Source organism: Amaricoccus tamworthensis, assembly GCF_049800875.1.
GTDB lineage: Bacteria > Pseudomonadota > Alphaproteobacteria > Rhodobacterales > Rhodobacteraceae > Amaricoccus > Amaricoccus tamworthensis.
The window spans coordinates 1-187277 of record NZ_JBNAFV010000006.1 but is presented as its reverse complement, the minus strand read 5'-3'; the positions used below and the strand labels follow the sequence as shown (position 1 = coordinate 187277).

Annotated in this window: 178 protein-coding genes and 3 tRNA genes; 98 read left to right on the top strand and 83 right to left on the bottom strand. The window is 61.3% G+C overall.

What is annotated here, in order from left to right; all coding sequences use genetic code 11:
• Positions 1-26: 26 nt before the first annotated feature.
• Complete coding sequence (locus ACP15P_RS12670) at positions 27-950, bottom strand: IS110 family RNA-guided transposase (protein WP_424928833.1); 924 nt, start codon at positions 948-950, stop codon at positions 27-29.
• A 352-nt stretch (positions 951-1302) separates the two neighbouring features.
• On the opposite strand from ACP15P_RS12670, the gene ACP15P_RS12665 reads away from it, so the two are divergent.
• From ACP15P_RS12665 to ACP15P_RS12655, 3 genes are all read left to right on the top strand, one after another.
• A complete protein-coding gene (locus ACP15P_RS12665) occupies positions 1303-2058 on the top strand; it encodes a DeoR/GlpR family DNA-binding transcription regulator (RefSeq protein ID WP_424928832.1) in 756 nt (251 codons plus the stop codon).
• A 5-nt stretch (positions 2059-2063) separates the two neighbouring features.
• Positions 2064-3230, top strand: a complete 1167-nt coding sequence (locus ACP15P_RS12660) for an MFS transporter (protein ID WP_424928831.1) — start codon at positions 2064-2066, stop codon at positions 3228-3230.
• A gap of 111 nt (positions 3231-3341) precedes the next feature.
• The gene (locus ACP15P_RS12655; RefSeq protein ID WP_424928830.1) at positions 3342-4832 is read left to right on the top strand and encodes a DUF1214 domain-containing protein; all 1491 of its coding nucleotides are present in this window, start codon (positions 3342-3344) and stop codon (positions 4830-4832) included.
• Positions 4833-4844: 12 nt separating this feature from the next.
• Here ACP15P_RS12655 and ACP15P_RS12650 read toward each other — a convergent pair whose 3' ends face one another.
• The 7 genes from ACP15P_RS12650 to ACP15P_RS12620 form a co-directional block, all read right to left on the bottom strand.
• The gene (locus tag ACP15P_RS12650; protein ID WP_424928829.1) at positions 4845-5261 is read right to left on the bottom strand and encodes a hypothetical protein; all 417 of its coding nucleotides are present in this window, start codon (positions 5259-5261) and stop codon (positions 4845-4847) included.
• Positions 5258-6352, bottom strand: a complete 1095-nt coding sequence (locus ACP15P_RS12645) for an EscU/YscU/HrcU family type III secretion system export apparatus switch protein (RefSeq protein WP_424928828.1) — start codon at positions 6350-6352, stop codon at positions 5258-5260. Before ACP15P_RS12645 ends, ACP15P_RS12650 begins: the two co-directional genes overlap by 4 nt.
• Entirely contained in the window at positions 6349-7095 is a 747-nt protein-coding gene (locus ACP15P_RS12640; protein WP_424928827.1) for a flagellar biosynthetic protein FliR, read from the bottom strand. The genes ACP15P_RS12645 and ACP15P_RS12640 overlap by 4 nt, the downstream gene beginning before the upstream one ends.
• A 31-nt stretch (positions 7096-7126) precedes the next feature.
• Positions 7127-9217 carry a flagellar biosynthesis protein FlhA gene (flhA, locus tag ACP15P_RS12635; RefSeq protein ID WP_424928826.1) on the bottom strand — a complete coding sequence of 697 codons (2091 nt, stop codon included), beginning with the start codon at positions 9215-9217 and terminating at the stop codon, positions 7127-7129.
• Complete coding sequence (locus ACP15P_RS12630; protein WP_424928825.1) at positions 9201-10055, bottom strand: lysozyme family protein; 855 nt, start codon at positions 10053-10055, stop codon at positions 9201-9203. Before ACP15P_RS12630 ends, flhA begins: the two co-directional genes overlap by 17 nt.
• Before the next feature lie 268 nt (positions 10056-10323).
• Positions 10324-11214 (bottom strand): alpha/beta hydrolase, encoded by an 891-nt coding sequence (locus ACP15P_RS12625; protein WP_424928824.1) that lies wholly within the window; start codon positions 11212-11214, stop codon positions 10324-10326.
• Between the two features lie 26 nt (positions 11215-11240).
• A complete protein-coding gene (locus ACP15P_RS12620; protein WP_424928823.1) occupies positions 11241-11633 on the bottom strand; it encodes a RidA family protein in 393 nt (130 codons plus the stop codon).
• Positions 11634-11791: 158 nt separating this feature from the next.
• Here ACP15P_RS12620 and ACP15P_RS12615 point away from each other — a divergent pair, with 158 nt between their 5' ends.
• On the top strand, positions 11792-12037 hold the full coding sequence (locus ACP15P_RS12615; protein WP_424928822.1) for a hypothetical protein: 246 nt from the start codon (positions 11792-11794) through the stop codon (positions 12035-12037).
• Between the two features lie 9 nt (positions 12038-12046).
• Here the strand turns inward: ACP15P_RS12615 and ACP15P_RS12610 are convergent, their stop codons facing one another.
• Complete coding sequence (locus ACP15P_RS12610; RefSeq protein WP_424928821.1) at positions 12047-12742, bottom strand: Crp/Fnr family transcriptional regulator; 696 nt, start codon at positions 12740-12742, stop codon at positions 12047-12049.
• A 251-nt stretch (positions 12743-12993) separates the two neighbouring features.
• Between ACP15P_RS12610 and ACP15P_RS12605 the strand changes: the two genes are divergently transcribed.
• A complete protein-coding gene (locus tag ACP15P_RS12605) occupies positions 12994-13209 on the top strand; it encodes a hypothetical protein (RefSeq protein WP_424928820.1) in 216 nt (71 codons plus the stop codon).
• Positions 13210-13218: 9 nt separating this feature from the next.
• Here the strand turns inward: ACP15P_RS12605 and ACP15P_RS12600 are convergent, their stop codons facing one another.
• A complete protein-coding gene (locus tag ACP15P_RS12600) occupies positions 13219-13755 on the bottom strand; it encodes a GNAT family N-acetyltransferase (RefSeq protein WP_424928819.1) in 537 nt (178 codons plus the stop codon).
• Between the two features lie 156 nt (positions 13756-13911).
• Between ACP15P_RS12600 and kce the strand changes: the two genes are divergently transcribed.
• Positions 13912-14844, top strand: coding sequence for a 3,5-dioxohexanoate:acetyl-CoA acetone transferase (gene kce / locus ACP15P_RS12595; RefSeq protein WP_424928818.1), 933 nt, complete (start codon positions 13912-13914; stop codon positions 14842-14844).
• 334 nt (positions 14845-15178) lie between these two features.
• A complete protein-coding gene (locus ACP15P_RS12590; RefSeq protein ID WP_424928817.1) occupies positions 15179-15391 on the top strand; it encodes a hypothetical protein in 213 nt (70 codons plus the stop codon).
• Between the two features lie 34 nt (positions 15392-15425).
• Here ACP15P_RS12590 and ACP15P_RS12585 read toward each other — a convergent pair whose 3' ends face one another.
• Positions 15426-16553 (bottom strand): endonuclease/exonuclease/phosphatase family protein, encoded by a 1128-nt coding sequence (locus ACP15P_RS12585; protein WP_424928816.1) that lies wholly within the window; start codon positions 16551-16553, stop codon positions 15426-15428.
• Positions 16554-16706: 153 nt separating this feature from the next.
• Here ACP15P_RS12585 and ACP15P_RS12580 point away from each other — a divergent pair, with 153 nt between their 5' ends.
• Both ACP15P_RS12580 and ACP15P_RS12575 read left to right on the top strand, forming a co-directional pair.
• Positions 16707-17042, top strand: a complete 336-nt coding sequence (locus ACP15P_RS12580; RefSeq protein ID WP_424928815.1) for an ArsR/SmtB family transcription factor — start codon at positions 16707-16709, stop codon at positions 17040-17042.
• Positions 17029-17496 carry an SRPBCC family protein gene (locus ACP15P_RS12575; protein ID WP_424928814.1) on the top strand — a complete coding sequence of 156 codons (468 nt, stop codon included), beginning with the start codon at positions 17029-17031 and terminating at the stop codon, positions 17494-17496. The genes ACP15P_RS12580 and ACP15P_RS12575 overlap by 14 nt, the downstream gene beginning before the upstream one ends.
• On the opposite strand, the gene hemE is transcribed toward ACP15P_RS12575, so the two are convergent.
• Complete coding sequence (gene hemE, locus ACP15P_RS12570; RefSeq protein WP_424928813.1) at positions 17493-18527, bottom strand: uroporphyrinogen decarboxylase; 1035 nt, start codon at positions 18525-18527, stop codon at positions 17493-17495. The genes ACP15P_RS12575 and hemE overlap by 4 nt on opposite strands.
• A gap of 76 nt (positions 18528-18603) precedes the next feature.
• Between hemE and hemC the strand changes: the two genes are divergently transcribed.
• Positions 18604-19542 (top strand): hydroxymethylbilane synthase, encoded by a 939-nt coding sequence (gene hemC, locus ACP15P_RS12565; protein ID WP_424928812.1) that lies wholly within the window; start codon positions 18604-18606, stop codon positions 19540-19542.
• Here the strand turns inward: hemC and ACP15P_RS12560 are convergent.
• Positions 19539-19700 carry a hypothetical protein gene (locus ACP15P_RS12560; RefSeq protein WP_424928811.1) on the bottom strand — a complete coding sequence of 54 codons (162 nt, stop codon included), beginning with the start codon at positions 19698-19700 and terminating at the stop codon, positions 19539-19541. The genes hemC and ACP15P_RS12560 overlap by 4 nt on opposite strands.
• Positions 19701-19715: 15 nt before the next feature.
• The gene (locus ACP15P_RS12555) at positions 19716-20093 is read right to left on the bottom strand and encodes an ArsR/SmtB family transcription factor (RefSeq protein WP_424928810.1); all 378 of its coding nucleotides are present in this window, start codon (positions 20091-20093) and stop codon (positions 19716-19718) included.
• A 271-nt stretch (positions 20094-20364) separates the two neighbouring features.
• On the opposite strand from ACP15P_RS12555, the gene ACP15P_RS12550 reads away from it, so the two are divergent.
• The 6 genes from ACP15P_RS12550 to ACP15P_RS12525 all read left to right on the top strand — a co-directional run bounded on the left by ACP15P_RS12550 (position 20365) and on the right by ACP15P_RS12525 (position 23868).
• On the top strand, positions 20365-20721 hold the full coding sequence (locus tag ACP15P_RS12550) for an AtpZ/AtpI family protein (protein WP_424928809.1): 357 nt from the start codon (positions 20365-20367) through the stop codon (positions 20719-20721).
• 44 nt (positions 20722-20765) lie between these two features.
• Positions 20766-21527, top strand: coding sequence for a F0F1 ATP synthase subunit A (locus ACP15P_RS12545; protein ID WP_424928808.1), 762 nt, complete (start codon positions 20766-20768; stop codon positions 21525-21527).
• A gap of 52 nt (positions 21528-21579) precedes the next feature.
• On the top strand, positions 21580-21816 hold the full coding sequence (locus ACP15P_RS12540; protein WP_112322316.1) for a F0F1 ATP synthase subunit C: 237 nt from the start codon (positions 21580-21582) through the stop codon (positions 21814-21816).
• Between the two features lie 62 nt (positions 21817-21878).
• Positions 21879-22430: a F0F1 ATP synthase subunit B' gene (locus tag ACP15P_RS12535; protein ID WP_424928807.1), complete on the top strand. Its 552-nt coding sequence runs from the start codon at positions 21879-21881 to the stop codon at positions 22428-22430.
• Positions 22431-22434: 4 nt separating this feature from the next.
• Positions 22435-22926, top strand: a complete 492-nt coding sequence (locus ACP15P_RS12530) for a F0F1 ATP synthase subunit B family protein (protein WP_424928806.1) — start codon at positions 22435-22437, stop codon at positions 22924-22926.
• A gap of 270 nt (positions 22927-23196) precedes the next feature.
• The gene (locus tag ACP15P_RS12525) at positions 23197-23868 is read left to right on the top strand and encodes an MBL fold metallo-hydrolase (protein WP_424928805.1); all 672 of its coding nucleotides are present in this window, start codon (positions 23197-23199) and stop codon (positions 23866-23868) included.
• Positions 23869-23960: 92 nt separating this feature from the next.
• Here the strand turns inward: ACP15P_RS12525 and ACP15P_RS12520 are convergent, their stop codons facing one another.
• Both ACP15P_RS12520 and ACP15P_RS12515 read right to left on the bottom strand, forming a co-directional pair.
• Positions 23961-24599, bottom strand: coding sequence for a YiaD family glycine zipper/OmpA-like lipoprotein (locus tag ACP15P_RS12520; RefSeq protein ID WP_424928804.1), 639 nt, complete (start codon positions 24597-24599; stop codon positions 23961-23963).
• 130 nt (positions 24600-24729) lie between these two features.
• Positions 24730-25569: a methylated-DNA--[protein]-cysteine S-methyltransferase gene (locus tag ACP15P_RS12515; protein WP_424928803.1), complete on the bottom strand. Its 840-nt coding sequence runs from the start codon at positions 25567-25569 to the stop codon at positions 24730-24732.
• A 114-nt stretch (positions 25570-25683) separates the two neighbouring features.
• Here ACP15P_RS12515 and nth point away from each other — a divergent pair, with 114 nt between their 5' ends.
• The 6 genes from nth to ACP15P_RS12485 all read left to right on the top strand — a co-directional run bounded on the left by nth (position 25684) and on the right by ACP15P_RS12485 (position 31285).
• Positions 25684-26328, top strand: coding sequence for an endonuclease III (nth, locus tag ACP15P_RS12510; protein ID WP_424928802.1), 645 nt, complete (start codon positions 25684-25686; stop codon positions 26326-26328).
• The gene (locus ACP15P_RS12505; protein ID WP_424928801.1) at positions 26325-27326 is read left to right on the top strand and encodes an adenosine kinase; all 1002 of its coding nucleotides are present in this window, start codon (positions 26325-26327) and stop codon (positions 27324-27326) included. Before nth ends, ACP15P_RS12505 begins: the two co-directional genes overlap by 4 nt.
• A 108-nt stretch (positions 27327-27434) precedes the next feature.
• On the top strand, positions 27435-27815 hold the full coding sequence (locus tag ACP15P_RS12500; protein ID WP_424928800.1) for an HIT domain-containing protein: 381 nt from the start codon (positions 27435-27437) through the stop codon (positions 27813-27815).
• A 96-nt stretch (positions 27816-27911) separates the two neighbouring features.
• Positions 27912-28094 (top strand): zinc-finger domain-containing protein, encoded by a 183-nt coding sequence (locus ACP15P_RS12495; RefSeq protein WP_424928799.1) that lies wholly within the window; start codon positions 27912-27914, stop codon positions 28092-28094.
• A gap of 1 nt (position 28095) precedes the next feature.
• Positions 28096-30921, top strand: coding sequence for a DNA polymerase I (gene polA, locus ACP15P_RS12490; protein ID WP_424928798.1), 2826 nt, complete (start codon positions 28096-28098; stop codon positions 30919-30921).
• A 163-nt stretch (positions 30922-31084) separates the two neighbouring features.
• Positions 31085-31285 (top strand): hypothetical protein, encoded by a 201-nt coding sequence (locus ACP15P_RS12485; RefSeq protein WP_424928797.1) that lies wholly within the window; start codon positions 31085-31087, stop codon positions 31283-31285.
• A gap of 25 nt (positions 31286-31310) precedes the next feature.
• Here the strand turns inward: ACP15P_RS12485 and ACP15P_RS12480 are convergent, their stop codons facing one another.
• The gene (locus ACP15P_RS12480; RefSeq protein WP_424928796.1) at positions 31311-32117 is read right to left on the bottom strand and encodes a glycosyl transferase; all 807 of its coding nucleotides are present in this window, start codon (positions 32115-32117) and stop codon (positions 31311-31313) included.
• 21 nt (positions 32118-32138) lie between these two features.
• Positions 32139-32327: a DUF1674 domain-containing protein gene (locus ACP15P_RS12475; RefSeq protein WP_424928795.1), complete on the bottom strand. Its 189-nt coding sequence runs from the start codon at positions 32325-32327 to the stop codon at positions 32139-32141.
• A gap of 322 nt (positions 32328-32649) precedes the next feature.
• Between ACP15P_RS12475 and ACP15P_RS12470 the strand changes: the two genes are divergently transcribed.
• The 10 genes from ACP15P_RS12470 (at position 32650) to ACP15P_RS12425 (ending at position 45743) form a co-directional block, all read left to right on the top strand.
• Entirely contained in the window at positions 32650-33954 is a 1305-nt protein-coding gene (locus ACP15P_RS12470) for an RsmB/NOP family class I SAM-dependent RNA methyltransferase (protein ID WP_424928794.1), read from the top strand.
• Between the two features lie 66 nt (positions 33955-34020).
• Positions 34021-35754, top strand: coding sequence for a heparinase II/III family protein (locus tag ACP15P_RS12465; protein WP_424928793.1), 1734 nt, complete (start codon positions 34021-34023; stop codon positions 35752-35754).
• 30 nt (positions 35755-35784) lie between these two features.
• Positions 35785-37377: a bifunctional phosphoribosylaminoimidazolecarboxamide formyltransferase/IMP cyclohydrolase gene (purH, locus tag ACP15P_RS12460; RefSeq protein WP_424928792.1), complete on the top strand. Its 1593-nt coding sequence runs from the start codon at positions 35785-35787 to the stop codon at positions 37375-37377.
• A 4-nt stretch (positions 37378-37381) separates the two neighbouring features.
• A complete protein-coding gene (gene lspA / locus ACP15P_RS12455) occupies positions 37382-37888 on the top strand; it encodes a signal peptidase II (protein ID WP_424928791.1) in 507 nt (168 codons plus the stop codon).
• 49 nt (positions 37889-37937) lie between these two features.
• Entirely contained in the window at positions 37938-38465 is a 528-nt protein-coding gene (locus ACP15P_RS12450; protein ID WP_424928790.1) for a DUF3035 domain-containing protein, read from the top strand.
• Positions 38466-38599: 134 nt separating this feature from the next.
• Positions 38600-39955 carry a M16 family metallopeptidase gene (locus ACP15P_RS12445; protein ID WP_424928789.1) on the top strand — a complete coding sequence of 452 codons (1356 nt, stop codon included), beginning with the start codon at positions 38600-38602 and terminating at the stop codon, positions 39953-39955.
• Entirely contained in the window at positions 39952-41277 is a 1326-nt protein-coding gene (locus tag ACP15P_RS12440) for a M16 family metallopeptidase (protein ID WP_424928788.1), read from the top strand. The genes ACP15P_RS12445 and ACP15P_RS12440 overlap by 4 nt, the downstream gene beginning before the upstream one ends.
• A gap of 39 nt (positions 41278-41316) precedes the next feature.
• Complete coding sequence (gene mutL / locus ACP15P_RS12435) at positions 41317-43179, top strand: DNA mismatch repair endonuclease MutL (RefSeq protein ID WP_424928787.1); 1863 nt, start codon at positions 41317-41319, stop codon at positions 43177-43179.
• Positions 43176-44315, top strand: a complete 1140-nt coding sequence (locus ACP15P_RS12430; RefSeq protein ID WP_424928786.1) for a DNA recombination protein RmuC — start codon at positions 43176-43178, stop codon at positions 44313-44315. Before mutL ends, ACP15P_RS12430 begins: the two co-directional genes overlap by 4 nt.
• A 117-nt stretch (positions 44316-44432) precedes the next feature.
• The gene (locus tag ACP15P_RS12425; RefSeq protein WP_424928785.1) at positions 44433-45743 is read left to right on the top strand and encodes a DUF3422 family protein; all 1311 of its coding nucleotides are present in this window, start codon (positions 44433-44435) and stop codon (positions 45741-45743) included.
• Positions 45744-45754: 11 nt separating this feature from the next.
• Here the strand turns inward: ACP15P_RS12425 and mnhG are convergent, their stop codons facing one another.
• From mnhG to mbhE, 7 genes are read right to left on the bottom strand one after another with little or no spacing between them, the layout of a single operon-like run.
• Positions 45755-46093, bottom strand: a complete 339-nt coding sequence (mnhG, locus tag ACP15P_RS12420; RefSeq protein WP_424928784.1) for a monovalent cation/H(+) antiporter subunit G — start codon at positions 46091-46093, stop codon at positions 45755-45757.
• Positions 46086-46391 carry an MrpF/PhaF family protein gene (locus tag ACP15P_RS12415; protein WP_424928783.1) on the bottom strand — a complete coding sequence of 102 codons (306 nt, stop codon included), beginning with the start codon at positions 46389-46391 and terminating at the stop codon, positions 46086-46088. Before ACP15P_RS12415 ends, mnhG begins: the two co-directional genes overlap by 8 nt.
• Complete coding sequence (locus ACP15P_RS12410) at positions 46388-46732, bottom strand: Na+/H+ antiporter subunit E (RefSeq protein WP_424928782.1); 345 nt, start codon at positions 46730-46732, stop codon at positions 46388-46390. Before ACP15P_RS12410 ends, ACP15P_RS12415 begins: the two co-directional genes overlap by 4 nt.
• Positions 46729-48213 (bottom strand): proton-conducting transporter transmembrane domain-containing protein, encoded by a 1485-nt coding sequence (locus ACP15P_RS12405; RefSeq protein WP_424928781.1) that lies wholly within the window; start codon positions 48211-48213, stop codon positions 46729-46731. Before ACP15P_RS12405 ends, ACP15P_RS12410 begins: the two co-directional genes overlap by 4 nt.
• Positions 48210-48575 carry an NADH-quinone oxidoreductase subunit K gene (locus ACP15P_RS12400; RefSeq protein ID WP_424928780.1) on the bottom strand — a complete coding sequence of 122 codons (366 nt, stop codon included), beginning with the start codon at positions 48573-48575 and terminating at the stop codon, positions 48210-48212. The genes ACP15P_RS12405 and ACP15P_RS12400 overlap by 4 nt, the downstream gene beginning before the upstream one ends.
• Before the next feature lies 1 nt (position 48576).
• Positions 48577-49029 (bottom strand): MnhB domain-containing protein, encoded by a 453-nt coding sequence (locus tag ACP15P_RS12395; protein WP_424928779.1) that lies wholly within the window; start codon positions 49027-49029, stop codon positions 48577-48579.
• Entirely contained in the window at positions 49026-51284 is a 2259-nt protein-coding gene (mbhE, locus tag ACP15P_RS12390) for a hydrogen gas-evolving membrane-bound hydrogenase subunit E (RefSeq protein ID WP_424928778.1), read from the bottom strand. The genes ACP15P_RS12395 and mbhE overlap by 4 nt, the downstream gene beginning before the upstream one ends.
• A gap of 217 nt (positions 51285-51501) precedes the next feature.
• Between mbhE and ACP15P_RS12385 the strand changes: the two genes are divergently transcribed.
• Both ACP15P_RS12385 and ACP15P_RS12380 read left to right on the top strand, forming a co-directional pair.
• Entirely contained in the window at positions 51502-52110 is a 609-nt protein-coding gene (locus ACP15P_RS12385) for a CoA pyrophosphatase (RefSeq protein ID WP_424928777.1), read from the top strand.
• Positions 52107-53258: a CCA tRNA nucleotidyltransferase gene (locus ACP15P_RS12380; protein WP_424928776.1), complete on the top strand. Its 1152-nt coding sequence runs from the start codon at positions 52107-52109 to the stop codon at positions 53256-53258. The genes ACP15P_RS12385 and ACP15P_RS12380 overlap by 4 nt, the downstream gene beginning before the upstream one ends.
• Here the strand turns inward: ACP15P_RS12380 and ACP15P_RS12375 are convergent.
• The 6 genes from ACP15P_RS12375 to dapF all read right to left on the bottom strand — a co-directional run bounded on the left by ACP15P_RS12375 (position 53240) and on the right by dapF (position 58343).
• Entirely contained in the window at positions 53240-53836 is a 597-nt protein-coding gene (locus tag ACP15P_RS12375; RefSeq protein WP_424928775.1) for a hypothetical protein, read from the bottom strand. The two genes, ACP15P_RS12380 and ACP15P_RS12375, sit on opposite strands and share 19 nt — an antisense overlap.
• A gap of 4 nt (positions 53837-53840) precedes the next feature.
• Complete coding sequence (locus tag ACP15P_RS12370) at positions 53841-54626, bottom strand: HpcH/HpaI aldolase family protein (protein WP_424928774.1); 786 nt, start codon at positions 54624-54626, stop codon at positions 53841-53843.
• 89 nt (positions 54627-54715) lie between these two features.
• Entirely contained in the window at positions 54716-55606 is an 891-nt protein-coding gene (hemF, locus tag ACP15P_RS12365; protein WP_424928773.1) for an oxygen-dependent coproporphyrinogen oxidase, read from the bottom strand.
• A 68-nt stretch (positions 55607-55674) separates the two neighbouring features.
• Complete coding sequence (locus ACP15P_RS12360) at positions 55675-55974, bottom strand: hypothetical protein (protein ID WP_424928772.1); 300 nt, start codon at positions 55972-55974, stop codon at positions 55675-55677.
• A 315-nt stretch (positions 55975-56289) separates the two neighbouring features.
• Positions 56290-57549, bottom strand: coding sequence for a tRNA (N(6)-L-threonylcarbamoyladenosine(37)-C(2))-methylthiotransferase MtaB (gene mtaB, locus ACP15P_RS12355; protein WP_424928771.1), 1260 nt, complete (start codon positions 57547-57549; stop codon positions 56290-56292).
• Positions 57546-58343 carry a diaminopimelate epimerase gene (gene dapF / locus ACP15P_RS12350; RefSeq protein ID WP_424928770.1) on the bottom strand — a complete coding sequence of 266 codons (798 nt, stop codon included), beginning with the start codon at positions 58341-58343 and terminating at the stop codon, positions 57546-57548. The genes mtaB and dapF overlap by 4 nt, the downstream gene beginning before the upstream one ends.
• A 159-nt stretch (positions 58344-58502) precedes the next feature.
• On the opposite strand from dapF, the gene ACP15P_RS12345 reads away from it, so the two are divergent.
• The 7 genes from ACP15P_RS12345 (at position 58503) to xrtE (ending at position 65533) form a co-directional block, all read left to right on the top strand.
• A tRNA-Lys gene (locus ACP15P_RS12345) sits at positions 58503-58578 on the top strand.
• A 192-nt stretch (positions 58579-58770) separates the two neighbouring features.
• The gene (gene doeA, locus ACP15P_RS12340; protein WP_424928769.1) at positions 58771-59958 is read left to right on the top strand and encodes an ectoine hydrolase DoeA; all 1188 of its coding nucleotides are present in this window, start codon (positions 58771-58773) and stop codon (positions 59956-59958) included.
• A gap of 3 nt (positions 59959-59961) precedes the next feature.
• Complete coding sequence (gene doeB / locus ACP15P_RS12335; protein ID WP_424928768.1) at positions 59962-60954, top strand: N(2)-acetyl-L-2,4-diaminobutanoate deacetylase DoeB; 993 nt, start codon at positions 59962-59964, stop codon at positions 60952-60954.
• A 53-nt stretch (positions 60955-61007) separates the two neighbouring features.
• Positions 61008-62390, top strand: a complete 1383-nt coding sequence (locus ACP15P_RS12330) for an aspartate aminotransferase family protein (RefSeq protein ID WP_424928767.1) — start codon at positions 61008-61010, stop codon at positions 62388-62390.
• Positions 62387-63667: a glycerate kinase type-2 family protein gene (locus tag ACP15P_RS12325; RefSeq protein WP_424928766.1), complete on the top strand. Its 1281-nt coding sequence runs from the start codon at positions 62387-62389 to the stop codon at positions 63665-63667. Before ACP15P_RS12330 ends, ACP15P_RS12325 begins: the two co-directional genes overlap by 4 nt.
• A 72-nt stretch (positions 63668-63739) precedes the next feature.
• Positions 63740-63814 (top strand) — tRNA-Lys (locus ACP15P_RS12320).
• A 120-nt stretch (positions 63815-63934) separates the two neighbouring features.
• Entirely contained in the window at positions 63935-65533 is a 1599-nt protein-coding gene (gene xrtE, locus ACP15P_RS12315; protein ID WP_424928765.1) for an exosortase E/protease, VPEID-CTERM system, read from the top strand.
• A gap of 7 nt (positions 65534-65540) precedes the next feature.
• On the opposite strand, the gene speB is transcribed toward xrtE, so the two are convergent.
• The 10 genes from speB to ACP15P_RS12265 form a co-directional block, all read right to left on the bottom strand.
• Positions 65541-66395, bottom strand: a complete 855-nt coding sequence (gene speB, locus ACP15P_RS12310) for an agmatinase (protein WP_424928764.1) — start codon at positions 66393-66395, stop codon at positions 65541-65543.
• A gap of 10 nt (positions 66396-66405) precedes the next feature.
• On the bottom strand, positions 66406-67581 hold the full coding sequence (nspC, locus tag ACP15P_RS12305) for a carboxynorspermidine decarboxylase (protein ID WP_424928763.1): 1176 nt from the start codon (positions 67579-67581) through the stop codon (positions 66406-66408).
• Between the two features lie 7 nt (positions 67582-67588).
• Positions 67589-68794 (bottom strand): saccharopine dehydrogenase family protein, encoded by a 1206-nt coding sequence (locus ACP15P_RS12300; protein ID WP_424928762.1) that lies wholly within the window; start codon positions 68792-68794, stop codon positions 67589-67591.
• Positions 68795-68813: 19 nt separating this feature from the next.
• On the bottom strand, positions 68814-70697 hold the full coding sequence (gene speA, locus ACP15P_RS12295) for a biosynthetic arginine decarboxylase (protein WP_424928761.1): 1884 nt from the start codon (positions 70695-70697) through the stop codon (positions 68814-68816).
• A 266-nt stretch (positions 70698-70963) separates the two neighbouring features.
• Positions 70964-71968 carry an ABC transporter ATP-binding protein gene (locus ACP15P_RS12290; protein WP_424928760.1) on the bottom strand — a complete coding sequence of 335 codons (1005 nt, stop codon included), beginning with the start codon at positions 71966-71968 and terminating at the stop codon, positions 70964-70966.
• On the bottom strand, positions 71965-73005 hold the full coding sequence (locus ACP15P_RS12285; RefSeq protein WP_424928759.1) for a Gfo/Idh/MocA family protein: 1041 nt from the start codon (positions 73003-73005) through the stop codon (positions 71965-71967). Before ACP15P_RS12285 ends, ACP15P_RS12290 begins: the two co-directional genes overlap by 4 nt.
• A 613-nt stretch (positions 73006-73618) precedes the next feature.
• Complete coding sequence (locus ACP15P_RS12280; protein WP_424928758.1) at positions 73619-74464, bottom strand: carbohydrate ABC transporter permease; 846 nt, start codon at positions 74462-74464, stop codon at positions 73619-73621.
• A complete protein-coding gene (locus ACP15P_RS12275; RefSeq protein WP_424928757.1) occupies positions 74464-75387 on the bottom strand; it encodes a carbohydrate ABC transporter permease in 924 nt (307 codons plus the stop codon). Before ACP15P_RS12275 ends, ACP15P_RS12280 begins: the two co-directional genes overlap by 1 nt.
• Before the next feature lie 72 nt (positions 75388-75459).
• Entirely contained in the window at positions 75460-76716 is a 1257-nt protein-coding gene (locus tag ACP15P_RS12270; protein WP_424928756.1) for an ABC transporter substrate-binding protein, read from the bottom strand.
• Complete coding sequence (locus ACP15P_RS12265; RefSeq protein ID WP_424928755.1) at positions 76713-77627, bottom strand: N-acetylmuramic acid 6-phosphate etherase; 915 nt, start codon at positions 77625-77627, stop codon at positions 76713-76715. Before ACP15P_RS12265 ends, ACP15P_RS12270 begins: the two co-directional genes overlap by 4 nt.
• Positions 77628-77782: 155 nt before the next feature.
• Between ACP15P_RS12265 and ACP15P_RS12260 the strand changes: the two genes are divergently transcribed.
• From ACP15P_RS12260 to nagA, 4 genes are read left to right on the top strand one after another with little or no spacing between them, the layout of a single operon-like run.
• Complete coding sequence (locus ACP15P_RS12260) at positions 77783-78676, top strand: glucosamine kinase nucleotide-binding domain-containing protein (protein ID WP_424928754.1); 894 nt, start codon at positions 77783-77785, stop codon at positions 78674-78676.
• Complete coding sequence (locus ACP15P_RS12255) at positions 78673-79455, top strand: GntR family transcriptional regulator (protein ID WP_424928753.1); 783 nt, start codon at positions 78673-78675, stop codon at positions 79453-79455. The genes ACP15P_RS12260 and ACP15P_RS12255 overlap by 4 nt, the downstream gene beginning before the upstream one ends.
• Entirely contained in the window at positions 79442-80473 is a 1032-nt protein-coding gene (locus ACP15P_RS12250; RefSeq protein ID WP_424928752.1) for an SIS domain-containing protein, read from the top strand. The genes ACP15P_RS12255 and ACP15P_RS12250 overlap by 14 nt, the downstream gene beginning before the upstream one ends.
• Positions 80473-81621 (top strand): N-acetylglucosamine-6-phosphate deacetylase, encoded by a 1149-nt coding sequence (gene nagA / locus ACP15P_RS12245; RefSeq protein ID WP_424928751.1) that lies wholly within the window; start codon positions 80473-80475, stop codon positions 81619-81621. Before ACP15P_RS12250 ends, nagA begins: the two co-directional genes overlap by 1 nt.
• 241 nt (positions 81622-81862) lie before the next feature.
• Here nagA and ACP15P_RS12240 read toward each other — a convergent pair whose 3' ends face one another.
• Both ACP15P_RS12240 and ACP15P_RS12235 read right to left on the bottom strand, forming a co-directional pair.
• Positions 81863-84052 (bottom strand): NADP-dependent isocitrate dehydrogenase, encoded by a 2190-nt coding sequence (locus ACP15P_RS12240; RefSeq protein ID WP_424928750.1) that lies wholly within the window; start codon positions 84050-84052, stop codon positions 81863-81865.
• Between the two features lie 181 nt (positions 84053-84233).
• Positions 84234-85541 (bottom strand): short-chain fatty acid transporter, encoded by a 1308-nt coding sequence (locus ACP15P_RS12235; RefSeq protein ID WP_424928749.1) that lies wholly within the window; start codon positions 85539-85541, stop codon positions 84234-84236.
• Positions 85542-85772: 231 nt separating this feature from the next.
• Here ACP15P_RS12235 and ACP15P_RS12230 point away from each other — a divergent pair, with 231 nt between their 5' ends.
• The 6 genes from ACP15P_RS12230 to ACP15P_RS12205 all read left to right on the top strand — a co-directional run bounded on the left by ACP15P_RS12230 (position 85773) and on the right by ACP15P_RS12205 (position 91031).
• On the top strand, positions 85773-86309 hold the full coding sequence (locus ACP15P_RS12230; RefSeq protein ID WP_424928748.1) for a DUF2975 domain-containing protein: 537 nt from the start codon (positions 85773-85775) through the stop codon (positions 86307-86309).
• Positions 86309-86521, top strand: a complete 213-nt coding sequence (locus ACP15P_RS12225) for a helix-turn-helix domain-containing protein (protein ID WP_424928747.1) — start codon at positions 86309-86311, stop codon at positions 86519-86521. Before ACP15P_RS12230 ends, ACP15P_RS12225 begins: the two co-directional genes overlap by 1 nt.
• A 209-nt stretch (positions 86522-86730) precedes the next feature.
• Positions 86731-87720, top strand: coding sequence for a tripartite tricarboxylate transporter substrate binding protein (locus tag ACP15P_RS12220; protein WP_424928746.1), 990 nt, complete (start codon positions 86731-86733; stop codon positions 87718-87720).
• A 50-nt stretch (positions 87721-87770) separates the two neighbouring features.
• A complete protein-coding gene (locus ACP15P_RS12215) occupies positions 87771-88247 on the top strand; it encodes a tripartite tricarboxylate transporter TctB family protein (protein ID WP_424928745.1) in 477 nt (158 codons plus the stop codon).
• The gene (locus ACP15P_RS12210) at positions 88247-89728 is read left to right on the top strand and encodes a tripartite tricarboxylate transporter permease (RefSeq protein ID WP_424928838.1); all 1482 of its coding nucleotides are present in this window, start codon (positions 88247-88249) and stop codon (positions 89726-89728) included. The genes ACP15P_RS12215 and ACP15P_RS12210 overlap by 1 nt, the downstream gene beginning before the upstream one ends.
• Positions 89729-89828: 100 nt before the next feature.
• Positions 89829-91031: an MFS transporter gene (locus tag ACP15P_RS12205; protein WP_424928744.1), complete on the top strand. Its 1203-nt coding sequence runs from the start codon at positions 89829-89831 to the stop codon at positions 91029-91031.
• Positions 91032-91060: 29 nt separating this feature from the next.
• On the opposite strand, the gene ACP15P_RS12200 is transcribed toward ACP15P_RS12205, so the two are convergent.
• The 6 genes from ACP15P_RS12200 to ACP15P_RS12175 form a co-directional block, all read right to left on the bottom strand.
• On the bottom strand, positions 91061-92644 hold the full coding sequence (locus tag ACP15P_RS12200; RefSeq protein WP_424928743.1) for an OpgD/OpgG family glucan biosynthesis protein: 1584 nt from the start codon (positions 92642-92644) through the stop codon (positions 91061-91063).
• Positions 92645-92709: 65 nt separating this feature from the next.
• Positions 92710-93474 (bottom strand): TlyA family RNA methyltransferase, encoded by a 765-nt coding sequence (locus ACP15P_RS12195; protein WP_424928742.1) that lies wholly within the window; start codon positions 93472-93474, stop codon positions 92710-92712.
• Between the two features lie 2 nt (positions 93475-93476).
• The gene (locus ACP15P_RS12190; protein WP_424928837.1) at positions 93477-95312 is read right to left on the bottom strand and encodes an ABC transporter ATP-binding protein; all 1836 of its coding nucleotides are present in this window, start codon (positions 95310-95312) and stop codon (positions 93477-93479) included.
• A 37-nt stretch (positions 95313-95349) separates the two neighbouring features.
• Positions 95350-97188, bottom strand: coding sequence for an ABC transporter ATP-binding protein (locus tag ACP15P_RS12185; protein WP_424928741.1), 1839 nt, complete (start codon positions 97186-97188; stop codon positions 95350-95352).
• Positions 97189-97387: 199 nt separating this feature from the next.
• Positions 97388-99229, bottom strand: coding sequence for an ABC transporter ATP-binding protein (locus ACP15P_RS12180; RefSeq protein ID WP_424928740.1), 1842 nt, complete (start codon positions 99227-99229; stop codon positions 97388-97390).
• Positions 99230-99435: 206 nt separating this feature from the next.
• A complete protein-coding gene (locus ACP15P_RS12175) occupies positions 99436-99927 on the bottom strand; it encodes a VOC family protein (RefSeq protein WP_424928739.1) in 492 nt (163 codons plus the stop codon).
• Positions 99928-100022: 95 nt separating this feature from the next.
• On the opposite strand from ACP15P_RS12175, the gene ACP15P_RS12170 reads away from it, so the two are divergent.
• Positions 100023-101234, top strand: a complete 1212-nt coding sequence (locus tag ACP15P_RS12170) for a class I SAM-dependent RNA methyltransferase (RefSeq protein WP_424928738.1) — start codon at positions 100023-100025, stop codon at positions 101232-101234.
• A gap of 12 nt (positions 101235-101246) precedes the next feature.
• Here the strand turns inward: ACP15P_RS12170 and ACP15P_RS12165 are convergent, their stop codons facing one another.
• The 3 genes from ACP15P_RS12165 to aroC all read right to left on the bottom strand — a co-directional run bounded on the left by ACP15P_RS12165 (position 101247) and on the right by aroC (position 103777).
• Positions 101247-101954, bottom strand: a complete 708-nt coding sequence (locus tag ACP15P_RS12165; RefSeq protein WP_424928737.1) for a haloacid dehalogenase type II — start codon at positions 101952-101954, stop codon at positions 101247-101249.
• Positions 101955-102011: 57 nt separating this feature from the next.
• On the bottom strand, positions 102012-102569 hold the full coding sequence (locus tag ACP15P_RS12160) for a lipid-binding SYLF domain-containing protein (RefSeq protein WP_424928736.1): 558 nt from the start codon (positions 102567-102569) through the stop codon (positions 102012-102014).
• 107 nt (positions 102570-102676) lie between these two features.
• Positions 102677-103777, bottom strand: a complete 1101-nt coding sequence (gene aroC / locus ACP15P_RS12155; protein WP_424928735.1) for a chorismate synthase — start codon at positions 103775-103777, stop codon at positions 102677-102679.
• 270 nt (positions 103778-104047) lie between these two features.
• Between aroC and ACP15P_RS12150 the strand changes: the two genes are divergently transcribed.
• Complete coding sequence (locus ACP15P_RS12150) at positions 104048-105268, top strand: multidrug effflux MFS transporter (RefSeq protein WP_424928734.1); 1221 nt, start codon at positions 104048-104050, stop codon at positions 105266-105268.
• Between the two features lie 24 nt (positions 105269-105292).
• Entirely contained in the window at positions 105293-106213 is a 921-nt protein-coding gene (locus ACP15P_RS12145; RefSeq protein WP_424928733.1) for a DMT family transporter, read from the top strand.
• On the opposite strand, the gene ACP15P_RS12140 is transcribed toward ACP15P_RS12145, so the two are convergent.
• A complete protein-coding gene (locus ACP15P_RS12140) occupies positions 106184-106642 on the bottom strand; it encodes a tRNA (cytidine(34)-2'-O)-methyltransferase (RefSeq protein WP_424928732.1) in 459 nt (152 codons plus the stop codon). The two genes, ACP15P_RS12145 and ACP15P_RS12140, sit on opposite strands and share 30 nt — an antisense overlap.
• A 155-nt stretch (positions 106643-106797) precedes the next feature.
• Between ACP15P_RS12140 and petA the strand changes: the two genes are divergently transcribed.
• From petA to ACP15P_RS12125, 3 genes are read left to right on the top strand one after another with little or no spacing between them, the layout of a single operon-like run.
• Positions 106798-107358 (top strand): ubiquinol-cytochrome c reductase iron-sulfur subunit, encoded by a 561-nt coding sequence (gene petA / locus ACP15P_RS12135; RefSeq protein ID WP_424928731.1) that lies wholly within the window; start codon positions 106798-106800, stop codon positions 107356-107358.
• Positions 107359-107372: 14 nt separating this feature from the next.
• On the top strand, positions 107373-108677 hold the full coding sequence (locus ACP15P_RS12130; protein WP_424928730.1) for a cytochrome b: 1305 nt from the start codon (positions 107373-107375) through the stop codon (positions 108675-108677).
• A gap of 20 nt (positions 108678-108697) precedes the next feature.
• Positions 108698-109486, top strand: coding sequence for a cytochrome c1 (locus ACP15P_RS12125; protein WP_424928729.1), 789 nt, complete (start codon positions 108698-108700; stop codon positions 109484-109486).
• 92 nt (positions 109487-109578) lie between these two features.
• Here the strand turns inward: ACP15P_RS12125 and ACP15P_RS12120 are convergent, their stop codons facing one another.
• From ACP15P_RS12120 to ACP15P_RS12100, 5 genes are all read right to left on the bottom strand, one after another.
• Positions 109579-109947 carry a hypothetical protein gene (locus ACP15P_RS12120; RefSeq protein WP_424928728.1) on the bottom strand — a complete coding sequence of 123 codons (369 nt, stop codon included), beginning with the start codon at positions 109945-109947 and terminating at the stop codon, positions 109579-109581.
• Between the two features lie 175 nt (positions 109948-110122).
• Entirely contained in the window at positions 110123-110593 is a 471-nt protein-coding gene (gene rlmH, locus ACP15P_RS12115) for a 23S rRNA (pseudouridine(1915)-N(3))-methyltransferase RlmH (RefSeq protein ID WP_424928727.1), read from the bottom strand.
• Positions 110594-110602: 9 nt separating this feature from the next.
• Positions 110603-111043, bottom strand: coding sequence for a ribosome silencing factor (gene rsfS / locus ACP15P_RS12110; RefSeq protein ID WP_424928726.1), 441 nt, complete (start codon positions 111041-111043; stop codon positions 110603-110605).
• Positions 111044-111426: 383 nt separating this feature from the next.
• Positions 111427-112365 carry a nucleoside hydrolase gene (locus tag ACP15P_RS12105; RefSeq protein ID WP_424928725.1) on the bottom strand — a complete coding sequence of 313 codons (939 nt, stop codon included), beginning with the start codon at positions 112363-112365 and terminating at the stop codon, positions 111427-111429.
• An 87-nt stretch (positions 112366-112452) separates the two neighbouring features.
• On the bottom strand, positions 112453-113322 hold the full coding sequence (locus ACP15P_RS12100; protein WP_424928724.1) for a branched-chain amino acid aminotransferase: 870 nt from the start codon (positions 113320-113322) through the stop codon (positions 112453-112455).
• 169 nt (positions 113323-113491) lie between these two features.
• On the opposite strand from ACP15P_RS12100, the gene ACP15P_RS12095 reads away from it, so the two are divergent.
• Positions 113492-113992: a MarR family winged helix-turn-helix transcriptional regulator gene (locus ACP15P_RS12095; RefSeq protein ID WP_424928723.1), complete on the top strand. Its 501-nt coding sequence runs from the start codon at positions 113492-113494 to the stop codon at positions 113990-113992.
• On the top strand, positions 113989-114693 hold the full coding sequence (locus tag ACP15P_RS12090; protein ID WP_424928722.1) for a response regulator: 705 nt from the start codon (positions 113989-113991) through the stop codon (positions 114691-114693). Before ACP15P_RS12095 ends, ACP15P_RS12090 begins: the two co-directional genes overlap by 4 nt.
• Here ACP15P_RS12090 and ACP15P_RS12085 read toward each other — a convergent pair.
• Positions 114672-115082, bottom strand: coding sequence for a RidA family protein (locus ACP15P_RS12085; protein ID WP_424928721.1), 411 nt, complete (start codon positions 115080-115082; stop codon positions 114672-114674). The genes ACP15P_RS12090 and ACP15P_RS12085 overlap by 22 nt on opposite strands.
• Before the next feature lie 137 nt (positions 115083-115219).
• Here ACP15P_RS12085 and ACP15P_RS12080 point away from each other — a divergent pair, with 137 nt between their 5' ends.
• A complete protein-coding gene (locus ACP15P_RS12080) occupies positions 115220-115723 on the top strand; it encodes a hypothetical protein (protein WP_424928720.1) in 504 nt (167 codons plus the stop codon).
• 47 nt (positions 115724-115770) lie between these two features.
• On the opposite strand, the gene ACP15P_RS12075 is transcribed toward ACP15P_RS12080, so the two are convergent.
• Entirely contained in the window at positions 115771-116157 is a 387-nt protein-coding gene (locus ACP15P_RS12075; protein ID WP_424928719.1) for a DUF1761 domain-containing protein, read from the bottom strand.
• Positions 116158-116721: 564 nt separating this feature from the next.
• Between ACP15P_RS12075 and ACP15P_RS12070 the strand changes: the two genes are divergently transcribed.
• Both ACP15P_RS12070 and ACP15P_RS12065 read left to right on the top strand, forming a co-directional pair.
• On the top strand, positions 116722-117156 hold the full coding sequence (locus tag ACP15P_RS12070) for a universal stress protein (protein ID WP_424928718.1): 435 nt from the start codon (positions 116722-116724) through the stop codon (positions 117154-117156).
• Positions 117157-117168: 12 nt separating this feature from the next.
• Positions 117169-118749 (top strand): alanine/glycine:cation symporter family protein, encoded by a 1581-nt coding sequence (locus tag ACP15P_RS12065; RefSeq protein WP_424928717.1) that lies wholly within the window; start codon positions 117169-117171, stop codon positions 118747-118749.
• A gap of 103 nt (positions 118750-118852) precedes the next feature.
• Here the strand turns inward: ACP15P_RS12065 and choV are convergent, their stop codons facing one another.
• From choV to choX, 3 genes are read right to left on the bottom strand one after another with little or no spacing between them, the layout of a single operon-like run.
• Positions 118853-119911 (bottom strand): choline ABC transporter ATP-binding protein, encoded by a 1059-nt coding sequence (gene choV / locus ACP15P_RS12060; protein WP_424928716.1) that lies wholly within the window; start codon positions 119909-119911, stop codon positions 118853-118855.
• A complete protein-coding gene (gene choW / locus ACP15P_RS12055) occupies positions 119908-120738 on the bottom strand; it encodes a choline ABC transporter permease subunit (protein WP_424928715.1) in 831 nt (276 codons plus the stop codon). The genes choV and choW overlap by 4 nt, the downstream gene beginning before the upstream one ends.
• A gap of 51 nt (positions 120739-120789) precedes the next feature.
• On the bottom strand, positions 120790-121725 hold the full coding sequence (choX, locus tag ACP15P_RS12050; protein WP_424928714.1) for a choline ABC transporter substrate-binding protein: 936 nt from the start codon (positions 121723-121725) through the stop codon (positions 120790-120792).
• Between the two features lie 143 nt (positions 121726-121868).
• On the opposite strand from choX, the gene betI reads away from it, so the two are divergent.
• The 10 genes from betI to ACP15P_RS12000 all read left to right on the top strand — a co-directional run bounded on the left by betI (position 121869) and on the right by ACP15P_RS12000 (position 131375).
• A complete protein-coding gene (betI, locus tag ACP15P_RS12045; RefSeq protein WP_424928713.1) occupies positions 121869-122486 on the top strand; it encodes a choline-binding transcriptional repressor BetI in 618 nt (205 codons plus the stop codon).
• Complete coding sequence (gene betA, locus ACP15P_RS12040) at positions 122486-124138, top strand: choline dehydrogenase (RefSeq protein WP_424928836.1); 1653 nt, start codon at positions 122486-122488, stop codon at positions 124136-124138. Before betI ends, betA begins: the two co-directional genes overlap by 1 nt.
• Positions 124139-124377: 239 nt before the next feature.
• Positions 124378-124818, top strand: a complete 441-nt coding sequence (locus ACP15P_RS12035) for a hypothetical protein (protein WP_424928712.1) — start codon at positions 124378-124380, stop codon at positions 124816-124818.
• Positions 124819-124993: 175 nt separating this feature from the next.
• On the top strand, positions 124994-125806 hold the full coding sequence (locus ACP15P_RS12030; RefSeq protein WP_424928711.1) for a S49 family peptidase: 813 nt from the start codon (positions 124994-124996) through the stop codon (positions 125804-125806).
• Positions 125807-126021: 215 nt separating this feature from the next.
• Positions 126022-126969, top strand: a complete 948-nt coding sequence (locus ACP15P_RS12025) for a calcium/sodium antiporter (RefSeq protein ID WP_424928710.1) — start codon at positions 126022-126024, stop codon at positions 126967-126969.
• Entirely contained in the window at positions 126966-127757 is a 792-nt protein-coding gene (locus tag ACP15P_RS12020) for an SDR family oxidoreductase (protein ID WP_424928709.1), read from the top strand. The genes ACP15P_RS12025 and ACP15P_RS12020 overlap by 4 nt, the downstream gene beginning before the upstream one ends.
• 310 nt (positions 127758-128067) lie before the next feature.
• Positions 128068-129993, top strand: coding sequence for an excinuclease ABC subunit UvrC (gene uvrC, locus ACP15P_RS12015; protein WP_424928708.1), 1926 nt, complete (start codon positions 128068-128070; stop codon positions 129991-129993).
• A gap of 51 nt (positions 129994-130044) precedes the next feature.
• On the top strand, positions 130045-130659 hold the full coding sequence (pgsA, locus tag ACP15P_RS12010; protein ID WP_424928707.1) for a CDP-diacylglycerol--glycerol-3-phosphate 3-phosphatidyltransferase: 615 nt from the start codon (positions 130045-130047) through the stop codon (positions 130657-130659).
• A complete protein-coding gene (moaD, locus tag ACP15P_RS12005; RefSeq protein WP_424928706.1) occupies positions 130659-130910 on the top strand; it encodes a molybdopterin converting factor subunit 1 in 252 nt (83 codons plus the stop codon). The genes pgsA and moaD overlap by 1 nt, the downstream gene beginning before the upstream one ends.
• Positions 130911-131375: a molybdenum cofactor biosynthesis protein MoaE gene (locus ACP15P_RS12000; RefSeq protein WP_424928705.1), complete on the top strand. Its 465-nt coding sequence runs from the start codon at positions 130911-130913 to the stop codon at positions 131373-131375.
• Between the two features lie 9 nt (positions 131376-131384).
• On the opposite strand, the gene ACP15P_RS11995 is transcribed toward ACP15P_RS12000, so the two are convergent.
• Genes ACP15P_RS11995 through ACP15P_RS11980 form a run of 4 tightly spaced genes read right to left on the bottom strand, consistent with a single transcriptional unit; the run spans position 131385 to position 134016 of the window.
• Complete coding sequence (locus ACP15P_RS11995; protein ID WP_424928704.1) at positions 131385-132428, bottom strand: succinylglutamate desuccinylase/aspartoacylase family protein; 1044 nt, start codon at positions 132426-132428, stop codon at positions 131385-131387.
• Positions 132428-133333 (bottom strand): 30S ribosomal protein S6--L-glutamate ligase, encoded by a 906-nt coding sequence (gene rimK, locus ACP15P_RS11990; RefSeq protein ID WP_424928703.1) that lies wholly within the window; start codon positions 133331-133333, stop codon positions 132428-132430. Before rimK ends, ACP15P_RS11995 begins: the two co-directional genes overlap by 1 nt.
• 9 nt (positions 133334-133342) lie before the next feature.
• Positions 133343-133834: an ATP-dependent zinc protease family protein gene (locus tag ACP15P_RS11985; RefSeq protein WP_424928702.1), complete on the bottom strand. Its 492-nt coding sequence runs from the start codon at positions 133832-133834 to the stop codon at positions 133343-133345.
• Entirely contained in the window at positions 133822-134016 is a 195-nt protein-coding gene (locus tag ACP15P_RS11980) for a hypothetical protein (protein WP_424928701.1), read from the bottom strand. The genes ACP15P_RS11985 and ACP15P_RS11980 overlap by 13 nt, the downstream gene beginning before the upstream one ends.
• A gap of 78 nt (positions 134017-134094) precedes the next feature.
• Between ACP15P_RS11980 and ACP15P_RS11975 the strand changes: the two genes are divergently transcribed.
• Both ACP15P_RS11975 and ACP15P_RS11970 read left to right on the top strand, forming a co-directional pair.
• The gene (locus ACP15P_RS11975) at positions 134095-134397 is read left to right on the top strand and encodes a hypothetical protein (protein ID WP_424928700.1); all 303 of its coding nucleotides are present in this window, start codon (positions 134095-134097) and stop codon (positions 134395-134397) included.
• A 160-nt stretch (positions 134398-134557) separates the two neighbouring features.
• Positions 134558-135019 carry an Hsp20 family protein gene (locus tag ACP15P_RS11970; protein WP_424928699.1) on the top strand — a complete coding sequence of 154 codons (462 nt, stop codon included), beginning with the start codon at positions 134558-134560 and terminating at the stop codon, positions 135017-135019.
• Positions 135020-135073: 54 nt separating this feature from the next.
• On the opposite strand, the gene ACP15P_RS11965 is transcribed toward ACP15P_RS11970, so the two are convergent.
• Positions 135074-136207: a calcium-binding protein gene (locus tag ACP15P_RS11965; RefSeq protein WP_424928698.1), complete on the bottom strand. Its 1134-nt coding sequence runs from the start codon at positions 136205-136207 to the stop codon at positions 135074-135076.
• Between the two features lie 100 nt (positions 136208-136307).
• The gene (locus ACP15P_RS11960) at positions 136308-137459 is read right to left on the bottom strand and encodes a calcium-binding protein (RefSeq protein WP_424928697.1); all 1152 of its coding nucleotides are present in this window, start codon (positions 137457-137459) and stop codon (positions 136308-136310) included.
• A 292-nt stretch (positions 137460-137751) separates the two neighbouring features.
• On the opposite strand from ACP15P_RS11960, the gene ACP15P_RS11955 reads away from it, so the two are divergent.
• The 8 genes from ACP15P_RS11955 to ACP15P_RS11920 all read left to right on the top strand — a co-directional run bounded on the left by ACP15P_RS11955 (position 137752) and on the right by ACP15P_RS11920 (position 146809).
• A complete protein-coding gene (locus ACP15P_RS11955; RefSeq protein ID WP_424928696.1) occupies positions 137752-139713 on the top strand; it encodes an AMP-binding protein in 1962 nt (653 codons plus the stop codon).
• Positions 139714-140027: 314 nt separating this feature from the next.
• Entirely contained in the window at positions 140028-140786 is a 759-nt protein-coding gene (locus ACP15P_RS11950; protein WP_424928835.1) for an ABC transporter ATP-binding protein, read from the top strand.
• Positions 140779-141231 carry a hypothetical protein gene (locus tag ACP15P_RS11945; RefSeq protein WP_424928695.1) on the top strand — a complete coding sequence of 151 codons (453 nt, stop codon included), beginning with the start codon at positions 140779-140781 and terminating at the stop codon, positions 141229-141231. Before ACP15P_RS11950 ends, ACP15P_RS11945 begins: the two co-directional genes overlap by 8 nt.
• Complete coding sequence (locus tag ACP15P_RS11940; protein ID WP_424928694.1) at positions 141224-142210, top strand: branched-chain amino acid ABC transporter permease; 987 nt, start codon at positions 141224-141226, stop codon at positions 142208-142210. The genes ACP15P_RS11945 and ACP15P_RS11940 overlap by 8 nt, the downstream gene beginning before the upstream one ends.
• A gap of 37 nt (positions 142211-142247) precedes the next feature.
• On the top strand, positions 142248-143372 hold the full coding sequence (locus ACP15P_RS11935) for a branched-chain amino acid ABC transporter permease (protein WP_424928693.1): 1125 nt from the start codon (positions 142248-142250) through the stop codon (positions 143370-143372).
• 32 nt (positions 143373-143404) lie between these two features.
• Complete coding sequence (locus tag ACP15P_RS11930) at positions 143405-144691, top strand: ABC transporter substrate-binding protein (protein ID WP_424928692.1); 1287 nt, start codon at positions 143405-143407, stop codon at positions 144689-144691.
• Between the two features lie 60 nt (positions 144692-144751).
• A complete protein-coding gene (locus ACP15P_RS11925; RefSeq protein WP_424928691.1) occupies positions 144752-145576 on the top strand; it encodes an ABC transporter ATP-binding protein in 825 nt (274 codons plus the stop codon).
• 9 nt (positions 145577-145585) lie between these two features.
• Entirely contained in the window at positions 145586-146809 is a 1224-nt protein-coding gene (locus ACP15P_RS11920; protein ID WP_424928690.1) for a phenylacetate--CoA ligase family protein, read from the top strand.
• 74 nt (positions 146810-146883) lie between these two features.
• On the opposite strand, the gene ykgO is transcribed toward ACP15P_RS11920, so the two are convergent.
• The gene (ykgO, locus tag ACP15P_RS11915) at positions 146884-147009 is read right to left on the bottom strand and encodes a type B 50S ribosomal protein L36 (RefSeq protein WP_010141322.1); all 126 of its coding nucleotides are present in this window, start codon (positions 147007-147009) and stop codon (positions 146884-146886) included.
• A gap of 91 nt (positions 147010-147100) precedes the next feature.
• Positions 147101-147175, bottom strand: a tRNA-Val gene (locus ACP15P_RS11910).
• Between the two features lie 174 nt (positions 147176-147349).
• On the opposite strand from ACP15P_RS11910, the gene ACP15P_RS11905 reads away from it, so the two are divergent.
• Entirely contained in the window at positions 147350-148159 is an 810-nt protein-coding gene (locus ACP15P_RS11905; protein ID WP_424928689.1) for an N-formylglutamate amidohydrolase, read from the top strand.
• A 476-nt stretch (positions 148160-148635) separates the two neighbouring features.
• On the opposite strand, the gene ACP15P_RS11900 is transcribed toward ACP15P_RS11905, so the two are convergent.
• The 4 genes from ACP15P_RS11900 to ACP15P_RS11885 all read right to left on the bottom strand — a co-directional run bounded on the left by ACP15P_RS11900 (position 148636) and on the right by ACP15P_RS11885 (position 152228).
• The gene (locus ACP15P_RS11900; RefSeq protein ID WP_424928688.1) at positions 148636-149883 is read right to left on the bottom strand and encodes a DNA polymerase IV; all 1248 of its coding nucleotides are present in this window, start codon (positions 149881-149883) and stop codon (positions 148636-148638) included.
• An 86-nt stretch (positions 149884-149969) separates the two neighbouring features.
• Positions 149970-150632 carry a hypothetical protein gene (locus tag ACP15P_RS11895; protein WP_424928687.1) on the bottom strand — a complete coding sequence of 221 codons (663 nt, stop codon included), beginning with the start codon at positions 150630-150632 and terminating at the stop codon, positions 149970-149972.
• Positions 150633-150719: 87 nt separating this feature from the next.
• Positions 150720-151412, bottom strand: a complete 693-nt coding sequence (gene pyrF / locus ACP15P_RS11890; RefSeq protein WP_424928686.1) for an orotidine-5'-phosphate decarboxylase — start codon at positions 151410-151412, stop codon at positions 150720-150722.
• 102 nt (positions 151413-151514) lie between these two features.
• Complete coding sequence (locus ACP15P_RS11885; protein ID WP_424928685.1) at positions 151515-152228, bottom strand: glutathione S-transferase C-terminal domain-containing protein; 714 nt, start codon at positions 152226-152228, stop codon at positions 151515-151517.
• Between the two features lie 251 nt (positions 152229-152479).
• Between ACP15P_RS11885 and clpB the strand changes: the two genes are divergently transcribed.
• Complete coding sequence (clpB, locus tag ACP15P_RS11880; RefSeq protein WP_424928684.1) at positions 152480-155080, top strand: ATP-dependent chaperone ClpB; 2601 nt, start codon at positions 152480-152482, stop codon at positions 155078-155080.
• Positions 155081-155394: 314 nt separating this feature from the next.
• Positions 155395-156129, top strand: coding sequence for a sugar transferase (locus ACP15P_RS11875; RefSeq protein ID WP_424928683.1), 735 nt, complete (start codon positions 155395-155397; stop codon positions 156127-156129).
• Between the two features lie 9 nt (positions 156130-156138).
• Here ACP15P_RS11875 and ACP15P_RS11870 read toward each other — a convergent pair whose 3' ends face one another.
• Positions 156139-157758 (bottom strand): GMC family oxidoreductase, encoded by a 1620-nt coding sequence (locus ACP15P_RS11870; RefSeq protein ID WP_424928682.1) that lies wholly within the window; start codon positions 157756-157758, stop codon positions 156139-156141.
• 111 nt (positions 157759-157869) lie between these two features.
• Between ACP15P_RS11870 and ACP15P_RS11865 the strand changes: the two genes are divergently transcribed.
• From ACP15P_RS11865 to ACP15P_RS11850, 4 genes are all read left to right on the top strand, one after another.
• Entirely contained in the window at positions 157870-159102 is a 1233-nt protein-coding gene (locus ACP15P_RS11865) for a TRAP transporter substrate-binding protein (RefSeq protein ID WP_424928681.1), read from the top strand.
• 110 nt (positions 159103-159212) lie between these two features.
• On the top strand, positions 159213-159872 hold the full coding sequence (locus tag ACP15P_RS11860) for a TRAP transporter small permease (protein WP_424928680.1): 660 nt from the start codon (positions 159213-159215) through the stop codon (positions 159870-159872).
• Between the two features lie 2 nt (positions 159873-159874).
• A complete protein-coding gene (locus ACP15P_RS11855) occupies positions 159875-161242 on the top strand; it encodes a TRAP transporter large permease (protein WP_424928679.1) in 1368 nt (455 codons plus the stop codon).
• 26 nt (positions 161243-161268) lie between these two features.
• Complete coding sequence (locus ACP15P_RS11850) at positions 161269-162078, top strand: IclR family transcriptional regulator (RefSeq protein WP_424928678.1); 810 nt, start codon at positions 161269-161271, stop codon at positions 162076-162078.
• Positions 162079-162140: 62 nt separating this feature from the next.
• Here the strand turns inward: ACP15P_RS11850 and ACP15P_RS11845 are convergent, their stop codons facing one another.
• The 7 genes from ACP15P_RS11845 to ACP15P_RS11815 all read right to left on the bottom strand — a co-directional run bounded on the left by ACP15P_RS11845 (position 162141) and on the right by ACP15P_RS11815 (position 175689).
• Entirely contained in the window at positions 162141-163721 is a 1581-nt protein-coding gene (locus tag ACP15P_RS11845; protein WP_424928677.1) for a M10 family metallopeptidase, read from the bottom strand.
• 434 nt (positions 163722-164155) lie between these two features.
• A complete protein-coding gene (locus ACP15P_RS11840) occupies positions 164156-164944 on the bottom strand; it encodes a metallophosphoesterase (protein ID WP_424928676.1) in 789 nt (262 codons plus the stop codon).
• Positions 164945-165157: 213 nt separating this feature from the next.
• Positions 165158-166387: a glycosyltransferase family 4 protein gene (locus tag ACP15P_RS11835; RefSeq protein ID WP_424928675.1), complete on the bottom strand. Its 1230-nt coding sequence runs from the start codon at positions 166385-166387 to the stop codon at positions 165158-165160.
• 3 nt (positions 166388-166390) lie between these two features.
• Complete coding sequence (locus ACP15P_RS11830) at positions 166391-167824, bottom strand: heparinase II/III family protein (protein WP_424928674.1); 1434 nt, start codon at positions 167822-167824, stop codon at positions 166391-166393.
• A 194-nt stretch (positions 167825-168018) separates the two neighbouring features.
• Positions 168019-170166, bottom strand: a complete 2148-nt coding sequence (locus ACP15P_RS11825) for a bi-domain-containing oxidoreductase (protein ID WP_424928673.1) — start codon at positions 170164-170166, stop codon at positions 168019-168021.
• Positions 170167-170298: 132 nt separating this feature from the next.
• A complete protein-coding gene (locus tag ACP15P_RS11820; RefSeq protein WP_424928672.1) occupies positions 170299-172584 on the bottom strand; it encodes a GumC family protein in 2286 nt (761 codons plus the stop codon).
• Between the two features lie 63 nt (positions 172585-172647).
• Positions 172648-175689 carry a tetratricopeptide repeat protein gene (locus ACP15P_RS11815; RefSeq protein ID WP_424928671.1) on the bottom strand — a complete coding sequence of 1014 codons (3042 nt, stop codon included), beginning with the start codon at positions 175687-175689 and terminating at the stop codon, positions 172648-172650.
• A gap of 488 nt (positions 175690-176177) precedes the next feature.
• Here ACP15P_RS11815 and wecB point away from each other — a divergent pair, with 488 nt between their 5' ends.
• The 9 genes from wecB (at position 176178) to tuf (ACP15P_RS11770) (ending at position 187274) form a co-directional block, all read left to right on the top strand.
• Complete coding sequence (gene wecB, locus ACP15P_RS11810) at positions 176178-177497, top strand: non-hydrolyzing UDP-N-acetylglucosamine 2-epimerase (protein ID WP_424928670.1); 1320 nt, start codon at positions 176178-176180, stop codon at positions 177495-177497.
• Positions 177385-178668, top strand: a complete 1284-nt coding sequence (gene wecC, locus ACP15P_RS11805; RefSeq protein ID WP_424928834.1) for a UDP-N-acetyl-D-mannosamine dehydrogenase — start codon at positions 177385-177387, stop codon at positions 178666-178668. Before wecB ends, wecC begins: the two co-directional genes overlap by 113 nt.
• A gap of 36 nt (positions 178669-178704) precedes the next feature.
• Positions 178705-179931 carry a glycosyltransferase gene (locus tag ACP15P_RS11800; protein ID WP_424928669.1) on the top strand — a complete coding sequence of 409 codons (1227 nt, stop codon included), beginning with the start codon at positions 178705-178707 and terminating at the stop codon, positions 179929-179931.
• Positions 179928-181292 (top strand): phenylacetate--CoA ligase family protein, encoded by a 1365-nt coding sequence (locus tag ACP15P_RS11795; protein ID WP_424928668.1) that lies wholly within the window; start codon positions 179928-179930, stop codon positions 181290-181292. Before ACP15P_RS11800 ends, ACP15P_RS11795 begins: the two co-directional genes overlap by 4 nt.
• Positions 181293-181436: 144 nt before the next feature.
• Complete coding sequence (gene tuf, locus ACP15P_RS11790) at positions 181437-182612, top strand: elongation factor Tu (protein ID WP_424928664.1); 1176 nt, start codon at positions 181437-181439, stop codon at positions 182610-182612.
• A gap of 442 nt (positions 182613-183054) precedes the next feature.
• Complete coding sequence (rpsL, locus tag ACP15P_RS11785) at positions 183055-183426, top strand: 30S ribosomal protein S12 (protein ID WP_424928667.1); 372 nt, start codon at positions 183055-183057, stop codon at positions 183424-183426.
• Positions 183427-183438: 12 nt separating this feature from the next.
• Complete coding sequence (rpsG, locus tag ACP15P_RS11780; protein WP_424928666.1) at positions 183439-183909, top strand: 30S ribosomal protein S7; 471 nt, start codon at positions 183439-183441, stop codon at positions 183907-183909.
• Between the two features lie 24 nt (positions 183910-183933).
• The gene (gene fusA, locus ACP15P_RS11775; RefSeq protein ID WP_424928665.1) at positions 183934-186051 is read left to right on the top strand and encodes an elongation factor G; all 2118 of its coding nucleotides are present in this window, start codon (positions 183934-183936) and stop codon (positions 186049-186051) included.
• Between the two features lie 47 nt (positions 186052-186098).
• Positions 186099-187274, top strand: coding sequence for an elongation factor Tu (gene tuf / locus ACP15P_RS11770; protein ID WP_424928664.1), 1176 nt, complete (start codon positions 186099-186101; stop codon positions 187272-187274).
• Positions 187275-187277: the final 3 nt, after the last annotated feature.

Sequence of the window (187277 nt, the reverse complement as noted above, 5' to 3'; positions counted from 1 at the left end):
GGCAACTGTATCGTTTGAGCGTGGTGTCAGGTGGCGGGCTGCCAGGGTTTCTGGTCGCGCAGGACGGCGTTGGCGATGGTGAGCAGCTTTCGGGCGACGGCCACGGCGATCACCTTGCCCGGCTTTCCCTTCGCGCGCAGGCGTTCCACGAAAGCCGGGCAAAGCCTGCGGTGGCTCATGGCGCTGACCGCTGCCATGTAGAGCCCGCGCCGGATCTGTCGCCTGCCGTCGCCGGTGAACCGTTGTCCACGCCAGCGTCCACTTTCCCGCGCCCGTGGTGCGAGGCCTCCCAGTGAGGCGACCGTGTGGCGGTCGAGCGTGCCCAGCTCGGGCATGTGCGACAGGAGCGTGACGGAGGTCACCCGCGCGATGCCGGGCACGGTCTCGAGCAGGTCGAGCTGCCTCGCAAGACGCGGGTGTGCGGCGACGAAGGCGTCGATGGCGGCCTCGATTTTGCGAATGCGACGGGCGATCGCCCTGAGAGAGGCCGTGATGTCGGCGCGGATCGCGGCGGTGGAGGCTTTGGCAAGCCGGTTTCTTTCCTGCGTTTCCATGCGTTTGAGCTGGTCCCTGCGTCCGGAGAGCTCCGCCAGTTCCGCCCGTTCGGGCAGGAAAACCGGAGAGGGCCCAAACGCGCGTTCCGCCCCCATCCGCGCCAGCATGCGGGCGTCAACACGGTCGGTTTTTGGGAGGTTGAGCGAGCGGGCGAAGTGCCAGGCGTGCAGCGGGTTGACCCTGTGGAAGGGAATTCCCGCCCCCAGGGCGGAGCGCAGCAGAAGCCCGTCGCAGCCGCTCGTGGCCTCGAAGACCACCATGTCTCCGCGGTCGAGTTCCGACAGAAAGCGTTTCACCCCTGCCGGGGTGTTCGCACGGCGGATGTTGCCGCGGCGCGGGTCGAAAATGTCGAGCCAGTCCTTCGAAAGGTCGACGCCAACAAAGATCCGTGTCATCCTGGGTTCCTGTCCATGTCTTCGTGCTCATGCGGCACATGCAACTGTTCAGGCTGGTCAGACCAACCGGCGGCGGCCCAATCCCATGGCCGGGGTCAATCCCCCCAGGCCGACGCACGGGCTCGCCGCCGGTCCCAGGCATACCACATTCACGATAGACAGGCCGGCGCTCCTTTGAAGTTGGGGGCATCCCGTGAGCGATGAGGTACATTGCGCCATAAAACTGCGCCACACGTTTGGCGGTGCGCCGTCCCCCGGTCCGGCGCTGGCACGGCTGTCGTTCTGCGTCTGGTATTGACCGGCTTTGACAAACCGCCTATGCAGCCTTCTGCAATATTGTGCAGGAAATTGCATGGATTTGAATATTCCGGATACGCGGCAGCGCATTCTCGGTGAGCGGCTGGGCAATGGGCGGGAGGTCGTGGCGGTGGAGGTCGCGGCGGAGTTTGGCGTGTCGGTGGACACGATCCGGCGGGACATTCTGGCGCTGGAGGCGGCCGGTTTGGCGCATCGGGTGCGGGGCGGGGCGGTGCCGGTGGCGGTTCCGTCCTCGCCGCTTTTGTCGCGGATGGCGTCGGGGGAAAGGATCAGTCCGGCGCTGGTCGCGGCGGCGGTGGAGCGGATCGGGACGGCGGCGACGATCCTGGCGGATGGCGGGGTTACGGTTCTGAGCGTAATTTCGAAGCTGCCGAAACAGGAGGGGCGGCTGGTGGTGACGCCGTCGCCCTGGGTGGCGGTGGCCTGCCATGAGCGGGGGATCGAGGTGTTTCTGCTCGGCGGCAGGCTCAATCCCAGTGGCGGGATCGCGACCGGGGATCCGGCGGTTCTGGCTGCCGCGCGGATTTCGGCGGATGTGGCGCTGCTTGGGGCCTGTGGGCTGGAAGCGGAGTTTGGGCTGAGTTCCGATGAGTTCGAGGAGGCCCAGGTGATGCTGGCCATGCATCGGGCCAGCCGGAGGAGCTTTGTGGTGACGGATGGCTCGAAGATCGGGCGGCGGGCGCGGCACGGGACGCTCGCGATTGATGAGATTGATCTGGTGATTACGGATGCGGAAGAGGCCCTGACCCGGCCTTTGGTGCAGGCCGGAACGGAAGTGATTGGGGTTTAGGGATTATGACGGCAGAGACAACGGCGTCGGGGTACTCGGCGGGGGACTATTCAGCGACGGCTCCGGCCAGGCTGGCAACGCGGCTGGCGTTTTTTGCAGCGGGGTTTGCGATGGCGAGCTGTGCGCCGCTGTTCCCGTTCATTAAGGAGCGGATTGGCGCGGATGAGGGGCAGTTTGGGCTGGTTCTGCTCTGCCTCGGATTCGGGTCGATCATTGCCATGCCGGTGACGGGTGTGCTGGCGGCCCGCCGTGGCGCGGGGCCGATGGTGCTGCTCGGCGGGTTTGGGCTGGCTCTGATGCTGCCATTGCTGGGGGTTGCCTGGAGTGCGCCCCTGGTGGGGGCGGTTCTGTTCGTGTTTGGGGCGTCGCTCGGCACGATTGATGTGGCGATGAACGTGCATGGTGCGGAAATCGAGGGCCGGGAAGGGCGGCCGATCATGTCGAATTTCCATGCCATGTTCAGCATTGGCGGGTTTTTTGGCGCCGGTCTGATGACGCTCGTTTTGTCGCTTGGGGTGTCGGTGGTGGTCGCGGCGCTGATTGCCGGGGCGGTGACGCTTGCGACGATGCTGCCGATTCCGGGGCGTCTGCTGCGGGCCGGAGGTGGTGAGCCGGAGCCGTATGTGGTCCCGCGCGGTATTGTTCTGCTGCTGGCGCTGCTGGCCGGAATTACGTTCCTGGTGGAGGGGGCGGTGCTCGACTGGGGGGCGCTGTTGATGATTGAGCGGGACCTGGCGGAGCCGCGTGTGGCGGGCATGGGGTACATTGCCTTCTCCGCCGCGATGCTGGTTGCGCGGTTGACCGGGGGGTGGCTGATTTCCACGCTTGGGGAGTTCCGGGTGCTGATCCTGGGTGGGCTGGCGACCATGGCCGGTGTGGCGACGATCCTGCTGGTACCGTGGCCTGCGGTGGCGCTGTCGGGGTTTGTTCTGATCGGGCTGGGAGCGGCGAACCTTGTGCCGATCCTGTTCAGTGCGGCGGGGCGGCAGAAGGTGATGCCCGCCGGTCTGGCCGTGGCGTCGGTGACGACCACCGGCTATGCCGGGGTTCTGATGGGCCCGGCGCTGCTCGGGTTTGCAGCGGATATGACCAGCCTGCCGGTGGCGTTCTGGCTCGTCGCGGTTCTGATGGCGGCGGTGCCGCTGACGGCCCGGTTCGTGGTACGGGCCTGATCGGATCACGATCCCTTGAGGCCGGGAAACGCCCTTGAAGGTGTCACGCATCTGTTCGAGTGTTCTGGCACGTTTTGAGCGACAGGCATTTTTTGATAAGGAGTTTTTCAGGTGCGACAGCTTGCATTCGTTTTCGGTACGGCGACGGTTTTGGTTAGCGGTGCCGTGCTGCATGCCCAGGAAACGGTTCCACTCAACAGCGCAACCCTGGCCGGGGACGAGGTGATTGAGACGCCTGCGGGCGAGATCGTGCTTGAGGACAGCTATTTCGACGGGGATGCCTCGGAGCGTCTGTTTGATCTGATGGATCTGCAACGGGCGTCGCAGCTTTACATCTGGTCGACGCCGCTGGTGAGCACGACGACCTGGCGGGATGAGCAGGGCGCGGCCTTTGGCACCGATGAGCCGGGGGCGTTTGCGGTGCTGGAGACGCTGAAGGAGAAGCGCGGCATTGTGACGGCGAACTTGACCACGCCGTATATCTTCAATTTCACCGACCTGTCGGACGGGCCGGTTCAGATTGACTATCCCGCCGGGCAGACGGCGGGTGGTGTTCTGGACATGTGGATGCGGCCGGTGTTTGACCTTGGGCTGACCGGACCGGATGGCGGTGAGGGGGCGACCTATATCGTGGTCGGACCGGAGGAGGATCCGGCACCCTATGAGGCCGATGGGGTTTACGTATTCCAGAGTGCGACCAACAATGTTTTGGTTGGCATCCGGATTCTCGATCCCGATCCGGCCTATTACGACACCTATGTCGCGGAATACCGGATGGGTACGGTTGGCAATACGGAGACGTCCACCTTTGTGCGGGGCAAGGATGTCGAGTGGAGTGCGACCGCGCCGCGGGGCCTGGCGTACTGGGAAAAGCTGGCCGGAATCCTTAATGAGGAGCCGGTGCGCGGGATCGACAAGCCCTGGATGGCGATGCTGGCACCGTTGGGCATTGTGAAGGGTGAGGAATTTGCGCCAACCGAGCGGCAGACCCAGATCCTTAAGGAGGGTGCAGCGCTTGGAGAGCTGATGACGCGCAACCTTCAGGTCAATCCGCGCTACACGGATGTCTGGTGGGAGGGTACGTCCTGGTACAAGAGCTTCGATTTCGACATTCCCCAGGAAACCGACACGGTTCAGCAGTTCGACGAACGCGCAACGTGGTTTTATGAGGCGGTTGCCTCAACCAAGGGCATGGTTGATCCGCAGCCGGGGGGCGGGCAGGTCTATATGACCACCAAGCGGGATTCGAATGGTGACATGCTGCGGGCTGACCGGAACTATGTTCTGCATGTACCGGCGGATGTGCCGGTGGCGCAGTTCTGGTCCCTCACACTCTACAGCGAGGAAACGCGGCGGCCCTATGACAATGGTGGCACGGAGATTTCCGATGTGAGCCTCGACAGTCGCATGGAGCAGTTGCAGTACAATGACGACGGGTCGGTGGACCTGTACGTTGGACCGGATGCGCCGGAGGGGCTGGAGACAAATCACATGGCGACCGTGGGGGATGACGGCTGGTTTGTTTATTTTCGGCTTTATGCGCCGGAGGAAGCCTTCTTTGACAAGACCTTCTCGTTGCCGGATTTTGAGCCGGTCGAGTAGGGCCCGGCGGACCTAGCCCAGGTCCGTCCGTGGGGGCGGGCCGGTTGGGGTTTCGCGGTCGGTGCGGGCTTCGCGGAACTCGCGTTTCTGCTTTTCGGCGCGTTCGGAGAGTTTTTCGAGCGCGCTGTGTTTGCCCAGTGAGATGGCGGCGAGCGAGCGGAGTTTGCGGATCTTGTCGCTGAGCGCCTCGCGGCGGGCGGCTGCCTCGGACACGCGGTGGTCGGCCCATTGCAGGCGCAGGGCGAACTGCGAATAGGGCATTTCGGAGAAGTCGCCGTCGGTCATGTCCTGGGCGATGATCTTCGACATCTCGTTGATTTCCTGCTCCAGCCTGCGGTCCTCGGCCAGGGCGGATTCCAGCACGGCGAGGTCACGGGCTTTCTGGGCGTCGGCAAGCGCCACGAGCTTGTTCAGCTGATCGGATTTCATTGCGTGTCACCGTTGCGTTTGGCCGCACGCACGCTGTCGGCGAAGCGGATGGCCGCAGCCACGGCGCGGTACTGGTCGGGCATGATTTCGTGGCCGATTTTGATGGTGGCGTGCAGGGCGCGGGCGGTGGGCGGATCGTCGTGGATCGGGATGTTCGAGCGCAGACCGATTTCGCGGATGCGCAGGGCGATCTCGTCCACGCCCTTGGCGACACAGACCGGGGCCGAGCCCTTTTCGCGGGACCATTTCAGGGCCACGGCGTAGTGGGTCGGGTTGACGATGATCACGTCGGCCTTCGGCACGTCCAGAAGCATCTGGTTCATGGCGATGTCCTGACCGCGCTGGCGGCGCTGGGCCTTCATGTGCGGATCGCCTTCGGAGGCCTTGTGCTCGTCCTTGATGTCCTGATGGGACATTTTGAGTTTGCGGGCGTGGTCGAATTTCTGCCAGATCCAGTCCACCGCCGCGATGGAGACGGAGATGGCACAGATCACGCCCATGATGACGATGAGGGTGTCGCCCATCATCGCACCGGTCATCATCGGGTCGGCCCGCGACGCGCCGATCATGCGGTCCATGTCGCTGCGGATGAACAGGAACAGGGTGACCATGATCGCGATCAGTTTGATCAGCGATTTCAGGAAGGCCACGAGGCCGGTGGGGCCGAATTTCTGCTGGGCGTTTTTGATGATCGAAAGTTTCGACAGTTTCGGCTGAAGCTTGTCGCCGGACAGGGCGACGGCCTGCTGGGCCGCGACGCTGGCGATGACCGCCACGATGGGCACAAAGAAAAACGGGGCCATGGCGAGCAGGGCCTCGGTCATGATGTCTGCCATCAGGCCGGGGCCGCCGGGGCCGAGCACCTTGCCGAGCAGTCGGTCGGGGCTGTCGATGAAGATCATCAGGGTCGAGGCGGCCTCGCGCACGGCGAAGGCGCCGGTGGTCATGACGACCGCGAGAAAGCCGATATAGGTGGCGGCTGCGGTGACGTCCTGGGAACGCGGGATGTCGCCCTTTTTGCGGGCTTCGGCCAGACGTTGCGGCGTCGGGTCGAAGGTCTTTTCACCGCCTCCGCCGGATTGATCACTCATCGCGGTGTCGCCAGGGGTTCAGAGAGCACGAGATCCATTTTGCCGTTCCAGTAAGTCAGGATGACCGGAGCGGACAGGAAGAAGATGAGGATTGTCGCGCCGATGATGGCCGGGGCGCCGATCAGGGCGACCATGAGCTGGGGCATGGCGCGGCTGATCGCGCCGAGTGAGATGTTGTAGGCGAAGGCCGCCAGAACGAAGGGGGCGGCGAGGGAGAAGCCGAGTGCGAAGGCGTCGGCAAATTTTGCGGTTCCCCAGGTCACGACATCCTCGGCCGGGAGGCCCTGGCCGATGGGCAGGATCTCGTAGGACTGGGCCATGGCCATGGCGGCTTTCACGTGCAGGCCGCCGACCACCGCGAGGGTGATGCCGCCCAGCATGAGGATGTTGCCGATGACCGGCATGGGGTCCATGTTGTTGCTGCCGAAGATCTGGGCCAGCGAGGTGGCCTGGCCCGCGACCGATCCGGCGTATTGCAGGGCCCAGACCATGAAGCGGATGGAGATGCCGAGCATCAGGCCGATGATGGCCTCGGTGGCGATCATCAGGTAGAGGGGGTTGTCGAACTGCGGGTCGGCGAGGCCGCCCACGAGCATGGGCCAGATCACCAGGGCAAATGCGAAGGTCACCGCGAGGCGCACGCGCATCGGGATGGACTGCTCCCCGAAACCGGGCAGCAGGAACATGACGCCGCCGACCCGGCAGAACACAAGCATGAAGCCGACGATGCCGGCCTCCGTCATGTCCAGGATCTCCGCGAGGCCCTGGTACATGTCAGGCGAGACCCAGAACCGCGGGCCGGGAGTTGGTGCCGATTTCCTCGAAGGACAGGACCGGGTTGCGGATGCCCTTGGCCGCCAGAACGGTATGCAGGAAGCGGCGGCGTTTGGTGGAGGTCACAACCGCCGGGTAGCGCCCGGACGCGCCGGCATTGGCGATTTTCTCGGCGATGGAGTTGGCGAGTTTGTTGAACTCGTTGGGCGGCAGCGCCACGTCCACGACGCCGGAGCCATCGGGCAGCTGGAACTTCTGGAACAGCTCCTCCCAGGCCGGGTTGAGCTGGATCAGCGGCACGGCGCCATCGGATTCGGCCACCTCGGCCACAAGCTGGAAGCCGAGGCGGTGGCGGACATGTTCGCAGATCGCCTCGGGGCTGGTGGTCGGCGAGTAGACCTCGCCCACGGATTCCAGGATGAGCGGCAGATTGCGGATCGAGACGCGTTCCTCCAGCAGCAGGCGCAGGACGGCCTGAAGCGTGTCGATGGGGAACTTGTCGGGGATGAATTCGTCGAGGATCTTCTTGTTGATCTCGGCGCGCTTGCGGTCGGAGAGCGAGGTGAACTCGTCCAGCAGGCGGCGCATGGCGCGGCGGTTGAACAGGCGGCCGAAGCAGGATTTGACGATCTCAAGCAGGTGCGTCGCGACGACCTCGGTCGGAGTGACGACGGACAGCCCCATCATGGCGGCCTCTTCCTGTTTCTCCGGGTCGATCCAGCGGGCGGGGGCGCCGTAGACGGGTTCGGCCACCAGGCGGCCTTCGGGCGAGGGCGCCTCGTCGTCGGGCAGGAGGACCAGCACCTTGCGGGTCTCGATGGCGCTGCGGGCGGCTTCGACGCCCTGGATGCGGATGGCATAGGTGCCGTGGGGCAGGGACGGGTTGTCGGTGAGGCGGATTTCCGGAAGGATCAGGCCGAACTCCTGGGCGATGTGGTTGCGCATGTTGGAGATGCGCGCGTCCAGGCCGGTGGCCTCGTCCATGACGACCGGCACGAGGTCGGGGGCGAATTCCATGTGAATTTCGTCCACGTCCAGCAGGTCGCCGAGCGATTTGCTGGTGGCGGTTTCCTCCTGGGGCTGGTCGGAGGCGGCTGCGGCCTCGGCTTCGGCCTTCTCCTGGTTGGAATATGCGACCCAGGCGGCGATGCCGAGCAGGACCGAGCCGATCAGGAAGGGCATGAAGGGCAGGCCGGGAATGAAGGCGAAGATGGCCATGAGGCCGCCAACGGTGGCCAGGGCGATCGGGTACTGGCCCAGCTGGGACATCAGGGCCTTGTCGGTCGAGCCGATCACGCCGCCCTTCGACAGCAGCATCGCGGTGGCGATGGAGATGATGACCGAGGGGATCTGGCTGACGAGGCCGTCACCCACGGTCAGGATGGCATAGGTCTGGAAGGCCTGGCCCACGGGCATGTCGTGCAGCACGACGCCGATGACGAGGCCCATCACGAGGTTCATCAGCGTGATCAGGAGGCCCGCGATGGCGTCGCCTTTCACGAATTTCGAGGCACCGTCGAGGGAGCCGAAGAAGGTGGTTTCCTCCTGCTCGATTTTCCGGCGTTCGGAGGCCTGCTGGTGGTTGATGGCGCCGGCGGCCATGTCGCTGTCGATGGCGAGCTGTTTACCGGGCATTCCGTCCAGAGCGAAGCGGGCGCCCACCTCGGCCATGCGGCCCGCGCCCTTGGTGATCACGATGAAGTTCACGATCAGCAGGACGGTGAAGACCACGAGGCCGAGGAAGACCGAGCCGCCCATGATGAACATGGCGAAGCCCTCGATCACGTTGCCCGCCGCGTCGGTGCCGGTGTGGCCCTGGCCGATGATGAGTTTGGTGGAGGACACGTTGAGCGAGAGGCGCAGCATGAGGCTGGCCAGCAGAACGGTCGGAAAGGCGGAAAAATCCAGCGGGCGCTGGATGAAGAGGGTGATCGTGAAGATCAGAATGGCAATGCCAAACGACCCGGCCAGCCCGAGGTCGAGGACCCAGGACGGCATGGGCAGGACCATCATCACGATGACGGCCATGAGCGCCATCGCGAGGAGCACGGTGGGCTGGTAGAGGGCGGTGATACTAAAATTCGTTGGCATTGCTGGATGGGCTTTCAAACAGGCCGGCCGAAGGTGCGGTCAGCAGCGGGCTGGAATCGTTAAGCAGGGTCGTTCCGGAATTCAGCAGTGAGCCGTTTGCCGGGAGGAACATGGAGCTTCCCACCGATCCGGCGGTGGGTTCGGGGGGCGGTCCGGCGAGGCGGCGGCGTTCCTCCTGCGCCAGGCGGTTTGCCTCGCGCCGTGCCATGCGGCGGGCGCGGCTGGAGGATTCCGTCAGCGCGGTGGTGCGGAAGGTGAACTCACCCTGGGGCAGGCTGAGCGCGTCCGGGGCCGTCTGGGCCAGCAGACGGTCGAACCGGGCACGGTATTTCGCGGCGAGTTCCGGGGTCAGGGAGTGGTAGGCGCCCGCGGCCTCCGACCAGCTGCCGCGTTCCTCGTAGAGGGTGCGGAGGAACTGTGCGGCGTAGGTGGCCGTCCATTCGGGGTCGAACATGGCCTCCAGTGAGGGGAAGGCGTGGCCGTGCCAGCGGTAGTTGATCTGGACGCAGCCCACGTCGAAGCTGTTGCGGCCCGCGGCGACCGAGCGGCGGGCGAAGTCCAGCGCGTCCTGGCCGTTGTCGAACCAGTGGCTTTTGCCCTCGCGGTTGATGGCCCAGGGCCAGGGGCGGAGTTTGCCGCCCGTTTTGCGTCCTGTTTCCGTGAGGGAGATGGCGTGCAGGATTTCCACCGGCACACCACCTCGTCTCGCGCCATTGATGATGGCCCGCTCACAGAGTACGGCGTTATAGTCCCCGTCATCAGCGCGCGCGGTGTCGGCCGACGAAACAAGCGTCAGCATCAGCATGGCGCTGAGCCTTATGGCAGCACGGGGCAGCATTTGGGATTCTCCTCAAATTCGCCGAATGCGTTAATCTCTAGGAGTTTGTGGTTACCAGGAGGTTAGCGAAAATTGTCGTCAAATGAGGGGGAATCGGGGATGGGAGGTGGAACCGTGCATGCGGTGGACCGGGGGTGCATGTCCATTTCAACCGTCCCGCCCGGCGGCGACGCCGGGCAGCGCAGACCTCTCCCATGGGATGCGCTCACGCGCCTCCCGAGGTCCGCGATGCCCTCAGAAGATGGGCGGGGACGTAAGCAGAGGGAGTTTACAGAACGCGGTTGAGGAAAGCGGTTTGCGCTTTGACGGCCATGTTGAATTCGTCGCTGCCGTGCCAGAGGAGGCCGAAATGGCCGCCGGGGATCTCAATGAATTCCTTTTCCCCGGGGATGAGATCGAACACGGCGCGCTGGGCGGCGGGGTTGCAGTGAACCATCTCGTCGTCTCGGCCGATCATCATCTGTACCGGCATGGTAAGGCGGGTGGCGGTGACGAAGGGGATGCAGGGGACGGGTGTGTCGGGGATGACCCGTGTGGCGCGGTTTTCCCAGCCGCTGCCGTGGCGGCCGCCGTATTCGATGAACCAGCGGAACGCCTGGATTGGTGTGAGCAGGGACGGGGTGTTGAGCTGGTCGGCGGATACCACGGGGATGGGGCCAGTGGTCTGCTCCGGGCCGCCGGAGACGTCGCCGCCGTTGAAGATTTCGCGGAGCGTGGCGAAGTGGGTTTCATCGAAGGTGGTGTCGGGGATGGCGACGCCGCAGACCGGGATCTGGGCGATTACGGCTGCGACATTGTCGATGAGGGCGGCGGCCACGAGAACGAGACCGGCGGAGAAGCTGTCGCCCCAGAGGATGACGGGGTGGTCGGGCCGGTTGCGGCGCAGGAAGCGCGCGGCATCGCGGTAGCCGCGGGCCTGGATCCAGGGGTTGATCTCCTGGCGCGGTTCACCGCCGCTGTGGCCGAGGTTTCGGTGATCGTAGAGCAGCACGTCATGACCGGCCTCAAACAGGGCTTCGGCATAGTGGTCGACGCCCATGGTGATCGTGGCGGAGGTGCCGTGGGTCATGATGACCGTGGGGCGGCCGGTGTCGCCGTGGGTGTAATGGCGTCCGCGCAGGTCCGCGCCTTCGGAGGGAAAGCTGACGCTGGTATACATGGGGCCCTCCGGCAGTGTCGCTTGTGTCAGTTGGAGTCGGGAATGACGGCGTCGACCTCAATCTCGACCAGCCATTCGGGGTTTACGAAGCGGGTGACGGCCATGATGGTGTCCACGGGCCGGGCGTTGAGGCAGTAGTTTTTGCGCGCTTCGATCGCGTCTTTCCAGGTGTCGATGTCGGTGAGGATGACGCGGGTGCGCACGATGTCCTGAAGGCCGGAGCCCGCCTGTTCGAGGGCGGCTTTGATGATCTCGAAACACTGTGTGGTCTGGGCGTAAACGTCTCCAATGCCGACGGTTTTGCCCTCCGCGTCCACGGGGGCGGTGCCGCCGACGGAAATCCAGGGGCCGACGCGGACGGCGCGGCTGAAGCCCACGACCTCCTCCATCGGATTTCCGTTGGAGATGAGCTGTCGCATGGTCCGGTCCCTCCCGTTTTGGCGGGAGCATAGCCTGGAACCAGGGTTTTTGCCACGTTGGAGCGAGAGCCCGGGATGCGTCTGTTAACCAACTGTTAACCAAATCGTTGCCTCGCGGGCGGCCTGGTGGAATCCTGCGCCTGTTTTGGGGGTTGGATGTGTATCGATTTTTACCACAGCGTATTGCCTATGGACGTGCGGTCCGGGACGAGGCCGAACGGTTGATTTACCTGCACGGTTTTGCGGCGCGGGAGGAGGCCAAAAAACTGGTGCGGGAGCAGGGTGGAGATGCGGAGGATGCGGCGTTTTACCGCTTCGTCGCCGCACGGGTGGACAGAGTACTGGGGCATGGTCCCTGGGCGGTGGATTACCGCGAGCGGGCCGGGATGCGCGGCGCCTCCTGAGGCGGGCCTTTATTCGTCGCAGAGTTCCTCAAGCGCCTCGAGGTCGGTGACGACCATGGTGCGGCCCTCCATGCGGAGGATGCCGTCCTCGACCATGGATTTGATCTGGCGGTTGACGTTTTCGCGGGCGAGGCCGGAGATTTCGCCGATGTCGGACTGGGAGAGCGTGACCTCCATGCGGACGTCGCCGTTTTCGTCCTCGGCGCCCCATTTCGAGGCCATGATGGTCAGGCAGCGGGCGACACGGGCGCGGGCGTTGATCTGTGTTTGCAGCTCGAACATGCCCACGGCCTCGCGGACACGGCCGCAAAGCCCGGCGATCAGGGCCATTGTGGTGTCGGGGCGGGAGGTGAGGAAGCGCACGATGGTGGCCCGCGACAGGGCGAGCATCCGGAGTTTGGTGCCCGCGACCGCGTCGGCGCTGCGGGTGCCGTTGTCGAGCAGGGCGATCTCGCCCAGGATCTCGCCAGGACCCATGTGGTTGAGGACCGAGCGGCGGCCGCCGAGGGAGGTCAGGCTGATCTCCACCCGGCCCTCCTCGATCACGTAGAGGGTGTCGCCGGGGTCGCCGCGCATGAAGATCGTGGTGCCGGCCTTGTAGTCGCGCGTGTGCCCCAGGGCCAGAAGCTCGCTGCGGTCCTCCGGGGTCAGGGCGTCGAGGAAGGCGCTGTTACGGGGGCTGTCGCCGGTGTCGGAATCCATCATGTCACCGTTTGTTGCCGGAACCCGTCAGTGTCCCGTCCCTGAAAATACCGGCTCAGTGTAGCGCGGTTTTCGGGAGGGTCGATGCGGAAAACGGGTTGAAACCCGGAGCGCGGTTTCGCGGACTGGTGGAATTTTGCGGCCCTTCGGGGTGTGGCGGGTTAAGCACGTGGGTTAACCCTTTGCTAACAAACGCATTGATTCAAATTTTAGTCGGGTGCAGGATCATCCCATCTTTCGTGGGGGAAAAATTCATGTTTCCGAACTTTGCCGATCGCATTGCATATGGACGCAAAATTCAGTCCGAGGCGGAAAATCTTGTGGTGTCCCATGGTGTTCACGCCATTCAGGCCGCATCGGAGCGGGCGCGGGCACCTGGTCTGACCATGGATGACGAGGCGTTTCGCCGGGCCGTTGAGGAGCGGGTTGCCCGTCTGACCGGCGCTACGCGCCGCGATCGGGTGGCCTGAGGCCGCCGTTTACCAAAGCTCCGGCCGGTTCAGGGCCGGAACGCAGCGGGATGGACCGGCGAGGGGGTCGCCGGAACCCGTGAGAGACTGCCCAAGCCAGCCGATGGGCTGCGACAGAGGCAGGGGCGGCGCCGCGAAATCCGTGGTGATCTGCCGAAACCCCGTTCTGATATAATAGTCCGGATCGCCATAGGTGGTGACGTAATCCGTGCCGTTGCGGCGGAGCGTGTCGAGGCCGTGGGTGATGAGTTTTGTGCCGATGCCGGTTTTCTGATGGTCGGGTCGGACCGCGACGGGTGACAGGATGAAGACCGTCCGGGTGTCCTCCGGGTAGGTGAGCCGCGAGAACATGATGCAGGCGGTGAGGCCGTCGCCGTTATGTGCGGTGAAGACGTGGAGGTCTTCGGGCGGGGTGGTTTTCATCAGATTGGCGGCGAGAGTGCCGACGGCGCGGCCCTCGTCAGGGCCTTCGGATGCGGTGAAGGTTTCCGTGAAAACTTCGGTTATGTCCTGTTCGAGGCCGGTATGGCCTGAGCGGATGTCCATGGGTCGCCTCCGGATTGGTCGGTCGTGTTTTAGTCGCGGGACTGCTGCGGGGCCATCCCTTTTGTCCACCGGGCGTGGTGACTGCGGACCCTGGTTGAGTTGGCCTGGGAAGTGGGGCAGTGTGCCGGCCTTGGGGACGAAACGCTTTGGGACATTATGAAAAAGTCAGGAAAAACAATCATCACCTGTGCCGTGACGGGTGCCATTCACACGCCATCCATGTCGCCGCATCTGCCGGTGACGGCGGAGGAGATTGCGGATGCGGCCATTGGTGCGGCGGAGGCCGGGGCCTCGATCGTGCATCTGCATGCGCGCAATCCCGAAACCGGGCAGCCGGACCAGACACCGGAAGCGTTTGAGCCGTTCCTGCGGGTGATCCGGCAGCGGTCGAATGTTGTGGTGAACCTGACCACCGGCGGGTCGCCCTATATGAGTGTTGAGGAGCGGGTGAAACCGGCGGCGACCTGGCAGCCGGAGGTCGCGTCCATGAACATGGGGTCGATGAATTTCGGCCTGTTCCAGATGCTCAACCGGTATAAGGAGTTTGACCACGACTGGGAGCGGGATTTCCTGGAAGGCTCCTGGGATCTGGTGTTCCGCAATTCGTACAAGGACATTCGATACGCGTTCGAGACCCTGAACCGGACGGGTACGCGGTTTGAGTTTGAGTGTTACGACACGGCTCACCTCTATAATCTTCACTACTTCTATCGTGAGGGTTTCGTGGAGGGGCCGCTGTTTATTCAGACCGTGTTTGGCCTGATGGGCGGGATCGGGGCCCATGAGGATGATGTCTGGCACATGAAGCGCACGGCGGACCGGCTGTTTGGGGACGACTATGTCTGGTCTGTGCTTGGGGCCGGGGCCTCGCAGATGCGCATTGCCGCAATGGCGGCGGCGATGGGCGGCAATGTGCGGGTTGGCCTGGAGGACTCTCTCTGGGCGGGGCCGAAGCGGCTGGCGCGGTCCAATGCGGAACAGGTGGAGATCGCGAAAACGCTGATCGAGAGCCTTGGCGGTTCGGTCGCGACACCGGATGAGGCGCGGGAGATCCTGAACCTCAAAGGGGGCGACAGGGTCGCGTTTTAGGAGAGTTTCGCGCGACGTCGAAAGCGGGCGGCCTGGGGCTGCCCGCCTGGGGTCATGCGGGTGCGGACCGGGGGTGATTCGCGGCGCGTATGACCGTTTTGCCAAATTTTTGCCAAATTTGATTCGCAGGCCCCTGGAGGCACGGTTTCGTTCGTGCGGGAAGTTTTCGGATTGCGCGTCCGGAGTGTTCACATCCGCAAAAAAACGAAAATGGTTTACCCTGACTGAGGCGATGGCGACACAAAAAGATTTGGTGTTAACCGTCCGTTTTCCAAGAGGTTGTTAGAATTTGAAACAAGGCGCATCATTCCCTTAGTCGGAAGGAGTATTAACGATGATGTTGTTTTTTAAGGACCGCTCTGTTTATGCGCGCGCCGTTCGTGACACCGCTGACAAACTGCTCGCGGCACACGGAAAAGTTGCGGATGTGGAAGCCTGGAAGGCGGCGCGCATGCCCAGCCTGACCAAGTCCGAGCGGTCCTACTGTGAGGCGGTGGCCATCCGCGTTTCACAGCAGTTGGGTAACGCTCCGGCTGCGGCTGGCTAAACTCCCTGGAGGCGGGGTCTGAACCGGTCCTGGTTCAGACGTCAACGCCCTCTGCCGGCGCCCACCGGAATTCGGCGCGGACCAGTCCGTGATCGGTTGCGGTTCGGGTCTCTACCGGCACATGGTCGTTGTAGTATCTCTGCTCCTGGAAGGACCACAGGCGGTTGTCTGACCAGTCATAGAACTGTTCAGACACCATGATGTGGTCGATAACCTCGCGCACGTTTCGATATTCGTGCGTGTAGTAGACGTCACCCAGTGACCTCAGTTTTTGCAGGGCGACGGCTGAATAGAGGCCGTCATCATCGCGTTTTGCGGCACGGCTTGTAGCCACCACCCGGAAGCTTGGCTGTCCGGTGAGGATGGCGAGCGTATTTGAGTGCTCGCTGTCGTTGAGATCGCCCAGAACGGCCACGGGGCGGTCATTGTCCTTCATGGTTTCCGTGAGAATGATGCGCAGGGCCGTGGCCTCCGCGATGCGGCGGATGGTTGAGAGCGCGGTGCCGAGGGCGGCGCGGTGCGGCTGGATGGCCGGGTTGCGGTATTCCTCATTGTCGAGCGGTGTGGCCAGTTTGGATTTCAGGTGGGCGCAGAACACCTCCATCGGCGGGACGGAGGGGCGTGTGGCGCGGGAGTGGCCGATGGTGACCTGAAGGACGGAGCGGGAGAACTCGTCGATATCGACCTGGACGCGCTCGTCCTCCTGGCTTGGCACGAAGGCGTCGTCATCCTCGGCCGAGACCTCCGCGTCGGCGAGGGGTGGCTCCTCGCGGATGTTTTCCATGGAGCGTTTGCGTTTGGCGAGCCGCATGGAGCCGGGGAAGGCTTTGTGGCGGGTGGTGGCGAGGATCTCCCAGGGTTTGCGCACGGCGCAGGCGACGGCGACGCCGTCCCAGTCGCCTTCCCTGATGAAGGCGAGGTCGTAGTCGTCCTCCATCGCGGCCGTGCGGATCATTTCGCGCAGGGCGTCGGCGGACCAGACCTCCTGGAAGGCGACCACGTCGGCATTGAAGGCGCGGAGGCGGTCGGCCTGCCACCAGATTTTCTCGGCATATTCAGCGTCCGTGTAGGGGCGGCTTTGCGGGTACATTGGCCCGCCGGGAAGCTGAAGGTTGTGGAGGTTGAAGCTTGCGAAGGTAATGTTTCGCATGTTGAGGGCCATGATCGTCACTCCCTTTTTGACCGCGCGGATGCGGGTCGTGCCGGGTCAGCATAGCAAATTTGGGGCTTTGGCGCATTGCCGGTGTTTTGCTTGACGTGATACCTTATGGTTTCATATATATGTGATACCAAAAGGTATCACGAGGGAATCGCTATGGACGTGCAGAACGTGTTCAGGGCGCTGTCGGACCCCACGAGACGGGACATTCTGATGATGCTGGCCGAGCGGGAGATGTCGATTGGCGAGGTGTCGGAGCGCTTCGAGATCACCCGTGCGGCGGTCAAAAAGCACCTGATCATCCTGCGGGAGGGCGATCTGATTTCGGTGCATTCGCGGGGGCGGGAGAAGGTCAACCGGCTGGAACCCGATGCCCTGCGCGGTGCAGCGGACTGGATTGGGTATTTCAGCGGCTTCTGGGATGGGCGTCTGGCTGCGTTGCAGGAGGCGGTGACAAAGGAGATGGAGGAGAGGAAAGATGACGATGACTGAGACCATGCGGCCGGAAGTGGCAGCTAACAGGGATGTGATCACCAAAACCGCGTTTTTCGACGCGCCACGGGAAGTGGTTTGGTCGTTCCTGACTAACACGGAGAAGCTGGGGCGCTGGTATCATCCGGCGCGGCAGGATTTGGCCGAGGGGCGGGATTATACGCTGACGCGCGCCGGGGATGATGGCGGGCAGGTGGCCCTGATCTGGGGGCGGGTGCTGGAGATGCGGGCGCCGTCGCTCCTGCGGGTGACGTTTGTGATCGAGGAGATGGGCACCGCGGATACGGAAGTGACGTTCATTCTGGAGGAGGCGCTGGGCGGGACGCGGCTTACGCTGCTCCATGAGGGTGTCGAGGCCGCGATGGCCGGGCGGGCGCTGGGGCTGCTTGGGCATCTCGACCCGGGATGGGACGAGCACCTTGGCAGCCTGCGCGCGGCGGTGAGGTCCCGCTAGCCGCGAATGGCCTTCAGCATTACGTCGACATTGGCCGGGTCGGCGTCGGGGGTGATGCCGTGGCCAAGGTTGAAGATGTGGGGGCCGCCGGAGAAGGCCTCCACGATGCGTTTGGTCTGCGATGTCAGCGCGTCGCCGCCCAGGACCATCAGGAGCGGGTCGAGATTGCCCTGGACGCAGAGTTTGGGCTGGAGTGTGCGCGCGGCCCAGTCCGGGTTGACGGAGGTGTCGAGAGCCACGCCGCTGATCCCGGCCTCATTGACGTAATCCACATAGCTGCCGCCCGCGCCACGGGGGAAGCCGATGATCGGCACGTCCGGGTGTTTTGCGCGGATTGCGTCGACGATGCGTATGACCGGGGCGATGGCGTAGCGGTGGAATTCGCCCCCGGGCAGGGCGCCGGCCCAGCTGTCGAAGATTTTCACGACCTCCGCGCCCGCTTCGATTTGCTTGAGCAGGTAGAGGGTTGTGGCCTCGGTAATGCGGTCCATCAGCGCGTCGAAGGTCGTGCGGTCGGAATACATCAGCCGGCGGGCGGGGGCCTGGTCCGGGGTGCCGCGACCGGCGATCATGTAGGTTGCGACGGTCCAGGGCGCGCCGGCGAAACCTATCAGTGTCGTCTCGGGCGGCAGTTCCGATGAGAGGCGGCGCACGGTCTCGTAGATGGGAGAGACGGTTTCGTGGACAGCGTCGGCCGGTTTGAGTTTGGTGAAATCATCCGCGTTCTGCACGGTCGACAGGCGCGGGCCCTCGCCCTGGACGAATGTAAGGTCGGCGCCGAGGCCCTGGGGGACCAGAAGGATGTCGGCAAAGAGAATGGCCGCGTCAAACCCGTAGCGTCGGATGGGCTGGAGCGTGACCTCGGTGGCGAAGTCGGGGTTGTAGCACAGGTCGAGGAAGGAGCCGGCGGTCTGGCGGGTGGCACGGTATTCGGGCAGGTAGCGACCCGCCTGGCGCATCATCCACACGGGCGGTGTGGCGAGTTTTTCCCCGCGCAGGGCGCGCAGGATTGTTTTGTTGCTCTGTGTCATCGGGCCACCCCACTTGCGAATATGCGCGCGCGACCTTACCGATACGGGCCGGAATGAAAAGGGATATGAGGCCGTAATGGGTATTGAGCTGCCGTCACCTGACCAACCGCTGCGCATCGGGACGCGGGGCAGCCCTCTGGCACTCGCCCAGGCGCATGAGACACGTGACAGGCTGATGGCCGCGCATGGCCTCCCGGAGGACGCGTTTGAGGTCGTGGCGATCAAGACCACCGGCGACCGGGTGCAGAACCGGCCCCTTTCGGAGATCGGGGGCAAGGGGCTGTTCACCAAGGAGATTGAGGAAGGTCTTCTGTCCGGCGCGATTGATATTGCCGTTCATTCGATGAAGGACATGCCGACGGTGCAGCCGGACGGCCTGGAACTGACCTGTTATCTGCCGCGTGAGGACGTGCGGGACGCGTTTATTACCCTGGGTGAGGGTGGTCTGGCTGACCTGCCCGCCGGTACGGTGGTGGGCACGTCGAGTTTGCGCAGGCGGGCGCAGCTGAAATATCGCCGTCCGGACCTGGAGGTGGTGGAATTTCGCGGGAATGTGCAGACGCGGCTGAGGAAGCTGCGTGAGGGTGTGGCGTCTGCGACGTTTCTGGCGATGGCCGGGCTGCGGCGGCTGGGGATGGAGGATCTGGCAACGCGGCCGATTGAGCCGGACGACATGCTGCCCGCGGTGGCGCAGGGGGCGATCGGGATTGAGCAGCGGTTGGATGACGTGCGGGTATCGGAGATGCTCGGGGCGATTGACGATATTCCGACGCGCCAGCGGCTTGTGGCGGAACGGGCGTTCCTCGCGGGTTTGGACGGATCGTGTCAGACGCCGATTGGCGGGCTCGCGGAGATTTCGGGCGAGGGGCTGCGGCTGCGCGGCGAAATTCTGCGGCCGGACGGGTCGGAATGCCTGACTCACGAGATAGAGGGCGTCATTGCCGATGGCGCGGCGATGGGCGCGGAGGCGGCGTCGGTTCTGAGGGCGCGGGCCGGTGAGGGGTTCTTCGGTTAAATTCCCAGATACTGCCGGATTGATGGCAGGAAGGCGGCGGCGACCAGACCGATGAAGATGCCGGTGGCGAAGCGGGCTCCGCGGGTGCGGACGAACGGGGCGAACATGCTGACGAGGCCGCAAACGAGTCCGTAATAGGCGAGGGTGACGGGGTCCAAGGTGGGCTCCTTCGTTCAGGGTGCGTGTGTGGTGTCGGGGTCCGGGTCGTCGATGCCTTCCGGGTCCAGGGCCCGTTCGATCCAGGATTCGAGCGCGTCGTAATCCTCGAATGCGAAGGCGCCAAAGCCCTGCATCCAGATGAAAGCGTTCTGGAGTCCGTCCGGCTCCAGGCGGCAGGTGCGAATGCGGCCCTGGCGGTTTTGGGAGACGAGACCGGCGCGACCGAGGATCTGGAGGTGTTTCGAGACGGCGGCGAGCGACATGGGCAGCGGCTCGGCCAGGTCGCCCACATTTCTCTCTCCGTCGAGCAGGGTGCGCAGGATGGCGCGACGGGTCGGGTCGGCTAAAGCGGCGAAGATAAGATCGAGGTTGTGCTCGGCGGGGGCGTCCATGGTGTCACCAAGCCCGCGCCTGGAAAAAAGTCAACCATTTGGTTGAATGAAGCCCGGGTTGCGGCGGGGTGGGGAATCCCTGCCATTGCGGCGCACAAAAAGCCGAAGCCGGATTCCGCCCGTTTCAATTTTTCCATTTAAATCAGATATTTGACCCATGTCGTGTGATGGCCTCAAATACTTGACACCCCTTTGGACCATGCTTTAAGACCCCTACTCAGTCGAACCTGGGGCAGCGGTTGTCCGGTTCGGGAGTTTCAGGGGGAAGGCGATGGAGAGGGACACCCTTTCGGAGCGTCTAAAGGCCCTGGAGGCCCGGGTGAACGCAACCGGATCCAGTGGCGCGGGGCGGAAAAACTCGGCGCAGGGGAAATACACGCAGAGCTCTCTCGCCTGGCGCATGGTGACGGAGCTCGTGTCGGGGATGCTTCTCGGGTTGGGCATTGGTTTTGGGCTGGACAGCCTGGTGGGGACGGAGCCGCTGTTTCTCATTCTGTTTGTCCTGCTGGGCTTTGCCGGTGGCGTGCGCGCGATGATGCGGACCGCCGACGATGTCCGAAAGAAGAAGTCCGAGGGCGCTTTGCTGTCCGGGGACGACGACGGATCCGGCCCCGAGGGGTCAAACTGAATTTACCGGCCCGGCGGGTCGATTGGGAAAGCTGAGAGAGGCACATGGCAGGCGGAGCAGATCACGGCGACAGCCAATTCAACATCCATCCCATGGATCAGTTCCGGGTTGAGCCGCTGTTCGGTTCCGGTGAGGTACACTGGTACACCATCACCAACGCGACCCTGTGGATGTTCCTGACCGTTGGTGCGATCACGCTTCTGATGGTGTTCGGCTCCCGCGGCCGTGCCCTGATCCCGTCCCGTGGCCAGTCCGTGGCCGAGATGACCTACGGCTTCGTGCGCAAGATGGTCGAGGACGTGGCCGGCAAGGAAGGCGCGAAGTACTTCCCCTACATCATGACGCTGTTCCTGTTCATTCTCGGGTCCAACGTTCTGGCGCTTCTGCCTGGCAGCTTTGCCGCGACATCGCACATTGCGGTGACCGCGGTTCTGGCCGTGGCGGTGTTCGTGACGGTAACCGCAATTGGTTTCGTCAAGCACGGCGCCGGTTTCCTGAAGCTTTTCTGGGTGTCGTCGGCACCCACCGTGGCGCTGCGGATCGTTCTGGCGATCATTGAGTTGATCTCCTATTTCGTCCGTCCGCTCAGCCATTCCATTCGTCTCGCCGGTAACATGATGGCGGGCCACGCGGTTCTCAAGGTTTTCGCCGGTTTTGCCGGTGCCCTTGGGGTCGGTGCCGTTATTCCGATCGCCGCCATTGCGGCCATCTACGGTCTGGAACTTCTCGTAGCCTTTATTCAGGCCTACGTGTTCGCGATCCTGACCTGTGTGTATCTCAACGACGCGCTGCACCCCTCGCACTGAGGGGCGGAGCCGCACTTAAATTCAGCCATTCCAAATCCAGAGGAGACACGACATGGAAGGCAATATCGCAGAAATGGGTCAGTTCATCGGCGCAGGCCTCGCATGCATCGGCATGGGTGGCGCAGGCATCGGTGTGGGCCATGTTGCCGGCAACTTCCTGTCCGGCGCATTGCGCAACCCCGCTGCTGCTGGTGAGCAGACCGCGACCCTGTTCATCGGTATCGCGTTTGCGGAAGCCCTGGGCATCTTCTCGTTCCTCGTTGCACTTCTTCTGATGTTTGCGGTCTGATCGCAGCAACGGAAAAATGCCGCACGGGTTTTCCGTGCGGCCCGTCATGGACGGAGTGAAATATGGCGAACACTACAGAAGCTGCTGATCATCTTGGCAACGAGGTACTGCATGAGGCGGAAGCCGGCATGCCGCAGCTCGATCCGAACATCTTTCCCAACCTGATTTTCTGGCTGGTGGTGTCGATTGTCCTTCTGTACCTGATCCTGACCAAGGTTGCCCTGCCGCGTCTGAACAGTGTTCTGGCGGAGCGCAGCGACGCAATCTCCAACGATCTGGAACAGGCACAGCTCTTCAAGAAGCGGGCAGAGGACGCGGAAGCCGCGTACAATGCCTCGCTGGCCAAGGCCCGGGAAGAGGCGCAGCAGATTGCGGCCGACACCAAGGCTGAGATCAACCGCGAGCTTGGGGTTCTGCTGGAAAAGGCGGATGCCGAGATTGCCGCGAAATCCGCGGAATCGGAGCGTCGCATCGCCGAGATCCAGGAAAGCGCCGCAAAAAGCGTCGAGGACGTGGCAAAGGAAACCGCAGCCGAGATCGTTGCGTCCTTCCTGCCCGGTGGAGCCGATCAGGCTGCCGTGGATTCCGCCGTGTCCGAACGGGTGAAGGGATAGTTCGATGGAAATTCTCAACAACACCACGATTGTCGTTGCCATCGGATTTGTGATCTTTGTCGGTGTGCTGATCTATTACGGCGTGCCCGGGCTTCTGCTTGGCAAGCTGGACCAGCGCGCCGAAGGCATCCGTGCCGATCTGGACGAGGCCCGCGCCCTGCGTGAGGAGGCCCAGACCCTGCTTGCGAGCTATGAGCGCAAGCAGAAAGAGGTCGCCGCACAGGCCGAGGATATCGTGACCGCCGCCCGCAAGGAGGCCAAACAGGCTGCCGAACAGGCGAAGGTCGATATCGCGAAGTCGGTTGAGCGTCGTCTGGCCACCGCGTCCGAGCAGATCGATGCCGCCGAGCAGGCCGCGATCCGTCAGGTCCGTGACCGGGCGATCAATGTGGCGGTTGCCGCGGCGAGCGACGTGCTTCGTACGAAGATGAAGGAAATGGATGCCGGTCCGATGATCGACGCATCCATCGAGGAAGTTGGTGCCAAGCTGCACTGATGGTCCGGCCGGTGTCCGGTGGACGTGACTTCTGGCCCAGGCCGGTCACGGAAACCTGACTGACGGATTTCAGGAATCAAGGAACCGCCCGCATCCCGGGCGGTTTTTTCGTTGAGGGTTTGACAACATGGGTGTGCGTGATGCCTGCCCGGTGTCGAACCGACAACTGAGCCATCACACCGACTTCCGGATACCGGATGGCAACCCGCAGGGTAGCCGACGTGAGGGCGCGTCCCGTTTCCGGTGGCATGAAAGGAAAGGAGAAGGACGATGACGACCGACACCATTCCGACCAAAACCCGGCAGGGGCTGGAGTCTCCGCTGGCCGGGCTCCACGCGACGCCCGCCGCGCCATTGCCGTTTCTGGACGGTATTCTGGTCCGGTCCTTTTTGCTGGAGCGGGAGCAGGGGAACATCCTGATTTACCACTCACCGGGGATCAATGCGGCCTCGGAGGAAATTCTGGAGCGCGGACGCGCCGATCGCCTGCTGATCAATCACTGGCATGAGGGCATGTACGACGCGCCGGAGATGGACGTGCCGATATTCGTGCATGAAAAGGACCGGGAGCAGACCGACCTGCCGATTGCCGGTACGTTCTCACGGCGGGAGAAGATCGCGGATGACCTGGAGGTTATTCCGACCCCGGGCCATACACCGGGCGCGTCGATGTTTCTCTGGGATAATGGCCAGCACCGGTTTCTGTTTTCGGGCGACACCGTCTGGGTGCGTGACGATGAATGGCAGGCGGTGGTGCTGAGGGAAAGCGACCGTGATTCCTACGTCGCGAGCCTGTCTCTGATGATGCAGCTGGATTTTGACTACCTGGTGCCGTGGGGCGGCCGCGTTGGTCAGCCCTGGGGGTACGAGGTTGACCACATTGAGGCCCAGGAAAACCTCGAGCAGGTATTCAGTCGCGTTGTTGCGGGGGAGAACGGGTAGGCAGGGGTTTCCTGCTCACATTGCATAAAACAACAGAAAAAGAGCCCGCGCGGCAGCGGGCTCTTTTGGTGTTCTTGTCGGGCGCCGGTAAATCAGGCGTTCGGCGTGATGATGATTTCCACGCGGCGGTTGGCGGCGCGGCCGGCTTCGGTGTCGTTGGTGGCGACCGGCTGGGTCATGCCGCGGCCGGAGGAGAAAATCCGGTTCGCCGGGGTGCCGCTGGCGACGAGGACATTGGTCACCGACTGTGCCCGACGCTCGCTGAGGCCCTGGTTGTAGGAGGCCGAGCCGGTGTTGTCGGTGTGACCGATAACCTGGACGGAGGTGTTCGGGTAGTTCTGCAGGCTCTGGGAGACTGCAACGATCTCGTCCCGGATGCTTGGGCGCAGGTCGGCGCTGTCGACGGCGAAGGTGATGGCCTCGGGCATGGAGACGATCAGGCGGTCGCCGGTGTTGACGATGGTCGCACCGCTGCCGCCGATGGACTGTTCAAGTTCCGCGGCCTGCTGGTCGAGTTGGTAGCCTACGCCGGTGCCGAGCGCGCCACCGATGACGCCGCCAATAATCGTGGCTTCGGTGTCGCCACCGATCAGGTTACCGAGCGCGGCACCTGCGGCCGTGCCTACAGCGGCGCCGGTTCCGGTGCGGTTCTGCGATCCGTCCGGGTTGGTACAGGCTGCAAGTGCGATGGCCGATACGGCAAGTACCGGCAGTGTTTTTGTGAGTTTCATTTGGCTGCTCCGCCTCCTCGTTCTGTATTATGGGGCGGTCTATAGCATTTTGTATTCGGCCGAAAAAGCGGCATGTGGGCGGCGTTTGATCAAAAGGCCGTATATCGGCGGGTGTCTGCGCAGGTTTAGGTCAGGCAGCGCCCTCCAGCCGGGCGGATTCCCAGGCCAGAAGCGCCCGTTTGACGCCCAGGCCCCAGTGGTAGCCGCCCAGGCCACCGGATTTGCGGAGGGCGCGGTGGCAGGGGATGAGCCAGGAGACCGGGTTGCGGCCCACGGCGGTGCCCACGGCGCGGACGGCTTTGGGGCTGCCGATGGCCTGTGCGATGTCGGAATAGGTGGTGACGTGGCCGCTGGGGATTTGCAGGAGCGCCTCCCAGACCTTGATCTGAAAAGGCCCGCCGATGAGGTGCAGTTTTGTGTCGCCGGTCATGGTGATGGCGGCCTCGACCCAGGGGCGCACGGCATCGGAGTTTTCCCGGAAGGTCGCGGCGGGCCAGCGGGAGGTCATGTCGTCCATGGTGGTTTCCCGGCCCTGTTCCGCGGCGAAGGCGAGACCACAGAGGCCGCGATCGGTGCCCATGGCGAGCGTGTCGCCAAACGGTGTGTCGAACCAGCCCCAGTTTATGGTGAGCCCCGCGCCGCCGCGGGCGTATTCGCCCGGGCTCATGGCTTCCCAGCGCAGGAAAAGGTCATGCAGGCGGCTGGAGCCGGAGAGGCCGGTGGTGTGGGCGGTCTCCAACAGGCTGTGACGTTCGGTCAGCAGGGATTTGGCGTGGTCGAGAGTCAGGTACTGCTGGTAGCGCTTGGGGCTGACCCCGGCCCATTGCGAGAACACGCGCTGGAAATGCGAGGGGCTGAGGCCAACGCCGGAGGCAACCTCCTCGAGCGACAGTTTCTCGGCGCTGCGGTCGGAGATTTCCTGGATGGCGCGTTCAATGACGCCGTAGTGGTAGCTGTTTTCGGTGTTCATCGTTTTGGTCCGGTTTCGGGTGTTGTTGGCAGATTAGTGTTTGGGGAGGGACGTGCCACCCGATTCCTGCGCAATCGGCTTGCGGTTTCGCCTGTGACCGTGCCAATTGGCGGCATGCCGGATCAACTGGATTACAATACGCTCAACGAGATCTTTCACCGTTTCCATGCCTCGGAGCCGGAGCCGAAGGGTGAGCTGAACCACGTGAACGCCTATACCCTGCTGGTGGCGGTGGCGCTGTCGGCGCAGGCGACGGACAAGGGCGTGAATCGGGCGACCGAGGAGCTGTTCAAGATCGTCGACACGCCGCAAAAGATGCTGGATCTGGGCGAGGACGGGCTGATCGGGCACATCAAAACCATCGGCCTCTACCGAAACAAGGCGAAGAACGTCATGAAAATGGCGCGTATTCTCGTGGACAAATACGGCGGTGAGGTGCCGTCGTCGCGGGCCGCTTTGGAAGGTCTGCCCGGGGTCGGGCGCAAGACGGCGAATGTGGTTCTCAACATGTGGTGGCAGATGCCGGCGCAGGCGGTGGACACGCATATCTTCAGGGTTGGAAACCGCACCGGGATTGCCAAGGGCAAGGACGTGGTGGCCGTGGAACGGGCGATTGAGGACAATATCCCGGCGCCGTACCAGCTGCACGCGCATCACTGGCTGATTTTGCATGGGCGATATGTCTGCAAGGCGCGCAAGCCCGCCTGTGCGGCCTGCATCATCCGCGACATCTGTGACTTCGAGGAGAAAACGATTTGAGCAAACCCTGGCAGGTTGTCGGTATCGGCAATGCGATTGTGGACGTGCTGACGCAGATTGAGGACAGCTTCCTGACCGAGAACGGTGTGGAACGGGGGATCATGCAATTGATCGACCGGGACCGTGCGGTGGAGCTGTACTCGAAAATGGGACCGGCGCGGGAGATCTCCGGGGGGTCGGCCGCGAACACGATTGCGGGGCTGGCGGCTCTGGGTACGCGCACGGCCTATGTGGGCAAAGTGAAGGACGACCAACTTGGCGAGATTTTTGCCCATGACATGCGCGCGCAGGGGGCAGGGTTCGAGACGCCGCTGGCGCCGAAGGATCACGAGCATGAGACCGGGCGCTGCATGGTCCTGGTTAGCCCGGACAGCGAGCGGTCGATGAATACCTATCTGGGTGTGTCGGAGTTTTTGGCGCCTGACGATATCGACGAGCACCAGATGGCCGGGGCGGACTGGATTTTCCTTGAAGGCTACCGGTTTGACGGGCCGGACAGCGTGGCGGCGTTTGCCAAGGCGATCCGGGCGACCAAAGCCGCCCAGGGGAAGGTGGGCATTACCCTGTCCGATCCGTTCTGCGTGGAGCGGCACCGGGACGAGTTTTTGCGCATGATCCGCAGTGATGTGGATCTGCTGGTGGCCAATGAGCATGAGCTGAAGTCGCTCTACCAGACGGATGATCTGGATGCGGCGATGCGGTCGGCCCAGGCGGATGTGCCCGCGACGGCCTGTACCGTTGGCGAGAAAGGCGCGCATATCCTGGCGGGTGATCTGCACGAGCATGTGCCGGCCGAGGCGGTGAATGTGGTCGACGCGACCGGGGCGGGTGATCTGTTCGTGTCGGGGCTGATGTATGGCATGACGACCGGGCGGGACTGGAAAACCTGTCTTCGCATGGGTTGCGTGGTCGCGGGTGAGGTCATTTCGCATATTGGTGCGCGTCCGGAGGCGGATCTGCGGGACCTGATGGCGAAAGAGGGGCTGCTCGCGGGTTGAGCGGCGCGTTTTTCGCTGGAAGGGCATGGTGCGTCCGTGCAGGATGCGGCCAAACCCGGACCCGGGCCGCGGGCCGGGAATGGCCTGACTTACGGGGAGAATGCGACCATGCCCTACGACTATGACGATCAGAACGTTTTTGCCAAAATCCTGCGGGGGGAGATCCCCAACAAGACGGTGCATGAGACCGAGCATACGCTGGCGTTCCATGACATTTCCGCCCAGGCCCCGGTGCATGTTCTGGTGATCCCCAAGGGCGCTTACGTGAATTTCGACCATTTCGCCTCGGAAGCGAGTGATGCGGAGATCGTGGATTTCAACCGCGTGGCGGCGAAGCTGTGTTCCGAGCTTGGCGTGGCGCCGGGGGCGGATGGCGGTGGTTACCGGCTGATTGCCAATTCCGGGGAGGCGGGTATCCAGGAGGTGCCGCATTTCCACCTGCATATTCTGGGTGGCCGGGTGCTGGGCCGGATGCTCGAGCGCGCCTGACGGTTGCGGGCCGGGCCGTGGATGGCCCATTGCCCCCCGGCCTTATGGCGGGCTATTGAATGATGAACCGCAGCAGCAACGTGACGGAGCGCATCCATGGCGACACACGAGCCGGAAACCATTGAAGTAACCCAGACCCGGATTTCATGTGACGGGGGTGTGGGCGCGCTGGGGCATCCGCGTGTCTGGCTGACCATTGATCCCAAGACGGGGTATGTGGAGTGCGGATACTGCGACCGGAAATATGTGCTGAAACCAGGCGCGGGCACGGGCCACTGACGTGACAAAATTCGGCAAGGGTCACCACCTGCATCTGATCGACGGATCGGGGTTCATTTTTCGCGCCTATCATGCGCTGCCGCCTCTGACTCGCAAATCCGACGGGCTGCCGGTTGGGGCCGTTGCCGGGTTCTGCAACATGGTGTTCAAGATGGTGGAGGACTCGAAGGAGGCCGACGCCCCGACCCATGTGGCGGTGATTTTCGACCATTCCGGCAAGACGTTCCGCTCCGACATCTATCCCGAATACAAGGCGCACCGGCCCCCCGCGCCGGAAGACCTGGTGCCGCAGTTTCCGCTGATCCGCGAGGCGACACGGGCGTTCAACCTGCCCTGTATCGAGAAGGAAGGGTATGAGGCGGACGACCTGATCGCGACCTATGCCACCATGGCCCGGGATGCGGGCGGGCGCGTGACGATTGTGTCGGCGGACAAGGACCTGATGCAGCTTGTGGGCGATGGCATTGAGATGTTCGACACGCTCAAAAGCCGCAGTATCGGGCCGGAAGAGGTCGAGGAGAAATTTGGTCTCGGTCCGGATAAGGTGGTGGATATTCAGGCGCTGGCCGGAGATCCGGTGGATAACGTGCCGGGCGCGCCGGGGATTGGCGTGAAGACGGCGGCTCTGCTGATCCGGGAATACGGCGATATTGATACGCTGCTCGACCGGGCGGAGGAGATCAAACAGCCCAAACGGCGGCAGACGCTGATCGATCATGCGGATCAGATCCGGATTTCGCGCGACCTGGTGCGGCTGAAGCAGGACACGCCGATTGATCATCCGCTTGAGGAGTTTGAGGTCGCCGGGGCGGAGCCGGAAAAGCTGCTCGATTTTCTGGTGTCGATGGAGTTCCGGACACTCACCAACCGCGTTGCGAAGAAGATGGACGTGGACGTGCCGGAGCCGAAGGCGGTGGAGACCCCGGCCGGGTCGGTTTCTGCCGAGGCTGCGGGCAATGGGCCAGCGGTGGTGGAAATGCCGCCCATCGACCGGGGGCTTTATGAGATCGTGCGCGACGAGGAGGCGCTGGAGTTTTGGGTGCGGCGCATCCGGGACCGGGGTCTGGTGGCGTTCGATACGGAGACGACCGGGCTCGACGAGATGGTCGTGGACCTGGTGGGTCTTTGTCTATGTACGGATGTGGGGATTGCGGCATATGTGCCGCTGGCGCATCGCAGTGGGGATGACGACCTGTTTGGGGCTGACAAGCTGGCCGAGGGGCAGATCCCGCTGGAGCGGGCGCTGGAGATCATGAAGCCGGTTCTTGAGGATGAGAGCATTCTCAAGATCGGGCAGAACATGAAATACGATGCCAAGATCATGAAGCGTTATGGCATCAACGTGGCGCCGATTGACGACACGATGCTGATTTCCTTTGCGCTGAATGCCGGAACGCACGGGCACGGGATGGATGCGCTGAGCAAGACGTATCTCGACCATGAGGCGATCCCGATCAAGACGCTGCTGGGGTCGGGGAAGTCGGCCAAAACTTTTGATATGGTGCCGATTGAGGACGCGGCGGCCTATGCGGCCGAGGATGCGGAAATTACCTATCGGCTTTGGAAAGTGCTGAAGCCCAAACTGCCGTTCTCAAAGGTGACGCGCGTTTACGAGACGATGGAGCGGCCGCTGGTGCCGGTTCTGGCTGAAATGGAGATGCATGGCATCAAGGTGGACCGCCAGCATCTGTCGCGGATGTCTGGCAATTTCGGTCAGAAGATGGTTGGCTTGGAGGCTGAGATCCATGAACTGGCCGGGGGCGAGTTCAATGTCGGCAGCCCGAAACAGCTTGGTGAGGTTCTGTTCGAGAATCTCGGGCTTGAGGGCGGTAAGAAGGGCAAAACCGGAGCCTATGCCACCGGGGCGGATGTGCTGGAGACGCTGGCGGCGCAGGGGCATGACCTGCCCGCGAAGGTGCTGGAATGGCGGCAGCTTTCGAAGCTGAAATCGACCTATACGGATTCGCTTCAGAACCACATAAATGCGGAAACCGGCCGGGTTCACACGTCGTATGTGATTTCGGGCGCGGCGACTGGGCGTCTGGCCTCGACCGATCCCAACCTGCAGAACATTCCGGTGCGGACCGAGGAAGGGCGGCGCATTCGTGAGGCGTTTATTGCCGATGAGGGCAATGTTCTGGTCAGCCTCGACTACAGCCAGATTGAGCTGCGTATTCTGGCGCATGTCGCCGATATTCCGGCGCTTAAGAAGTCGTTTCAGGACGGGATCGACATTCACGCGATGACGGCATCCGAGATGTTCGGCGTGCCGCTCAAGGAAATGGATTCCGGGACACGGCGAAAGGCGAAGGCGATCAACTTTGGTGTGATTTACGGCATTTCGGCCTTCGGTCTGGCGAACAACCTGCGCATTCCGCGGGATGAGGCGAAGCGGTTTATCGATACCTACTTTGAGCGCTTCCCTGGAATTAGGGAGTATATGGACGTCACCAAGGCCTTCGCGAAGGAACACGGCTACGTTCAGACCCTGTTTGGGCGGCGCATTCACACGCCGGGGATTTCCGCGAGCGGGGCCAAGGCCGCATTTGCCAACCGCGCCGCGATCAACGCGCCCATTCAGGGAGCGGCGGCGGATATTATCCGGCGGGCGATGATCCGGGTGCCGGAGGTCATTGAGAAGCTGCCCGCGAAGATGCTGCTTCAGGTCCATGACGAACTGGTGTTCGAGGTTGAGGAAGGCGCGGTGGATGACACCATCGAGGCCGTGCGCGGTGTGATGGAAGCGGCTGCGATGCCGGCCGTGCAGCTTGACGTGCCGCTGGTGGTTGATGCCGGGCGCGGGTCCAACTGGGCGGAGGCGCACTAGCGCTGAGCCGATGGTGCTGATAAGCGCGCCTTTGCGCGCGTTGTTCATTTGCTGGCGCAGGCGTGTTCGCTTGCGCTGACTGCTCTCCAGGTAAACTTACCCGTATGAAACGGGCAGGAACCCGGCCCCAGCGCTGTGCGTTTGAGTTGTGAAGGAGGACTTCATGACTGACAAAAAACCACATGCAGCCGAGAAACCCAAACGTGACAGCGACGCCGTGCTCGGTGAGCATGGCACTATCAGTGGCCAGGGCCGCGAGGGCGGAAGTCTGGCACGGAAGATCGGCACCGAGGACGAAATGAAGCGGGCTTTCGAGCGCCCGGCCGGGTCGACCCGGGTGACCAAGTCCGATGAGGACGCCTGAACGGAGGTAGCGGGAGGCCGGAGGGTTACGCCCTCCAGGCCTCTTCCACCCATTTGCTTGGCAGGATGAAGTGCCGCAAATGCCGCAGGGGCTTGTCGTGCCGGTCGGGGTCGGCCAGACGACGGATGTGGTCCATGCGGCTGCCGGGTTTGTGGTGACGGCCCCAGTAGCCCTCGATGGCGTGGGTCGGGAGCAGGCCGCCGGGGAAGATGATGACCTTGGCATCGGCGGGCTTTTTGGGCGGCAGCACGTAGTTCATCGGGAACGAACGGGCGCAGTCCATGCGGAAATGGCGCAGCCAGCCCCGGGGCCAAAATGAAACGCCGCCTGGGGCGTTGCGGGTGACGTAGCGTTGTTCGAATTGGTATTCATCAGCTACGGTCTGCGGATCGGCGAGGAATTTTTCTTGGAGCGGCAGCAGTTTTCCGACCGGGAAGCGGAACAGTGATGTCTGCCCCAGTTTTTCAAATGGTGTGTTCGGGTTGCGGCCGAGGATGACGTCCTCCGGCGAGCCGTGCTCGAAGAAAGCGTCCATGTTGCCGATGACGACGAGGTCGAGGTCCATGAAGAGGACCGGGCCCTGAAGGTCGGCGAGTTTTTCGCTCCACAGCCGTGCCTTGGGCCAGATGCCCTTGGTGCCGGTGGGCATGACGAAATCAAGTTCGGGCAGCGGTTCGGTGCGAACCTCCGGACGCATTCCGTCGGGATTGTCGCAGAAACAGGTGAAGGTGAACGGCGGTGTGATGTTACGCGACACCATGCCGTAGAGACGGTTCACGTAGTCAGGGCCGTATTTTGTGCCCCAGTTGATGCAGATGATCTGTTTTAACATGGGGATCCCGGCCCGGTACCGTCAGAAATCAACCGCAATACCCTTTCGTTCCCAGTCGCCATAGCGCACGGGTTCGGGGCCGTCGCGGCCGCCGAGTTCAACCGGCATTTCGGCTGCTTTGGCCTTCGCACGCCGTTCCTCCGCCTCGGCAAGGGCGCGTTTCGCGGCGGCTGAGGGTTCGGGTCGGCTTTCGTCGCTGTTCCGTGACATGAAACCTCCTGTATGCCATGGGTAATACTAGGGAACGTTGCGGCTCATTCGCAAGGGCTGGAGGGAAAATCGCGGACCATGCCGGGTGGGCGAAGCGTGAAGGTTTTCGAGGGCGGTTTCACCTTTGGCGGAATCGGTCTACAGCGCATCTGTTTATTATCAACCCGCTGACCGGTGGTGGCCGTGCTTCACTTCTTGCGACCCATCCGCCGGTTGAGGACAGGATCAGGGAACTGATGGAAATTGCCAAACAGCTGCCCGCGCCCAGGGTGACGGTGCGACAGAAAAGTATTCTAGGCGTGTCGCGCTCGGGGGAATCGATTTGAGCGCACCGGGGTTTGCCGCGCGCCGTGCCGCAGCCGGGCTGCTGGCGGGTGTTCTCGACCGGCGTCAGAGCCTGGCGGATCAGCTTGGCGATTCCAATGGCCCCCTGAAGGGTCTGGAGCCGTCGGAAAAGGCACGGGCGCAGAGCCTCGCGTCGGGTGTTCTGCGGCATTTGGGGCGTACGGATGCGGTGTTGGCCGGGTTTTTGCGGAAACAGCCGCCGCCGGCCGCGATGAATGCGCTGCGCATTGCCTGCGTTGAGATGAATGTTGACGGGGTGCCGGCTCATGCTGCGGTGGACGGTGCCGTGCGTCTCGCGAATGCCAGTGGCAAGGCGCGGCATCTTTCGGGGCTGGTAAATGCGGTTGCGCGCAAGGTTGCGGGTGCCGGAGCGGAGGCATGGGATGCGACGCCCGAGGGTGATTTGCCCGATTGGCTGTCCGGACCGGTTTCCGGAGCCTGGGGCGCGGAGGCTCTGGAAGGGATTGTGGCCGCGCATACCGCCGGTGAGGTGCCGGTGGACCTGACCCTGAAGCGGCCGGGTGATGCGGAAGCGGTTGCCGCGGAACTCGGTGGCGAGGTGCTGCCGACGGGGAGCGTGCGGTTGCGGTCTTCGGGGCAGATTTCGAAGCTGCCGGGATATGACGCGGGCGCGTGGTGGGTCCAGGACGCCGCGGCGGCCATTCCCGCGCGCATGTTCGGGGATCTGACAGGACGGAAGGTGCTGGATCTGTGTGCGGCGCCGGGCGGCAAGACGATGCGGTTGGCGGCGGCGGGCGGGGAGGTTGCGGCGCTCGACATGTCGAAGGCGCGGCTGAAACGGTTGCGGGAAAACCTGGACCGGACCGGGCTGAAGGCCGGGATAGTCAGTGCGGATGCGATCCGGTGGCAGCCGCCGGGGCTTTTTGACGCGATCCTGCTCGATGCGCCCTGTTCGGCCACGGGAACCGTGCGCCGGCATCCGGACCTGCCTTACGTGCGGCAGCCGGCGGATGTGGGCAAGTTGCGCGATCTTCAGAAGCGGATGCTGAAGCGGGCGTGGGAGTGGCTCGCGCCTGGTGGGCGGATGGTATACTGCACCTGTTCGCTTCTGCCGGCGGAAGGGGAGACCCAGGCGCGGCGGTTCGTTGAGAACACGCCGGATGCGGAGGTTGTGCCAGTGGAGGATCTGGTGCCGGGATTTGAGCCGAACTGGTCGGATGGGCATGGCGGAATGCGCCTGCGCCCGGATTTTTGGCCGGAAAGGGGCGGAATGGACGGTTTTTACGCCGTAATGTTCCAGAAGAACGCCAAGTCCGCGTGACATGTGTCTCCAGTAACTTTATGGATTGGAAGGAATATTGTCCTTTGAGGTGTTCGATAGTCCTTCATGTCCGGTTTTGCGCTGTTCCTTAAGGCATTAGGCACGCGGATTGCGCGGCCGGGGCGGCGGCTTCAGAACAGGGTCCGTGCCAGCCGGTCACGTCTGGGCACAAAGCCAAAGGTGGTCGAAACCCTGCCGGAGCCGCTGCTGTTCGGTGAGTCCGACGCGGGTATGGCCATGGTCGAAGGGCGCTGGAATGCCTTTGGTCATGAGATTGAAATCGGCTCCGGCACGATCTGGGAGCCGAGGCTGCCGGACGAGCGGCTGGAGCCGGAGCGGCAGTCGTGCATCTGGCTCGATGATCTGGCGGCTCTGGGGAACAAGGCGGCCCGTTCGCGGGCGCAGGCCTGGGTGCAGGACTGGATCAGGCGCTACGGGTCGGGCAGCGGTCCGGGCTGGACGCCGGACCTGGCCGGGCGGCGGGCGAAACGCTGGACGGCGCATTGCATTCTTCTGACGAAAAACCTCGATCAGGCGGATGCGGACCGGTTTTGGAAGGCTCTGGCCTCGCAGCAGAAATACTTGATGCGGTCGTGGAAGCGGGCGAAACCTGGGCTGCCGCGCCTTCAGGCTTTGACAGGTCTTGTCTGGACGGGTGTCGTGCTGCCTCATGCGGGTCACGCGAAAGCGGTTGAGGAACTGGGTCGGCTGGCCGATCAGACGATCAACAGCAAGGGTGAGGTCGCCAGCCGGTCGCCGCAGGACCTGGCTGATACGATGGTCATGCTCATATGGGCCGCGCGTATTCTGGAAAACAGTGGTCAGCATGCGGTGCCGGAGCATCTGTCGGCCATTGTGCGGGGGGTGCCGGTCCTGCGTCCGCTGCGCATGGGCGGTGGGAACCTCGCCATGTTCCACGGTGGTGGCGCGGGCGAGCCGGACCGGCTGGATCAGGCGCTGGCGGAGCTGCGGGTTGGGGTTCAGGCCAAGCCGGATCTGGCGATGGGCTTTTCCCGGCTGTCCGGGGGGCGGATTGCCGTGGTGATGGATGCGGCCAAACCGCCGGTTGAGGGGCCGCACAGCCTGCGGGCCCATGCCAGTACGCTCGCGTTTGAGATGAGCGTGCATCGGCTGCCACTGGTGGTGAGCGGTGGGCCGGGTCACGTGTTTGGGGCGGACTGGAACGTTAAGTCGCGCCTGACCGGGTCGCATTCCACGGTTGAACTGGCGGGGGCGTCCTCCTCGACGGTGAAATATAAAGGACTTGCGGCGCGGACATTTGGGCCGCGTCTGGTTGATCCGCCGGGCCGGGTGGTGATCCGGCAGGCCCAGGATGCCACGGGCCAGTGGCTGCTGGCGACGCAGAACGGGTATGAGCCGCAGTTCGGTGTGGTCCATGAGCGCAGGCTGTTTGTGGATGCCCGTGGCGGTGAGGTCCGGGGCGAGGATTTGCTGAGCGTGCCGGAAAAGCACGGTCAGGCGAAATTTAACCGCGCAACGAAAAAGCGGCCTCTGCGCTTTGCATTGCGTTTCCACATCCATCCCGACGTGCAGGTGGTGCATGAGTTGAACCGGAATGTGGTGCTTATGCGGCTTCCGACCGATGAGATCTGGGTTTTCCGGGCATCGGATGAGCAGATTTCCGTGGAGGAGTCGAATTTTTACGATCCCCGCCAGGCACGGCCGGTCCCGTCCATGCAGGTGGTTGTCCATGGGGAAATGGTGGAGTATCTGGGGCAGATCATCTGGTCTATTGGCCGTTACTCCGAGTCCCAGGGCCTGTCGGAAGAGGCGTTCTGAGACACTATTTTTTGCGGGAGCTCCTGATCCATGACGTCCCAACTGCAGCCGGTTCGCCGGGCGCTGATTTCCGTTTCCAACAAGGCCGGCCTGACTGAACTGGGCCAGGCGCTGGCCGACCGGGGTGTCGAGCTGGTCTCCACCGGCGGTACGGCGAAGGCCCTGCGGGATGCGGGACTGGACGTGCGCGACGTTTCGGAACTGACCGGGTTTCCGGAAATGCTGGATGGGCGGGTGAAGACGCTGCACCCCCTGGTGCATGGTGGTCTGCTGGGGCTGCGGGACAATGACGTGCACCGGGCCTCGATGGAGGAGCACGGGATTGTCGATATCGATCTGCTGGTGGTGAACCTCTACCCGTTTGAGGAAACCGTTGCGGCCGGTGCGGATTACGACACCTGCATTGAGAACATAGATATCGGTGGCCCCGCGATGCTGCGCGCGGGGGCGAAGAACCATCAGTTTGTCACCGTGGTTACGGATGTTAAGGATTATGAGGCCCTGCTGGCGGAGCTGGATGCCAATAACGGAGCGACCACACTGACCTTCCGCAAGGCGCAGGCCCTGACGGTTTACGGGCGCACGGCGGCCTATGATGCGGCGGTGTCGACCTGGATGGCCGGGGCGCTCGAGGAGAAGGCACCGCGCCGCCGGGTGTTTGCCGGGACGCTGGCGCAACCGCTGCGTTACGGCGAGAACCCGCATCAGGGCGCGTCGTTCTACCGGGACGGTTCCACGCGGCCTGGTGTGTCCACCGCGCGGCAGCTTCAGGGCAAGGAGCTGTCCTACAATAACATCAATGACACGGACGCGGCGTTTGAGCTGGTGTCGGAGTTTAACCCGGCGGACGGTCCGGCCTGTGCCATTATCAAGCATGCGAACCCCTGCGGTGTGGCGCGTGGCAAAACGACGCTGGAGGCGTACCGGTCCGCATTTGACTGTGACCGGACCTCGGCATTCGGTGGCATCATTGCGCTGAACCAGGTCCTGGACGCGGAAACGGCTGAGGCAATCAGCGAGATTTTCACTGAGGTTGTGATTGCGCCGGAAGTGTCCGACGAGGCGGCGGCGATCTTTGCAAAGAAGAAAAACCTTCGGCTTCTGGCGACCGGGGGGCTGTCGGATGCGTCGGCGGCGGGGCTCGCGTTCAAGCAGGTGGCCGGTGGTCTTTTGGTGCAGGACCGTGACAATGGCCGGGTTTCCCAGCCGGACCTGAAAGTCGTGACCGACCGGGCGCCGACCGACATGGAGATGGCGGATCTTCAGTTTGCCTGGAAGGTGGCCAAGCACGTGAAATCGAACGCGATTGTCTATGCCCGTGACGGTGCGACCGTGGGCGTGGGGGCCGGTCAGATGAGCCGTGTGGATTCAACCCGTATCGCCGCGCGCAAGGCTGAGGACATGGCAAAGGTTCTGGAAATGCCGCAGGCGCCCACCATTGGTTCGGTGGTGGCGTCAGATGCGTTCTTCCCGTTTGCGGATGGTCTGATGAGCGCGGTTGAAGCCGGCGCCTCGGCGGTCATCCAGCCGGGCGGTTCGATGCGCGACGGTGAGGTCATCGAGGCCGCCAACCGGGCGGGACTGGCGATGGTCTTCACGGGCATGCGCCACTTCCGGCACTGACGCCATGTGGAACCGGTCAATATTTGGTCCGATTGCGGCGGTTGCGCTGTTTGTGTTCCTGATCGACCGGTTCTCCAAGATCTGGGTGGTCGAGATCATGGATCTGCGGTCGCTCGGGCGTATCAGCGTTCTGGATCCGTTTCTGACGTTTCAGATGGCTTGGAATGAGGGCATCAATTTTGGCCTGCTCGATTTTGGTGATGCGGGGAAATGGGTGCTGATTGCCGTTGCGGTGGTGATCGTGGCGGCGCTTCTGTGGTGGATGCGGGGGCGCAGCGGCTGGCTTGCCGCGATCGGGGCCGGGCTGGTGACGGGCGGTGCACTCGGCAATGTCTGGGACCGGGTGGAATACGGCGCGGTGGCCGATTTCCTGAACATGAGCTGTTGCGGAGTTCGCAACCCTTTTTCATTTAACATCGCCGATGCCGCGATATTTCTGGGCGTCGTGCTTTTGTTCTTTTTGCCCCAGGATGAGTCCGGGGATCACGGCGACGATGCCAACAGGGCGTGACGAGCGGTTCGGAACAGGTTAAACACTGGGCCGGAGTGAGAGGATCAAGATGCTGAAACCCGTTTCCGGACCTGTTTTGCCCGCGCTGGCTCTGCTGGCGGTGACGGCGCTTGCCGGTTGTGAAGGCGGCCTTGCCGGGTCGCTGCGCTCCGCCGGTGTTGGTGGTTCGCCGGACGAGTTTCTGGTTCTGCCCACGCGTCCGCTGGTGATTCCGTCCGAGCTGGAAAGCCTGCCGCCGCCCACACCGGGGTCGGACAATCTGGTGGACTACAAGCCGAACGAGGAGGCGATCACCGGCCTGACCGGGCGGAGCACGGTGCCGCAGGGCGCGAACGGCCAGGCGCTGGTGGCAGCGGCCGGTCCGGTCGATCCGCATGTGCGGGCGCGTCTCAATGGTGAGGACGCGGTCTACCGGGAGGCAAACCGTGGTCTGCTGCTGGAACGCTGGTTCGCGCAGAACCAGGAAGCGCTGATCTACGAGACCATGATCCTGGATGCAGGCGACGAGTATGAGCGGTTCCAGTCGATGGGTGTCCGCCAGCCCTCAGCACCGCCACAGCTTCTTGAGAGCGACTGAAGCCCGGCAAGGGGCTCAAAACCTCTGACTTTTCAGTGATTGATGGCTGTTTGCGCTCACGGTTGCGTTGACCGGCCTTGATCCTGTGCGGGTTGCGAATACTATCCGCGGTGCATTACAGGAGGTAGTTCCGCATGCGTGCAGCAATCGCTACGGTTGTATTTTTGGGGATTCCCCTGATCGCGCCGGCCGCAGAAGGCTTTGACGATATCCACAGTTTCACCCTCGACAACGGTCTGACCGGGGTGGTGATCGAGGACCACCGGGCGCCGGTTGTGACCAATATGGTCTGGTATCGGGTCGGGGCCGCGGATGAGCCGCCGGGTCAGTCGGGTGTGGCCCATTTCCTTGAGCATCTGCTGTTCAAGGCGACCGACACGCTGGAGGATGGGGAGTTCAGCCGGATCGTGGCCGCGAATGGCGGGGATGACAACGCGTTCACCTCTCAGGATTACACGGCCTATTTCCAGCGTATTGCCGCGGACCGGCTGGAACTGGTGATGGAAATGGAAGCCGACCGGATGGTCAACATCAATCCCGGTGACGAGGCGGTTCTGGCCGAGCGGGACGTGGTGCGGGAGGAACGGCGCCAGCGTGTGGAAAACTCGCCGGGCGGACCGTTCAATGAGCACCGATTGGCGGCACTCTACCTGAATCACCCCTACGGCACGCCGGTGATCGGCTGGGACCATGAAATCGCGCAGTATGACGAGGAAATGGCCATGTCGTTCTACCGGGAGCATTATGCGCCCAATAACGCGATTTTGGTGGTGGCCGGTGACGTGACGGTTGAGGAGGTCGAGGCGCTGGCGGAGAAGCATTTCGGGCCGATCCCGGCGCTGGAAGGCATCCCGGAGCGACGGGTCCGACCGCAGGAGCCGCCTCAACGGGCGGAGCGGCGTGTGGAATACCGCGATCCGCGTGTGCGCCAGCCCTATGTCTCGCGCACCTACCTTGCTCCGAACCGCAAGCCGGGCGACCAGGAAACCGCAGCGGCGATTTCGGTTCTCGCCGAACTGCTCGGCGGGTCGGGCATCACCTCGGTGATGGCGCAGGAGCTTCAGATCGGCAGTGAGGTCGCTCTGGCCACGGGCGCCTATTACAACGGGCTTGGGCTCGACGATCAAAGCATCAGTTTCTATGTCGTGCCGTCCGAGGGCGTGAGCCTTGAGGAGGCCGAAGCCGCAATGGACGAGGTTCTCGAGCGTTTCGTTGAGGAAGGGCCGGACCCGGAGCAGCTTGAGCGCATCAAGACGCAGATCCGCGCAGCGGAGATTTACGGTCTCGACAGCCAGCAGGCGCGGGCGCGTAAGGTGGGCAGTGCGCTGACCTCGGGTCTGACGCTGCAGGATGTTGAGGAATGGAGCGGGCTTTTGGCTGCGGTGACGGCTGAGGATGTTGTGGAAGCCGCGAAGCTTGTCTTCCGGCCGGAGGCGTCGGTGACCGGGTGGCTGATGTCCGAGGAAAATACGGAGGGGCTTGGCCAATGAAGATGTTTGCATCCGCACTGGTGATCGCCGGCGGTCTTCTGTCGGTCAGCGCCGTGCCCGTTCGGGCGGAAATTGAAATCGTGCCGGTGACGTCCCCTGGCGGTATTACGGCGTGGCTCTATGAGGATCATTCGATCCCCATTCTGAGCATCGAGGCGAATTTCCGTGGTGGCACCGCCCTGGACCCGGAGGGAATGGAGGGTGCGGTAACGCTGATGACCGGCCTTCTGGAAGAAGGCACAGGTGACATGGATGCCACCGCGTTTGCCCAGGCCACCGAATCCGTGGCGGCCCGGTTCGGGTATGACGCGCATCTCGATTCGGTTTCGATCTCGGCGGAGGTTTTAACGGAGTTCCGGGATGAGAGCCTCGATCTGCTGCGTCGGGCGATGGTGGAGCCCAGTTTCGACCAGTCGGCCTTTGACCGTGTTCGCGCGCAGATCGTGTCCATGCGGCGGTCGGACCAGACCGATCCGGATTCGATAGCGCGTGAGGCGTTTTATGTGATGGCCTTCGACGATCACGCCTATGCCCGCCCGAAGGAAGGGACACTTGAGTCGCTGGCGGCGCTTGATGTGGAGACCATCCGCCAGGCTCACAGGGATGCGCTGGTCAAGGACAGGTTGAAGGTCTCCGTTGTGGGTGACATTACGGAGGAGGAACTTGGCCCGTTGCTGGATGACCTGTTTGGCGACCTGCCGCAGTCCGGGCCGGAACGGCCGGATATGGCTGAGGTCAAGCTTGATGGTGAAATGAGGGTGATTGACCTTAACATCCCGCAATCCGTGGTGGTGTTTGGACATGAGGGCATCTTCCGGGATGATCCGGATTTCATCCCGGCGTTTGTTCTCGACCAGATTCTGGGTGGCGGTGGCTTTGGCTCGCGCCTGACTGAGGAAGTGCGGGAGAAGCGGGGGCTGACTTACGGGATTTACTCGTATTTGGCGCCAAGCGATTTTGCCGGGCTTTATATCGGCAGCTTTTCCAGCGCGAACGGTGTCGTCGGGGAAGCCGTCGATATCGTGAAGCAGGAATGGGCGAAAATGGCCGAGGAAGGCGTCACGGAGCAGGAGCTTGAGGATGCCAATCGGTATCTGACCGGGGCGTATCCCCTGCGCTTCGACAGTAACGCCTCCATCGCGGGACAACTGCTCGGCCTTCAGATTGCGGATCTCGGTCTCGATTACGTCAACCAGCGCAACGCCATGGTCGAGGCGGTGACGGTTGAGGACATCAAGCGGGTGGCCGCGCGGGTGTTGCAGCCGGAAGAACTTTCCTGGGTGATTGTTGGTCGCCCCGAGGGCCTCAACGCCACGAATTAACCATAGCGCGGGCCGCCGCTGAATGCTAAACCCAGGGGTATGAATGTCGAGATACCCCATATGGAGCAGTCTCTGCCACAAATAAGGCAGCTTGATGCGGCGGCGGCAAACCGTATCGCCGCGGGCGAGGTCGTGGAGCGTCCGGCCTCCGCCGTGAAGGAACTCGTTGAAAACGCTCTCGATGCGGGTGCGTCACGTATCGACATCGCCTACGCGGACGGCGGGAAGCGGCTGATCCGGGTTACGGATGACGGCTGCGGCATTCCGGGGAATCAGATGGAACTGGCGCTGTCGCGCCATGCCACGTCCAAGATCGACGGACATGATCTGACGCATATCCTGACATTCGGATTTCGGGGCGAGGCGCTGCCGTCGCTTGGCGCGGTGGGGCGGCTGACGCTCAAATCACGGGCCCGCGGTTCGGGTGAGGCCCATGAACTGACCGTGCGGGGTGGCGAATCCCACGGGCTTCGGCCCACGGCGCTTGCTCGCGGTACGGTTGTGGAACTGGAGGGTCTGTTTTCCGCGACTCCCGCGCGTCTGAAGTTCATGCGGACCGACCGGGCGGAGGCCCAGGCGATCAATGACGTTGTGCGGCGTCTGGCGATGGCGGCTCCGGATGTGGCGTTTTCGCTAACGGACATGACCAACCCGGGCGCGGTGAAATCGGTGCTGTCGCTCAATGCCGAAACCGGCGATCTGTTCGATGGCCTGCGTGGACGTCTGCGCGGTATCATGGGGCCGGAATTCGTCGAGAACGCCATCCGCATCGAGGCCGAGCGCGAGGGTCTGCGCCTGTCGGGATTTGCGGCTCTGCCGACCTATTCGCGGGGGGCGGCGGTGTCGCAGTATTTCTTCGTGAATGGACGTCCGGTGCGGGACAAACAGCTTTTCGGCGCGCTTCGGGCGGCTTATGGCGACGTGCTGTCGCGGGACCGGCATCCGGTTGCGGCGCTGTTCGTGGACTGCGACCCGGAGATTGTTGACGTGAACGTGCACCCGGCGAAGGCCGAGGTTCGGTTTCGCGAACCTGGGCTGGTGCGTGGGCTGGTGGTCGGGACCATCAAGCAGTCTCTGGCGGAGTCGGGCCATCGCAGTTCAACGACCGCGTCAGCCGGGATGCTGGGGGCGTTTCGGTCCGCGCAGAGGCCGGTGCAGCCCATGGAGCGCACGACGCCACGCATTTCGCAGAGTGTTTATTCCAGCCCCGAACCTGCGCCGGAGATGCTTGGCGGCACTGCCTGGTCAGGGCGCGTGGAGCCTGATGATGCGCCGGACATGGCGGGTGACGTGGATGTGGTTGAACGCCCGGTGCACGAAGGACTGCCTCTGGGTGTCGCGCGGGCGCAGATCCATGAGAATTACGTGGTCGCGCAAACCGAGGACGGGATGGTTCTGGTCGATCAGCATGCAGCCCATGAGCGGCTGGTCTATGAGCGGCTGAAAGCGCAGTACGCGAAGAACGGGATCGCGTCGCAGATGCTGCTGATCCCGGACATTGTGGAACTGGATGACGCGGCGCGGGCTCGGCTTCTGGACGCGCAGGAGGATCTGGCCGATCTGGGTCTGGTGTTTGAGACCTTCGGTGGGAATGCACTGTGTCTGCGGGAAACACCGGCGATCCTGGGTGAGGTTGACGGCAACGACCTGCTGCGCGGGATTGCCGATGCACTGGCCGAAGGGACGGACCGGGCGGGTCTGGCCGCGCGGATCGATGCGGTGTTGAGCAGTATGGCCTGTCACGGTTCGGTACGGTCGGGACGGCGTATGTCGGGTCAGGAGATGAATGCCCTTTTGCGCGAAATGGAGGCGACGCCGCTTTCAGGCACCTGTAACCACGGGCGGCCCACCTTCGTGGAACTGAAACTCGCTGACATTGAGAAGTTGTTCGGGCGGCGATGATCCCGGTTGGTGATCTGGTCATCGACATCACGGACCTGCGGCTGTGGATTGCCGTGGGTCTGGTGGTTTTTGCGGTCGTGCTGATCCGCACGGTGGGGCGGGTGGCCAAGGCGAACGAGCCGCTGGCCCGACATCTGGCTGACCTGGACGGGGCCGTGCGGGCGCTGAATGATGGTCAGAATCAGCTTCACGGCGGGATCACGCATGTGGCCGAGGCCCAGGCGATTTCCCAGGCGCGCATGGCCGAAGCGATGGAGCGGCGGCTGGCGGAGGCAGGCCAGGCTCTGGGCGACAATCTGGGCAAGTCTTCCCTGCGTACGGCCCGGTCGCTGGGTGAGTTGCAGCAGAGGCTGCGGGTGATTGACGAGGCCCAGACGCGGATTGAGAAACTGTCCGGCGATGTGCTGGGTCTGCAGGATATTCTGTCCAACAAGCAGACACGCGGGGCGTTTGGCGAGATCCAGTTGCGGGAGATCGTAACCGGCGCGCTACCACCGGATGCGGTATCGTTTCAGGCGACCCTGTCGAACGGGACGCGGGCGGACTGTCTCATTCGGATGCCCTATCCGCCGGGTCCGATTGTTATCGATTCGAAATTCCCGCTGGAGCCATATGAGGCGTTGGGGCGGGCGGAAACGCCGTCGGAAAAGACCGCGGCGGGACGACAGCTCAGGACCGCATTGCGTGCGCATATCAAGGCGATTTCGGAGAAATACATAATCGAGGGCGAGACATCGGACGGGGCGCTGATGTTCCTGCCCTCCGAGGCGGTATATGCCGAGCTGCATGCGAATTTTTCAGAGATTGTGCGCGAGGGTTTCGAGGCGCGGGTCTGGATCGTCTCGCCCACCACCTGCATGGCGACGCTGCACACGCTTCGGGCGGTGCTGAAGGATACGCGGTTGCGGGCGGAGGCGCACGCGATCCGGCGGGAACTCGGCATGCTGAACCGCGATCTTGAGCGGCTGGGCGGGCGCGTGACGAGCCTTGAGCGGCATTTTTCGCAGGCACGTAAGGATGTGGAGGAGATACGGGTGTCCGCCGATCGCATCGGGCGTCGGTCAAAGCGGCTTGAGGTCGTGGATTTTGCGGAGGATGAGACACGGGCGGAGCCAGCGCGGCAGGCCGGTGAATAATCCGCGACCGATGTGGCGGTGGCGCGACCATGGCGCGACAATCACCATGCGCTCCGGGGTCTTTTGTTGAAATGGCATGGCATTGTGTCACTGTCGGGGAATGGCCGGAGTTTGGAAATGACGCTGAAAACCCTCCCTGACTATCCGGACCGGTATGCGCTTTCCAATGAGCTGCATGCCCGTCCGTTTCCCGTTCTGGATGCGCCGTGCAACGCGGTGTTTTTGGCGATCAAGCAGCCCAAAAATGCGGCCGAGCGGGACCGGTCGGTGGATATCGCCCATCTGATCGAACTGCTCGACCGCTATGGCAGCCCGCATCCGCCACCGGGGGCCAGCCATTATTCCGGGGCCGTAGGGCGCGGGTTTCTGAAATGGGAAATGCACACGGAGGTCGTGACCTACACCTTCTATACCGGTGACAGGGTCGGGGAGCCGTTTTCATCGGATCTGTTCAAGCTGTTCCCCGCCGATTGGCTGGCCAAGGCACCGGGCAACGCCGTTACCACAAGCATTGTGCGTATCGAGACGGTGGCGCCGGATGATCGCGCACGGGTGATGGAGGAGAAATTCCCCACCTGGTTCGTTGCGGAAAGCCTGGCCGCCAGCAGGGTGACGGAGGATCACGCGATCATTGCAGGGGATTTTCGGATTGATGAAAATGGTCATTCCCGTTTTGCGGTTTTGGCCAACCCGGAAATCAGCAGTGCGCGGCTGGGGCGGATCACGCAGAGGGTTCTGGAGGTTGAGCTCTACAAATCCCTGTCGATGCTGACCCTGCCCGAGGCGCGGAAGGTCGCGTCGACGCTGGACCGGCTCGACCGGGAACTGTCGAGCAATGCGCTCGGTCTGGAACAGAGCCACGGACAGGAGCGGGAGGACCTCGACCGGCTGTTGAAAATCTCTGCCGAGATTGAGCAGCTCTCGACCAATACCGCGTTTCGGTTTGGTGCATTCGAGGCCTACAGCGCGATTGTGGGGCAAAGGATTGAGGCCCTGCGCGAGCAGCGTGTCGGGGACAGCCAGCTTTTCAGTGAGTTTATGATGCGGCGTTTCGATCCGGCCATGCGGACCTGCCGGTCGGCGCGGAAGCGGCTGGAGGATCTGTCGAGCCGGGCCTCAAGGGCTGCGAACCTGCTGCGGACGCGCGTCGATGTGGCGAACCAGGAATACAACAACGAAACCCTGCGCCAGATGGACAACCGCGCGGCGATGCAGCTGCGCCTTCAGAAAACGGTTGAGGGTCTGTCAGTGGTGGCGATCAGCTACTACGCGGTGAACCTTTTGGCCGGGCTGCTGGGGCCGGTGGGCAAAACGCTTGGGCTCGACAAGGTGACGCTGGTGGCGATCCTGACAATTCCGGTGATTGTGATGGTCTGGAAGACCGTGCACCGCATCCGGGAAAAGCTCGAGGGCGACGACGCGCCCTGATCCAACCCGGTTCAGGCTTCCGGCGTGCGGAAATCCTCCACGTCGCTGTCGGCCTTGGTTTTCGGGTCGATGGGCGAGCGCGTGCGGAACACGGCCCGTCCGATCAGATGCGCGCCAACCGGGGCGCTTGCGATCATGAACAGAAACACGAACAGCGCCTCCGCCATATGAAGCAGACTGTCCGCCCGGATCATCACGGCCACACAGACAAGACCGAGGCCCAGGGTGCCGGCTTTTGTGGCGGCGTGCATGCGGGCGTAGATGTCATTGAGCCGGATCACACCAATCCCGGCAACCATGCAGAAAAAGCCCCCGGCGATCAGAAACAGGCTGGAAATGATGTCAGTCATCGAGCTTGTCCCCCTGTGAGCGTTCGAGAAAATGCGCGAACGCGACCGTCGCAAGGAACGAGATCAGCGCCAGCCCGATGGCCACGTAGATATAGGCGTTTTGCCCGGTGACGAGTTTGACAATCACCAGGAACACGACCAGCAGCATGGAAACCATGTCGAGAGATATGATCCGGTCCGCCAGTGTTGGCCCAACCAGCAGCCGGTAACCGGCGGCCAGAAGCGCGATGATCAGAAAAAGCGCGGTGATCTGAAGGGCGAGGCCATAGAAGCCGGTCGCGATGGATTCGATAATCATTTGCCGGTCACCTTCAATACCCGGGATTCGATGCCGGTGCGCACGTCCTCGCGGGTTTCCTCGCTGCTGTCCCCGGCCAGAAGGTCATGGACGAGAAGCTTGGTGCGGTCGTCGCTTACGTCGATGCTGAGTGTGCCCGGAGTCAGGGAAATGAAGTTTGCCACCATGGTGATGCCCGCATCCGTGGTCACGTTGAGCGGGATGGTCACAAGGCGCGGTTTTGTGGCGTCGCGTGGTGACAGCACGACCTGCGCGACCTGGACGCTCGAGATGATCAGATCCTTCAGGAACATGATGAAGAGATAGATGAAACTCAGGCTGCGCTTGATGAACGTGATCATTCCGCACCTCCAAGGACTGCCGTTATGTACCCCGTCGGGTCGGTGATCTGCGCCCCGACGGTAGTGGCCAGTTCCACATATGTGTTCGCGTCAATTCCGATGGCGACGATCATGATGGTCAGGGCCAGAATGGGGACCAGGGTGGATGGCCCCAGGCTGCCGGTGATGGCGCGCGGCCCGGATGGGTGCGGCGTCCAGTAAACGGCGGCCCAGACGCGGCCCATGGCAAAGAGCGTCAGGAAACCGGTAGCGAGGATGGCGAAGGTCAGGAAATATCCGTTGACCTCAAGCGCGGCCGTGACCAGCAGGAATTTACCCCAGAACCCCGAAAACGGCGGCACGCCCGCAAGCGAGAGCGCCGGGATCAGGAACAGAAGTGACAGCGCCGGATGCGCCCGCCACATCCCGCCGGAGCGCGCGAACAGTTCCGAACCGGTCAGGCGGGCCGTGGCTCCGGCCATGAGGAACAGGTTGGCTTTCACCAGAACGTCCTGGAACAGGTAGAAGGCCCCTGCGGTGATGGCGAGCGGGGTTCCCAAACCCAAGCCCAAAATCATGAAGCCGATCGAGGTGATGATCGAGTAGCCCAGCACCCGTCGCACGCTGTTTTGGCTGAGCGATCCGAGCGCACCGAAGAGCATGGTCAGGACCGCGCCCCAGATCAGGATGGGCTGCATCAGGGTGCCGTCGATGTCGTATACAAGCGTGAAAACGCGGATCAGCGCGTAAACCCCCACCTTGGTCAGCAGGGCGGAGAACAGAGCCGAGGTGGAAAATGATGGCGTGTGGTAGGAGGCAGGAAGCCAGAAAAACACCGGGAAGAGCGCCGCCTTGGAGCCGAAGGCGAAGAGCAGGAATGCGGCGGAGGCAAGAATAGCGGCCTCCGAGGATCGGCCCGCGAGTTTCGCATGCAGATCGGCCATGTTCAGCGCACCGGTTGCGCCATAAAGCAGACCGACGCCCGCGATGAAGGCGACCGTGGCGATCAGGTTCAGGCCGACATACTTCACCGCCCCGTCGAACTGCTCACGCCCGCCACCCACGACGAGCAGGCCGAAGGACGCGATCAGCATCACTTCGAACCAGACATACATGTTGAAAATGTCGCCGGTCAGGAAGGCCCCGCTGATTCCCGCAAAGAGCGCATGGGTCAGGGTGTGGTGGCCGAAATGAATCTCCTCGTTGCTGATGTCCGAGAAGCTGAACATCACGACGCAGACGGCAACGAAACCCACGAGAAGCATCATGATGGCTGAGAGCATGTCCGCGACCATGGTGATGCCGAAGGGGGCGGGCCAGCTGCCCGCCTGGGCGGCGAAGGGGCCGTTGGTGGCCACCTCCGCGAAAATCATCAGGGCGGAGCCGAAGAGCGCGAGCGCACCGGCAAGCGAGATACCCTTCTGCATCTCGGTGGATTTCCACGCGAGCAGGCAGAGAACGGCCGTAAAAAACGGTATGACAACGGGCCAGAAGAGGATCACTGCGGGTTCGCCTCCGTTCCGGGTTCAGACGAGTGCATCTGATCCATCTCAATTGTTCCGAGCACGTAATACGAGCGGTAGGCGAGGCAGAGCGCGAAGACCAGCAGGCCGAACCCGATCACGATCGCGGTCAGGATCAGTGCCTGCGGCAGGGCGTTGGCCGCTCCCTGGATGTATTTCTCACCTTCGGGCACCAGCGGTGGTTTGCCAAAGGTCAGGCGGCCGGAGGCGAAAATGATGATGTTGGCCGAGTTACTGATCATGGTCAGGCCGAACAGATAGGGAAGGGTCTTCCCGTTCATCATCAGATATGCGCCTGCTGCGACCAGGGCACCGGCAAGGACGGCGAGCATTATCTCCATGTCAGCTGTCCTCCAGGTCCGTTTCCGAGGCCACGACCTCCTCCAGTGTGAACAGGATGCCAAGCACGCCGCCAAGCACCACGAGGAACACGCCAAAGTCGAAGAGAAGGATCGAGCCCACCGGAAGGCCGGATTTCGAACCGTCCGCCAGTTTGGTGATGAACGGCCAGACACCCTTGAGGAAATAGCCGTATTTGATGCCGCCCCAGAGACCGCCGACCAGCGTGCAGCCAAGACCGAACGCGGCAATGGAGAGCGGTCGGAAATAGAGGACCTTGCGGGCGTAATCCACGCCGGCGGATTTCTCCACCAGGGTGAAGGCAATGGCCGCGAGCAGCCCGCCGATGAAGCCGCCACCGGGTTCGTTGTGGCCCCGGTTGAAAACAAACAGGGCCAGGATCACGATGAGCGGCAGAAGAAGTCTTGCCGTGGTGCTGAGAATTACCGAGTTCATTTCCTAACCTTTCGGCCCGCTTTCAGAACGGCGTATGCGGCCATCGCGGCGAAGCAGATCACTGCCGTTTCGCCCATGGTGTCAAAGCCGCGGAAGTCGACCAGGATAACGTTGACGATGTTGCGCCCGAACGCCTCGGGGTAGCTCTTCTCCACAAAGAAGCCTGTGAGCGACAGGTCGATATCGGTGCCGAGCACCATGAGCATCGACATGGTCACACCGAGACCCAGGAACGCGGCGACCGCCGCGTCGCGCGGACGGAAACGGGCGATGCCGGTCACGGGCAGTTTGACCATTGCGATTGCCATGAACACGACGACAAGGATCTCCACGAAGAGCTGCGTCATGGCCACATCGACCGCGCCGTAGACTACGAAGATGATGGCGATCCCGGCTCCGACACCGCCCAGCGCCGTGATGGCCGCGAGGCGTGAGGAACTGCCGAGAACCACGGCGAGAGAGGCGGTGATGAGCAGGAAAATCGCCCAGTCGATCAACTCGCCGCTCAGCGCGAATGCGGGCCAGGTCCAGGTGCCGGAGAGCAGCGCGACCCAGATCAGGATGGCCATGACCATGAAGGTCCGGCGCAGGTAGCTTGTCATGCTGCCGTTCTGGACGAGTATGGAGCCGTTGCGGGCAATGCTGCCCATCGCCACGAGAAAGCCGTCATACCAGCGTTCGGTCTCGGGCACGTCATCCTCGATGCGGAACAGGAACTCGCGGATGTGGTCCAGACCGAAATACAGGAGGGCGCCGAGGGCAAAGGTGGCGACACTTAGCAGAAGCGGCATTCCAAACCCGTGCCAGAGCGCAAGGTATCCCTCCATCGGTTCACCGGCCACGGCCACCACCATGGGCTCAACGAGGGTATACCCGATGATGCCGGGGAACAGACCGCAGAGCAGGCCAAGCCCCGAGAGAATGACCGGCCCAAGCCACAGACCCCAGCCGGGATCGGCGGGATTGTTTTTTGGCGCCTGCTGATCGCTGAAGAAGAAGGGACGGATCGCAACCATTCCGGAACAGGCAACCATGAGTGCGTTGGCGACCAGCGCCGCGCCGACGACGAACATCGCGGCGTGATGCGAGTGCAGACCGGCCTCGTAGATCATTTCCTTGCCGATGAAGCCAAACAGTGGCGGCAGACCCGCCATGGACAGGGCGGCGAGGCCCACAACGGTTGTGGTCAGCGGCAATGCACGGGACAGCCCGGCGACCTTCGTGTAGTCGCGCGATCCGGAGCCCTTCTCAATCATGCCGACGGACAGGAAGAGTGCGGCCTTGTAGAACGCGTGAACCAGCAGGAACGTCATCGCAGCCGCAATCGCGGCGTTGGTGGATACCCCGAGAAGCATGGTCATCATGCTCAGGCCCATGACCGTGGTGAAGGCCAGCATGAGTTTCAGGTCGGTCTGACGCATTGCCCAGACCGAGGCGAGAATCATTGTGAAGGCCCCAAACGGGATCAGCGTCCAGACCCAGAGATCCGTGCCGCCAAGTGCGGGCATCAGCCGCGCCATCAGGTAAACTCCGGCCTTCACCATCGTTGCCGAATGCAGATAGGCGCTTACCGGCGTCGGGGCGGCCATCGCGCCGGGAAGCCAGAAATGAAACGGCCACTGCGCCGATTTGGTGAAGCAGCCCAGGATCACCAGCACGAAGATGGTGGCGTACATCTCATGGGATTTGAACGTCTCACCGAGCAGATTCATCTCGGAAATCCGGTAGGTTCCGGCGATGCCGCCCATGATCAGCAGCCCCGCAAACAGAGCCAGACCACCCGCGCCGGTGATCAGAAGCGCCTGAAGCGCCGCGCGACGGGAGGTTTCCTTCTCATGGTCGAACCCGACCAGAAGGTATGACGTGATCGTGGTGCCTTCCCAGAAGATGAACAGCGTCACGGCATCATCCGCCGTGGTCAGCCCGAGCATGGAGATGGCGAAGGCGATCAGGGTCAGCTGCAACGACAAAAGCCTGCGATCCGACCGGAAATAGGCGGAGGCATAGAGGAACACCATCGCGCCGATACCGCAAATGAGCAGCGCGAAGGCGAGTGACAGACCATCGAGCCGGAAGGCGAAACTGACGCCCGCGCTTTCAACCCAGGTGACGACGTATTCGGGATACTGCCCGTTTGCCACGGGCGAAATGAATTTCGTGAACCAGAGGGTCACGAGTGCGGCGATAACGGCGGGGATGAAACGCCAGATACCGGCCTCCCGCGTTATGGTCGGTTCGTCCGGGGTTTCGGCCAATGCGTACCCTCTTTCCCTGTTTTCCGGCCGGAATGACCGGAGTGTTCTTTTTGCTCCGTCTCCGGTAGCGGCGGGATGGTCGTGATCCGCCGGTCCGGTCTGTTACGGAATCGTCTTATTAAGCTTACGGTACACAGAGCGTGCCCCAAGGTAAACTCATGGCTTCGCACCAACATCTTCACTTGCGCGTCAGGTCCTGTGATACCATTTAGGCACCATGGATGTATCCTCACTCAACCTGAACCATATTGAACATGCCCTGACCGGCGACCGGTCGGGTTCCTCGGATTTTGACCTGAACCCTTCGGCGCGACCGGCCGGTGACTGGACGTTGCGGCCCGCATCGGTGCTGGTGCCGCTGACCCAGCGTGGCAGCGAGCTGAACATGGTGCTGACGCGGCGGACCATGGGGCTCCGCCACCACCCCGGCCAGGTCTCTTTTCCTGGCGGCAAGCAGGAGCATGACGATCAGTCCCCGATGGACACCGCCCTACGCGAAACGGAGGAGGAGATCGGTCTGGCCCGCGAAAAGGTCGAGATTCTCGGTCGGTTTGACGGCCACGAGACCGTGACCGGCTTCATGGTCACGCCGTTTGTGGGCATCGTTCATGGCGATTTCAAACCGGTTCCCGACCGCTCGGAGGTCGAATCCGTGTTTGAGGTGCCGCTGTCCTTCGTGCTGAACCCCAGCAACCTGCAGATGCGGGAACGCATGTGGAAGGGCCAGCTGCGTCCGTATTACGTGATCCCCTATGGCCCCTGGTACATCTGGGGGGCGACGGCGCGGATCATCAAATCCCTGGGTGACCGGGTTTACGGACGGTGACCCGCGTAGAGGGAAGCTGGCTGACCGATCCGTCCACGCGCCGTGTCTGTGACGCGTTTTCCGCGGCAGGGGCGCGTGTTCTGTTCGTGGGCGGATGCGTGCGCAATTCGCTGATGGGGCGACCCGTCACCGATGTGGACATGGCGACCGATGAGGTCCCCGAACGCGTGATGGAGATCGTTTCGGCCGCTGGCCTGCGCGCCGTCCCGACCGGGCTGGATCATGGGACGGTGACCGTGGTGAGCGACGGGACCGGTTTTGAGGTCACGACCTTCCGCCGCGATGAGGAAACCACCGGTCGGCACGCGAGGGTCGCCTGGTCCGCCGATCTGAACGAGGATGCGGCGCGGCGCGATTTCACCATGAACGCGCTCTATGCCACACCGGACGGCGAGGTGCTCGATCCACTCGGCGGTATGAACGACCTGCGGGCCGGGCTGGTGCGCTTTGTCGGCGATGCCGATCGCCGGATCGCGGAGGATTACCTGCGCATATTGCGGTTCTTTCGTTTCTACGCCTGGTACGGAAACCCCGAAGGCGGGCTGGATGCGGATGGCCTCTCGGCCTGTGCGGCGGGGACTGACGGGCTGGCGCAGCTGTCGCGCGAGCGTGTTGGCGCGGAAATCTCGCGCCTGCTGGCGGCCGCCGATCCAGGTCAGGCGGTGGCGGCGATGTCGACCTCCGGCGTGCTGAATGCGGTACTGCCCGGCAGCCTTGCGCGGTTTTTGCCGGTGCTGGTCGAGCATGAACGGGCGCTGGGCGTGGAGCCGCGCTGGTTGCGACGGCTCGCGGTATTGGGGCAGTCCCCCGACTGGACCGATGCCCTGCGCATGTCAAAGGCGGATCGCCGCGCCTTCGGTGCCATCGGCAAGGCGCTCGATGCGATGTATCCGCCGGCGGTCAGCGGGTATTATTTTGGACGGGACACCGCGCTCGATGCCGCATTGATCCAGGGGGCGTCGCTGGAAATGCCCTTGGCACCGGACCTGATCGCGGAGATTGACCGTGGGGCCAGCGCCAAATTTCCAGTCAGGGCCGCGGATTTGGATGAGACCGGCGCCGCTCTGGGTGAGGCCCTGCGGCTTCTGGAAGCCAAATGGGTGTCGTCGGATTTTCACGCGACGAAGGCTCAGCTTCTTTCGGAATAGGCCTCCACCAGGTCCCGCCACCACGGATCGCGGCTCAAGGCGCGGCGCAGAGGCGTGCGGGTGGTTGGCGGGGCACGACGGATGTATTGCAGCGCCTCGGTCAGGTTTTCGCCGCTCAGGGTTTTGAGGTATGCGATGCCGTTTTCGACGCTGAACGGCTGGCCGGTATTCAACTCAAAATTGGGCTCAAGATCGGTCCAGACCGCGCCCGCCCATCCGTTTTCCTCACACCAGATCGCCACCTGCGCAATGACCTCGGGCATACTGCTTTCGCCTCTGCCCGAAATATCAGCCCAGCCGACCCTATGATCGGGCGCGCGTTCGCGGCGGGCCAGATCGGCGCGGGCGGTGGCAATCCGGTCCGCCCTCGAAACAATCGCATGGGTGGCGCAGGGCACGCCGACTTTCGGGTCGAGACAGACCACAAGCCCATCCTTGCGCTTCGCGCTGATACGGCTGAACTCCATCGGCAGACGGGGCCCGGCGCGCTGCATCCAGTCGCCATGCACGTGTTCGGCCAGATCATCGAGATCCCAGAGCAGCGAGCCCCAGCCCAGTATGGCAATACGGTCCGCCAAGCGCCTAGTCGTCGCCCGCAATCAGCGCACGGGTTTTGGCGACGCTTTTTTCCGCAGCGGCCGCCAGAAGGCGTGTGTCGTTTTGAACGGTCACCATGTCGAAACCCCACTCAACCGCGCGGGCGGCGTATTCCGGGGAGCCACAGAAAATGCCCGCGCGCAGCCCGTGCTTTTTCGCGGCATCGAGAATGCGCCGGATGGCGTCAATCATGTCCTGCTCCTCGCGGTCGACGCCTGGGGGCAGGCGGCCCTGGCCCAGGCTGCTCGCGAGATCGGACGGTCCGACATAGAGCGCGTCGAGCCCGGGTGTCGCGGCGATTTCTTCGACATTCGCGAAGGCTTCCTCAGTCTCGATCATCGCAAAGCCGACCACATCGTCATTGGCCGCGGCGTAGTAGCCGGGACCGTGGGCTATGATGGCACGGGTGGGGCCGAAGCTGCGGATACCGTCGGGCGGGTATTTCATCGCGCCCACGAACTGCTCGGCCTCGGCGCGCGTGTTGATCATGGGGCAGATGATCCCGAGCGCACCGGCATCGAGTGCGCGCATGACAGGCGCGGGATCGAGCCAGGGCACGCGCACCAGGGGACAGACGCCGCTGTTGCGCAGGGCGATCAGCATGGAGACGCATTCGGCGTGGCCCATAAGCCCGTGCTGGGTGTCGATGGTCAGGGTGTCATAGCCCTGTTCGGCCATGATCTCGGCCACGAAACCGGAACCGGTGGACAGCCAGCCGTTGACCGCTGGTTTGTTTTCGCTCCACAGCTGGCGAATTCTGTTCGGTTGCATGTGACCTCCCTGGTGTTTTTTGCGAACGTTAGGCCGAACGGCTGACGGGCACCAGAGCGGAATTGATTGATTTTAATGCGCTTCGCGTCCTACGGCCATTTCGCCACCGGGGGCAGGGACATCAGTACCGCCTCCGGGTTGTGACCGGTCTGAAGGCCGAACTGCGTGCCGCGGTCATAGACGAGGTTGAACTCGGCGTAGCGCCCGCGTTTCACAAGCTGGATCTCGCGCTCGTCGTCGGTCCATGGCGTGCGCATGTGGCGCTCGGTGATCGGCACGAAGGCGTCGATGAAGGCTTTGCCAACACTTTGCGTGAAGGCAAAATCGGCCTCCCAGTCACCGGTGCACAGATCGTCATAGAAAATTCCGCCGACGCCACGCGGCTCGTTCCAGTGGCGGATCATGAAATACTCGTCCGCCCAGGCCTTGAAGCGCGGGTAATACTCCGCGTCATGGGCGTCGCAGGCGGATTTCAGTGTGTTGTGGAAATCGGCGGTATCCGCGTCGTTCTCAATCATCGGGTTGAGGTCGGCCCCGCCTCCGAACCACCAGGCTCCCGGCGTCCAGAACATGCGTGTATTCATGTGAACCGCGGGCGTTTTGGGCGAGCGCATATGGGCTACGAGGCTGATGCCGGAGGCCCAGAAGCGCGGGTCCTGCTCCAGTCCGGGAATTTCCTTGCGGGCGGTCAGGCTTTTCTGCGCCCGGTCCGCGAGCTTGCCATGGACGGTGGAGATGTTGACGCCGACTTTCTCGAACACGCGGCCACCGCGCATGACGGACATGACACCGCCGCCCGCGTCCTCGCCATCCTCTCCCGCCCTGCGGGTGGTTTTGCGTTCAAACCGGCCGGGTTCCAGCCCGGCAAACGGGCCGGTGTCCTGCGCGTCCTCAAGTGCCTCGAACGCCGCGCAGATCCGGTTGCGGATGTCCTCAAACCAGGCCGAGGCCCGCGATTTGTGGTCGTCGGAGATATTCATGGTCCACTCCCGTTTCTGGCTGGGAGTGCATTAGTTGTCGCGGCCCGGATCGTCCAGACCGAAGCGCGTCAGTCCACCCGGCGGAACCGCAGCCTGCCAATGGCTGAGGCATCGATTTCCACACCAGGCCCGGACCGGCCCAGCCGCACCGTGCGGCGCAGGCGTCCGGCCGCATGAGTGGCGTTTTCGCCCTCGGCCCGGTGCCGATGTGCCCGCAGCCCCTCGGGCAGGTCGTTCAGCGCGGCGTCGTGATGCACGTCCTTCGGCTCGGACGTCCGGTTGCGGGTCGCGTAATAGGCCAAAGCCGTAACCGCCCCGTACCGCAGGGCGGCCCAGGCGAGCGGTGAAAGTGCGATTGGTGCAGGCATGTGCGCTCCATGATGCTGTTACCATGCGGACGGTCCGCCGGTGAAGTTAATACCATAAACATGTATCCCCGGCAATCCAGCCCGCACGCGGGTGTGGAACCAAAACCGGACATGACAGTTCCGTTACTGTTAAAGCAACCGCGCCGGATGCGTCCGGCCTTCCAACGGAGGGAAGTTATGAAACATTTTGGTCTCGTATTCGTCGTCGCCGCAAGCCTGCTGGCCGCATGCAGCAACACCGTCGAAGGCGTCAAACAGGACACATCGGAAACCGTGGACGCGATTGAGAATTAAGACAACCCGATCCTGACCGGATCAGGAGGACAGTGCCTCGGCGGTAAGCCGGCCGTTCTCCTGACCGGTGATCTTCGCCCGGAAGATCGACCCAGGTTCATGATCGCCGGAAAACCGCGTCAACGCAAAGCTTTCCGTGCGACCCACTCCGGGCTTTTCCACCAGAATTGAGCAGGTCATGCCCTGCATCGCATCAAGATGCCGCCGCACCTGGGCCTGTCCCAGATCGCGCAGCACCGACGCGCGTCGCTTACCCACATCCCCCGGAACCTGCGGCATACGGGCCGCTGGCGTCCCCTTGCGGGCGCTGAAGGGGAAGACGTGCATCCAGGTCAGTCCACAATCCGCAATCAGTTTCGCGGAATTGTCGAACATCTCATCGGTTTCCGTCGGGAAGCCGGCAATGATGTCAGCCCCAAACACAACCTCCGGCCGTGCGGCGCGCACGGTTTCGCAGAACGCGATGGCGTCCTCGCGGGAATGCCGCCGCTTCATGCGCTTCAGGATCATGTTGTCGCCATGCTGAAGCGACAGGTGCAGGTGCGGCATCAGACGCGTTTCACCTGAGATTACCTCGATCAGCAGGGGATCAGCCTCAATCGAATCAATCGACGACAGCCGCAGACGGGGCAGGTCGGGAACCCGCCGGATGATGGCGTTGACCAGATCGCCCAGACGCGGCGCGCCATCGAGATCAGCGCCCCAGCTCGTCAGGTCCACACCGGTCAGCACGACCTCGTTGAACCCGCGATCCACCAGCCGCTGAACCTGTTCAATCACATGATCCACCGGCACGCTGCGCGAATTGCCGCGTCCGAAGGGGATGATGCAGAAGGTACAGCGGTGGTCGCAGCCGTTTTGAACCTGAACATAGGCTCGCGCGCGGGAGCCCAGACCGTTGACCAGCGGCGCCACGGCCCGGGTCTCGGTCATGATGTCACTGACCTGAACCTGTTTCCCGTCGCGTTTGGCGAGGTCCGCCCAGGCTTCCGGTTTCATCTTGTCCGCATTGCCGAGGACCAGATCGACCTCCGGCATTTTGGCGAAGCTGTCGGACTCAGTCTGTGCGGCGCAGCCGGTCACGATGACTTTTGCGTCCGGGTTTGACCGGCGCAGTCGGCGGATGTGCTGCCGGGCCTGGCGCACGGCCTCGCCGGTGACGGCGCAGGTGTTGACCACCACGGCGTCCTCAAGCCCCGCGTCCTTCGCGAGGTTCTCCATCACTTCCGTCTCGTAGGAGTTCAGACGGCAGCCAAAGGTCGAAAAATCAGGCGCTTTCATTGCAGACCGTCCAAAAACTCGCGGGTCAGCCAGCCCTCGAACACCAGTGCGGTTGGCCCGGTCATCCAGACGCCGTCCTCGCGCCAGTCAATCTCGAGCGGTCCACCGTCGAGGTGAATGGTTACGCGACGGTCTGTCAGCCCGCGACGTGCGGTGACAACAGCCGCGGCACAGGCGCCCGAGCCACAGGCCAGGGTAATCATGCCGCCGCGTTCCCAGACGCGCATGCGGATGTTTTGGCGGTCGATGACGTGAACGAACTCAACATTTGTGCGTTCGGGGAACAGCGGATCGTGTTCATGGACGGGGCCGCGCGCCTCAAGATCGACGGCTTCGGCATCATCCACCACAAAAACGCAGTGCGGGTTGCCCATGCCGACCGCGCCGGGGGCGCCATCGATGTGCAGGGCGTCCAGATCGACATCGCGGGCAAGCGGCACCGTGTCCCAGGTTTGCTGCGGCTGACCCATATTGACGCGAATCAGGCCGTTGCCCGCATCCTCGGCAATGAGCTGGCCGCGCCCCGTGCGGAACACAAGGCGGTCGTGGCCGGTTTCCGACATGACCAGACGGGCAACGCAGCGCGTGGCGTTGCCGCAGGCATTGGCCCGCGTGCCATCGGAATTCCAGAAATCGATGTTTGTCTCACCGTTTTCGCCCGGCCCAATCACGGCCAGTTGGTCGAATCCCACGCCGCGATGACGGTCGCCAAGGGCTTTCGCCAGGACAGGCGTCACCGGATCGCCGCCATTCCTGGCGTCGATGACGACAAAATCGTTGCCCAGTCCGTGCATTTTCAGGAACCTGAAACGCTCCGTTGGGTCGTGAAATCCAGAATCACTGTCCATCGGCGCTATATAGGGGATGTGATCCATATTCGCTACGGTGTGAATTAACCAGGATTCCTTCTTGACCCCGGTCGAATGACCCCTTAGTGGTCTCGCTGCTTTTAGGGGCCCGTAGCTCAGTTGGTAGAGCAACTGACTTTTAATCAGTGGGTCACAGGTTCGAATCCTGTCGGGCTCACCAAAAGCATCCGGAAGGGGCCTTTGTGCCCCGTTCCGATCCTCCAATTCTCCCCGACATCACCCGAACCGCCGACGCCCTGATCCGCACTTCGGGTGCTGACCGTCGAAATTCCCATTGAATACGACCCCTTGCCGTCCCCCCGGATGTTGCGGCAGTGTTCGCGAAAGCCATCACGGAAACGGGAGGACGGGCATGACAGGCGCGACGCTTCATTTTTCTCACGGGGAATACGCCTCCCGTCTCGCCAAAACCCGGACTGAGATGGAACGCCGTGGACTCGATCTCCTGATTGTGACCGACCCGTCCAACATGAACTGGCTGACCGGCTATGACGGCTGGTCTTTTTATGTCCACCAGTGCGTCCTCGTGTCGCTCGACCGCGAGCCGATCTGGTACGGGCGGGGTCAGGACGCCAACGGCGCGCTTTTGACCTGTTACATGGATCCGAATTCCATCATCGGCTACCCGGACCATTACGTGCAGAACGATGAATGCCACCCGATGGATTACCTCTCGGAGCAGCTGATCGACCGGGGCATGGGTTCCGGGCGCATCGGCGTGGAGATGGACAACTACTGGTTCACCGCCGCGGCTTATGCCTCGCTGCAGACGCATTTGCCGAATGCGACCTTTGTCGATGCCACGGTCATGGTGAACTGGCAGCGGGCAATAAAATCCGAGGCCGAACTGGGCTACATGCGCCAGGCCGGCAAAATCGTCGAGAAAATGCACCAGCGTATTTTTGACCGGGTCGAGCCTGGCATGCGCAAATGTGACCTGGTGGCGGACATATATGATGCCGGTCTGCGGTATGATGCGGAGGCGGGCTATGGTGGCGATTATCCCGCGATTGTGCCTCTGCTGCCCTCCGGCCCGGATGCGGGCGCGCCGCACCTGACCTGGGATGACCTGCCGATGAAAAACGGGCAGGGCACATTCTTTGAGATTGCCGGTGTCGTTAACCGGTATCACTGCCCCCTGTCGCGCACTGTGTATCTGGGCAAGCCGACGCAGACTTTTCTAGACGCGGAAAAGGCCGTGCTTGAGGGAATGGATGCCGGTCTGGAAAAGGCCGTGGAGGGCAACACCTGCGAGGATATCGCGAACGCGTTCCTCCGCGTGCTTAACAAACATGGCATCGAGAAGGACAACCGCGCGGGTTATCCCATCGGGCTCTCCTATCCACCCGACTGGGGGGAGCGCACAATGTCACTGCGGCCGGGCTTTACCACCGAACTGCGCGAAAACATGACCTTCCATTTCATGACCGGCCTTTGGATGGATGACTGGGGTTTTGAGATCACCGAGAGCATCCGGATTGGAAAGTCCGGGCCGGAATGCCTGTCCAACGTGCCGCGCAAACTGATCGTGAAAGACTGAACGATGCCTGAGAATCCAATTACAGCCACGGTTCCCTTTGAAGAGGACGGCATCCATCACGGCTTTCTGCGCCTGCCCTTCAGCCATGACCAGAGCGCCTGGGGCGCGATCATGATCCCGCTCTGCGTCATACGGAATGGCGATGGCCCGACCGTTCTGCTGACCGGCGCCAATCACGGTGACGAGTATGAGGGACCGATTGCGCTTCAGGAGCTGACCGTGACCCTGCGCCCGGAGGACATCACGGGCCGGGTCATTATCGTGCCCGCCTTCAACTACCCCGCCTTTCGCGCCGGAACCCGGACCTCACCGAATGACAAGGGCAATCTCAACCGTTCCTTCCCAGGCCGCCCGGACGGCACGCCAACGGAGAAGATCGCGGATTACTTCCAGAACACCATGCTGCCCATGGCGGACATGGTGCTGGACTTTCACTCAGGGGGCAAAACGCTCGACTTCATCCCGTTTGCCTGCGCCCATGTGCAGGATGACAAGACGCGGGAATCCGCCAGCTTCGAGGCCATGCGCGCCTTCAATGCGCCCTATTCCGTTCAGCTTCTGGAAATCGACAATCTCGGCATGTACGACACCGCCGCCGAGGACATGGGCAAGGTTTTCGTCTCCACCGAATTGGGCGGCGGCGGGTCCTCAACCGCACGGACAAACGGGGTCGCGCGCAAGGGGCTTCGGAACTTCCTGATCCATGCGGGCGTTCTCGACGGGGAAATGCAGGTTGACCCGACCGTGGAACTGCGTATGCCGGATGATGACTGTTACACCTTCTCCGACACCGAGGGGATGCATGAACCGGTGGTGGATCTGGGGGATGAGGTCAGCCTCGGGGATGTTATTGCGCGGGTTTGGGCCGTGGACCGGACCGGCATGGCACCGAGGGAATACCGGGCCGCAAGGAGCGGCATCCTGATCAGCCGGCATTTTCCCGGACTGATCAAAATGGGCGACTGCCTTGCGGTCGTGGGGGTTCCGGAAACCTGAACAACGCCTTTGCGGGCCACACAACTGACGCAACAAGCGCGGGAGAGGATCGAATGCTGACGAATGACACGCTCGGACAATGGGACCGCGAAAACTTTTTCCATCCGTCCACCCATCTGGCGCAGCATGCGCGCGGCGAGACGGCCTCGCGGGTCATCCAGACGGCCTCCGGAGTGCATATCGAGGACCGGGACGGCACGCGCTTTCTCGACGCTTTTGCGGGTCTCTACTGCGTGAACGTGGGCTACGGCCGCCAGGAGATTGCCGAGGCGATTGCCGAACAGGCGAAGGAACTCGCCTATTACCACTCGTATGTCGGGCATGGCACGGAAACCTCGATTACGCTGGCCAAAATGATTCTCGACCGGGCGCCGGACAACATGTCGAAGGTCTATTTCGGCCTTGGCGGGTCGGACGCCAACGAGACCAACGTCAAGCTGATCTGGTACTACAACAACATTCTTGGCCGTCCGGAGAAGAAGAAAATCATCTCCCGCTGGCGCGGGTATCACGGCTCGGGCCTTGTCACCGGTTCGCTCACCGGGCTTGAGCTGTTCCACAAGAAATTCGACCTGCCGCTGGCGCAGATCATCCACACCGACGCGCCATACTATTTCCGCCGCGACAACCGCAGCCAGACTGAGGAGCAGTTCTCGGCCCATTGCGCGGCTGAACTTGAGGCCATGATCCAGCGCGAGGGCCCCGACACCATTGCGGCCTTCATCGGTGAACCGGTGCTCGGCACCGGTGGCATCGTGCCGCCGCCCGCCGGCTATTGGGAGGCCATTCAGGCGGTTCTGAGGAAATACGACATTCTGCTGGTCGTGGACGAGGTCGTGACCGGCTTCGGTCGGCTTGGTTCCATGTTTGGCTCCGCCCATTACGGGCTTGAAGCCGACATCATCACCATCGCCAAGGGCCTGACCTCCGCCTACGCGCCGCTCTCCGGATCCATCGTCAGCGACAGGGTCTGGAAGGTTCTGGAACAGGGCACCGATGAAAATGGACCCATCGGCCATGGCTGGACCTATTCCGCGCACCCGATTGGTGCCGCCGCCGGTGTGGCGAACCTCAAGCTGCTGGACGAGCTGAACCTTATCGACAACGCGGGCACGGTTGGCGAATACCTTAATCGCACCATGCAGGAAGCGCTGGGCGATCATCCGAATGTGGGCGACATCCGTGGCGAGGGTATGCTCTGCGCCGTGGAAATGGTGAAGGACCGCGACAGCAACACGTTCTTCGACGCGTCCGAGAAAATCGGCCCGCAGGTCGCCGCCGCGATGCTCGCGCAGGACCGGGTTATCGCCCGGGCCATGCCGCAGGGGGACATCATCGGCTTTGCGCCTCCGTTCTGCCTGACGCGGGAGGACGCCGACACGGTCGTCGCCGCCACCAAAAACGCGGTTGAAAAGGTCCTGGGGTCCGGAAAGTGAGCGTATCCGAACCGAAGGCGTTTCTGAGCCGACTGTTTGATGCCGCCGTGGCCGCGGCCGACCCCATGAAAACGATCCCCGGCGCGCTTCCGGAAAAGCCCGCCGGTCGTGTCTTCGTGGTTGGGGCCGGCAAGGCCTCCGCCCGCATGGCCGAGGCGGTCGAGAGCGTCTGGGGCCCCTGCGAGGGCCTCGTGATCACCCGCTACGGCTACGGCCGTCCAACCCAGGGCATCGAAATCGTCGAGGCGGCGCATCCCGTCTCCGACCAGGCGGGCATGGAGGCAACGGCGCGGCTTCTCAAACTGCTGGGAGAGGCCGGGGAGGACGATCTGGTCCTCGCCCTGATTTCCGGCGGGGGATCGTCGCTGCTCTGTGCGCCGGCGGAGGGGATAACGCTTGAGGACTTCCAGGCGGTGCACCGCGCCCTGCTCGAATCCGGTGCGCCGATTGGTCAGATGAACGTGGTGCGCAAGCATCTCTCCCGCATCAAGGGCGGTCAGCTTGCCGCAATGGCCTGGCCCGCTTCGGTGCTGAGCCTGATGATTTCAGATGTTACCGGCGACGTGCCGGGGGATATTGCCTCCGGTGTGACGGTGGGTGAGACCTCGACCGTTGAGGACGCGCTGAAAATCATCGCGGACCGGAACATGAAGCTGCCGCAAAGCGCGATGGATGCCCTGCACGCCGGATCGACCGTTGTCGCCCCGGACGATCACCGTCTCTCGCGCGTGGACAACCGGGTGATTTCCGCCCCGTCCCAGTCCCTCGCCGTCGCGGAGGACCTGGCACGCGAAGCGGGGATCGAGCCGCGAAACCTTGGCGACGGTATTGACGAGGAAGCCCGCGAGGCGGGCGCGCGTCAGGCCAAAATGGCGATGGACATTCAGGACGGTTTGAGCCCCGGCGACAGACCGGTTCTGCTGATTTCCGGTGGCGAATGCACCGTATCCGGCTGGGGCGGTGGCGTTGGTGGCCCGAATGCCGAATTTATTCTGTCCTGCGCCATTGCGCTTAACGGACGCGCCGGGATTTACGCGCTCGCCGGGGATACCGATGGCGTGGACGGCGCGGCCGAGATCGCCGGTGCCTTCTGCGGCCCGGACACGCTGGAAAAGGCGAAGTCAAAGGGCCTCGACCCGGCGGATGTTCTGAAACGCAGCGACAGCCACACGTTCTTCGGTGAAATTGGCGACCAGATCGTCACCGGCCCGACCCTGACCAACGTGAACGATTTCCGCGCCATTCTAATCGAGCCCCGGGCCGCGAATCCGTCTTGACGCCCGACCGTCCCCGGATGTAGTCACCCGCCTTCGGACACGGGCGGGTGACCTGCCCACGTCCCCTGGGTGGGGCCCGTAGCTCAGTGGTAGAGCAGTTGACTCTTAATCAATTGGCCGAAGGTTCGAATCCTTCCGGGCCCACCAACCTCACCCAACCATGACCTTTTCACGCCGCCAGATCGCGCGTCGTGTAAGTTTATTCATAAGTTTTACAGATTTCGCCGCCACACCATGGCCAACCGAAACGGTGGATATGGACGGGACATGGCGACTTTCAGGACAGGGGGCAATCCTCTTGAGCGCGCGCTGCCGGTTATGGCGGCGGTGGTTGCGTCAGAGGTCGTGCTGCTGGTCTATGTCTACCAGTTCCTGCTCAATTTCGAATGTCCGGTCTCCGGTGGGCTGAACACATGCATGATGTTCGGCGATCTGCTGACCCGGTTCATGGTGGTGTTTGGCGCGCTCGTTATCTTCCTGGTGGTGCAGCCGGCGGAGATCCCGACCGGGGCGCGCAGGACCGGATTTGCGGCTTTGCACCTGCTGGGGTTTGCGATGCTCTTCGCTCCCGGTATCGCGACGCTGTTTGTGTCGCCCGCGGCCATCGCCTTGCCCACGATTGCGGTCTGGACGGTCGGCTCGCTCATGGCGGGTGCGGGCGCTTTTCTGTGGTTTTTCAGCCCCCAGGCCTTCCTGAACTGGCTGCGAAGCACCGGATTCGCTCCGGTTTGGGTCTGTCTTACCGCGTTTTTCGTGCCCGACCTCGCGGAAATCGGGCAGCTTCTGTGGAATGTCGAGGATCTGGCGCGGGTCACGTTTGACGCCGTCCATCAGGTCCTGTTCCGAATGGGCAACGCACCGTTTGCCGAGCCGGAGACCTACCGGATCGGGCTCGACGATTTCGTGGTCTCGGTGGGCAGTCCCTGTTCAGGCATCGAGGGGTTTGTCCTTGTCACCGCCTTCATCTGCTTCAACGCCTGGCTTGGCCGTGGTGAGCTGCGGTTTCCCCATTATTTTCTGCTGATCCCGCTCGGCATTGCCGCAAGCTGGGTGTTCAACGTGCTGCGGATTTCGCTGCTCGTCTGGATCGGCGCCCGGGTGTCGCCGGAGCTGGCCATGGAAGGCTTCCACAGCCAGGCAGGCTGGATTGCTTTCACCATTCTGTCCTTCGGCATTCTGTGGCTGTCCAGTACCGTGTCCTGGTGGCGGATCACTGAATCTGGCAGCGTGGCATCGACCGCGCTGCCCGTCACCCAGGACTGGAACGCCGCGCGGCTGTTTCCGTTTATTGCCTTTATGATGTCCGGCGTCGTCACCACCGCCGCCTTCGCCACGCCCGCCATTGGCTACCCGTTGAAGGCTGCGGCCATGCTGGTGACGCTGCTGTTTTTCCGAAGGCTTTACCTAGCCCGCATCGCCTGGGCGATTGATCCCGTCGCGGTGGCGGGCGGGGCGGTCGTTGGCGTGATGTGGCTGTTCCTGCTGCCGTTTGGCGTGTCGGACGATGCGGCGCTGACCGGGGCGCTGGCGGGGCTGGGGACCACAGGTTTTGCGCTCTGGGCCATTACAAGGATCGCGGGGACGGTCCTGCTGGTTCCGCTGGTGGAGGAACTGGTGTTTCGCGGATACATCCTTGCCGAAATGGATCGAAGTGGTCGCAATGCGCGTATAGCTGCAATCGCGGTCTCGACCGCACTCTTCGCGCTGCTTCATGGTCGCTGGCTGGCGGCGGGGCTGGCCGGGCTGATGTTTGCCCTTGTCTGGCTGCGTCGCAGGAGCCTCGCGGATGCGGTTGTGGCCCATATGGTGGCCAATGCCATCGTTGCCGCCTGGGCCGTGCTGCACCGGGACTGGGGCGCGATCTGACCCTTGGTCAGTCGCCCATGCAGGAGGCCATCAACCGGTAGGTGATCTGTGCCGCCGTGAAATCCCAAGCCGTTTCGCCATTTGGGGCAAGCTCCACCACGTCGAGCCCTACACATTCGCGGCCTGCAAGCGCGGATTCGACGATATGCAGCGCCTGGTAGTAGCCAAGCCCACCGGGCACCGGCGTGCCGGTCGCGGGCATGATCGACGGATCGAGGCCGTCCACGTCGAAGGACACGTAGACCTTGCGCGGGAAATCCTCCGGCAGTTTGACACTGTGGATGCCGTCGGTCACCAGTTGCTCGGCGTCGACGAATTCCACGCCATGGGTCTCGCGCCCGTCCATTTCCTGCTGGCATAGAGCCCGCACGCCGTATTGCGCCAGCTTGTGGCCGTCGCTGGCGAGGAGGTGCATCACCGAGGCATGAGAGTGCTTCTCGCCCTGATAGGCGATGCGAAGGTCCGCATGGGCGTCGATCTGGACAATGCCGACCGGCTCCCCAAGTGCACGGGCCACACCGGTCACGGCGCCATAGCTCAGGGAATGTTCCCCGCCGAGCGTCACCGGAATGCGACCGTCGCGGATGGCGGCTTCCGTGCGGGCGGCGATGCGCTCCATGATATCGGGCAGCGGACCGTCGCAGTCGATGGGCGCTTCGGTCGTGATTCCGGCGGCACAGGGCTCCACGCCGTTGCTGTTCCGCTCCAGTTCGTTTGAAGCCTCGATGATCGCCTCTGGCCCCTTCGCGGTGCCTGCACCATAAGAAACGGTGCGCTCGAGCGGTACGGGGATGATGCGAAACCGGGCGGTTGCCGGGTCGCGTTCGGCGTCCGTCAGTTCACTGTCGAGAAAAATACCCATGCGCCGCTCCTTACGACAGACGGTTCCGGAAATCCGCGTATTCAAACTCGCGGATCATGCGCAGTTCATCGGTCTCCGAATTCCAGAGCGCGATCGAGGGCAATGGTACACCGTTGAAAGTATTGGTTTTTACCATTGAATAATGCCCCTGGTCGAGGAAGGCTATCCTGTCGCCAATACGCAGCGGTTCCGGCCGGGTGTAATCCCCGATCACGTCGCCCGCGAGACAGGATGGACCGCCCAGGCGATAGGTGTGGCCGCTCTCAACCTCGCCGAGCATGGCGGGACGGTAGGGTGCCTCGATTACGTCGGGCATGTGGCATGTGGCGGAGATGTCGGTGATCGCGAGATCGACCCCGTTGGTGGGCAGGTCGAGGATCTCGCCCACCAGAATGCCCGCATCCAGCGCCACGGCCTCGCCCGGCTCCAGATAGATCGTCAGGCCGGTTTTCTCGCGCAGATCACGGATAAACGCGATCAGCCCTTCGCGGTCGTAGTCCTCGCGCGTGATGTGGTGACCGCCGCCAAAGTTCAGCCATTTCAGGTCTTTAAGGAATGGCGAGATGCGGTCCTCGATGGCGTTCCACGTGCGCAGCAGCGGCTCAAACCCCTGCTCGCAAAGCGTGTGCATGTGGAAACCGTCCACGCCCTCAAGCATGTCCGCCGTGATCTGCGACAGCGGCGTTCCGAGCCGCGATCCGGGTGCGCAGGGGTCGTATTTTGGAATTTCGCCCTCGGAATGCTCCGGATTGATGCGCAGACCCACATGGACGGGGCGCGAGGCGGTGCCTATCCTTGGCAGGAACCGGTCCTTCTGGGCCGGGGAATTGAAGATCATGTGGTCGGAAAGGCCAATGATTTCATCAATTTCCCCCGGCTTGTACCCGGCGCAGTAGGTCGCGACCTCTCCGCCGTACTCCTCCCGCCCCAGACGGGCCTCGTAGAGGCCGGAGGCGCAGACGCCGGACAGATACCGCATGGTCAGAGGCGCGAGCGAGAACATCGAAAACGCCTTGAGCGCGGCCAGAACCGTCGCGCCGGACCGCTCCCCGACATCGTGCAGGATCGACAGATTGCGCTCGATCGCCGCCTCATCCACCACGAAACAGGGGCTGGGCACGCGGGAGAGGTCGAAAGACCGGAACGCCCCCGCGTCACCGGCCTGGGTCTGCATTATTGAGGCCATTGGCGGCTTAGAACTCCACCGGACCGGGCAGTTCGTGAACTTCCCAGGGCAGGCCCTGCGTGTTCAGCATGTCCATGAATGCGTCCGGATCGAGCTGCTCCATGTTCCACACACCCGGATCGCGCCAGATGCCTTTCAGCACCATCGCGGCCCCGATCATGGCCGGTACGCCGGTGGTGTAGGACACCGCCTGGCTGCCGACCTCGCGGTAGCATTCCTCATGGTCGCAGATGTTGTAGATGTAGTAAGTCTTTGTTTCGCAGTCCTTTTCACCGGTGGCAATGTCACCGATACAGGTCTTGCCCTTGGTCAGCGCACCAAGCTCGCCAGGATCGGGCAGTACGGTTTTCAGGAACTGAAGCGGGATGATCTCCTTGCCTTCGTGCATCACCGGCTCGATGCCCGTCATCCCGACATTCTGCAGCACCGTGACGTGGTTGATATAGGCGTCGCCGAAGGTCATCCAGAACCGGGCGCGCTCGATTTCCGGGAAATGGGTCGAAAGGCTTTCCAGTTCCTCATGATACATCAGGTACATGTTCTTCTCCCCCACGCCGGGGAAGTCGAACGTCACCTTTTTGGTCATTGCGGGCGTCGTCACCCAGTCGCCATTTTCCCAGTGGCGGGCGTCGGCGGTGACCTCGCGGATGTTGATCTCGGGGTTGAAGTTGGTGGCAAACGGCATGCCATTGTCGCCGCCGTTGCAGTCCAGCACGTCGATCTGACTGATGGTGTCGAGCTTGTGCTTTTTCAGCCAGGTGGCGAACACGGAGGTCACGCCGGGATCGAAGCCGGAGCCGAGGATCGCCGTAAGCCCCTGTTCCTCAAACTTTTCCTGGTAGGCCCACTGCCAGTGATACTCAAACTTCGCGTCGTCCTCGGGCTCGTAATTGGCAGTGTCGAGGTAGTGAACGCCGGCCTCAAGGCAGGCGTCCATCAGCGCGAGGTCCTGGTAGGGCAGGGCCAGGTTGACCAGCAGTTCGGCGCCGGAGGATTTGATCAGCGCCACAACCGCGGCCGTGTCCATCGCGTCAATTTCGGCCGTTGCGATCTCCACGCCCGTGCGTTCCTTCACGCCCTCGGCGATCTCGTCACACTTGAATTTGCGGCGCGAAGCCAGCGTGATCGAGGTGAAGATATCGGCGTTCATGGCCATTTTGTTCACGGCAGCGGAACTCACGCCGCCGGCGCCGATTACCAGTACATTCCCCATCAGATTGCTCCCCGTCATTTCACTCGTAGTAGGTGTAACCATTTATGCTGTCGGTATATTCCCGGATCAGCTGCTTGCGGTCCGCGGGTGTGAGGTGCCCGTCCGAGGCGGCCTCGTCCACGTGTTTTTTGAAACTCGCGATCATGTCGCGCGGGTTGTACTCCACATAGCTCAGAACCTCGTGGATCGTGTCGCCTTCAGTGTCCTGAAGCAGGTGCACGCCCCCATCGGGGCGGAGGTCGACGGTGGCGACATTGGTGTCGCCGAAGAGGTTGTGGAGGTCTCCGAGCGTCTCCTGGTAGGCGCCGACGATGAAGGCGCCGATGAAGTATTCCTCGTCATCCGCGATGGAATGCACCGGAAGGGACGGCGAGAGGCCGCCGGAGAGGATGAAGCTGTCGACCTTGCCGTCGCTGTCGCAGGTGATGTCCGAGAGGATCGCGCGGCGTCCGGGTTCCTCGTTCAGGCGCTGAAGCGGGACAACTGGATGGATCTGGTCAATGGCCCAAACGTCCGGCAGGGACTGAAAAAGCGAGAAATTACAGTGGTATATGTCCGCGATCTGATTGAGCTGCATGTCAATCTCGGTCGTCAGGTCGGAGGCCTGCGCGATGCCGCGGATGCGGGACATGATGGCCATGTGGGTGCGTTCACCCCGGGCCATTTCGCGCAGGCCGATATAACCGCGGCGGAACAGGGCGCGCATCTCGTTGCGGTAATAAACCGCGTCGTTGATGCACTCCTGGATCCGTTCCGGCACAAGATATGCCAGGATGCCGCGCATGTCGCTCAACAGGTGGTGGTCGCCCTCCTGCGGATCGGGAGCGTCGGGTGTGTCGTAGAGCGTGGTTTCCAGCACGTCGAAGACGAGGATGCTGGAGTTGGCCACAACCGCGCGGCCGCTCTCGGTGATGATGACCGGGTGATCGAGCCCAGCCTCGTCCATGGAATAGGCCACGGTCTCGACCACGTTGGAGCAGTATTCCCGTATCGTGTAGTTGATCGAATTGGGAGAAGCGGTTTTTTCCCCTGTATAATCAATGCCTAAACCGCCGCCGAGGTCGAGGTGGGTCAGCGGCGCGCCCTCGGATTTCAGTTCCGAGAAATAGCGGCAGGCCTCCGTCACGGCGCGGCGGACGTCGTTGACGTCGGGGATTTGCGAGCCGAGATGGGAGTGCTGGAGCATCAGACAGTGCAGGAGACCGGCCTGTTTGAGGCGGTCGATCACGGACACGATCTGGTCAGTATTCATGCCGAAGGTCGAGCGGTCGCCGGAGCTTTCGGCCCAGTTGCCGCCGATCTGGTGGGTCAGTTTGATGCGCACACCGAGCAGCGGCTCCTCCCCCAGCTCCTCCGCGACGTCGAGGACCGTGTCCAATTCCTTTCGACTTTCCAATACGATAACCGTGTTGAAGCCGATCTTGCGGGAGAGGATTGCGAGGCGGACGAACTCGGCGTCCTTGACGCCGTTGCAGATGATCATCGCCTCTTTGGAGAGGGATTTTGACAGGGCGATGACCAGTTCGGGTTTGGAGCCGGCCTCGAGCCCGTAATGGTATTTGCGGCCGTACTCCACAATGCTCTCGATCACCTGGGCCTGCTGGTTGACCTTTATCGGGAAGACGCCGCGATAGGCGTTTTTGTAGCCGAGAGCCTTGATGACTTCCGCGAAACTTTCGTTGATCTGACGCACGCCATTTTCCAGAAACGGCTTGACGCGCAGGAGAAGCGGCGTCTGAATTCCCCTTTGTTTCAGGCCCTTAACGATCTCGGGCAGGCTCATGCGGGGCATGGAGGGGTCGAGCGGATTGCTCAGGCCGATGTCGCCATCGGGCAGCACGGAGATCATGCCGCCGCCCCAGTTTTCAATCCCGTAAATGTCGTGAGGACTGTCGTTTTCCATCGCGGTCTCCCTGTCGGACGGTCCACGAATCTGACCACGTCCACCCACTCTCCAGGAGGGGATGTAACTCTGCTGACCGGCCGTTTTCAACAGTGGGTTGGCAAAAAACGGGGCGGTTCCGGGGCCTCAAGCGGTCCTTTTTGGCTCCAAAGTGGCACGGATTGCTGTCCAGGTGGCGCAGATTGAGAGTCATTTGGCACAGATTGTGAGTCAAATGGCACAGATTGCACGGGGTTTTGCCGAAATTGGCCGAATTTGCACGGGTTTCAGGACGGCTCGATCCGTTCGCCGGAGGCGTCGAAGAGGTAGGCGTGGTTCATGTCGAAGCCGAGGGTGACCTGCTCGCCCACGCGGTGGTCGTGCTGGCCGAAGAGGCGGCAGGTGACGGTTTCGCCGGTGGTGAGGGTGACGACGATGTTGGTGTCGCCGCCGAGTTTTTCGACATGGATGACCTGGCCCTGAAGCTGGCCGGATTCGGAGAGGTTCAGGTTCTCGGGGCGGATGCCGAGTTCGACGGCGCCGGCCACGTGGATGTCGGCCGCGTTGATGAAGTTCATGGACGGGGCGCCCAGGAAGCCCGCGACGAATTTGTTGGCGGGGTTGTTGTAAAGCTCCATGGGGGCGCCGATCTGTTCGACCCGGCCGTCGCGGAGGACGACGATTTTGTCGGCGAGTGTCATGGCCTCGGTCTGGTCGTGGGTGACGTAGACCATTGAGGTCTCAAGCGAGCGGTGGAGGCTGGCGATTTCCATGCGGGTGTTCATGCGAAGGGCCGCGTCGAGGTTGGAAAGCGGCTCGTCGAAGAGGAAAAGTTTGGGGTGGCGGACTACGGCGCGGCCGATGGCGACGCGCTGGCGCTGGCCGCCGGAAAGCTCGGCCGGGCGGCGGGTGAGGTAGTCGTCGAGGGAGAGCATGCGGCTTGCCTCGGTCACGCGTTCGTCGATCGTGGATTTGTTTTCGCCCGCCTGTTTCAGGGCCAGCGCCATGTTGTCGCGGACGTTGAGGTGGGGGTAGAGGGCGTAGGACTGGAACACCATGGCGATGCCGCGTTTGGCGGGGGCCACGTTGTTGACGCGGTCGCCCGCGATTTCCACGGCGCCGGAGGTGGCGTCCTCAAGTCCCGCAATGACGCGCAGCAGGGTGGATTTGCCGCAGCCCGAGGGGCCGACGAAGACGACGAATTCGCCCTCCTCGACCTCCAGGCTGATGTTTTTCAGGACTTCGGTGGTGCCGAAGGTTTTGCAGACATCCGTGAGTTTCAGGGCGGTCATTGGGCGGGCTCCTGGAGCTGGATCGGTTGGCCGGTGCGGATGCTTTCGTCGGCGGCAAGGCAAATGCGCAGGGACGCAACGGCGTCCTGCATGTGGCGGGTCAGGTCGATATCGTCCCGGATGGCGCGGAGCATGTACGCCTGTTCCGCATCGCAGAGCTCCTGGTGGCCGGGTTCGTTGTCCATGTCCATGCGCTCATCGGGACGCTCATCGGCGTGGTGAAGGAGGAGGCTGCCGACCTTTGTGTGGCCCTCGATGGAATCGGAGGTCTCGCCGGTGTCCTCAACGATGGAGATGGAGCCGTTGGGAGAGACGATGTCTTTTACGAAATGGGCGGTTTCCGACATCATCGGGCCCCAGCCGGCCTCGTACCAGCCGACGGAGCCGTCCTCGAAAACGACCTGGAACTGGCCGTAATTGTACATGTCGGGCGCGATCTCGTCGCTGAGACGCAATCCCATGCCGTGGACCCGGACGGGTTTGGCGTCGGTGATCTGGCACATGACGTCGACGTAATGCACGCCGCAGTCCACGATGGGGGAGGTGGTCTGCATCAGGTTCCTGTGGGTTTCCCAGGTGGGGCCGGTCGACTGCTGGTTGAGGTTGAGGCGAAAGACGTAGGGGCCTTTCAGGTCGCGGGCCAGCGAGACCAGTTTGATCCAGCTGGGGTGGTGGCGGAGGATGTAGCCGATCACCAGTTTGCGGCCCAGTTTTTTGGCGGTGGCGACGACGCGTTCGGCATCCTCCACCGTTGTTGCGAGGGGTTTTTCCACGAAGACGTCGGCGCCGGCTTCCATGGCCGCGATGGCGAGGTCCGCGTGGCTGTCGGAGTAGGTCGCGACTACCGCGAGATCGGGTTTGGTGTCGGTGAGTGCCGTGTGGAAGTCGGTGTGGAGGGGGTAGGATTTCAGTTCGTCAGGCAGGTCGGGGGTTGAGCGGTTGACCAGTGCCACGACCTCGCTGTCGGGGTGGTTGTGGTGGGCGAGCGCGTGGGAGAGGCCCATGTTGCCGAGGCCTGCGATGAGTGTGCGGGTCATGGGTGGGCCTCGTTGGGGTGTTGGGTGGTTTCGCTGGACGCCTGGGCCCTGGAGATGAGGGCATCGCGGACCTCGGGGGGCGCACCAGCGCCTCCCTTGGAAGAGGTCGGCGCTGCCCGGTGTGGCCACCGGGCGGGGCGGTTGAGCGGTGGGCGTACTGGTTCAGACGGAAAATTGCTGATTGGTTCAGCCCATGAAATGAGGGCGGCGCTGACCCTGGGGGCGCGGATGCGCCTCGTCGTGCTGAAAGCACGCCTCTGGCGTGACGGGGAGGGTCGGCGCAGCCCGGCGGTACCGCCGGGCGGGAGGGTTGAAGTGGAGCGACCTTCAGTCATCGTTTCGGTATTGGTCGTGGCAAACGTCCCGCAACCATCCCCGGCGTGTCGGCACGACACGCCATGCCCGACTTTCCCCCCAGGAGGGCATCCGCGACGGCGGCCTCCGCTCAATGGGTTCGGGAACATGAGCGACACGCGCTGACCAGCCGGGGCGGAGCCCTCCCAAAGTCGGGCATGGCGCGTCGTGCCTCGGGTCAGGGCAAGGGTTGTCCCCAGGCACACGGGCGAAGCCAAAGAGGTCCGGCTGTCCCGCCGGGCGGCGCGATAAAACCCGGTCATTTCACCGCCCCCGAGGTGATGCCGCGGATAAGCTGCCTCGAGAAGATCAGGTAGAGGACCAGTGCGGGCAGGATCGCGAGCGACAGGGCCGACAAAACCGCGTTCCAGTCGGTGACGAACTGGCCGATGAAGACCTGGGAGCCGAGCGTGAGGGTCTTGGTTTCCTCGCCGGGGGCCAGGATCAGCGGGAACCAGAGGTCGTTCCAGATGGGGATCATGTTGAACACGGCCACCGTCGCCATGGCGGGGCGCACGAGGGGCAGGACCAGGCGGAAGAAGATGGCGTATTCCGAGAGGCCGTCGATGCGGCCGGCGTTTTTGAGGTCCTCGGACACCTGGCGCATGAACTCGGAGAGAATGAACACGGCCAGCGGCAAGCCCTGGGCGGTATAGACCAGAATAAGGGCGGTGAGCGTGTTTACGAGACCGGTGGCGACCATCATTTCGAGGATCGCAACGGTGCCGATGCGGATGGGGATCATGATGCCCAGCGCCAGGTAGAGCCCCATCAGGCTGTTGCCCCGGAAGCGGTATTCGGAGAGCGCGAAGGCGGCCATGGCCCCGAAGAGCAGGATGAAGGTCAGGGAAACCACCGTGACGATCATTGAGTTCTGGAAATAGAGGAAGAAATCGCCCTGCTTTGCGACGGTCTGATAGCCTACCAGCGAAAAGCTCTCGGCGTTGGGCAGAGCCAGCGGCTCGCGGAAGATCGCCTTGCGGGTTTTCAGGCTGTTGATGAGGATCACGAAGACCGGGAAAAGGGCGATTACGGTCCAGGTGATGAGGATCGCATGGGCGGCAATGGTGTTGCCGAGGTTCGAGCGTGCGGTGGCGGTGGACATCAGAACTGGTACCTTCGCAGACGGGTCTGGATCGCGAACAGGTATATGCAGACCCCGATCAGAATGATGGCGAACATGGCCGTGGCGATGGTGGAGCCCATGTGGGGGTCGCCAAGCTGAAGCTGGAAGCCAAAGAAGGTGCGATAAAGATACGTGCCCAGAATATCTGTGGCAAAGTCAGGCCCCGCGAGCGCGCCCTGGGCCGCGTAGATCAGGTCGAAGGCGTTGAAATTGCCCACGAAGGTCAGGATCGAAATGATGCCGATGGAGGGCAGGATCAGGGGAAGTTTGATCTTCCAGAAGGCGGAGGCGCCGGTGATGCCGTCGATCTCGCCCGCCTCCAGCATTTCCTCGGGGATCGAGAGCAGGGCTGCGTAGATCAGCATCATGGGGATGCCGACGAACTGCCAGACGGAAATGAGGGCGAGGGTGGTCAGCGCGGTTTCCTCGCGGCCCAGCCAGGGGGCGAAGAGGCTTTTGAGGCCGACGGCATCGAGCAGGGAGGGCGCGATGCCCCAGATGGGCGAGAGGATCAGTTTCCACGCAAAGCCCACGATCACGAAGGACAGGACCGTGGGGATGAAAATCGCGGTGCGGTAGAACCCCGCGAAACGCAGGCGCGGATGGGAGAGGATCGCGGCCAGAAGGATGCCGATGGGGTTTTGCACCAGCATGTGGATGAAGAAAAACCAGAAATTGTTGCCGAGCGCGTTCCAGAAGCTGTCGGACCAGCGGGGATCGCCGAACAGGGTGCGGAAATTGTCGAGGCCGACGAACTGGCGGATGTTCTCAGTTTCCGTGTAGAGGGCCAGGCGAAGCGTGTTGAAGAGCGGGAATATCATCACCGCCGTGTAGACAAGCACCGCCGGGGCGAGAAACACGACGATATGCCAGTTGAATTTTTTCCCTGGTGTGTCGGCCATGGCTGTCCCCCTGTCACGCCGTGTTGCGCCGGGCGGGTGTCGCCCGGTGCGTTGTTGGGTTCGCAGGCGGCGTTACTGCTGGGGTTCGTACCAGCTGGCCAGGCCTTCCTGGAGGCGGGCGCCGGCGTCGGCGGGGCTTTCAGCGCCGCGGATGACCTGGGCCGAGGCGTTCCAGGTGTCGTTTTCCAGGTTCGGCGTGCCACGGGACAGGATCTGGTAGGTGGACCGGATCGTGGAGTTGCACTCGCTGCGCCAGGAGACGAATTCCTGGGCGAGCGGGTCCTCAAGCGAGATCTCGTGGCTTGAGAGCGAGAAGAAGCCCGGCAGGGCGTTGGAGTACATTTCCGCGAACTCGGGCGAACCGACCCAGTTGAGGAAGGTTTTGGCGGCTTCGGGGTTTTCGGTGGCCGCGTTCATGCCGAGCGCGATGTCCGTGTGATCGGAGATGTAGCACTCGTCGCCCCCGTTCGGGACGGGGGGCGGGAAGGCGCCCATTTCGAAATCGGCCTGGGCGTTGAAGCCCGCGATTTCCCAGGATCCGGCCGGGTAGATGGCGGCGCGGCCGAGGGTGAAGAGGTTCTGGCTGTCGGGATAGGTCTGGGCCTCGAACCCGTCGCCGAGATAGTCGGCCCAGCGGGCGAGCTGCTCGAACGGGGCGACCCACTGCTCATCGGTGAGTTTCTGCTCGCCGGCGATCAGGGCCATGCGGCCTTCCTCACCTTTCCAGTAGTTCGGGCCGATATTGTTGTAGCCCATCGTGGCGGCTTCCCACTGGTCATTGGTGCCCATGGCCATCGGGATGTATGTGCCGTCCTCCTTGATGGTTTCAAGGACGGTGAAGAACTCGTCGACGGTTTTGGGCTCCTCAAGGCCGAGTTCCTCGAAGGCTTCGGCGTTGTAGATGAAGCCGTGGATCACGGAGGCCATCGGGACGCAGAAGGTGGCGGAGCCGTCATCGGTGCTCCAGCCGGATTTTGCGACATCGGAGAAGTTGGACATGCCGTCGAGATCGGAAAGATCGGCGAGCTGTCCGGCCTCATAAAGGGCAAGGGAGGCGTCGAAGGGGCGGCAGGTGATGAGGTCACCGGCGGAGCCCGCGTCGAGTTTGGAGTTCAGCACGGCGTTGTATTCCGCCGGGGCCGAGGGGGTGAACTGAAGCTTGATGCCCGGGTGGGCGGCCTCAAAGGCGGGGATGATCTGATCCTGCCAGATGAGCAGGTCGTCGTTGCGCCAGCTCTCAATGGTGAGGGTTACGTCCTGGGCGGAGGCAAGGCCCGCCGACAGGAATGTGCTGGCGAGCAGCGCGCTGCCAAGTGTGTGTTTTTTCACGGTGAAACTCCCTGTTTCGTGGTTTGGTCGTCAGTTTTGCGCGCATCCAGTATCGGACGCAACGTCTGGTTATTTTTGGTGAGCAGGGCCTCGGCGTCGTCCGCCGTGTGGCCAAGCGCCACGAGAACCGCGGGTTTGACGCGGTGCCCGGTGGTTTCGAGAGCGGCCCGTGCCGTTTCGGGATCGGTGCCGGAAATGTCGGACACCATGCGCACGGCGCGGTCGCGGAGTTTGGCGTTGTCGACGTGCAGGTTGACCATGCGGCCGTCATGCACGTGCCCGAGCATCACGCCCATGAGGCTCGACATCAGATTGAGCGCGGCCTTCTGCGCGGTGCCCGCGCCGAGGCGGGTGGAGCCCTCGATCGGTTCGGAGCCGGTGGGCAGGCAGATCTCAACATCCGCGTGGCGTCCGAGGGCGGAGCCGGGGGTGTTGTGGATGGCGATGGTGGTGATGCCGCGGGCGTGCGCAAGTTCGGTGATGCGGCAGGTCCAGGGGGTTGTGCCGCTGGCCGCGACGGAGATGACCGCGTCACTTTCGCCAAGCGCGTCCGCGATGGCCGCGGCCTGTTCGGTTTCGTCCTCGGTATCGCCGGGCATGACCGCGCCCTGGGGCGTGCCGCCGGCCATGTGGACGGCGATGCGGTCGGCGGGAATGCCAAAGGTGCCGGGCAGTTCGGCCGCATCGGCCAGTGTCATGATGCCGGAGCTGCCGGCGGCGACATAGTTGAGGTTGCCGCCTGCGCGGATCGTGTCGGCCATGGCGCGCGCGCCCTGTTCCAGAGGGGTGGTCGCGTCGGCAAGGGTTTTCAGTGCGGCCATTTGTCCATTGAGCAGCGTCAGTAATGCTGCCTGGGGTTCCTGTTGATCCAAAGTCTGAGGGCTGGTTCCCTGACTGTCAATTGAACGCATCCGAATCTCCACTGTCACGAATATAATACCTATTGAATACCTTTTGTCGAGTGCCAATGCCGCATGTTGCATGACAAACGAAATATGGCCAATTTTTGACCAGTTTCCACCAAAAACTGCTTTGCGAAAGAATTTCGGTATTATAAAGGTATTACATGGCGGATTCGAATGGTTCAGTTCTGATTGGCGTTGACGGCGGCGGAAGCGGCTGCCGCGCGGCGGTTGCGTGTGAACCGGGCTCCGTACGCGGCGAGGGCTCCGGCGGGAGCGCGAATTTCTCCACCGATCCAGACGGGACTATTGAAAACGTGCGCGTGGCAATCTTTTCGGCCTGTGCGCAGGCGGGGATTGATCCCGCCGTTCTGGAAGCCTGCGGCGTTGCGCATGTGGGGCTGGCCGGCGTGATGGATGACGGGGACGCGGCCCGTGTGGCGGCGCGGCTGCCGATTGCGGACTGTGTCGTGACGGATGACCGGCCCACGGCGGTTGCGGGTGCGCTGGGCGGAGGTGATGGTTACGTCATTGCCGCCGGAACCGGGTCTTTTGTGGCCCGGTCGGTTGGGGGAGAGGCCGGGTTTGTCGGCGGATGGGGGCTGCGCATTGGCGATGAGGCCTCGGCCGCCTGGATTGGCCGGGCCCTGATTTCACGGGTTTTGCACTGCGCTGACGGGCTCTACCCGCATTCTGAACTGACGGAACGTATTTTGAGCGAATTTGAGAGCACGACGACCGGCGTGGTCCGGTTTTCCCTGAAGGCCACACCGTTTGATTATGGCGCCCATGCCCCGAAGGTGGTTGAGGCCGCGAAAGCGGGGGACGCCAATGGTCTCGATTTGATGCGGGCGGGGGCGGCGTATCTCGTTCAGGCGCTGAAGGCGCTGGGCTTTGCGCCGGGGGCGCGGCTTTGTGCGATGGGCGGTATTGGCGGGGCGTTTGTGGATTACCTGCCCGGTGACATCACGGCGAATATGGTCACGGCTCAGGGCAGTCCGCTCGACGGGGCGATGGTGCTGGCCGCGCAGCGGGCCGGGAAGGCGGGTGTGGCATGAACATGCGCGATTTCCTCGATCCCGGCGACTGGATGGAGAAGGGGCTTGGCCCGCGCTACGTGCAGCTGGGCAAACGGTTGCAGGACGGGATTGATTCCGGTCTGCTTGAGCCTGGACGTCCTCTGCCACCCGAGCGGGAGATTGCGCAGATCACGGACCTGTCGCGGGTGACGGTGCGCAAGGCAATCCAGATCTTGGCCGAACGCGGGTCCATCGTGCAGAAGCAGGGGTCGGGGTCCTTCGTGGCGCCAAAGACGCCGCGCATGGACCAGTCACTGTCGCGGCTGACCTCGTTTTCCGAGGACATGGAGCGGCGGGGCATGCGGGCGGAATCCATCTGGCTGGAGCGGGGCGTGTTCATGCCCTCGCCGGAGGATGTGATGTCACTGGGCCTGGAGCCGGAGGATTCCGTGTCGCGGCTGTCCAGGTTGCGGCTGGCGGACGGGCGGCCGCTGGCGATTGAGCGGGCGTCGCTGCCCACCAGTCTGTTGCCCGATCCGCTGTCGGTGGAGACGTCGCTTTATGACCGGCTGGACCGGACCGGGCACCGGCCCGTGCGGGCGATCCAGAAAATCTCGGCCATTGTCATGGAAGGCGCGGACGCGGAGCTGTTGAAGGTTGAGCCGGGCGTGCCGGGGCTGAGGATCGAGCGGATGTCGTTTCTCGCCTCCGGGCGGAAGGTTGAGGTGACGCGGTCCGTCTATCGCGGGGACGCGTATAATTTTGTGGCGGAACTCCGCCTTTCAAACGATCAGGAGCATGCTCATGACGCAGACTGAAACACAGATGCGACGGGAGATCACCGAGATCCCGGTTGCCGTGGAGCGGCTGCTTCGCGATGGCACGGAGGCGGTCGATGCCGCGGTGGCGGGGCTGAAGGCGGCGGATCCCGCGTTTATCATCAGCGTCGCGCGGGGCTCGTCCGATCATGTTGCGACCTATTTCAAATATGCCAGTGAGCTGTTGATGGGTGTGCCGGTGGCGTCCGTGGGGCCGTCGGTTGCGTCGATCTACAAGGCGAAGCTGCGGCTGGCGCAGAGCGCGTGTCTGTCGATTTCCCAGTCGGGGCGCAGTCCGGATATCGTGGAGATGACACGCATGGCGGCGGGCAGCGGATCGCTGTCGGTTGCGGTGACGAACAATGCCGGCGCGCCCCTGGCCGGGGCGGCGGATCATGTTCTGGACCTGCATGCCGGGCCGGAGCTGAGCGTGGCGGCGACCAAGACCTTTGTGACCTCGGCCGTGGCGGTGGTCTGGCTGCTGGCGAAGTGGCGGGGCGACAGGGATCTGTTGCGGGCCGTGGAGGGTCTGCCGGAGGTTTTGGAGAAGGCGGTGCAGGAGGACTGGCCGGAGTTTCGCGAGGTGGCGGAACCGGTGAACTCGCTGTTCTGTCTCGGGCGCGGGCCGGCCTATGCGGTGTCCTGTGAGGCGGCGCTGAAGTTCAAGGAGACGTGTCTTCTGCACGCGGAGAGCTATTCCTCGGCGGAGGTTCTGCACGGGCCGGTGTCGATTGTGGGCGATGGTTTCCCGGTGATCGGGTTCTGCGCCCGCGATGAGGCGGCGCCGGCGCTGGTGTCCGTGGCGGATGAGCTGGCCGACAAGGGTGGGCAGGTGTTTGTGACCTCCGCCCAGGCGAAGAAGGCGACCTGTCTGACGGCCTGGCGCACGGGGCATCCGCTGACCGATCCCATTTCCATGATGTCGAGTTTCTATTCCATGGTCGAGCGGCTGGCCGTGCAGCGGGGGATCAACCCGGACGCGCCGCGGCATCTCAAAAAAGTGACGGAAACGGTCTGATGGGAGTTTCCCGCATCTGGACCGGCGCCGGGATTTTCGACGGGGCGGGGGTCCATGCGGGACACGCCCTGGTGGTGCGGGACGGCCGTGTTGCCGGGATCGTGCCGGAAGGTGAGATTGACCCGGGCGCGGAAGTTGAGCGGCTCGATGGCGGCCTGATTGCGCCCGGATTCGTCGATCTTCAGGTCAATGGCGGCGATGGAGTGCAGCTTGGCGCGGTGCGCGATGTGGAGGGGTTGCGGCGGATTGCGCAGGCCCATGCGCGGCTGGGCGCGACCGGTGTTCTGCCTACGCTGATCACCAGTTCGCGGGAGGTGACGGCCGAGGTCATCGCCGCCGGTGTTGCCGCCGTGGAGGCGGGCGTGCCGGGGGTGTTGGGTCTGCATCTGGAGGGGCCGCATCTGTCGGTGGCGCGCAAGGGGGCGCATGACGCGGCGCTGATCCGTCCGATGGAGGCGGAGGATCTGGAGATGCTCTGCCAGGCGGCGCGGGATCTGCCGGTTTTGATGCTGACGGTGGCGCCGGAGAGCGTGACGCCGGAGCAGATTGCGGCGCTTGCGGAGGCCGGGGCGGTGGTGTCGCTGGGGCATAGCGACGCGGAGTATGCGGAGTTTGAGGCGGCGGAGCGGGCAGGGGCGCGGTGTGTTACGCATTTGTTTAACGCGATGAGCCAGATCCAGGGGCGGAAGCCGGGCCTCGTGGGGGCGGCGTTGTCGATTGGCGGGCTGAATGCGGGGCTGATTGCGGATGGGGTGCATGTGCATCCCGCCTCCATGGCCGCGGCGCTGGCCGCGAAGTCCGGGCCGGGGCAGATATTCCTTGTGAGCGACGCGATGGCGGCGGCGGGCACCGATCTGACGGAATTTGAGCTCGACGGGCGGCGGATTACGCGGCGGGACGGGGTGCTGCGGCTGGCGGATGGGACTTTGGCCGGGGCGGACCTCGATCTTGCGACGGCGGTGCGGGTTCTGGTGAGGGATGTCGGGGTTGATCTGGAACGGGCCCTGGCGATGGCCACCTCGGTGCCGGGGGCGGTTTCGGGCCTGGAATTTGCCGGGCGGCTGGTTGAGGGCGGACCCGCGGATTTTGTCTGGCTGGGCGAGGGCGTGAGCCTCAAGGGCGTCTGGCGCGGGGGTGTGGCGGTTTAGCCCGTTTTAGTCCCGCGCAATGAGCCGTGCCGGCGGCGGGCCGGGGGCGGCGCTGCCGTGGCGTGTGCGGCGCGGTTTTATGGTGGGGTTTGCTTCGTCGGGTTGCGGTACGCGATATCTCGCAAGAAGCGACGGCCCTGTGGGCCGGTCCGTCGCTGGCACGGCGGGGCTGGACGCCCCTTGATTCCGTGCTTTGGATGACCCGCACCGGAGGTTGGTGCGGGCCATTTTTTCAAACCGCTCAGGCGATGATGTCGTTCAGGGTGTTGGACGGGCGCATCGTGGCGGCGGTTTTGTCGGCGTCGGTGTGGTAGTAGCCACCGAGGTCGGCGGGTTCTCCCTGGGCTCCGGCGAGTTCGCCGAGGATCGCCTCCTCGTTTGAAGCGAGCGCTTCCGCGATCGGGGCGAAATGCGCGGCGAGGTCGGCGTCTTTAGTCTGGGCGGCGAGGGACTCGGCCCAGTAGCGGGCGAACCAGTAGTGGCTGTCGCGGTTGTCGGGCTCGCCGACCTTGCGCGAGGGGGAGCGGCCGTGGTCGAGGATGCCCTGGGTGGCGTCCTCAACGGCCTGACCCAGGATGCGGGCTTTCTCATTGCCTTTGGCGTCCGCGAGGAAGATCAGGCTTTCGCCAAGGGCGCAGAACTCGCCGAGGCTGTCCCAGCGCAGGTGGTTTTGCTGCTGCAACTGCTGCACGTGCTTGGGCGCGGAGCCGCCGGCGCCGGTCTCGAAGAGGCCACCGCCATTCATCAGCTTCACGATGGAGAGCATCTTGGCGGAGGTTGCCAGTTCAAGGATCGGGAACAGGTCGGTCAGGTAGTCGCGCAGCACGTTGCCGGTGATGGCGATTGTGTTCTCACCTTTGGTGATGGTCTCGAGCGAGGCGCGGGTGGCTTCGCGCGGGGCCATGATCTCGAATTTGTCAGCGACACCCTTCGCCTCAAGGATCGGTTTGACGTATTTGATCAGCTCGGCGTCATGGGCGCGGTTGGCGTCGAGCCAGAAGATGGCGCGGCAGCCCTCGGCCTCCTGACGGGAGATCGACAGATTCACCCAATCCTCGATCGGGGCCTTGCGGGTGGAGGCGGAGCGCCAGATGTCGCCGGCCTCGACGTCATGGGAATGCAGAACGGTGCCGTCGTCGAGGATCATTTTGACCGTACCTGCCTCGGGGATCTCGAAGGTTGTCGGGTGGGACCCGTATTCCTCGGCCTTCTGGGCCATCAGGCCGATGTTCTGAACGGTTCCGGCGGTGGCCGGGTTCAGTTTGCCGTTTTTCTTGAAGAAGTTGATCGTCTCGTCATAGACCGGCGCGTAGGAATTGTCGGGGATCACGCAGTTTGTGTCGTGCTCCTTGCCATCCGGGCCCCAGCCCTTGCCGCCGGCGCGGATCAGGGCGGGCATGGAGGCGTCGATGATGACGTCGGAGGAGACGTGCAGGTTGGTGATGCCGCGGTCGCTGTCGACCATGTACATGGGCGGACGGTCGGCCATGCAGGCCTCGATGTCGGCCTTGATCTCCGCGTTGTCCTTCACGCGGTTCAGCAGATCGCCCAGACCGGCATTGGGGTTCACGCCCAGCCCGGCCAGCGCGTCACCGTGTTTGTCGAACACCGGGGCGAGGTAGGCCCTGACGGCGTGGCCGAACAGGATGGGGTCGGAGACCTTCATCATGGTGGCCTTGAGGTGCACCGAGAAAAGCGTGCCCTCGGATTTCGTTTTTTCGATCTCGGCGGTCAGGAAATCCTTCAGCGCGGCGGCGCTCATGAAGGTGGCGTCCACAACGGTGCCGGCGGGGTATTCGATACCTTCCTTGAGGACGGTTTCGCCGTTTGCGGTTTCCAGAACGATTTTCGCGACGGCGGCCTTGTCGAGCGTCGCGGAGGTCTCGTTGGAGAAGAAGTCATTGCCGGCCATGGAGGAGACTTCGGTTTTGCTGTCGGCAGACCAGTCGCCCATGCGGTGCGGGTTTTTCTGGGCGTAGTTTTTCACCGCTTTGGCGGCGCGGCGGTCGGAGTTGCCCTCGCGCAGAACGGGGTTCACGGCCGAGCCCTTGATGCCGTCGTAGCGGGCCTGGATGTCTTTTTCCTCGTCAGTGGACGGGGCGTCGGGGTAGTCGGGGATGGCGTAACCCTGGGACTGAAGCTCGGCGATGGCGGCTTTCAGCTGGGGGACGGAGGCGGAGATGTTGGGGAGCTTGATGACATTGGCCTCGGGGGTTTTCACGAGGCGGCCCAGTTCGGCCAGGTCATCGGACTGGAACTGTTCCTCCGTCAGCTTTTCCGGGAAGGTTGCCAGAATGCGCCCGGCGAGGCTGATGTCCTTTGTCCCGACGGACACACCGGCGGCAGAGGCGAATTTCCGGATAATCGGAAGAAGTGACGCTGAGGCCAGTTCGGGTGCTTCGTCCACTTTGGTGTAGATAATATCGGGCATGCGAGTCTCCAAATTTTTCCGGATTTGGAGTGTCTCTAACCGATAGTGCCGCGGGTGTCGACAGTATACCGTCGTATACGGATGCGGTTTATGTCGTGTGCACGCGTGGGGCGGCGGCGCGGGCGGTTTGGTGCCCTTCGCGGCGCGGGTCCGCGAAGGGGCGTTGGTGTGGTCCGCAGGCCTAGAGGATGGTCAGGCCAACCGCGATGATCGCGCCCGACAGGATCAGGTGGACAACGCAGAAGCCCATGATGTCCTTGGCGCGCAGGCCCGCTATGCCGAGGATTGGCAGGGCCCAGAAGGGCTGCACCATGTTGGTCCAGGCGTCGCCCCAGGCCACGGCCATGGAGATGCGGGCGAGATCGGCGCCCAGCGCTTCGGCGGCGGGCAGGATGACCGGGGCCTGAACCGCCCACTGGCCGCCGCCGGACGGTACGAAGAAGTTCACGATGCCCGCGGAGATGAACGACCAGAAGGGCAGGGTGGTTGCGGAGGCAAGACCCACGAGCCCCTCGGAGATGCTGGCGGCGAGGCCGGTGTCGACCATGATCGCCATGATGCCCGCGTAGAATGGGAACTGGATCACGATGCCCGCGCCGCCCTTCACCGCGTCGGTCAGGGCGTTGAGCAGGTTGCGGGGGCTGCCGTGGAGCAGGATCGCCAGCGTCAGGAAGAGGAAGTTGATGACGTTGAGCGACAGCCCGTTGCCGGCAGCGAAATACTGGATCAGCCAGGCGAGCCCGGCGACGCCGATCAGCGTGGAGAGAACGAAGCTGTTTTCCAGATGCTCGGCCGGGGTTTTGGACCCTGTTTTGGTGTCCTCATCGTTTTCGAGCAGGGCCGGATCGATGTGGTAGGCCTCGTCCTCACGGGGCAGCATGGCGCGGTTCACGAAGGGGACCGCGATGAAGAGTGCGATGACGATGGCAAGGTTGTAGAAGGAAAAAATCGTCTCGGAGGTCGGGATGATGCCGGTGATGTCGCTGAAGGGATGGCCCTCGGTGGCGATGGAGAGCGGGATCGACCCGGCCAGACCGCCATGCCAGACGATAAAGCCGGAATAGGCCGAGGCCACCAGCAGGCGGTAGTCGACGCGGATGGAGCGGGCCAGTTCGCGGGCGAAGAGCGCACCGACGACGAGGCCGAAACCCCAGTTGATCCAGGAGGCCGCGAGCGAGACAAAGCTCACGAGCAGGATGGCGCTGCCCGGGGAGTTCGCGAGGCCGGCGAGACTGGCGAGGCCGCGGCGGACGAGGGGGGTGGAGGCCATCATGTAGCCGGTGACAAGCACCAGCAGCATCTGCATCGAGAAGTTGAGCAGCGACCAGAATCCGTCGCCCCAGACCGTGACGACCTGCATCGGGTTGGTGCCCTGGGTCAGGACGGCGGCGAGGCCGGCGACAAGGGTGAGAATAAGAACGAAAACGAACGGATCGGGAAGATAGCGGTCCATGATCCGAACCATTGGACGTGACAGAAAATTGAGCATTTCCGGCTCCCGGGTGTGACTGTTTTTGTTTGGAGGTAAGGTGTCTTCCGCCGCTCCCTATCAAGCCCTGCCGGGTGGGATCAAGGTGCCGTGGAGGGGGCGGATTTGTGTCCGGCAAGAGGGTGTTGGTTGCGCGGTGGGCTGCGGGTTTGGTGTATGGCGGCTAATGTTTATTGTTTTACAGAAAAAACTGGAGTAATCTGACCGCGGACGGAATGACGGGAGGCGGATATGGATTCGGAAAATCGCAGGCGTCGGGTGGAGATTCTGAGCCGGGTTCTGGGTGTGGCTGTGGTGGTGGCGGCCGTTTTGATCCCCGTTCTGACGGTTTTGTCGGTGGTGGCTATGTCCGTGGGGCAGCTGGCCCAGGGGGCGCAGATCCGGCCGGACCTGGTGACGGGTGTGTCGATGGGCAGGCGGGTGGCCCTGATTGTCCTGACGGCCGTTCCGGCGGTGGTGTTTTCCTCGGGGCTGGTGGCTTTGCTACCGGCGCTCAGGGATTTGCGGCGGGGGGCGTTTTTCTCGACGGTGGTGTTCCGGTCCCTGCGGCGGTTTGCCGGAGCGCTGATTGTGGTGAGCGTGCTGCGGATTTTGGTCATTCCGCTGGCGGGGCTGGTTCTGACGGCGGGGGAGGCGCAGGGCAGTCTGTCGATCTCGATTGATTTTGACGTGATGCAGTCGCTGATGCTGGCCGCCGGGGTCTGGCTGATGGCGTGGGTGCTGGCCGAGGGGGCCGCGCTGGCCGAGGAAAACCGGCAGTTCGTCTGATGGGGATTGAGGTGAGACTGGCCGTGGTGCTGGCCGAACGCGGGGTCAGCGGCCGGGAACTGGCCGAGCATGTGGGGATTACGGAGGCAAACCTGTCGCTCCTGCGCAAGGGGCGGGTGAAGGGCGTGCGGTTCGAGACGCTGGCGCGGATCTGTGAGTACCTGGAGTGCCAGCCGGGGGATCTGCTGGTTTACCGGGAGGGCGCGTGTTGACGCTGGTAATTGTGGCCCTCACATCTCAACCCGCCCGCCCGGCGGTAACGCCGGGCAGCGCTGACCTCCCCCATGGGAGGCGCTGGCGCGCCACCCGAGGTTCGCGATGCCCCTGGTGGTCAGGCGGTAACGCCGCCGTTGACGGGGCGGGGTGTTTCGGAAAGTATCTGCCGGCAAAAAACTGACAAGACTTCCTGGGGAGAAAAACCATGAAAATTTTGAAGGCTGCGGTGGCGGCTTTGGCGGTGGCTGCGGGACCGGCTTTGGCCGACTATCCGGAGCGCGAGGTTCTGGGCGTTGTCATGTGGGGCGCCGGTGGCGCGACCGATACGGTGGCGCGGGCGGTCAATCCGGCGGCGGAAGAGGCGCTGGGCAAGCCGATTGTGGTTCTGAACAAATCCGGCGGTGCGGGGGCGATTTCGACGGCGTTCGTGAATGCGGCCCCGGCGGACGGGTACACGTTCCTTTATGGCGCGGAGAACCCGCAGCTGCATGGTGTGATGGGTGTGTCGGACATTGACTATGGCGACATGTATCCCATCAACATTCTGGGCCGGGGCGTTGCGGTGATCGCGGTGCCGGCGGAGTCGAAGTACCAGACGCTCAGCGAACTGCTCGACGACATTGCGGCCAATCCGGGCGACGTGAAGATGGGGTCCACGGGGCCTGGCGGGCTGCCGTCGACCATTGGCGCGCTGATCGCGAATGCGGCGGAGTTTGACGTGACGGCCATTCCGTTTGACGGTGAGGGCCCGGGTCTGACCGCGATGCTGGGCGGTGAGGTTGATTTTATGCCCACCGGTATCTCGGCGGCGGCGGAGCAGCTGAAGGCGGGCAACATGCGCGCGCTGGCGGTGGTGAACCCCGAGCCGGTCGAGACCCTGCCGGATGTGCCCGCGATCACCGATACGCTGCCGGACATGGCGAAGTTCCTGCCCTGGGGGCCGTTCTATGGCGTGTTCGTGCGTGCGGATGTGCCCGATGACGTGAAGGCGACGCTGACGGATGTGTTTGCCACGGCCGCGACGGATGAGGGCTTTGTCGAGTTGATGAACAACCGAGGCAACGTGGTGATGAACATGTCCGGTCAGGAAGCGGTGGATTTCCTCGCCAAGTGGCAGCAGGTCACGGTCTGGGCGCTGCAGGATACCGGAGCGGCCAAGGTCAGCCCGGAAGATCTGGGCATTCCGCGGCCCTGAGTGTATTGGCCGGCCCGGTCGCTTAAGGCCGGGCCGGTTGCGGATTTTTCATGAAAACACCTGATACAGTTCGACCGGGAGAGCGGGCTTTCGCGCTGCTCCTGGTTTTGTTTGCCGGTTACGCGTTTCGCGAGGCTTACGGCATTTCCGGCTTCAGCGGGCTGACGACCGGTGGGGTGATGCCGATGCTGGCCTCCGGCGTGATGGTGGTCACGGCGCTGGTGATCCTGGCTGACACGCTGCGCGCGCCATCAGGCGACGGGGGCGGCGTGCGTGGGGTGGTGGCGTATCTTTTTCCGCTGCGGGTGGTTTTGTTCACGGCGCTGGTGGGTGTCTATGTGGCGGTGATCCCCTGGGTCGGGTTTTTGCCCGCGTCGGCGGGGCTGTTGTTCGTGGCGATCTGGGCGCTCTGGCGGCGTGGGCCGGTCTGGGCGGCGGGGGTCTCGGCATTGTCCATCGGGGTGATTTTCGTGCTGTTTCGGCTGGTGTTTCAGGTGGTTCTGCCCGCCGGGAGCCTGTGGCAGTGATGGAGGTTCTGGGCTATTTCGCGACGTCCTGGTTGGACCCATATCTGCTGGTTCTGACGGCGCTGGGCACGTTTGCAGGGATTTATGTGGGGGCCATACCGGGGCTGTCGGTGACGATGGCCGCGTCGATTTTGATCTCTTTTACCTTCAAATGGGAGGTGAATGAGGCGCTGGCGGTGATAGCCGGGGTCTATGTGGGCGGCGTCTATGGCGGGGCGCGGACGGCGATTTTGCTAAATATTCCAGGGGCGCCGAGCGCGATTGCCACGGCGCTGGACGGCTATCCGCTGGCGCAAAAAGGTCTGGCCGGGGAGGCGATTGGGCTTTCGACGGTGATGTCAGTGATGGGCGGGCTGATTGGAGTTTTGGCGCTCGCGCTGGCGGCACCGGTGATTGCGGAGTTTGCGATCCGGTTTACCTCGCGCGATTACATGCTGCTCGGGATCATCGGGATTTTGCTGGTTGGTACGCTGTCGGGGGAGAGCTTTGCCAAGGGGGCGTTCGCGGGCGCGCTGGGCGTGATGATCGGGATGATCGGGCTCGATCCGATGACGGCGGAGACGCGGTTTACCTATGGCTCGATCAACCTGATGGGCGGGGTGCCGTTCGTGGTGGCGATGATCGGCTTTTTTGGTGTGGCCGAGGCTCTGGTTCAGCTTGAACACGTGGCCGCGACGCCGGTGAAGCAGAAGGTCACGCGGATCGTGCCCGCCTGGGCGGATGTGCGGCGGTATCTGGGCCTGGGGCTGAAATCGTCCGGTTTGGGGACGCTGATCGGGGCATTGCCGGGGACGGGCGGGGATATTGCGGCGCTGCTCGCCTATGACCAGGCGAAGCGGAGCACGAAGAACCCGGAGGTGCCGTTTGGCAAGGGGGCGAAAGAGGGTCTGATCGCGCCGGAGACTGCGAATAACGCCGCCGTGGGCGGGGCGTTTGTGCCGATGCTGACGCTGGGGATCCCCGGCGACGCGGTGACGGCGATCATCATTGGGGCGTTGTACATTCACGGGTTGAAGCCGGGGCCGCTGCTTCTGACGGATACGCCGCATCTCTTTTGGTTTATTGTGGGCAATCTGACGCTGGCCAATCTGTTTTTGCTGGTGTTCGGTCTGACGGGAATTCGAATTTTTACGAAGGTGGTGGAGTGCCCGCGGGCGGTTTTGATCCCGCTGATCGTTATTCTGTCGGCGGTGGGGGCCTATGCGATCCAGAACAACCCGGTGCATATTACCTGGGCGCTTGGGTTTGGCGTGGTGGGGTATTTCCTGAAACGCTACGGATTTCAGGTGGGGCCGATTATCCTCGGCGTCATTCTCGGGCCGATGATCGATTCCAACTACCGGCGGGCCATGATCGGAGCGCAGGAGAGCGTGGGCGGGTTTTTGTATGACCTGGTGAGCAACCCGATTTCTCTCGTTCTGACCTGCGCGCTGGTGTTCATGCTGGTGAGCCAGCTGCCGTTCTGGCGGCGGCGGGGGTAGGTGCCGGCAGGCATGGTCATTCCGGGCGGCGGGGCGTAAGACCGGGGAAAAGGGACGGGACGCCGTATTGTGGGCGCTCTCCGGGAAGTGTGAGGCAGCAATGAAAGCCGGAATATTTTTCCTGGTGCTGGCGTATGTGTTCAGCCAGTTTTACCGGTCGTTTCTGGCGGTTCTGACGCCTGTTCTGGGCGCGGATATCGGGACGACGCCGGGGGATCTGTCGTTTGCGTCGGGGCTCTGGTTCGTGGTGTTTGCCGCGATGCAGGTTCCGGTGGGCTGGGCGCTGGACCGGGTTGGGCCGCGGCTGACGGCGGCGGCTTTGTTTGGCGTGGGCGGCTGTCTGGGGACGGCGGTGTTTGCCATGGCGACGGGGCCGTGGTCGGTCTCGGTGGCGATGGTGCTCTACGGGATTGCCTGCTCGCCGGTTTTGATGGCGTCCTACTATATTTTTGTGCGGGCCTTTCCGCCAGCGGTGTTTGCGACACTTGGTGGGGCGGTGATCGGGTTTGGATCGCTGGGCAATCTGGCGAGTACCGCGCCGCTTGCGATGCTGGTGGACGGGATCGGCTGGCGGGCGACGATGTGGTGGCTGGGGCTGGCGACGCTGATTGTGGCGGTGGCAATCGCCGTGTTTGTGCGCGATCCGGAGCGGCAGGAGCGTGACCAGGGCCAGACGGGCGGGTTCTGGTCTTTGCTGACGGACTGGCGGATGCTGCTGATCGCGCCGATTTTGCTGTTCAACTATGCGCCCTCGGCAGGCATTCGCGGGCTGTGGGCGGGGCCGTATCTGGAGCATGTGTTTGGCGCGGATGCGCTGGGCATCGGGCGGGCGACGCTGGTCATGGCACTGGCGATGACGGTGGGCAGCTTCGTGTTGGGGCCGATGGAGCGGTATTTCGGCTCGTCGCGCAAGGTGATTGTGGTCTGTGCGATAATGGGCGCCGGGGCGCTGTTTTACCTGTGGTCGCATCCGGGTGCGTCGATATTGGCGTCGATGGTGGCGATGGCGGTGATCGGGTTTGTCGGCGCGTCCAATCCGGTGCTGGTCTCACATGGGCGGGAGTTTATCCCCGCGCATCTGACCGGGCGGGGGCTGACGCTTCTGAACCTCTTCAGCATGGGGGGTGTGGGGCTGATGCAGTTTGTTACCAGCCGCTATTCCCACGGCGTCAGTGCTGAGATGCGCGGCCTGCCGGAGTTTTACGGCAACATCTTCCTGATCTTCGGCTGTGCTCTGGTGGCGGGTCTGCTGCTCTACCTGTTCTGCCCGGAGCGTCGGTACAGGACGGAGGTGGTGGGGTAGGCACGGCGGGGCCGTGCCCGTGACCCGCTTCAGCCCTCTTTGGGGATGACCTGGAACATCCAGGTTTCTGACAGGCGCTGGCCGTAGCCTTTTACGTGGGCGAGCATTTCGATCACCGCGCCGGGTTCGGGCTCGACGTCGAAGACGAGGCGCCACATGTCCGTGCCGTCGATTTTGAAGAGGACCGGGTTCACGGTTTTGCCGCCCGTGACCGAGATAACCGGTTCGACCTCGGCGTCGGGACCCATGCCGGCGAGAAGGCCGCCGGCGAAATCGACCACGTATTTGCGGGCCTTGCCGTCCCATGGAACGCCGGCGACGCCGCCCTGGCCGGTGCGGGTTTCCGTCACATGGGCGAGGCGGGCGCCCTCGGGCACGGGCAGGTCTCCCCAGTGCAGGCGGTAGTGGTATTCGCGGGTTTCGCCGGCCCTGGGGCTCTCATCCGGCTGCCAGTAGGCGACGATATTGTCGGTGGCCTCGATATCTGTGGGGATCTCGACCAGCTGCACGGTGCCGGGTCCCCAGTCGCCGAGCATTTCAACCTCGAGCGAGGGGCGTTCGTGGTAGCGGGCGCCGGGGTCCTGGTAGCTCTCATAGCGGCGGTCGCGCTGGTGCAGGCCAAAGCTCGCGAGGCCGGGCTCGGAGAACACGGATTTGGAGACGCGGGGCGGGTTGGTCAGGGCGCGCCAGAGGGTGATGCCGTCGCCACGCTCGATTTTGAGGCCCTCGCTGTCGTGGACCTGGGGGCGGTAGTCGTCAAACTCGGAGCGGTTCGATTCGGCGTAGAGGAACATGGAGGTCAGGGGTGCGACGCCCAGGTTGGCCACGTCCTCGCGGAAGAACAGGCGCGCGGTGACGTCCATGACGGTTTCCTGGCCCGGTTCGACCACGAAGCGGAAGGCACCCGCGACGCTGGGGCTGTCCATCAGGGCGAAGAACTCCAGGTGCCGCTGGCCGGGGCCGGGGCGGACGAGGTGAAACTCGGTGAAGACCGGGAATTCCTCGGGACGGTCTGAGGCGGTGTCGATGGCGAGGCCACGGGCGCTGAGGCCGTAGGCGCTGCCCTTGCCGAGCGCGCGGAAGTAGCTGGCGCCCTGGAAGGCCATTAGCTCGTCAAACACGTCGGCGCGGTTGAGCGGGTAGTGGATGCGGAAGCCTGCCACTCCGGGCAGGTCGGCATGGGGCGGCAGGTAGTCGGCGGCCTCGTGACGGTAGTCGAAATCATCGGCCGTGAACTGGAACTCGGTCTCCTGGCCACCGGACACGTCGTAGAGCGGTGTGGCGGTGGGGAAGAGCCAGCCCATGTGGAAGGCGTGCATGCGGAAGAGCAGGTCGTCCTCGTTCCAGCGGGCGGCGTCGGGTTTGAAGGCGATCTGGCGGTAGAGATCGTAGGTCAGACCCTCGGGCAGGCCCTCGGTCGGTTGGGGGGCCGCGTATGCCTGGGCGGCGAGGTCCCGGGCTTTGGTGGTCAGGCGGTCGAAATCAAACGGTTGGCCCTGGGCGGCGTCGCCGCCCGTCTGGGCAAGTGCTGCCAGCGGGGTCAGACCGGCGGTCAGCAGGGCTGTGGAGCCAAGCAGGAAAGTCCGGCGCCCGGTGGTCAAACGTGTTGTCATGGTGATCGCGTCTCCGTGTGTGCTGATCCGTCATAGCAACGACCGCGCACCGGGGCGAGTTCCCGTCACGTGTTTTTTATCGCGCGGCTGGGCGTATATCCGCCCTGGTCCCGCTTTTGGGCGGCGATGAGGTATTCGGTGTTGCCGTCGCCGCCGGGGATGGGGCTGGTGGTCTGGCCGAGGATTTGCCAGTCGAGGGTTTCGAGGAAGGTGGCGATGCGGGTGCGGACGGTTTTGACCGCGTCAGTGTCGCGGACGATGCCGCCTTTGCCGATGGCGGCGCGGCCGACCTCGAACTGGGGTTTGATCAGGGCCACGAGGATGCAGCCGGGGGCGGCGAGGGCGAGCGGGGCGGGCAGGGCTTTTTCCAGCGAGATGAAGGAGAGGTCGGAGACGATCCAGTCGGGTGTGGGGACCATGCCGGGTTGGAGGTCGCGGACGTTCTGGCCCTCGATCACGTGGACGCGGGGGTCGCGGCGCAGGCTGTCGTGGATCTGTCCGTGGCCAACATCGATGGCCCAGACGGCCTCTGCGCCCGCCTCCAGCAGGACTTCGGTGAAGCCGCCGGTGGATGCGCCGAGGTCGAGTGCGGTTTTGCCCGTGGGGTCGAGGCTGAACACCTCGATGCCGTGTTTCAGTTTCAGTGCGGCGCGGGAGACGTAGGGCAGGGGGTCGGCGGTGAGGGTGATGTCGGCGTCGTCGGTGACCTTTTGCGAGGCCTTGGTGGTTTCGGTGCCGTTGACGGCTACCGCGCCCGCGGCGATCAGGGCCTGGGCCCGGGCGCGGCTGTCGGTCAGTCCGCGAGCCACCAGGGCCTGATCGAGCCGCATGGTCATTCCGCCGCGAGGTTGAGGAAGCCGCCGGACTGGCGGTTCCAGAAGCCCGCATAGAGGCCGTCGCGGGATAGCAGGTCCTGGTGGGTGCCCTCCTCCACGATCCGGCCCTGGTCGAGCACGATGATGCGGTCCATGCGGGCAATGGTGGAGAGGCGGTGGGCGATGGCGATGACGGTTTTACCCTCCATCACGCCGTAGAGCGTATCCTGTATGACCGCCTCGACCTCGCTGTCGAGGGCGGAGGTGGCCTCGTCAAGAACGAGGATTGGCGCGTCCTTGAGGATGACCCGGGCAAGTGCAATGCGCTGGCGCTGGCCGCCGGAGAGTTTCACGCCCCGCTCGCCCACCTGGGCGTCGTAGCCGCGCCGTCCCTGGGGGTCCTGGAGGTCGCGGATGAACCCGTCGGCGGCGGCGCGTCTGGCGGCTTCGATCATGGCGGTCTCGCCCGCGTCGGGACGTCCGTAGAGGATGTTGTCGCGCACGGAGCGGTGCATCAGGCTGGAATCCTGGGTCACCATGCCGATGCGTTCGCGCAGGCTGGACTGGGTCACGGTGCGCACGTCCTGGCCGTCGATCAGGACGCGGCCGCCCTCGGGGTCGCGGAAGCGCAGGAGCAGGTTGACGAGGCTGGATTTTCCGGCGCCGGAGCGACCGACGACGCCGATTTTCTGGCCTGCGGGGATGTCGAGCGTGATGCCGTCGAGACCGCCCTGACCCCGGCCGTAGTGGTGGGAGAGATTCTCGAACCGGATGGCGGCGTCGGTGATGTGTAGGGCGGGGGCGCGGGGCGTGTCGGTGACGGTATGCGCGACGGCTATGCTCTCGAGGCCTTCGCGGATGACGCCAAAATGCTCAAAGAGGCGCACGGTCATCCACATGACCCAAATCGTCATGGTATTGAAGCGCAGGGCCATGGCGGAGGCGGCGGCAACCTCGCCCATGCTGATGCGGTTTTCCGTCCAGAGCCACAGGGCCGGGCCGATGACCATGAGGATGGCGGCGGAGTTGAATGCGGCCATGGCGGCGTGGCTGGCGGCGAACATGCGCATCAGACGCCCGAAGCGGAGCCTCTGGCGAGCCATGGCGGATTTGGCGAATTCCTCCTCGCGTGCCGCATGGGCGAAGAGTTTGACGCTTTCCATGTTGGTGTAGGCGTCGACCACACGGGCGGTGACGCGGGAATTGGCGTGGCTGTTTTTCTCGGCGGCGCGACCGGCCTGGGGTGCGTACCAGGCCAGAAACGCAACATATCCCGCCATCCAGAGCGCCAGCGGCAGGGCGAGGCGCCAGTCCATGCCCAGGAGCAGCAGGACCGTGACGACGGCGAAGGCCGCGGCCTGCCAGAAGGCCTCGAAGAAGAGGAAGGAGCTGTCCTCAACCGCCGGGCCGATATTCATGACGCGGTTGGCTAGGCGGCCGGCGAAATCGTTCTGGAAGAACCCGACCGGCTGGCCCAGCATGTGTTTGTGCGCCCGCCAGCGGGCCTGGGTGAACATGTTGGTGGAAATGCCGGAGAACAGCAGGACGGCGTTCACGCCCAGCACAATGGGTCGGAGCAGCAGGAGCAGGACCGCGGCCAGGATGACCTCGGTGCCATGGGCTGTCCAGAAGCCGTCGGGGCCGGTGGCGTCCATCAGGTCCACAAGCCGCCCGGCGTAGTAGACAAGTCCGAGTTCCAGCAGGGCGACCAGCACGCCGATAACCGCGGCGAGGATCAGAACGCGGCGGAAGGGGCGGAGCTGTTCGAAGACGAAGGGCCAGACGCGGTCGGGCGGTGTACCCTCCGCATGGGGCGCGAAGGGGTCGACCATGTCCTCCACCTGTCGAAACAGGGGGAGCCGGTGATCGCGTCGCGCCCGTGCCATGGTCCTACTCCGCAGCCTCCAGCCCGAGGAAGCCGCCCGACTGGTGGTCCCAGAGACCGGCATAGAGCCCGCCGGAGTTCAGCAGGTCGTTATGGGAGCCTTCCTCCACGATCCGGCCCTGATCGAGCACCACGATCCGGTCCATGCGGGCGATGGTGGAGAGGCGGTGCGCGATGGCGATCACGGTTTTGCCCTCCATCACGGTTTCCAGCGTGTCCTGGATGGCGGCCTCGACCTCGCTGTCGAGCGCGCTGGTGGCCTCGTCGAGCACGAGGACGGGGGCGTCCTTGAGGATGACGCGGGCAAGTGCGATGCGCTGTCTCTGGCCGCCGGAGAGTTTTACGCCCCGTTCGCCCAGGTGCGCGGCGTAGCCCTTGCGACCGCGGAAGTCGCTGAGGTCCTGGATGAAGTCATGGGCATGGGCGCGTTTTGCGGCCTGGATGACCTGTTCGTCGGTTGCGTCCGGGTTGCCGTAGCGGATGTTTTCAATCGCGGGACGGTTAAACATGGCCGTTTCCTGCCGGACCATGCCGATTTTGGAGCGAAGACCGTCCTGCGTCAGGTCACGGATGTCGACGCCGTCGAGCATGACGCGCCCGCCCTCCACGTCATAGAGGCGCAGAAGCAGGGAAACGGCGGTGGTTTTGCCTGCGCCGGAGCGGCCGACGAGGGCAACCTTTTCGCCCGGTGCCACGCGCAGGTTCAGACCGTCGAGAGCGGCGTCGGGGCGGCCGTAGCCGAAGACCACATTGTCGAACACGACCTCTCCGCCGCCGCTGGTTTTGCGGGGCTCGACCGCGTTTTCGCGGTCGACAACGGTGTGGGAGGGGGAGAGCGTGCGGATGCCGTCCTCAATCTCGCCCACATTGGCGAAGATGCCCATGGCGGTCATGCTGACCCAGCCCGACATCTGTGCGAGGCGGGTGGAGACCAGACCGGCGGCGGCGATGTCGCCGGGGGTGGCGATGCCGCGCGACCAGAGAAAGATGGAGCCGCCGATCAGCGTGACGGGCAGGATGCCGGCGAAGGCCATCAGGATCAGCCGGAAGCTGGCGGAGACGCGGCCGAAGCGAATGCCGCATTTCCGGAAGCCCGCGAGGGCGTCGAGCGTGGCATGATCCTCGAAATCACCATGGGCGAAGAGTTTGACGGTTGCGATGTTGGAGACGGTGTCCACCACCTGGCCGGTGACCACGGCGCGTGCGGCGGCGCGTGCCTTGGACCGGGCGCGGATGCGCGGCATGAAGAACCGGATCAGGAAGAAATAGGCGATCAGCCAGGCAAAGACGATCACCGCCAGCCAGACATTTACGGAGGCCATCAGGAGCGCCGCGCCGATGATCGAGGCGAGGGCGAGGCCGAAGGTGTTGGCGCTCTCGACCATGACCTCGGAGACGGCGCGGGAGGTCTGCTGTGCCTTCTGCGCGATGCGACCGGCGAAATCGTCGTCGAAATAGCTCAGGGACTGGCCGAGGACATGCCGGTTGAGCCGCTGCATCACCAGCGGGAAGAGGTTCGGCTGCATGGTGATCGCGGTCAGGGCCGCGCCGAGACCCATCATCAGGGGGCGGAAGATCAGGAAGAACACCGCTACCCCGGCGAGCGTGAGCCAGAAGGCGGGGAACAGATCCTCCGGACCCCGGGCCGTGGCCGTGTCGATCAGCCAGCCGACCAGATAGGCGGCCAGGACCTCGGTTCCGCCGACGGCGGCGCCCACGAAGAACATCAGCAGGATGAAGGGAAGGGCTCCCTTAAGGGCCCAGCGCATGAAGGCGTAGAGGGTTTTGGGAGGGGGGCCATCAGCCGGTGCGAACGAGTCGAACAGGTTGGAAAACAGTTTCACCAAACGTACTCCTGAATGCCTTGAACAAATGGTTCCGCCCCATCCCCGAGGGCAGCGATGACCGCGGGCGGTAGCGAAGCGCCGCCCATGGGGGCGGTCGGTGCTGCCCGCCGTTGCCGCCGGGCGGGGGGGTTGAGGTGAGCCGGCTTTGCGTCAACGAGGAACAACTGACCCGTGTGTCGAATTGTTCCTGCGCTGTTCACTCCGCGGCCTCCAGATTTATGAAGCCGCCGGACTGACGGTTCCAGAAACGGGCGTAATGCCCATCCATTTCAAGAAGTTCCTGGTGGGTACCTTCTTCCGCGACACTGCCGTCATCCAGGACGATAATGCGGTCCATATGCGCAATCGTCGACAGACGGTGCGCGATGGCAATCACGGTTTTGCCTTCCATCACTCCATACATGGTGTCGAGGATTGCGGCTTCAACCTCGCTGTCCAGCGCGCTTGTGGCCTCATCCAGCACCAGTATGGGCGCATCCTTGAGGATAACACGGGCGAGTGCAATCCTCTGGCGCTGTCCGCCGGACAGTTTCACGCCGCGCTCGCCCACCTGGGCGTCGTAGCCGAGGTTCCCGTTCATGTCGGCGAGGTCGCGGATAAAACCGTCGGCCTCGGCGCGTTTGGCGGCCTCAATCATTTCGGCTTCACTGGCGTCGGGGCGGCCGTAGAGGATGTTCTCGCGCACCGAGCGGTGGAGAAGAGAGGGGTCCTGGGTGACCATGCCGATATGCTGGCGCAGGCTGTCCTGGGTTACGGAGCGCACGTCCTGGCCGTCGATCAGGATCCGGCCGGTTTCGGGGTCGAAGAAGCGCAGCAGCAGGTTCACGAGGGTGGATTTGCCCGCGCCGGAGCGGCCGACGAGACCGACCTTTTCGCCTGGGGCGATGGTCAGGGAGACGTCCTTCAGCCCGCCGCTGTCGCGGCCATACTGGTGTGCGACGTGTTCGAGGGTGATGCCACCCTTTTCCACCCGCAGGGGTTTGGCGTCCGGTGCGTCGGGCAGGGCGATGGGCTGGGCGATGGTTTCCATGCCCTCGCGCACGATTCCGATGTTCTGAAAGAGCGACGACATGGCCCACATGATCCAGCCGGTCATGGCGTTGAGCCGAAGGGTCAGCGCCGTCGCGGCCGCGACCGTGCCGACCGTGGTGCTGCCCGACTGCCAGAGGTGGATCGCGAGACCCACGACCGCGACGATCAGGATGCCGTTGATCACGCCGAGGCCGAAATCCATGATGGTGATCACCCGCATTTGCCGGGCGAATTTGATGCGGGCGTCCTCGATGGCCTCGCCCGCGTATTCCTCTTCGGTGCGGGTATGGGCGAAGAGTTTGACGGACTGGATGTTGCTGTAGCTGTCGACGATGCGGCCGGTGATGACCGAGCGGGCATCGGCAAAGTTCCGGGAGGCCTCGCCCACGCGGGGAATTGCCCAGAACATCAGCGCGACATAGAGCCCAAACCAGAACAGCAGCGGTATCCCGAGCCGGGCATCCGTTCCGGCCAGCAGCCACAGGGCGCCGGTGAGGTAGATCAGCGAATAGACCAGCGCGTCAAATGTCTGGAACACCGCCTCGCCCACGGCGGGGGCGGTCTGCATCATCCGGTTGGCGATGCGTCCGGCGAAATCGTTCTGGAACCACGTCACCGACTGGCGCAGCACGTGCCGGTGGCTGCGCCAGCGCACGATTGTCCCCACGTTCGGCATGAGCGACTGGTTGAGCAGAAGAGCGCTCAACACCTCGAGACCGGGGCGCAGGAACAGGATGAACAGGGCCACGAATACCAGCTCAACCCCATGGACCGCCCAGACATCGGCGGCGTCGGCTTCGGTCAGCATGTCCACGAGTTGGCCCGCGTACCAGATCAGCAGGATCTCGACGACACCCACCACCAGAATGGAGAGAAACGTCCAGGCCGCGACCTTGCGGGCGGGCCAGAGGAATGCCTTCAGAAATGGCCAGAGGCGGTTGGGGGGCGTGTCGGTCGCGGAGTAGGGCTCATAGGGGTCAATGAGCGACTCAAAGAAACGAAACATGTGGGATGCTTTCTCAAACGCAGACGGGAGGAAATAAAATGCGGGGGCCACTCAGCCCCGGTCCGGGGCCGTTTCAGGCTTTGTGAAAAATCCGGAGTCGCATCATCCCGTTCTCCCGTAAGGTTCGCGCACCTTATACGTTTAAAACCGCGTTCTGTCACCCCGCCTGTGGCTATTTTTGCGGCGGGGTGGTCGGGCGGCCCTGGTCACGCGGTGTTGGGCTCTTTCAGCAGGTCGTTCAGGTCGAGCCGTTTTGTGTACATGGCGAGGCTGCCGTCAGGGTTGCGCGGCCATTCGGCCTCGGGGCGGTCCCAGTAAAGCTCGACGCCGTTGCGGTCCGGGTCATCGAGATACAGCGCCTGGGAGACGCCGTGGTCGGAGGCTCCGGTGAGGCGGTGGCCTGCGGCATTGACCCGCCGCAGGGCGTCGGCCAGATCGGCGCGGGTGGGGTAGAGAAATGCCGTATGGAAGAGGCCGGTATGCCCGGCGGGCGGCGGAGTTGCGCCAAGGCTTTCCCAGGTGTTGAGGCCGATATGGTGGTGATAGCCACCGGCACCGAGGAAGGCGGCCTCATTGCCGTACCGGGCCTGGACCTCAAACCCGAGGACACCGGAATAGAAGGCAATTGCGCGTTCAAGGTCCGAGACCTTCAGGTGGACGTGGCCAACCCGGGTTTCGGGTGCTACGGGAGTTTGCATCGGAACTGTCCTTTTGTTGTCATTGAAAGGATAATGTCCGATCAAATGCGCAAAAAGGCGTTTTTTGGAAACGGTGAGTTTCAGGGAACTGGTGGATGACTGAGCATCGCGTGGAGCGACTGGGGATCGAGGGCGACGGTTTGGCCGCCGGGGTGCGCATTCCGTTTTCCCTGCCCGGTGAGGTCTGGTCCGGCGAGCCGGATGCGGACGGGCGGCTTGCGGATGGCGTTTTGGTGACGCCGTCTGATGTGCGTGTGAAGGCCCGCTGCCGTCATTTTGGCTCCTGTGGCGGCTGTTCGCTGCAACATGCGGGTGACGGGTTTCTCGCGGAGTGGAAGGCGGATGTGGTGCGGCGTGCGCTGGGCGCGCATGGACTTGAGACGGAGATCCGGCCGGCCCTGTCCTCACCGCCCGCGTCGCGGCGGCGGGCGGTGTTTACCGGTGTGCGGACACGCAAGACGGCAACGACCGGGTTTCATGCAAGGCGCTCGGATACGGTGGTGGCGGTGCCGGACTGTCAGGTTTTGCGGCCTGAGATCATGGAGGCCCTGCCGGTCCTCGATGGTCTGACGCGGATGGCGGCGACGCGGACGCGCGCTGTGCGCATGTCGGTTCTGCTCTCGCCGGTCGGGCTGGATGTGTCGGTGGAGGATGCGCGGGAGTTGGACGTGGACCTGCGTGCGCGGCTTGGCACGTTTGCCGGAGGACCGGTGGCGCGGCTGGTCTGGAACGGTGAACCGGTCTGGCAGGAGCGCGCGCCGTTTCAGGAGTTTGGTGCGGCGCGGGTCGTGCCGCCACCGGGAGGTTTTTTGCAGGCGACCGCGGAGGGCGAGGCGGCGCTCGTGGAGGCGGTGCTGGACATTGCTTGGGATGCCAGGCGGGTGGTTGATCTGTTTGCCGGCTGTGGGACGTTTTCGCTGCCGCTCGCGGCGCGGGCCGAGGTGCATGCGGTTGAGGGGCTGAAGGCTTCCATCCGGGCGCTGGATGCCGGGTGGCGCGGGGCAACGGGGCTGAAACGCGTGACGACGGAGGTGCGGGATCTGTTTCGCAGGCCGCTGCTGGAGGCGGAACTGGACGGGTTTGACGTGGCCGTGGTTGATCCACCAAGGGCGGGGGCGCAGGCTCAGGTGGAGCGGATTGCGGCGTCAAAGCTTGGCCGGGTGGCGATGGTCTCCTGCGATCCGGTGTCGTTCGCGCGGGATGCGAAAATCCTCGTGGTTGCGGGGTTTGAGATCAGGTGGGTGCAGCCGGTGGACCAGTTTATCTGGACCGGTCACGTGGAGATGGTGGCGGAGTTCGTGCGTTAAACCGGCGGCGGTTTATTCCATCAGCATTCCGGTCAGGGCCTCAAGACTTTCGGCGGACAGGGTCCAGTCGCCCTCGGGCGCCAGGTCTTTGGTCTGGTCCGGTCCGTGTTCCGTCGGCCGGGGGAAAAACCCGGTCTGCAGGCCGCTTGCCTTGGCGGCGGCAAGGTCGGAATTGTGGCATGCGACCATCATCACGGCCTCCGGCTCAAGGCGCAGGGCGTGGCAGGCGGCGTGATAGACTGAAGCGTGAGGTTTGTAGTTCCGGGCGATGTCGGCGCCGAGGATGCAGTCCCAGGGCAGGCGGCCGTATTTCGCGAGGCGGGTCATCAGGGCGATGGAGCCGTTTGAGCAGGGCGCAATGATGTGGGTGATCTTCAGGGTCTGAAGGCAGCGCACCGTATTGGGCCAGGGGTCGAGTTCCTCCCAGCAGCGGGCCAGTTGGATGATCTCGTCAGGCTCGAAAATGCCGTGGTGGCCCTGACTGCCGAGGACCTCAATGAGGTTTTCGCGGTGCAGGTCATCGAGGGCGGTGTAGTCGCGGCGGCCGGCGCGGATTTCCTCCATCGCGGGCTGGTAGCGGGCGCGCCAGGCATCGGCAAAGGCGGCCCCGTCCACGTCCTCGCCATGGCTGGCGAAGGCGGCGGTGACATGGGTGTCAACGGAGGTGCGCCAGTCCACAAGCGTTCCGAAAACGTCGAAAATCAGGGCTTGCGGTTTCATGGACGGGTCCTCCGGAGGGGGTGGCGGCCCGGGTGTGCCGGGCCTGCCTGCGGCTGCCTAGCGGTCGATTTCGGTGATTTTGGAGCCTTCGATCGTGACGCCGGCCATGAGGCCTTTCTGGCTGGTCACGAAGGCCACGATCGGATCCTGGATGGTCATCGAGCTGATCTCGGCGCTGACGCCCTCATTGACCACGGCCACATTGGCGTCGCCGCCGATCTCGAAGCCCTTGCGGGAGGTCAGGGTGTTCAGCGCGCCCTCGGTCATGAAGTAGAGGAACTGGGAGTAGGACTGCGCGCCGAGCTGAAGGCCGAAGGAGGCGGCGGCGACGTTGTAGTAGCCTGCGGAGACGCCATCACGGATGAGCACGCCCTCACCATAGAGGCCGCCGACACCAAAGCCCGCCTTGACCACATCGGGGAACACGAGAACCGCGAGGGCCTTTTCGTTGATGGCCTGGGCGGTTTCGGAATTGGCGAGGAGCGAGTTCAGCGCGAGGTTCGCCTTGGCGTCGATTTCCGCCGCCGTGTCGGCCTCGGCGGCGGGCGCGGTGAGGGCTGCGGCAAGAAGGGCCAAACCGGCCAGTGCGGAACGTCTCGAAAATTTGCCAGTCATTGTTTTTGGTCCTCGTTGTGGGATCGGGGAATGCTGGATCGCCCCCGCCTGTAGGGTCTTATTTCTTCGATAATGCCCGCCTGTGTAAAGCACAAGCCGGGCGGTGATTACCCGATCCGCCCCTGGTTCTCGCCGATCTGGCCCCGGTGCAGGAGGTAGTGGTCGAGGATGGTGCAGGCGAGCATGGCTTCGCCCACGGGAACGGCGCGGATGCCGACGCAGGGGTCGTGGCGGCCTTTGGTGACGATCTCGGTGTTTTCGCCGGAGATGGTGATGGTTTTCCGGGTGGAGAGGATCGAGGAGGTGGGTTTCACGGCGAAGCGGGCGATGATGTCCTGGCCGGTGGTGATGCCGCCGAGGACGCCGCCCGCGTGGTTGGAGGAAAACTCGGGACCGGTTTCGCCCATGCTGATTTCATCGGCATTGTCGACGCCGGTGAGCATGGCGGCGGACATGCCCGCGCCAATCTCGACGCCCTTGACCGCGTTGATGGTCATGAGGGCGCAGGCAAGGTCGCTGTCGAATTTGGCGTAAACAGGTGCGCCAAGGCCTGCGGGAACACCGGCGGCCTGAACCTCGATAATGGCGCCCACCGAGTTGCCGGATTTGCGCAGGGCGTCGAGCTCATTGGCCCAGGTTTCCGCCGTCGTGGCGTCGGGGCACCAGAAGGGGTTGTCGCGGATGATGTCCCAGTCCCAGGCGTCGCGGTTGATGGCGGTGGCGCCCATCTGGACCATTGCGCCGCGGATTTTGAGGTGGGGCAGGATATCCGCCAGTACCTTGCGGGCGATGCCACCGGCGGCGACGCGGGTGGCGGTTTCGCGGGCCGACGAGCGGCCGCCGCCGCGGTGGTCGCGGATGCCGTATTTCTGGTAATAGGTGATGTCAGCGTGGCCGGGGCGGAACTTCTGGACGATGTCGCCATAGTCTTTCGAGCGCTGGTCCGTGTTGCGGATCATCAGCTGAATGGGCGTGCCGGTGGTTTTGCCCTCGAAGGTGCCGGAGAGAATTTCGACCTGGTCGGGCTCCCGACGCTGGGTGGTGTATTTGTTCTGCCCCGGTTTGCGGGCATCAAGCCAGGGCTGGATGTCGTCTTCGGTCAGGGCAACGCCCGGCGGACAGCCGTCGACGGTTGCGCCAAGGGCTGGTCCGTGGCTTTCACCCCAGGTCGTGACCTGGAACAGGCGGCCGAATGTATTGAACGACATATTAATCCACTCCGGTTGCCGGGGTTCCTTACTCCGGTCGGGCGGCAGGTGGAAGCCCCAGGGGCGTTGAGGTCATGCGAAAACAGCGGCGGGAGGGGCGGTGCCGAGACAGTGTGTTTCCACCTTCTGAACGGTTTCGTTTCGCTTTTTTCGCCGGAGGCATGGATGTTTGGCGGGGATGGTGTTACTCAGGCGCAGGCAATTCAGCCTTTTATCCAGATTACATTGGTTTTCATGTCCCAACCTTCGTCCGCCCCGACGGCGCGGCCCGTGCCTGCGTTTCCGGTATTCGTCGCCATGATGGCTCTTCTTATGGGGCTGACGGCAATGTCCATTGACGTGATGCTGCCCGCGTTGCCGCAGATCCAGCAGGCGTTCGCGCTGGGGGATGGCAACCAGCAGCAGCAGACGATCTCGTCCTACATGTTCGGTTTTGCCTTTGGGCAGATCCTCTATGGTCCGTTGTCGGACAGTTTCGGGCGGAAGCGGGTGTTGCTGACCGGGATTGCGCTGTTCTGTGTTGCGACGGTGGCCGCGCCGTTCCTGGGGGCCTTTGGCTGGTTTCTGTTCGCGCGGTTTTTGCAGGGGTTTGGCTGTGCGGCGGCGCGGATTGTCAGTACGGCGATCATTCGGGACATTTATGGCGGACGTGAAATGGCGAAGGTCATGTCCTTTGTGATGATGATTTTCATCATGATCCCGGCGATTGCGCCGCTGGTCGGGACCGCCGTGCTGGCGGTGGGCAGCTGGCGGCTGATTTTTGGGCTTTTGTTTGTGGCGGGCGTTTCGGCTTACGTTTGGATGGTCGTATCGCTCCCCGAGACCCTGCCGGAAGAGCGGCGCAAGCCTCTGGCCTGGGGTACGCTTGGCAAGGCGATTGCCAAGGCCGCGACCAACCGGGTGACCCTGGGCTATACGGTTGCGGGTGGCGTCATCTTTGGTGCCCTGATGGGGTATGTGAACTCGGCGCAGCAGGTGTTTCAGGATTTCTACGCAACCGGCAGCCTGTTCCCGTTCTGGTTCGGCAGCATCGCCTGCGCGATGATGCTGGCGTCGATTTTCAACAGCCGGCTGGTGGAGCGGATTGGCATGCGGCGCATGTCCCATTTCGCGATCCTGGGTTTTGTGACCGTGGCGCTCGTTCATGTGGGGCTGTTCTGGACGGTGGGTGCGCCGCCGGTGGCCGGGTTCGCGGTGCTGATCGGGCTGAATTTCTTCTTCTTCGGGGTTCTGATGCCGAACCTGAACGCGCTGGCCATGGAGCCGATGGCTGATATTGCCGGGACGGCGTCCTCGTTTATCGGGTCGGTGACCACGATGATGGCGGCGGCGTTTGGTGGCTATATCGGGCATTTGTTTGACGGTACGAGCGGGCCTCTGCTCATGGGGTTTGCGGCCTGTGGCCTTGGGTGTCTGCTTCTCGTGATGATCACTGAGAAAGGCCGGCTGTTTGGCGTGTCAGAGGACGAGCCGGTTGAGTTGCCGCACTGACATGTTTCGCGTGGTTGTGACGGGATGATGCCTGCGGACGGGATACCCGCGCAACGGCCGGTTCTGGCCATTGCGCTGATGGCGGGTGCCGGGGCGCTGGTGGCGGTGACGTCGCTGATTGCCAAGGCGCTGGGCGTGGGTGTGGGCGGTGAGCCGTTGCATCCGCTTCAGATCAGCGCGGGGCGGTTTGGGTTTGCCTTCCTGGCCATATCAACATTTGCGCTGTTTGCGCGGCCAGGATTTCAGGGGGCTCTCTGGGGATCGCATCTCGCGCGGTCAGCCTCCGGGTGGCTTGGCGTGACCTGCATGTTTGCCGCGGCATCGCGCATGCCGCTGGCGGACGCGACGGCGATTACGTTCCTCAATCCGCTGGTGACGATGGGTCTGGCCATTTTGCTGCTGGGTGAGAACATTGGGCCGCGCAGGCTGGCGGCGGCGGGCCTGGCGCTGATTGGGGCGATGGTGCTGATCCGGCCGGGGACGGATGCGTTTCAGCCGGCCGCTTTGATTGCTCTGGCGGCGGCAGTGCTGATGGGCGTTGAGGCTGTTATCATCAAGCGGCTGACCAATGCGGGCGAGCCGCCGGTGCGGATTTTGCTGATTAATAACGGTATGGGCGCGATTATCGCGATTACGGCGGCCAGTTTCGTCTGGCATCCGCCGAGTGCGGAGCAGTGGCGTCTGCTGGCCTGTCTCGGGTTTGCGATGATCTGCGCGCAGTCGCTGTTCATTCAGGCGATGAAGCGGGGGCAGGCGAGCCATGTCATGCCCGCGATCTATTCGACGCTGGTGTTTGCAGCGCTCTATGATTTTGGGGTTTTTGGCGTTCTGCCCGACCTCGTTGCGATCCTTGGCGCCGCGATGGTGGTGGCGGGGATTGTTCTGCTGGCGATTTTGCGCGAGCGGGCGGCGGCCTCAAACGTGGCCGGGTCTGAGCTGCCGTGAGGCTTCGGCCAGGGCGATGCCCGCTGCGGTTGCGACATTGAGGCTGCGTCCGCCGCCGGGCATGGGAATCAGTATGCGTGCATCGGCGCGGTCGTGGACCTCATCCGGAACCCCGGCGGATTCGCGACCCATGACGACGATGTCGGTGGGCTCAAAGCTGAAATCCCACAGGGGTGTTGCCCCGCGTGTGGTCATGAGCACAAGCCGTCCGGAGGGCGGGACGTCCAGGAAGGCGTTCCACGAGCTGTGGTGGCGGGTTTCGACGCTGCCCGCGTAATCCATGGCGGCACGGCGGAGCGCTTTGTCGGACATCGGGAAACCGCAGGGGCCGATCACATGGAGGTCGGAGGCAAAACAGCTGGCGAGGCGAATCATGGCGCCAAGATTGGGCGCGATGTCGGGCTGGTATGCCGCAAGTGCAATAGTCACGGTTTAAATCCCCTCCAGGCCACCAAACACTGTTGATCCCGGCTGGACCAATGGCGCAGAAGTGATTAAACCAATTCAAAATCCGGGCCAATTCCCTCTTTGGCCCCGTATCGACCCGCGCCCTTTGCAAGGGGCTTAGGCAAGGAGAAATGTGCGTGGCCCACGTTGAAGACCAAGGCGGCACCCGTAGGGACTTCCTGTATGTAGCAACCGGAGCGGCCGGCGCAGTGACAGCTGGTGCTGCGGTTTGGCCGCTGATCAACCAGATGAACCCCAGCGCGGATGTGCAGGCCCTGGCCTCGATCCAGGTGGACGTGTCCAGTGTTGAGCCGGGCAGCCAGCTTACGGTCAAGTTCCTCGGCAAGCCGGTTTTTATCCGTCGCAGAACGGAAGCCGAGATCGAGGAGGCCCGCGAGGTGCCGATGGCCGAGCTGAAGGACGGGCTGTCCCGCAACCCGAACATTGCCGCCGATGCCGATGCCGAGGACCAGAACCGCGCTCTGGACGAAACGGGCGAATGGCTGGTCATGGTTGGCGTGTGTACGCACCTGGGCTGTGTGCCTCTGGGTGACGCGGGTGATTTTGACGGTTGGTTCTGCCCCTGCCACGGATCGCATTACGACACTGCGGGTCGCATCCGCAAAGGCCCGGCGCCGGAGAACCTGCACATTCCGCTTGCACGGTTTGTATCCGACACCGTGATTGAGCTGGGCTGAGGGAGGTACAGGACATGAGTGGAATTCCGCACGATCATTACGAGCCGAAGACAGCTCCGGAAAAATGGGTTGAGAGCCGTCTGCCGATTATTGGGCTGGTGGTCTCGACCCTGACGATCCCGACGCCGAAGAACCTGAACTGGATGTGGATCTGGGGCATCGTTTTGACATTCTGTCTGGCACTGCAGATCATCACCGGCATCACGCTGGTCATGCACTACACGCCGGACACCACGCTGGCCTTCTCCTCCGTTGAGCACATCATGCGCGACGTGAACGGCGGATGGGCGCTGCGCTATCTGCACATGAACGGCGCCTCGCTGTTCTTCATCGCGGTTTATGCCCATATTTTCAGGGGCCTGTACTACGGTTCCTACAAGGCGCCGCGTGAGATCACCTGGATCATCGGGATGCTCATATTCCTTCTAATGATGGCCACGGGCTTTATGGGCTACGTTCTGCCCTGGGGTCAGATGTCCTTCTGGGGTGCGACGGTTATCACCGGTCTGTTTGGTGCGATCCCGCTCGTCGGTGAGAGCATTCAGACCTGGCTTCTGGGTGGACCGGCCGTTGATAACGCGACGCTGACGCGGTTTTTCTCGCTGCATTACCTGCTGCCCTTCGTGATTGCGGCGCTGGTTGCGGTTCACATCTGGGCTTTCCACACCACGGGCAACAACAACCCGACCGGTGTTGAGGTGCGGCGTACGTCCAAGGCGGACGCGGCGAAGGATACGCTGCCGTTCTGGCCGTATTTTGTGATCAAGGACCTGTTCGCGCTGATGTTGATCCTCGTGATTTTCGCAGCGCTGGTTGGCTTTATGCCGAACTTCCTTGGCCACCCGGACAACTATATTGAGGCTAACGCGCTCCAGACGCCGGCGCATATCGTGCCCGAATGGTACTTCCTGCCGTTCTATGCGATGCTGCGTGCCATCACCTTTGACATCCTGTTCATCAACTCCAAGCTCGGCGGCGTGATCGCCATGTTCGGATCGATCATCGTGATGTTCCTGGTGCCGTGGCTGGATACGAGCCGGGTGCGTTCGGGCCGCTACCGTCCGCGCTTCAAGGTCTGGTTCTGGATCCTGGTGTTCGATTTCTTCCTGCTGATGTGGTGTGGCGCGATGCCGGCTGAGCAGCCCTTCGTCATCATCTCGCAGATCGGAACGCTCTACTGGTTCTCCTACTTCCTGATCATCCTGCCTCTGCTGGGTCTGTTTGAACGGCCCCTGGAGCAGCCGGAAACGATCGAGGCGGACTTCAAGGCGCATTACGGCGAAAAGGCATCATCCGGTGCCGCGACTCCGGCTGAATAAGGAGCGGGGAAATGGGAAACATGATTAAGACTACCGTTTTCTCCGGTCTGGCCGCTCTTGGCCTTCTGGTTGGCGGGCAGGCTCTCGCCGCGGGAGACGGGGAAGCCCACGTCACGGACTACAGCTTCTCGTTTGAGGGTCCGTTCGGAAGTTACGACCAGGCGCAGCTTCAGCGTGGTCTACAGGTCTACACCGAGGTTTGCGCGGCCTGTCACGGTCTGAAATTCCTCAGCTACCGCAACCTGTCGGATGATGGTGGGCCTGCGATGGATGAGGACCAGATGCGGGCCTATGCCGCGCAGTTCGAGGTGTTTGACCCGGAACTCGACGATTTCCGGCCGGCGACACCGACGGACAAGTTTGGTGAGTCTGCCCTGTCCAACGCGCCGGATCTGACGCTGATGGCGAAAGCCCGCGCCGGCTTCCACGGCCCGGCCGGCACCGGTATCAACCAGCTGGTTCGCGGTATGGGTGGTCCGGAATACATCGCCTCCATGCTCCTTGGCTTTACCGGCCATGAAGAGGAGCAGGCCGGTGTGGTTCTGTATGAGAACACGGCGTATGGCGGTCTGATGGCCATGAACCCGGTTCTGATGCCGGATCTCGTGGAATACGAGGACGGCACTCCGGCGACGGAGGAGCAGATGGCGAAGGACGTGTCCGCGTTCCTGATGTGGACGGCGGAGCCCAAGATGATGAATCGCAAGGCCGGTGGTCTCACCGCGGTTCTTTTCCTGACGATCCTGACCGTGTTGCTCTACTTCACCAACAAGAAGCTTTGGGCGCCGCATAAGGGCAAAGAACACTGACCTGAAGGTTCAGGCAGGATCAAGATTGAGGGGCGGACCGACGGGTTCGCCCTTTTTCGTTGCGGCCGTGTCTTTTTGACCGGCGTGGTTTGTCAGACGTGTTCCTCACCGGGGAGGCTGAGGCGGCAGGACCAGCGTTTGATCTCCCATTTTGGGTGGGAGGCCTTCCAACGGGCGGCCTCCTGTTGGCCGACGATCATGCAGGTCATCAGGGAAATTCGGTAGGGATCGTAGAAGAGAGAGAACTCCTGGCATTGCTCTTTCTGACAGGCAGTGAGCACCAGTTCGATCATCGGGATGTCCGAGACCGCGCCGGGTGAAAGGGCGGTTGGCGTCATGTTTTCCGGGAGGTGAGAATGCAGGTGACCGCAGGTTGGTGTGGCGTTGGCCGTAATTGTGGCGGAGAGAAGCAGTACTACAGTGGTCCAGATCGCCGTCAATTTTGTTGAAAAATAAGCCATTACTGACTCCATAAATAAATTCAATTTATATTTATAACATAAAATTCCCGTTTTCTGAAATAATGTATCAGTAATGAACCAGTATTGTCCTGGTTGTATTAGCCTTCCCCTCCTGATGCGGAAGGCAAGGCTATGCCGCAGCTCCGTGCAGGGAATCCTTTGCAAGACAACGGGATCAATTACGGTGGTAGGGGCCGCCGGAGAGGATGGATGCGGCGCGGTAGAGCTGTTCGGAGAGCATGACGCGGACCAGCATGTGGGGCCAGACCATTTTGCCAAAGGAGAGGAGGAAATCGGCCCTGTCGCGCACGACGTTGGTCAGACCGTCCGCGCCGCCAATGATGAGCGCGAGGTCGCGTGTGCCGGTATCGGCCCAGGACTGGAGTTTTTGAGCAAAATCAGGAGAGGTGAGCGTTCGTCCACGCTCGTCAAGGGCCACTACGGTGGCGCCTTTGGGGATGGCATTCAGGATCAGGTCGGCTTCGGCCCCTGATCCGCCACCGCGTTTGTTCTCAACCTCGACAACCTTTGACGGTCCAAGGCCGGACGGTTTTCCGGTGCGGTCAAACCTGGTCAGATAGTCATCGACCAGATCCGCCTCGGGCCCGGAACGCAGCCGGCCCACGACGACAAGTGTCAGGCGCAAGTGTCAGGCTCAGGCGAGCGGAGCCGGCTTGCGGCCGGTTTTGGCCTCTGGCTGCCACATTTTTTCGAGCGCATAGAACTCGCGCACCTCGGGACGGAACACGTGAACGATCACGTCGCCCGCATCCAGAAGAACCCAGTCCCCGGTATCCTTGCCCTCGGTCCGCGCAATGATCGCGTGATCATGCTTCAGACGGTCGACAAGTTTTTCGGAGATGGATGCCACCTGACGTGAGGAACGACCGGAGGCGATCACCATGTGATCCGCCATGTCCGATTTTCCGGCAAGTGGAATTGTCGTGACATCAATGGCCTGGTCGTCATCAAGTGAGGCCAGGATTGTTGACAGCAGTGTCCCGCTGTCGGTTTGTTCGGAAGCAGGACGGCCTGCCTGATCCGATGTGACGGGATCAACCGTCGTAGTGTGCTGAGACAGCTGTGTAACCTCCAATTACGAGCCCGGAACAGGGCTACAGGGTTAAAATATAGTTCATTGGGCCTTTCGTCTCAAGAAGGCTCATCGTTAACACTGCCTGGAAATTGGTAAAGTTTTGTGAATGGCAGTGGGCTGCGTGCTTAACAGACTGTAAACGCTTGGAAGTTTTTCCGAGGCCGCTGCACGTCGTGGTTAACGAATCGAAACCGGGCCCGCCGCACGTGGGGCACCGCGCGGCGGGCCGGCCTCGAATTTCGGTATTTTGTGCCGTCCCGGACCGAGGAAAAATCCGGGACGGCGGCTGGGGTGCGATACTCGTTAAACTTACAATCGTCACTCAGTAAGCACGTTATGCGGCAAAAACCGGGACGATTCTGTGACATTCATCACAAGGAAGTTTAAAGAGTGCCGATCCTCTCGATCAGGAGGTCAAAAAACGCGTCGTCATCCACATCACGGACGAAGTGGACGTTTTTGGGGCGGTCCGTGACGCCCCACCAGTCGGCGACGGTCTGGCCCATTGTGAGTTCAGAACCGGTTTCGACCTCGACGTTGATGTCGCGGCCACCAAAAATCTCCGGCCTCAGGAGCCAGGCGATGACAGTGGGATCGTGCAGCGGGCCGCCGTCGGAGCCGTATTTGCTTTCATCGAAGCGCTCAAAATACTCGAGCATAAGGGCCACGGCCTCACCGACCCGGGTGTTGAGGTCGCGGTATTTTTGGATCCGTGACCTTTTTGTCAGGCATTTATGGGTGACGTCGAGCGGCATCATGACCACGGGGATGCCGGATTGCAGGACGGCCTGCGCCGCGTGGGGGTCGACCAGAATGTTAAATTCGGCGACCGGTGTGGTGTTGCCGCCCTCGAAGGCGCCGCCGCCCATGGCGACGATCTGTTTTACGCGCGGTTTGATGTCGGGTGCTTTGCTGAAGGCCAGTGCGATATTGGTCAGGGGGCCGAGGGTGCAGAGCGTGACGGTGCCGGGATCTTCGCGGCGCAGCGTGTCGATGATGAAATCGACCGCGTGTCCGTCCTGGAGTGCCATGGACGGCTCCGGCAGGTCGGGGCCGTCGAGACCGGTGCGGCCGTGGACCTCTTCCGCTGTTATGAGGGGGCGCACGAGAGGGGCCGCGGCACCGGCATAAACGGGGATGTCGGGACGACCGGCGAGTTCACAGCATTTGAGCGCGTTCAGGGTCGTCAGGGGCAGGGGCACGTTGCCGGCAACGGCGGTGATGCCGAGAACCTCGATCTCCGGACTTGTCAGTGCGAGCAGGATCGCGACGGCGTCGTCCTGTCCGGGATCGGTGTCTATGATGATTTTTGTAGTGGTCATTTGGCGTTCAAGACCACAAGTGCAAATGACTTGCAAGCGCCGTGCGAACCGGCCGACCGTTGCGGGCGACCGGGTGTGTCGAACACGTCAGGAACGGACCAGTTTTTCGTAGGTTTCGGCGATATCACGGGTGAGCGCGCCGACCTCGAAGGTGAAGTCACCGATTTTACCGACCGGGGTGACCTCCGCCGCGGTACCGGTGAGCCAGCACTGCTCGAAGCCTTCCATCTCCGATGGTTCGATATGGCGTTCGATGACCTCGATGTTCTTCTCCTTCAGGAGGTCGATCACGGTCTGACGGGTGATGCCGTTGAGGAAGCAGTCGGGCTTGGGCGTGTGGACCGCGCCGTCCTTTACGAAGAACACGTTGGCGCCGGTCGCCTCAGCAACGTAGCCTCGGTAGTCCATCATCAGTGCGTCGGAGCAGCCTTTGGCCTCGGCCGCATGCTTTGACATGGTGCAGATCATGTAGAGACCGCTGGCCTTGGCAAAGCAGGGGATGGTCTCGGGGCTGGGGCGTTTCCAGGCGGAGATGTCGAGTTTGGCGCCCTGCATCTTTGCGTCGCCGTAATAGGCACCCCATTCCCAGACCGCGATGGCGGTTTTGACCGGGTTGCGGGCGGAGGCGACACCCATGTCCTCGCCGGAGCCGCGCCAGACGACGGGACGGACATAGGCGTCGGACAGGCCGGACTTCGCGAGGGCCTCTTTTTTGGCCGCCTCAAGCTCGTCCACCGTGTAGGGGCGCGGGATGTCGATGTAGTCGCAGGACTTCAGCAGGCGCTCGCTGTGCTCGCGGCTTTTGAAGATTTTGCCGTTGTAGGCGCGCTCGCCCTCGAAAACGCTGCTGGCGTAATGAAGGGCGTGGGTCAGTACGTGGACTTTGGCCTCGCGCCAGGGCACAAAAGTGCCGTCCATCCAGATGACACCGTCCCGATTGTCATAAGCGCCCGCCATGGTTGCTCTCCCAAACTTAAACTAATATTGCTGAACCCGCGTGGATTTCGACAGTTTATTACGCGAATTTGAGTGCGGGCTATCATTTGGACCTTGGAATGTCAACAACGCTGACATAAACTGTGAATGGAACGGGAAATCAGGGATTTGCAATGCCGGGACCGGGTTCATGACTAATGTTTCACGCAGCGAACAGCTTCTTTTTCTGACCGACGAGCAGTTGCGGCAGGGAATCGAACTGATGTTTTTCGCCTATCGCGGCTTCACGGCGGACCCTGACCGTATTCTTGAGAAATACGGCTACGGGCGCGCGCATCACCGGGCGGTGCATTTCATTAACCGCGATCCGGGTCTGACGGTGAATGAACTGCTCGCGATCCTCGGAGTGACGAAGCAGAGCCTGAACAGGGTGTTGCGGCAGCTGGTCGATGACGGTTTGGTGGAAAGCCGGGTTGGGGCGAGCGACCGGCGGCAGCGGAACCTGTACCTGACCGTGGCGGGCAACGCGCTGGAGCGGGAACTTTCGGCGGCGCAGCGGGTGCGAATGAAGCAGGCGTTCTCAGATGCCGGACCGGAGGCGGTTGTGGGGTTTCGCAAAGTGCTGGAACAGATGATAAGCCCTGAACTGAGGGGGCAGGTTCTGGGACCAATGGAGTCGGTCAGGCAATGAGTGAAACGCCCGAGGCCCATGTTCTCGTCGTCGATGACGACGCGCGCATTCGTGGGCTGTTGCAGAAATTTTTGGCGCGCAACGGCTTTTGGGTTTCGGTGGCGCGGGACGCGAAGCATGCGCGCAGCCTGCTGGGCGGGCTGGACTTCGACCTGATCGTGCTGGATGTGATGATGCCGGGCGAGACGGGGCTGGAACTGACGGCGTCCTTGCGGGAGACGCTGAACACGCCGATTTTGCTGCTGACCGCGAAGAGTGATGCGCAGGACCGTATTCGGGGGCTTGAGCTTGGCGCGGATGATTACCTGCCCAAACCGTTTGAGCCGCGCGAACTGCTGCTCAGGATCAATGCGATTTTGCGACGGGTGCCGAAGCCGGCGCCGAAGGCGGAGCCGCCCCGGACGATGCATCTGGGCGATGTGCGCTACGATCTGTCGCGCAGTGAACTGTGGCGGGACGGGGAACTGGTGCGGCTGACGGCGACTGAGGCGATGCTGATGCGGATCTTTGCCAACCGGGCGCATGAGGCGGTGAGCCGGATTGAGCTGGTCGAGGAGCTTGGTGGCGGGGTGGCCGAGGCGCAGGAGCGGGCCGTTGACGTGCAGATCGCGCGGCTGCGGCGCAAGATCGAGGCTGATCCCAAGACGCCACGTTACCTTCAGACGGTGCGCGGGTCGGGTTACATGCTGTCGCCCGACTGAGGCGGCGTACCGGACCCGATACGGGCGGTGACCTCAATTTCGATTTTCATGGCGGGGTCAGCGAGCCCGGCGGAGATCATGGTGGCGGCCGGGCGGATGTGGTCGAAAGCGGCGCGCAGGGTGGGCCAGCATTTTTCAAATTCGCTGGCGTCCGGCAGGATGTAGCGGATGCGGAGAATGTCAGCCATTGTGGCGCCGGCCTGGGTGAGGGCGTCCTCGATGTTTCTCAGGCACTGCCTGGTTTGCGCTACGATATCCGGATCGATCCGCATGGTGGTGTAGTCGTAGCCGGTGGTGCCTGAGACATACACCATGTCGCCATCCACGACCGCGCGGGAGTAGCCGATCAGTTCCTCGAAGGTTGATCCCTGTGAGATGAATTTACGCATGTGTGGTGGGCGTGTTGGCTGCGAATTTTGTCAATATGTCGGTTCCCTCACGATTCCTTGAGAGTTTGTAACATAGGGAAACAACCTCCACTGGTGCTCCGTACTGATGGCATCGGATAGTTATGGAGGATATGGATATGAACACGGATGTACATGGCGGCGCAGCCGGTATTTCGCTCCCGAAAATCAATGCGGCAACGGCGGCGACAGCCGTGACGGCCGGTGCCTTTGCGACGATTGCTTTTGATGCGTTTGGTCAGGGTCTGAGCCCGCTGCTCGGTTTTGCCAAGCTCGCGCCGGTGGGGCTTGCGCAGTCGACGCTTCAGAAGCTCTTTGGGTTCAGCAGCACGCCGGCGGCGCATCTGCTGCATGTGGTTACCGGGCTTGTGTTCTATGTCATCGGCTGGATGTATATTTTTGAGCCGCTGGCGAAGAAGTTCGTTCCATCCCTGCCGTGGTGGGCATCGTCCATTGCCTATGGTGTGGCACTGTGGGTTTTCGCGCTGTTCATCATGGCGCATCTGGTTGCCGGTCTGCCTGCCTTCCTGGGCTTCACGGGCATTACATGGGCCGCCCTGTGGGGTCACATTCTCTATGCGGTGGTGCTGGCCTGGGTTATCCGCCTGCGCACACCGGCCTGAGGGCTGCGGGCCGGTCCGGGGCGTCCGGACCGGCGCGGCCGTTCAACCTAAAGGATGGTCTGGCAAAGGACCATGATGAGACCCATGGCGGCGATGAAGGTGGTTTCCACGACGATCGCGTAATGGGATTTTTGCGCAAAAAAGCCGTTGGCCGCGATCAGGCAGCCGATGGTGAGAATCACCAGAAATGTGGTGGCCGGTGTGCCGGCGGCGGTGGTCAGGCCGATCACCAGGGCGAGAAAAAACGTGCCCGCCAGTTGAAAAATCATGGCCTGTTTGGGCATGTCATTGGCGGATCCGAGGGAAACTCCCACGCCTTCCGCCCATTTTTTTCCGAACAGAACGGGTGAATACCAGAGCCATCCAAGCAGGAAGGCCAGGATCGTTCCAGCAAGGACGGCGAGCCAGTCGATGCTTTGGGGTGTTGATTCCATTGCGAAATTCCGCTTTCGGAACAAATTTAGAACGAAACGCGAATTCAGGCACGAAAAAAATTGGTTACCAGGGCACCCTGGTTTTACAGGGGGCTGTTGCGTGAAATGGGATACGTCCGACAAATCAGCGGACTGCACTGATATTTTTGAGTATCCCTGCGTACAGTAACCGGCGATTAAGCTTTGCAGCGCAGTTTGTTCCTGCGTCGTGTTCGAACACGGGCCGAGGGCTGACAGCAGTGTATTCCGAGTGTGTTTTTGCGGGTGAGAACCTGTGCGTATAGCTGGAACGTCCAACCAGGGACGCTTCAGGTGGAACTGGTCGGGACACGTCACCGCGTTGGTGGGCGGGCGCGGCGCACACATCCTTTGAGCCGTCAGTAATGCTGACAGTATCGGATGTGAAATCTGATTGCGGACTGCACGCTTAGTGCCATTCCGCCGGGGCATTCGCTTAAATTATTAACAGCTTATGACTGTTTTTTGAACGATTTTTTGCGAAACACTTGCAAAATAAGCAGGTATTGCGCCAGAGTTTCCTTTGGATAACAGGGGGACATAAATATGACGTGTATTCTTGTCGGGCACGATGGTTCGGCAGCAAGCGCCAGAGCGGTGGAACATGCCAAAAAGCTGGCTCTACTTATAGGCGATTGCAAACTCCATTTGGCGTTCGTGATCGAATGGTCACCTTATTCTTTTCACACACCGGAAGAACTGGCCGAACGTCACAAAAGGCGTGAGGCGGAAGTGGGTGCGGCACGCTCCCACGTGCTTGATCCGGCGGTGAAACAGCTGGACGGTTCCGGCCTCGAGGTGACCACGGAAGTCCGGCATGGGGATCCTGCGGTGCTTCTGAACGAAATGGCCGTCAAACTTGGCGCAGAACAGGTTGTTATCGGCCGGACGGGCGATAGCGGGCTGAAGGACAGGTTGTTCGGGAGCGTCTCCAGCAAGCTGATTTCCATTTCCTCCGTACCCGTAACAATAATTCCGTAAACAGGGAAAACCATGAAACATCTGAAATTTCTGTCCGTTGCGCTGGCGTTCCTGACGCTTGCGGGCGCGGCCATAGCCCAGGAGGCTGCCGCTCCGGAGATCGCGCCAACCCTTGATGCGCGGGTGAATGAGATCTTCGCCAGTTCCACCGGCTGGTTTGTCAGCCTGATTTTCGCGCCGCTGCCCTTTAATGTCATGGGCGTGGCCTTCCCGTGGATCGTGCTTTGGCTGGTTGTCGGTGCGTCGGTCTTCACGATCTATTTCGGCTTTATTCAGTTCCGGGCGTTCGGTCATGCGATCAGCCTTGTGAAGGGCGACTATTCCGACCCAAATGACGCGGGTGAGGTGAGTCACTTCCAGGCGCTTGCGACCGCTCTGTCCGGTACGGTTGGGCTTGGTAACATCGCCGGCGTGGCCGTGGCCGTTGGTATTGGTGGTCCCGGTGCGACGTTCTGGATGATTCTGGCCGGTCTGCTCGGCATGGCCTCCAAGTTTACCGAGTGTACGCTGGGTGTGAAATACCGCAACGAGTATGACGACGGCACCGTTTCCGGTGGCCCGATGTACTACATGGTCAAGGGCTTCAAGGAGCGTGGCGTCGGCGGTGGCGGCTTCATGGCGGTCGTGTTCTCGATCTTCTGTATTGGTGGCGCGTTCGGTGGCGGGAACATGTTCCAGGCCAACCAGGCACATGCTCAGCTGTCCGGTATTCTGGGTGACTATCCCGGCTGGATCACCGGTGTGATCTTCGCCATCGTAGTATTCATCGTGATCGTCGGCGGTATCAAATCCATCGCGAACGTGACGGAGAAAATCGTGCCGTTCATGGGTGTGCTCTATGTGGGTACGGCTCTGGTCATTCTGCTGATTAACTTCGACAAGATCGGCTGGGCTTTCGGTCAGATTTTCGCCGGTGCCTTCAGCGGTCTGGGTGTTGCCGGTGGTTTGGTTGGCGCTCTGATCCAGGGCTTCAAACGGGCGGCTTTCTCAAACGAGGCCGGAGTTGGTTCGGCGGCGATTGCGCACTCCGCGGTGCGGACGAAAGAGCCGATTACCGAAGGGACCGTGTCGCTGCTTGAGCCGTTCATCGACACCGTTGTGGTCTGCACCATGACCGCTCTGGTCATTACCATTTCGGGTGTCCAGATGGTCGATCCGGAGACCGGGCTGTTCATCCTCAACGAGTCCGGCATGATCGAGACCGCTGGCGGTGTTCAGGGTGTTGAGCTGACCTCTGCGGCGTTTGCCACGGGGCTGAGCTGGTTCCCGTATATTCTGGCAATCGCGGTTGTGATGTTTGCGTTCTCGACCATGATTTCGTGGTCGTACTACGGGCTAAAAGCGTGGACTTACCTGTTTGGTGAGGGAAAGACCAAGGAGCTGATTTTCAAGCTTCTGTTCTGCTTCTTCGTCATCGTGGGTGCAGCGGCGCAGCTTGGCGCGGTGATCGATTTCTCCGACGCCATGATCTTCGCCATGGCGGTGGTCAACATCATTGCGCTCTACGTTCTGATGCCGATCGTCCGTCGGGAGATGAACTCCTACTTCGGCCGGATCAAATCCGGTGAGATCCGGAAGTTTGCCAACCACTGAGATGGTTTCTTCCAGACCCTGAAATCAAGCGGGGCGCCCGGTGGGCGCCCCGCTTTCGTTTGGATGGTCCGTCGTTCAAACTGCTGGCCTGGTGCCGCCTGGGTCAGTCGGCGCTGGATGCCCCGGTCGCGCCGGACAGGACCCTGAACACCCGTTGTGGAGTGATTTCACCGACAGTATCGCCATCCGTTCCGGTGACCTGGATCGGGGATTGTTCCCCGGCAAACAGGTCGAGCGTATCGCGCAGTGGCGTTGTGTGCGGCAGTTTGCGGCCTTCCGGCGCCGTGCCGGTCGCCGGTTCCATCACGTCGCCGACGCGCAGGACGCTGAGGGGATTCAGCTGGGCCACGAAGTCTGAGACGTAAGTGTTGGAGGGCCGCAGGACGATGTCTTCGGGGTTGCCCGACTGCACGATGCGGCCGCCTTCCATGATGGTAATGGTGTTGCCGATCTTCACCGCTTCCTCGAGGTCGTGGCTCACGAAGACGATGGTGCAGTGCATGCTCTCCTGCAGGGTCAGAAGCTCGTCCTGGAGGCGGGTGCGGATGAGCGGATCAAGGGCGGAGAAGGGCTCGTCCATCAGCAGAATTTCCGCGTCGGTGGCGAAGGCGCGAGCGAGGCCGACGCGCTGCTGCATGCCGCCGGAAAGTTCCGAGACCTTTTTGTCTGCCCAGTCCTGAAGACCGACCGTAGAGAGGACGGAGCGGGCCTTGTCGTGGCGTTCGCTGTGACCCATGCCCGACAGTTCCAGTCCGAAGGCCACGTTTTCGACCACGCTGCGCCAGGGGAGCAGGCCGAACTGCTGGAAGACCATGGAAACGCCACCGCGTCGCAGGCCGCGCAGGCGGGTGTTGGAACAGGTCACGACATCGACCATTTCGCCCTGCTGGTCGCGGACCAGCATTTTGCCCCGGGTGACCGGATTGAGGCCGTTTACCGCGCGCAGGAGGGTGGACTTGCCGGAGCCGGAAAGCCCCATGAGGACGGAAATTTCGCCCTGGCGAACCTTGAGCGAGCAGTCGTGGACGCCAAGGATCTGGCCGGTCTGCTCCTGGATGGTGGCGCGGGATTTTCCAGCGTCCATCATGGGCAGTGCGCTTTTGGGGTCGTCACCGAAAACGATGGAGACGTCCTCAAAGGATATCATTGTGTTGTCGGTCATCCGTCCCTCCTGAACATGCGGTCAAGGACAATGGCGACGACGACGATCACGAGGCCGGCCTCAAAGCCAAGCGCCGTGTTCACGGTGTTGAGCGCACGCACGATGGGGACGCCAAGCCCGTCCGCACCGACGAGGGCAGCGATGACGACCATTGAGAGGGAGAGCATGATGGTCTGGGTCAGACCGGCCATGATCTGTGGCATGGCCCAGGGCAGCTCGACCTTGCGCAGGAGCTGTGAGGGGGTGGCGCCAAAGGCCTGACCGGCTTCGATCAGTTCCTTCGGGGTGGAGGAAATACCAAGATGGGTCAGGCGGATGGGGGCGGGCACGACGAAGATCGCGGTGGCGACGAGGCCCGGGACCATGCCTATGCCGAAAAACACGATGGCCGGGATCAGGTAGACGAAGGTGGGCAGCGTCTGCATCAGGTCGAGGACCGGGCGCATGGCGGCATAGAGCCTCGGCCGGTGCGCGGCGGCGATGCCGATGGGAATGCCGAGCCCCATGCAGACGATGACGGCGCAGAGCACGAGGGTGAGGGTCTCGGTGGTTTCCTCCCAGTAGCCCTGGTTGAGGATAAAGAGGAACCCTGCCACGACGAGAGCCACCACGGGCCAGGATTTCCTGAGCAGCCAGGCGATGCCCGCGAATACGGCGATTACGATGAGTGGGTGGGGGGTCTGAAGGACGAGAAGTATCCCGTCAATCAGGGCGTTGATGCCGTCGGCCAGGCTGTCGAAAAACCAGGCGGCATTGATGATGAGCCAGTCGACCATGTCGCTGGCCCATTTTCCGATGGGGATTTTGTGATCGGTGAGCCAGGTCATGGGTGCCGGTCCGGCGGCGGGGAGTGAGTGTCCCGCCGCCGGACCTCCCTATCAGAGGCCGAGGGAGGATTTGACGGCGGCGAGGCCTTCGGAGCCGTCGAGGGTCGTGACGCCCTCGAGCCAGCCGTCGAGGACCCCTGGGTTGGCGGCGAGCCAGGCGGCCGCAGCCTCGTCAGGGTCGGCGCCATCGTTGAGGATCGCGCCCATGATCTCGTTTTCCATGGCCAGTGAGAATTCGAGATTGTTTAACAGAGTGCCAACATTGGGACATTCGTCGACATAGCCCGCGCGGGTGTTTGTGTAGACGGTGGCGCCGCCGAGATTGGGGCCGAACCAGTCATCACCGCCCTCAAGATAGGCCATTTCGAGGTTGGCGTTCATCGGATGCGGTTCCCAGCCGAGGAACACGATGCCCTCACCCTGTCGTGCGGCGCGGGCGGCCTGGGCGAGCATGCCCTGCTCGGAGCTTTCAACGACCTCGAATTCGCCAAGGCCGAAGGCGTCCTCATCGATCATGGACTGAATCAGGCGGTTGCCGTCATTGCCGGGTTCGATGCCGTAGATTTTTTCGTCGAGCTGCTCCGCGAATTCGGAGATTTTGTCGAAGCTGGTCAGGCCTTCGTCAGCCAGGCTCTGCGACACGGCGAGGGTGTATTTTGCGCCTTCAAGGTTTGCGCGAACGGTGTCGACGGAGCCCGCTTCGCGGTAGGGGGCGATGTCACCCTCCATGGTGGGCATCCAGTTTCCGAGAAATATGTCGATATCGCCCTCAGCCAGGCCCGTATAGGTGACGGGAACGGACAGGACACTGACCTTGGTCTCATAGCCCAGACCGCGCAGGACGGTGCCGGTGGCGGCGGTGGTGGCGGTGATGTCGGTCCAGCCCACGTCGGAGAAGCGCACGGTGGCGCAGGATTCCGGGTCGGCAGCGAATGCCGGGGACATGGTCATCGTGATCAGTGCGGTAGCGGACAGCAGTTTTTTCATTGGTTCCCTCCTTGTTGCGAAGCAGCGGCCACAGCGCCGGAAGGCACCGCGGAGACCCCTTCACAGGGTCGCTTGAATTGATTGACGGACGCAAGTGTAAGATTTATTGATTGACTGATCAATCAAATTTCTGGAGTCGTCCAATGGCGCCACGTGCTGGCCTTGCTGAAAACCGGAAACGGGCTCTGATCGGTGCGGCCCTTCTGGAGATTTCCGAGCGGGGATCGCTGGAGGTCACCGTCGCGCAGATTGCGCGCAGGGCCGGGGTATCGCCCGCGCTGGCGCATCATTATTTCGGCGGCAAGGATGATCTGATCCTGGCGACCATGCGGCATCTTCTGACGCGGTTCCGGGTGGATGTGGTGGCAAGGCTGAAGGCGGCCGGCACGCCACGGGAGCGGATTTCCGCTATCCTGCGGGCCAGTTTCGGGCCGGAACAGTTTGACGATTCGACCGTGAACACCTGGCTGACCTTCTACACCTGGGCGCTGTCGTCGCCTGGGGCGGCGCGGCTACTGTCCGTGTATCACAGGCGGCTGCGTCGAAACCTCGTCCATGCATTCCGGGACCTTACCGGCCGGGCCGAGGCCGAGCGTATTGCGGGGGCGCTGGGCGCGTATATCGACGGGGTTTATCTGCGCGAGGTGTTGCGGTCGGGGCCGCCGGATGCCGGGGCCGCGGTGGCGGGACTGGAGCATTACGTGGATATGGAACTGGCGCAGGCCGAAAATCAGAAAATCAGTGGAGTAGGGGCGCCATGATGGAGGCGGATTTCGTCATCATTGGGTCCGGGTCGGCCGGATCGGCAATGGCTTACCGGCTGAGTGAGGACGGCAAATACTCGGTAATCGTGCTCGAGTTTGGTGGCACCGATATGGGGCCGTTCATTCAGATGCCAGCCGCGCTGTCATTTCCCATGAACATGTCGCGCTATGACTGGGGGTATCAGTCGGAACCGGAGCCGCATCTGAACGGACGCCGTTTGGTTGTGCCGCGGGGCAAGGTGATTGGCGGGTCTTCGTCGATTAACGGCATGGTCTACGTGCGGGGGCACGCGCGGGATTTTGACACCTGGGCCGAGATGGGGGCGCAGGGTTGGGCGGCTAAGGACGTGATGCCCTATTTCAAGCGCATGGAAACCTGGCATGGGCCAGGTGAGCCGGGGATCCGCGGTACGGATGGGCCGCTCCATGTGACGCGGGGTCCGCGGACCAATCCGCTCTACCATGCCTTCGTGGAGGCCGGGCAGCAGGCGGGCTTTGAGACCACGTCGGACTACAACGGCATCAAGCAGGAGGGCTTCGGCGCGATGGAGCAGACCGTCTGGAAGGGGCGGCGCTGGTCGGCGGCGAATGCGTATCTGAGGCCAGCGTTGAAGCGGCCGAACGTGACTCTGGTTCGGTGTTTTGCCGAGCGTGTTGTTATCCGCGATGGACGCGCGGTCGGTGTGGAAATTCGTCAGGGGGAGCAGCGCTGTACCGTGACGGCGCGGCGGGAGGTCATTGTGGCGGCCTCATCCATCAATACGCCAAAAATCCTGATGCTCTCGGGGATTGGGCCGGCTGCGCATCTGGCGGAGCATGGAATTGAGGTGGTTGCGGACCGCCCAGGCGTGGGCGGGAACCTGCAGGACCATCTGGAAATCTACATGCAGATGGAAAGTCTGAAGCCGGTTTCGCTTTACAGGTACTATAACTGGCCAGCGCGTCTGGCGATCGGGGCGCAGTGGCTGTTCCTTAAGAAAGGCCTCGGGACCTCGAACCAGTTTGAGTCCGCGGCTTTCATAAGGTCGCGGGCGGGTGTCAAGTATCCGGACATTCAGTATCACTTCCTGCCGCTGGCCGTCCGGTACGATGGAAAGTCGGCGGTGAAGGGACACGGATTCCAGGCGCATGTGGGGCCGATGCGGTCGCCATCGCGGGGACGGATTTCCCTGGCGTCCAGCGATCCGATGGACGCGCCCAGGATCCTGTTCAACTACATGAGTACCGAGCAGGACTGGGTTGATTTCCGGCGCTGCATCCGCCTGACGCGCGAGATTTTCGGACAGGACGCGTTTGCTCCCTATGCGGGGCGGGAAATCCAGCCGGGTGCGGATCTTCAGAGCGATGACGAGCTTGACGGCTTCCTGCGGGAGCATGTGGAAAGCGCGTACCATCCCAGCTGTACTGCACGCATGGGGCGGCGGGACGATCCGGATGCGGTGGTCGATCCGGAGTGCCGGGTGATTGGCGTTGACGGCCTCCGCGTTGCGGACAGTTCGGTCTTTCCGCAGATCACCAATGGCAACCTGAACGGGCCGTCGATCATGGTGGGTGAGAAGGCGTCGGATCACATACTGGGGCGTGCGCCGCTGGCTGCGATGAACACCGGGCACTGGATCAATCCCCGCTGGAAGGAGAGCGACCGCTAACGGCGGAATACCCGCGGTCGCAGCCGGTTTCGGCACTGCGTTTCCCAACCTGTTTTCAAGTGTGGAAGGGGCCTCCGTCACGGAGGAGTGATTTTTGAACACTCGTCCGTGATAGGGGGAAACAATTCGCCCATCTGTTCCTAATTGTTTCCCAGACAGCCACTACGGATGTCGCCGCGCGGAACGGAAAACAAAAACCGGGCGGCTCACAGAAACACTGAGTAAAAGGAAACAGAGTCATGAACCGCAATTTCGCAGCCGCTATCGCAGCCCTCGTCGCAATCTCCGCTACCGCACCCGCATTTGCCGGTCCGCAGTCCACTGAAGGTCTGACCCTTGAGCAGGTTGCCGCCGTAAGCTACAACAACGGTAAATCCCTGCACGACCAGCAGGCCGTTGTTAAACCGAACAGCGGAACTTCCGAAGGCCTGGCGCTCGCCATCGAGAACTACAACCGTGGCAAAAGCCAGACTGACATCCAGGCTCAGGCTCCTGACACCGCTGCCGTTGCGGCAAGCCGCGCTGCCAGTTTTGACGCCTCCGCACATGCCCAGCTTATCGCTTCCGCCGGTCTGACCCAGGAAGAAGCCGAAGGTTTGACGCTGAACGAGATCGTTGCCGCAAAATACAACCGTGGCCGTTCCGTGCACGATCAGCAGCGCGTAGGAGACGCCTATTAAGTTGTCGTGCGTACGACTATCCAACAGCGTACGACCAGATCAAAGCCCCGATCGGTGATACCGACGGGGCTTTGTCCCTTTTGGGACGTTGTTTGCGCGGAACAGTCGGCGGCGGGTTGCCACTGTCTTCCGCTATCTACTTGTATGGCCTGAATCCCTCCCCTACATCGGAGTGATGGAAAGCCCGTTCAAACGATTTCGTCGACAGGATACCGTTACCGTTGTGCGCCTTGAGGGCGTTATCAGCAGCGGCGCCCGTCCTGGCGGCCAGAGCCTGAGCGATGCGGCGCTTGCTTCGGTGATTGAGGTGGCCTTCAGCAGGGGCAAGCCGAAAGCCGTGGCGCTGTCGATCAATTCACCTGGCGGAAGCCCGGTGCAGTCGAGCCTCATCACCGCACGTATCCGGCGGTTGGCTGATGAAAAAAACATTCCCGTTCATGCGTTTGTTGAGGATGTTGCCGCGTCCGGCGGGTACTGGCTCGCGACCGCGGCGGACCGCATTCATATCGATCCGAGCAGTATCGTTGGCTCCATCGGCGTCATTTCCGCCTCTTTCGGGTTCCATGAGTTCATGGAGCGCAAGGGTGTGGAGCGTCGGGTCTATACGGCGGGCGAGGATAAGAGCATGCTCGATCCCTTCCGTCCCGTGCGGGAAGAGGATGTTGGGCGCATCAAAAAGATCCAGAAGGTCATCCACGACAACTTCATCGAACAGGTCCGGTCGCGACGCGGGGAACGTCTGAGCGGAGAGAACCTTTTCACCGGTGAGATCTGGGTTGGGCAGGATGCCATCGATGCGGGACTTGCCGACGAGATGGGGCATCTGGTGCCAACCATGAAGAAGCTTTATGGCGACAAGGTCCGGTTCAATGTGGTTCGGCCCAAGCGGCCGCTGTTCCGGCGGTTCGGGTTGCCGGGTGTGTCGGACGTCCTTTCGGACGCGGAGGACCGTGCCGTGTGGGCGCGGTTTGGGGTGCAGGCGCCGTGATCATCAAAATCGTCCTGCTGTTTCTTGTCCTGATCGGACTGTTGGGAATGACAGGCCGGTTTCGTTCCATTTCAAAACCCAAGAAGAAGGACGGCCCCGTGATAAAGTCGGCCGTCAAGTGTCCGAAGTGCGGCACCTATCTGGTTGGGGACTCGCCATGCAATTGCGGGGGGTCCGGCGATTCCAGATCCTGAGGTAAACCGAGGTCTTCTCTCATGGATATTGTGATAGCGGTCGCCGGTCTGGTGATCCTGCTGGTTGGCGGCGACATGCTGGTTCGCGGGGCCGTGGCGCTGAGCCTTCGGATGAATGTGCCGGCGTTTATTGTGGCGCTCACGGTTGTGGCGTTTGGGACATCCGCGCCTGAACTTCTGATTGGCGTGAATGCGGCCCTGAACGGTCTGCCTGGCATTGCCGTGGGTAATGTGGTGGGCAGCAACATTGCCAACATCCTGCTGGTGCTTGGGGTGCCGGCGATTATTTCCGGCATTCCGACCTCGGGTTCGGGCTGTAACCGCAACTATGTACAGATGGTTGGGGCGTCATTCCTGCTCATCGCCCTGTGCTGGCTGGGGCCGCTGCATTTCTGGCACGCTGCGGTTCTGCTGGTGCTGTTTGGTTTGATGATTTTCGACATGGTCCGGTCCGCGCGGGAGCATCCCGGCGAGGTCGAGCAGGAGCTCGGCGACATGAACCATATCATTCCGCTGCCGAAGACGCTGGCCTATCTGGTCGCGGGTATTGTGGGGCTTCCGCTTGGGGCGCATCTGCTGATCGTTGGGGCGACGGAAATCGCGGTACATTTTGGTATATCGGATTCAGTTATCGGTTTGACCATGGTTGCGATTGGGACGTCTCTGCCGGAACTTGCGACGACGACGATGGCGGCGATCCGCAAGCAGGCGGATGTTGTTATTGGTAATGTGCTGGGGTCGAACCTTTTCAACATACTGTCGATCCTGGGTGTCACGAGCCTGTTCGGACCCATCGACATTGCGCCGGAGTTCCTTGACCGCGATCTGTGGGTCATGCTGGTCTGTGCGCTGATACTGGGGCCGTTTGTGGTGCGGGGCATACGCATTGGACGGCGGGCCGGGATCGCGTTTCTGGTGGCCTATGTGGGCTACATGGTCGTTCTGTTTCAGCAGGGAAGTGTGGCATGACCGGTTTGGATGGTGCGGCGCTGGTAACCGGCGGGGCTCAGAGGCTGGGCCGCGCCATGGTGCTGTATCTTGCTGACCGGGGCGTGGATGTGGCCATTCACTACAACAGCAGCCGGGAGGCTGCTGAGGCCGTCGCGGAAGAGGCCAGAGGGATGGGTGTGCGGGCCTGTACCGTTCAGGCGGATCTGCTCAGCCGTGAGGAAACGGCGCGCGTGGTGCCGGAGGCGGCTGGTGGGCTTGGGCGGCCGCTGAGCATTCTAATCAACAACGCCTCCATTTTTGAGCATGACACAATCCAGACCGCGACGTGGGAAAGCTGGGACCGGCATGTGGGGTCCAACCTGCGGGCGCCATATGAACTGACCCAGGCGTTTGCGGCGCAGGCTGAAAAGGGAGCGCGCGACGCGAACAATGAGCCTGTTGCGCGTAATTGTGTCGTGAACATGGTGGATATGCGGGTGCGGAAGCTGACGCCCGAATTTTCAACTTATACGATAGCCAAGATGGGGCTGTGGGCCATGACTGTGACGGCCGCGCAGGGCCTGGCTCCGGATGTCAGGGTGAACGCGATCGGCCCTGGTCCGACCTTGAAAGGCGCCCGTCAGACGGAGCGTAATTTCAAAACCCAACGGGCCGCGACCGTACTGGAACGCGGAACCGATCCTGGAGAGATTTGCCGCACGCTTGGCTACATTCTCGAAAGCCCCGGTCTGACGGGGCAGCTGCTCTGCATTGATGGGGGGCAGCACCTCGCCTGGAGGACGCCGGATGTGCTTGGCGTGGAGTAGCGGCGAAGGCCGGTTTTTGTACGGTTTTGGTCGGGGGTACATTGACTTTTCCACCCCGCGGTCGCCTGTCACATTGCTGTGTTGATTCTGTCAATGATTCCAGAAATTTACAAAACGTATCCCAAATTATCGTTTAGTATCAGAAACTTGAAAATTTGCCTAAAAAGTGAGCAATCTTTAAAATCCTTTTACAATACAGGGAAAAACCCTGCTCACGGGAAGTTCCCAACAGACTTATCCACAGATTCTGTGGGCAGCTTTTCTCTTGTGGAGCATCCTGAATCCTGGCAGGGGGGCGTTCGAATCAATCATGGGTAGAGACGAGTCGGAATCGCTCAATCAGGGCCTCGGTGGAGAGGCCTTCGTGGAGGAGGGGCAGAGGGAGTCGGACGCACCGACGGGGCACCTGGTAATACGGGATTACCTCAAGCGCCTGGATGACAGTCCGGGTGTGTACCGGATGCTCGATCGTACGGGTGCAGTACTCTATGTTGGCAAGGCCCGCAACCTGAAACGCAGGGTTGCCTCCTACGCCAAGCCAACGGGTCACAGTTCGCGCATTGGTAGAATGATCTCCGCCACGGCTTCCATGATGTTTCTCACGACGGAGACGGAAACCGAGGCGCTGCTGCTTGAGCAGAATCTGATCAAACAGTTGAAACCCCGGTACAATGTGCTGCTGCGGGACGACAAGAGTTTCCCCAACATTCTGCTGACCGGGGACCACCCCTATCCGCAGATCAAAAAGCACCGTGGTCTGCGAAAGGAGAAGGGGCGGTTTTTTGGACCGTTTGCCTCGGCCGGCAGTGTGAACCGGACCTTGAACCAGCTTCAGAAGGCGTTCCTGTTGCGCAACTGCTCCGATTCGATGTTTGAGAGCCGGTCGCGTCCCTGCCTGCTTTATCAGATCAAACGGTGCAGTGCGCCGTGCATGGGGTACATATCGGAAAAAGACTACGGTGACCTGGTTGAGGACGCCACGATGTTCCTTACGGGCCGGTCGACGCGCATCCAGAAACAACTGGCGGATGAGATGGCCGAAGCCGCCAAAGCGATGGAATACGAACGGGCGGCGGCGCTGCGTGACCGTATCCGGGCGCTGACCAATGTTCAGGCCAATCAGGGCATCAATCCGGAGAACGTGACCGAGGCGGATGTGATTGCCCTGCATCAGGAGGGCGGCAACGCCTGCGTGCAGGTGTTCTTCATCCGTGCCAACCAGAACTGGGGTAACCGGGCGTATTTTCCGAAGACGGGCGCAGGGGCGGAGCCGGATGAGATCCTGGAGGCATTCCTCGGGCAGTTTTATGGCAACAAGGCTCCGGCGCGGATGCTGCTACTGAACCTGGAGGTCGCGAACCGCGATCTGCTCGAAAGTGCTCTCTCGGCGCAGCTGGAACGGCAGGTGAAGATTCTGGTGCCGCAGCGCGGTGAGAAGGCCCAGCTGGTCGAGTATGCCGTGCGGAACGCCCGGGAGGCGCTGGCAAGGCGTATGGCCGAAAGCGCGAGCCAGGCGGCCTTGCTCGAGAAACTGGCCGAGGCGTTTGACCTGGACGGGCCACCGGAGCGCATCGAGGTTTACGACAACAGCCACATCATGGGCACGAACGCGGTGGGTGGCATGATCGTCGCCGGGCCGGAAGGGATGATCAAATCCCAGTACCGCAAGTTCAACATCAAATCGACGGAGATCACGCCGGGCGATGACTTCGGGATGATGCGCGAGGTCCTGACCCGACGGTTTTCGCGGCTGGTGCGGGAGGACCCGGAGCGCACGGGGGATACCTGGCCGGACCTTGTTCTGATCGACGGGGGTGCCGGGCAGTTGTCGGCGGCGCAGGAGGCGCTTGCGGAAATAGGGGTGGAAGATGTGACGCTGATCGGCGTGGCCAAGGGCGAGGACCGGGATGCGGGCAAGGAGGAGTTTTACCGCCCTGGAAAGCGGCCCATGGCGCTCGGGCATCGCGACCCGGTATTGTATTTCATTCAGCGTTTGAGGGATGAGGCTCACAGGTTCGCGATTGGCGCGCACCGGACGAAACGCGCGGCGCAGACGCGGGCGACGCCGCTGGATGAGGTCCCAGGGGTCGGACCGGCCCGAAAACGGGCGCTTCTGGCCCATTTTGGTTCGGCCAAGGCGGTGACGCGGGCGGGGCTTGCGGACCTCAAGGCGGCACCAGGGATATCGGACGCTGTCGCCGAGGCGGTATACGGCTTCTTCCATGGCGACGGATGACGGTCTATAGAGCGTGTAAGGGAAATAGATGCCCGTGAGGTGAAACGAGACATGACCTGGACCATACCGAATATCCTCACGCTAATGAGGCTGCTGGCCGCACCTGGTGTGGCTCTCGCATTTGCGGTTTTTGACCGGCCTCTGGCGGACTGGGTGGCTATTTTTCTGTTCGTGATGGCGGCTCTGACCGATTATTTCGACGGCTACCTCGCCCGGGCCTGGCAGCAGGAGACCAATTTTGGCCGGATGCTCGACCCGATTGCGGACAAGGCGATGGTTATCATCGCGCTGGCGGTGATAGTTGGGCTGTCGGGGATCAATTCCCTGATCTGGATTCCGGTCGCATTCATTTTGCTGCGCGAGGTGTTTGTGTCCGGTTTACGGGAATTCCTTGGTGCGGATGCCGGGAAGCTGAAGGTTACCAATCTGGCCAAATGGAAAACCACGTCGCAGATGATCGCCATTCCCGCGCTTCTGCTGGCGAGTGTGTTCCGATTTGACGGTTTGCGCGGATCTCCCTGGATAAGTGACTGGTTTCACGAGTGGATTTCGTGGATTTTACAGAACGGTGGGGTTCTACTGATTTGGGTGGCGGCAGCTTTGACGGTGGTGACCGGCTATGACTACCTGCGGAAGGCTATTCCGTTTTTGACGGATCAGAAGTGATGGCGGTGAAGGTTCTGTATTTTGCCTGGCTGCGGGAGCGCATTGGTGAGGCGTCGGAGGTTGTGGAGACCAACGCCAAAACGGTCGCGGAACTCGTGGAGGATCTGCGCGATCGTGGCGAGGAATATGAGCTGGCCTTCGCGGATGTGTCCGCGATCCGGGCTGCGGTCGATCAGGACCTCGTGGAGTTTGATGCCGACATCTCCGGGGCGGGCGAGGTGGCGTTCTTCCCGCCGATGACCGGGGGTTAGATGGCCGTCCGGGTTCAAACGGAGGATTTTGACCTCGGTGCGGAACTGGCGCAGTTGCGTGAGGGCCGCACGGATATCGGCGCGCTGGTCAGTTTCTCGGGGCTGGTGCGGGGAAGTGATGACCCGGATCATCCGCTCGATGTCATGGAACTGGAGCATTACCCGGGCATGACCGAGAAGGCTCTGGCCGGGATTGAGGCCGAGGCCACGGCCCGCTGGAATTTGCAGGCAAGTCTGATCATTCACCGGTATGGACCGCTAAGACCCGGCGAGCAGATCATGATGGTCGCGACCGCCTCCCGTCACCGTCAGGCGGCGTTTGAGGCGGCGGAGTTTCTGATGGATTTCCTGAAATCGCGTGCCCCGTTCTGGAAAAAGGAAAAGTCCGGTGGGGCTGGTTCGTGGGTCGATGCGCGGGTGTCGGATGAGGACGCGCTGAAACGCTGGGGCCGTGGCGGGGCGTAATTCCCCGCGCTAGATGATCTCGTCCTCGTCGAACAGCGGGTCATCGGAGAGCTGCTCGTTGAGGTCTTCCACGGTGCCTTCGGCGACTGACCGGGAACTGACACGCGCCAGGTGAAAAACGGCGTCGCCTTCATTCACCACGGGCATGACCGCGCGACCGACGACTATGCCGTTGAAGGGGCTGATAATCTCCTCCTCCTGTTCGCCAAAGGGATCCGAGACGGCGGCAACGACATCACCGCGGCCCACAACCTCGCCGTTGCCCCGGAATGTGCGCAGGAGGCCACCCATCGGGGCGCGGAGCCATTTGCTGGAGGTGCAGTACTGCGGGGCGGTTCTGGGTTTGGTGATGCCCTTGGAGGGCAGCATTCCCACATGGCGCAGGACGCGCAGGATACCGGTTACACCGGCGCGGACGGAGAATTCGTCGAAACGCAGGCCTTCTCCGGCCTCATAGAGCAGCACATCCGTCCCGATTTCCCGGGCAGCGTCCCTGAGTGATCCCTTTCGCAGGGAGGACTGGAGGACCACGGGCGCGCCGAACACCTCGGCCAGTTCGGCCATTTTGGGGTTTTCCGGTGAAATGCGTACCTGGGGCAGATTGGTGCGGTGAACGGCGGCGGAGTGAAGGTCAATGCCGAGATCACTGCGCGCGACAATCTCGGTCAGGAACATGTTGGCAATGCGGGAGGCGAGGGAGCCTTCGGATGTGCCTGGGAACATGCGGTTGAGGTCGCGACGGTCGGGCAGATAGCGGGAATGGTTGATGAAACCGAAAGTGTTGACAATCGGAATGACAATCAGTGTGCCGCGCAGGGATTTGAAGGGATGGGCGCGGAGCAGGCGACGAACGATCTCGACGCCGATGACCTCATCGCCGTGGATGCCCGCGCTGACAAAAACGGTTGGCCCACTGGACCGGCCGTGAATGATGTGCGCGGACATGTTTACCGGCGTGTGGTCTGACATGACGCTGACGGGCAGATCGACGGTCCGGCGCGAGCCTGGCGGGATGGACACGCCACCAATTTCAAAAGCGGCGCGTTTTGGCATCAGCCCTTGCCCTTTGTTTTGGTGGAGCCCTTATTGGCGTTTTTTTCGATGTATTCGATGATTTTGCCAGCGACGTCGTAACCGGTTGCTTTTTCGACGCCTTCGAGACCGGGGGAGGAGTTGACCTCCATGACGACCGGGCCATGATTGGCACGAAGCATGTCGACGCCGCAGACGTTCAGGCCCATGGTTTTGGCGGCGCGGACAGCGGTGGCGCGCTCCTCGGGAGAAAGTCTGATGACCTGGGCCGATCCGCCTCGGTGCAGGTTGGAGCGGAAGTCTCCTTCCGCGCCGGTTCGCTTCATGGCGGCGATGACCCTGTTGCCGACGACGATGGCCCGGATGTCGATTCCGCCCGCTTCCTTAATGAATTCCTGAAGCAGGATGTTTACGCCCGCGCCCCGGAAGGCCTCGACCACCGATTTTGCGGACCGGTTGGTGTCGGCCAGAACCACGCCGATGCCCTGGGTGCCCTCAAGAAGCTTGATTACGACAGGGGCGCCGCCGGCCAGTTCGAGCACCTCCTCGGTCTGTTTGGGGTCATGGGCAAAGGTCGTGACCGGAAGGCCAATGCCGTCGCGGGCGAGAAGCTGCATTGAGCGCAGCTTGTCCCGGCTACGGCCGATGGCGACACTCTCGTTGAGGGGGTAGACGCGCATCATCTCGAACTGCCGCAGTACGGCCAGGCCGTAATAGGTAATGGACGCGCCGATCCTGGGAATGACAGCGTTGAAGCCCTCGAGTTTTTCACCGTTGTAGTAGATCTCGGGGCGTCGGGAGGCGATGTTCATGTAGCATCGCAGGGTGTTTATGATGTGAAAATCGTGACCGCGTGTCTCTGCCGCCTCTTTAAGCCGACGGTGTGAATAGAGATCGGCGTTTCGAGCCAGCATGGCGATTTTCATAAGATTTGCCTATCCTCCCCCAGGGTCCCGACCTTTGATCTCCGTGGTCAGGTATGTGCGGCGTGTGTGGACCGCGACGTTGTGATTGCGAAGCGTCGTGCGCCCTACGATGACCGGAACCCGCATGCTGCTGCGATCGGTCAGTGAGACCGGCACTTTCCAGATTCGGTCGGTGAGTTTCAGTTCCGTAAGGACTACGATGCGTTCTTCGGGGATTCCACCTGTATTCCTGATCCGCCGCCGCTCATGCACCGGAGCTTCCACCGTATTGGCGGGAGCGTTTTCGTGCGCCTGAACCTGGAACCGCACCCATTCGGTTCCGTCCCGCTCGAAGGTCTGGATGTTTTCGGCATGGAGCGCGGTCGTGCGCGCGCCCGTGTCCATCTTGGCCTTGATCTGTGTCAGACCAAGTTGCGGCAGGTCGAGACGCTCCATCCAGCCAATGACCGTCAGTGGCGGTTTGGGTTTTCCGACCTTTTTTCTGCCGCCTACTCCAGCCACGGAAAGACGAGCCTTCCCTGAACCCTGTCGACATATTTCGACAAAGGGCGGGCTTCGGCGGCATTGCTGGCTTCCTGCGCGCCGGTTGATTCCGTGGCCGTTCGGGCGGTGCCGAGCGTGTCGACCGGAAATTGTGTTGTTTTTTCAACATCCTGTGGGATGCTGGATGAGTTCGGATTCATGATATGGCCTCCTGCGCGGCGTTTACATAGGCCAAAAATCCTTGTCTATAGATAAAAAATCGTCATCACGGAGGGGTTATGATGCTATTCAGGCACGCAGCGCGCAGGCTTGCGGTGCTGTACGGGGACAGCTTCGGCGGCAAACCAAATGGCAGGTACCGCATGTCAGCGAAACAGCTTCGGCAGCTTCTGGGGCGAAGACGGCTCTATGAGGATGACATTCGGGACCTGACCCGGGCGCTGCTTGAGGAGGGATATGTCCTTGTGGATATGGACGGTTTCTTCGTCGTGCTGAGCGCAAACACCTTCGTAAACTACCGCAGGCTTTCGGCGGAAAACCTTGAGACGGTTTTGGCTGACGCAAACGCGGATGGGTTGTGAGAGAAGGCAAAAAAATAGGTTTGGGGATACTTGAAAACGGGTGGGATATTCCCAGATTCCATGGTGTCCAACGCCGGTATTCGGGTTGGATGACTAAAATGGGACCCGTCCAAATGGAGGGTCCAGCAACATCGTATCGCTTCCTTAGGAGGGTGCACAAATGCGTCATTTTGATCTTACACCGCTTTACCGTTCGACAGTAGGTTACGACCGTCTCGCCAATGTGCTTGACCAGGTCATGTCGGGCGATGTTTCACAGAACACCTACCCGCCCTACAACATCGAGAAGACCGGAGACGACGCCTATCGGATTTCGATTGCCGTGGCAGGGTTTGCCGAGGCCGATCTCAACATTGAGGCCCGTGAGGGACAGCTCATCGTGTCCGGCCGCAAAGCCGAGGACGAGAACGCGCCGAAGCCGTCCTACATGCATCAGGGTATCGCCAATCGTGCGTTTGAGCGCCGGTTCCAGCTTGCCGAGCACGTGCATGCAAAGTCGGCCACGACAGAGAATGGTCTTCTGCACATCGATCTGATCCGCGAGGTGCCCGAGGCGCTTAAACCGCGCACGATCCAGATCTCGACCAAAAACGCGATTGAGGATCAGAGCGCCAACGCCTGATCCGCAGATCCAGAAGGATCGGAGGGGCCCGCCGCCACGGCGGGCCTTTTTTTGTCAGAGAACGAAATCCGTGGCGACCACTGTTGCGGACAGGACGCCCTCAAGCAGGATCGTCAGGCCGTGATCCTCTTCGAGGTCGATGAAGGTTCCGGAACTGGTGTCGCGCATGTTGACGACAATATCGGTTGCATAGTTTGTGAGACCAAGACGTGTGAGGTTGATGACATCATTGTCACCGAAGTCCTCGATCACGTCGCTGCCACCTTTTGCCGCAAAGACGAACTCGTCATCGTCACCACCGCCTGAGAGGGTGTCATCGCCCCGGTTGCCGGCGATGTAGTCGTTGCCCGCCGCGCCCTTGAGCACGTCATCGCCCTTGCGGCCCTTGAGTTGGTCATCGTCCGCCTGGCCATAGAAACGGTCATCGTCGTCGCCGCCGATGATGACGTCATCGCCCTCGCCGCCCTTGACGCTGGTTTCGATGTAGCCGTTCCGGCCGCTTACGTATTTGTCGTCTCCTAGGCCCATATCCACGTAATCGATGTAATCGCGGTTGGTGATCCTGTCCTCGCCGTCGCCGGTGTACACGCCGCCAGTGATGATGCCGTAATTGTAGATCTCGTCCGCCGTGGCGTTTTCCCTGGAAATGTAGCCGTAGAGCGTTCCCAGCATTTCGCCGTGATTGATGAAGTTGGTGGCGCCCACGGCCTCCACGCCGTATTTTCCGCGAAGTTCTCCGGTGTTGTAAACGAGGGAGGCTTTGGTGCCGCCGTCGATCTTGATTGCGGCACTGGAGTTTGAGTGGATGATTCCGGAATTTGAGATGTTGATCTCGGCGCCGAGGCCTTCGCAGTAGACGCCAACCGCGCCGTATTCGGCGTAGATCTGGCCATCATTGACGATGTAGGCGCCAATGGATGGAACGGCGGAGATTGCGAACACGTCGGCTGAGGCGCTGACGATACCGTCGCGGGCGATGGTGAGGTCAAGAGAGGCGCCCGTGTGGAGGACTGAGGGTTCGTTGATTGCGTGAAGCGTGCCAAAGACCGAAAGCTCCACATATCCGTTGGTAGTGACCGAGGCGACCTCGGACGTGATCACGGCCGCATCGCGGCCGACGTATCCCGTTTCGAAGGTGTCGAGGGTTTGCCCCTCGGTGGTATCTTCCTGAAGTATGAATCCGCGCATGTGTCATTCCTTCTGAACTGCATCCCGGCCTTGCGGGCCAGGTCCGGGTTACAGCAGTCGCGCGGAAGATTTGATTTCCCGTGAACGCGGGCGTTCCGGGTCAAAGGAGGAAGTCGGAGGCTTTCAGGTCGTCCGGGTCGGAGCCGCGGACGAAGATCGAAAGATCGAAGTCATCGGTGAGATCGATTCTGCTTCCCCCTTTTGCATCCTCAATGTGAGGTTTGATATCTTTGCCAAAGCGGTTCAGCCCCAGTGCGGTGAGGTCGATCGTGTCGTTCGACTGCAGTTTTGCAATGGTGTCGAAGCCTCCGTTGGACGCGAAGATGAAGACGTCGGCGCCTTTTCCGCCATTCATGAAGTCGTCTCCCTTCTGACCGGCTATGGAATCATCCCCGTCCCCACCGAGCAGCCAGTCGTCACCGGAGCGACCGCGCAATTCGTCGTCGCCCGCGTTGCCCCGGAACGTGTCGTCCTCTCTTCCTCCGCGCAGTGTGTCGTTGCCGTCACCGGCTGTAATGTCTCCGGACATTCCGCCGTTGCGGGCGTTGTAGAAGTCGTCGCCCTCGCCAAGACCAACCTCATCTACCGTACCCCGGTTGATGAGGCGGTCATCGCCACCGCCCATTTCGATCATCCCAATCATGGTACCGCTGTTAATGATGGTGTCTTCGGCATCCTCGGACGCCGAGTGGAATGCGTAGGTGACGTCACCAACAATTCTGCCGGCGTTGGTTATGTGGGCTCCGCCTTCAGCAGCTACACCAAACGCGCCTGTGATTTCTCCGGTGTTTGAGAGGCTCAGGAACACATCATCGGTGGATGCGTTGATGCCTCCACCAAAAACGGATGAGATCGTCCCGGTGTTCACGATGGCATGTCCCTGGACGTCAACAAATTCGTTATAGACATACCCTGCCATGTTGATGGCGGTCGCATGGGTGGAGATCAATCCGTTGTTGATGACCGTAACAAGTGTCATGTCTTCGAGGTAAAGGCCATCAAGATGGTTGGCGAAATTTCCGATGAAACCATTCGCGCCGACTATCAGATTGAGGCCGCCCCCGGTGTGATAAATCGCTTCTGAATAGTTCGAGTAAATTGACCCAAGAACTGTCACGTCGACGTAGCCCGAGGATTCTATCGCTGGCATCGTGGTTGTTGAAAGTGCACCGTTTTGGCCAACAAATACGAAACTGCCGGCGGTCGCTTCAAAGCCGGCCGTCGAGCCATCGTTCAAAATAAATTCAGGCATTTTTTCCCTCCAAATAAAAATCAAATGACGTGATCCGGAATTTGGGCTGCCCGAAAAAATCGTCTGGTTGTCTTAAATACTTGGGCCCAAAAGAGTCAGATCAATGGTCCGACATTAACATCGCGATGAATGTTTGAATAATACATTTTTGTCTCGCAAGGCGGCATGCCAGGAAAGCGTCCAATGCGTGCGACAAATCAGTGGACCTGTACGGGATTGCTGTTAGGCTCAGTGCTGAATGAGGCGACGGAGATCGCCCGAAAAAATAACGATCTGGCTCAGGGAGGAACTCATGGGGTCGGAACAGCTGCCATCGGATTCCGGGAGTTTCCCGGCGCTGCTTCTGCGCAATGCGGAGCGGTTTGGGTCGCGCACGGCATACCGTGAGAAGGAATTCGGCATCTGGCAGTCCTGGACCTGGGAGCAGACCCGCGATGAGGTCATGGCCCTCGCTGCCGGGCTTCACGGCCTGGGGTTGAAGCCTGGGGATCATCTGGCGGTGATCGGACGCAACCGTCCATGCCTTTACTGGTCCATGGTCGCGGCACAGGCCTGCGGCGCAGTTCCGGTGCCCCTTTACCAGGATGCCGTGTCGGACGAGATGGCGTATGTGCTGGAACATTGCGGCGCGAGGTTTGTGATCGCTGAGGATCAGGAGCAGGTCGATAAGGTTCTCGAAATCCGAGAAAAGCTGCCGGGTCTTGAGCATCTGATCTATGTCGATCCGCGCGGAATGCGTAAATACGGGCATGGCGGCATACAGGCGTTCACGGAGGTCCAGAAGGCTGGACGCGACGCGGGTCAGCACGGGCTCAGTGCTGTTCGGCAGATTATCGACGGGCAGGTCGCGGATGACACCTGTGTCATGCTCTATACCTCGGGGACAACCGGACGGCCCAAGGGGGTGGTGCTGTCGAACCGGAACATCATCACGACGGCGCGGGCCTCGTCGGAGTTTGACGGGTTAAGGGAAACCGACAGTGTGCTGGCCTATCTGCCGATGGCGTGGGTCGGGGATTTCATTTTCTCCATGGGTCAGGCCTACTGGACCGGGTTCTGTGTGAACTGCCCTGAAAGTGCGGAGACGATGCAGGCGGATCTGCGGGAGATCGGTCCGACGTATTTCTTCGCGCCGCCGCGGTTCTTTGAGGGGCTGCTGACATCGGTGATGATCCGGATGGAGGATGCGAGCAGGATCAAACAGAAGATGTTCCGGTACTTCATGGATCATTCGGCCAGAGTCGGGCCTGCTATTCTGGACGGAAAGCCGGTCAGTGCCATGGATCGGCTGAAATACCGGGTTGGACGGTTTCTGGTCTACGAGCCGCTGAAAAACACGCTTGGGCTCTCGCGGTGCCGGGTCGGTTATACTGCCGGAGAAGCCATTGGGCCGGAGATTTTTGAGTTTTATCGGGGTCTGGGGATCAACCTGAAGCAGCTTTACGGCCAGACCGAAGCCAGTGTTTTCATCACGCAGCAGCCGGATGGCGAGGTGCGCGCGGATACGGTGGGGGTTGCGTCGCCGGGGGTGGAGATCCGGATCGCGGAGAGTGGCGAGGTTTTCTACCGGTCGCCGGGTTCATTTGTCGAATATTACAGGAACCCGGACAGCACGGCGTCCACCAAGGATGAGGAGGGTTGGGTCGCGACGGGTGACGCCGGCTTCATTGAGGAGGGCAGCGGGCATCTTAAGATCATCGACAGAGCCAAGGATGTCGGTAAGATGGCTGATGGCAGCTTGTTTGCTCCGAAATATGTCGAGAACAAGCTGAAGTTCTATCCCAACATTTTGGAAGCCGTGGTGTTCGGAAACGGGCGCGAGACCTGCACGGCCTTCATCAACATTGACCTGACGGCGGTGGGGAACTGGGCGGAGCGCAATAACATCGCCTACGCGTCGTATCAGGAGCTCGCTGGACTGCCGCAGGTCTATGCGACCATTCAGGAGCATATCGAGGAAGTGAATCGGAGCCTGGCGCAGGACGAGATGCTGTCGGGATGCCAGGTGCACCGGTTCCTTGTCCTTCACAAGGAACTGGACGCGGATGATGGGGAACTGACGCGGACGCGGAAGGTGCGCAGGGCCGTCATCGAGGAGAAATACTCGGATCTGGTCACGGCTCTCTATGATGGGTCTTCCTCCGTCTCTACCGTGACCGAAGTGACCTATGAGGATGGGCGCAAGGGATCGATCAGTGCCACGCTCGAGATCAGGGATGCTGCCGTTGTCGATGCGCAGAGGGTAGCTGCATGAGTTCGGAGTGGAGCAGGCAGATCGCGCTCGAGGTCGCTTTGGCCGCGGAACGAAACCGCCGGGATGCGGCGGTTTCTGAGCCTTTACGAAAACCCCGTCCAAACCCGGTGCAGACGCCAGCCGAACCGAAATCGGTGATTGTTCCTTCAGAAAAGACTGTTGCGGTCAGGGCGGAGGACGTAACGGCCAAGGACCTGTTCGAGGCGGAGCTGGAGGCGCAAGGTGTCGAACTCACGCATTTGCCGGAACCGACGCCGGGTGAAACTGAAAAGGAGACGGCGCCGGATGCGGACCCGGAAAACCGTCCCGTGCTCATGGAGATGCGTAACATAACGCTGCGCTTTGGTGGGGTGACGGCGATACGCGATATCTCGTTTGATATTCGTCAGGGCGAGATACGGGCGATCATTGGCCCGAACGGGGCCGGCAAATCGTCGATGCTCAACGTGATCAACGGGTTCTATCACCCCCAGGAGGGTGAAATCTGGTTCAAGGGCTCAAAGCGCGGGCCAATGCGGCCACACCAAATTGCGCAGCAGGGCATCGCGCGAACGTTCCAGAACATCGCACTCTTCAAGGGCATGTCGACGCTCGACAACATCATGACCGGGCGGTTCACGCACATGAAACAGGGGATATTCTCCCAGGCGGTCTGGGCCGGTGCGGCGGAGCGCGAGGAAAACGAGAACCGGGAGATTGTGGAGAAAATCATCGATTTCCTTGAGATCCAGCACATCCGGAAAAAGCCGGTCGGATCGTTGCCCTATGGTCTACAGAAACGGGTGGAGCTTGGCCGGGCGCTGGCGGCTGAGCCGGGGCTGCTATTGCTTGATGAGCCGATGGCCGGCATGAATATCGAGGAGAAGGAGGACATGAGCCGCTTTATTCTCGATGTGAATGACGAATTTGGAACGACCATTGCCCTGATCGAACATGACATGGGGGTTGTGATGGATATTTCCGACCGGGTTGTGGTGCTCGACTACGGGCGGAAGATCGGAGACGGCACGCCCGATGAGGTCCGGGTGAATGAGGATGTAATCGACGCCTATCTGGGGGTGGCTCATGAGTGATGCGGTGAGAGGATTCCTCCGGGAACTGGAGGCGGAGGCGGGATTTGCCGAGGGACTTCTGAGCCGAAGGTTTCTGACGGTGTTTGCCCAGGACGACCCACGGCTGGATGCGATCCCGCCGGAGGATCGTGAGCGTATTCGCAGGCATTTCGTCGGTGCGGTCACGGAGCGGATGCCGCGCGAGGTGGATGAAAAGATCATGCTGAGCCCGGCGGAGGTTCAGTCGTTTCGCGTCATGTTTGGCCGCGCGGGTGAGGCGATTGTGGCTGATAACGATCTGGCACCGGAGACGCGCGAAACACTGCGGTTTCTGTGTCCGTACTGCGACGATGACGGCAGCCGCGCGGAGGAGGACGCTGATTTGACGGCTCCGCCCGCGTTGCCGGGGACCGCAGGCGAATTGAAACCGGTCAGGGATGTGCCGAAGGATGATGCTGATGCCTGAACAGCTGCTTTTTGCGTTGGAGGTGACGCTCAACGGGCTGATGACCGGGGTGATGTATTCACTGGTCGCACTGGGCTTCGTGCTGATCTTCAAGGCGTCAGGCGTGTTTAACTACGCGCAAGGCGTAATGGCGCTTTTTGCCGCGATGACGCTGGTTGGGTTGCAGACGGGGCAGGTGCCTTTCGCGCATCTGATCAACGCCGTGTTCGGCACGGAGATTCACGATTTCGGTTGGGAGTTGCCGGCGATCCTCGCGATTTTGCTGACGCTGGGTGTGATGATCCTGTTCGCGATTGTTGTGGAGCGGGTGGTTCTAAAACACTTGGTCAATCAGGAACCTATCATTCTGTTTATGGCGACCATTGGGCTGGCCTATTTTATGGAAGGGTTTGGCGACCTCATGTGGGGGTCGGACATCAAGACGATTGATGTGGGCCTGCCGCAGGGAATTTCCGAGACGGTGGAAGCGACCACATTTGAGTGGTTCGGTTACGGGTTTTTCATCGACCGTCTCGATATCGCGGCGAGCCTGATCGCTATTGTTCTGGTGATCTCCCTGACGCTGTTCTCCCAATACACCCGAACCGGTCGGGCTCTGCGGGCTGTGGCGGATGATCATCAGGCGGCGTTGTCCGTGGGGATTTCGCTGCGCCGGATCTGGGTGATCGTCTGGGCGATTGCCGGGTTTGTGGCTCTGGTGGCCGGCGTGATGTGGGGCGCGAAATCGGGCGTGCAGTTTTCGCTGTCTCTGATCGCGCTTAAAGCTCTGCCTGTCCTGATGCTGGGCGGGTTCACGTCGATCCCAGGAGCCATTGTTGGCGGGCTGATTATCGGGGTTGGAGAGAAACTGTTTGAGTTTGCCATTGGTCCGATGATCGGCGGAGCGACGGAAAACTGGTTTGCCTATGTTCTGGCGCTTCTGTTCCTCGTGGTGCGGCCCCAGGGGCTGTTCGGCGAGAAGATCATTGAGAGGGTGTGATGGGAACCGGAACTGATGCAGCAACGGAGGCACACCTGTGATCTATCGTGAGGCCGGTGAGTTCAAAACGAGCTATTCCGAGGACAGCCGAACCTTCCCGATCAGGTTTGACCGTATTGCCTATTATGCGCTGTTGGTGGTGGCATTTGGCATGGTGCCGTTTTTCATCAACGACTATTGGGCCAACGCGGTTTTGCTGCCCGTTTTGATCTGGTCGGTGACGGCGATCGGGTTGAACATTCTTGTGGGTTATTGCGGACAATTGAGCCTCGGGACCGGCGGTTTCATGGCTGTCGGGGCCTATGCCTGCTACAAGTTCATGACCGGGATGGACATTTATCTGCCCGGTGGGGACGGGGAATGGGTGCGGTATGCCCTGCCGCAGATGAATATTCTGGTGTCCGTTCTTCTGGGTGGAGTGGTGACCGCGCTGGTGGGTTTGCTGTTCGGATTGCCGAGTTTGCGGATCAAGGGGTTTTACCTGGCCGTGGCGACGCTGGCTGCGCAGTTTTTCCTCGTCTGGCTCTTCAACAAGTGGGAGTGGTCCTACAACTATTCCGCTTCCGGCCAGATCACCGCACCGACGCGTGGGTTTTTCGGGTTCGAGGTCTCCGGCCCAACGGCGGCTCCGGCGGCGAAATACCTGTTTTGCCTGACGATCCTGTTTGTTCTTGCCTGGGTGGCGCGAAACCTGACGCGGGGGCGCATCGGGCGGTCCTGGATGGCCATTCGGGATATGGATATCGCGGCTGAGATTATTGGGGTCAATCCGCTAAAGACCAAACTGCTGGCCTTCGCGGTATCCTCGTTTTTTGTCGGTGTCGGCGGCGCGCTGTTCTTCTCGGTTTACCTTGGTGCTGTGGAGGTCACGGAGGCGTTCGGCATTCAGAAGTCGTTCCTTGTGCTCTTCATGATCATTATCGGCGGGCTTGGTTCGATGTTCGGCTCGTTCGCCGGGGCGGCGTTCATGGTCCTGATGCCGGTCCTGCTCAAGAACATCATGGTCGGGTCGTTTGGCTGGCCCACCGATATTGCAGCGCATTTCGAGTTTTTGATCGTGGGCGCGCTGATCATCTTTTTTCTGATCGTGGAGCCGCATGGGCTCGCCGCGATCTGGCGGACGGTGAAGGAGAAGCTGAGGCTTTGGCCGTTCCCGCACTGAGAATGGAACAAATATACCATAGGGAGGATGCAATGGGATTTTCGAAGACTGCGGCGGTCGCGCTGGCTGCGACACTGGGGGCGACTCCCGTGCTTGCGGATCTGGTGTTTCCGGATCTGAGCTACCGTACCGGACCTTTTGCCGCGGGTGGCGTGCCGTTTTCTGATGGCTATCAGGACTATTTCACTCTCCTGAACGAGCGTGATGGTGGCATAGGCGGCGTGATGACCCGCATCGTTGAGTGCGAAACGGGCTACAACACGGAAAAGGGTGTAGAGTGCTATGAGGCGACCAAAGGGGAAAGCCCACTGGTCTACCAGCCGCTCAGCACCGGTATCACTTACCAGCTGATCCCGAAGGTCACAGCCGACAAAATTCCCATGCACACGATGGGATACGGGCGCACGAGTGCAGCCAATGGTGAGATTTTCGAGTGGGTGTTTAACTACCCCGGTACTTACTGGGACGCGGCCTCCATCATGGTCAAACACGCTTTGGACGTGGAAGGGAGCCTTGAGGGCAAAACCATCGCACTGCTCTACCACAACTCCGCCTACGGCAAGGAGCCGATCCGGACACTTGAGGAACTTTCTCAAAAGCACGGATTTGAGCTGACGACCCTGCCGGTGGACAGCCCTGGTCAGGAACAGAAGAGCCAGTGGCTGCAGATCCGGCGTGAGAAGCCTGATTACGTGTTCTTCTGGGGCTGGGGGGTGATGAATTCGACCGCCGTGCAGGAGGCCGCGAATATCCGCTATCCGATGGACAAGTTTATCGGCGTCTGGTGGTCGGGCGCGGAGCCGGATGTTTTGCCAGTGGGCGAGGGTGCGCACGGTTATAAATCGGTAAACTTCACCGGCGTTGGCACGGATTTCCCGATCTTTGACGATCTGCAGACCTATGTGGTCGATTCCGGCAAAGCCGCAGGTGACGGCAGTAACCTCGGTCAGGTGCAGTACAACCGGGGCATGTTCGCGGCGATGCTGGCGGCTGAGGCTGTGAAGACGGCGCAGGAAATCCACGGAGTTGCCGAGATTGACGCGTCGATGATGCGGGATGGAATGGAAGCCCTGAGCGTGGATGCGGCAACCATGGAGGCGCTGGGCCTGCCTGGGTTTGCACCCGAGGTCAACGTGACCTGCTCGAACCACAGCGGTCCGGGCATGGCCCTGGTGCAGCAGTGGGATGCGGAAGCACAGCGGTGGAATGCGATCACGGATTACATCGCGTCCGATCGTGAGGTCATCCAGCCGCTGATTGATGCCGACGCGGAAGCGTTTGCCAGTGAAAATGGCATTGAACCGCGTGACTGCGGCTGAGGTTCGCATGCAATCATCTCCCGGCCCAAACACGGGCCGGGATGACCGGATGAGGTTACGATGACTGAAATTGCTGCCGGGCAGGAAAGTCTGCTTGAGATCAACAATATCGAGGTGATCTACAATCACGTCATTCTGGTTCTGAAAGGCGTGTCACTTAGTGTCAGGACGGGCGGCATCACGGCGCTGCTCGGTGGAAATGGTGCGGGAAAGACGACGACGCTGAAAGCGGTTTCCAATCTTCTGAAGTCGGAGCGCGGCGAAATCACCAAGGGTTCGATCCGATATCACGGACAGTCGCTTGCCGAACTGAACCCGTCGGACGTGGTCAAGCGCGGCGTGATCCAGGTGATGGAGGGTCGGCACTGCTTTGAGCACCTGAGTGTCGAGGACAATCTGATGACGGGTGCCTATACCCGCACGGATGGCGCGGCGGCAATTAAGCGCGATCTCGACATGGTTTATGACTATTTTCCGCGTCTGCGGGAACGCCGTACGAGCCAGGCAGGTTATACCTCGGGCGGTGAGCAGCAGATGACGGCAATTGGACGTGCCTTGATGAGCCGCCCGGAAACCGTTCTGCTGGATGAGCCGAGCATGGGGCTGGCGCCGCAGTTGGTCGAGGAGATTTTCGACATCGTGAAAGACCTCAATGAGAAGGAAGGCGTGAGTTTCCTTCTTGCGGAACAGAACACCAATGTTGCGCTGCGCTTCGCGCATTATGGCTACATACTTGAGTCCGGTCGGGTTGTGATGGACGGGCCCGCCGCCGAGTTGCGGGAAAACCCGGATGTAAAGGAATTCTATCTTGGCATGGGCGACGAGGGGCGGAAGAGCTTTCGCGATGTGCGGTCCTATCGCCGGCGCAAAAGATGGCTGAGTTGAGGGAGTGGGATGCCGGATTATTTTGACGAACTGGAAACGAGGAGCGCAGACGCGCGTCAGGCGGCACTGGCGGAGACGTTGCCGGGTCTGGTCGCCGACGCCCAGGAGACGGCCCCTGGTTTCGCGAAGCATTTGGAAGGTATCGATCCGGCCGAAGTTTGCGACCGCACGGCATTGGCGAAGCTGCCCGTTTTGCGCAAATCGGCGTTAATGGACGCGCGGGAAGCCGGAGAGCCGTTTGGTGGATATGCTGCGGGTCCGGTCAGCGGGTTTGACTATGTGTTTCAGAGCCCGGGTCCAATCTATGAACCGGGGTCCCGCAGTGCCGACTGGTGGCGTCTGGGGCGCTGTGCGCATGCGAGTGGAATTGGCGCGGGTGACATCGTGCAGAACTGCTTTTCCTATCACCTGACGCCCGCAGGCATGATGTTCGACAGTGCCATTGCTGCGGTGGGGGCAACGTCGGTGCCGGCTGGAACGGGTCAAACGGACCTTCAGGTGCGCGCGGCGGTGGATATTGGAACAACTGCCTACGCGGGAACACCGGACTTTTTGAAGGTCATACTCGACCGGGCGGAGGAGATGGGCCTGTCTCCTGCGATCACCAAAGCCGCGGTATCGGGCGGAGCGCTGTTTCCCTCATTGCGTCAGGAATACGCGGATCGTGGTGTGTCCTGTCTGCAGTGCTATGCCACGGCGGATCTGGGGCTTATTGCGTATGAAAGCTCCGCGATGGAGGGCATGATCGTCGATGAGGGCGTGATCGTTGAGATTGTGCGTCCGGGAACCGGTGATCCCGTGCCGGAGGGAGAAGTCGGTGAGGTTCTGGTGACGTCCTTCAACCGGGATTATCCGCTCATCCGATTCGCGACCGGGGATCTTTCGGCGGTGTTGCCCGGTGCCAGTCCGTGCGGGCGCACGAATATGCGCATCAAGGGCTGGATGGGGCGGGCGGACCAGACAGCTAAGGTGAAGGGAATGTTCGTGCGGCCGGAGCAGGTCGCGGAATTCGTGGCGCGGCATCCCGGTGTCGGAAAGGCGCGCGTGGAAATCGACCGCGAGGGCGAGCAGGACCGGATGCGGGTGAGGGTTGAGGCCGATGGCGGCAATCTTGAGGCGCTGATGGAGAGCGTTCAGGCGGTCATGAAGCTGCGGGCTGATGTTGAGGTGGTGGTTCCTGGCACGCTGCCGAACGATGGCAAGGTCATAGATGACCAGCGGGATTATTCATGACCGGGGAGTGTGAGGGCCCGAATCAAAAAAGCCGCACGGTTGGTGCGGCTTTTCGATCAGATCGCTGCGATGTCTCAACCCTGACGGGCTTTGAACCGGCGCTGGGTCTTGTTGATCACATAAACCCGCCCCTTGCGGCGCACGACGCGGCAATCGCGATGGCGCTGCTTCAGGGAGCGAAGCGAATTACGTACCTTCATGGCCTCTCTCCTTTTTGCGGCGCGCGGACGGAGCCTGCGCCTGGTGTCGTCATGCCCCTTTCGGAGCCGTTCAAATCCCCCGGGAAGGGAATGGTGGGCGTAACTGGGATTGAACCAGTGACCCCTTCGATGTCAACGAAGTGCTCTCCCGCTGAGCTATACGCCCGTAGTCCGGATCCCGAAGTCTCCGTAACGTTCGGGGCTCTATATTCAAGAGCGCGATCCTGTTCAAGCCCTTTTGCGCCCGGAAAGGTTTGCAGTTGAACTATTCGGGAACTATGGCTGTGGCATGAGTAATACGGTCTATACATTGCGGCTCCCGAAGGGACCTGGTTCGTGCGTGATTTTTAGTTCACCACACAGCGGAACCGGGTTCCCGAATCCCTATGGCGACCGTCTTTTGCTGAATCCGCTGCAAATCCGCTCGTCGGAGGATGCCTTTGTGGATGAGCTTTTCGGCGCGGCGCCGGATCACGGCAGTCCGCTGATTTCGGCACGCCTTTCCCGCGCCTGGGTGGATCTCAACCGGGCTCCCGGCGAGCTGGATCCGGCCCTGATTGAGGGAGCACCGAAAGGTTTCGTGAATTCGAGGGTTGCTGCGGGACTTGGTGTGATTCCCCGTGTCGTTTCCGAGGGCCGTCCCATCATATCCGGGAAAATATCCATGGATGACGCCGTTGGGCGTGTGGTTGGTGTCTGGCAGCCGTATCACCGGCAGCTTCAGTCCCTGATTGATGAGGCGCGCGGAAAGCATGGACGCGCGATTCTTTTTGACTGTCATTCGATGCCGGATGACGCGCTGTCCTCCACGACCAGTGTTTTTGGCCGGAAACCGGATGTGGTTTTGGGTGACCGGTTCGGCGTGGCCTGTGGGCGGTGGCTTGTTGAGGCGGCAACCGCAATTTTTTCCCGGGAGGGGTTTCGGGTCGCAAAGAATGCTCCCTTCGCCGGTGGTTACATCACGCAGAACTACGGGCGTCCGAGGCGCGGGGTTCATGCATTGCAGATCGAGATCAACCGTTCGCTCTACATGCATGAGGCGCTGGTCCAGAAATCCCGGGATTTTGACGCAATACGGGCGCGGCTTACGAGAGCTGTTGGTGAACTGACCCGGTTGGGAGCGTCGCCGACGCAGGTTGCTGCGGAATAGAAGCGTTTGGGTGCCCCAGGCGGAGAAAAGCCAGCTTCCTGTGATCTTTGAAACGGTTTGGGGTCGTTTCGATTCGCGTTGAGAAAAACGATTGGGGGCCAGGTTCCCTGTGAGGCTTACGTAAATTACTGTAAATGCCTGTTATGGGTTGATTAATTTCCGTACCTGATATTACCTGAGAGACCACAAAAAAAGAGGCCGTGCACAATGCACGGCCCAAGTTTAGGGAGGAAACGCCCAATGGGCGTATATGATGCAACGCATCATGAACCTAATCTATGTCGCAGCGCAGCATAGTCAAGGGTGGCGGCTGGCAATCTTCGCTTTTTTTCGATTTTGATCGATTCTGCCCAATTTTTTCGCATCTTTCTTCACCGTTGCACATTCAAGGCGTTTTAGAAGCCGAATAATCGTCCATTTTTTGGGTTTAGCGGGTTTTTGCGGTGGGTGTCGGGAGAGGTCCGCGCACCGCTGATTCAGCGAATTGAGCGTCCGAAGATGATTGAGTCGGATCCAAATTTGGCACGGATCTTGTCGGCTGCGTGTTCAGCGCCAATCCGATTGCCGGATGTAGGGTCAAGCAGATCGGCTTCGGTTTCAGGCTCAAGGACCTCCACCAGATCCGAAATGCCCGTACCGATAAGCCTGAAGGGCCCATGCGTCAGGTTTTGATGCAGCAGGTTCTTCGTGATGCGGAATATCCTGTCGGCCATATGCGTGGGGGCATCGAGTGTCATCCGTCGGCTGACGATGCGGTGATCGTGTGTTTTGAGTTTCAGGAGCACGACCCGGCCGGACAGGTTCCTTGCTTTGGCCCGGGCCGAGACCTGTTCGCAGAGGTTCCAGAGGTGCCACTCGAGGTCTTCTGCGGCCGATATATCCTCGAAGAAGGTATTCTCATTGGTAATCGATTTGACCGGTCGATGTGCCGACACGGAGCGCCGGTCGTCACCCTGACTGAGGTGCCATAGACGGTCGCCGAGAGTTCCGAAAGATTTGATGAGATCCTTGCGGTCCCGGCGGCGCAGGTCGGCAATGGTCTGAATTCCGGATTTTTGCAGCGAACGGGTTGCGGACGGTCCCACTCCCCAAATGATATTGATGGGCTTGTCGGCGAGAAAATCCAGCGTTTCGGCCTGACCGATCACGGAAAACCCTCGCGGCTTGTCGAGGTCGGACGCAATCTTGGCCAGAAACTTGTTGTGGGACAGCCCGATCGAAACCGTGACGCCGATCTCCTCGTGAATCCGTCGCTGCAGGCGGATGAGTTGCTGTGCCGGAGAGCCACCGTGAAGGCGTTCGGTTCCGGTCAGGTCCAGAAATGCCTCATCAAGGGAAAGAGGTTCCACCACCGGTGTCAGTTCCTCGAAGAGGGCTTTCACCTGTCGGGAGACCTCCACGTAGCGCGACATGCGCGGCTTTATGACTACGGCGTCGGGGCAGAGGCGATTGGCCTGGAACATCGGCATTGCCGAATGAACGCCGCGTATGCGCGCAACGTAGCAGCAGGTGGACACCACGCCACGTTTGCCGCCGCCGATGATAACGGGCTTGTCGGTCAGTGATGGGTCATCACGCTTTTCAACCGCGGCATAAAAGGCGTCACAGTCGATATGGGCAATAGAGAGAGTGGAGAGTTCCGGGTGGTTTAGCAGCCGCGGACTGCCGCAGTTTGGGCAGCGCGAGCCACCCGAAAACTCCGCAAGACAGTCACGGCAGATCACCCGGTTTTCCATGGAGGTCGAATAGCAGCTTTGCCGGCCGTGGGGAATTCGCCTTTGATCGAATTCCGCTCAAGACATTGGGGCGGTTACGCGGCCTTCTGCTCCGCCTCCGCCAGGATCGGGAGCAAAGCCGCCCACTGTTCCCTCGGCTGTGTTGCGCCGCTTTCCTGCAGCAGGGTGCGAATACGTGTGCCAAATCCCTTCCGAAAGGCAGCTTCGAGCCGCAGAACCTGGGATTGGTTCAGGGCTTCAGGTTTCGCGATAACGCCATCAACCAGGTCGTGGAACTGCGCGAATTTGCGGATGTTACACCTGCGCCGCGCGTTTGCGTCCGGAAATAGGCTGGCCACGGCATCATCATGATTCGGGAAGAGCCTTTGATCACATGCTGCCTGGACGAGCCGGCCGAGTTCCATCGGTGCCAGCTTTCCGGCCGCTTCAGCAGTTTTGATCGCCTCGCGGAGTACGTGCGGAACCGAACAGCTGTCGTGAACGACCGCAGCTATGTTGTTAGGTTTATGACCGGAGGTTCCGGGGTTTGTATGCCTGTTGGCGGGAATGGGAGCCTGTCCGCAAATCAGCCCGTATCTGAATCGACGCGACGGGCGGGAAAGCTCAAAGACGTGCAGAACCTTCCCGGCACAAACCCCGTTGAATGTATCCCCCTGCATTTGAAAGGAAGGAAATCCCCGGAACAGTACCTCCTCGTCGATCTCCGTGAAGGGAATGTACTGAATTTGGTTCGGCATGCCGGTCTCCACACATCGTTGCTGGGAGACACTAATCTGTTACGTGCAGTGTTGCTCCGCGATCACGGGGCAAGGGCGTGCCGGTTACTAAATCCTGGCAATCTCGCTGAGAATGGCTTCCGCTGCCGCACGTGGGTCAGGTGCGGCGTAAACCGGCCGCGCAACCACCAAGTGATCCGCTCCGTTTTTGAGGGCTTCCGCAGGCGTGGCGATGCGCTTCTGGTCACCGGCGGCCGAGCCGGCAGGACGCACTCCGGGCGTAACAATAAGTTTGCCCTCGGCTTCGGGCAGCGCCCGAACCGCGGCTGCCTCGTGTGGGGATGCAATGACCCCATCCGCGCCGGCCCGGAACGCCGTTCGGGCACGCTCGACGACCAGATCAGCCATGTTGCCCGGTTTGATCAGGCAGTCATCCAGATCGGAGCGGTTCATGGAAGTCAGGATGGTCACCGCGAGAATTTTCAGCGGTTTGGTGCCGCGCCCTTCCGCGGCGGCCGTAACCACGTGCGGATCGCCATGGACGGTAAGGAAATCCAGATCGTACTGGGCCAGACCACGGACCGCGCGTTCCACGGTGGCGGGTATGTCGAAGAGTTTCATGTCGAGAAAGACGCGCTTGCCGTTTTCGGTAAGTTCATTGGCCAGTGCGAGTCCGCCACCGGTGAGCATTCCGAGGCCGATTTTGTAGAAACTGACACTGTCGCCGAGCTTTTCCGCGATCTGAAGGGCTTCCAGCGCGTTTGGCACGTCCAGGCCAACAATCAGGCGGTCGTCCGACATGTGGGATCTCCTCATGGAATGGATTTCCATGCGGTTGCCCGGTCACGTCGGGAAAGTCAAGGTTGCCGCCAGCTGGGAACCGGCAGCAACCTGTCGTCCAAATCAGGCGTCCCGGTCGGGAATGTTCAGTGCGGCCTGCGATGCCGGACGGTCCAGAGCGCGGGCGACCCAGGCTTTGACGTTGGCAAAGCTGTCGAGTTCGACGGCCTCATTGGCACCATAAAAGTCCAAGGTGCGGATCCAGGGCCAAATTGCCATATCGGCAATGGTGTATTCGTCACCCATGATCCATGTTCGGCCCTCAAGCCGCTGGTTCAGGACATTGAGCAGGCGCTTTGTCTCGTCGATGTAGCGCTGACGTGGGCGCGGGTCCTCAATGTCAGCGCCTGCAAACTTGTAGAAGAAGCCCAGCTGACCAAACATCGGACCGACGCCACCCATTTGGAACATCAGCCACTGAATGGTCTCATAGCGCTCGGCTCCATCCTTCGCCAGAAAACGTCCGGTTTTGTCCGCAAGGTAGATGAGAATGGCGCCGCTCTCGAAAAGGCTCAGCGCCTCGCCGTCCGGTCCATCGGGGTCGATAATTGCGGGAATTTTGTTGTTCGGGTTCAACGACAGGAACTCGGGCGTGGTTGTCTCATTCAGTTTGACGGTGTGCGCCTCGTAGTCGATCCCGATTTCCTCCAGCATGGCCGAGACCTTGATGCCGTTGGGCGTGGGGAAAGAATAGAGCTGCAACACGTCCGGATTGTCCGCAGTCCAGCGTGCGTTGATCGGGTGATCGGCCACCGCATTTGATTTCGAGTCCAGCATAAGGTCGTCTCCCTGCCTTGGTTGCGTTTCCCAGCCACTTAAGTGAGGCCGTTTTGGAAACAACCGCTTCCCGCGGAATAGTGAGTTTCCCAAACGGAAACGGCGAATTTTGGCCGCCGAAAATTTTTTGGCTATTTGCAGCTGTTGTTTTCTTGCAACGGTAGGTTGATGTTCCTATCTGAATTTCAAGGCTTTCAGCGAATGTGCCGCCGAGCGGGCGTTTGCGGGGAAAGTGCTGAGAGGAGATCAAGATGAACATGGAAAAGTTTTCCGAACGGGCCCGTGGCTTCATTCAGTCGGCCCAGACAATTGCTCTGCGTGAGGACCACCAGAGGTTCCTTCCCGAACATATTCTAAAGGCCCTGCTGGACGATGAGCAGGGCATGGCGGCCGGATTGATTACGCGCGCCGGTGGTGACGCCAAAAAGGTCTACGGTGCCGTGGAACTGTCGCTCGGTAAGCAGCCGAAAGTTTCCGGCAGCGGTGGCGGCCAGGTGTATATGGACGGCCAGACCGCCAAGGTGCTGGCTGAGGCGGAGAAACTGGCGGACCAGGCTGGTGACAGCTATGTCACTGTTGAGCGTTTGCTGACCGCGCTTGCCGTCACAAAATCCGGTGCCAATGACGCGCTGAAAGAGGGTGGCCTGTCCGCCCAGAAGCTCAACGAGGCGATTAACGACCTGCGCAAGGGCCGTACGGCGGACAGTGCGAACGCTGAGGAAGGGTACGACGCGCTGAAGAAGTATGCGCGTGACCTGACGGAAGCGGCGCGAGAGGGAAAAATTGACCCCATCATTGGTCGCGACGACGAAATTCGCCGCACCATGCAGGTTCTGAGCCGTCGCACCAAGAACAACCCAGTTCTCATCGGTGATCCTGGCGTGGGTAAAACCGCGATTGCCGAGGGTTTGGCTCTGCGGATCGTCAATGGCGATGTGCCGGAATCAATCCAGAACAAGCGGCTGTTGTCGCTGGATATGGGTGCGCTGATCGCTGGCGCGAAGTACCGGGGTGAGTTTGAGGAACGCCTTAAAGCCGTTCTCAACGAAGTGACGGATGCCGCAGGTGAAATCATCCTGTTCATCGACGAAATGCACACACTCGTGGGTGCCGGTAAGGCGGACGGAGCGATGGACGCGTCGAACCTGCTGAAACCGGCGCTTGCCCGTGGTGAGTTGCACTGCGTTGGTGCGACCACGCTCGACGAATACCGCAAGCACGTGGAAAAGGATGCGGCCCTGGCCCGGCGGTTCCAGCCGGTCATGATCGGTGAGCCGACGGTTGAGGATACGATCTCGATCCTGCGTGGCATCAAGGAGAAATACGAGGTTCACCATGGAGTGAGCATCACCGACTCTGCGCTGGTTGCGGCTGCGACCCTGAGTGACCGCTACATCACCGACCGTTTCCTGCCGGACAAGGCCATCGATCTCATGGATGAAGCCGGTTCACGCCTTCGCATGGAGGTGGACAGCAAGCCTGAGGAACTTGATGCAATCGACCGCGATCTGTTGCAGAAACAGATTGAGGCCGAAGGCATCAAGAAGGAAAAGGATGAGGCAAGCCAGGAGCGTTTGCAGAAGCTTCTCAAGGAGATTGCCGCGCTTGAGGAGGAATCCATTCAGCTTACGGAACGCTGGACCTCGGAACGTGACAAGTTGAAGGGCTCCGCGGAGCTGAAGGAGCAACTCGACAGCGCGCGTAATGATCTGGACAACGCCAAACGTCGCGGTGATCTTCAGAAAGCGGGTGAGCTCGCCTATGGTGTCATTCCGCAACTGGAGCAAAAGCTTGCCGCAGCCGAGGCTGTCCAGGACGATGATGTCATGGTCGAGGAAGCGGTTACGCCCGAGCATGTGGCAAGCGTCGTGGAGCGCTGGACCGGTATTCCGGTTGACCGGATGCTGGAAGGTGAGCGCGAGAAACTTCTCCGTATGGAGGAGGAGCTTGGCACACGGGTGATTGGTCAGAAAAAAGCCGTGGTTGCGGTCTCCAATGCTGTACGCCGTGCGAGGGCCGGGCTGAACGATCCGAACCGACCTTTAGGCAGCTTCCTGTTCCTTGGACCGACCGGTGTTGGTAAAACCGAGCTGACCAAGACGTTGGCGGATTTCCTGTTTGATGATGATCAGGCAATGGTTCGTATCGACATGTCGGAGTTCATGGAGAAACACTCCGTGGCACGCCTGATTGGTGCGCCCCCGGGATACGTGGGCTACGACGAGGGTGGCGTTCTGACCGAGGCCGTTCGGCGTAAACCGTATCAGGTGATCCTGTTCGACGAGGTCGAAAAGGCGCATTCAGACGTGTTCAACGTGCTTCTGCAGGTTCTCGATGACGGTCGTCTCACCGACGGACAGGGCAGGGTGGTAGATTTCAAGAACACCCTGATCGTTCTGACCTCCAACCTGGGCAGCCAGGCGCTTTCGACGCTTGGTGACGGTGAGGATGCCGAATCCGCGCGGGATCAGGTCATGGCGGCCGTGCGGGCGCATTTCCGCCCCGAGTTCCTGAACCGCCTCGACGAGATCGTGCTGTTCGACCGGCTCAGCCGCGAGAATATGGATGGTATCGTTAGCATCCAGCTGGGCATACTTGGCAAGCGTCTTGCAGGGCGGAACATCACGCTCGACGTGGACGAGGCGGCCATGACCTGGCTTGCCGATCGCGGATACGACCCGGTTTACGGTGCGCGACCCCTGAAAAGGGTCATACAGAAGTCCGTTCAGGACCCGCTGGCTGAAAAGCTGCTGTCCGGAGAGGTCCGCGATGGGCAGGTGGTGCCGGTATCCGTGGACGCGGATGGTCTTTATGTCGGTAAGTCGACGGCCACCCCGCACGTGGTTCACTAAAGCCGGTCAGGCATATCCGGAACTGAGTGGAAGCCCCGTTGGTAACAGCGGGGCTTTCTACTTGAGGTGGAATCGTCTCCGCAACGGTACGCAGCACTCAGGTGAAATGGCTCAAATTTTCCAGGCCGGTTTCGATTAATGGAATTCAACCTTGAGTTTTATCAGATGGTTAATTCCCGCAAGCGACTGAACTAAAGCGGAATTTTCACTGCGGCTTCCGATTTTTACCACTTTTTCAATTAGTTCTACTAAAAATCGCTTAGATTATTTTACTCTTTCGATACCGTAATATGAAAATTGTAGGAAACCTCAGGTTGTTCGGTTTCCTGCCTGTTTGCTTGGTGTCGTGGAGTATTTTAGGCATGTCTTTTCAGGATCTGGAACTCGAAGTCCCGATATTTTTTCAGGGGCGGGGAACAAAACGGTTTCTCAAATCCGACCTCAATGGGATCAGATGGTCGCCCGTTTTCCGACTTTATAAAACCACGTTCGATATGTGCTGCGCGCTTGCCGCAATGCCGGTTATTCTCCTGCTTGCGGTGCTCCTTCTGATTGTGAACCCGGTCTTGAATCCTGGTCCGCTGATGTTTGTGCAAAAGCGCATGGGCCGAAACCGGCAGGCGTTTTACATGTACAAATTTCGTACCATGCTGCCGTCCGGGGACACGGCACGCGGCCCGGAAGCTGGGCTTGAAACCGACCGGATCACGGCGCTGGGCGGTTTTCTCAGGCGGACACGCGTTGATGAGCTGCCCAACTTCATCAATGTTCTCTTGGGTGAAATGAGTGTAATCGGACCGCGCCCGGATGCCATTGAGCATGCGGAGTATTTTTCGCAACTGATCGGCCACTACAACGAGCGTTTTCGCGTGAAGCCGGGAATTACAGGACTGGCGCAGATTGAGCACGGGTATGCGGATGGAGCGGAGGCGACGGCGCTAAAGGCAATGTACGATCAGCGCTACGTCGAAGCTTCCTGCGGACGCCTGGACGTGTACATAGCCCTCCGCACGATTTTCGTCATGGCCAGTGGGTTTGGAGCGAAATAGGCGTCGGTTTTAAACCGCCACTTTACTGTCCTCCAGGATCATGTCGCTGGCTTTCTCACCAATCATGATTGCGGGAGCGTTGGTGTTGCCTGAGACGATCTCGGGCATGATGGAACAGTCCGCGACCCGTAGTCCCCTGATGCCATGTACCCTGAGACGGTCATCCACAACCGTATTGGGGCCTTCTCCCATCTTACAGGTACCCGTGGGGTGATAGATCGACGATGAGTTGTTGCGCGCCCAGTCGAGAGTGCCCTCGTAATCGTCCATGTCCAGTGAGCTGTCGGGCCGGAATTCCTCTGATATTTTGGAATCCAGAGGCGCGTGACGCGCAATTCGGCGGGCGATTTTGACCCCTTCCACAATCGTGCGGCAGTCCGTTTCCGACGAAAGGTAGTTCGGGTGGATTTTGGGGTATGTGGTGGGATCCGGCCCGTTCAGCACGATCTCGCCGCGGCTCTCCGGGCGAAGCTGACATACCGACATGGTGAAGGCTGAGAATGGATGGACGCCCTCGCCGGGGCTGTCGGCGGACCACGGCTGAACATGGAACTGAATATCGGGAGTTTCGACCTGGGGCCCTGTTTTCAGGAAGCCGGTGGCAAGACTTGCGGCCATGGTCATTGGGCCGGCCCGGAAGAGGGCGTATTTCATGGCAATTCTCGCCTGGTTGAACAGGCTGCGAACCTCGTCATTGAGCGTGGGCTCGTTGCATTTGAAGACCAGACGGGCCTGGAGGTGGTCTTGGAGGTTTTTGCCGACTGCAGGCAGTTCCTTTCTGACGTCGATTCCGTTTGCCTTCAGTTGTTCCGGTTCACCAACGCCGGAATGCATCAGCACCTGGGGCGAGCCGATGGCGCCGGATGAGAGAATCACTTCGCGGTTGCTGTTGATGGTGTGAACCGTTCCCGCTGCATCCGCGTAGGTGACGCCGGTTGCGCGGCCCGACGAATCAATCTCAACCTTTCGCACCTGAGCTTTGGTGATGATTTTGAGGTTTTTTCGGTCTTTGGCGGGTTTCAGAAAAGCGACCGCGGAGCTGCACCGGCGGCCGTTTCGGGCCGTCAACTGAAAGTAGCCGACACCCTCCTGATCCTTCCCATTATAGTCCGGGTTGAAGGGGTATCCCGCATCCTGCGCAGCCGCCACCCAGGCGTCGCAGATGGCCCGTTGCAGGCGCATGTTCGATACCGCGAGCGTCCCATCAGTGCCGTGGAACTCGTCCGCGCCACGCTCCTGAAGTTCAGACCGTTTGAAGAGTGGCAGAACATGTTCCCAGCCCCAGCCGCGGTTTCCCATCTGTTGCCAGCGGTCATAATCCTGTGGTTGTCCACGAACATAAAGCAATCCGTTAAGGGATGAGGAACCACCCAGTACCTTGCCCCGTGGCCAGTCCAGACGGCGACCATTCAGACCCGGATCAGGCTCGGTTTTGTAACACCAGTCCACGGACGGATTGTGCATGGTCTTGAAGTAACCGACCGGAATATGGATCCAGGGGTTCCAGTCCCGTCCACCCGCTTCGAGCAGAACCACGCTGTTGGCCGGGTCCGCGCTCAGTCGGTTTGCGAGAACGCATCCAGCTGAACCCGCACCAATGACAATGTAGTCGGTGTTGGTCGTTTCCATCCCCAAGCTCTTTTCTTTGTTTGATGTGGCGCCATGTTTTCCTTGCCAGAGTGAAATTAGTGTATTAAAAATGATACTACAAGTCTCAATAACAAACCGGGAGGAACTATCATGTCATTGGCTGCCAAACTTGGCGGGCTGTCTCGCCGCGATCTTTTCAAGGTCGCTGGACAGTATGGAATGTCGTCGACGCTGCTCGCTGCGGGTACGCTGGGCGGGACGGTTTCGGTCGCGTCACTCGCAAAAGCTGCTGAATCAACTTACGAAAAGCGCTTCGCCAAGGAAGCCAAGCACACGCTCAAATTTGGTGCGGCGGGCTTCAACGCCCGTAACCTTCTGATTGAGCGTGCGGGCGCGTTGGAGTTCGCCCGCGACCTTGAATCCCGTACCGACGGCGAAATCCGGATCGAGTTTATCGGCGACAACCAGATCTGTGGTCAGCCCAACTGCGTGGAAAAAACCCAGCTGGGCATTACCGACATCTATGCGGCCTCGACCCAGAACTCTGCGGGTGCGGCGCCCTACCTGAACGTGCTGGATTACGCGTACATGTTCCCCAGCCGCGCCTCTCAGTATTATTTCCTCTACAGCCCGGAGAGTCAGCGCATTCTGCGCGATCCGTTTGAGAAGCGGCATGGCATGAAGTTCCTGTTCAGCCATTGTGAGCTTCGCGGTATCCAGTTAGGTCTGGGTGCCCAGGACAAGCCGACGGTCACCAAGGTTGAGGAGCTTTTCGGCACCAAAAACCGAGTCACAGGCACCCAGCTTGGCCGTATCGCCATGCAGCTCCTGAACCTCAATCCGGTGCCGGTGGCCTGGGAGGAAACCCTCGACGGACTTAAAACCGGTCTGATTGATGGCGCGGAAACCTGGGCTTCCGCCGTGGCTTACGCGAACATGGCCCCGGTTGTGTCCCAGTCCGTGGACCTCAAGTTCTTCTGCGGAACCGAGCATACGGCCATGTCGGCGAAGGTCTTTGACAGCCTTGATGGCTATCTGCAGGACGCCGTGATGGAATCCGCCTATCTGGCACAGGTTCACGTTCAGGCCGCCAATGAGGCTGCCCTGGTGAACACGGTCGGTTTCTCCGATCCCCAGCTTCCGAACACGATTTTCGCGCAAAACAACGTGCGCAACGCGTTTCTTCCGCCCGAGGAAATCAAGGTCGCCGAGGAGATGTGTTCGCCGGAGTTCAATCCCGATCCCTGGAGCCAGTGGCGTGAGCGCATCAACAACTGGGCGGGCGGTATCGATACCTATGATGCCATTTACAATGTGGCACGCGAGATTCCGGTCGACATGCTGGCTGAGAACGTTGAGCCCCGCCGCTGGTGGAAGGCCTGACGATACCTTCCGGTGGGTGGCCACGCTGCCATCCACCGGCACACTGAACACAAAACCGTATCGAGGCACGCCACGGGCGTAGATAAGCTGCTCGTGGGGAGGGGCAGGTCATGATTGGTAACATCGGGGAAATAATCAGCGCGCTGTTCGCAAATGACGCGTGGATGCTCAGCGAGGCCCTCAGAGGACCCGGAGCCTGGGTGCTTGGCGCTCTAGTCACGTTGCTGGGAGGGCTGTTTTTTCTGGTACTCTACAGCAAAATTCCCTGGGTGGAACGCAAGCTGGAGAGCACGATCATGGTCTCCACGTATCTTTTGATTGGTGCCATCATCTTCGTTGAGGTGTTTCGCAGGTTCATTCTGAATGTCCAGGCGCCGTGGTCGACCACATTGCCGCCTTTCCTGTTCCTCATCATGACCTGGGCCGGGTGTGCCTATAACGTGAAACTCCGGACTCATCTGGCCTTCGCGGAATTTCGTGCCTCAATGCCGCGTCCTTTACAGTTTTTCTGCCTGTCGCTCGATTTCGTACTCTGGCTCGGTTTTTCGTGGGTTGTGATCGTCACGTCGACACGGGTTGCTGCAAACTCGGCGTCCAACTTCCAGATCCTGCTCGGGACGGACAACGTCCTGCAGTGGTGGTTCCTGATTTCCGTACCGCTCAGTTTTGTTCTGATCGCGGCAAGGGCGATGGAGAACTACCTCATTGATGTAGAAAACCTGCGAAACGGTAATCCGTTGATTGGCACTGTCGCGATCGGGGAGGGCTGAAGATGACGGATGGAAACTGGATTACGCTTATCTCACTGGGTGTCACCGTATTCTTCATGCTCGGCGTGCCGGTGTTTCTTGTCATCGGATACTGGGTGATCGGGTTGAGCTTTGTGCTTGGTTTGCCGCTCGATAATATCGGCGCAGCGCTGGCCGATGTGTTTACCGATGGTTTCGCGCTTCTGGCGATGCCGCTCTTCATTCTGACCGGCGACCTCATCAACCGCTCCGGTATCGCGCGAAGACTGTCCGACTTTGCCTATTCCTGTCTCGGCTGGTTGAGGGGCGGACTTGCTATGGCCAGCATCGGGGCCTGTGGTCTGTTCGCCGCGATCTCAGGATCCAACTCGGCAACAACCGCAACCATCGGTTCCATGCTGCATCCGGAGATGGTCAAGGGTGGGTATGACGAGCGCTTTTCCGCAGCGACGGCCGCTGCGGGGGGTACGGTCGGCATTATCATTCCGCCGTCAATCATCTTCATCGTTTACGGTTTCTTGATGAACCTGCCGATTTCGGAGCTTTTTGTGGCGGGTATTATTCCGGGTGCCATGATGGTTTTTGGCATGATGCTGACCGCTTTTGTGATCTGCTCGCGAAATGGTTGGGGGCATCTGATCAGTCTCGATTTCGCCCGGGTGATGAAAACCGCGGTCGGTGCGTGGCTCGGCTTCTTTGCAATCGGTCTCGTGCTTTGGGGTATTTACACGGGCAAATTCTCTCCGACAGAGGCGGCCGGTGTGACTGTCGGGTTCTGCATCATTGTGGGGTTTGTAAGCCTTCCGATCCACAAATTGATGGGATCGCCGGATGAGGACCGCCCCGTGGCGCATCGCGGATTCGGCGAAATGCTGGTGGTGAAGGGGTTCGGGCCACTGGAATTGCCGTCGATCACCATGCGCTCCGCGCAGATCGCAGGCATTCTCGCGCCACTGATCGCGGTGTCGGTCGTCATGCAGCAGATCCTCTCGGTTCTCGGGGCCCAGGAATTTATTGGCGACTTCGTTCGCGGGATGGGGGATTATTACGCCGTGCTCTTCACCTCCATGGCCATCGTGTTTGTGGCCGGAATGGTTCTCGAAAGCCTGCCGGTGACGATAATCCTCGCACCGATATTGGCGCCGATCGCGCATTCGGTTGGCGTTGATCCCCTGCAGTTTGCGGTGATTTTCCTCGTGGGTGCATCGATCGGCTTCATTACGCCGCCATATGGTTTGAACCTTTATGTGGCATCCGGGGTTACCGGCGTTCCATATTTCAGGCTTCTCAGGTATTCGGTGTTCTATCTTGTGGCGTTGCTTGCGGTTTGGATGGTCGTGGCTCTTGTCCCGGCCCTGTCAACCGTGCTTGTTCCAGGTTCTTCAGGGTAAATGCTGATTTTGGCAGGTGATGATAAGTGAAAGACGGTTCAGACAATTCCGGTTCCATTCCAACCAACCTGCGGCTTCTCTTCGTCCTGGAGGAAATGGCGCGGATCGGAGTTCCGGTTACACCGACTGAACTGAACCAGTCACTGAACCTGCCAAAACCCACCATCCACAGGCTCTTCTCCACATTGGAGCAGGAAGGCTTTATTCAGCGCGAAATTGACGGGCGATCCTATTCGCCCGGCGCCCGGCTCCGGCGGATGTCGACGGGGATACTCTCCTCGCTTCGCATCAGGACCGCGCGGGTTGCGATACTTACCGATCTTGCCGAGCAGGTGGGTGAGACCGTCAACCTCGCTCTGCCGGATCGTGACGCGATGGTCTACATAGATCGCGTGGAGACAAAATGGCCACTTCGTATCCAGCTTCCGGTGGGTACGCGCGTTCCGTTTTACTGCACGGCCAGCGGCAAGATGTATCTCAGCACGCTGAACCGCCGTCACCTGAAAAGCTATCTTGAAGCAACCGTTTTTGAGGCCCGCACGCCCGGAACCCTGGTTTCGGCCGACGCCGTGTTGGAAGAGGTCAGCCGGATACGTGAGCGGGGCTATTCCACCGACGACAGTGAATTCATGGAGGGCATGATTGCCGTGGCAGTTCCAATCTACGGATCCGAGGGCCGGCTCGTTTCGACCCTTTCGTTCCACGCCCCGGCGTCCCGCCTTCCACTGCGCGACGCGGAGCAACATGTGGAAGTCCTGAAAGGTGCGGCGTCGAGGTTGTCGGTGCTCATCGGTGGCGCCGGGGACGAGGCGGACGATCTAACCCAGGAGGACTAAAAAATGCAGGTAGCTCCGGTTTCTCCGGAACTACCTGCTCGCCAGGAAAGCGATTTTTTGGTTCAGGCCAGGAGCAGCCCATCTGCCGCCGTGAACGTCAGGTAATCGGGATCGACAGCGTCCCCACCGATGAACAGCTGGTCTCCGTCGCCTGCAAAATGCGCAACCAGAAAACTCGAGGTCGTGGAAAAGTGGCTGACGCTCGCTCCATCCATCAAAGCGATCTGATCGATGCCGACCTCGTAGTCATAGATGATCTCGCGCTCCGCGGTGCCATTTGTGGTCTCGGCTCCGATTACAAAGCGGTCGGCACCATCCCCTCCGTACATGCGGTCAAACCGTCCGCCTTTTGACCAGATCACGTCGTCAACGTCGGTTCCGGCCAGATATTCGCCCCTGTCAGATCCGGTAACCCTGTTCAGGAAATGGTCCGCGGAATGGTCCCCGTCAGCAAATCTGAACAGTTCAATGCTTTCCGCCGTATCGGTGCCATCCACGCCGCGTTGATCGACAACGCTCAGAACACCGTGTTTCGAGGATATGTCGTAGTCGTCGCGATTGCCGTCAAACACCAGAGTGTCAAACCCAAGGCCGCCCTCGATCACATTGTCGGCCCGGTTGCCCCGCACCAAATCATCACCGCTTCCGCAAATGACATTTTCGATCAGGCAGCGCGTATCATTCCCGTGCATCAGGGCGTTGTAGACACTGCCGCTCGCATAGCTGCCGTTGTCGTCATTACCACCGCCGAGCCATGCAAGCTGGTTTGAACCCAGTTCCGAGGTGCCACCGGGCGAAAGATCAACGTCCAGATCGTTGGGATAGGCGGAGAGGTCATAGGTGTCATTGCCGTCTCCGTCCCAGATGGTCAGGAAAATTTTGTTGGCGCCCGGGCTGATCGCGACCTCGCCATTGATCCATGTGTTGCCGCTGTCCGGACGCCATTCGTAGACCGTATCGCCTGCATTGGCCGTGTAGTCCGCGCCATACAGGTATTGCAGGGCGGCGATATCGGCCATCATAAAGGTCTGTGCGAACCCCCAGGTTTCATTTGTGTATCCGCCGATGTCCTGGCCCACGTAGCTTCTGTAGGTCATCACGGAGTATTCCATGCTGTCGTATTGCGACGGCAGAGCCGTATTCAGCTGCGGGATGTTTTCCGGATCATATGGCGTACCGTCCTGACCATGCTTAAGGCCTACGGCATGGCCAATTTCATGCAGAACGGTGTGATAGTCGTAGTTACCCACCGCCGGCCTGTCGCCGGAATTGCCAAACCAGACGTCACCGCCATAGCCGCTGTAGCTGGGATAGAACGCGAAGGCGAGGTTTTCAGTTGAACTGCTTCCGGCCCGAATTTGTCCAGTTTCAGCGCCCATCACGTTCAGATTGGTGAAGCCTTCGACGGTAAACCCGGAAGCCGGCTCCGACACCATGTCCGCGTCCAATGCCTGGTATATCGCCACCGTTTGCGCATCGGTCATTGGACGAATGCCATCAAGTGCGGAAACCATGTAGTTGTCCGGGTAATCCGCCGTGGAATTTGAAATGCTGTAGGTGACGTTTGCGTCCCAACTGACCCCATACAGTAATCCGTTGATCAACGGATTGCCGCTGGCCACATCAGATTTTACCGACCCCATATCCCACCGCACTCATAAATGTCCCACCCGTTACAGCCCCATTTCGGAACGGTCTCGGCGAAACTGGACCCACCGCGCGTTGGCTAGTGTCTGTGGGGTGGCGAAATCAACAGGATAGAAGTGGGGTATTTCGTAAAAATGATAGTTTTACAGTCTGTTATCTGTCTTTATGCTTAACGTGGCAGGGGAATGACGATCGATGCGAGGGGACCGGATTTGATCCAACGCAGCGAATTTGGTTTTGTAAGAAATGGGCTCGCGCCTATCCGGGCTTTGGGCAGACTGCCGAGATAAAGTTAACAATGGTAGTCTGACGGTGTGGTCCCGGATCGGGCGTTCGATTCATTACGATTTGAAACAAAGACCCAGTACGAAGAAACAAAATCGTTTATCCCTGCCTTCGCCCGAATCGATGTGCGCAACCTTTGGAACGGTCAGGCCGTAACCTTGATCACATTGACTTCGTCATCAAGGCGCACCGCACACAGGCATCCTGAATAGTAAGCTCCGAGATCCACGCATATACGGCCCGGCGTGGAGACCACATCAGCGGAATCGTAGTGGCCATGCACGACCTTGACCCCTGGTAGCCCATCCTCGGTCAGGAAACTCGATTTGCCCCACAGAAGCGCACGTTCCGACTGGTCGCTCAGAGGTCTCGCCGGATCTATCCCGGCATGGGCGAAAAAGACGTCACCTGACCGAAATGAAAGCGGAAGGGTGCTGAGGAAATCCAGATGCGGCCCCATCGCCTGTTTCAGCTCATCGCGAAGCCTGGTCAGTTCGGCATCGCTGGTCCGCCCCCTCGGCGCGGTCAGACCGTAACTTCCAATCGTTTGAAGACCGCCGAACTGGAGCCATCCGCGCTTCACCAGAGGGTCCCTGATGAAATCGAGCAGGGCCTGCTCATGGTTGCCCCGGAGGCAGATGATGTTGTTTTCCTTCTCCGCAGCGATGGTTTTCGTGATGATGTCCAGGACGTTGCGGGAATGGTCGCCACGGTCGATCAGATCGCCGAGAAACACCAGCCGCGCCACACGATTGTCCGAATGTGCCGTGATATCGTTGCCGATCGCTTCAAACATGGCAAGCAGCAGATCATCACGTCCATGAATGTCTCCAACCGCATAAATCCGCTCGTCCGGGAAGATTTTCGGCTCGGAGACCGTTCCGTCTTCGCCACTGTCAGAATTCGAAGACCGTTTGCGTCGAAAAAAACTCACCGGTTGCCTCCCGGAGACACTGCACGGTCGGCCTGCGGAACCCACGAAATTGACGGTCTGGACGTGATTGACAACCTTGTTTTCCTCGGGCTTCTGAACGGTCCGTCTGCTCCCAGATAGACCGAATAGCCCGATTAAACAATCTTTGGCGTGAATAAATGGTTGTTTCGCCCACACTTATGGTCGGCAATTGGCATGGGAGCGCGGCGCAATTTATGCGGGCTTGAGCGTTTGCAGAACCTTCAACATTCCGGCTGCTAGTACCGTTCTGTCGAACCTGGGTGCGGCCGCAACCGCGTTGTCCGCAAGACTTTTCCGCAATGGGGCGTTTTCCGCCAGTTCCAGAATACCCGTTGCCAATTCGGTCGCGTTTTCAGGCTCGAACAGTATTCCCGCGCCACATTCCTCAATAATTTCAGCGGAGTCCCCGCGTACGCCGTGCAGAACGGGAATACCCATGGCCATACACTCAAAAATTTTGGATGGGATAACCGTGCTGAACAGCGGGGTGTCTTTCAGGTGGACTATGGATGCATCCAGCAGAGACCAATAACGAGCGACTTCTTCCCGCGAGACCGGGTCGACGAAAATCATGTTCGTCAGTCCACGTTCCCTGGCGCGCTGCTCGATCGCGGATTTGCTGGCGCCATCTCCAACAAGAAGAAACCTGATATCGCCACCTTCGGGATGTTGTTCCAGCATCTCAGCGGCATCAACGAGGGTTTCCAAATGATGAGCCATGCCATGCGTTCCGATATACCCGGCCACAAATTTGCCCTGAAGATTGAGGCTTGCCTCAAGGGTCACATCCCGCGGTACCCGCGCAAAACGGCTCAGATCCACTCCGTTGGTGGCAACGCTGATTTTGCCGCCGTCAATGCCACGGTCGATCAGGTTGCGCTTGAAGGACGGTGTCACCGCCACAATCGCGTCGGCTGAACGGTAGAGAAACAGTTCGAGCTTCTCGAGCAGGTCCAGAACCCGCGAGTTCTGCATGCCGCTAACGGCCCGAATGGATTCAGGCCATATGTCGCGCAGTTCAAAGACCCAGGGTCGGCGCCGGAACAGGGACACGGCCCAGGCGGCGCAGGCGGTGAAAAACTGGGGTGAGGTACCGACGATAACATCGATCCGCCGGACGAAAAACGAGGCGATAAATCCCGTCACCATATAGCTCACAAAGTCAAGAATTCGGCGAGCGAACCCCTCATTCCGCGTCATGTAGCTCCAGACGCGGATGACTTCGATGCCGTGCATGTTCTCTGTTTGCCACAGGCTGTTGCGGTATCCGTCGTAAACCTTACCCTGCGGGAAATTTGGGGCGCAGGTGATCACGGTTACCCGATGTCCGGCCGCAACCCAGGCTTTGGCATGCTCAAACCCGCGATTGGCCGGGGCGTTGGTTTCGGGAGGAAAGTTATCGCTCAGAAGAAGTATGTGCATGTCCTAGTCCCAACGGATTTTGAGGATGGATCGGTTGTCACGAAGGGGAATGACGAGACACCGGTTCTTTATGATTTTGCCAAACTCGGGGTGCCATGTGGTTGATGTGACACATGGCTCGTTGTCGCCGGCATCCCAGGTCAGTGTCTGATCCGCAGGCAGCCTGATTATCCCTGAACTGGCTGAGGTTTGTTCAATTGCGACGTCCGGATGCAGGTGAAACCGTGCGACGGATTCGTGTTCAGTTGGCGTGACACTGTCGAAGATTTCGAGACACTCACCCGACAGTGTGATCGACCGACGATGGACCGGGCGATCCGGTAATCGGGTATATCCATCGTGACTTGCGCAGGCAGTCTGTGCCTCACCATTCCAATCGCAGCTGACATCAAAAACCCGGGCTCTGCGGGCAACCCGAAACCCGCCCCACACTTCGGATGAATTTGTGCCAGCGACAGTTACGGTATTATGCGCATCCGTGCCTCTTTGCCGTAACCGTTCCGGCCCCGTGCCATAAAGTGATGTCCCTGAATTGACGAGAACCCGGTGTCCGAACAGAGACGCCTCAAAGCTGAGTGTATCGGCATGTGCATGTCCAGGCAGGTAATCCGGCCCAACGCGCGCAAAATCCGCGATGACCACCGCGCGCTGGTTTTCGAAGCGGAAGTATCCGCTGTCCTGCAACCAATTCGACCCTGTCCGCGTCGGAGTGAAGAAACCGAGGCGTTGCGCGTAGTCGATAAGGTTCTGGTTTTCCGGAGCGATCCCAAAGGCCGCGTCATTGAAAAACGAAATCCGACCGTCCGGATGGCTCATTGCCTGCAGCCATTCAATCATCGGGGGAATCCGCTCGGAGATTGCTGCGAACAATGGTTCGGTGCCGGCCTGGAATGCGCGTGAAACGTTCGTGAGGTCGAGAAAGTCCTCGAGGATCAAGGCATGGTACATCGGCGAGAGTTCGAAATGCGCACCGTCGCTCAGGATTTGTTCGGGGATCTCTCGCTCCAAAATCCCCACACCCGTTTGCAGCCATTGCCGCGCCTCTGCACCGTCAAAAAACAGTCCGGCAAAAACCAGCGCCTTCGCATTGGCCAGAAGGTGGTTTCCGAGCAGATGCCATTCGAGGCGCTTGGTGAGCCACCTTGTCTGAACGGCAAGGCTCGCGAGCATGTCCTGACCAGGTTCATTGCCGGAGAGCACCCACTTGATCCAGTTTACCAGTCGCAGGGACGTGGGATAGGGTTCCCACCCCGTCCCGGTACCGGGCGGATTGGCTATGATCCAGGACGCCACCAGTATTTGGTGCCACCCAGAGCGCCCGTCCGGATTGTCAGCGTTCAGGTCGTCTAAATAATGCTGATTGTAACGCCAGAGCTTGTCTTTGCCCGGATCGTCCCAGCCGTTTTCCTCTAATGACCCGGCTTCATTCAGGAACATAAAGTGGCCAGGCCCGGTAAGAGAGGGTCGTCGTCTCGCCGGAACCTGCCACGTTCCCACGCGGTCTCGGGTTGGAGGCGGAGGAGACTGATCCGGCCGCGGACTTGCCAACCGGTATCGAATGCGACCGGTTATCTGCCCAGGCCTAAGATGCCTGATGGTCTGCCAGTAGCGGTCGGCTGTGGTTAGTGCGTTCATGCGGCGGGAGAAGTGTTTATCGTGAGATTGCCCGCGTTGCCTCTGCTGGCCGCTTCGATCGCGACCCTGCTGACCTCGATCTGTTCGTCGAGGCTGATGGCTGGCGGAGTTCCGGTTCTGACCGCATTCAGGAAATGAGCCGCACATGCATTGATGCCCTTGTCCTGCCGCCAAAGGCGCATGCGGGAAAAGCCTGGCCATCCATACCCTGTCAGTTTTCTGAAGTTGTCCAGCGTGAGAACCCTTCCGCCCGCAAATACCTCCAGTCGCTCCTTGGAAATCGAGCGGTGACCATTCGCGAGGTAGTTGATCACACCGGCCGAGCCGTCCGCGAATGAAAGCATGATGGAAGCCGTGTCGCCGGTATCTCGAGTGGTTGTGGAATTAGCAAAGGCCGTTTCGAATCCGGTGATCGGCGCGCCCGCCAGATGGCGGAGAAGATCGACGAAGTGACAGGCCTCGCCAATGATCCGTCCACCGCCCACAGTGGGATCCTGTGTCCAGTGATCGGAAGGGATCGCCCCGGCATTCACGGTCATTGCGAAATGCTTCGGGACCGAAAGCGGCTCAATCAGTGACTTCATTCGTTCGACATGGGGTGCAAACCTGCGATTGAACCCAACCATCAAAATCTGTTCCGGGCGGGAGGCAGCCTCAAACCGGATATCCTCAAGATCTTCGGTGTTCAGGCAGAGCGGTTTCTCGCAATAGACATGCTTCCCCGCGCGAAGGGCGGAGAGAACTTCGCTGGCATGGCGGTCATGCCGGGTGGCTATGACAACCGTGTCGATCTCATCGTTTTCCAGCACGTCGTCCGTTCGGGTCGAGGCGACGGCGAACCCAAACTTCCTGCCGTAATGCCGTGCGCTGACCCCACCTGCGCTGACAATTGTATGAAGGTTGGCGCCGGCTTTTTGGAAAGCAGGGATGAGGGCGCGTCCGGCATGGTTTCCCGCACCGAGGAAAGCTACCGTGCCTGTTCCCGTGGTCGTCTTTTCGCGCAGGGAGACGCTTGGACTGAACAGGTTGGCCGCGGCTGACTCTCGAGGGAATTCCAGCATGATGCCAAGCGACGGGGCGTCAGATGTCAGCAAAGCCATCGCCTCGTCCGCGCGCTCAATGGCATAGCGGTGTGAAATGAGCGGCTGCACGTCGAGGGCACCCGAGGCCATAAGATCGAGGACCGCTTCAAAGTTTCGCTGTTCGGTCCATCGGACGAATCCCAAAGGATAGTCCTGTCCCCGTTCCTCATAGGCCGGCTCGTAGCGGCCGGGTCCGTAGGAGCAGCTGACCTGAAATGTGAGTTCCTTCTCGTAGAATTCGTCCCGGTTCAGCTCCAGCCCGGTCTGTCCGACCAGCACAATGCGGCCCCGTTTGCGGCACATGTTAGCGGCATCAGACACCAGACGGTTGCTTCTCGACGATGCCGTGATGATGACTGCGTCCACGCCATTGCCCCGAGAAAAGGCGGATGCGACTGACTGAACATCATCAGTGGTCGACGCGGTCGCTGCGCCAAAGCTCCGTGCGATTTCCAAACGCGCGGGATCAGGATCAATGCCCAGAACCCTGCACCCCTGAGCGCGCAGAAGCTGGACGGTCAGGAGGCCGATTAAACCAAGACCGGTAACGACGACGTTTTCGCCAAGCGTTGGATTGGCAAGCCGGATCCCCTGCAGGCCAATGCTCGCGAGAACCGTAAAGCTGGCATCCTCATCGCTGACGCTGTCCGGGATTTTGGCGCACAGGTTGCGGGGCACAACCACCACTTCCGCGTGACTTCCATTGCTGACGACGCGGTCCCCAAGGGCAAAACCGCTGACATCTACTCCAACGCTCTCGACCCGGCCGACATTGCAGTAGCCGAGCGTGAGCGGCTGATCGAGCTTGCTTCGTACTGCATCAAACGTGGCAAGAACGCCATCCGTTCCCGCTTTGTCGAGCACCATTTTGACCTTGTCCGGCTGCGACCTGGCCCGCGTGATCCAGTTCGCCTGACCGAATTCAGCCAGCATGCGCTCGGTACCAGCTGAAATGAGGGTATGCGAGGTGTGGATACGCAGGCATCCGCGCTTTGGTTCCGGCGCTGGTATCTCCGCCAGTTCTACAGTTCCGTCCTTCAGCGACTGAAGCAGCTGTTTCAATTTGGATAACCCGGTTTCCAAGGAAAAATTTTAGTAATCTTGTTTCGTTTGCGGGTTAACAAGCTGGTAAAATTCGTCCCGGGCCGCAGAAAATTTCGGACTTCTCCAAGGGGATCGGGGCACGCGGAAGGATCACTGCTCCACGTAGTAGTCCCGGTACTGGCCCTTGTAGTAGCGATGGCCCTCATAAGCGTAGCGCGCGGCTTTGGATTCGTTGATCATCGTCACAACAAGGCCCGCGATTGGCGCGTCGATGGACTGAAGCTCACGCAGCCCGTCCATCACGGCACCCCGTGGAGTGTCGTCCCAGCGAAGCGTGTATATGACGGCGTCCACATTGGCCGACAGAATGCGCGCGTCCGATACGACCAGTGCCGGCGGCGTGTCGAGGACGACCATTTCGTATTTGGTGGTCAGTTCACTGATCAGGTTTTCGAACTTTTTCGACGAGAGGATATCGGCGGCGTTTACCTTGTTCCTCTTCTCTCCGGTTCTCGACATGATGATGTGAAGGCCGGTTTCCTGATCCTCGTGAATGGCGTCCTCTACTGTCGACGTGCTTTCCAGGATGCTGAGCAGTCCGGGTTTTTCACTGCCGGCACCTATCATGCCAGAGAGGGTCGGCAGGTGCAGGTCACAGTCCACAATGATAGCGGACCGTCCCATCTTTCGGCTGGTCAGCGCGGTGAGGATCGATGTGGTGGATTTGCCTTCCCGCGGCACGGATGATGTGAACATGATGACACGTGGCGGCCGGTCAACGTTGGACAGCAGGATGCTGGTGCGGAGGTTGCGTATTGCTTCGGACAGTGCGGAGCCCGGATTGTCCATCAGGTGTCGCACAATGTCGCCGCGCTTTGCCTTTTTCCCGATTGAGGGGATGTTGGCCAGCACCGGGAGCCCGGTCATTTCCTCGATCTGCCGTGTGGCGCGGAAAGTGGTGTTGAGCGCGTCGCGCAGCAGCACGATGCACGTCCCAAGGATCAGTCCTCCCAGTATGGACGCCGCTGCGATCCTGTTTCTGGTTGAGGTCAGTGCGTGTGCCGGAACCTCAGCCGGTGTCAAAACCCGCGCATTGGCTTTTTGCAGGTCCTCCTGCACGGACGTTTCCTTCAAACGGGCAATGAAGTTTTCATAGATCGACCGGTTTGCAAGCGCCTCGCGTTCAAGCTGATGAAGTTTCAGTTCCGATCCCGACTGTTCGACAAGGCGGTTTTCCAGTTCGATAATCTCGGCTTCCGTGATTTTTTCCTGATCCAGCGCCACCTGAAGATCGCGGTCAATTGCCTCAACGATCTGAATGGCCTCGCGCCGGGAGCGCTCATCAAGATCGTCTATGTTTGCCTCTATCGACCTGCGTTCGGGGTGGTAGCGCGAAAGTTTTTGCAGTTCGGCCGTCAGGTCGTCAATTTCGGTGCGGTATCTCTGAATCAGAACGGAGTTCCGAAATTCCGAGATCGAATTCAGATCCGTGCCATCCTCAAGAGCGTTTTGCAGCCTTGCCTGGGTGGCGGCAATCACTGTCGCGTTCTGCCGTGCGCGGGCGAGTGATGCTACGAGCCCATCGAGGCGCTGTTGCGTGACCTCCCGGCTTTGTCCTTCCTGTTCCGCTATTTCGGCCCGCAATTCTTCCACTTCTGCCTCAGATTCCTCCATGCGGATGCGCAGTTCCGTCGACTGCTCCGAAAGCCATTCGGTGGCCGATCTGGTGGAGTTGAGCTGGGCCTCCAACTGGTCAACGATGTACTGGTTGGCAACTTCGTTCACCACCCGCGCGGCTGTCCGGGGAGATGTCGAGGTGAAGGCAATCGCCAGCACCCGTGACTCGCCCACCGGTGTGATTTCGAGATTCTTCCTGATCGCGGAAATGATCCCGACACGCGTCATCTCCGCCGTCGCGGCCTCGGTCAGAGGGGGCTGTTCGGGTTTGATGAGTTTTGCGCTCTCGAATATGGGGCGAAGGGTTGGCTCGAAAGGCAGGGATTCAACGACTCGTTCCAGCAGGGGGGCTTTCCGATCCTGCAGGAACGGGTTGAACTCCTCGTCATATTCCAGTCGCAACTCGTGGATGACCCGTTCAATCAGCCCGGTCGAACGCAGAATTTCGATCTCATTCAGGACCGTATCCCGGTCGAACTGCTGATCCACCAGAACTTCCTGGATGTTGACCACATTCGTATCCGGCGTGTCCACCAGCACTCTCGCGGACGCCCGGTATCGCTCGGTCTGAAACGTCAGAGCCGTAAGACCAAGTGTCGCACAGGCCACTGTGCAGGCAAAGATGGTCCATTTCCCCATCCAGAGTTTGTTAAACAAAACCCGGGGATCGATCGTATCGTCGGCCTTCGCGGGCTCGGGACCCGTGCCCGGCGCGGGAACTTCGGACCCGTGGACCGGGAATTTTGAGCTGTGTTTCATACCGTATTCAAACCAAAAAGCTGTTGGATCTCGGTGTCCTGCATGGGGTCTGGGTCCACATGGTCAGTTGGTCCCGGTCATTGCGCTCAGGCCCGGTTGGGACAGGCGTTGTTCGACCAGAGAAATTTGGGGCAGGGGGGCGCCTTTACGCGCCTGAATTAGTGCGGTTTCATAGGCGTGGCGGGCCGCATTAGGGTCACCTGCGGCCAGACGGGCCTCTGCCAAGTGGAAACTTATCTGAGCATTGTCAGGCAACTGTTCCGATGCGGCTCTGAGGTAACGGAGCGCCTCGTCCGGGTCGCCACGCAGGTGCAGAATCCAGCCATACGTGTCCTGGAAATATGGATTGTCGGTATCCCTGAATCGGCGGGCGATTGCGTAAGCGCGGTCGAGCGTGCCTTCGTCCTGTTCCTCGAAGGTCAACAGACTCGCGAGATTGTTCGCGACCCAAGGGTTCGAGCTGTCCCTTCGGTACAGACTTTCATAGATTTCGAGCGCGCCAGGGATATCGCCGGAGAGCTCCAGCTGGCCCGCTTTTGAGATCAATAGGCCCGTTTTGTCGCTGGCATTTTCGATGCCCCGGTCAAGCACAATGGCGGCCTCGGCTGTCTTTCCCTGCTCTTCCAGCAGAACATGGAGTAGTTCATAGGCCTGGCTTTGGGTCGGATGGCGTTCGATGAGCGCGCGATACTCTGCCTCTGCGGCCGACGGTTTGCCGTCCGACACGAGGATGCCGGCTTTTAGCAGGCGCGCCGCTTCGTCGTCCGGCTGTTTGGCCAGGACGTCATCGACGTATCTCATCGCAGTCGCGATTTCGCCATTATTGACGTGGGCTTTAACCAGTTCAGGGAGTGCCGCCGGATCACCGGTTTTCGTCACCAAACGGGTCAGCACCTCAAGACGTTCGGCTTCACGCCCCTGAGCCTGAAAAACTTCTGCCCTAAGTAATGATGCCGACCTTTCGGCTGTCGGATTCCCACCCTCCGAAAGTCTGTCCGCAACCTGTTCGGCGCGACCCCAGTCTGAGCGCGCGAGGTGTATCCGACCGAGAAACGTCAGCAGTTCGGTACTTCCAGCATGACGGGCGAGGGAGGTTTGAACCGCAACTTCGGCTGCTCCCGTGTCACCCTGATTCATCAGATAGTTGGCGTAACGCAGGGTTTCAGCCACGCTATAATTCGACGCGCGAGCGGCCATTCCCAGAGCATCGCCTCGGAGTTCCGCGGCACCCGCCCGCTGGTGGGCCATGGCCATGATCGAGAAAATCTCAGGATCGTTTGGAGTGTTCGTCGCGGCATTACGTAAATCCACGAGCGCGGTGTCAGGATCATCCGCGTGGATATGCAGCTGCGCCCGAAGTTTCAAAGCACCGGAGAAGTCCGGGTGTTCGTCCAAGACTTCGTTCACGACCCGGGCGGCTTCCTTCATGGAACGCTGTGCTGCGAGGAGTTGCGCATATCTCGTCGAAACCCTCGCGTCATCGGTACGGCTCTGGACGCGGCGCAGGTATGAAACCGCCGTATCCGTGTTTCCGAGCGAATACTCCAGATCGGCCAGGGCCACCTGATACGGCGTTGCGGAAACCTGCGTATTGATCAGATCCTCAAGCTCGGTACGCGCGGCATCCTCGCCGCGCATCTCCAGAAGATATTTGACGACCGCCAGCCGGTCCTCCACCTGTGACGTCGGTTTGATCCCAGCCCTCAGAACGGCTTCTCCTTCGCTCACATTGCCGCGCCGCGCATTCCAGCCAACCAGCGCCTGCCGCATCGCCATGTTTTCCGGGAACATCCCGACCATCGCGACAAGCTGCTGTCCAACGGCCACGTCGTCCTGCATTTTCTCCAGAATCGAAAGCTTCATGACGTTGAGCGTTTCATCGCCATTGGCATGCTCAAGAGCCGTTTCCACAGCAGTCAGCGCCGCTGACGGGTCTCCATTCAGCATATGTGCGGCAATGACCGCCTGATGGGCGCGAGGATTGTCCGGAGCGGTGGCCAGCACGTCCTTTGCCATTAGAATAGCCGTATCCCGCGTCGCTGGTTCACGGACATCAACCGCTGCCTTGATTGCCTGGATGTCTGTATCATCGTCGGCAAGTTCGTTAGCAAGGTCCACATGGCGTTTCGCCAGTGCGAGGTCGTTCACCCGCAAAGCCAGTTCGGCCAGTTCGGTATGGGCCGTTACATTGCCGGGGTCCCTCGCCACCAGTTCAAGCCGCGCAGCGATTGCCTGGCGAATCGCGTCTGCCGAGTTTGGCAGATCATTCAGTGTTCCCTGGGCCGCACCCGAAACACCGCTCGCAGGCACCCACTTCAGTTCAGGGAATTCCTCGCGTAGTCCAGCCAGATGCCGCTCGGCTTCCTCATCGCGACCGGCTTTGCGCAGGAGAGCAATCCGAGCGGCCAGTATTGGTGCAGTGTCCGTTGCAGGAAGGGTATCGAGGAATGCCAGTGCCTCATCAGTTCGATTGCTTCCTGCGAACCAGTCGCCAAATGAAATCATTACCCGTCGATTATTTGGAAACTTCCGCGCCATGCGTTTCAACTGTGTTGCGACCGCTTCAGCGGCTCCGTCACGGTCAAGAGCCTGGAGTTTCAGAAATTCCAGGCTGAGTTGCGGTCCAGCTTCCTGCGTCGCTTTATCCAGCAGCTCAAGTGCCGCGCCGGAATCACCTTTGGCCAACCGATCAACGATCAGCAGTTCATGCGCGCGCAGATTGTCCGGAAATTCCTTCAGAACAGCCTTTGCCGTAACGACTGCCGCCTCCCTTCGGGTTGGGTCCGTGTAATCGATTGCCGCTGCAAGACTGCGGGTCTCGCCATTGTCGGGCTCAATCGCCAGAGCGCGCTCAACTTGGATCCCGGCCAGTTCGAGGTCGCCGGCACGAAGCGCAAGATCGGCAAGCGCGTTCAGGTCGGAAACACTGTCAGGCTTCTCCTGCAGGATCGTGAGGTACTGTGAAATGGCCTCAGTAAAACTGCCCTGCGATGCGGAAATTTCCGCATATTGCCTGCGGGCATCCAGCAGGCCGGGGTCGAGACGAAAGCTGTTTCGGAACTCATTTCGAGCGGCGTGCATCTCACCCGCCGAGAGAAGGCTCATCCCACGCGACAGGTGTTCCTGCGCCCGTTCTTTTGGGGTGTCACATGAGCTTAGCGCGAGAAACGCGGCAAACATGCAGGAAATCGTGTGGTTGGACGCTGGCATCAAATTTGTCTGCTCTCTACTCACCTGGTTGCACCGAAAATACGGGCGTACCTGACGCCCGGCTCGCGCAGATCAGCACCGATTACCTAATTTTTAATCAATTTTTTCGGGTCACCCGAAAAAGCCGAACCTGACCCAGGCCGCGTGCAAAATGGGTCGGTTGTTTCAGTAAATTGACGACATTTACGCGAGATTAACTCTACTGGCGACTTATTGCCCTCAACGTGCCATGTCGGCGAAGCTGGCTGGCCGCAATTTCTGCGGGTCTCACGAACCTGATTCACAAGCTGCTGAAATCTCTGGTTTTCCAGAGGCCCGCAGCCGGATCATGCAGGTTGCCGTTTCAGTACCACGTGACCTGAAACGAAGGATTGGATGGGCCAATGTCGGTTCCGGAATTCAGGGTTCTCGCGGTGTTTGGCACCCGGCCCGAGGCGATCAAAATGGCCCCGGTGGTCCGGAGCCTTGCCATGGCCGAGGGGATCAGGGTGGGTGTCTGCGTCACGGCCCAGCACCGCCAGATGCTCGATCAGGTCCTTGATCTGTTCCAGATTACTCCGGACTTTGACCTCGATCTCATGGCGCCGGGGCAGGACCTGAATTCGCTTACATCGGCAGTCCTCAAAGGCATGAAGGGGCCGTTGGAGACCTTCGATCCTGGACTGGTTCTCGTGCACGGTGACACCACGACGACCCTGGGCGCTTCATTGGCATCATACTACGCGCGGGTCCCTGTCGGACATGTGGAGGCCGGACTTCGCACCGGCAATATTCTCTCTCCGTGGCCCGAGGAGGTGAACCGAAAGGTGGCCGGCGCCATAGCTTCAGTACATTTCGCTCCCACCAGGGTGGCCCGGGACAACCTGCTCGCCGAGAACGTCGTGCCCGAATCCATCCACATCACCGGCAATACTGTTATCGACGCCCTTCATCAGGCTGCAGCCAAACTAAAAGCCGATCCAGGTCTGGCGCGCTCGCTGGAGCATCGTTTCGAGCTCGACCCGTCCAAACGGACGCTTCTCGTTACCGGCCACCGTCGTGAGAGCTTCGGGGATGGTTTTGAACGAATCTGCCTTGCATTGTCGGCCCTTTCGCAACGGCCTGATCTCGAGATTGTCTATCCGGTCCATCTCAACCCCGCCGTCAAGGGACCGGTCGAGACCAGACTTGGCGCAATTCCGAACGTGCGGCTGATTGCTCCGCAGGAATACCTGCCCTTTGTCTATCTGATGAACCGGGCCGACGTAATCCTAACTGATTCCGGTGGTGTCCAGGAAGAAGCCCCGTCCCTCGGCAAGCCCGTGCTGGTCATGCGGGAAACCACCGAGAGGCCGGAAGCCGTCGCAGCCGGCGGTGTCAGGCTGGTCGGAACAGATATCGATCAGATCGTCTCCGGGGTCGGCAAAATACTCGATGACCTGGACGCGTATCAATCCACGGAACGGTCCCTTAACTGCTACGGCGATGGACGGGCCGCCGACCGCATTACCTCAGTTATTCAGCGTTTCGCCGCGGAACATGCCCCCAGGGAGATTACCCATGAAAATGAGCAGATCGGATTTTCAGCCGATGCCAAAACCGTTCGCGACTATTTCAGTCATCGGCCTGGGGTATATCGGTCTGCCGACAGCTGCGATGTTCGCGTCGCGGGACATGAAGGTGATCGGCGTCGACACGCGGCAGGAAACCGTCGACTGCGTTAATCGCGGGGAGATCCACATTGAGGAACCGGGTCTGGGCGATGCCGTAAAATCTACGGTTGCGCTCGGCTTTCTACGGGCCACGTCCGAGCCTGAGCCCGCTGATGCATTTCTGATTGCGGTCCCAACCCCGTTTCGGGCAGGTGACCGTAGTCCGGACCTGTCTTACGTCGAGGCTGCCTGCCAATCCATTGCGAGAGTCCTTGAACCCGGCAATCTCGTGGTGCTCGAATCCACCTCGCCAGTCGGCGCGAGTGAAGCCGTAGCGCGCTGGATGGCGGAAGAACGCCCGGATCTCGTTTTTCCCGGGGCTCATGGCATGGCGCCCGACATCCATGTCGCGCATTGCCCCGAACGGGTCCTGCCCGGCCGCGCCATATTTGAAATCGTACACAATGACCGCGTCATTGGTGGCATCACCCCCGGCTGTGCCGAACGTGCCGTGGAACTCTATGAGACGATTGTCGAGGGACGGTGTTTCAAAACGGATGCCCGTACCGCTGAGCTGGCCAAGCTGGCGGAGAACAGCTTTCGCGACGTGAACATCGCGTTTGCGAACGAACTCTCCATGATCTGTGACCGATTGGATATAGATGTGCGCGAGCTGATTGGTCTCTCCAACCGGCATCCCAGGGTCAACATTCTTCAACCTGGACCAGGTGTTGGCGGTCACTGCATTGCCGTCGACCCATGGTTCATAGTGTCATCGGCACCCGAAGAGGCGCGCATCATTCGTACCGCGCGGGAGGTCAACGATTCCAAGCCGGACTGGGTCATCCAACAGGTCACGGAGACCGCCACCGACATTTCCGGGCGGATCGGTCGTCCGCCACGGGTCGCCTGTTTTGGGCTGACGTTCAAGCCTGACATCGACGATCTGCGCGAGAGTCCCGCCTTAAACATCGCGCGCCAACTGGCCGGGCAGGGCGACATGGATATCCTTGCGGTCGATCCTCACGTATCCGCGCTTCCTTCAGACCTTGGGCGCCACGCCTCACTTGTCGGCTCCGAAGAGGGGCTTGCAAACGCCGACATTATTCTCCTGCTCGTGGCTCACCAGGAGTTTTCCACGCTCGACTTCAATCTGTCGGTGCCGGTGATCGACACATGCGGGCTCACCCACGGCAAACGGGCGACGCCAAACGTTCGGGCTCGAAGCCCGTTCCCGGTTTGATCCTGCGATCCGGCTGTGGTGGCAATAGAGGAGCTGATGTCCATGCGTCCGACAATAATGGTATTCAACAAATTTTACCTGCCGGGTTTCAAGGCTGGTGGGCCGATCCAGAGCATTTCCAATCTGACTGAAGCCCTTAGCGGTGATTTCGAATTCCGGATTGTCGCCCGCGACCGCGACTCCGGCGATCCCGGACCATACCCGGATGTCTGGCTGGACGAATGGAACCCGGTCGGCTCGGGGCAGGTCCGTTATTTGGATTCGACGCAGGGGCGCATTAGTCAGATTCGCCAGATCCTCGCCGATACCCCACATCACGCACTCTATCTTAACAGCTTTTTCGACATTTGGACGATGCTGTCCCCCTGTCTGGCGAATCTCACCCGGGGCAAGGGCCGGCGTCCGGTCATTGTTGCTCCGCGGGGAGAGTTTTCACCAGGTGCCCTGAAAATCAAATCCGGGAAGAAACGCCTCTTCATAGCCGGGACCAAGCTCAGCGGCCTGCACCGTATGGTGCACTGGCACGCCTCATCGTGCAGCGAGGCGGATGAAATCGCCGCTGTAATGGGGGCCCGCATCAGCATCCATACGGCCAGCAACATCCCCAGGCCATTGCCGGCCACTGCGCCTGACCAACAACCCCGGTTGCCAAATGATCCACTTCGGGTCGTCTTTCTGTCGCGGATCTCGCCCAAGAAGAACCTGACATTCGCGCTTGATGTCCTGAAGACAGTTGATGTTCCGGTTCGCTTTACAATCGTGGGTTTTATCGACGACGCGCACTACTGGCAGGAATGCCGCGCGAAAATAGCCGGTCTGCCAGAACACATTGAGGTGGAAGTGGTGGATCCGGTTCCGGCGCATCAGGTTCCTCAACTGCTATCCACTCAGGATCTGTTCTTTCTGCCAACGCTCGGCGAAAATTTTGGCCATGCGATTATCGAAGCGCTGAGCGCCGGAACTCCTGTTTTGGTTAGTGACCAAACCCCATGGCGCGACCTTCAGACCAAAGGTGTCGGGGCGGACCTGTCGCTGAATGATGCGGAGGCATTTGCGTCCTGGCTCAAAAAACAGTCGGCCCTGACAGCTGGCGAGGTCACGGCCCAGCGGCAACGCTGTTTCGAGTTCGCCCAAAGTTTTGCTGCACATGACGATCTCGTCGCAGCGAGCCGAAGGATGTTTGAACGGGTCATCGGCCGCACAATGCCCAACCACGAGGGCGTGGCAACCAACGTCAACCGGCCGGCAGGAGCGCGTACATGAGCCTGATGGAAGCGATCTACGCGCACCTGCCGGTGCCGGCGCAGCATCTGGCCTGTTCACTGGAAGGTTACAGGGTCCAGCGGCGTCGATATGGCCCCGAATACGACGCAATCCTGGCCGAATACAAAATGCGGCACGCACTGAGTGATCCCGAATTCGCCGCGGTCCGGGATGCGCGTCTCGCGGCCTTCGTGCGGCACGCCGCGACGACCACACCTTATTACAGGCAGCTTTTTCCCGAACTCGGGCTCGTGCCTGAGGATATCCGTGGCCTCAATGACCTTTCCGCGCTCCCGGTGTTGTCCAGGGCCAGCGTCCAGGAAAACGTGGAGGCCTTTGTTTCCGACGCGGTGCCCGCGGAACAACGGTTGACCCAGCATACCAGTGGGACAACCGGGGCCGGTTTGGTCTTTCCTACAACGCGGAAGGCCGAACGTGAGCAGTGGGCTGTCTGGTGGCGCTACCGTCAGCATCACGGCATCACTCCTGGGACGTGGTGCGGCTATTTTGGAGGTCGAAGCGTGGTGCAGCCCTCCAGGTCGCAGCCACCGTTCTGGCGAATAAATGCCGCAGGGCGTCAGGTCATGTTCAGCGCATATCATATGGCACCGGACAACCTCGACAGTTACATTGATGGCATCCGCCAGCGCAAACTCACCTGGCTGCATGGCTACCCGTCGATGCTGTCGCTTATCGCCGCGCGTGTACTCGAAACCGATGCGCGGTTCGAGATGCCTATCCGTCACGTGACGATAGGTGCCGAAAACCTGACCGCCCAGCAGACACGGCTCATGCAGTCCGCTTTTGGTGTGAAGCCACTGCAGCACTATGGAATGTGTGAAGCCGCCGCGAACATTTCGGAATGCAAAAATGGCTGTCTCCACGTCGATGAGGATTTTGCCGCCGTAGAGTTTTTACCGCAGGCAGATGGCACCAGCCAGATTGTCGGCACTAATTTTACCAATCCGGCTTTCCCGCTCCTGAGATATGATGTTGGCGATCTGGCGGTTCCGGTCGACGGCTCCTGCGATTGTGGCCTGCCGGGCCGAACAGTCGAGCGGATCGACGGTCGGTCCGAGGACTACCTTGTCCTTGCCAACGGGGCCAGGGTCGGCCGCCTCGATCATATTCTGAAGGACATGGTGAACATCCGTGCGAGCCAATTTGTTCAGGAGCAGGCCGGAGTGGCCGCGCTGAGAATCGTACGCGGGAACCATTACGGACCGGAGGACGAAACGCTTCTCGCCCGGGAATTGGCGTCGCGGCTGGGAACCGGCATCGACATCCGCCTGGAATACCTGGATGAGCTGCCACGGACGAAGTCCGGGAAAATCCGGTTTGTGGTCAGTTCCGTGTCCTGACATTGGATATCTATGTCACGGTCGCGGGCGCACCTAGGCCTGTGCCGACATAATCACTTGCCTTTTCAGCCATAAATCTCTATCCGGGCGCGCACTGTCCCAGGGGGCGAATTCGCTGTCCCCGCATTCTTAGGAAATGGCATCATGGCGAAGGAAAAGTTTGAGCGTACGAAGCCGCATGTCAACGTTGGCACGATTGGCCATGTTGACCACGGCAAGACGACGCTGACGGCGGCGATCACGAAACAGTTTGGCGACTTCAAGGCGTATGACGAGATTGACGGCGCGCCTGAGGAGAAGGCCCGCGGCATCACGATCTCGACGGCGCACGTTGAGTATGAAACGGAAGCCCGTCACTACGCCCACGTCGACTGCCCCGGCCACGCTGACTATGTTAAGAACATGATCACGGGTGCGGCACAGATGGACGGTGCGATCCTGGTTGTGAACGCGGCTGACGGCCCGATGCCGCAGACCCGCGAGCACATCCTGCTTGCCCGTCAGGTTGGTGTTCCGGCGCTGGTCGTGTTCCTGAACAAGGTTGACCAGGTTGACGACGAGGAGTTGCTTGAACTGGTTGAGATGGAGGTTCGCGAACTTCTGTCCGAGTACGAGTTCCCGGGCGACGACATTCCGATCGTTGCCGGTTCGGCTCTTGCCGCTCTGGAAGACCGCGACGCAAACATTGGCGCTGAGAAAATCGCCGAGCTGATGGCCGCCGTTGACGAGTACATCCCGACGCCCGAGCGTCCGGTTGACCAGCCGTTCCTGATGCCGGTTGAGGACGTGTTCTCGATCTCCGGTCGCGGTACGGTTGCGACGGGTCGTGTTGAGCGCGGCATCATCAAGGTTGGCGAAGAGATCGAAATCGTCGGCATCAAGGACACCAAGAAAACCACCTGTACCGGTGTTGAGATGTTCCGCAAGCTGCTCGACGAGGGCCGTGCGGGTGACAACGTTGGTGTTCTGCTGCGCGGTGTTGACCGTGACGCGATCGAGCGCGGTCAGGTTCTGTGCAAGCCGGGTTCGGTCAAGCCGCACACCGAGTTTGAGGCCGAGGCCTACATCCTGACGAAGGAAGAGGGTGGCCGTCACACGCCGTTCTTCAAGAACTACCGTCCGCAGTTCTACTTCCGTACGACCGACGTAACCGGAACGGTAGACCTTCCCGAGGGCACCGAGATGGTGATGCCGGGCGACAACCTGAAGTTCAACGTCGCACTGATCGCACCGATCGCCATGGAGGAGAAGCTGCGCTTCGCCATCCGTGAGGGCGGCCGCACCGTAGGTGCAGGCGTCGTCTCCAAAATCATCAAGTAAGTTTTCCGAAGCTTGCGGATTTCAGGGGCGTCCCGTTCGGGGCGCCCTTTTCGTTTTCCGCAATCCCGCACCGGCATGAAGAGCGCCGATTCCCTTTGCCGAAAATCTGTTTTTGGATTTGGGATCACGACTGATTACGGCCCGCTAAAACTTCAAGTGAAATCAGTAGGTTGGTGCAGCTTACGAAAATCGGCAGAAGCATCCTGATAATCGGTTGACATCCCGGGGACCCCGGCATAGTTTCCGCCCGCTCAGGAAGGCCAGCATGCTTTCCTGTACAGCCACAATCTGGTGGTCACGACCTGGGTGAGGAGCCCCGGTCCTCTGGAATTTCGCCGCGATGGGTCCGTTTGGAGGTCCTGCCGTGGCACTTTTGGTATTGCGCAATTGCCGGCGTGGTGCCGGTGAACTGAAACACGGTGTAGACGGGGTTGAAACTCGAATGCCTACGATCCAACAGCTGATCCGCAAGCCGCGGCAGCCCAAAGTTAAGCGCCAAAAGTCCATGCATCTGCAGGCGTGCCCGCAGAAGCGTGGTGTCTGCACACGCGTTTATACTACGACGCCCAAAAAGCCGAACTCGGCCATGCGTAAGGTTGCCAAGGTGCGCCTGACCAATGGTTTTGAGGTCATCAGCTACATTCCGGGTGAAAGCCACAACCTCCAGGAGCACTCCGTTGTGCTTATCCGTGGTGGTCGTGTGAAAGACCTTCCGGGTGTGCGTTACCACATCCTCCGCGGTGTGCTTGATACGCAGGGCGTCAAGGACCGTCGCCAGCGTCGTTCGAAATACGGCGCGAAGCGGCCGAAATAAGGAGAATACGGGATGTCCCGACGTCATAGCGCTGAAAAGCGGGAGATTCTTCCGGACGCCAAATACGGCGACCGTGTAATCTCCAAGTTCATGAACAACCTCATGTACGACGGCAAGAAGTCCGCTGCCGAAAGCATTGTTTACGGTGCGCTGGACCGCGTTGAGCAGAAACTGCGCCGCGCGCCGGTTGAGGTGTTCCACGAGGCACTCGACAACATCAAGCCGTCGGTTGAGGTCCGCTCCCGCCGTGTTGGTGGTGCAACCTATCAGGTGCCGGTTGAGGTTCGTCCGGAGCGCCGCGAGGCTCTTGCCATCCGCTGGCTGATCAAGGCGTCCCGTGCCCGCAACGAACACACCATGGAAGAGCGTCTCGCCGGCGAACTTCTGGACGCGTCCAACTCCCGCGGTTCCGCGGTGAAGAAACGCGAAGACACCCACAAGATGGCCGATGCCAACAAGGCATTCAGCCATTACCGCTGGTAACACGAGTTTCAGGAAACCATAACGATGGCCCGCGATTATCCACTCGAGCTCTACCGCAACTTCGGGATCATGGCGCATATTGACGCCGGAAAGACCACTGCGACCGAGCGTATCCTTTTCTACACCGGCAAGTCCCACAAGCTTGGTGAGGTGCATGATGGCGCTGCAACCATGGATTGGATGGAGCAGGAGCAGGAGCGGGGCATCACCATTACGTCCGCTGCGACCACCACGTTCTGGGAGCGGACCGAGGATGGCGCATCCGCGCAGACCCCGAAGCACCGGTTCAACATCATTGACACTCCGGGCCACGTTGACTTTACCATTGAGGTTGAGCGTTCGCTGGCCGTGCTCGACGGTGCTGTCTGTGTTCTCGACGCCAATGCCGGTGTTGAGCCCCAGACCGAGACCGTTTGGCGTCAGGCCGACCGCTACGAGGTTCCCCGTGTCGTGTTCGTCAACAAGATGGACAAGATCGGTGCGGACTTCTTCAACTGTGTTCGCATGATCCGCGAGCGCACCGGTGCGGTTCCCTGTCCGATCCAGTTGCCGATCGGTGCCGAAAGCGAACTGGAAGGTCTCGTCGACCTGGTCACCATGGAAGAGTGGACCTGGAAAGGTGAGGACCTTGGTGCGTCCTGGACCCGTCAGCCAATCCGTGACGAGCTTGCTGACAAGGCCGCCGAAATGCGTGCGGAAATGATCGAACTCGCCGTCGAAATGGACGACGACGCGATGGAAGCCTACCTTGAGGGTGAGGAGCCGTCGGTCGAAACCCTGCGCAAGCTCATCCGTAAGGGTACGCTTGACATGAAGTTCGTTCCGATCCTTTGCGGTTCCGCGTTCAAAAACAAAGGCGTTCAGCCGCTCCTCAACGCTGTTGTCGACTACCTGCCGAGCCCGCTCGACGTTCCCGCCTACATGGGCTTTAAACCCGGCGATGAGACGGAGACCCGTAACATCGCTCGGTCCGCCGACGACAACCTGCCGTTCTCCGCTCTGGCGTTCAAAATCATGAACGACCCGTTTGTTGGATCGCTGACCTTCACACGGATCTATTCCGGTGTGATCAAAAAAGGTGATCAGATCATCAACTCCACCAAGGGCAAGCGTGAGCGCATCGGCCGTATGATGATGATGCACGCGATCAGCCGTGAGGAGATCGAGGAAGCATTTGCGGGCGACATTATTGCTCTGGCCGGTCTGAAGGACACCACCACCGGTGACACGCTTTGTGACTCGCAGGAGCAGGTTGTTCTGGAAACGATGACCTTCCCCGATCCCGTTATTGAGATCGCGGTTGAGCCCAAGACGAAAAACGATCAGGAAAAAATGTCCCAGGGTCTGGCCCGTCTTGCAGCTGAGGATCCGTCTTTCCGCGTCGAAACCGACCAGGAATCCGGTCAGACGATCATGAAGGGCATGGGTGAGCTCCATCTCGACATTCTCGTTGACCGTCTGAAGCGTGAATTCAAGGTTGAGGCCAACATCGGTGCGCCGCAGGTGGCTTACCGTGAGACCATCAGCCGTGAAGCTGAAATCGACTACACCCACAAGAAGCAGTCGGGTGGTTCGGGTCAGTTCGCGCGCGTTAAACTGGTCATCACTCCGACCGAGCCGGGTGAAGGCTACAGCTTTGAGAGCAAAATTGTTGGTGGTGCCGTTCCCAAGGAATACATCCCTGGCGTTGAAAAAGGTATCCAGTCGGTTATGGACTCAGGTCCGCTGGCAGGCTTCCCGGTCATCGACTTCAAGGTTGCCCTGATCGACGGTGCGTTCCACGACGTGGACTCCAGTGTTCTCGCCTTTGAAATCGCAGCCCGTGCCGGTATGCGCGAAGGTCTTCGTAAGGCCGGCGCGAAACTGCTCGAGCCCGTGATGAAGGTCGAGGTGATCACGCCTGAGGACTACACCGGCGGTATCATTGGTGACCTCACCAGCCGTCGTGGTCAGGTTCAGGGTCAGGACACGCGCGGTAACGCGATTGCCATCAACGCGATGGTGCCGCTCGCGAACATGTTCGGGTACATCAACACCCTGCGTTCGATGTCCAGTGGCCGTGCGAACTTCTCGATGCAGTTCGACCATTACGACGCCGTACCACAGAACATTTCGGAAGAGATTCAGGCCAAATTCGCCTGAGACAACACACCGGGTCCAAAGGCCCGTAAGACTTAGAGGAGGCCATCATGGCGAAGGAAAAGTTTGAGCGTACGAAGCCGCATGTCAACGTTGGCACGATTGGCCATGTTGACCACGGCAAGACGACGCTGACGGCGGCGATCACGAAACAGTTTGGCGACTTCAAGGCGTATGACGAGATTGACGGCGCGCCTGAGGAGAAGGCCCGCGGCATCACGATCTCGACGGCGCACGTTGAGTATGAAACGGAAGCCCGTCACTACGCCCACGTCGACTGCCCCGGCCACGCTGACTATGTTAAGAACATGATCACGGGTGCGGCACAGATGGACGGTGCGATCCTGGTTGTGAACGCGGCTGACGGCCCGATGCCGCAGACCCGCGAGCACATCCTGCTTGCCCGTCAGGTTGGTGTTCCGGCGCTGGTCGTGTTCCTGAACAAGGTTGACCAGGTTGACGACGAGGAGTTGCTTGAACTGGTTGAGATGGAGGTTCGCGAACTTCTGTCCGAGTACGAGTTCCCGGGCGACGACATTCCGATCGTTGCCGGTTCGGCTCTTGCCGCTCTGGAAGACCGCGACGCAAACATTGGCGCTGAGAAAATCGCCGAGCTGATGGCCGCCGTTGACGAGTACATCCCGACGCCCGAGCGTCCGGTTGACCAGCCGTTCCTGATGCCGGTTGAGGACGTGTTCTCGATCTCCGGTCGCGGTACGGTTGCGACGGGTCGTGTTGAGCGCGGCATCATCAAGGTTGGCGAAGAGATCGAAATCGTCGGCATCAAGGACACCAAGAAAACCACCTGTACCGGTGTTGAGATGTTCCGCAAGCTGCTCGACGAGGGCCGTGCGGGTGACAACGTTGGTGTTCTGCTGCGCGGTGTTGACCGTGACGCGATCGAGCGCGGTCAGGTTCTGTGCAAGCCGGGTTCGGTCAAGCCGCACACCGAGTTTGAGGCCGAGGCCTACATCCTGACGAAGGAAGAGGGTGGCCGTCACACGCCGTTCTTCAAGAACTACCGTCCGCAGTTCTACTTCCGTACGACCGACGTAACCGGAACGGTAGACCTTCCCGAGGGCACCGAGATGGTGATGCCGGGCGACAACCTGAAGTTCAACGTCGCACTGATCGCACCGATCGCCATGGAGGAGAAGCTGCGCTTCGCCATCCGTGAGGGCGGCCGCACCGTAGGTGCAGGCGTCGTCTCCAAAATCATCAAGTAAGTT

Bases quoted from the DNA above. Each gene is read 5' to 3' on its own strand.
- ACP15P_RS12670 (WP_424928833.1), bottom strand. From the start codon at position 950: ATGACACGGATCTTTGTTGGCGTCGACCTTTCGAAGGACTGGCTCGAC.
- ACP15P_RS12665 (WP_424928832.1), top strand. From the start codon at position 1,303: ATGGATTTGAATATTCCGGATACGCGGCAGCGCATTCTCGGTGAGCGG.
- ACP15P_RS12660 (WP_424928831.1), top strand. From the start codon at position 2,064: ATGACGGCAGAGACAACGGCGTCGGGGTACTCGGCGGGGGACTATTCA.
- ACP15P_RS12650 (WP_424928829.1), bottom strand. From the start codon at position 5,261: ATGAAATCCGATCAGCTGAACAAGCTCGTGGCGCTTGCCGACGCCCAG.
- ACP15P_RS12645 (WP_424928828.1), bottom strand. From the start codon at position 6,352: ATGAGTGATCAATCCGGCGGAGGCGGTGAAAAGACCTTCGACCCGACG.
- ACP15P_RS12640 (WP_424928827.1), bottom strand. From the start codon at position 7,095: ATGACGGAGGCCGGCATCGTCGGCTTCATGCTTGTGTTCTGCCGGGTC.
- flhA (WP_424928826.1), bottom strand. From the start codon at position 9,217: ATGCCAACGAATTTTAGTATCACCGCCCTCTACCAGCCCACCGTGCTC.
- ACP15P_RS12630 (WP_424928825.1), bottom strand. From the start codon at position 10,055: ATGCTGCCCCGTGCTGCCATAAGGCTCAGCGCCATGCTGATGCTGACG.
- ACP15P_RS12625 (WP_424928824.1), bottom strand. From the start codon at position 11,214: ATGTATACCAGCGTCAGCTTTCCCTCCGAAGGCGCGGACCTGCGCGGA.
- ACP15P_RS12620 (WP_424928823.1), bottom strand. From the start codon at position 11,633: ATGCGACAGCTCATCTCCAACGGAAATCCGATGGAGGAGGTCGTGGGC.
- ACP15P_RS12610 (WP_424928821.1), bottom strand. From the start codon at position 12,742: ATGATGGATTCCGACACCGGCGACAGCCCCCGTAACAGCGCCTTCCTC.
- ACP15P_RS12605 (WP_424928820.1), top strand. From the start codon at position 12,994: ATGTTTCCGAACTTTGCCGATCGCATTGCATATGGACGCAAAATTCAG.
- ACP15P_RS12600 (WP_424928819.1), bottom strand. From the start codon at position 13,755: ATGGACATCCGCTCAGGCCATACCGGCCTCGAACAGGACATAACCGAA.
- kce (WP_424928818.1), top strand. From the start codon at position 13,912: ATGAAAAAGTCAGGAAAAACAATCATCACCTGTGCCGTGACGGGTGCC.
- ACP15P_RS12590 (WP_424928817.1), top strand. From the start codon at position 15,179: ATGATGTTGTTTTTTAAGGACCGCTCTGTTTATGCGCGCGCCGTTCGT.
- ACP15P_RS12585 (WP_424928816.1), bottom strand. From the start codon at position 16,553: ATGGCCCTCAACATGCGAAACATTACCTTCGCAAGCTTCAACCTCCAC.
- ACP15P_RS12580 (WP_424928815.1), top strand. From the start codon at position 16,707: ATGGACGTGCAGAACGTGTTCAGGGCGCTGTCGGACCCCACGAGACGG.
- ACP15P_RS12575 (WP_424928814.1), top strand. From the start codon at position 17,029: ATGACGATGACTGAGACCATGCGGCCGGAAGTGGCAGCTAACAGGGAT.
- hemE (WP_424928813.1), bottom strand. From the start codon at position 18,527: ATGACACAGAGCAACAAAACAATCCTGCGCGCCCTGCGCGGGGAAAAA.
- hemC (WP_424928812.1), top strand. From the start codon at position 18,604: ATGGGTATTGAGCTGCCGTCACCTGACCAACCGCTGCGCATCGGGACG.
- ACP15P_RS12555 (WP_424928810.1), bottom strand. From the start codon at position 20,093: ATGGACGCCCCCGCCGAGCACAACCTCGATCTTATCTTCGCCGCTTTA.
- ACP15P_RS12550 (WP_424928809.1), top strand. From the start codon at position 20,365: ATGGAGAGGGACACCCTTTCGGAGCGTCTAAAGGCCCTGGAGGCCCGG.
- ACP15P_RS12545 (WP_424928808.1), top strand. From the start codon at position 20,766: ATGGCAGGCGGAGCAGATCACGGCGACAGCCAATTCAACATCCATCCC.
- ACP15P_RS12540 (WP_112322316.1), top strand. From the start codon at position 21,580: ATGGAAGGCAATATCGCAGAAATGGGTCAGTTCATCGGCGCAGGCCTC.
- ACP15P_RS12535 (WP_424928807.1), top strand. From the start codon at position 21,879: ATGGCGAACACTACAGAAGCTGCTGATCATCTTGGCAACGAGGTACTG.
- ACP15P_RS12530 (WP_424928806.1), top strand. From the start codon at position 22,435: ATGGAAATTCTCAACAACACCACGATTGTCGTTGCCATCGGATTTGTG.
- ACP15P_RS12525 (WP_424928805.1), top strand. From the start codon at position 23,197: ATGACGACCGACACCATTCCGACCAAAACCCGGCAGGGGCTGGAGTCT.
- ACP15P_RS12520 (WP_424928804.1), bottom strand. From the start codon at position 24,599: ATGAAACTCACAAAAACACTGCCGGTACTTGCCGTATCGGCCATCGCA.
- ACP15P_RS12515 (WP_424928803.1), bottom strand. From the start codon at position 25,569: ATGAACACCGAAAACAGCTACCACTACGGCGTCATTGAACGCGCCATC.
- nth (WP_424928802.1), top strand. From the start codon at position 25,684: ATGCCGGATCAACTGGATTACAATACGCTCAACGAGATCTTTCACCGT.
- ACP15P_RS12500 (WP_424928800.1), top strand. From the start codon at position 27,435: ATGCCCTACGACTATGACGATCAGAACGTTTTTGCCAAAATCCTGCGG.
- ACP15P_RS12495 (WP_424928799.1), top strand. From the start codon at position 27,912: ATGGCGACACACGAGCCGGAAACCATTGAAGTAACCCAGACCCGGATT.
- ACP15P_RS12485 (WP_424928797.1), top strand. From the start codon at position 31,085: ATGACTGACAAAAAACCACATGCAGCCGAGAAACCCAAACGTGACAGC.
- ACP15P_RS12480 (WP_424928796.1), bottom strand. From the start codon at position 32,117: ATGTTAAAACAGATCATCTGCATCAACTGGGGCACAAAATACGGCCCT.
- ACP15P_RS12475 (WP_424928795.1), bottom strand. From the start codon at position 32,327: ATGTCACGGAACAGCGACGAAAGCCGACCCGAACCCTCAGCCGCCGCG.
- ACP15P_RS12465 (WP_424928793.1), top strand. From the start codon at position 34,021: ATGTCCGGTTTTGCGCTGTTCCTTAAGGCATTAGGCACGCGGATTGCG.
- purH (WP_424928792.1), top strand. From the start codon at position 35,785: ATGACGTCCCAACTGCAGCCGGTTCGCCGGGCGCTGATTTCCGTTTCC.
- lspA (WP_424928791.1), top strand. From the start codon at position 37,382: ATGTGGAACCGGTCAATATTTGGTCCGATTGCGGCGGTTGCGCTGTTT.
- ACP15P_RS12450 (WP_424928790.1), top strand. From the start codon at position 37,938: ATGCTGAAACCCGTTTCCGGACCTGTTTTGCCCGCGCTGGCTCTGCTG.
- ACP15P_RS12445 (WP_424928789.1), top strand. From the start codon at position 38,600: ATGCGTGCAGCAATCGCTACGGTTGTATTTTTGGGGATTCCCCTGATC.
- ACP15P_RS12440 (WP_424928788.1), top strand. From the start codon at position 39,952: ATGAAGATGTTTGCATCCGCACTGGTGATCGCCGGCGGTCTTCTGTCG.
- mutL (WP_424928787.1), top strand. From the start codon at position 41,317: ATGAATGTCGAGATACCCCATATGGAGCAGTCTCTGCCACAAATAAGG.
- ACP15P_RS12430 (WP_424928786.1), top strand. From the start codon at position 43,176: ATGATCCCGGTTGGTGATCTGGTCATCGACATCACGGACCTGCGGCTG.
- ACP15P_RS12425 (WP_424928785.1), top strand. From the start codon at position 44,433: ATGACGCTGAAAACCCTCCCTGACTATCCGGACCGGTATGCGCTTTCC.
- mnhG (WP_424928784.1), bottom strand. From the start codon at position 46,093: ATGACTGACATCATTTCCAGCCTGTTTCTGATCGCCGGGGGCTTTTTC.
- ACP15P_RS12415 (WP_424928783.1), bottom strand. From the start codon at position 46,391: ATGATTATCGAATCCATCGCGACCGGCTTCTATGGCCTCGCCCTTCAG.
- ACP15P_RS12410 (WP_424928782.1), bottom strand. From the start codon at position 46,732: ATGATCACGTTCATCAAGCGCAGCCTGAGTTTCATCTATCTCTTCATC.
- ACP15P_RS12400 (WP_424928780.1), bottom strand. From the start codon at position 48,575: ATGGAGATAATGCTCGCCGTCCTTGCCGGTGCCCTGGTCGCAGCAGGC.
- ACP15P_RS12395 (WP_424928779.1), bottom strand. From the start codon at position 49,029: ATGAACTCGGTAATTCTCAGCACCACGGCAAGACTTCTTCTGCCGCTC.
- ACP15P_RS12385 (WP_424928777.1), top strand. From the start codon at position 51,502: ATGGATGTATCCTCACTCAACCTGAACCATATTGAACATGCCCTGACC.
- ACP15P_RS12370 (WP_424928774.1), bottom strand. From the start codon at position 54,626: ATGCAACCGAACAGAATTCGCCAGCTGTGGAGCGAAAACAAACCAGCG.
- hemF (WP_424928773.1), bottom strand. From the start codon at position 55,606: ATGAATATCTCCGACGACCACAAATCGCGGGCCTCGGCCTGGTTTGAG.
- ACP15P_RS12360 (WP_424928772.1), bottom strand. From the start codon at position 55,974: ATGCCTGCACCAATCGCACTTTCACCGCTCGCCTGGGCCGCCCTGCGG.
- mtaB (WP_424928771.1), bottom strand. From the start codon at position 57,549: ATGAAAGCGCCTGATTTTTCGACCTTTGGCTGCCGTCTGAACTCCTAC.
- dapF (WP_424928770.1), bottom strand. From the start codon at position 58,343: ATGCACGGACTGGGCAACGATTTTGTCGTCATCGACGCCAGGAATGGC.
- doeA (WP_424928769.1), top strand. From the start codon at position 58,771: ATGACAGGCGCGACGCTTCATTTTTCTCACGGGGAATACGCCTCCCGT.
- doeB (WP_424928768.1), top strand. From the start codon at position 59,962: ATGCCTGAGAATCCAATTACAGCCACGGTTCCCTTTGAAGAGGACGGC.
- ACP15P_RS12330 (WP_424928767.1), top strand. From the start codon at position 61,008: ATGCTGACGAATGACACGCTCGGACAATGGGACCGCGAAAACTTTTTC.
- xrtE (WP_424928765.1), top strand. From the start codon at position 63,935: ATGGCGACTTTCAGGACAGGGGGCAATCCTCTTGAGCGCGCGCTGCCG.
- speB (WP_424928764.1), bottom strand. From the start codon at position 66,395: ATGGGTATTTTTCTCGACAGTGAACTGACGGACGCCGAACGCGACCCG.
- nspC (WP_424928763.1), bottom strand. From the start codon at position 67,581: ATGGCCTCAATAATGCAGACCCAGGCCGGTGACGCGGGGGCGTTCCGG.
- ACP15P_RS12300 (WP_424928762.1), bottom strand. From the start codon at position 68,794: ATGGGGAATGTACTGGTAATCGGCGCCGGCGGCGTGAGTTCCGCTGCC.
- speA (WP_424928761.1), bottom strand. From the start codon at position 70,697: ATGGAAAACGACAGTCCTCACGACATTTACGGGATTGAAAACTGGGGC.
- ACP15P_RS12290 (WP_424928760.1), bottom strand. From the start codon at position 71,968: ATGACCGCCCTGAAACTCACGGATGTCTGCAAAACCTTCGGCACCACC.
- ACP15P_RS12285 (WP_424928759.1), bottom strand. From the start codon at position 73,005: ATGACCCGCACACTCATCGCAGGCCTCGGCAACATGGGCCTCTCCCAC.
- ACP15P_RS12280 (WP_424928758.1), bottom strand. From the start codon at position 74,464: ATGTCCACCGCCACCGCACGCTCGAACCTCGGCAACACCATTGCCGCC.
- ACP15P_RS12275 (WP_424928757.1), bottom strand. From the start codon at position 75,387: ATGGCCGACACACCAGGGAAAAAATTCAACTGGCATATCGTCGTGTTT.
- ACP15P_RS12265 (WP_424928755.1), bottom strand. From the start codon at position 77,627: ATGCGTTCAATTGACAGTCAGGGAACCAGCCCTCAGACTTTGGATCAA.
- ACP15P_RS12260 (WP_424928754.1), top strand. From the start codon at position 77,783: ATGGCGGATTCGAATGGTTCAGTTCTGATTGGCGTTGACGGCGGCGGA.
- ACP15P_RS12255 (WP_424928753.1), top strand. From the start codon at position 78,673: ATGAACATGCGCGATTTCCTCGATCCCGGCGACTGGATGGAGAAGGGG.
- ACP15P_RS12250 (WP_424928752.1), top strand. From the start codon at position 79,442: ATGACGCAGACTGAAACACAGATGCGACGGGAGATCACCGAGATCCCG.
- nagA (WP_424928751.1), top strand. From the start codon at position 80,473: ATGGGAGTTTCCCGCATCTGGACCGGCGCCGGGATTTTCGACGGGGCG.
- ACP15P_RS12240 (WP_424928750.1), bottom strand. From the start codon at position 84,052: ATGCCCGATATTATCTACACCAAAGTGGACGAAGCACCCGAACTGGCC.
- ACP15P_RS12235 (WP_424928749.1), bottom strand. From the start codon at position 85,541: ATGCTCAATTTTCTGTCACGTCCAATGGTTCGGATCATGGACCGCTAT.
- ACP15P_RS12230 (WP_424928748.1), top strand. From the start codon at position 85,773: ATGGATTCGGAAAATCGCAGGCGTCGGGTGGAGATTCTGAGCCGGGTT.
- ACP15P_RS12225 (WP_424928747.1), top strand. From the start codon at position 86,309: ATGGGGATTGAGGTGAGACTGGCCGTGGTGCTGGCCGAACGCGGGGTC.
- ACP15P_RS12220 (WP_424928746.1), top strand. From the start codon at position 86,731: ATGAAAATTTTGAAGGCTGCGGTGGCGGCTTTGGCGGTGGCTGCGGGA.
- ACP15P_RS12215 (WP_424928745.1), top strand. From the start codon at position 87,771: ATGAAAACACCTGATACAGTTCGACCGGGAGAGCGGGCTTTCGCGCTG.
- ACP15P_RS12210 (WP_424928838.1), top strand. From the start codon at position 88,247: ATGGAGGTTCTGGGCTATTTCGCGACGTCCTGGTTGGACCCATATCTG.
- ACP15P_RS12205 (WP_424928744.1), top strand. From the start codon at position 89,829: ATGAAAGCCGGAATATTTTTCCTGGTGCTGGCGTATGTGTTCAGCCAG.
- ACP15P_RS12200 (WP_424928743.1), bottom strand. From the start codon at position 92,644: ATGACAACACGTTTGACCACCGGGCGCCGGACTTTCCTGCTTGGCTCC.
- ACP15P_RS12195 (WP_424928742.1), bottom strand. From the start codon at position 93,474: ATGCGGCTCGATCAGGCCCTGGTGGCTCGCGGACTGACCGACAGCCGC.
- ACP15P_RS12180 (WP_424928740.1), bottom strand. From the start codon at position 99,229: ATGTTTCGTTTCTTTGAGTCGCTCATTGACCCCTATGAGCCCTACTCC.
- ACP15P_RS12175 (WP_424928739.1), bottom strand. From the start codon at position 99,927: ATGCAAACTCCCGTAGCACCCGAAACCCGGGTTGGCCACGTCCACCTG.
- ACP15P_RS12170 (WP_424928738.1), top strand. From the start codon at position 100,023: ATGACTGAGCATCGCGTGGAGCGACTGGGGATCGAGGGCGACGGTTTG.
- ACP15P_RS12165 (WP_424928737.1), bottom strand. From the start codon at position 101,954: ATGAAACCGCAAGCCCTGATTTTCGACGTTTTCGGAACGCTTGTGGAC.
- ACP15P_RS12160 (WP_424928736.1), bottom strand. From the start codon at position 102,569: ATGACTGGCAAATTTTCGAGACGTTCCGCACTGGCCGGTTTGGCCCTT.
- aroC (WP_424928735.1), bottom strand. From the start codon at position 103,777: ATGTCGTTCAATACATTCGGCCGCCTGTTCCAGGTCACGACCTGGGGT.
- ACP15P_RS12145 (WP_424928733.1), top strand. From the start codon at position 105,293: ATGATGCCTGCGGACGGGATACCCGCGCAACGGCCGGTTCTGGCCATT.
- ACP15P_RS12130 (WP_424928730.1), top strand. From the start codon at position 107,373: ATGAGTGGAATTCCGCACGATCATTACGAGCCGAAGACAGCTCCGGAA.
- ACP15P_RS12125 (WP_424928729.1), top strand. From the start codon at position 108,698: ATGATTAAGACTACCGTTTTCTCCGGTCTGGCCGCTCTTGGCCTTCTG.
- ACP15P_RS12120 (WP_424928728.1), bottom strand. From the start codon at position 109,947: ATGGCTTATTTTTCAACAAAATTGACGGCGATCTGGACCACTGTAGTA.
- ACP15P_RS12105 (WP_424928725.1), bottom strand. From the start codon at position 112,365: ATGACCACTACAAAAATCATCATAGACACCGATCCCGGACAGGACGAC.
- ACP15P_RS12100 (WP_424928724.1), bottom strand. From the start codon at position 113,322: ATGGCGGGCGCTTATGACAATCGGGACGGTGTCATCTGGATGGACGGC.
- ACP15P_RS12095 (WP_424928723.1), top strand. From the start codon at position 113,492: ATGACTAATGTTTCACGCAGCGAACAGCTTCTTTTTCTGACCGACGAG.
- ACP15P_RS12090 (WP_424928722.1), top strand. From the start codon at position 113,989: ATGAGTGAAACGCCCGAGGCCCATGTTCTCGTCGTCGATGACGACGCG.
- ACP15P_RS12085 (WP_424928721.1), bottom strand. From the start codon at position 115,082: ATGCGTAAATTCATCTCACAGGGATCAACCTTCGAGGAACTGATCGGC.
- ACP15P_RS12080 (WP_424928720.1), top strand. From the start codon at position 115,220: ATGAACACGGATGTACATGGCGGCGCAGCCGGTATTTCGCTCCCGAAA.
- ACP15P_RS12075 (WP_424928719.1), bottom strand. From the start codon at position 116,157: ATGGAATCAACACCCCAAAGCATCGACTGGCTCGCCGTCCTTGCTGGA.
- ACP15P_RS12070 (WP_424928718.1), top strand. From the start codon at position 116,722: ATGACGTGTATTCTTGTCGGGCACGATGGTTCGGCAGCAAGCGCCAGA.
- ACP15P_RS12065 (WP_424928717.1), top strand. From the start codon at position 117,169: ATGAAACATCTGAAATTTCTGTCCGTTGCGCTGGCGTTCCTGACGCTT.
- choV (WP_424928716.1), bottom strand. From the start codon at position 119,911: ATGACCGACAACACAATGATATCCTTTGAGGACGTCTCCATCGTTTTC.
- choW (WP_424928715.1), bottom strand. From the start codon at position 120,738: ATGACCTGGCTCACCGATCACAAAATCCCCATCGGAAAATGGGCCAGC.
- choX (WP_424928714.1), bottom strand. From the start codon at position 121,725: ATGAAAAAACTGCTGTCCGCTACCGCACTGATCACGATGACCATGTCC.
- betI (WP_424928713.1), top strand. From the start codon at position 121,869: ATGGCGCCACGTGCTGGCCTTGCTGAAAACCGGAAACGGGCTCTGATC.
- betA (WP_424928836.1), top strand. From the start codon at position 122,486: ATGGAGGCGGATTTCGTCATCATTGGGTCCGGGTCGGCCGGATCGGCA.
- ACP15P_RS12035 (WP_424928712.1), top strand. From the start codon at position 124,378: ATGAACCGCAATTTCGCAGCCGCTATCGCAGCCCTCGTCGCAATCTCC.
- ACP15P_RS12030 (WP_424928711.1), top strand. From the start codon at position 124,994: ATGGAAAGCCCGTTCAAACGATTTCGTCGACAGGATACCGTTACCGTT.
- ACP15P_RS12025 (WP_424928710.1), top strand. From the start codon at position 126,022: ATGGATATTGTGATAGCGGTCGCCGGTCTGGTGATCCTGCTGGTTGGC.
- ACP15P_RS12020 (WP_424928709.1), top strand. From the start codon at position 126,966: ATGACCGGTTTGGATGGTGCGGCGCTGGTAACCGGCGGGGCTCAGAGG.
- uvrC (WP_424928708.1), top strand. From the start codon at position 128,068: ATGGGTAGAGACGAGTCGGAATCGCTCAATCAGGGCCTCGGTGGAGAG.
- pgsA (WP_424928707.1), top strand. From the start codon at position 130,045: ATGACCTGGACCATACCGAATATCCTCACGCTAATGAGGCTGCTGGCC.
- moaD (WP_424928706.1), top strand. From the start codon at position 130,659: ATGGCGGTGAAGGTTCTGTATTTTGCCTGGCTGCGGGAGCGCATTGGT.
- ACP15P_RS12000 (WP_424928705.1), top strand. From the start codon at position 130,911: ATGGCCGTCCGGGTTCAAACGGAGGATTTTGACCTCGGTGCGGAACTG.
- ACP15P_RS11995 (WP_424928704.1), bottom strand. From the start codon at position 132,428: ATGCCAAAACGCGCCGCTTTTGAAATTGGTGGCGTGTCCATCCCGCCA.
- rimK (WP_424928703.1), bottom strand. From the start codon at position 133,333: ATGAAAATCGCCATGCTGGCTCGAAACGCCGATCTCTATTCACACCGT.
- ACP15P_RS11980 (WP_424928701.1), bottom strand. From the start codon at position 134,016: ATGAATCCGAACTCATCCAGCATCCCACAGGATGTTGAAAAAACAACA.
- ACP15P_RS11975 (WP_424928700.1), top strand. From the start codon at position 134,095: ATGATGCTATTCAGGCACGCAGCGCGCAGGCTTGCGGTGCTGTACGGG.
- ACP15P_RS11970 (WP_424928699.1), top strand. From the start codon at position 134,558: ATGCGTCATTTTGATCTTACACCGCTTTACCGTTCGACAGTAGGTTAC.
- ACP15P_RS11965 (WP_424928698.1), bottom strand. From the start codon at position 136,207: ATGCGCGGATTCATACTTCAGGAAGATACCACCGAGGGGCAAACCCTC.
- ACP15P_RS11960 (WP_424928697.1), bottom strand. From the start codon at position 137,459: ATGCCTGAATTTATTTTGAACGATGGCTCGACGGCCGGCTTTGAAGCG.
- ACP15P_RS11955 (WP_424928696.1), top strand. From the start codon at position 137,752: ATGGGGTCGGAACAGCTGCCATCGGATTCCGGGAGTTTCCCGGCGCTG.
- ACP15P_RS11950 (WP_424928835.1), top strand. From the start codon at position 140,028: ATGGAGATGCGTAACATAACGCTGCGCTTTGGTGGGGTGACGGCGATA.
- ACP15P_RS11945 (WP_424928695.1), top strand. From the start codon at position 140,779: ATGAGTGATGCGGTGAGAGGATTCCTCCGGGAACTGGAGGCGGAGGCG.
- ACP15P_RS11940 (WP_424928694.1), top strand. From the start codon at position 141,224: ATGCCTGAACAGCTGCTTTTTGCGTTGGAGGTGACGCTCAACGGGCTG.
- ACP15P_RS11930 (WP_424928692.1), top strand. From the start codon at position 143,405: ATGGGATTTTCGAAGACTGCGGCGGTCGCGCTGGCTGCGACACTGGGG.
- ACP15P_RS11925 (WP_424928691.1), top strand. From the start codon at position 144,752: ATGACTGAAATTGCTGCCGGGCAGGAAAGTCTGCTTGAGATCAACAAT.
- ACP15P_RS11920 (WP_424928690.1), top strand. From the start codon at position 145,586: ATGCCGGATTATTTTGACGAACTGGAAACGAGGAGCGCAGACGCGCGT.
- ykgO (WP_010141322.1), bottom strand. From the start codon at position 147,009: ATGAAGGTACGTAATTCGCTTCGCTCCCTGAAGCAGCGCCATCGCGAT.
- ACP15P_RS11895 (WP_424928687.1), bottom strand. From the start codon at position 150,632: ATGCCGAACCAAATTCAGTACATTCCCTTCACGGAGATCGACGAGGAG.
- pyrF (WP_424928686.1), bottom strand. From the start codon at position 151,412: ATGTCGGACGACCGCCTGATTGTTGGCCTGGACGTGCCAAACGCGCTG.
- ACP15P_RS11885 (WP_424928685.1), bottom strand. From the start codon at position 152,228: ATGCTGGACTCGAAATCAAATGCGGTGGCCGATCACCCGATCAACGCA.
- clpB (WP_424928684.1), top strand. From the start codon at position 152,480: ATGAACATGGAAAAGTTTTCCGAACGGGCCCGTGGCTTCATTCAGTCG.
- ACP15P_RS11870 (WP_424928682.1), bottom strand. From the start codon at position 157,758: ATGGAAACGACCAACACCGACTACATTGTCATTGGTGCGGGTTCAGCT.
- ACP15P_RS11865 (WP_424928681.1), top strand. From the start codon at position 157,870: ATGTCATTGGCTGCCAAACTTGGCGGGCTGTCTCGCCGCGATCTTTTC.
- ACP15P_RS11860 (WP_424928680.1), top strand. From the start codon at position 159,213: ATGATTGGTAACATCGGGGAAATAATCAGCGCGCTGTTCGCAAATGAC.
- ACP15P_RS11855 (WP_424928679.1), top strand. From the start codon at position 159,875: ATGACGGATGGAAACTGGATTACGCTTATCTCACTGGGTGTCACCGTA.
- ACP15P_RS11845 (WP_424928677.1), bottom strand. From the start codon at position 163,721: ATGGGGTCGGTAAAATCTGATGTGGCCAGCGGCAATCCGTTGATCAAC.
- ACP15P_RS11835 (WP_424928675.1), bottom strand. From the start codon at position 166,387: ATGCACATACTTCTTCTGAGCGATAACTTTCCTCCCGAAACCAACGCC.
- ACP15P_RS11830 (WP_424928674.1), bottom strand. From the start codon at position 167,824: ATGTTCCTGAATGAAGCCGGGTCATTAGAGGAAAACGGCTGGGACGAT.
- ACP15P_RS11820 (WP_424928672.1), bottom strand. From the start codon at position 172,584: ATGAAACACAGCTCAAAATTCCCGGTCCACGGGTCCGAAGTTCCCGCG.
- ACP15P_RS11815 (WP_424928671.1), bottom strand. From the start codon at position 175,689: ATGAGCCTTCTCTCGGCGGGTGAGATGCACGCCGCTCGAAATGAGTTC.
- wecB (WP_424928670.1), top strand. From the start codon at position 176,178: ATGTCGGTTCCGGAATTCAGGGTTCTCGCGGTGTTTGGCACCCGGCCC.
- ACP15P_RS11800 (WP_424928669.1), top strand. From the start codon at position 178,705: ATGTCCATGCGTCCGACAATAATGGTATTCAACAAATTTTACCTGCCG.
- ACP15P_RS11795 (WP_424928668.1), top strand. From the start codon at position 179,928: ATGAGCCTGATGGAAGCGATCTACGCGCACCTGCCGGTGCCGGCGCAG.
- tuf (WP_424928664.1), top strand. From the start codon at position 181,437: ATGGCGAAGGAAAAGTTTGAGCGTACGAAGCCGCATGTCAACGTTGGC.
- rpsL (WP_424928667.1), top strand. From the start codon at position 183,055: ATGCCTACGATCCAACAGCTGATCCGCAAGCCGCGGCAGCCCAAAGTT.
- rpsG (WP_424928666.1), top strand. From the start codon at position 183,439: ATGTCCCGACGTCATAGCGCTGAAAAGCGGGAGATTCTTCCGGACGCC.
- fusA (WP_424928665.1), top strand. From the start codon at position 183,934: ATGGCCCGCGATTATCCACTCGAGCTCTACCGCAACTTCGGGATCATG.
- tuf (WP_424928664.1), top strand. From the start codon at position 186,099: ATGGCGAAGGAAAAGTTTGAGCGTACGAAGCCGCATGTCAACGTTGGC.